Consider the following 230,686-nt stretch of genomic DNA (forward strand, 5'->3'; position numbering starts at 1 on the left):
TTAATGTCACGGCTGTCCATACCGACAACATGGTTAATGGCGGCAGGCATAGAAATTGATTTCCAGCCTGAATATGACGCGCACCTGCATTATTTTCATTCGGCACTTGGTAATCCCTACACGGTGCAGGTGAAATTGTGCAGCGACCTGGGAAAGCAATATAGTGTAAGAACTGGTGGCAACTGCCGCCCCCATGACCCATCCAAGGAAAGCAAGCGCTGTTGTGCGCTCACGCACATGCAGGGCTTGTAAATGCGTGGGTAGCCACCATCTGGTTGCTTCATCTTGAGGAGCAAACATGTTCTTTCTACACCACCCGCAACCAGTACGCCCAAGAAAGGCCGTACCTGAACTGCAAGTCAGCAGCCAGAGTCAGGCCGTGGATACCAAGACCATTGTGGTGGAACGCAGTGTTGAAGAATTGCGTGTGCTGCACTTATCAGCTAAAGCCAAAACACTTGGCGACAACAAATAAAAAACTGCAGCTTCCCTCACAATCGAGCAAAGCTGCAGAAGCGCTCACAACATTATTGATTTAAACAGCGGCTCGTTTTTTAGCCTCTTCTTCATACAATTCTTTTTTGGACAATTTACCTACAGGAGTTTTAGGTAACTCTGCACGGATGTCCATGGCTTGCGGCATTTCATGCTTGCCCAGTCTGTCTTTGAGGAAGTCTTTCAGCTCGTCAAAACTGAAAGCTGCCTGACCTGCCTTGAGCTTGATAAATGCCTTGGCTGCCTGACCACGATAGGCATCGGGGATGCCGATGACGCTGACCTCTGCCACAGCCGGGTGTTCATAAATCGCTTCTTCGATATTGCGTGGATAAACGTTATAACCACCAGACAAGATCATGTCCTTGGTGCGGTCAACGATGTAGACAAAACCGTCTTCATCCATATAACCGACATCACCGGTGCGGAAATAACCGTCAGCGGTAAACGCATCACGGGTGGCGTCTGGCTTGTTCCAGTAACCTTTCATGATATTGGCACCGGCAACGCAAATTTCACCGCGTTCGCCCAATGCCACTTCTTTGCGTGGATCATCAATGCTGGCAAACTTGAAGCGTATGCCCGGTGTGGGCAAACCGCAGGAACCTGTCTTGCGCACGCCACCCAAAGGGGTAAAAGTGCCGGTGGGTGAGGTTTCGGTCATGCCCCAGCCTTCCAGCAGGGTACAGCCTGTCAGCGCCTGGAATTGTTGCAGCACTTCTGTCGGCAAAGGTGCTCCACCAGAATTGCAAAACTTCAGTGCGCTGAGATCATATTCCCTGATCTGCGGATGATTGATGATGGCGGTATACATGGTGGGGACGCCTGGGAATACGGTGATCTTCTTGTTCGCCAGATCCTTGACTACGGCATCGGTATCAAAACGGGTATGCAAGACGATTTCTGCCCCCATGCGTATGCCAAACAACATGTCCACCGTCAAGGCATAGATGTGAAATAGCGGCAGCACGGCCAGCAGTTTTTCTTTGCCCTCTTCCAGCACACGTGGCTGGATATTGGTGGTTTCCATGATCTGGCTGCAAGCCGTGGTCAGGTTGCCATGGGTGAGCATCGCACCTTTGGGCAAGCCGGTGGTGCCGCCTGTGTATTGCAGGGTGGCGATGGCTTCTTTGGGGTCTATCGCCGCGACGGGCGTGTAGTCACCATCATTGTCCAGCAGTTTTGCAAACAGCAGATGCTGCGCATTGTCGGGGATGGCACTCAGCTGGCCGGCCTTGTCCAGGTTCGCCCTTACTGCATCCGGGTAGGGTGTCATTTCGGGGATATTGCCGATGATGAGTTTTTGCAGACGGGTATGGCCCAGCATCTTGGCCATTTGCGGATACAGCATGACCATGTCCAGCGTCACCAGCAAGTCGGTATCGCTGTCGGCGATTTTATGCTCCAGCACTTTCTCGGCATCCAGTGGCGAGTAATTGACGACGGTGCCACCAGCTTGCAAGATCGCAAAGAAGCTGATGACGTAATGCGGGGTGTTCGGTAAATACAGGCCCACATGCACACCGGGTTTGACACCCAGTTGCTGGAAACCTTTGGTGGCCTGATTCACCAGCTTTTGCAATTCTGCATAGTTGGTCTTTTTGCCCATGAATTCCAGTGCGGGCAAGTCTGGCCATTTGGCAACGGCGTCATGCAGCAATTGTGGCACGCTGCTGATGGGCAAGTCAGCGTCCCAGTGGACGCCAGCGGGGTAAGATTTGATCCAGGGTTGTAAGTCGCGCATTTTTGTCTCTCTCTTTTTAGTGGTACTTACGAAAAATCGCCCCAGCTGCGTTGTAACGCCTAGCCGTACTAAAGTACTGTCTTCGTCGCTACGCCTTGCTGTGACAATTTTGCGTAAGTCCTGTTTAGAACTGCTTTAAAATGTCAGCCAACTGGGAAGTTAACGCAGGAAAAGCCCTACCTCAAAAAGAGGAAGAGCCAATCCGGAACTACCCGTAAATCGCACTTATGAAACTACAAGTAATTATTTTTTCTCCATGTATTTCTTCAACTCCATCTTGCCGATCTGATTCCTGTGCACCTCATCCGGGCCATCTGCCAGGCGCAAGGTACGGGCTTGTGCATAGGAATACGCCAGACCAAAATCATCAGACACACCGCCACCACCATGCGCCTGTATGGCCCAGTCGATGACCTGGCAAGCCATGGTTGGCGCAGCTACCTTGATCATGGCGATTTCTTTGGCTGCGGCCTTGTTGCCGACGGTATCCATCATCTGTGCCGCATTCAAGACCAGGAAACGCGCCTGATCGATCAGGATACGGGCATTGGCAATACGTTCCAGCGTGACGCCCTGCTCTGCTACCCGTTTGCCAAAAGCGACACGGGTCAGCGATCGTTTGCACATGTCTTCCAGCGCACGTTCTGCCAGACCTATCAAACGCATGCAGTGATGGATGCGGCCAGGTCCAAGACGGCCCTGGGCAATTTCAAAGCCACGACCTTCGCCCAATAACATGTTCGATGCGGGTACGCGCACGTTTTCAAACAGAACTTCGCCATGGCCATGCGGTGCATCGTCATAACCAAATACCGGCAAGGCGCGCAGGATTGTCACGCCCGGTGTGTCGCGCGGCACGATGATCATCGATTGCTGTTTGTGACGGTCTGGGTTGGCCGGGTCGCTCTTGCCCATGAAGATGAATACTTTGCAGCGCGGATCATTAGCACCAGACGACCACCATTTGCGACCATTGATGACATACTCGTCGCCATCACGGACGATGGAAGCTTCAATATTGGTAGCGTCAGAAGAGGCGACTGCAGGTTCTGTCATGGCAAAGCAGGAGCGGATTTCGCCACGCAACAAGGGCTTCAGCCATTGTTCCTGATGCTCCGGTGTGCCATAGCGGGCAAACACTTCCATATTGCCGGTATCAGGTGCAGAGCAATTGAATACTTCAGGTGCCCAGACTGCACGGCCCATGATTTCGCACAAGGGTGCATATTCCAGATTCGTCAGCCCTGCGCCATGACCAGATTCTGGCAGGAAGAGATTCCACAAACCAGCATCGCGTGCCTTGGCTTTCAGTTGCTCAACAATCTTGGTCGGTATCCAGGCATTACCTGCCTTGCGGTTAGCGGCGATCTCGCCAAAGAAAGTCTTTTCATTTGGATAGACATGCTCGTCCATGAAGGCGATCAGACGTGCCTGTAAATCTTTGACTTTGGGGCTGTATTGAAAATCCATTTTGTTTCCTTTTCCTTGTTGGTTCAGTTTTTTCAAATGGACATGGCTATGTCCGTTTTACCTTCTTTGCAATTCAATATTGCGCGCCGTCAGCAATGCCGTTGCGCATAAAATCTCTTCGCCATTGCGTACAGAAAAAACCTCTGCGGCGCTGACTGTCAATAACTTCCCGTTTGAAACCACACGTCCGCGTGCCCTTAATTTTTCACCATCTGCGGGTGCGACTATCTTCAAATTACAATCAATGCTGGCGTTGATCCAGCCCACCGGCAACAGGGTACCGGCGGCAGAAACACCAGCAAAATCGGCGGCAGCAAAGATGGCAGTGGCCTGCATTTTTCCTGGTACGAAACTGAGTTCTTCGCGGTATGCAATATCCAGTTCCACTTCACCCGGCGCTACCTTCACAAACTGTATGCCCAACCATTTCGCCATCGGCATGGCCAGCACCAGACTCTTGAGTTGCGCTGCGTAATCTGGATTGCTAGCCACATATACCGGTTTCATGATCGCGCCTTGTTATTTGCCGTATTAACTGACCAGATAGCCGCCATCGACATTGATACAGGCACCGGTTGTGTAGCTGGAAGCATTCGATGCCAGGTACAAGACCGTGCCTGCCATTTCATCAGGCTCGGCAATGCGCTTCATGGGTATGCGGGTCAGGGCTTTTTCAAGGATGACTGGATTGTGGAACAGGGCCGAGGCGAACTTGGTATCAGTCGCGCCTGGCAACAGGGCATTCACGCGCACACCCATGGCGGCACATTCCAGCGCAAAGGATTTGGTCATGGCAATGACAGCGGCCTTGGTGATGGAATAAATCCCCTGCATGGCACCTGGTATCACACCATTGACAGAAGCCACATTGATGATGCTGCCACCACCGTGTTTTGCCATCAGCTTGGCACCGGCAGAAGACATGAAAAAGTAACCGCGTATGTTGACATCGACTGTCTTTTGGAAGGCACCCACATCCGTCTCGGTGATATGCCCGAAGTGCGGGTTGGTGGCGGCATTGTTGACCAGAATATCCAGGCGGCCGTGGGCTGCTGTAATGTCGGCAAACAGGGCATCGATCTGCGCCATTTCACCTATATGGCAGGCACGTGCTTCTGCCTTGCCACCAGCAGCAATAATCGCTGCCACCACGGCTTCGCAAGCTTCTGCCTTGCGGCTGGAAACGATGACATAAGCACCGTTGGCCGCCAGGGTTTTGGCTACGGCTTCACCTATCCCACGGCTGGCACCGGTAACAAGTGCAACCTTGCCGGTCAAATCGAACATTGCTGTCATATCTTGTCTCTCTTATTTTTTTAAACGTAGGTGATTGTTTTGGGGTTGTTCAATACTTCAAGATGCGAAAAATTGTTCAGGTAAGCCAGCGCTGGGCGGGGTGCTGAACCATCGACGTTCGGCTGCAAATGAAAGCGCGTCACTGCACTATTCACCAGTGACCAGTTGAGTTCGGCAAAGCGCGGATCAGGGAAGCCCAGCACATGCTGGCATAGCGCGGAGATCGTGCCGCCGGAGGTAAACACAACGATGTTTTTGGCACCGTCGGCAATCGCCAATTGCTTATGCATGGCAGTAACACAGCGCTGGCGAAATGCGTCCCAGCTCTCTACATACTCGGCATCATGTTCACCTGACATCCAGCGGCTGATGGCCTGGGCAAAAATATCTTGAAAAGCTTGCTTGCCATTCGGCGTATTCATGAGGAAATGTTTGACCGCTGCCGGGTCATCAAAAGCCGGCACATGCCGCGCCAGGACTTCATGGTGGTTGTATTCGTTGAAACCGGCATCACAATGCCAGGCTGAGGTATCGAGCGCATCAAGGTCTTGTTGGCGCATTTCCGCGATACAGGCTTGTGCTGTTTGCTGATGCCGTTTCAAGGCACCCGTGACAACACGCGACACCTGCATGTCGCGCTCCGCCCACCAGCGACCCAGATGCCTGGCCTGCAGTTCGCCCAGTTCAGACAATTGGTCATAGTTCTGGTTGCCGAATGAAGCCTGCCCATGCCTGACCAGATATAAAGCTGCCATTACTTCCTCTATCGAAAAACTTCATTAAATCAGTGAACAAAGTGTATGCCTGCGCCTATAATTGATCAAATGAATAGTTATTATCTGAATTAATTAATCTCATGCATCTATCACGAATCGACCTGAACCTGTTCACAGTATTTGTTGCCATCTACACCGAAGGCAGCGTGACCCGTGCCAGCCAGCAACTGAACCTGACCCAACCAGCCATCAGCCACGCTTTGAACCGGCTGCGGCAATTGTTCAATGACCCGCTGTTTGTGCGTCAGGGGCAGGCCATGGTGTCGACGCCGCTGGCACGCAGCATCATTGAACCAGTGCGACAGGCACTGCGTGGGCTGGAAGTGACGCTGACCGAAAATGACAAGTTTGACCCGGCACTGGCTACCAAACAGTTCAACCTGGCCCTGCGCGATGTATTGGAATCCACCGCCCTGCCGCCGCTGATGGAGAGCATCACGCGGCAGGCACCGCAAATCAATCTGGCGGCGATACAGGTGGAAAGGCGGGAACTGGTCAGTGAACTGGCGGCAGGCAGCCTGGACCTGGCGATTGACATGCTGTTGCCATTACCGAATGAGATACGCCGTCAGAAGGTGGTGCAAGGCAATACTGTCGTGCTGGCAAGACGTGATCACCCCGTTATACAGGGCAAGCTGGACCTGGACAGTTATATGCAGGCGGAACACATACTGGCCAGCTCACGCCGCAAAGGGATGGGTCTGGAAGATTTTGAACTGAGCCGCCTGGGTCTGCAAAGACGTATACGCCTGCGCTGTCAGCATTATTTTGCCGCTTGCAGGGTAGTCAGCCAGACAGATTTGCTGCTGACCATGCCGGAAGGCTATGCTCGCATCGCAAATGAACAGTTTAACAACCAGATGTTCCCGCTGCCAGTTGCCATGCCTTCATGGGACGTGTACCTGTACTGGCACCAGAATGTGGAAAATGATCCGGCCAACCGCTGGCTGCGGCAACAGGTGATAGAGGCATTTCAAAACCAGACGGTCTGATGCCGGTCTGGTCCTGACTTCAATTCAGATTGGATGGGATTTATTTGCCAGCTTTTGGCTCGTCAGGCAGCAGACAGGCATCGATAATTTGCAAATCATTATCTTTGGCAAAACTGACCACGAAATGATAAGCCAGAGGTTCGATATCACGTATGGCTTCGTTCACCACCACAGAACGTACGCCGTTCAGCAGGATGGGTCGGACATACGGTGAATATTGCAGATGTGAGTGGCGGCCACCGTCAGGGCTGAAGCAGGACATGGCCCCGCACAGGCGCTCTGCCCAGTCGCTGGGGCGAAATTGCTTCCCATCGCTGGTGATGCCCTGGATGAAAAACTCGCGGACTTGTTGCGTTTTTTTGGTATCGGCCATGTGCTCGGCTTGCGGTAAAGCAAGAGTGAATTAAGCTCAACATCATTATGTGATACCAAGCTTTCGGAATACTTCCATATTATATCTTATAGAAGACTTGAATCAAAATCGCCGGGTAGATATATTATGGATGCCAGCAAAATTCGTTCCAGAATATGAAAACTGCTTAGCGGTTTAGGGCGTGTTGACCTATCAATATAGTTCATTTTTTACCATGGTAAAGCGCGCGGGTTTTCCATATAGTGGCTATGTGAACACACACAGGCTACAAGTTAATGACTTCAAGATAGTTTTGATTTTTACAGCCGGTTTCTGAATGGCAGTAATAATTTTGTCAACAATGCCTGCCTTTTCACCACTTCCAGCATCAGCAAAGGTAAAAGCAGGCCGCATATCAGGGCGATGCTGGCATGCAGGTAATCATGTGAAGCATGCGGATCGAGCTTACCAAGCAGGGCAAATACTTTCCACTCTATCCATGAATGAAAAATCATGATGAACAGGCTGCTGCTGCCGAGGTAAGCCAGTGCCTGTTTGCTGCCACCCCAATGTCCCAGCACATATGCCAGGCTCAACAACAGGTAAATGCCGGCCAGTGCCTGTGCAGTGGAAACCCACCAACTGTCATACTGGCGCATGTTCAAGTCTATGGTGTCATCAAACAGCAGGTGCAGCACCACAAAGACAAGGGCAGCCAGCGCCATCGCCCAGGAGCGTGGTTTGAAATGCATGACCTGGTCACGCCACAGATAACCCAGCAGGATGAAGGCGGTACTGATGCCAAGCAAATCAGCACTCCAGGGCAAACCGGGAAAGTTGTTTTGCCGGTTTGCCAGCGCCTGGTTCAGATGGGTATATGCCTGACCATCAAGCTGTGCCACGAACTGAACCACCACGATACCAATACTCAGCAGGATGATGGCAACCACCGCTACCAATCCCTGCCTGGCCTGAAAGTGGTCGATGACACACAATATGCACCAGGCTGTCAGCATCGCTAAAAACAGATGTGGCAAATACCATAACGGCACCCATTCTATGGTGTTACCGGTGCCATATAACAGCCCGGCCAGATAAGTGTCCCAAGGCACATGGGCAAACAGGATACGAAAAACTCCCCAGATCAGCAGCACCACAAAATACGGCTTCAGCAAGGCATCTGCCTTGAAGACCAGAAAGTCTCTGAAGCCGGCATCATGATGGAACACGGCACCAGACAGGAAGAAAAACAGCGGCATGTGAAAAGAAAAGATGATGCGAAATAATTCGCCATGATCATGTGCAATGATCCAGTTGTGACCCAATACTACGAGGATAATCCCCAGGCCCTTGGCAATGTCGATGGTGGTATTACGGGCGGCGTGATGGGTAACAGTATGGGTAGCAGCGTGAGTGGAAACAAGCACTTGCATACAAGCCGCCCTCTCTTGACATTAGACCTTAATTTTCGACAATGATCTGATAAGGTAACGCTGGCCATTCCTGCGGCACCAATGAATAAATCGATGCGGCTGTTGGCAAGCCACCTACGATCAAACGGTTGCGGGCCGTGCATTCTCGCAGGGCGCCCAGTTTTCTGGCGACTTGCATGCTCAGTTCATTGCCTTCTGCCACCACGATCTCTATGCGGCTGAAACCCAGTTCTTTAAATCCGGCTTCGGTCAATACGCGGGCCGCCTGGATGGCAATGCCCCGCCCCTGCCTGGATTGCCTGATCCAGTAACCAAGGTTGCAGTAATTATGCATCTTGCTGATCAGGTTCAAGCCACAAGCACCCAGCAATTCCTTGCCATCTTCGGTAAAAATACCAAATTCATAGGCGGTGCCTTCTGCGCGTCCACGGTCGCAGGTGTCAAACCATTCATGTGCGCCATCTATCGTAAAGCCAGCATGGCACCAGGACATCCAGCGGCCGACAGTAGGAACAGATTCAAGCACAGTGGCAGTAAATTGTTCTGCGTCACCCGCTTCAAAGGCCCGCAGGCAAAAACCGGGGGCAATAATTTTTTTCATGTAATCAGGAAGCAGTTTTCATATCAGGACAGAGGCTGCGCAGATCTGGCAACCAGCACGTCATGAATGCAAGGAAAAAAAGCTGGCGGCATGATGGCCAGCTTTTTTACTTTATACCCAGGCTGCAAAAGATAGCAGCAACAACAGCAACATCCACAGCAACAAAGCACGCCAGACCAGGCCAACGGCACTTTGCAAGGCCCTTGGTGACGCTTCGACACCGGGCTGACTTTCCAGTTCCAGACTATCGACATCGACGGCGCTGGCATCGGCCTGCAAGACCATGGCTTTTTCTTCTGGCTCGCCCAGACGCACGCCCAGTGCACCACCACCGGCTGACAGGATGATACCCACCGCTTCGTCCGACCAGCGGTCGGCGTAGTTACGCCAGGAATACACAGCATCTTCAAAATTGCCAACAATGGCAAACGCGACTGCGGTAAGGCGTGCGGGTATCCAGTCTATCCAGTAAAACACCTGGGCCGCATAGACACCGAATTCTTCATTTTTCATGTGTTCGGGTTCATTCCATGCACGTGACAGGTATTCAGCCACGCGGTACATGACCGCACAGGCCGGGCCTACCGGCATCAGGAACCAGAAAAACACACCAAACACATTGCGATGGCTGGCAATCAGCGAACGCTCAACAGCCAGTCTTGAAATTTCAGAAATATCCAGGCCGGTAGTGTCCAGATGCGTCCATTCTGCCAGATAACGGCGGGCCGCCTCTTCATCGCCGGAACTCAGCGCCAGCTGTATGGATGTGAAATAGTGGCTATAGCGGCGAAAACCCAGGGTCAGGTAGACGATGATCACATTCCAGATCAGGGCAGCAAAGGGGCTCAGGCGATGGCACAACCAGTAGATCAGCGCTGTAGGCACAGTCAGCAAGCCGACAATGATCCACCAGCCGAGGCGACCATGCTTGACTTTACCAGCATTGAACGAGGCCTCGATTTTTTCAGACAGCATCTGAATTTGCGTATAGATAGGGTTATCTGCACGCAAGGGCTTGAGTTGCTCAATCAACAAAGCTAACAGAATCGAAATAAAGGTCATAATTGACTGGATTGATGTTGCAGCACCCGGCTGCCAACAATGAATTTGCTAATGCGGCAAGTGTAAACCGATTTGCCCAGATTATGAAGCTTTGTTCTACAAGGCAAGACTTTTGCTGTCATGCGCGCAAAAAATGAAACAGGTTGCGCAGCATGCCAGCGGTGGCCCCCCAGATGAAATGCTGCTCATAGGGCATGGAATAAAACTGCCTTTGGCCACCACCGTCGGGCAGCTCAAACAAGCGGCGCTGGTGGTGCCGCCCATCCATCAGGAAAGCCAGTGGCACTTCGAAGATGGAGGCGACTTCGGTCGGGTCAGCGCGCAGGTCAAAGCCTGGATCAACCAGAGATACCACGGGGCTGACGCGATAGCCAGTACCCGTATGATAATCCGGCAAATGGCCCAGCACATCGACATAACGCCGGTGCAGACCCACCTCTTCTTCGGCTTCCCGCAGGGCAGTTTCTATCGGGTTGATGTCTTCTTCTTCAAAACGCCCGCCAGGAAAGCTGATCTGACCCGGATGATGGTTCAGATTGGCAGCACGCTCTGTCAGCAACAGGGTCAGGCCGGTTTTGCGGGTGACAATCGGTATCAGTACCGATGCCGGGCGAAAAGGCAGGTTCCTGGACAGGGAATGTTCGTCATTGATTTCTGGCGTCCACACGGGCGGCTGCGCAAAACGCTCACGCAGCCATGCTGGCGACAAGCGGCTGACGGGCACCGCCGGCTCAGTAGCCACGGATTGTATGGGCAAGGATTCAGGATTCAGAAAAATATTGCTCACGATGAAAAATTCTGCGACCAGATCAGGCCCGGAAATGCCAGAGCAACACCGGGAATCAAACCAAACCGTGGCAGGCATTATTTTGCCTGCTCAGGTCCATCAAAAAACTTAGAACTCATTTCATAAACAGGGGGTGAGATGCGTTCTAAAAACTGCAATAAAAAAAGGATGCCTGAGCATCCTTTTTTCGATACGGCAATAACAGATATTACTCTGCTTTTGCTGCCGCAACCTTACGTGCTGGCAATTTCTCTTTAATACGAGCAGATTTACCAGAGCGTTCACGCAGGTAGTACAACTTGGCGCGACGTACGTCACCGCGACGTTTCACTTCGATAGAAGCGATCAGTGGGGAATACAACTGGAATGTACGCTCAACGCCTTCGCCGGAAGAAATCTTACGGACGATGAAGTTGGAATTCAAACCACGGTTACGACGGGAGATAACAACGCCTTCGTAAGCCTGTGCACGTTTGCGTGTACCTTCAACAACGTTGACGTTCACAACAACTGTGTCACCTGGTGCAAAGTCAGGGATGTTTTTGCCGAGGCGAGCAATTTCTTCTTGCTCTAATTTTTGGATCAGATCCATTTTTTACTCCTATGACCATCTTGCCGACGCTGCAGAATCTGGTTCTGACTGATGCCCGGTAGAGGATGGGGTTTAACATGTGAATCTTTTGATTCACGCTTAAAGATTCCAGCCCGGGGGCTGAAAAATACTACAAACTGCTTAAAAACTTTTCATCAGCCTTGCTCAGCAAACCGGCAGCACGGGCTGCAAGGATCAAATCCGGGCGTTTCAGCAAACTCGCTTGCAGTGCACGCTGACGACGCCATTTTTCGATCTCGGCATGGTTGCCGCCCATCAGCACTGCAGGCACGGCTTCATCTTCAAATACTTCTGGCCTGGTGTAATGCGGGCAATCCAGCAAGCCATTCACAAAACTGTCTTGTACTGCCGACGCCTCATCATGCAAGACACCGGGGATTTGCCGTATCACGGCATCCATCAGGGCCATGGCTGGCAATTCTCCGCCAGACAGCACAAAGTCACCGAGGCTGATTTCTTCGTCGACATACTTGTCGAGCAAACGCTGATCAACGGCTTCATATCTGCCACACAACAAGACCAGACCCGCAGCTTCAGACAATTGCATGACCTTTTGATGGGTCAGCGGTTTGCCTTGAGGCGACAGATAAATGACTTTGGGTGCCGCCTGAACTGAGACAGACTGGCGCTGCTTTGCCGCTTCAATTGCCGACTGCAAAGGCTTTGCCATCATCACCATGCCGGGGCCACCGCCATAAGGCCGGTCATCCACGGTACGATGTCTGTCTGTGGTGAAATCACGTGGATTCCACAGCTTCAATTCGCATTTTTGTTGCTCGAACGCCCGCCTGGTCACACCTGATTGGGTAATGGCAGCGAACATTTCGGGAAACAGCGTAATGACATCGAACTGCATGCTTATGCCTTCTGAGAACCTATTTACGATCTTACTGGGCGAGCGTGATCGGGGCTCATGTGCTGCTCAAAATGCTCATGTACTTAAGTACATTCCGCTTTCTGCGCTGCTCTTCACCCCGCTGACGCACGCTCGCTACAGATCGTAAACAGGTTCTGAGTTCATCACCTTAATAATCACTACCCCAGTCGACCTGGATTTTGCCTGCTTTTTGATCCACTTCCTTGACGAAAGTCTCCACAAAAGGAATCAGGCGTTCGTGTTTCGACAGTTCATTCTCAGGCACATCCGCTGCTGCCACCCGTAATATCGGATGTGCACCGTTGTCCATCAAATCCCTGACGACACCTAAATTTTCACCCTGAAGATTGTCAACCTGCAAACCTATCAGATCAAGCCAATAGAATTCACCGGAACCCAAAGCAGGAAAATGCTTGCGAGAAATTTGTACAGTGGCACCTTTCAGTGCTTCTGCGGCATTTCTGTCAGGCACACCTACCAGCCGAGCAACCACGTCTTCGCCATGGATTTTGACTTCCATGCGATCGACATCACGCAACTCAGGCTTATCCAACCACCAGGTCTTTGCTGACAACATTGCATCAGCATCAGCAGAATAAGGACGTATCCTTACCCAGCCATGAATACCAAATGCTCCCGAGATATAGCCCACGAGGACCAGATCATCAGGAACATGAACTCCAGCAGACATCAAAGCGGCGATTAAGCTGCTGCTTTGGAAGATGCTACCAGACGAGCTACTGCTGGCGACAATTGCGCGCCAACACCTTGCCAGTATGCCAGGCGATCTGCTGCTACACGTACTGTTTCGGCATTACCAGTTGCTACAGGATTGTAGAAACCGATACGCTCGATAAAGCGACCATCGCGACGATTACGGGAATCAGTTGCAACGATGTTGTAAAAAGGGCGCTTTTTTGCGCCACCACGAGCTAAACGAATAACGACCATAATATTTCCAAAAAATGTCTGAACGCGGAAAAAGCTGTAGATTATAGCCCGCTTCTTAAGCAAGTCGCAAGAACTATCCCACTTTTCCCCTGCACACAAGCAAGTTTATATCGGTCAGCGTGACTATTCCGACACATCAGGGCGGCTTGACATACAATCACAGCTTCCACCTTGATGACATGCTGCAATGACACTTACCGACAAAACACCGCATAAAAATAAAGCTCTGACAACATTCCTGGCAGCCGTATTTGGTAGTATCGGCCTGCACCGCTTTTATCTTGCTGGTAAAAAAGACAAATGGGGCTGGTTGCATTTCAGCTCACTGCCACTCAGTATGGTCATTCACTATTTCTATTTTGGCAAACCCGAAATCGTGCAATACAGCCTGCTTTTGCTATCTTTCCTGGTCGCCATACTGGAAGCACTGGTCATGGGCCTGACACCGGATGAAAAATGGGACGCCAGGCACAACAGCAAATCCGGCCAGACAAGTGATTCAACCTGGCCGCTGGCTCTGTTGCTGGTGCTGACACTGGGCGTAGGCGCATTTGTACTGATTGCCGCCATCGCCCGCACCTTTGATCTGTTGTACACGGGCGGTGCTTACGGCTGATCTCGCTTGTTTACTTTACAAAATAAAAATGGCTCATCTACGATGAGCCATTTTTCTCTCGGAAATAGTATCAGAACTGATCTTCAGATAATGCCATGACACCGGCACTGCCATCCACAATCGCTGAACGCAAGCCTTGCGCTGCTGACAAGATATGGTCAGCAAAATAACGTGCGGTAGCAATCTTGGCTTTCATGAAAGCGGCATCGCCCTCACCCGCATCCAGCTTTTGCTGGGCGATGATGGCAGCACGCGCCATTTGCCAGCCACCGAAAACGATGCCCGCCAATTTCAGGTACAAAACACTGCCAGCAAACACACCTTTGATATCTTGCTTGAAGTTGGTGACGACATAATCAACCACGTCTTCCAGCGCAGCGGAGCCCGCTGCCAGTTGACGCTGTATCGCCAGCATATCGACTGAGCCGATAGCCGCCAGTTGTGCCTCTGTGGCGCGCATGTCGGCGATAAAGGCTTTGGCAGTGGCACCGCCATCGCGCGAAGTTTTGCGGCCTACCAGGTCATTCGCCTGGATGGCTGTGGTGCCTTCATAAATTGTCAGAATCTTGGCATCGCGGTAGTGTTGTGCAGCGCCGGTTTCTTCGATGAAGCCCATGCCGCCATGTACCTGCACGCCGGTGGATGTAACATCCAGCGACATTTCTGTCGACCAGCCTTTGACGATAGGTACCAGGTACTCATATTTGGCCTGGTTGGCCTTGCGAACTGCCAGGTCAGCATGATGATGCGCAAAGTCGCTGATACCGGCGGCAACATAAGCCAGTGCACGTGCACCTTCGGTCTGGGCGCGCATGGACATCAGCATGCGGCGTACATCCGGGTGATTGATGATGGTGACGGGGCCGGCAGAACCCGCCAGGTCACGTGATTGCACACGGTCTTTAGCGTATTGCACTGCCTTTTGATAAGCACGTTCTGCCACGCCTATACCCTGCATGCCAACGCCAAAGCGGGCGGCATTCATCATGATGAACATGTATTCGAGGCCGCGATTTTCTTCGCCGACCAAAGTACCGATGGCACCGCCGTTATCGCCGAATTGCAATACCGCAGTCGGGCTGGCCTTGATGCCCAGCTTGTGCTCTATAGATACACAATGTGCGTCATTGCGTGCACCCAGTGTGCCATCGGCATTCACCATGAATTTAGGAACGATGAACAGGGAAATGCCTTTCACGCCTTCCGGTGCATCCGGTGTACGGGCCAACACCAGATGGACGATATTTTCTGCCATATCGTGTTCACCATAGGTGATGAAAATCTTGGTACCGAACACTTTATAGGTGCCATCACCCTGCGGTACGGCACGGGTGCGTACCATTGCCAGGTCAGAACCGGCTTGCGGTTCGGTCAGGTTCATGGTGCCAGTCCATTTGCCGGAAATCAGGTTTTCCAGGTAGATGGCTTTTTGTTCATCGCTGCCTGCTGTCAGCATGGCTTCAATCGCGCCATCGGTCAACAATGGGCAAAGGGCGAATGAGATGCTGGCAGCATTCAGCATTTCTATGCAGGGTGTCGCCACCAACTTGGGCAAGCCATGACCACCAAATTCTTGCGGATGCTGCACACCCTGCCAGCCTGCTTCGCCAAACATCTTGAAGGCTTCTTTAAAGCCCTTGGTGGTGAAGACTTCACCGTCTTTCCAGTAACTGGGTACCTGATCGCCAGCCCAGTTCAATGGTGCCACCACTTCACCGGCAAACTTGGCGTTTTCTTCCAGCACTGCGACGACGGTTTCTGCCGTCGCATCTTCACAGCCAGGCAAGGCATTCACTTCCGCCAGACCAGCCAGTTCATTGATGAGGAACAGCATGTCCTTGACAGGGGCAACATAGCTCATTTTTGTATCCCAAAAAAAGAAAAAGGGGCAGGTCAGGAAGATCGCTGAATAATGCGATAAACCGCTTACCTGCCCCAATCAGGCCGCCGTGGAGGCCAATAATTTACATTTGGACTAAATCGAATTAACCCAGTGCAGCAACTAACTGTGGAACGATTTCAAACAGATCGCCAACGATACCGTAATCCGCTACCGAGAAAATCGGTGCTTCAGGGTCTTTATTGATGGCGACGATGGTCTTGGAATCTTTCATACCGGCCAGATGCTGGATCGCGCCAGAGATACCAACTGCGATATACAGCGTAGGAGCAACGATCTTGCCAGTCTGACCGACTTGCCAGTCATTCGGTACGAACCCTGCATCCACCGCAGCGCGGGATGCGCCCATGGCAGCACCCAGCTTGTCAGCCAGTGGCTCCAGGATCTTGAAGTTTTCGCCAGAACCCATACCACGGCCACCAGAAACGATGACTTTGGCAGCGGTCAGCTCAGGACGGTCAGACTTGGCCACTTCGCGCGAAACGAAAGCAGATTTGCCAGAGTCAGCAACCGCTGTGATTGTTTCAACCGCAGCAGAACCACCCGTTGCAGCAGCATCAAAGCCAGTGGTACGCACGGTGATAACCTTGATGGCGTCAGTCGATTGCACGGTAGCGATGGCATTACCGGCGTAGATAGGACGCTCGAAGGTGTCAGGGCTGTCTACCTTGGTGATTTCAGAAATTTGTGAAACGTCGAGCTTGGCAGCGACGCGTGGCAAAATGTTTTTGCCGTAGGCAGTTGCCGGTGCCAGGATGTGGCTGTAGCCAGAAGCGATTGCCAATACTTGTTCAGCAATGTTTTCTGCCAGACCATCTGCAAAATGGGCAGCGTCCGCGTGCAATACTTTGCTGACGCCAGCGATTTGTGCTGCGGCTTGCGCTGCTGCGCCAGCATTGTGGCCTGCAACCAATACGTGTACATCTGCGCCGCATTGTGCAGCAGCAGTAATAGTATTCAATGTGCTGCCCTTGAGGCTAGCGTTGTCGTGTTCAGCGATGACGAGTGTAGTCATGATGTCTTCCACTTGATATGTTGCCAGGGTCACATTCCCGACAACAAAAATTATTCTTAAATTCTGTCTCTAATTCTGGCTATAGATCAGCCATCGGAAATTAACCTATAACCTTGGCTTCATTTCTCAGTTTGGCAACCAGTGTTGCCACGTCTGGCACCTTGATACCGGCGCTGCGTTTTGCTGGCTCGGTCACTTTCAAAGTCTTGACGCGGGAAGCAACATCCACACCCAGGTCTGCAGGTTTGACGTTGTCCAGTTGTTTTTTCTTGGCCTTCATGATGTTAGGCAAAGTCACATAACGTGGTTCATTCAAACGCAAGTCGGTGGTGATGATGGCTGGCAGTGTCAGGGACAATGTTTCCAAACCGCCGTCCACTTCACGGGTTACTGTGGCTTTACCATCAGCAACCGTGACTTTGGAAGCGAAAGTCGCTTGTGGCCAGCCCAGCAAGGCTGCCAGCATTTGACCAGTCTGGTTGCAATCATCATCAATCGCCTGTTTGCCGAGGATGATCAGTTGTGGTTGCTCTTTGTCAGCCAGGGCTTTAAGCAGTTTGGCTACAGCCAGCGGTTGCAGTTCTGCATCGCTTTCGACCAAAATACCGCGATCAGCACCAATTGCCATTGCTGTACGCAGGGTTTCCTGGCATTGCGCAACGCCGCAAGAAACGGCAATAACCTCTGTCACCACGCCCGCTTCTTTCAGGCGGGTCGCTTCTTCAACAGCGATTTCATCAAATGGGTTCATGGACATTTTGACATTGGCGATATCAACGCCAGAGCCATCAGATTTAACACGCACTTTAACGTTGTAATCGACGACGCGTTTGACTGGTACCAGGACTTTCATAGTTCTGCCTTTATGAGCTAATTGGGAAATACCTAAGGTGATACGAATTTTAAAACTTGAAACTGAAATTTTGACGCCTGACGCTGCCACTAAGCTTGCGGTTCTAACGAGACGCACTGAATTCTGCACGCAAAGAACTCTTCGCGCATGTAATTCTTCATACTACTGTGCTTTCGCATCCACAAATTGACGTATACGTAAATTGTAGTGATTATAAAACGAAAACATCAACATTTTGCATAATTTAGCACGATCGTTCTTTTTAAGCCACTTTACTGCTAGAGCAGAATGCCTAATCAAATGCAGATACGCTTGAATAGATTAGCAAAAATACATCATGACAATACGGGATAGGGTTAACTGCGAGGCAAGATGCAAATGACAATTGATGCTTGAAAAGCAAGAATGAATGAAAGTTCCCACCCTTTTGCCTTATTTATAAGATCCCGTTCTCGCGATAAGCTTCATTCTTTTCGACACGGGCATAAGAAAAGCGCGACAGATCAATTGTCTCTTGATGACCCTTGACTATCATCTCGGCAATCGCACGACCGGCAGCAGGGGCATGCATCATGCCATGGCCAGAGAATCCCGCCGAAACATAGAAATTATCGAAATTGCCCTTCCAGTTGCCAATAATCGGGTTGCCATCCAATTCACATTGCTCATACAACCCTGACCAGGTGCGATGGCATTTTGTGCCTTCAAACGCCGTTGGGAAGCGATGTGCCAGTGCTGGCCAGACAACTCTTTCAAAGTAATCATGGTCGACATCAAAATTGAAACCGCGTGGCTCGTCAGAATTGACCAAGCCACCGGAATAGCCCGCACCTTCAGGACGAAATGCCAGGCGTTCGGTGTCTTTGACGTATGGCAGCGCTTCGATCTTGTTTTGCCCTGTGAAATAATGCTCAAAGCGACGCAATGGATTAACTGGCAAGTGCATACCGATCATGTCGCAAATCTGGCTAGCCCACGGCCCTGCCGTATTGACGAAATAATCTGCGCTGACTTCTCTTTTGGACGCCAACATGGCGTTAGTAATGACGTGCTTTGTCGTGCCAAGACCAATAACTTTATCCTGAATGTATTCCACACCCAATGAACGTGCTTTCTTGCGCACGCCCTGCAAGAAACTTGACGGGTCGCACCACCCGTCACGCGGAGAATATGCCGCCCCTTCCAGATCCCCGACATTCATGGAAGGAAAATGTTTGAGTAAGCCTTGACGATCCAGCAAATGAATTTCGGCACCAAGTGCCGTTTGGGTTTTCTCGTTTTCTTCGATAACCCGCATATGCTCACGCTGGACGATGAACAGGTAACCCTGCTCAGTCCAGTCAATATGCGCCACATCGCCATTCACCGCCATGTCCTGTGGGAACCGCTTAATAAAGTCGATACTGAAATTCGACATCAGGATATTTTCCGGGCAAGAAAACAAGCGCCTGGCACCACCGGATGCACGGACGGTAGACGCGAATTCATAGGTCGGATCCGGCTCGATGACTGCAATTTCCAATTCCGGGCTGACCTTCTTCAAGAAATAGGCCGTACACGAACCCATGATGGCTCCGCCTATGATCACGACATCGTAGTGCTTTTTATCTGAAGTGTTCATTACTATCCTTTACTTATACAGAAGATTTTCACAGGCGATTTCATTGATGAACTCCGCTAAAAAAAGCGCAAGAAAAATTGTATCTTAAATTGGATCCAATATTGTATAATTTTTGCAGACCACATAATTTACGAATTAAGTTCTTATGAACAAACCAACTTCAGATCAAATTACCTCTGTATTGAGAAAGAATATTTATGAGGGAGTACTTTCCGCAGGCGTTTCTTTGAAACAAGAAGCGCTTGCAGAACAATTTGGCGTGAGTCGCATCCCCATCCGGGAAGCGCTAAAGAAACTGGAGACTGAAGGCCTGGTCCGGCATGAACCTCATAAAGGGGCTGTAGTTACCCCCCACTCGATTCCTGAAATCATCGAGATGCTGGATATCCGGATAGGGCTGGAAACAAGGGCATTGAAGCTCGCCATCCCAAACATGACCGAAAGCCACATTGCGCATTGCAGAGCCATTCTGGAGCGTTATGATCAATCAAGTAAGCCTGGCGTCTGGTCTGCGCTCAATCTGGAGTTTCATCTGGCACTCTATAGCGCATCGAAGAAACCGCGACTGATCAAAACGATTGAAGACCTGGTACTCGGAACCCAGCGCTATACCAGAATTTATATTTCGCACACCCTGGGGCGAGAACAACCCCAGCGCGAACATTACGGCATTCTTGATGCGCTGCGCGCAGGTGACGGCGACAAAGCTATCCTCATGCTGGAAGAGCACATTGCCCACACCCAGCGAGCGATTCTGGCGGCCCAGGATGACTGATCTTGCCATTAGGTGAAAAGGAAAAAATTGCTCAAGAAGTGATTCGACCCTAGCGCGTATCACACATTCTTCAGATCCATCTGACAAGTGTCGGATATACTCCATTCGTGTAAAGCCGCATAGTCGATCGCCATTAAAAAAGAGGCTACAGTTTCAAATGCCGATATGCTGGAGAAAACAGCAAGGCATATTTTTTCGGTACGTAAACTCTCGGTCCATTAAAATACATATCCATTTCAATTATCTTTTTTAATCGGGGAAAATATGAAGAAAGCACAGACAATAGAAAATCCATCAACACGTGATGTGAAAGAATTTAGCAATGAGTTAAGAGAGTTGAACGCCGAAGAAATTCAGCAAGTGAGTGGCGGTGTAGTTTTGAAAGGTAGCAATGTTGTCACTCCCCCGTTTAAATGGGAAGACCTCAAAAATGGACCCAATTAATGGAGGGAGGTAATCGGTTACAGGTCAATGTGTATACTGATTAATAATGTCACTCGTGTCACTCGTGTCACGAGTGGTCACTTCAGTTTTTCAATTCCAGATAAATCGATAGCCTGAATGGTCATTTGATTTGTTGTGTTTTTTTGGCAGTTGCATTCACAGCTACCCCACTTCAAAACCCTCAATGCTCTCCAAAGAGCAAGAGGAATTTTTTGAAGATATGCGAACATCCACATCCTGGATGTTCGCATGAAAAAAACAGATTCAAACGCAAAAAAACCCTCAAACGTCACTTGAGGGTTTTTTTATATGCAGATAAATCGCATGACCGTCGTTTTGAATTTTATACAATCAAGGTAAATTATTTACGCTTGATGAAGTATTCAAACTCTTTACTGCCTTCCATGTGCGACAGCAATTCATTGCCAGTCTGTTTGGAGAAAGCTTTAAAGTCACGGACAGATCCAGGATCAGTCGCCAAGACATGCAAGACTTCACCGGTGAGCATTTCTGCCAGCGCCTTCTTGGTCTTTAAAATTGGAAGAGGACAGTTCAGTCCGCGTGCATCCAGTTCTTTATTGAATTGCATGATTTTCCCAGTAATACAAATTGAGTAAGCTAATTCGCCTGACAATTGATGCACCAATTCTACCGGAATTTTCATTCACATGGTGCAACGCAGCAGACTTACAACAGATGAGTTCAACTTCTTTAAAGTTCTCGCACAAAAACAGTGCAAAACAAAAAAATTTTCTGTCTACAGCCTACGCCTTCATCTTAGTCATTAAACTTACTGCTGACTTACTTTACTTAGGTATTTGATCAAAACAATTGTAAAATCCGCAGACATTTGCAACTATTGCATCAATTTTTCTCTTTACTTGCCCCGTACTACCGAATTTATTGTGCAAATGCACAGAATCATATGCTTGTTTTTGCACAATAAAGACTATGTGATTACAACAGCATCGCGGGAAATTGGGCCCCCTGTTTTCGCAACACTCACTCTAGCTTTGCCATTCCCTATACACCGGTTCCAGACCGCGTGAACGCATCCAGTCGGCCATAGCGTGACCAGTACCAGCATTCCAGGGCCGGAGTTTTTCTGGTTCTATCAAACGGTATTCAAGCAGCTCTGGTGACAGACGAATTTCACCAGAAGCCTTGACGTGATAGGCGATGATGAGCTCGTTCTTTCTGATGAATTCGTAGACGCCGATGAGAGTGATCTGGTCGGCATCAAGATTGGTTTCTTCTTTGAGTTCCCTGGCGACACCCTGCTCTGGCGTTTCGCCACGTTCCATGAAACCGGTGATCAGGGCGAAGGTTTTTTCTGGCCATGCGGCATTGCGTGCCAACAGAATGTGGCCTTCTACTTCGACCAATGCCGCCAAGACTGGCAAGGGATTGTCCCAGTGTGTCCAGTGCCCATCCGGGCAGGCCAGGCGAATCTTGCCAACCTCTTGTTCATCAGGACGCTCTATCAGCGAAGTGGCACAAACCGGGCAAAATTTAATTTCCATGCGAACCTCAGACTGTCGTTTGCAGACTGCTGTGACACTGGGTTTATTTTGGTGACCTGGGGCATGACTGACGCAGGCTGCCAATTCCCTGGCAGCAGTCTGTCTATGTTTGTTTTAGCGGCACCATGGCTTGACGGGGATGCAAGCGTGCCATGGCATAGCTGTCGACAAATTCACCATTGCGAAATGCATGTGCACGCATGGTACCTTCTATGTCGAAACCAAATTTCTTGTACAAATGGATTGCAGCAGTGTTATCACAAAACACGCTTAATTCTATGCGCAGCACGTTGAGCCAGTTATCCGAAATATGCAATAACTCAGTCAACAACGCCGCGCCTATGCCACGCCCGGTAAACGAATCTGCCACACCCATACCCAAACCGCCTACATGCTGACGCCTTTGGGCTTTTTCCAGGTGCAGACTGGCTGAACCGACCACCACGCCATCATAAATGGCGACCAGACGGGTGTCTTTGGGATCGGTCTTTTCCAGTCGCTCCTGCCACATTGCAAGAGTTGGATGTGGCAGTTGCAATGTACCTGCATAAGTGCCCGCACTGGCGAACACCCTTTGCAGCTGGGCCGCATCTGAAACTTCAGCGCGACGTACGTGTATCATAATTTGGCGCTGACCCATTCGCTAACGCCAGCCAGTGCTTTTGCCAGACCACTGGCATCCGTACCACCCGCTTGCGCCATATCAGGACGGCCACCACCTTTGCCACCGACTTGCTGAGCCACAAAGTTGACCAGATCACCGGCTTTGACTTTAGATGTGCTATCCGCAGTCACGCCAGCAATCAGGCTGACCTTGCCATCATTCACCGCGGCCAAAACGATGGCGGCTGTTTTCAGTTTGTCTTTCAGCTTGTCCATGGTTTCACGCAGGGCTGTCACGTCAGCGCCTTCCAGCGTTGCGGCCAGCACTTTGATGCCTTTGACATCGACTGCCTGGTTCACCAGTTCATCACCCTGGCTGGAAGCCATTTTTGACTTCAGCGTAGCCAGTTCTTTTTCCAGCGTCTTGACGTGATCCTGCACTTGTCCAATACGCAGCGTCAGTTCTTCTGGCTGGGTCTTCAAAGCAGCAGCAGCTTCATTGATGCGGTTGTTCAGGTTTTGTACCAGTGTCAGTGCGACTTCACCGGTCACGGCTTCCACACGACGGATGCCGGCAGCGACACCGCCTTCAGCAACGATCTTGAACAGGCCAATATCGCCAGTGCGGGACACATGGGTACCGCCGCACAGTTCACGGGAAGAGCCGATGTCGAGTACGCGTACTTCGTCACCGTATTTTTCACCGAACAGCGCCATCGCACCATGTTTGACAGCATCGTCAAACGCCATCACTTGTGCACGGGTCGCCACATTCGTCAGAATTTCACGATTGACGATCGTTTCTACCTGACGGATTTCCTCAGCAGTCATAGGGCCGTTGTGGCTAAAGTCGAAGCGGGTTTTTTCCACGTCAACCAAAGAACCTTTTTGCGCCACATGGCTGCCCAATACTTCACGCAAAGCCTTGTGCATCAAGTGTGTTGCGGAGTGATTGCGCATGGTTTGTGCACGTATTTCGACATTCACTTCAGCCTTGACGTTTTGTACGATAGTCAGGCTACCGGATTTCAATACGCCATGATGACCGAATACATCAGCCTGAATTTTTTGAGTATCTGCCACTTCAAATATGGCACCGTCCAGCCCCACCAGTACGCCAGAATCACCGCATTGGCCGCCGGATTCGGCATAGAAAGGCGTGGTATCGAGCACTACGATAGCTTGCTGGCCAGCCTTGATTTCATTGACGGCACTGCCATCAACATACAGCGCAACGATCTTGGCTTCATATTGCAATTGGTCGTAACCGACGAACTTGGTTTTGTCGCCACTGTATTCAATTGCCGCAGCCATTTTAAATTTACCAGCTGCGCGTGCCGTCTGCCTTTGTCTGTCCATGGCAGTATTGAAACCAGCTTCATCCAGCACGACATTACGCTCACGGCAAATATCGGCAGTCAAGTCCAGCGGGAAGCCATAGGTGTCATACAAGGTGAAAGCGGTTTCGCCATCCAGGTTTTTGCTGTCTTTTTCCAGTGCGGCTTCGAGAATCTTCATGCCGTGTTCCAGCGTTTCGCCGAAACGTTCTTCTTCCTGCTTCAAGACCTGCGCAACGCGCTCAGCCGCCTCTGCCAGTTCAGGATATGCGCCACCCATTTCCTTGACCAGATCAGCGACCAGCTTATAGAAGAATGGCTGGCTTTGACCCAGCTTGTGACCATGACGCAAAGCGCGGCGGGTAATACGGCGCAGCACATAGCCACGGCCTTCATTGCCAGGAATAATACCGTCAACAATCAAAAAGCCAGCACAGCGGATATGATCAGCAATCACGCGCAGGGAATTGTTTTCCAGATCGGTACAGCCAGTTTCACGCGCAGCAGCCTTGATCAGGTTCTGGAAAGTATCGATTTCATAATTGGAATGCACATGCTGCAAAACTGCAGACAAGCGTTCCAGCCCCATGCCGGTATCCACGCATGGTTTAGGCAAAGGATGCAAAACACCTGCTTCATCCTTGTTGAATTGCATGAACACCAGATTCCAGATTTCGATGAAACGGTCACCGTCTTCATCAGGCGAACCCGGAGGGCCACCCCAGATGTCCGGGCCATGGTCATAAAAAATCTCGGTACAAGGGCCGCAAGGACCAGTGTCAGCCATTTGCCAGAAATTGTCGGATGCATAACGAGCACCCTTGTTGTCGCCGATGCGAATGATGCGCTCTACCGGCACGCCGATTTCGTTTTTCCAGATTTCGTAGGCTTCGTCATCTTCCTGATAAACCGTAACGGTCAGCTTGTCTTTTGGCAAACCATAGACAGCAGTCAACAATTCCCACGCATAGTGAATCGCATCTTTCTTGAAATAATCGCCGAAAGAGAAATTGCCCAGCATTTCAAAGAAGGTATGGTGACGCGCGGTGTAACCGACGTTTTCCAGATCATTGTGCTTGCCACCGGCACGGACGCTGCGTTGCGCTGTCGTGGCACGGCTGTAGGCACGCTTATCCTGGCCCAGGAACACATCCTTGAACTGCACCATACCAGAGTTGGTGAACAGCAAGGTAGGGTCATTGCCGGGGATCAGACTGGAAGAGCGCACACGGGTATGGCCCTTGGATTCGAAAAAGCTGAGGAATTTATCGCGGATTTCTGACGAGTTCATAGAGTGATAGTTCAAAGCTGAAAAATGGGTGTAATTTCTGATTATACGGTATAAATTCAGCCAGATATCTATGGGGGCAGATAGCCGATGCCTGGGATTATTGGAAAAAGTGCCTAAAAACGGAAGACCTCTCAACACAGAGGCACAGAGACACAGAGAAAATCAGGAGAAACTACAAGGTGTTTCTTGATGATCTGACGTTGTTTTTTCGTCATCGGTATGGATGGCAAGTGCTGGAATATACAAAATATGATTGTTTTTTTGCAAAAACCAAATCCTGCTGCCCACATCAAACTCACGCTGCATTTCGCCCAAGACCTGCGCCGCGAACAATAAACCCGCATCCAGGCGCAGCAAACCCCTACGGCACGCCCTACACACCGCGCAAGCAACGCAAAAACATCCGGGGTAAACAAAACAGCATCAAAAAGCAAAAGACCAGCATGTTCAACAAGCCGCGGACCAACACTCACCTCAAGGAAAAGGCCGATGGCAACGGGGTGGAAGTAGGATTGTTTGGTCGCGAAGCCCGTATTGCGCGGATGCATCAATACGGGCTACGGGATAGGATTGTGGCGGGTGAGGTTGATGCTCAGTATGACGATAGACAGATCTTGGTATGAATGCACTAGGACTTCAAATCGATTCAATATTCCCTCTAAACATGAATTGATTTAAACCGTATTTGCTTTCATCAAATCATTTCTTTTCAATTTTTTTCTGATCAAGGCTAGGCATCTTGAGCCAAAGTGGGTCTTTACTTAATGATAATTGATCTTTGATTGCCTTCATTCTTGCCGTATATTCTCGATTTGGATTATATATATACCCTGAACTGTCTTTGCTTCTTTCAATTAGTCCATCACTCAATAGAATATTGATGATTTGATCAATAATCTTCCTATCAAATGCTTCACCGAATCCACCTTTATAAAGTGAGCTTTCCTTTCGACCTCCACCACGTTGAAAGAAAATTTTCTGAATGATAGACAATAACAATTTTTGTGATGGCGGCAAGTTACTGGCTTTTATCCTTGCTGAATTGGACGCACTTTGAACATTTTCAATTTTTCCTCCAACAATCCACTCAGGTCTTGCACTTTCAGAAGTAAATCCAGTAACTGTTGAAATGAACGAATCATCAATTTTGAATCTAGATAAAGAGCTAATTTTGCTTGATTCGAAAGCGATTACGTCAAAAAGACATTCTTTGAACTCTATATTTTTCAACTCAACGTAACCTAAAGCCAACAGTGAAATTTCTGCCCATCTAATTTGCAATCCCTTAAAATCCAACGAATCACCATCTAAAAGACTGGCTGCGGCTACCAATTCCCCAACTGGCTGAGAATTTACTGGAACACCACTGTGATTCACCATAGCGAGAACCTCGGCTAAGTCGCCATAATTTTCAATATATTGTGCAAGAAACTCCACTCCTATCTTTTTTAGGCCTTGTTTCCAAAGCGGTTCTGCCAATATGGAGGTATTTTTATTAGAAACATCTTCAAATAAATTTTCCACAAACAATAGCTGAACAATGTAAGGATCAACAAACTGTCTGTCCGGTGACTCTGGCTCTATCCTACCCAACGTACATAATCGACTCAACATAAGTTGACCAGATTCGTCTGGATCTGAACCTGTAGCATTCTGGTATGCTTGATTTACGTCCTTAGGAGTTAATCTACCTAGTTCTCGATCACTTGATCGTACAATCGCCGCAAGATTTGTAAGTACGCACCTGACCGATGCTGGGTCTATAGAAGCGTTAATTCTCGCTTCGCGTGCACAGACTGTATCAAGAAACTGTCCCCAGAATCCGACTTCTCCAGTCTCCGCCGACAAAATCTCCGTCGCTTTTCCATTGCTAATTTCCGCCAATATCAAAAATATTAGCGGCTTTCTTGGAAGCCATTTTGGTACTGGTATGTTGACGCCAATATTTCTTAAATATTCTTGTGCTTGATCAATCTCAAATTCAACTGCACATTTAATCAAAATTGAGTGTTGGTTTCTTAACGAGATACCAAGACTGTCGTACATTTCCTTATTACTGTCGAAATAATGCGGACGCCCGGTGACCAGCACGCCTGCCCGGCAATCTGATATTAACTCACGTATCCCCTGCAAAGCCTCTTTTCGAATTGACTCCCTTCGATATAGATTCTGTCCAAAGGTTTGTGAACCCACCTCGTCAAAACCATCCAGAATTAGAATGACATGGCCAGCAGCTAGTAATTGCATCGCCCGATCTATGACCTGTGACATTCCAAGCCTCTTTAAATGACCAGCAATAATCTCAATTGCTGAGGAGGCTCCCCAATGATCCCGAAGATTTATTGAAAATACAAAAGAACTATTCAAGGTACCTTTTTCAACTAACGCTTCAAAAGTCTCCTTGGTACATCTACTCTTGCCAGTTCCGTATTCCCCTAAAAGAATTAACTTTTCACCCTTCAGCAGTTTTTCTGCTATTTGATGTGTAGTAAAACTGTGCTTATTCTGTTCATCGGTATATCCAACTGGTATATAAGCATGCTTGTCTGGTTCGCCAGTAGTCGGATTAATCGCGCTGCCAAATACCTGCTTATTTCTAAGTGCGACATACGTTGGAAAGTCAAAAGCTAATTTTGAAAATGATTCGGCAGACAATACTGCTATCTTGGAATCTATACCTAAATCGGACATCCCAGGCGTAGGTTCTTGACTAAGAACAATATACCCTCGCGCAAATACTCCACTAGTCGCAAAATTCAATTTGACACCGACTATCTTTGCGATGTCTTCCCGAACCTTGCTTAACGAGAACTGTTCAGTAATTTCAATCAAGATAATTTCCTCATTCGAAACATCGATAACTGCATCGAAATTCACTCCACTGATTCGTCGAGAGACTACAGGTCTTGACCATATAACAGACGCTAATTCACGAATATGTGCTTCAAGTTGTTTCCAAGATTTGGTCATAGCTAGCTTCCCTCATTATTGTCGTGCACCCACCTTGCTGCAGTATTCAAAATGAATAAGAGATCGGGGCGTATGTTATTAACTAATTTATATTTAAATTTAGCAAATGAATTGTGCGTACCAATGGTTAATTGTTGTCAATTAATTACCACTACGAAACTTTAGTGTTCATAACCATACACATTGCCAAACCGCCCAAACATGAGCTTTGCTTGCTCTAGGTGTTCCACAGACCTAATCCCGTCAGCGGCAAACCACCCACGCCCGAAAGTCGTGTTTTTTTTGCGCCCATAGGTTTCCTATGGCCGGGTAGCGCGTAACGATACAAGGCCCGCACACCAGCTTTGAATGTTTGTGCAACCTGCAAATCGACGCCGTCAAAACTATGGGCTTTGACACCGTGCTCGACCACCTCACCAGCATCTGCGACGCCTTAACCGAGCTGGATCGCACCAACCACACTCGCGAAACCACCACCGTCGACATCAATAACGTGGTACGCCCGGCCCAGGAAAACAAAATCCCTCGCCCCAACCAGCAGAAGATCCGCCGCAACATCCCCCTGAGCAAATACACCCCCTACCTAAAAAACACCGTCGTCAACAGCCCGCGAATAGCCCAGCGTATTCGCACGCATGATTTTGAGATGACTATTGATATTTTTCAGGCTCGGCCCGCGCTATGTACCATCAACAAATCAAAAAACAAAAGCAATGGGCAGTAAAGTACTATTTAATGAAATTGAATCGGCATTCCCTGAGGTTCCTATGCCAGCAAAGGCCTCGCTATCAGTACACAATACAGATTGCTGGCAATGCAAATACATAAGGAGGGATCTTGAAGAATACCGAGATAAAGAAGTTACCGGGGAATTGATCCGTTATCTCCATATGGAAATGAGCTGCCTGTCTCCTGCCGGGTGGAGATGGATTCTTCCACATTACTTAAAATTTTGCCTGACACCAGAAGCCGAGCACAACAAGTTTGAAACTCAGTCTATGATTTTTAATCTTGGACCCGACCCGAAATTTCAAGACGACGCCAAAGTGAGGCTTTCAAGCCTCAACCTACAGCAAATAGCCTGTCTTATTTACTTCCTCGAATGGCTCAAAAACCATCCGCGCTGGAATGAATACTGCCTGGACGATATAAACCGCGCATTAAAATTTGTGCGTTCACTAAATAAGCCCGCATAGGTGCAAATAGCCCCGCGTATTCGCACGTATGATTTTAAGGTGGTTATTGGTATTTTTCAGTCTCGGCGTGCGTGCGATTACGTTTCACTAATCGCATCTACGCGGGCTTTTCAAAATTAATGCGACAGAGCCGGATTAAATGATGTAATTGTAGGAAATTTCGTTGCTCAGCTTCGACCATTTACTGCCGATGTTTCCACCTCGCTGGAGATGGTACCAAGGGTCAAACAACGTGATCTGTTGACAAGTTCAAACGTGCTGTAGACAATGCAGTGTGAGATGTCTTTGTTCTGCAGGCGACATCTTGCCGGACAAGGCCAATTTTCAATAATCCAGTCGGGGATTTTTTATCTGGTGATGAAAACAATACAATGAACCAATCTACGTCAATCGTTCCTTATCGCATTTTACTCACCGTATTGGTATTGCAAAGTGCAAGGGTGCACAATCTGGGAGCAATCAATGTTAACTAGAAAATTTTTTAAATTTTGTATTTCTGCACTTGCTACCTTAGTGTTCAGTGCCAACGTCTTCGGCGCCGAGCACGGCACGGCTGCGGAGGCTATGGCTTTGGTAAAAAAAGCCATCGCCTTTGAAAAAGCCGAAGGTAAGGAAAATCTGTTGAAGGAAGCATCCAACCATGCTGGGAAATTCATTGACCGAGATCTTTATCTAAGCGTCTATAGTTTCGACGGTGTCGTCCTTGCACACGGTGTCAACCCAAAAATTATAGGGAAAAACATTGTTAACTTAAACGACATCGACGGGAAATTATTTATCAAAGACATATTGCAACAAGCAAAGGCCAACGGAAAAGGCACGGAGGATTACAAATGGCCGCATCCTGTGACCAAGGAATATCAGGAAAAGTCAGCGTATTTTGAAGTTGTCGATGGTTTGATTATTTCTTGTGGCTATTATAAGTATTAAGGACGCGATCAACTAATCGTGTTTTTGAGCCCGCGTAGGTGCGAATAGCCCCGCGTATTCGCACGCATGATTTTTAGGTTGTTATTGATATTTTCAGTCTCGGCTTGCGTGCGATTACGTTTCACTAATCGCAAGCGGGCTAGATCAAGTTTGCGGACTGCTACTGCGCCCGAGTAAGCTGAGGGTCGTCATAGCCCTCAATCACAATGAGGTCAATCGTGCACACCTCCTTCCGTAAAGAAATGGCGTGTTGGTAGCCTGGGGAGTTCCAGCAGTCCAACGCGGCCTGATAGCTTGGAAACTCGATCACCGCATTGCGTGACCGACTCTTGCCTTCCATGGCTTCAAAGGTGCCACCGCGCACAAGAAACCGTCCGCCGTAAAATGCCAGCGGTTCCGCGTTGGCGGCGATGTACTGCTGGTACTGTGTCGCGTTACTGATATCGACACGGACAATCCAATAAGCTTTTGGCATAACGACTCCTGTTGTACTGACATGAATGAAAGGTATCAGTGGTGATCAATCTGATTGATGCTGTCCGCAGTGTAGGTTTTCAGTATGTTTTCATAAAGTGAATTATTATGAACATTTAATTCTTGAAATGAGATCATGGATTTGATCGATTTGCGCTGCTTTCAGGCGGTTGTGCTGTACGGCGGCATTACACGGGCGGCCGAAGCTCTGCACCGGGTTCCCTCCAATATCTCTACCCGCATTCGCATGTTGGAGGAGAACCTGCAGGCCAAGCTATTTGTGCGCGAAGGCAAGCGCATGCAACTTTCCCCACAGGGCAAGGTATTGCTGGACTATGCCAACCGTCTGCTGCAATTGGCGCAAGAAGCGCGCGGCGCACTGCACGATGGTGCACCTCGCGGCATCTTGCGTTTGGGTGCAATGGAAAGCACAGCGGCTATTCGCCTACCGACTCTGCTGGCGCGTATGCACCGACAGTTTCCGGCCCTCTCCGTCGAACTGAGCACGGGTGCCCCTCGACCATTGACGGCACGCGTGATCGCCGGCGAACTGGACGCGGCGTTGGTGTCGGAGCCCGTATCCGACCCGCGCCTGTCTACTCAGTTGGCCTATGTGGAGGACCTGGTGATGATTGCCCCCTCAGGCCACCCAGCCGTGCGCAGCGCCCGCGACGTGCGATTAGACCCACTGCTGGTGTTCGATCCGGACTGTCCCCACCGGCAACGCCTGGAGGCATGGTGTGCCAAGGGAAAAATTGCCCCAAATAGAGTAATCGAACTGGGCTCCTACCACGCCATCCTGGGTTGTTGCGTCGCGGGTATGGGCGTTGCGCTGATTCCTGCGGCAGTGCTCGATACCTATACCGAGCGAAAACACCTCTCGGTGTACCCGCTCACAGGTAACGCCCGCACCATGAAGATCATGCTCATATGGCGCAAAGACGCACCACAGCCAAAGATCCATGCGCTGGCCCAACTGCTTGCAGATAAATCAGATCAGCCCGCATAGGTGCGAATTGCCTCGCGTATTCGCACGCATGATTTTGAGGTGATTATTGATATTTTTTAGACTGGATATGTGTGCGATTACATGACATTGATCGTATCTTGTACGCACATTTTGTAACGCAGCTGAAACAGCTCTGCATAAGTCCTGATTAACTTCCCTGCAAACAAAAACCGCCAGCATGAGCTGGCGGTTTTGCTTTTGGCTTTGCATTGACAGCGGTGCGTACCGCCAAAGCTTAATTTGTTGTCGCGCTTGCGTTGTGTTTTTTGATGCGAATTTTTCTGCTGGCGCGGTTTTCTTCTTTTTCCAGTTTGGCACGTTCTGCCGGTGTTACTACACCATCTGCCTTGGCGGCTTGTTTGTCGTTTGCGATCTTGGTTTCGCGTTTTTCCAGATTGGTCGCCTCTTTTGCTGTCAGGGCGCCACTTTCCATGCCTTTGGCAACGCGTTTTTGTTGTACTTCCTGGCGTTTATCGATATTCGGGGTATTGGTTTGTGCGAAGACAGAACCGGCGATCAGCGTGGCGACCAGTGCGGCGGCAAATTGGATGGATTTCATGGCTTTTCCCTTTAAAAAATTTCAGCGATCAGTTTTATTGTGGATGAGCAGGCTGCCCATGTGTCAATAACGATGCTGCTATTTTTTCTGATGACAAGAAAAATGTAATCAGTGTAAGCACTCGTAACCAACTTTCCCTCCAAGATTGCAATCCCACTAAAAATAATAGCGTGCCAATAATTGCCAGATTTGCATTTGTGGTGCGGCGCCATAATTGCTCAGGCTTGTACCGCTATTGCGTTGCCATTGCAGGGAAAATTCTGTGTGTTTGAGGTGGTAGCGTGCTTCCAGCCATGACATGCGGCTGGAATCGGCCATGTCATACCGGCTCATGGCCGAGAAATCCAGGTGGTTGATCAACGCATCTTGCCAGCTTGCATAGACAAACGCACTGCGCTTGGCGGGTGACTCTTGTACACCTTGCAGATAGCGGCGGTAAATGCCATAACTTTGCAGGGACGCCTGCCCCAGGGTATTCCATTTTTCCTGATCCATGCCCCCACCGTTGTATTCCAGTTCTGCAGTGACAGATATCTTGTTGCTGGTGGTATAGGTCAGGCCAGTCGCACTGTGGTTGCGAAATGTGCTGTCATCACGATAAGCCAACCCCAGTTGCTGGAAAGATTGTGCCAGCAAGGATGGGCTGCGGCCACCCGACCATTCGGCAAACACCACGGTGGAATCATTGAGCAAGGCAGTCAGATTCAAGCCGAATTGCACAGGCTGTTTTTCTGATTTATACAGCAGCACTTGCGGTGTGATGCCGTCAGCCACTTGTTGACTCAGCGCCAGCAGCCAGCGATTTTGATCATTGGTTGCGGCAACATCAGGGTTGAAGCTGGAGTCATTGCGCTGGTCGCCCAGCTTGGGTGAATACAAGGCTGTCAGTGAGCCGCCGTTCCACAATTTTTGTCCGCGCAGCATGACACTGCCCTGGCGATTTTCTTTCAAACTGGCAGGGTCCACCGACACCACAGAACGCAAGGCAGAGGTACGGAAATAATCAGTGGGGTTATAACCCAGCGCCACGCCATTACGGGCATTGATGCGGCCCAGATCCAGCAATTGGTCGGTCTGTACCTGCCAGCTCAGATAAGCTTCTTTGATGGTATTGATACTGTGCTGGTCCAGGGTTTGCGGTGGCCAGTTGATATCAAGACGGTCAGACAATACTGCACGCCAGCCGGGCGCAAAGGAATTGTCATATTGCAGGTCCAGCGACAGGCGCTGGAATTGCTGGCTGCTGCCATCACGACGCGCGCGATTTACGCCGGCACCCGCTTCTGTAAATATGCGCCAGTTGCTGGGCTGCTCGACCGCATTGGGCATCTGGTCAGCGACTTTCAGTGCATCCAGATCAGAGTCTTGCCTGGCCTGGCAGTTCAATGCCAGCAAGCCCATGACTATGCTGGCGCTAAGCCTGAATAAAAATGGATTACAGGTCATCATCATTCTGGTTTGAAGCGTGGCAGATAATCGCGTTGCAACCACTGGTCAGGCACTTCACGTTTGACCAGGTTGGAATAACGCATCACGGTCACCCAGGTTGGGTCAAGGCCATCGATGATGACGGTCTCTGTCGGCCTGTCTATGCCTAACTGTTTTTCATAGCGGCGGTAATACGCGGTCTTGAGCAACTTGCCGCTTTCTGTATAAAACTTCGCTTTCACCGGATGATTGTTGCCGGTCTCTATCCACATATCGATATGATGGTAGGTCGCATCCGGCGTACTGGCATTCATGCCCAGCTTGTAGCAATGCTTGGTCTGCCGATCACCGTCCTGGGTATCTTCTTCAACCGAATTCACGGCCTGGTAATCTTTGGCCAGGTTGACGGTGACAACGTCGCCATTCGATGCCTGCCCCAGCAGGCGCTGCTGTGGTGACATGCGTATGCTGGCTTTGCTGCTGGGGTCGTAAAACCACAGGTCCTTGCCGCTGAACAGGATCAGTTTATTGGCGTCCCTTGCTGGCGCAACATAGCGTATCAGGCTGCGGAACTGGCCGCTATTGGGGTCGGCCTTGGAATAGATAGCCAGGGTGCTGGTATCGGTTTGCTTGCCGGCGCGATATTCGATCAGGGTATTGGTCAGGCCAAATGGATGATCGGGATTACGCACCACGTCACTGGCGGCCAGTATCTCTTGCGGACTTAATGTAGCCTGGGCGGCCCGGGCCACCTGCACGCTTGCCATCAACAGGCTGGCCATGGCAAAACACGCTACAGACATTTTTAATTGTTTCATGATATTTCCTTAAACGTGTCTCAGGGCATCAACAATCATCATCCGCGATGCACGGTTGGCAGGCCACCAGGCAGAGATCACTGTGACCAGCAACAAACCTATCACACTGCCTATCAGCAAGGGCATATCTTGCCATACCCGCACCTGTATCAGGTAGGCATAGGAATAGCCAGGTGGTGTCCAGGCAGCACCGCTGTGATTGATGAAGTAGGCAATCACCAGTGAACCCAGCAGGCCGCATACCGCACCTATCGCCCCCAGCAACACACCTTCACATAAAAACAGCCTGCGCAAGCCGGAACGGCGCAAACCCATGGCGCGCAAGGTACCTATTTCTACCGTACGCTCCACCACGGCAGTGCTCATGGTATTACCGATGGTGAACAGGACGATCACACCTATCAGTATGGCGATAAAACCAAACATGGAATTCATGAATTGCACCGTCTGGCCATACATGGGATTGAGTACCTTGAAATCGAGCAGCTCCAGTGCCTGCCCCTTGACGTTCTGGTCCAGCAATTGCTGCAGGCGTGCACGTGCTGCCGGTATCTGCCTGGTATGTTGCAACTGTATCTGTATGGCCGTCACCTGCGCCTTGCTACTACCATAAATCAGCTTTTGTGCCTGGCTTAAATGCATGGCCATGTAAACATCATCGAGTGCCTTGATGCCCATGTTTCTGGCGGTGATGACACTGAGACTGGCGACATTGGGCGCACCATGCGAAGTCGCTGCCAGCATTTCTATGCGCGTGCCTTCTTCCTTGGCGGTATTACCTTGCTCCATTGCAGACAATGCGGCAATATCGCCCGGAGCCTGTGCACCGCTATCTGTGGCGACAGGTGTGTCGTCCTGCTGGCAACCGGGTATCTGCAAGGCCTTGCACAATTTGATCTTGCGGGCCACGCCTTCACCAATGACGACTGCATCCGGGTTGCTGCCATTCAGTGGCAAGGGTTTGGCATAGCTTTGCATGCCATAGTCATTCCAGTTCAACATCTGATTACGTTCTGGCACAACGACGCCGGTAGCCAGTACCGAGCGCGACACACCAGCAGAAAAATTACCAGCCAGGCCGCCAAGTTGCAAGGTTGGTGTCACCACCACCAGCATGGGTGCCAGCTCTTTATCCTGTTTTACCAGGTCGATAATGTGCTGATAATCAGCAATGCCATAGGCCGTGGGATTGTCCCCACCTTCGAGGAAATAGCCTTGGTGCTGGATTTGCAAATGACCACTGGATTCGACAAAGCCGGTTTCCATGCCGTAGGTGATATTTGAGCGGTAACCACCGAATAATAAAATTGCGGTCAGCCCCACTACCATGGCCAGCAGGGTCGTCAGTGAACGGCGGCGGTTCCTGAGCAGGTTGCGCAGGGCGAGGGAAAAAGTCTTCATGCGCTCAGCTCCGTATTGTCATTTTTTTGTTCCAGATTGCGTTCCACACTGGTGATGCGGCCATCGCGGATAAAGATGGTGTCATCTGCCTCGGCCTGGACTTGCGGGTCATGTGAAGAAAATACGAAAGAGACATGGCGTTCACGCTGCATCTTGCGCATCAGGCTGATGATCGCGGCACCGGTCTGGCTGTCCAGGTTGGCGGTTGGTTCATCGGCCAGCACCAGTTTGGGTTCGGTCGCCAAGGCGCGGGCAATCGCCACGCGCTGGCGCTGGCCGCCGGATAATTGACCTGGCAGGTTTTGCGCCCGGTCTGCCAGGCCAACCGCATCCAGCAAATCAAGCACGCGTTTTTTGCGTTCACCCGCAGACACTTTGGCCAAAATCAATGGGTATTCCACGTTTTCATAGGTATTGAGGACTGGCAGTAAATTGAAGTTCTGGAAAATGAACCCCAGGTGACGCGCACGAAAATCAGACAAGGCGTCGTCAGACAGGGTATGTACCGCCTGGCCAGCGACGATCACTTCACCACTGTCTGCCCGGTCTATACAACCGATGAGATTGAGCAAGGTGGTCTTGCCACTGCCTGAAGGGCCAGAGATCACGGTAAAACAATTGGCCCGCAATTGCAGGTTGATATCAACCAGTGCGGGCACATCGACCGCATCCAGATGATAGGTTTTCATGACTTGCTTCAGTACTACGGGATACATAGTTACTCCAGTATGAAAAAAATGAAATTTGTGAAAATCGTTGATGAGTCAATTAGCGTGTCGCATTTGCCTGCATATCGCTGGCCATCAGTGCCAGCATGCCCTGTTCGACGAAACGTTTCATGTCAGCAGTGAAACCACTGCCATCAAGCATTTCTGGATGTTTGGCATGGGCGGCCTGCACTTTCTCACGTGTAGCCGGATTCATGCCCCAGGTATCGGTAATGAGCCATTGCCAGTGACGCATCAACTTGAGCGTATCGGGGTGAGTTGGGGTGATCTGGTTTTCCATCAGCTCCCGTGTTTGAGCAAAGATAGCCAGCCAGTCCTGCATATTCTTTTGACCGTTCTTGCGATAATGCTGCAATTCGTCCGTATCCAGGTAATCCGCAAAAATATCGCAGCGAATTTCATGCAGGGCTTGCAAAATAAAATCAAGCAAATCACCGTCAACCCCGGTGATGGCCTGGGCAGAAAAATCTGTCCTGTGCATGGTACTGAGCTTGGCAAAAAAGCGCGGATCCTCGCCCATGGTGGTCTTGCACAGGTCTATCCAGTCGCGTGCCAGTTTCTTGGCCTGCGCATCGGTCGGCGGTGTATGGTTTTCCATCAGACTACGGATCGCAGCAACCAGGTTGGGCCATTGCTGTTTGAAATCGCTTTGCGTCACGCTTTTCTGCAAGGTGGAAATTTCTTCCGCACTGAAATACTGACGCTGGGTCGCCATCAGACGCAAGGTAGATAACCATTCGTCGATGTCCGGCTCTTTTTCGCCTATCAGTTTTTCTTCGAGTGCCGCCAGCCGTTCACGCAAATCTGTGGCGTCAGCAATCTGCCTGTCGATGGCGCACATTTGCTGACGTATCAACTGTCGCAAATCAGCGCCATCACCATTCAACATATCGCGAGTTTCTGCCAGTGACAGGCCCAGGCCACGCAAAGCCTGTATGCGGTGCAGGCGGGCAATATCATCCCTGTTATACAAACGATACCCTGCGGCAGTACGTGCAGAAGGCTGCACCAGGCCTATTTTTTCATAATGATGCAGTGCGCGGATAGTCAGACCTATGCGCTTTGCCAGTTCGCCAATCTTGAGTAACATTGCTTGCCCTTTTTGAAAGGCTCATCATAAAGTCTAACCTTACGTCAGAGTCAAGCAATTTAAGATTAGGACTTACGCAAAACCGCCCCAACTGCGTTGCAGCTCCTAGCCGTACTAAAGTACTGTCTTCGTCGCTGCGCCTTGTTGGGACAATTTTGTGTAAGTCCTAAAGATATTACTTTTTAAACAATAAAAACTATCTATTTAGCAATTAAAAATCCGCAGGTATCAAATCCAGCCTGTCGGTACAGAAGGCATCAACGCCCCAGTGCAGGATTTCTGTCGCCCGCTCTGGTGTGTTGACGGTATAGCAAAACACGCCATAACCGGCATCTTTGATTTCCCTCGTGGTTTCTGGTGTCAGGTATTTGTGATTGGTGTGCAAAGCGCGGGCGGCCAGTTCTTGCAGGCGGGCTTTCCAGTCAGGTGTGACTTTATCCATCAAAAAGCCACGCGGTATGGTCGGAGCAGCATGCTTGGCGGCCATCAGAGCTGCAAAAGAAAAAGAAGAAAACAAGGGTAAATGCTGGGCATCAATCACCGCAACGTCGGCAAACAGGGCTTGTGTCAGTTCTGCCACTACCTTGCCGGTTTCCTCTTCCGTGCCTGGCGAAGGTTTGATTTCCACATTCATCCAGATACCATGCTGGCGGCAAAAGTGCACAACGTCTGCATACAGCGGCACGGGTTCGTTTTTGAAACTGTCTGCAAACCATTTACCGGCATCCATTTTTTGCAAGTCTGCAGCCAGGGTATCGGCCACACGCCCATTGCCGGGGACGGTTCGACCAAATTCTGTGTCATGCATCAGCACAGGGATGCCATCCTTTGATAACATGACATCAAATTCCACGGCGGCAAAACCGTGTTCCCATCCGCAACGCATCGCTGCCAGGGTATTTTCTGGTGCCAGGATCCCGGCACCCCGATGGGCAATGACTTTTGGATAGGGCCACATGATGCACTCCAAATAAGCTGAAAAATAAGCAAACAAATAATGTTAATAGGATAATCGAAGATGCCGACGTCGTCGCTACAAAAAACTGCCCTGGGCCATATCCGCGTGCTGGATTTGACGCGGGTGCTGGCAGGCCCCTGGTGTGCACAAAACCTGGCAGACCTTGGCGCAGAAGTCATCAAGGTGGAAAAACCCGGCAGTGGCGACGACACCCGCACCTGGGGCCCACCCTACCTGCGTGATGCTGATGGCAATAACACCACGGAAGCGGCGTACTACCTCGCAGCCAATCGTGGCAAGCAAGCCATTACCGTTGATATGGCGACTGAACAGGGCCAACAGATCATTCGTGAACTGGCAGCCAAATCCGATGTCGTACTGGAAAATTACAAGGTCGGTCAGTTGAAGAAATATGGCCTGGATTATGAATCACTGAAATTGATCAAGCCCGATCTGGTGTATTGCTCCATCACCGGCTTTGGTCAGAATGGCCCTTACGCCCACCGTGCCGGGTATGACTTTATCGTGCAGGGCATGGGCGGCTTCATGTCACTGACCGGTGAACGCGATGACTTGCCTGGTGGTGGCCCACAAAAAGCCGGAGTGGCGATTGCCGATCTGATGACGGGCATGTATTCCACCATCGCTGTCATGGCAGCCCTGACCCACAGGGACAGGACGGGCGAAGGCCAGTACATTGATATGGCCTTGCTGGATGTACAGGTCGCCATGCTGGCGAACATGAACATGAATTACCTGGCCAGCGACAATGCACCCAAGCGTTGGGGCAATGCCCACCCAAATATCGTCCCCTACCAAACCTTTGCGACGGCAGATGGCCATATCATCGTCGCTGCCGGGAATGATGGTCAGTATAGAAAATTTGTACAGGCAGGCGGCCAGCCAGAACTGGCAGACGACCCGCGTTTCAGCGCCAACCCCAGCCGTGTCGCGCATCGCGATGTACTGGTACCCATGCTGGCAGAGATGGTCAAGCGCAAGACCAAGCAGGAATGGATCAGCCTGCTGGAAGATGCTGGCGTACCTTGCGGCCCCATCAACAAATTGAATGAGGTATTTGAAGACCCTCAGGTACAGGCACGCGAGATGCAGTTCAGCCTGCCCCACCCTACTGCCGGTCAGGTGAAACTGGTGGCAAGCCCGATGAAGTTGTCGGCAACGCCAGTCACTTACCCATCGGCACCACCTTTGCTGGGGCAGCATACCCAGGCAATACTGACTGATCTGCTGGGCTATGACGAGCAACAACTAGCAGCACTAAAAACCAAAAACATTATATAAAACAAACTGACATGGACCTGGCACGTGTTCATTCGCGCCGGTTTGGCTAGGCTTTACGACAAAAAACACAGCCTTTGTCCTGTTTGCATGTTGCATAGACAGCAGACAGCGTAAGCTGCAAGCACGAAGATACCCGACACAAGATGAAATGAACAACAAATTTTTGCACCAAACCCAGGCGTATTTGCAGTCAAAATTAAAGCCTGAACATTACCAAAGCCTGGTAGGTGTTATCGGGGACATGCCGCGCCTGATAGCCATCAACCTGGCTTGCGGTTTCGCTGTTACCTTTGTCATGCATGGTGGCGGGAGTCTGTTTCACAACATCCTGTTTTCGATGTTCATCGGTTTCTCTGCCTATTTCCTGATCAAATTGCTCAAGCGACTTTTTTGGGGAGCAGGCACTCCGAACACCATCGTTTTTTACCTGATGTGTGTGATGGTGGCGCCCCTTGCTTTGGTTGTTGGCATGTTTATCGCAGCCCTTACATTTAATTATCCTGTCCCAGACATCAGTAAATTCAGATGGTCTTATATGGGTAGTTTTGTGACCCTGACATGCATCGTCTGCCTGGTGGCTACGTGGTCATTCTGGAATCGCGGCAAGATGGCAGACTTGCAGGCTTCTGCCGAAGCAGAAAAAGCCAAGAATGCAGCGATAGAAAAACAAGCCATGCAAGCCCAATTGCAAATGTTGCAGGCGCAGATAGAACCTCACATGTTGTTCAACACCCTGGCCAATCTGCAAGGTCTGATTGCTATCGACCCGCCACGCGCCCAGCACATGCTGGCGCAACTGATTGTGTATTTACGCAATACCCTGAGTTCATCCCGTTCAGAGCAAACCACGCTGAAGCAAGAATTTACACTCATGCAAGCTTATCTGGAATTGCTGGCCATACGCATGGGCAAGCGCCTGAACTACACCCTGGATTTGCCTGATGATTTGCAACAAACCCCTATCGCCCCCATGCTCTTGCAACCGCTGGTGGAAAACGCCATCAAGCATGGACTCGAACCAAAGATGGAAGGCGGCAGCATCCACGTCATTGCCGAAAAACAAGGCACGCAACTACATCTGAAAATCATTGATACCGGCCTGGGCCTGCCCTTCAATTATGAGGACGACAAGAACGCCAGCGACACGGACCAGCATGTCGGCAATGCCAATATACGCGAACGCCTGCGAGCCCTGTATGGACAGCAAGCCAGCCTTAGCCTGCAAGCCAATCAACCCGAGGGCGCGATTGCCCACCTCATCATCCCTCTTAAAGATTTAATGTGAGTATCTATAAATGACCATGACAGCCAAACGTGCCCTGATCGCCGAAGACGAACCGATACTTTCGCTAACCTTGCAAAAGATGCTGGAAAAGCTCTGGCCTGAACTGCAACTGTGTGCCGTCGTTGAGAATGGCGTACAGGCCGTGCAGGAAGCATTGGACAAACAGCCTGACATCCTGTTTCTCGACATTAAAATGCCTGGCAAGACCGGGCTGGAAGTGGCACAGGAACTGGCCGAGGAATGGCCAGACAACAAAGCCTTCCCCCTGATCGTCTATGTAACGGCATACGACGAATATGCCATACAGGCCTTTGAGCATTCAGTATCCGATTACGTACTGAAACCGGTCAGTGAAGAACGCCTGACAAAGACAGTACAAAGATTGCAAGCCAGGCTGGATGACGGTGCACAAAGACCCAATGAGCTGGAACGGGTGCTGGAGCAATTACGCCACCTTGTACCAGGACAGGCACTGTCAGTTGGTACTAACACCGGCAACCAGGCAACGCCAGAACGCCTGCGCATTATCCGCGCCGCCGTCGGTAACCAGATACGCATGATACCGGTCGACGATGTACTGTATTTTGAAGCGACTGACAAATACATCAATGTCGTCACCAAAGAACATTCATCCCTGATACGCAGCAGCCTGCGCGAATTACTGCCGCAACTGGACAGCAGCATCTTCTGGCAAATCCACCGCAGCACCGTGGTCAATACCCTGCATATACAGATCGCCAACAAGGATGAAACGGGCAAGATCAGCCTGAAGTTGAAAGGTAGCGAAGACAAATTGCAAGTGAGTAGAGTGTATGCACACTTATTCAGACAGATGTAAGCTATTCTATTTGAAAATGAACCAGACAAAATACTGATGAGCGCAACAAAAGACTTAAACGATTTGCAATGGCAATGTGCCAGCTTTGCCGAATTGAGCAATCTGCAATTGCATGCAATTTACCAGGCACGTTCTGCCGTGTTTATCATTGAACAAAATTGTGTGTATCAGGATGTGGATGGCAAAGATCCGCTTTCGCACCACCTCACTGCCTGGACGCCAGAAGGCGAAGTGGCCGCTTACCTGCGCATCGTTCCCGCCGGTATCAGCTTTGCTGAAGCCTCGCTGGGGCGAGTGATCAGTAGCAAAGACTGGCGTGGCACCGGCGTTGGCAAAGCTTTAATTGCAAATGGCATCAAGGCTCTGCATGACTTGTACCCAGCCGCCAATATCCGCATAGGTGCCCAGGCATACCTGGAAAAATTCTATGGCAGCTTTGGTTTTGAGACCGTTTCCGACATCTATCTGGAAGACGATATTCCCCATATTGAGATGCTATTGACCGCAAAAACCTGACTAAATCGCTTATAATGCTGCCAAATCAATGACTTACTGAATTTCATCATGTCCGCTGTAATACAAACACCCGATAAACCTTACGTCAATATTTCTGCCTACAAGTTCATCACCTTCAACGACACCGCTGAAAAACGCCAGGTGTTTCTGGACAAATGCAAGGAACTCAATCTGAAGGGCACGGTACTGCTGACGCCGGAGGGCATCAATATGTTCCTGGCCGGTTTGCGCCATGAAATTGATGCGTATATGGATTGGCTGCACCAGGACCCGCGTTTTGCAGACGTGGTTGCCAAGGAAAGTTTTTCTGATCACCAGCCGTTCACCAAGATACTGGTCAAGCTGAAGTCAGAAATCATCACCATGCGCATGCCATTGATCAAGCCGGAAGAAGGCCGCGCCCCTGCCGTCGATGCACATACGCTGAAGCGCTGGCTGGATCAGGGTCATGACGACAATGGCAAGCCTGTGGTCATGGTTGATACCCGTAATGATTTTGAAGTCGATGTTGGCAGCTTTGACAATACCATCGATTACCGCATTGCCAAGTTCACCGAATTCCCGGCTGTTATCGAAGCCAACCGTGACGCCTTGAATGACAAGACGGTAGTGACTTTCTGTACCGGCGGCATACGCTGTGAAAAAGCCGCCATCCATATGCAGAACGTTGGCTTTGAAAGTGTCTATCAACTGGAAGGCGGCATACTCAAGTATTTTGAGGAAGTCGGCGGCGACCATTACCATGGTGACTGCTTTGTATTTGACTATCGCACTGCACTGAACCCGCAACTGGAAGCCACCGATACCAAACAGTGCTTTGCCTGCCGCGCGGTAGTGACACCACGCGAGCAATTGTCTCCATGGTATATCCCTGGCAAATCTTGCCCACATTGCAAAAAAGAATCCACTGCTGCCGACGGCCAGGCAACATCAGTGGAAGCCACTGCCGGATAATCCTGTCAGTACCTACAATGGAAAGCGCATTTCTGATTAGCTCAGAAATGCGCTTTTTGCTTTATTGGCCGGAACTAAGCTTGTCGCGACAGGTCATAGTTCCAGCTGCACCAGTCACTTATAACTCATAGGACTTACGCAAAATTGTCCCAGCAAGGCTCTCGCATGAGGAACCCGTCCTTGCAAGGACGGATCGTTTCGTCGGCAGGCAACGTGTTGCCTGAAACCCCGACTGCACCGTCAGCGACGAAGATAGTACTTTAGTACGCGGCTCCTAGGAGAGGAGCTGCAACGCAGCTGGGGCGGTTTTACGTAAGTCCTAATTCAAACAAAAACAGGGTCAATCTATATGAAACACCTCGTCCTCAGCACCCTCACCCTTGCGCTGCTGGCCCCTGCCTGTCAGGCTGCCGATACAGCAACAGACACTACCGTAGCCAGGAGCACCGCCCTGGGTTCTGGTATCAAACCAGAAAACATGGACAAGAACACGCGTGCACAGGATGATTTTTATCGCTATGCACAAGGTGGTTGGCTGAAGGCAAATGACATCCCATCCGACAAGTCAGATTGGGGCACCTTCATGCAGGCACGCGAAGACGTGCAGCAACAATTACGCAGCATCGTTGAAGGTGCGGCAGCAGACGGCAATAAAGTCGCTGGTTCAGACAGGCAGAAAATCGGTGACCTGTATAACAGTTTCATGGATGAGCAAAAACTGAATGCACTCGGCATACAGTCATTGAAGACCGAACTGGCAGCCATCGCCGCGCTGCCAGATAAAAAAGCCCTCCCAGCACTGATTGCCCATTTCCACGAAATCGGCGTGACCACACCACTGCGTGTCGGTATTCATCAGGACAATAAAAATTCCAGCCAATATGTCGTCGGTGTGTCCCAAAGTGGCCTGGGTTTGCCAAACCGAGATTATTATCTGAAGCTGGATGATCCCAAGATGACGGATATCCGCAACAAATACCAGTCGCATGTAGAAAAAATGCTGGCGCTGGCTGGCGAAAAAAATGCCGCTGGCCAGGCAAAAAGCGTCGTCGCGCTGGAAACTGAAATTGCCAAGGCGCAGTGGACAGCCGTCGAAAACCGCAACCCAGTCAAAGGCTACAACAAGTTTGCCGTCAGTGATCTGGCAACGCTGACGCCCGCTTACGACTGGCAAACCTATTTGCAAGCCGCTGGTATGGCAGGCAAAATCAATGAATTGATCGTCCAGCAGCCAAGCTATGTCAAAGGCTTGAATGAGAGCCTGAACACAAACACACTGGATGCATGGAAATCGTATTTCACCTGGCATTTGATCAACACCTATGCGTCGGCTCTGTCTTCCGATTTCGTGAATGAAGATTTTGCCTTCAAAGGTGCACTGATTGCCGGCACCAAGGAAAACCGTACTCGTGACAAGCGCGGTATTGCACTGGTTGACCAGGTGCTGGGTGAAGCAGTAGGTAAGGCTTATGTAGAAAAATATTTCTCGCCTGAAGTCAAACAACGTACAGAAAAAATGGTTGGCTATTTCCTGGCGGCGTTCAAACAAAGTATTGATACGCTGGACTGGATGAGTCCGGAAACCAGGAAACAGGCGCAGATCAAATTATCCAAGATCAGTGTCAAGATCGGTTACCCGAACAAGTGGCTGGATTATTCCAAACTGACTATCCGCAGCGATGACCTGGTTGGTAATCTCATGCGTGCGCGCGCTTTTGCCCATGACAGGGAAATTGCAAAACTAGGCAAACCTATCGACCGCGAAGAATGGCATATGACGCCGCAGACCGTGAACGCCTATTACAGTCCGGAGATGAATGAAATCGTCTTCCCGGCGGCACGCCTGCAATCGCCACTGTTTGATGTCAATGCCGAAGATGCCTTCAACTATGGCGCACTGGGTATTTCCATCGGCCATGAAATCAGCCATGCCTTTGATGACCAAGGCTCACAATACGATGGTGACGGCAACTTGCGCAACTGGTGGACTGCAGAAGACAAAGAAAAATTCAAGAACAAGACCAGAATACTGGTCGAACAATACAATGGCTACAGCCCGGTACCCGGGTACTTCCTCAATGGTGAACTGACACTGGGCGAAAACATTGCCGACAATGCCGGTATTGTCATGGCCTTGCGTGCCTACAAACTGTCGCTGGAAGGCAAACCGGCACCTGTGATTGATGGCTGGACGGCTGAGCAGCGCCTGTTCATGGGGCTGGCTCAGGCCAGACGCAGCATGTCACGTGAAGCGCGCGCGATTACCCTGGTCAAGACCGATCCACATTCAACTGGCGAATTCCGCGTCAACGGCAGCATGGTCAATCATCCGGATTTTTATACGTCCTTTGATGTAAAACCGGGTGACAAGATGTACCTGACACCAGAAAAACGCGTTGCCATTTGGTAAGTAACGTCCAGGTTAGCCTACTACTTAATGCAATAAGCAAAGGGCCGGAGTTTTCCGGCCCTTCGTGTATTTGCAATACGGTCATCGGCAAAGGCATCATATTGCGCTACCTTTTCTGTAACTATTTGCTACTAACGACAAATAACTTGTCCTTTTGTGGTCTCATCGTAAAGTGAGAACTTCGAGGCAGTTGTAAACTTAACCAGGCGGTGTTGTGCCCCCTTGCCGTACTAAAGTACTGTCTGCGTCGGCACGCCTAGCCAGCTTGAGTTTGCAACTGCCTCTAACATCAACGAAGGAGATACCGTGTCAACACAAATGCAAAGATTTGCTCGAAATACCGCCCTGATTGCAGCGCTGTGCACGTCCAGCCTGTTTGCGGCCCAGGCGCAGGCGGGTGATTGTCTGTCATGCGGTCAGCCATCGAACGGATCCGAAGCCCTGTCTGCGGGCGTCGGCATTGTCATGCTGGGCAGTATGTCCATGGTGATGGGTTCTGGCCAGATCGTCGTTGACAGCGTAAAAACAGCTGCGGATGGTGTCACCGTAGTACTGAAAGGTTCGACCGAAGCGGCCAGCGCGACCATCAAGTTGTCTGGCAAGGGTATAGAAAAAGCCGCACTGGTCAGTGGTGCAGTGGTCGAGGTCAGTGCCACCACTACTGGCTATCTGTTGATCAGTGCTGGCAAGGCACTGGCATTTATACCGAATGAAGTCGGCAGTTCACTCATGCATCACTCCAGGGTGCAATGATGCAGCGCCCGGTATTAAGACGGTTACAGACAGCTGGCAGTGTCTGGATCAGACATTGCTTGCTGCTGGCCTGCCTGGTATTGAGCCTGCCGTCTTTTGCCGGTCGTCCTTGTGAAGAAAGTGCGCTTGACCCCAGAAAAGCCATGCAGGCACTGGAGCTGGCGCAAAAGACCAAACTCAGGCTGGATGACAGCAAGGCAGAAATCGCCATCATCGCCCGTGTCGGTCAGGATTTATCCAAATACAAGCTGCGCTATTCCCATCTGGGGCTGATACAGCATTTGCCAGATGGCACCTGGTCAGTCATGCACGAACTGAACCAGTGTGGCACCGCCGATTCCGACCTGTTTCGTGAGGGCCTGGGCAATTTCTTCCTGGACGACATGTTCGCCTTTGAAACCCTGATCCTCATCCCCAGCCCGGAACTGCAGCAACGCCTCAAACTGCTCATGACCAATGGCCGTGCCAAAAACCTGCATGCAGCCCGCTACAACATGCTGTCTTATCCGTTTTCAACGACCTACCAGAATTCCAACCAATGGGCACTGGAAGTCATTGCCGCAGCCCAGGCCACGGATATGCAGATAGAAACCCGCAGTCAAGCCCAGGCGTGGCTGAAGGCCGCAGCCTACCAGCCAGATACCTTGCAAATCTCCACCATGACCCGGCTGGGTGCTCGCATGTTCAGAGCCAACGTGAGCTTTGATGACCACCCCTTTGACCGCCGCATGGCAGGCCAGATTGATACCGTCACCGTGGAATCCATCGTCAGGTTCATGATGGCCAAAGACCCGAAAACAGAGAAACTGGTATTTGGCTTGTAGAAGCCCCCTCACCGGGGCATGTCAGATGGCATGCCCCACTCTGACAGTGTTACACTTCTGACCACCCGGACCAGTGCATTCCAAAGCTGATGGCATAGTCATATGCTTGCCTCGGTCTGGCTTGATAATCACAGCCATGAATGATCCAGGTGATGACTGCAAGCAGCAATTTCCAGTACGAACAAGTCAAACAAAGCGTTCAGGATTTATACCGGAGCGATGGCAGACGCGTGTTTGCAACGCTGGTACATTTGCTGGGTGACTTCGATATCGCAGAAGAAGCCCTGCACGAAGCCTTCAAAGCTGCGCTGGAACAATGGCCACAGAAAGGTATGCCCGATCACCCGCACACCTGGCTGGTGTCGGCAGGACGCTACAAGGCTATCGACAGCATACGCAGGCAAAGACGTTTTGATCCGCTGGACCAGCATATCGATACGGTAGAAGCGCTGGCAGATGAAAGCGCCTTGCCCGGCGAAGCAGAGCTCATGGAAGACGACAGGCTGCGCCTGATCTTCACTTGCTGCCATCCAAGCATGGCGGCAGATGCCCAGATCGCCCTGACCCTGCGAGAAGTCTGCGGCCTGACAACTGAAGAAATTGCCCATGCCTTCCTGACCCCGCCCCCCACACTGGCGCAGCGCATCGTGCGGGCCAAGGCAAAAATCCGCGATGCGAATATCCCCTACCAGGTACCAGAAAAAGCGGACCTCCCAGCCCGCCTGCAAAGTGTGTTGCGGGTGATTTACCTGGTTTTCAACGAAGGTTATTCCAGTTCTGCTGGTGCATCGGCCTTGCGTCTTGATCTGGCAGCCGAAGCCATTCGACTGGCACGCCTGCTGCAAGAATTATTGCCGGAACCCGAGGTCAGCGGCTTGCTGGCGCTGATGCTCTTGCATGAATCGCGCAGCCCTGCCCGCACCAATGCCAACGGCGACTTGATTACGCTAGAGCAGCAAAACAGGCAATTGTGGGATCAGGCTTTGATCGCAGAAGGATCAGCACTGGTGGAGCAGGCTTTACGCTCGGGCCGCTTTGGTGCCTATACCTTGCAGGCTGCCATATCAGCCGTCCACGCAGAAGCAACAAGTTATACCGATACCGACTGGCCGCAGATAGTCGGCTTATATGACGCGCTGCTACGTGTTGAAACCAGCCTGGTCATAGAATTGAATCGTGCGATCGCCCTTTCCATGTGTACAGATGGATTGAAAACAGGCTTGCAACTGGTGGAAAACCTGCTACAAAAGAATGAAATGCAAAACTATCATCTCGCCCATGCTGCCAGGGCAGACTTGCACAGACGCAGTGGAAATTTACAGCAGGCAATATTATCGTATGAACAGGCCCTGTGTCTGTGCAAACAGGAACCAGAACGTCGTTTCTTGCAAAACAAGCTGCTTGAATTAAAAAAATAAAATTTTTTTGTATTTGTGTCGATTCCCTGTCCCTCCAATCGACTATCTGATGTGAAGACGCTTTCACACTCTTTTGAAAATCAACTTATCAAGGAATTGATCATGCCACATCCTATAGCGTATTTGAGTTTCGACGGCAACTGCAAAGAAGCCATGCGATTTTATGAACAAGCCCTGGGCGGCAAAATCACCATCATGATGAGTGGTGCCGAATCGCCCATGGCAGCAATGATGCCGCAAGAATCCGCACACCGCATCTTGCATGCCCGGCTTGAATTGCCGGACGGTGGAATGTTGTACGCTGGCGACTGCCCGCAACAGATGCCGTATGAAGGTATCAAGGGGGTGTCATTCACCCTTAATTATGATACGACAGAAGAAGCTGCCAAAATCTTTAATGCACTGGCAGAAGGTGGCACGATCACCATGCCTGTGCAACCCGCATTCTGGGCAAAGTCCTGGGGCATGCTGCTGGATAAATTTGGCACATCCTGGAATATCAACGGCGTTCTGCTGCCGATCTGATTCTTTTCCATCCTTGCTGGAGACGCTATGAAATACCTATGCCTGGTGTATCTCGACAATGAGCACTGGAACGCCTGCCCCGACGAAAAATGTGGCGCGTATGCGCAAGGTTTGATGGACAGTGGCCACATGCTGGCCGCCGAACCCCTGCACCCGGTCCATACCGCAACCACGGTCAGGGTCAGGAACGGGCAATTGTCCGTCACTGATGGCCCGTTTGCCGAGACCAAGGAAATGCTGGCTGGCTTTTACCTCATCGATGCGAGGGATCTCAACGAGGCCATACAACTGGCTGCGAAAATCCCGCCAGCCCAACATGGCAGTATAGAAGTGCGCCCAGTGCGTGCGCTGGACTTGCCAGCGGCAATAACAAGTTAAGGAGATAAAATGCACAAGCAAATCTTTGTCAACCTGCCTGTCAAAGACCTGTCGCGCTCCAGGGAATTCTGGAGCAGCCTGGGTTACAGCTTTGACCCCAAATTCACCAGTGACAACGCCGCCTGCGTCATCTTAGGTGAAGGCATCCTGGTCATGCTGCTGGTGGAAGAACTCTTTGCCAGCTTTGCCCACAAACCCGTTTGCGATGCGCATGAACGGGTAGAAGTTTTGCATGCACTCTCTTGTGACAGCCGCGAACATGTCGATACCCTGATCGCAAAAGCCAGGGCTGCCGGTGCCACAGTGCCTGACGAAGCAGAAGACCATGGCTTCATGTATGCACAGGGTTTCTATGATCTTGACGGCCATGGTTGGAATTGCTGTGCATGAGCAACTGAAACTGAGTGCAAATAAAGCAGCTCAACTCACTGCCCGTACCTATAGATCACTAGAACACTACAACAAATAAAAGGAAGACAAAATGCATAAGCAAATCTTTGTAAATCTGTCTGTCAAAGACCTGCCCCGTTCCAAAGAATTCTGGAGCAGCCTCGGTTATAGCTTTGAGCCCAAATTCACGAATGACCAGGGCGCCTGCATGATACTGGGAGAAAACCTGTTCGTCATGTTGCTGGTCGAAGAATTTTTTGCCGGCTTTACCAACAAACCCATCAGCGATGCGCGTGAACGCACTGAAGTGTTGAACTGCCTGTCTTGCGACAGCCGCGAACAGGTCGATAGCCTGGTCGCCAAGGCAAAGGCTGCTGGTGCCACCGTACCTAAAGAACCAGTGGACCATGGTTTCATGTATGGACATGGCTTCCATGATATCGATGGACATGGCTGGGAACTGGTGCACATGGTAGCTGAAGGCGAATGCAAATAAATCGGCGCAAGTCTGATAGAAAAAATCCGCCAAACCTGTGATTTGGCGGATTTTTTACTTCATTTCAGCTTCAGCTTACTTAAACTTCGTGGCCACTTCCACAATACGTTTGCCAAACAATTTTGCGGTTTCCAGGTCACCTGGCAATGGGCCTTCTTCCGGCGTTGAATCAGATGGGGATTGTGTCATCAAACCGCTGAAGCTGGCGAGGTAATTAGTGTCATTGCGTTGCGCAGCCTTGCTGTTGGCTGGCATCAGGCCGGTGCCAACCCAGATCATGGAATGTTGTTGTGACAGCGTGAACAGGTAATGCAGGGTCGACAATTTATCGCCGTTCATCGATGCAGAATTGGTGAAGCCTGCAGCGATCTTGTCTTTCCAGACCTGGCTATACCATGGCTTGGAAGAAGCATCCGCAAATTTCTTGAACTGCCAGGATACGCTACCCATGTAGGTAGGCGAGCCAAAAACAATGGCATTCGCTGCCGCCAGACTGGCCCATTGTGCATCAGTGATATTGCCTTCTGCATCAATCTTGATCAGTTCCACATCCGCACCTGCTGCTGCGGCACCCGCGTGTACGGCTTCGGCTGCCTTGGTGGTATGGCCGTAACCTGAATGATAAACAATAGCGACTTTAGTCATGTTCTTGCTCCTTTTGTTAAAAGATAATTGGAAGAAAATCAGCAAATTCAGGCACCACTGCTGGAGTAGCACCCGAATCCGCTTGTCAATCAATGTGGTAAATCAAATACCAGTACTTCTGCCTGCTTGCCTTGCTCCAGGATGAGTTTTTCTTCATTCTGGATTTTTACGGCATCGCCTTCCTTCAGGCTCAAACCGTTGACAGTCAACTCACCGCGTGCCACATGCACATAGGTCAGACGGTCTGCTGCCAGTGCAACTTCCTGCCTTTGCTCTGCATCGAACAAACCTATCTGCAGACGTGCATTCTGGCGTATCTTGATGGAGCCATCGGCACCATCACCTGACACCACCAGACGTAAGCGGCCCTGTTTTTCTTCACGGCTGAATTCTTTTTCACCGTACAGTGGCTGACCGCCCAATTGGTCTGGCTGTATCCAGATTTGCAGTAGACGCGTATGTTCAGTGTTGGCCGGGTTAAATTCAGAATGACGTACGCCGGTACCTGCGCTCATGTACTGCACATTGCCCGGACGTATCGTACTGCCATTGCCCATACTGTCTTTGTGCGCAATCGCACCTTCCAGCACATAAGTGATGATTTCCATGTTCTGGTGCGGATGAGTACCAAAACCCATGGCCGGCGCAATCCAGTCATCATTGATGACACGCAGTGGGCCAAAACCCATATGCTGTGGGTCATAATATTCAGCAAATGAAAAACTGTGATGCGATTTGAGCCAGCCGTGCTCGGCGTAGCCGCGTTCTTGTGACGATCTAAGCGTAATCATATTAGTCCTTTCAAAATTCCTGATGAATGTTTTCAGGCGATGAACGTACTATATACGAGCAAAAACAATCAGATAAGGGTAAAATTTTCGACATCTCATTCAAATTTATTGAACAATCGTGAACCTGACTCTGGAAGCACTGCAAATCCTTGATGCGATAGACCGCAAAGGCAGCTTTGCGGCGGCTGCCGCTGCACTGGACAAGGTGCCGTCAGCCATCACCTACAGCATACGAAAACTGGAAGAGGATCTGGATGTCCTGCTGTATGACAGGCGCGGACACCGTGCCAAGTTGACACTGGCAGGTGAAGAATTACTGCTGCAGGGGCGTCACCTGCTGAACAGTGCGCAAGAACTGGAAAATCGGGTAAAACGTGCTGCCAGCGGCTGGGAGGCTGAGCTGCGCATCGTCATTGATGGCATCATACAATTTGATGATCTGATTCCTCTCATCAAGGAATTTGAACAACAAGCTTGCGGTACCCGGCTGCGCATTACCCAAGAAATTTTGTCGGGCGTATGGGAAACCATGGTGTCTGGCCGGGCTGACCTGGCCATAGGCGCCGCCTATGACGGCCCTGACGCCATACGCATGCAGGCCGAATTTCAAACCCGGGCACTTGGCAGTATAGAATGGGTATTTGCAGTCTCGCCGCAACATCCGCTGGCCCATGCAGCAGAACCACTTACGCCAGATATCCTGCAGGCACACAGGGCAATTGCCGTCGGTGATACCGGCCTGACCTTGCCGTCAATGACGTCCGGCCTGTTAAGCGGGCAAGATACCCTTACCGTACCGCATATGCAGGCCAAACTGGCAGCACAGCTGGCAGGCTTGGGTTGCGGTCATCTGCCACGCAGGCTGGCCCTGCCGCATTTGCGTGACGGTAGCCTGATTGAAAAGCAGACAGAAGGCAAACGTCCGTCTGGTGATAATCGCCTGGTCTGGCGCAGCACCAACAAAGGCAAGGCTTTGCTGTGGTTTTTACAAAAGTTGCAAGACCCTGTCGCGCAACGCATGCTGATAGGTAATTAAAGAATAGTCATGCAAGCAAAACAAATGTACGTAGGACGATTCGCCCCATCACCAACCGGCCCGCTGCACATGGGGTCCCTGGTTGCCGCCATGGCCAGTTATCTGGATGCCAAAGCCAATGATGGGCAATGGCTGTTGCGTGTGGAAGATCTGGATTTTGACCGCAACGTCAAAGGGGCCGATCAGCAAATCATCACATCACTACAGCGCTGCGGCATGGAATGGAATGGTGAAATACGCTGGCAAAGCCAGCGTCAACCACTGTATGAAGCTGCCTTGCAAAAACTCGGTGACTATGTTTACCCTTGCGCCTGCTCCCGCAAGGAAATTGCGGACTCGCGCCTGCGGCAGGGCGAAACTGCCAGCCAGATTTATCCTGGCACCTGTCGTCATGGCCTGGCACCCGGAAAAACTGCCAGGGCCTGGCGCCTGCGCGTGCCGGACGAAATCATCACATTCGAGGACCGCCTGTGCGGAATACAGACGCAAGACTTGGGCCGCGAAGTTGGCGATTTTGTCCTGAAACGCGCTGACGGTTTCTGGGCATATCAACTGGCCGTCGTTGTCGACGATGCAGAGCAGCATATCACCCACGTGGTACGCGGTGCCGACCTCATCGATTCCACCGCAAGGCAGATTTATTTGCAGCGCCTGCTGGGTTTGCCCACACCATCTTATCTGCACGTGCCTGTGGTCACCAATGCACTTGGTGAAAAACTGTCGAAGCAAACAGGAGCGCTGGCTTTTGACCGTGGTGACAATGATGTTTTATACGAGGCCCTCTTACCGGCAGCGCAATTTCTGGGTTTGAAATTGACATCGGCTGTTGAGGATATTCCCTTTTTCTGGCAAGTAGCGATTCAGGCTTGGAAAGAAAAACTGACCAGTATTAAAACTGCCTAATCAAGACTTACGCTACCATCAATCGCCATCAATAATAAACAAGGGCTGCAACGCAGCCCTTGAATTTTCATACCAAACAACGATTAATCCCTGTCATGTCCACGACCATGTTCATTGCCGCGTCCGTGGCCATGATCATCGCCACGTCTGTCATCATCGCGTCTTTCATCACGTCTTTCTTCTCCGCGCCGATAGTCACCGCGTCTTTCATCATGTTCACGGTAATAACCATCACGATAGCGAGGCACTACCTGAGTGTTGTACCAACTCTCCTGCACAAAATACACCGGGCGGTCGCAAGCATTATAGCGATAGCAATTTTTCTCCCATTTGTTCCTGTGGCCAGGTGGCACTACCAAATAAAGAGGAGGCTGCTCAACCGTGACGCGCTGTACGATACGAGGCTCACGATAAATAACTTGTGGCTGAGGAAAATTACCAATATCCACGTGACCGTAAAAACCAGGCTGCCCAAATTGAACGGACACGCCAACGTTCTGCGCTTGAGTCTGCACCGTCATGAGCAATGCGGCGCAGCTAGCGGCCGCAAGCAAGATTTTTTTGTATGTTATATGTTTCATTGATCGCTCCATTTTCATTACATTAAGCAACTGCAACCATTCGCAGCGCTTACACCACTACAACGTTTGTGAAGCTTTTCAGTTGACCGCTACGGTTAATATGTACTCAGAGGCACATTAAGTCTGTACGTTAGCCAACATAAATTCTGGTGACAATATCCACACATCTGCTGCAGGAATTCATTTAACAGCGTGCTCTTTCGCCCACTGTTGTGCTTTTAATTTCGAAGAAAGTTTCATATGTAATTTTTTCATTTTCAAATAAACAGAGCTTACAAAACGTCGTCCCAAATCAGCCCGGCACATGCTGCCATAGTGAGAACGACACATGTACTGATTTTACAAATTAATACTTTTTCATCCATTCAAAATCAATCAACCAGGCGTTCTCATGCTTTTGTTGTTAAAGAGAAATATAAACTTGTTTTAGCTACATGATTTCAACAATTATTGACATTTTTCTGCTTTATCCTGGATAGAAACTCTCATATCCTGAAACTGTTGTTTTATTTTTTGTTTCCCAAAATTGAGGGCAAACTCGTTGAAAGACGAGGACGCAAAGCCACCGGCCTACAGCGCAAATGCGCCATGGTAGCGGGGTTGCTGGTGATGTCATTGCTAAAGCTTTTCTCGCTGACGCATCGTATTCACTGTCGAATCACAGCCCTCTGCTGATATCGGAGTGCACACGTGATAACCACCAAGAACAAGCTTCTCACCAAATTCAAGCTGCGCTCGTGGCTGAATTTGGTTATCGCCGCCAGCGTGCTCACCGCCTGTGGCGGCGACGGTACTCAAAGCGCCAGTTCCAGCATCGCCCCAGCACCGGTAGCAACAGGCACGACCACTCTGGATGTGGCGTTACCAGTACTGCCGCCCGACATAGCTTCACAAACCACCACGCCTACATTTCATTTGGCACCTGTATTACTTGATGCGCCTGCCGATATTGATACCATGGATGGCAGCAGATCTGCACACACGCCTGCTGCCATGCAGGCCATACCGCGCGAATGGCAAGGTGTGCGTGGCCGTGGCCTGACCGTTGGTGCGATACGCGCACTGCCACGTCCAGAATTAGCACCTCCTCCTGTTGCTGGTAATGCACAACCTATGGCGGGTACCACCGTAGTATCCACCTATACACCTGCACAGATCAGGGCAGCCTACGGTTTGCCAGCACTTCCAGCCAGCACCAGCAGCTTGACCACGAGTCAGGCAGTGCAACTAGGTGCTGGACAGACGATCTATATTATCAATGCAAATCATGATCCAAATATTGTGGCTGAGCTTACAGCATTCAATCAAAAATTTGGCCTGCCCGCATGTACGGTAAAAACCATAGCTGCCACTACGTCTTTGCCCTTGGCAGCAGCATCTGCCAGCAGTTGTGAATTTTCAGTGGTGTACAACACCACGAATGGCGGCATGACCAGTACTGCACCGGCATTTGATTCTGGCTGGGCAACGGAAATAGCGCTTGACGTGCAATGGGCACATGCAACGGCACCGTTGGCCCGCATCATCTTGATTGAAGCTACTGACTCATCCATGAATAATTTGTTAGGGGGGATCAAGCTGGCAAATGCGATGGGCCCCGGAGTAGTGTCAATGAGCTTTGGTTCCAGCGAAGGCAGCTGGACGGCTGGTGTTGAAAGCACGTTCGCCACTGCGAAAATGACTTATCTTGCGGCAACCGGTGACAGTGGCCCTGCCGTAGAATGGCCAGCTGTTTCACCAAACGTACTGGCAGTAGGCGGCACCAGTCTTACCTACTCTGGCAGCACAAGGACAGAAGTTGCCTGGTCCAGTACCGGTGGCGGTGTCAGCGTTTATACAGCAACACCAGGCTACCAGACCAATGCCGTACCAGGAATGGGAACACCCGGCCATAGGAGTGTGGCGGATGTTTCCATGAACGCAGATCCGAATACTGGTCAATACGTGGCCGTCATGACACCCGGCAGTAGCACAGTAAGCTGGGTCAGTGCAGGTGGTACCAGTCTGGCCACACCGCAATGGGCTGGTATCGTCGCCGTTGCCAATGCGACACTCGTACAAGCGGGAAAACCCGTGCTTGGTGCACCTCATTCTGTGCTGTATAACAAAATAGCGACCACACCTGGCAGCTACGCCAGTGCTTTCGCGGATATCGCAAAAGGCAGCAATGGCACGTGCACGACATGCACTACAAAAACTGGATATGATCAACTGACTGGTCTTGGCACGCCAAACGTTAACAATTTACTGACCACGTTAGCTGGTACCGTTGTTGTCACCGCTCCTACGGTGACATCAGCAAGCATCAGTGGCCAGGTCGGTACAGCATTGAGTTTCACTGTTTCAGCTACTGCAGATAACCCGCTCACTTACACATTGAGCGGGAACCCGAGTGGCATGAGCATCAATAGCAGCGGCATCGTGACCTGGGCAACACCAGTTGCAGGCACCTATACTGTCATCGCCACTGCACTGGATACAAAAACAGGCTTGAGCGGTAAAGGCACCTACACAGTCGTCATTGCTGCTGCGACTCCACCTGTGGTCACCGCCGCCACAATCAATGGGGTGGCAGCAACCGCGCTGTCGTTCAATGTAACTGCCGCCTCTGGCAACACTTTAACCTATACGTTGACTGGTGCACCGTCAGGTATGAGTATCAGCACCACAGGTACAGTCAGTTGGGCGTCACCTGTCATTGGCACCTATTCCGTTACGGTCAATGCGACGGACAGTAAAACAGGTTTGACAGGCAAAGGTGTTTACACGATAGTCATCGCCCAACAACCTGCGCCCGTAGTGACCGCAGCAACGGTCAATGGGACAGTTGGCACGGCCCTGTCTTATACCGTCACCGTCAAAGCATCAAATACGGTCACCTGCACACTGACAGGTGCGCCCACTGGAATGAGCATCAGCACAGCGGGCACCATCACCTGGGCTAGCCCGGTTGCTGGCAACTACGCAGTCACGGTCGTCGCCAAAGATAGCAAGACGGGATTGAGCGGACAAGCCGTCATCAATGTCGGTGTGGTAGCGTCAGGTTTAAGCATCACCGCGCCTGCCATGACAGGCTCTGCAGGCAAGGCGTTGACTGGCAGCATCAGCATTACCGATCCGGGTGCCACTTCGGTTTCCATCTCTATTACCGGCGCGCCGCTGGGGCTGAATTTTGTCATGAGCGGCTTGAATATTTCAACCAGCTGGGCCAGCCCTGTCAAAGGTAGTTACACCATGGTGATTACCGTGACTGACAATTTCGGCAGAGCAGCCACAGCCAGGGTGCCTATTACTATTAGCTGATGTTAAAAAAGGGCGGAGCTGAAGGCTCCGCCCTTTGTATTCACGTCACAACATCTTAATGTCCGCTAATGCCCACTATGGCCCTGCGGCTTCCTGACCTGCACTTCAACTTCCGGCATCACGTGCCCACCATGCGACATGCCAGTATGTGCATCAGCAGGCTGACGTGGCGCTTCGGTAACTGGCCCGGCATATTCATAAGCTTGCGTACCTTTTGGCTGCTTATACCAACCCGGATCTTTATAATCACCTGGTTTCTGATCCTTACGTACCTTGACCACGCTGAACATGCCGCCCATTTCCAGCCCGCCAAATGGCCCTTCACCGGTCATCATGGGAATCGTGTTATCCGGCAATGGCATTTCCATCGCGCCCATGTCAGCCATGCCCTTGTCACCCATGGTCATATAAGATGGGATGAGTTTATTGATCTTGTCGGCCACGTCCTTTTGCTCGACACCTATCATGGTCGGTACAGTATGCCCCATGGCGTTCATGGTGTGATGGCTCTTGTGACAATGGAAGGCCCAGTCACCTTCTTCATCGGCAATAAATTCAAGCTGGCGCATCTGGCCTACGGCAATATCCGTCGTCACTTCGGGCCAGCGCGCTGTCCTTGGCACGGGGCCACCATCGGTGCCTGTCACCGTGAATTCATGACCGTGAATATGGATGGGATGATTTGTCATCGTCAGGTTACCCACACGTATCCTGACCCTGTCATTTTTGCGTACATTCAGGGTATCTATGCCAGGGAAGATACGGCTATTCCAGGACCATAAATTGAAGTCCGTCATGGTCATGATATTTGGTCTGGATGCGCCAGGCTCTACGTCATAGGCATTCAACAGAAAAATAAAATCCCGGTCCACTTCATCGATTTGCGGATGTTTATTTTTGGGATGCGTAATCCATGACCCCATCATGCCCATGGCCATCTGCGTCATTTCGTCAGCATGTGGGTGATACATGAAAGTTCCAGGGCGACGTGCCACAAATTCATACACAAAAGTCTTGCCTGGCTGTATTGATGGCTGGGTCAGGCCCGACACACCATCCATGCCATTTGGCAGACGTTGGCCATGCCAGTGCATGCTGGTATGTTCTGGCAAACGGTTGGTGACGAAAATGCGTACACTATCCCCTTCGACCACTTCTATCGTCGGGCCGGGGCTTTGGCCGTTATAACCCCACAGATGGGCTTTCATGCCGGGTGCCATTTCACGTACCACGGGTTCGGCCACCAGATGGAATTCCTTGACACCATTATTCATGCGCCATGGCAGGGTCCAGCCGTTCAGGGTCACCACTGGATTATATGGGCGGCCATTTTTTGGTTGCAGCGGCGGCATGGTATCCGGGCTGGTTTGTGTAACAGCTTCCGGCAAGGCTGCCAGTGCCACCTTGCTGACGGCTGTCGCCGCCAATGCACCACCGGCGATACCGGCGAATTTGAAAAAATCTCTTCTTGAGTTCATTTTATTTCCTTCGCGTCTGGGTATCAATGCCCAGCATCTGCCGGGGCAGATGATGATATGGGGTTGAGTGTTCCTGTTGATGGACGGCCAAGCAGTTCTGCCTGCAAGGCGGCATCTGCCAGCCAGAATTGTTGTTCTGCATTGATGGCAGCCAGCACACTATTGATTTGCTCACGGGTATCGGCCAGCAATTCAAAAACACTGATGAACATGCCGTTGTAGCGCAGTTGATTTTCTGCGGAAATGCGTTTGCGCAATGGCAAAATTTCATCGCGATATTGTCTGGCGACGTCGTACATGCTGCGATAGGCTGAATAACTGACGCGCAAATGTGAGCCAGCATTATTGACCGTGTCTTGCAAGCGATAACTGGCGGTCAGGGTATTGGCATTCATGGCTGTTCTTTGTGCATCTCCCCAGTCAAATATTGGCAGGCTGAGACTGACTTCGACACCGCGTTTGATCTCACTGTGCCCGCTTGCATCAAAGATGGTATTGCGCCTGACACCCAATTCTATGTCAGTAAAACTGCTGACAAGGTTCAAGCCTTGACGAGCTGCGCTGGCATCCAGTTCCTGCTTTGCCAGTTGTATGTCGAGGCGATTTTTTGTAGCTTGCGGGCCTATGGTTTCTGCTGCCAATGGTGTGGCTGGCAGATCAGGCAAACGCGCTGGCAATTTGAGCATTTTTTCCTGCGCGTCATTCAAACCCAGCAGGCGCACCAGTTCTTCACGGGTAGCCAGGCTGTTATGGCGAGCAAAGCTGAACTGGGCCACCGCATCTGCCTGAAACGCCTGTTGACGCGCTGCCTGCAGGGTACTGAAATTGCCCACCTTACGCATGCGCTCAGCCAGTTCGGCACTGGCATCGGCGGCATCGACTACCTGTTTGGCGTAATCCAGACTCTGCTGTGCCGCTACAGCCTTGACCCAGGCGCCCCTCACTTCGCTGACGCGATCTATCACGTCCAGGCTTAACTGCGTCTGTGCCTGTGCCAGGCCATGCTGCGCCATAGTCTGCCTTTGTGGCAGGCTGAGCAGATCTAGCAGGCCGAAACTAAGCAGGCGGCCAATTTCCAGTTCACCGCCTTGGCGACTACGTTCGAAATTGAAGACAGGGTTGGCAATACGTGCACTCTGTACTGCATTCGCTCCATTGGCCTGGTGTTGTGCCAGCAGCGCTTGCAGAGCCGGGCTGTTCAGCAACGCAATTTGCACGGCAGCGTCTTGTGACAGTGGTTCACGCAAGAAGGCTGCAGCCTTGTCCTGCCTGTCTTTTTGCTGCTCCGGCTTACTGGCCAGCGCCAACTGCCCCTGGGTATAAGCGGGATAGCGCTGGTTGATTTGTTGTGTACTTTGGTCGATATCAAAACTGGCGCAGCCGCCCAACAGCAGGGTGGCCGCGATCAAAACAGGAATGAGATAGCGATAACGATAGGGACAATAAGTATGAGACATGAAGTCCTCGCAAGAAACGTGTTTCACCCGTAATGACGGGTACTATGGGATGGCGTAAATAGCATAAACTGACGCAGGCATGCAGATGCATGCCTGTCAGCACAGTTCAGATCAGGCGCAACCTGGGAGGACGTTCCAGCATGGCTGGAGATACCGAAGCTGGCAGGGATACAGGCAGCGATTGTGCATCACTTTGGAAGGGGATAAAAACTATATTCTGCGCTGCTGGCATCAGGGCGATGCCCATGCAGCACGGTGCAGATGATTTGCAATTACCATGGGCTGAGGTGGTTTTGCCTACGCCATCATGGACAGATTTGGCATCTGCCTGTTTGAGCATTTCAGGCTGGCAATGTGCATTGTCTGCCTCGCTTGCAATCGTCTGGCTGACAGGCATATCCATGGCGCAAGCCATCCTGCTGGCAACAGCAAACCCTTGCAGGGGCAGCAAGACCAGCAACATACAAGCAATCAAATAACGCCAAGTGGATTTCATGCGCAGAAGTTATCACAAATCTGCGAGTTCAACAAATGGCCTGCAAAAACCTGATGCAAAACACTGTCAGGTCAGGGCCAGATTCGCCGCCAACAAAAGCATGACAACACCAATAAAGGTATCCAGCACGCGCCAGGCTACAGGACGGGCAAACAACGGTGCCAGCAAGCGTGCACCAAAACCCAGGGCGGCAAACCAGATCGTGGCGTTCAGGACAGCACCCAAGGCAAACCAGTATTTGCCATCACCGGGTTGCTGCCCGCCTATGGCCCCCAGCAGTACCACCGTATCAAGATAGGTATGAGGATTGAGCAAAGTCGCCCCCAGCACAGCCAGAACCGCCTTGCCTGCAGTCAAACTTAAGTCGCCGGTTGCTGCCACCAGGCTTTGCTGACTGAATGCGGCACGCAGAGAACGCAAGCCATACCAGGCCAGAAACGCCGCACCACCCCAACGCGCCAGCGCCAACAAAAATGGCTGACTATTGACCACGCTCCCTACGCCCGCCACGCCCGCCATGATCAGCAATATTTCACAGGCGATGCAAATCATCACCGTCAGCCCCACATACTGGCGACGCAGCCCCATGCGCAAGACATGTGCATTTTGTGAACCAATTGCCATGATCAGCCCGGCACTCATGCCCATGCCCTTGAGTATAAAAGTCAACATTTTCTCGCTCCTGTTCGCCTCATGTTTGTTCCATGCTGGAATTCTGAGCAAGAAAGGCATTAAAATGAAGTAAATTTAAAATATTTACGAATTCATTAAAATTTCTTAATTTCAATGAAAAACTTGATTTGAAACTTCCTGAATAAAATTATCGTATTGACATCGAATACGATGATTTTTTGCAAAAAATCATTCCTTTCTCTGTGTCTCTGTGTTGAGAGATCTTCACCCAAATCACAACAACGCCATAAAAAACAATGCAAACCCGACTAGACAGCCGCCAATGCGAAGCCTTCCTCGCCGTTATCGACCACGGCAGCCTGGAACAGGCAGCACAAGCTCTGAACCTGACCAGCTCTGCCATTTCACAACGCATCAAGGCACTGGAAATGGAATTGGGGAATACCCTGCTGGTACGTAGTCGCCCCTGCCGTGCCACCCATGCAGGGCAAAAGCTGGTGCAACACTTGCGCCGGGTGGCCGAGCTTGAGCAAGATTTGCAAACTGAATTTGCTGGTCAGCAAAGTGCCGCCATCAGCATCGCCATTGCCGTCAATGCCGATAGTCTGGACAGCTGGTTTTTGCCCACCATGTCAGAATTTCTGATAGCAGAAAACATCCTGCTCGAAGTGCTGATCGATGATCAGGACCATACTCATGACTTGCTGGAAAGCGGCATGGTGCTCGGTTGCATCTCTGCCGAAGCACAGGCGATGCGCGGTTGCCAGGCGACATCGCTAGGTATCATGCGGTATTTGCCAGTTGCCAGCCAGGCGTATTGTGAACGCTGGTTTCCACAAGGAATGACACGTGAAGCCATGCGCCATGCACCGGTGCTGACATTCAATCGTAAAGACAAATTGCAGTCACAAATATTGCTGGAACATTTTGGCTTGCAAGAAAATGCCTGTCCCACCCATTTCTTGCCAGCCACCACACCATACAACCGTGCCATAGTGTTGGGGCTGGCATGGGGTGTCATCCCGGAGATACTGCTGCGTACATTGCAGGGGCAAGAAAGTCTGGTCCGGCTGATGCCGGAATATCCTGTCGATGTTAATCTGTATTGGCATAGCTGGAAGGTGCAGACACCAAGATTGACGCGCATGTCTGAGCTATTGATCGGTAAAGCGCGGACAGTACTGCTACAACCAACTTCACGCAGTTGAATTAGTCTCTGGAATAATGTGTTGAATGTCCGTAGGCTGTACCTGATTGCGGCCATGTTCTTTGGAAAAGTACATCCATTGATCAGCCCGATGAACCAGGGTTTCAACGGTATCCCCCACACGTAATTCGGCTACACCAAAGCTGGCCGTGATGTGCAGGCTGTAACCATCGGGCAAGGTGATCACCTGCATCTCTGTCTGCTCACGAATTCTCCTGGCAACTTCGACAGCTGCCTTGAATCCAGTTTCCGGCAATATGATCACAAACTCTTCGCCACCGTAACGCACTACCCAATCCACCTCGGCACGCACTTCATTCTTAAGCCTTTGCGCGAATGACACCAATACACCGTCACCTACTGCATGGCCGTACTGGTCATTCACCTTCTTGAAAAAATCGATGTCGCAAAACACCACACATAAATCCCGGCCATAACGCACAGCCCTTTGTATTTCAGCTGGCATACGTTCATTAAAAAGCTGGCGGTTATAGCATCCTGTCAAGCCATCGGTAACCGACAACTGTTTCAGCGTCTGCATGGCTGTTTCCAGTTGTCTGGTACGCTCTGATACCAGTGCATCCTGATTGGCGATATGCTTTTCTATACTGGCCTGCATGGTGCGAAAACCATCGACAACCAGGTCAATTTCGTTGTACGTATGGCCGGGTTCAAGCTCCAATTCCAGCTTGGTGGAAATTTTATTGGCTTGCAGGTTTTTGACGAAATCAGCCAGTTTCCGCATAGGAAGTTCCAGATCACGGCGTAAAATCGCTGCCACTGTCAGAAAAATAAAAATCGACAACACCAGCACACCGAAGACCACTATAGTCAGGCTGCGCCATAGCTCATTTCTCAACACGCTTCTGTCAACGACGAAGTCGGCAGTGCCAACTGGCTTTTCAGCGTCATTAGGTGCCGGAATATCAAAAATAATATGCTCGCCATTTGCCGCACGACTGGCATCACCGCCAACAAATTCCTGGCCTGTATTGGCACGTATCACCACGTACGCGATCGTGGTATTTTTCAGTATCAGCTTGATCTGTTTTTGTATGGTGGGCGTTTCAATATCCCAGATTGCCACTGACAACAAAGGTAAATGAGCATGCACCACACCATTCACCGTCATGTTGAAATTGCTTTCCATCGCCCGGTAATTCAGCCATGCCTGCAAACTGCTGATCGCCACCACACACAAGATCACCCACTTGAAGACACGATGTATCAACAAGCTGGCGATGGATTGTGAAGGTCTGATGTTCATTTAAATGTGCGCTTATTTTTCAAGCAATTGGCGAAAACTGAAGTTATATTTTTTCACCGCAGGGTTTAAAACCTTGCTGAATTTTTTGAAATCGACACGAGAGAAATTCATATCTCCAAACAAGGTCTGAAAGCGACGACCTTCTTCAGGAGTAAACAAAATAAACATGGAACGTTCAAGTTCCAGTCCTTCATCGATAAAATCCTTGCCGTGGCGATAGTCGTACAGCATCACCAGACTAAAGGCACCGGCAATAAAATGCCCACCCGACAAAGCTGTCAACGATCCCGATTCCAGGGCAGTCAAAGCTTCAGATGAAGTATTGATGGCGCTGAAACTGGCATCCTGCCCAGGTTTACCGCCACGCGCACGCCAGCTTTCCATCGCGCCAAATGCCATCAAATCATTGCCGGACCAGATCAGCCGCGTCTGCGGATAGCGCTGATACAGCCAGGTACTCTGTTCCTGCGCCTTGACCCGGTTCCAGTCGCCATATACGACCTGATCCAGGACCACATCTTTGGCTTCAGCGACGGCACGGCGCATACCCTCGGTGCGTTTGTAGGATGTCGTGGTAGACCGGTCACCGGCAATTGCCAGCAAATGCAGTTTACCGTCGGTTGCCATCCATTTTTCTGTACGTCCACGCTCTATCAGCTTGTGCGCTGTGACATAACCCGCCTCCTCCGCCCTGGGTTCCAGACTGCCCAGCCAGTGTTTGTAAATCTGACGTGGGTGGCCAATCACTTCCTTTTCATTCTGGTTGGTAATGCCGCTATAGGCAAAGAAAGTCTTGATATTGGCGGCATCCAGGATACGCAATACTTCTGGCCCCGTACCATAATCATTAGTCAACACCACATAATCGGGACGTGTTGCAGCCGGGCGAGCCGCAATCTGCCTGGCAAATTCCAGAGGCTTTAAGTGATCACGCTCTGCATACAAGACTTCAAGCTTTATATCCAGGCTCCTGGCTGCTGCTGCCATACTGTTGGCGGCAGTCACCCAATAGACTTCATCTGATTTTCCGGGATTCAGAAAAGTGACCGACATGGCCAGTGCCGCAGCAGGCAAGCCTGTAAAAATCACGCAGCAGAACGCTGCACAAACCCGAACCCACCACATGGCTGCCTCCGCACCCGGTCTGCCTGACTGGCTAGCCAAACGGCAGGTTTGCCGTATCGGCATATTCACATCAGCACCGGTTTTCAATATTCAAGCGATTTGCCTGCTGTGTATACAAAATGTACAGACAGTGTGGATACAAGCATTTCGCTTAATTTATAAGCAGTATTTTCGATGATTTACTGCAACAAAAGGGAATGCTTCACAAAAAATCACATTTCCTATATGGCAATTTCCGGTATGTTTTACCAACAAAAATGAGAAAATTATTCAATGAACAACAATATCTCATGGTTTTGACATCATAAATGCATGATTTTTAAGGAAATTTTAATTTAGTCTATTTTCCTGTCTTGAAAAGCATGGAGCTCGCCCATATACTTAGCACTCGTTGGGAGAGAGTGCTAACAAGTCTTTCCCCAGCTTAATTGAATTCCAATAGTAATTACTCGCAAATTTAAAGGAGCTTGTATGAACCTTCGTCCCCTGCACGATCGCCTGATCGTGAAACGCCTGGATCAAGAAACAAAAACCGCATCCGGTATCGTTCTGCCTGACGCTGCTGCTGAAAAGCCAGATCAAGGTGAAGTACTGGCTGTTGGTCCTGGCAAATTGCTGGACAACGGTACTGTGCGCGCCCTGGACGTTAAAGTCGGCGACCGCGTTTTGTTCGGTAAATATTCTGGTCAGGCTGTCAAGGTTGACGGCAACGAAGTCCTGGTGATGCGTGAAGAAGATATCTTCGCGGTCGTACAGAAGTAATCGACATCCACGATATCAATTAAAGAATTCGGAGAATTAATATGGCAGCTAAACAAGTAATTTTTGGCGATGACGCACGTGCGAAGATCGTCAATGGCGTCAACATCCTGGCGAATGCAGTTAAAGTCACCCTGGGCCCTAAAGGCCGTAACGTGGTTCTGGAACGCTCTTTCGGCGCACCTACAGTAACTAAAGACGGTGTCTCAGTTGCTAAAGAAATCGAACTGAAAGACAAGCTGGAAAACATGGGTGCACAACTGGTGAAAGAAGTGGCTTCCCGCACTTCTGACAACGCTGGTGACGGCACAACTACAGCGACCGTTCTGGCACAAGCCATCGTTCGCGAAGGTTTCAAATATGTTGCAGCTGGCTTCAACCCAACTGACCTGAAACGCGGTATCGACAAAGCGGTTACAGCCATCGTTGCTGAAATCAAAACTCTGTCCAAGCCAACAACAACCAACAAAGAAATCGCTCAAGTTGGTTCCATCTCTGCTAACTCCGATGCCAACATCGGCGACATCATTGCAAAAGCAATGGACAAAGTCGGCAAAGAAGGCGTGATCACTGTTGAAGACGGCAAATCCCTGGACAACGAACTCGACATCGTTGAAGGTATGCAGTTTGACCGTGGCTACCTGTCACCCTACTTCATCAACAATCCAGAAAAACAATCCGTTATCCTGGAAAACCCGTTCATCCTGTTGTTCGACAAAAAAATCTCGAACATCCGTGACCTGCTGCCAGTATTGGAACAAGTTGCAAAATCCGGTCGCCCACTGCTGATCATCGCTGAAGATGTAGACGGCGAAGCGCTGGCGACTCTGGTTGTCAACAACATCCGTGGCATCCTGAAAACTGCAGCTGTTAAGGCTCCAGGCTTCGGTGACCGTCGCAAAGCCATGCTGGAAGACATCGCTATCCTGACCGGTGGTCAAGTGATTGCTGAAGAAGTTGGCCTGACACTGGAAAAAGCAACTCTGGCTGATCTGGGCCAAGCTAAACGCATCGAAATCGGTAAAGAAAACACTACTGTTATCGATGGCGCTGGCCAGGCTGTTGGTATCGAAGCACGCGTTAAACAAATCCGCGCGCAAATCGAAGAAGCTACTTCTGACTACGACCGTGAAAAACTGCAAGAACGCGTTGCCAAACTGGCAGGCGGCGTTGCTGTGATCAAGGTTGGTGCTGCAACTGAAGTTGAAATGAAAGAGAAAAAAGCACGCGTTGAAGATGCTCTGCACGCAACTCGCGCTGCCGTTGAAGAAGGCGTTGTTCCCGGCGGTGGCGTTGCCCTGCTGCGCGCACGTCAAGCTGCTGGCGAAATCAAAGGCGACAATCCAGATCAAGAAGCAGGTATCAAACTGGTTCTGAAAGCAATCGAAGCACCTTTGCGTGAAATCGTTGCTAACGCCGGTGGCGAACCTAGCGTTGTTGTTAACGCCATCATCAATGGCAAAGGCAACTATGGTTTCAACGCTGCCAATGACACTTATGGTGACATGATCGAAATGGGTATTCTGGACCCAGCTAAAGTAACACGCTCTGCATTGCAAAATGCAGCATCTGTTGCTGGTCTGATCCTGACTACCGATGCACTGGTTGCTGAATTGTCTGAAGAAAAAGCAGGCGGCGGCATGGGTGGTGATATGGGTGGCATGGGCGGTATGGGTGGTATGGGCGGCATGATGTAATAGCTGCGCTCCGCTACTCACACAGAGTCGCATTGCTCAAAGCCCCGCAACGAAAGTTGCGGGGCTTTTTGTTGACCATCACAATTCCATATCCACTTTGGCTGCACCCAATTCAGGTAGCGCAGCTGAACATCCACTGAACGCCGAACTGGTCGGTCAACTTGCCAAAGTAGTCTCCCCATACTTGAACGGCCAGCGGGGTGGTGATATTGGCCCCCTGCCCCATGCATGCAAACAGTTGATTTGTTTGCTCACGGCTATCCATCATCAGGATGTGCGCCGAGCCTCGCATAGGCTCGGCATCATCGTTGTCTGATGCGTAAAAAAGCACACCCGGTCCCTCGAATTTGGCATGCATGATCTTGCCACGCATGGCCTCATTCTTCAGTGGCATACCACCCTCACCATAGCGCAGAATTTCAACCACAGTCCCCAGGCCACATTGTGTATAGAAGGCCAGAGCCTGCTCGCACTGCGTCGTGAAAAACAGGTAATTTGACAGTTGCATTACAAATACTCCTGAACTACTTGTGTCAATGGAAGCCTTGTTGCACGGCCTCGCCCATTTCGGCGTTGGAATAGGCCTTGCCAGCAATACCCCAAGTACCATCAACTGCGTACGTCACATTGACATACGTCCTTTCACGCGGATGTTGTCCGGTCTTGAGCCGGTCAATAATGTCAGTGACCGCACTGACAAAAGCCTGCTTGACTTCGGCGTTCGGGAAAGTGACGGAGGGAACCTTCACTTCAACTACAGCCAGTGACTGGGGCTGGCCACCAACATAGCTCTGCGCCTCAGGGCTAACGACCAGATGGCCAACAACATTCGGCGTCATGAACTTGTTGCCGGTCAAGCCGTGCACGCGCAGCAACGCGTCCGCGACAAGAGGAAGCACTTCACGCTCTCCGTTGGGGGTAAGGAGACCTGTAGTGACCTGGACTGAAATAGGCATAATAGTAATTCCTTAATCAAAATGGATGGTCGAGTCATAGGCCAGGGCATATTACCTGGCTCTTGACTCCTGCATCACGATCGTTATATAACGGTCGTGATGTTGCGATCATTACATAACGATCGTTATGTTGTAAAGGCTTAATTATTAATTTATATCTGGAGGTTTTTTTACATGGCACATCGGATGGGGCAAAAAGAGGAAAGTAAGGCAAAGATACTGAAAAGTGCAGGCAGGGGCTTTCGCAGCCGGGGATTTGGTGGCTCCGGTGTCGATGGCCTGGCAAAGGATGCAGCAGTGACTTCAGGTGCTTTCTACGCCCATTTCAAGTCGAAAGCGGATGCTTTCCGTGAAGCCGTAGTTGCCGGTCTGGAAGACCTGAAAAATGGTGTAACCCAGGCTCGCGAGCAATTGGGAAGCGGCTGGCGGGAAGCGTTTATCGACTTTTACCTGGGAGAGCGCCGCACTTGTGACCTGGCTGACAGCTGCGCATTACAAAGTCTATCGACCGAAGTAGCACGGGCAGCAGAAGATACGCGAGAAGCATATGAAGCCGAATTGCAAGCCATTATCGAGACTGTTGCGGCTGGCCTGAATGGGCAAGCCAATGCCCGGCGTGACGAAGCAACTGTTCTGCTTGCGCTTTTGGTTGGTGGTGTCACGCTTGCCCGGGCAGTACGGGACCCCGGCATCAGCAACGACATCGCTGCGGCAGTTCGAAAAGCAGCATTGAATCTGAACACCCACTCATAGTCTGGAATTTGCGCGTCAAAGACTTCGTCCTGATCATGTTGACCAGGACGATTCAAGCCGTACACGATGTTGAGCTGGTGCTAATTCAATCACGGACCTGGTACATTCCGGTGCTTGAGAGATTCGGCAAGACTGGCTGAAACCAGCCAGGAACTACATGAACACACAATCGACACCGGACTTGATCCTTTCGTGATGCTTTGCACCCGAACCTGCCTGAAATCACATGCCATTTTCACTATAAATCATAGTGAACAACACCAGAAAACCACTTTTTCCATCGCCCGCTTGACAGAAAACATCTGTGGCTTGGATACTGCCGCACTTGAAAGAAAATTTTCATATTGACCGGCTTGTGTTTCATATTTGCAATGATCTTGCCAATAAACAGCACTTGCCATCCGCTTGAAATTCAAGCGTATCAATCCCGACAACCCGTTTTGGAGACAATATGGCGCTGCAGCAACTAAGCGACGAGCAGATCCGGACCTGGACTCGCGCCCAAAAGGACGAGTGGTGGTTCACTAATATTTACCGCGGCGATATGGCACAGCTGACCTTACGTTCGGCATTCACCGGTTTTCTGCTAGGCGGCATCTTGTCGGCCACCGCTTTATACATCGGTGCCAAAACTGGTATCACCATTGGTGTCGGCCTGACATCCGTCATTCTGGCATTTGCGATTTTCAAGATACTTGCCAATCTGGGTATTGCCAAAGATTTCACCATACTTGAAAACAACTGCACGCAATCGATCGCCACTGCAGCCGGTTACATGACCATGCCGCTCAATACCGTGCTGTCCGCCTATATGCTGATCAGCGGCACTGTAGTCACCTGGTGGCACCTGGTGGTGTGGATGAGTGTCTGCTCCATATTGGGTGTGCTGGTTGCCTTTCCCATGAAACGCCGCTTCATCAACGAAGACCAACTACCCTTTCCTGAAGGCCGCGCCTGCGGCGTGGTGCTGGATGCGGTGTACACCGGCGAAGCTGCCAGCGGCATGTACAAGGCGCGCCTGATGGCATTTACTGCCATGTGGACCGCGATTTACCAGATGATCACCAGCGACGGCTGGATGAAACTGATACAGTTCAAAATCCTGCGCATGGATAAATGGACCAGCATGACAGAAGCCTGGCATTTCCAGGAACGCATCGACCATTACTATTACGCTGCTGCCGTCAAATATGATTTGCTGATTCCCAAAATCCTTGGTGCCGACTTCCGTACGCTGGGCCTGCGCTTTACCCTTGATGCCGCCATGCTTGGCGTCGGCGGCCTGATGGGCATACGCGTTGCCAGCAGTGTCTTGCTGGGTACCATCATTAACTTCGTCTTTCTGGCACCGTGGATGATACAGCGCGGCGACATCATCGAACGGATAGCCCCAAGCGGCAAGATCGTACCCATCTCGCGCACTGAAATCGTCAACCAGTGGGGCTTGTGGTGGGCGGTATCCATGATGGTAGTGGCGTCCTTCATCAGCCTGGCTGCCAAGCCTGAACTGTTTACCGGCATCTTCAAAAAGGCCGACAAGAATAAAGTCGCCGACAAGGGCAGTAACATCCTTGATCATATCGAAGTGCCGCTGATTATTTCCTACATCGGCATCCCCATTTTCAGTGTGCTGGCCGCCTGGACCACGCATGCCTTCTTTGGCGTGCCGTGGATCATGTCCATCATCACTCTGCCGCTGGTATTCATCCTGACCATCATCTGCGCCAATGCGATGGCACTGACATCCTGGACACCCACCAGCACCCTGTCAAAGATCACCCAGTTCAGCATGGGTGCAATTGACAGTACCAATCCAGCCAACAACCTCATCCCTGCTGGCATGACAGCAGAGGTGGCATCGAATGCATCCAACCTGCTATCTGACATCAAACCTGGCTATATGCTGGGTGCAAAACCAAGGCAACAGGCCATAGGCCATATCATTGGCATCTTCTCTGGCGGGCTGGCTTGTGTGCCGCTGTACTTCCTGCTGTTCTTGCCGCCTGATGCTAACGGTGTACGCTCCACCGCCACCATCGTGTCCGACAAATTTGCCTTTCCCGGCGCGATGCAATGGAAAGGCGTGGCAGAACTGATCGCCAAAGGCTTCAGCAGCCTGCCCGCATCTGCCGTCACCGCCATCATCGTGGCAGCAGTCGCAGCCACCATCATTGAAGTTGCCCGCATTTTCACCAAGGGCCGCTTCCCGCTATCCGCCGTCTCTATCGGTCTGGGCGTCATCCTGCCGCCAGAATCCTGCCTGGCCATGTGGATAGGCGCAGCCATCTTCTGGTGGATGGGCCGCCGCCATACACAAGCAGGCACTAAGGGACATGATTTCTGGGTAGAAGGTTGTGAACCTATCTGCGCCGGCTTGATCTCTGGTGCGGCTTTGATAGGTATAGGTAATGCGATTATTAATGTGTTGATTTGATGGTGTAAATTGATCTGGCTAGCCCCGCTTTGGCGGGGCTTTTTTGTAGCAGCTGAATTTATTGATGCCAACATTTCGCCACCTAAGCAATCATACAAAAACTACTGCAAAGAATTACACTGACCTAAACCCCATCTGCTGCGCCACAAACCCATCAAACACCTGCAACAGCGGCAAATATTTCCCCTCATTCTGCTCAAGCAACATCAGCGCGTAGCAGGCTGCTTCCAGCGTCGATAACTGATCCGGTGCGTGCGCTTTGCGTATGCGGTAATGTGAGGCTGGCATGTTTTGCAGACTCAGGCGTGGCAGCTGCTGCAATAGCGGATTGTGGTACAGCATCTTGCGGCTTTTGCGCCAGGTGGCATCAAGTATCACCAGTCGCAAATTGGCCAGTGCCTCCTGCTTTTGCAATACAAACTCTGGTGCTTCATATTGCAAATCATTGGCTTCATTTTGCGTGGTGGGTGGGTACAGCAGGATGGCTTGTTTATTACCAGCATGCAGCAGGAATTGCAGATGCTGTTCTTCAAACTGTTCGCCTTCCACCAGACTGGTTGTCTGCAAACAAAGATGCAGCAGGCGCGCACTGCCCTTGGCATTATTCACTTCCAGCGGGTGCTGCAAAATCAGCACTTCTGGCATATTGGCAATACTTGTTACCCATTGGCAAATACAGGCATTGATGGGTCTGCGGCATTGCGGACAGAGGCTACGTTTGGTGGAAGAATTCAGCATGTCAACATTGTGAAGGATTGTTATTTTATCGGCAAGCTCAAGCTGGTTTAAGCCCAGCCGTGATGGCTTCGTCTATCATGGTTGGATACCTTGATGCTTTCTACCTTTTATGAAAATCCCACACTTACTGGCCACTGGCCTCTTGCTTGTGACCAGCGCCTGCGGCGGTGGTGGCGGTTCTACAGCAGCTACTACGACAAGTACAACCAGTACCACCGGCACAACAAGCGGTTCAAGCACCGGTACCACCACTGGCACAACAACCGGGACGACAACGGGAACAACCACGGGTACGACAACAGGTACTACTACAGGCACGACTACAGGCAGCACCACTGGAACAACGACTGGCACTACGGTCGTCACACTGGAGAAAAAAGCTGCTGCCCTTGCTATCAAACTAGGCAAGCCTTCGCGTTTCCTGGTGGGGCTGGGTTCGACAGAACTGGCCGATATCCAGAAACAGGCGATTACCCCCGACATTTATGATCAATATCTGGTGGGTGTGGGTGATGGTTCCTGGCCGACCTGGAACAGCCCTTCTGGTGCCTATGTGCAGATCGTCGCCAAAAACGCCGATACCATGGGTGCCGTGCCCATGTTCACGCTGTACCAGATGGCCAGCAATGGTGACGGTAACCTGAGTGGTCTGAGCAATACCACCTTCATGAAAAATTATTGGAACAATGTCCGTCTGCTGTTCCAGCAACTAAAAACTTATGGCAAACCCGCACTGGTCAATTTTGAGCCTGATTTTTGGGGTTATACACAAAGGGCATCCAATAATGCCGACCCATCTACCGTGTTCGCTCTGGTAAATATCGATACCGATTGCAGCACTCTGCAAAACAACGTGACGGGTATCGCCCAGTGTCTGCTGCAAATCGCCAGAAAATATGCACCGAATGCCTATGTCGGTTTCCCGCCTGCCTTGTTTGGTGACCTGCATACCACGGCTCTGTCATATATGCAGAAACTGGGGGCGGACAAAGCTGATTTCATTGTCATGCAAACCCTGGACAGGGATGCAGGCTGTTTTGAAAACACACCGCAAGTTTCATACTGCACGCGCCAGGATTTACCCTGGTACTGGGATGAAACAAATACCACGTCGCCCAACTTCAATGAACATTTTGCGCTAGCCAAAACCTATTACCAGGGCTTGCAATTGCCTGTCCTGTGGTGGCAGACGCCGCTGGGTGTGCCATCCAACCAGTTTGGATCCGCCTTGAAATGGCGTGACAACCGTGTACGTTATTTCCTGACGCATACCAGCGACATGGTGGCAGTGGGTGGCATAGGTGCAGTTTTCAGCGCTGGTGAAGTCAACCAGACCAATATCAATACCGATGGTGGCCAGTTCAAAACTTACTCATCGAGCTATCTGGCAAAACCAACTGCCCTGCCTTGATCAACATGCAGGAATCAGAGCACTGGCTTTGCTCTGTCCTGCATCATGTTGCGTATGGACTGAATCGTCGCTGAAAATACTGCTACAACGTCAGGGCTACCATTATTTGACAATAAGCTGGCAGCGGGCACCAGCCCAAAAATCAAGAGGGGGGCGTCGGTAGTCACCAGCACCGGTGTTCGCTGATCACCATCATCGATGGTTGCCCATCCCAAGCCTGTTTCTTGCGCCAGTGCGTCAGCAAAAACAATTTCCAGAGATGCTTGTTCATGTTGCGGACGGGCAGCAATTGGTTTTTGACTCAATATCGCGTCGATGATATTCAACTTGCCGGTGACGGTATCAAATTTATGTCTGGCGTCAGGCAGATAATGTTCTTTCACCCACGACCTTTGTGCTTCAATTTTTAAAATGTCTGCAGACGACAGGTAGACCAAGTTTTGTTTTTTGGATAAATTGATGGGATCAGCTACTTTCTCAATGTTCGTAACATCACCAAATCTGGTTTCAAGATAAGCCCAGACTACCCCAACCAGGAGACCGGCCAGATGTGCCCAATTTGCGATAGGGCCTAATAATCCGGTCCAGCACAGAACCAGCCAGGCCAGCATCATGTGCACGGTTTCTTTACGCATGCCGGTATTAAAATTCTTATCGAATCGCCCGCGTATCCACAAATAGCCAAACAACCCGTATACAACGCCGGACATTCCACCAAAAAATGGGCTTTGCGAAACAAAATACTGCGCAAGATTTGACACCACTGCGATAACAGCAAGCAAACCTATATAAAACCTTGCACCCTTTTCCTTATCGATCCGGCGCCCCAAGTCCCATACCCACAGCATGTTGAAAATAATGTGCATCAAGTTGAAATGGATAAATATGGGCGTAATCAGGCGCCAAATCTGTCCTGACAATACATCAGACAAACCAGAGTGATCTGGGTCGGTAATGAATAGTACTCGTAAAATTTCTTCCGACTCGCCCATCCTGGACATCAAGGCGACGACAACACTAATGCCAATAAGCGCTATTGAGGTGATGGAATACGACTTTAACTTTTGCATTATGTGTTTTCAAAAAAGCTGCTGATCTTGAATGGAATGATTGTCAGCCAAATACAGGCTCGAATACAGGCTTGAATGCAGGTTTGAATACAGTGCTACTAGCGCAGCTCTTCAACAATCCTCAATTTTTCATCAAAATTCCAGATACGGCGAATCTCTATGACGTCGTATCGCGCCGCGATATTGGGTGGGAAAGCGGCGTATTTGGCATTCAGGCGAATAATCCTGCGGGCGGCCTCATCGATATCGGCACGTCCGCTGGAACGGTTGATGGTGATGTCTTCAATACTGCCATCGCTGCGTATGGAAACCGTTACGACCGGGTCACCACGGGCGCGGTCTTTGGACAATTGAGAATAATTCAGATTGCCGTTGCGTTCAATTTTCTGTTTCCAGCTATCGACATACATCTGCACTGGCACATCTTTGTCCATGCTGCCAAAGACACTACGCCGACGCGGTTTTTCTTCTGCACTGCTGCTGGTTGCCGGTGGTGAGCCACGCAATAGGTCCAAGCCGCGAGCCTGTTCACGGGCGCGGTTGGCCAGGTCACTGCCAAGCAGGCTCTTGGGTAAGACAAAGGCGCCGGCCTTCTCACCATTCGATGTACTGCCACCAGGGTTGCTGCCGTTTGCGTTGGCATTAGGCCCTGTGCTTTGCCCCTGATTCTGGTTGGCAGAGGCGGCATTGGCAGCCGCATTCGCGGCGGCGGCGTTGGCTGCATTAGCAGCAGCCGTTGCGGCAGCGGCTGCATTGGCGGCAGCCACCTTGGCAGCGGCGGCCTGTGCCAGTTCACGCTCACGCTGTTCTGCGGCCACCTGTTCGGCGCGCTGACGAGCCTGTTCTTCCGTTTTTTGGCGGGCAGCCAGTTCTTCTGATCTTTGTTTTGTCAGTTGTTCTTCTGCCTTGGTTTTGGCTAGCTGTTCGTCTGCCTGTTTTTGGCGGGCCACGGCGGCTTGCTGGCGCTGTTCTTCCTGTTTGCGCGCTTCCATTGCCAGTTGCTGTTCACGCTGTTGCTGTTGCTCTTTCTGTGTCTGCAATTGCTGTGCTGCCTGAGTTGCCTGGGCCAGTTGTATTTGCTGACGCTGTTCTTCCTGTTGCTTTTGTTCGAGCTGGCGTTTTTGTTCTGCCAGTTTTACTTCTTCAGCACGGGCAGCCTCTTGCTGTGCGCGACGGTTTTGTTCTTCTGCTTCCAGCTGTTTTTGCAAAGCCAGTGCAGCAGCGGCCTTACGCGTTGCTTCATCTGCCTGTTTGCGGTTGTCTTCGTCCAGTTGTTTGGCCATTTGCTGGTTCTGCATGGTTGCATCTGCTGCATTTTGCTGGGCCAGTTCTTCAACTTGCTTGCGCATTTTTTCTTCGCGCTGTTTGCGTTTCTTTTCTTGCTCGGCGGCGCGGGCAATTTTTTCCTGTTCTTGCGCCTGGTCTATGCCTTCTTGCGCCATGTCATCAAACTGTTTTTTAGGCTCAGTTTCAGCTTCGGCTTTTTTGGGAATTTCATCCGGATTGGGCACGGCCACGACAAAGCTGTCGTCATGAAAGGCATCCTGGGTAATCAAGCGTGGTACATCCGGTGCCTGCACCTTGCGTATTTTTGGTACAGGTGGTGCTGCATCTGCAGTGTTTTTCTTGCTGGCACGTGGCTTGTTGGCAGCCTTGGCCGGAACAGCTACCGGCACTGGCGGGGCTTTTTGCGGTGCCACCAACTGTATGCCAGCTACTACCTGTTTGCTTTCGCTGCGGTCAGTAGCGATCACTGGTGGTACTGGTGCGGGTATTACTTGTGGAACGGGTGGAACCGGTAAAACAGATGCCGACGAAACAACCTTGTTGGCCTGGGGTGCATCGGCAGGTATTGGAGATGGTGCCGGTGCTGACTGTTCCACCGGATTAGCAATTTGTATGCTGATGGCAGGGGTCTCTGCCCTGCGCTTGTTCCATGGCGCTTCCAGCTCGGGCAAGCCCAGGCCGGGCAAACCAAATTGCAATGAGAGAACAAATGCATGTATCAATAGCGAGATGATCAAACCGCCGGTCAGGCGTTTTTTGATCTCCTCAGGCATCGTGTGCTCAGTTTTTGTTGGAAACAGATTCATGCAACAAGTATAAAAATTCCTTAAGTCTGTCGGATTATCGCACGGCAAATTTGCAACGCCTACTTTACCATCTGTCTGCTACGCCGAGGATGATATATTCGCTATAAAACTGAGGCGTCAACATGCAGCTAAAATGCGCTCTTCTGACGCAAAAATGGCTGAAGATGCTATCGTTTCGTCAACGCCCTCATGCTTGGCCTAAAAACCCCTTAGTTAAAAAATTCAGAAGGAAACAGTCATGAATTTCAAATCGATATCATTTGTTTTTTGTACATTGTTTTTTTCCACAGCTTTTACGCAGGCTGAAGTGGTGAATATCAACCCAAACGGTTTTCAGATACGGCACGAAGTGCAATTAAGCGTACCAGTTGAACAAGCCTATGACCTGATGGTAAACCAGGTAAGCCTGTGGTGGAACTCATCTCACACTTATTCACAGAATGCGAAAAACCTGAGTATTGACGCCCGGCCTGGTGGCTGTTTTTGCGAAAAACTGCCAAATGGCGGTGGAGTACAGCATTTGAGTGTGGTCTATGTCGCCCCAGGCAAGACCCTGCGTATGACAGGTGCGTTGGGCCCCATGCAGGGATCTGGTCTGGCGGGCAGCATGACCTGGGATTTTAGCGCCGTCAAACCTGCCGAAACTGGTAAGGCACTCAGCAAGCTGGTACTGACCTATAGCGTTGGAGGTTATATGCCGGGCGGCCTGGAAAAAATGGCACCGGCGGTTGATGGCATGCTGGCAGAGCAAGTTGGCCGCTATAAAAACCTGGTGAATACTGGCAAGCCTGATTAAGTCCCCACCTTTGCATTATGCCGATTTCGTCGCGGCCAGTTTGATTTCATGTCAAGACAGTAGCAATGTGCATGCACTATCCTGATAGCCAGTTTCCCCTCTTACGGCAAAACGACATGAAGAAAATAACAGTCATTGATTCTCACACCGGCGGAGAACCTACCCGCATCATCGTAGATGGCGGCCCGGATCTGGGGCAAGGCAGCATGGCTGAACGCCTGCAAGTTTTTCGTGAGCAGTTTGATCATTATCGTCGTGCAACCGTGTGTGAACCACGTGGTTCGGACGTTATCGTAGGTGCACTGGCCTGCAAGCCGCAAGATGCGTCCTGTGCTGCCGCGCTGATCTTCTTCAATAATGTCGGTTATCTCGGTATGTGCGGTCACGGCATGATAGGTTTCATCGTCACACTGGCGCATCAGGGCAAGATAGGCGCAGGCAAGCACCGCATAGAAACCCCGGTGGGCATTGTGGAAGCAGAACTGCATGCCGACCACACCGTGACGGTGCACAATGTACCTGCCTACCGTTATCGGCAGGGGGTGCAGGTGGATGTCGTTGGCCACGGTCTGGTCACAGGTGATATTGCCTGGGGCGGTAACTGGTTTTTCCTCGTCAATCTGCATGGGCAAGACCTGCAGCTGGACAATGTCGATGCGCTGACCGACTTTAGCTGGCGTGTCAGGAAAGCGCTGGAAGCCAATAACATCAGCGGCGATGGTGGTGCGCTGATAGACCACATAGAATTGTTCAGTGCACCCGCATCTGCAGACAATCACAGCCGCAACTTTGTGCTTTGCCCTGGCAAGGCATACGACCGCTCACCTTGCGGTACCGGCACCAGTGCCAAACTCGCCTGTCTGGCGGCAGACGGCAAACTGGCAGAAGGTCAGGTCTGGCGTCAGGAAAGCATCATCGGCAGCGTGTTTGAAGCGTCTTACCGTATTGCGGCTGACGGCAAGCTATTACCCAGCCTGCGCGGCAGTGCCTTTGTGAATGCCGAAGCCAGCCTGTTGCTGGATGAGCGCGATCCATTTGCATGGGGCATACGCTAGGGCGTGTTACCCTCTGCGCATCACCCCCTGTGCACCACATCCCGGTAATCACTGGGGGTCATCCCGACTGTCGCCTTGAAAATACGCGAAAACGCGCTGTGATCCTGATAGCCGCAGGCGACGGCCACATCGGTAATACTCAACGTTGATTCAGCCAGCATGCTGGAAGCCGCATCCAGGCGTATCTTGACCATCATCTGGCGTGGTGTCAGCGAAAATATCTTATGGAAATTACGCTCCAGCTGGGCTATCGACAAACCGGTCAGCTTCACCAGATCAGCCATGGCAACCGTCTGCGTATAATTTTGATGTAAATGTTTGACTGCTGCGGCAATCTTGGCGTACACAGGATGGCGCTGATCCGGCATGGCCAGGTCGCGTGAAATGCCTGTCATGCCAACGATCTGGTGATGCACATCGCGCAACGGGATTTTTTGGGTCAGGCACCAGCCAGGTGAGCGATTGGGATACAGATGCAGTTCCAGTTGATCATGGATTTCTTTTTTACCACCCAATACCAGCGCATCTTGCGCAGCGTAGCTCGCGGCCAGTGAAGCGGGAAACAGCTGCTCTGCCTTTTTTCCTATCAGTGCATTCTTGTCACGCATGCCGCAACGCCGTACCAGAGTATGGTTCACGACCAGATAGCGACCTTCCATGTCTTTAACAAAAAACACGATGTCAGACATCGCATCGAACAAGGCTTCAGAAAAAAATACATTCGCCAACTTGCTGGCAAGTTGCTGGCGTTTTTCCTGCGCAGGAAAAACTGATACATGCAGTGTCAATTAATCACTCCACAATAAAACAGGATTTACCTAAATCCACATGACAAGCATTGCCAGCACAAGTGATCAGCAATGTAAGCGCCACAATGTGTTTTGTGTAATCCAAATAAAAAACAAAGAACGACTTCGTCAAAACCCGAGGGCCATCAAGATATCTGGTACTTATCGGAAGCGCCCCACATTAAATATATTTAAATTATATTTAATAATTTAAATATAGCGTAAAACCCGGCCCACAAACCATTAGTATGCTGATTTCTTCATAATTTATGTGAAAAACTCCATAACACATGACAAATTCTGGTAAATGGATATATTCCAATATGATAAAAATCATGAATCCCTACAGAAAAACACGTAGAATTTGATAATTACTGTCTTTTACAAGGTAAAATTCGTATTCAAATAGGTAAAATCCATACAAAATACAGAACATGGATATCTGATGCTTGCTACTTCTGAAAAAATTCTTACTTTCACTCCCAAGCTGCGTGCAGCTGATGTGGCTTATGACGCCATCGAAAGCATGATTGTCACGCTGCAATTAAAACCAGGTTCACCGGTGGTGGAGTCCGAACTGGTGGAAAGAACCGGGCTGGGCCGCACGCCATTGCGCGAAGCCTTGATGCGTATGTCATCAAATGGCCTGATTTTGCAAATGCCGCGCCGTGGCCTGATCATCAGCGATATTGAAGCGGCTGAGCACATGACATTGATAGAAACCCGTCGTGTCATCGAACGCCTGATTGCAGCCAGTGCTGCCCGTCGCGCCACCCCGCAACATCGCAAAGACATGATAGAGTGCGCCGACAAAATGCTGGTCGCCGCCAAGCGCAATGACTTGAATGACTATATGGCAGCCGACCAGGCACTGGATCATGTAGTGCATGAAGCCTGCCGCAACCCATCTGCAGTGTCGGCCGTGGTCCCGCTGATCATCAAGTGCCGCCGCTTCTGGTATGCATTCCAGCATGAAGGTGATATAGAAGAAGGTGCACGCTGCCATATGCTGGTCGCCAAAGCGATTGCAAAAGGCAATGAAGAACAGTCAGCCAAGGCGGCTGACGGTCTCATGGATTATCTGGAATCCTTCGCACGCAAGGTCATCGGTTAGGCTTCCAAAAAGCGCTGAGCATCCAGCGCTGCCATGCAACCTGTGCCGGCACTGGTGATTGCCTGACGATACACATGATCCTGCACATCGCCAGCAGCAAACACGCCAGGTACGTTGGTGGCAGTTGCCATGCCTTCAGTACCGGTGCGGGTTTTGATGTAACCATTATGCATTTCCAGCTGGCCTTCAAAAATGCTGGTATTGGGCTTATGACCAATTGCGATGAAAACACCGTGTACGGTGACAGGTGTCACTTTACCATCTGCTGCCCTGACCTTGATGCCGGTCACGCCTGATTCATCACCGACAACTTCATCCAGGGTGTGGTTCCATTTGACTTCGATCTTGCCTTCAGCCACTTTGGCCATCAGTCGGTCGATCAGGATGGCTTCGGCACGGAACTTGTCGCGCCTATGGATAACAGTGACCTTGCTGGCGATATTCGACAGGTACAGCGCTTCTTCCACCGCTGTATTGCCACCACCCACCACAGCCACTTCTTTGCCACGATAAAAGAAACCATCACAGGTGGCGCAAGCTGAAACGCCTTTACCCATGAAAGCCTGTTCAGATGGCAGGCCCAGGTATTGGGCAGATGCGCCAGTGGCGATGATCAATGAATCACAAGTATATTGCGCCTGGTCACCGATCAGGCGTATCGGTTTTTCATCCAGCTTGGCGGTATGGATGTAATCGAAAATGATTTCGGTATTGAAGCGCTCTGCATGTTGCAGGAAGCGCTGCATCAATTCCGGGCCTTGTACACCCATGGGGTCGGCGGGCCAGTTTTCCACGTCGGTGGTGGTCATCAATTGGCCGCCTTGCTCGACACCGGTGATCAGCACCGGGTTCAGGTTGGCGCGGGCTGCATATACGGCAGCAGAATAGCCGGCAGGGCCAGAGCCAAGAATTAATACGTGAGCGTGTTTGGGTGTGTGAGTAGGTGTGGTGGTCATGCTATGCAATCTGGATAGGGATAAACTTACAACGCAAAATGGCGCGACAAATGTTGCATGAAACGTTCAGGTTCCAGGTAGCCAATGATGCGGCTGTCCGGCACTTCCTTGCCGCTGCGGTCAAACAGGATGATGCCTGGTGGACCAAACAGTGAAAAGCGTTTCATCAATGCTTTTTCCATATCGCTGTTGGCGGTTACATCCACTTGCAGCAGACGTACCTGCTTCAGTTGTTCATTGACCTTGGGTTCAGAGAAAGTAAAACGTTCCATTTCTTTGCAAGACACACACCAGTCGGCATAAAAGTCCAGTATCACGGGTGTCTTGGTCGCTGCCAAAGCAGCGTCCAGTTCTGCCACATTTTTAATCCGTGTAAATTTAATTTCCGCATGATTTGCAGCAGCATCCGCACCCGCAATTTGCGCAGAATTCGCTACACCACGTAAATGCGCCAAAGGTTGCAAGACATCCTTGCCATCACTGGCAGCACCGATGAGCTCAAACAGACCCAGGAACAGGAAAGTGATGCCCAGCGCTTTTGCCACATAGGCACGCAAGCCTGCGCCTGCTGGCAGTGCATCAAACACATGCAGAAAGACAGCGCATAAAATCGCAAAACCACCCCAGGCCGCCATCATCGCCTTAACCGGGAAGACCGGGCTGACCATCCAGATGGCGACAGCAATCAATAACAAACCAAACAGTTTCTTGACCTGATTCATCCAGGCACCGGCACGTGGCAGCAAGCTACCGGCAGAAATGCCAGTCAACAGCAGTGGCACGCTCATACCTACCGCCATGGAAAACAAGGCCCAGGCACCGATCAATACATTGCGGGTCTGGCTGATATACAGCAAGGCACCAGCCAATGGGCCGGCCACGCAAGGACCAACGATCAATGCAGACAGCGCGCCCATCACAAACACGCCAAGGAACTTGCCACCGCTGAAATTACCACTGGCCTGACTCAAACGGCTTTGCAAGCCACCAGGCAATTGCAATTGATAGACATCAAACATGGACAGCGCCAGACCAACCAGCAAGGCACCAAAGGTCAACAATACCCATGGCTTTTGCAAGGCCCCTGCCAAGCCCTCGCCAGCCAGACCAGCAGCCACGCCCAGCAAGGTATACACCAGCGCCATACCCAGGCAATACGACAATGCCAGCACGAAACCGCGACCACGCGAGACATTGCCCTCACCCACAATAATCGATGACAAGATCGGTACCATGGGCAATACACAAGGAGTGAAAGACAGCAGCAGCCCAAATACCAGGAATGCCATGCCTATGCGCCACAGACTGCCACTTTGCAAGGTGCGCTGGGCCAGCGAGCTATCGTCTTCCTTGCTACCGGAATCCACGGTCGTAGAAGGTGCAGAAACAGCAGCAGTTGCTGCTCCAGGTGTATTGACTGTAGCAGCCTGCTCAGCCTGATCTGCAGGTATGACAGATAATTTCCCCGGGACGGAGGTATCAACTCTAAAGTTTTGCTCTGCTGGTGGATAGCACAGACCTGCATCGGCACAACCCTGATAGCCAACCTTCAACGTAAAAATCTTGTCTGCTTTAGTGACTGGTAATTCCACCAGCAGACGATCTGTATAGGTTTCTACTTCTTTATTAAAAGTCGTATCAAATTTGCGTATGCCATCCGGTAACTTGGGCTCACCCAAAGTAACACCCGGCTCGCCAGCGTTGAAGCTCAGGCGGTCTCTGTAGAGGTGATAATCCTTGGCAATCGTCCACGACAGAACCAGCGTTTTTGCATCACGTAACTCGACCTGCAACTGGAACGCACGTTCAGGATCAAGAAAGTCTTCTGCTGAGGCGGCTTGATGCGACAAACCACAGGTCAGCAATAGCAGCAAGGCAGAAAACCATTTATAGAAAAAATTTTGTTTCATTCGAACTCCCGTTTTTTTGGGATGATAATCTATTAGCTGTCCATTTGACGATGTGGAATAGCCACAACAAGTACTATTCCACATCGCGCATGGCGCAAAACAGAAATCTATCACCGTCAAACATCTACCACTGTTTGCTGATGCCCAGTTGTATGCTTTGTGCCGTCAATGCTGCCAGACCAGGGCTACCTTTGTGGAACAGACGCCAGTTACCACGCTGCTCATAGTTTTCCAGTTTCACATCAACCGCCCAGTCACGTGTTATTTGCTTGGCCACTTTAATGCCAAAGGTCAGCGCACCAAAGCCAGCAAGGCGTTGATCAGCTGAGTTGAGCTGGTTGGAAGAAAACACATAACCCGGTGGGAAAGGTGCACCCAGTTTGGCATCATAGACCGGGTCAAAATAAAAACTGGCCGCACTTTGTGAATACATACGCAACGAAGGTGTGACTGTCCAGCCTTGGGACAAGGGCTGTACATATTCCGCCGTCAGGGTATGAGCCTTGACGTCATAGCTGTCAGTGTAATAGCGATAGCTGAACCGGCCAGTGCCACCTGTTCCCAGGAAATAATGATTCCAGCGGGCCATGATGGTGGTCTGATTACGTTCCCGCGGACGATTGTCGAATGCTTTGTAGGGGTCGGAAAAATAGCCTTCCCCGTGACTATGACTGAGCGTCAGTTGCGTAATGTCTTCTGCAGTAAAAATTTGCGTGACGCCGGCCATGATACTGACCGTCTTTTTGGTTTCGTCCCTGACGATCAGATTGGTCGGGTTGATGCGATCATTGCTACCACCCAAGCCGGCTGTCCAGGTCGTGTTTTTATCTTCACTGGAAAAAGTACCTGTCACCGACAAGGCACGTGATTCATAATCATGCTCGGTAGAATAGGCGGTACCAACGGTCAGGCTGGCATGTGGAAAATAACGGGTAAACGCCACATCGCCAGCGGTGCGCTGGTCGTTCATGCGTGATGCGCCAGAAATCGCCGTGTGATAACGCGGCGACGCGCCGGAAACATCATCCGATGTCAGCGTGGCATCAAGTGACCATTCTGAACCCAGAGGTGTAATCAGGGACAGTGAAGGAGAATTGGCTGTAATGCGTTTCAGGCCATCCTGCTTTTCTTCATAGTTCAGGTATTTAAGGCTAAGGCTTGCATGTTCCGGCGGTGTTTCGGCACGGGCCACGCCCAGGCCAGGCAACAGCAGGGCCGCAGTCAGCAATGCTGCGCCTATGGCTTGCGACTCCACAGGTGGTAAGCCAGGTGAAACTGGCAATGTTTCAGATAAAGTAGAAACAGAAAGAGGTGCAGTTATTTTATTCATGTCGAAGTTCTCTGATTAGTTGCAACCACAACCACCACCACCCACACCGGCACCGCCTGACGCGCTTTCACGGCTGGTATAAATGTGTTCGCTGTAGCGCGATTCGAGCCTGTCGTTTTCAAATGTCATTTCAGACTTCGCCAGATTGCCTTTTTCCCATGGTTGCACGACCTTGATCAGACTGCATCCGGACAAGCCAAGCACAGTACCGCCAGCTAATAGCAAGCAGACAGCTTTCCTTAAGCTACTCTTCAAACTTTTATTCATTTTTTTATTCATTTGGTGACTCCCAGCGAAGATTTTATTTTTTCTTCCAGTGCGCTCTTGTCAGCGTCCTTGAAGCCTGCATGTTCAAACAGGATTTTTCCATCCGGGCCGATCAGTACACTGCTGGGCATGCCTTTGACACCATAACTGCGCGGCGTCGCCCCGGCAGGATCAAATGCCACTACAAAGCGGGCTGGCGTGGTCGCCAAAAACTGGCGCGCATCGTCATTTTTCTGATCCAGGTTGACGCCAATAATTTGCAAACCCTGGGCACCATATTTCGATTGCAGTTCATTCATCCATGGGAAAGACTGACGGCAAGGGCCACACCATGAAGCCCAAAAATCCAGGTACACCAACTTGCCCTGATATTTCGCCAGTTTGACATTTCCTTCGACCCCGTTCAGGTCAAATGCAGGTGCAACACTGCCTTTGTCGAGTGCCATTGCCGAGCTGACTATCAAGGTGGCTGCAAGACCTGACAGCACCTGGCTTACCCGTTTTTTATTAATGTGTAATGTGAATTTCATCGTCCTGCCTCATTTCTCATTTCTTTCAATCCAGAAAAGCCGGACCGGAGTCCGGCTCCCACTCACTTTTGTGTTGTACCTTGACGGGCCTGGCGTTTGCGCCAGACGATGACTGCCACAGCCAACATCACCAAAACTGGCAGCATTGGATCTTTACCATCACGGGCAACCGAGCAACCACCGCCGCCTTGATTGCTTGGCACGTTGCTGGTCACAGTTGGGACCGCTGGATTTACAGCCGTCGCTGCAAAAGCGATGCTCCAGGTCGTGGTGGTGTCGGAAGAACTGATAACGACGCTGCCGTTATTGGCACCTGCATTTGCAGGGGCATAGCTCACCACCAGTTCACAAGATGTATTTGCCTGCAAGCTGAACGGGAAGCGTGGGCAAGATGCACTATCCACTACGGCTGTGTATGGACCTGTGAACGCTGCATTTGTCAGTGCAATGGCACTGGTGCTTGGATTGCTGAGCGTGAAGCGCTTGACCAGATTTGCATTACCTATCGTGGCAGAGCCAAAATCAAAGGATTGCGGATTGATGGTCAGAGCAACGGTTTTGACCGGTATGGCGACACCTGTACCAGCCAGATGGACACTCAGTTGTGCACCACCATCAGTCACCACCAATACATCTGCTGCTTTGCTGCCGGCGCTGGATGGCGTAAAGACCGTATCAATGGTACAGCTGGCTGCCGGACTAACTGTACCAATGGCGCTGCAAGTACCTGCTAACGAGAAGTCATTGAGTTGACTACCATTCAATACCAGGCTGGTGATCTTCAGTGCAGCGGTGCCTGTGTTGCTCAGTGTTGTCGTGTGTTTGGCTGAGCTTGTACCGACCTGTGTATCTGTGAACTGCACGGTGCTGGTATCAGACAATACTGGCTTGGCGACTGCCTTGCTGGTTGCCGTGCCGGTGATAGCCACTTGCAATGCTGCGGCATTCGAAGTCACCGCCAGGCTGGCGCTTGCATCGCCTTCAGTTGTCGGAGTAAATATAACTGGCACATTGCAACTCGCGCCAACAGCAAGACTGCTACCGCAAGTATTGCCGGTACCAATTGCGATGGCTGATGAACCACTGACTTTGACAGACGACAGTGTCAGCACAACATTGCCTGTGTTAGACAAACTGATCTGCTGTGTCACAGGGCTACCACCAACGGTCTGTGCACCAAAGGCTAGCACGCTGGGCGTAGCTGCGATGGCGGGGGTAGCAGCAGCGCCGCTACCAGCCAGGCTGATGACGACATTGCCATTGGAGGCATTTGAGGCAATGTTCAGCGCGGCAGCAAAAGCACCTGCTGCGGCAGGTGTTGCCTGCACAGTCACAGTACATTGGGCTCCTGCAGCAACTGCTGTTAGCGTACTGCAGCTACCACCAAGGGCAAAAATGGTGGCATTAGCACCAGTCAGTCCGATGGAGCTGAAATTTAATGCTGCCTGACCGCTGTTGGTGATGGTGACAGTCTGCGCCGCAGATGTTGCATTGAGCAATACTGAACCAAAGTTCAGACTGGTTGCTGATACTGCCATACCTGCCTGAGCGGCTGCATTGCCGGTACCACTGAGACTGACCAGACTGACGCCACCGGTGGCGTTATGAGTTATGCTGATACTGGTAGTACGACTGCCCTGTGCGGTCGGCTTGAAAGTGGAAAGCACAGTACAAGTAGCACTAGGGGCGAGTGTAGTTCCGCTCGCACAGCTGCCGCCAGCCAGGCTAAAGTCACCCGTTGCGCCACCAGTCAGCGTTATTGCGGTAATGTTCAATGCAGCCGAGCCGGTATTGCTGACCGTGGTGCTGAGTGCAGTGCTGGTCTGGCCCACGGTGGTTCCGTTGAATGCCAGGCTAGCCGGGGAAACTGTCGCTATCGGGCCGGCAACTACGGTAGGGTTACCAATAAATGCGGCCAGATCGGCAATTTCTGACTGACTGAATTTATTGTTATATAAAGTGCCCATGCCGCCTTTGTTCAGCGTCCAGGCATTGCTGATTTCAGTTGGATTGTTCGCGCCTCGCAAAATACCATTGACGTTACTGGCTGGGCTGGCACCATGACATGCGGTACAACTGGTCCCACCAGAAACCGGGCCGTTCAAATACAGGCTTTTACCATTCAAGGCATCAGCAGCATAGGCAGCAGACATGCCCGTTGCCAATTCAAGCGCGATACCTAAGCCTAGCGCACCACCCAGTACACCAGCCTGTCGCAATAAGCGAGTAAAACGAAAATGCAACTTCATCATAGTTTCCCTTCAATGATTAAAATAATTCACTGCATGCAAACACCAAGAGCCATTCCATTGAAAACAGCATGTGCCACTGCACACAGTCGCCAATCACGCGTCCACTGGTACAGTGTTGCCAGCAAAAAGCCTGGTAAAAAAATCGCTGCAACCATCGTCCATCCTGCCGTTACATGCATTGCGCTGAACACTGTTGCCGATAGCAACACTGGCAACACGGTTGCGTTGATACCAGATTGCTGAAACCGGCCTATCAGGTATTGCTGCAGACCGGCACGCACTACCAACTCTTCCAGAACCGGAGCCAGCAGCAAGAGCCGCAACATCACACCCACATCTGGTGCACGCATTTGATTTCCACACATCGCGTGCTGAACAAAAAAAGGGAAAATGGCACTCACCTGTTCAAGCATTCAACTTTCTGCAATGCTGGCTTAAAAAATCGCGCGCATCTTTTGCGTGACCTGAATAAGATCTGATTTTTTGTCGTACTTCGATAAAAAAATAGACCTCTCCGTTTGTTTCAAGCGGTTAATACGCCTTTAATCCAAATTGGTTCAAAGAAAAAGAAAATATTTTTTTATGCGTGGCGAAGCAGCTTTGCACGACCACAAAATCAAGATTGATTTACGCAAGACAGATGGAGAAGTAAAAAGCAAAAAAGAAAAATGACCGGCTAAAAAATACGACGAAGAAAACATATCGTTGCGATACAATCATTCGATCAGATTGACACCGTTCACCACATTGGAAGGCGCCATTTCAATCAAATGCCAAGATTGCCATTCTTTACACAACATTCGTTTGCAAACCAGATTCCAGTATTTTTTTACGCGCAATGAACCTTTTCCACCCGATCAGGTATTAACGGTTAATCGAGGAGAGTGCAGGCATGTTTGAGAATTGGGGATGGCGAGGTAAGAAAGACAACAAGCGTCCAACTACCCCGGAAACGTATGAAGTTGAATTGATATGCTCGATTGCAAATGGAGATCGCCAGGCTTTTGAGGCTTTGTATCGCGTGTACTTTGGCAGGTTAGCCAGATTTCTTGACAAGATGACACGCGACACGCATCTGATAGAAGAGATAGTCAACGATACGATGTTGGTTGTCTGGCAAAAAGCCCATACCTTTAACCAGACTTCACGCGTATCCACCTGGATATTTGCGATTGCCTATCGCCAGGCCTTAAAAGCTATACATACATTTGATGAGGCAGTCGAATCCAATTTTGAACATCATGCCGCAGAAGCCCGATACGAGCCAGAACACCAGATGTCTGCCCAACAACTGGAAGGTGATCTGAACCGGGCATTGCGAGCCTTACCAATGGAACAACGTGTGGTAGTCAGCCTCACCTATTATCATGAGATGGGATACAAGGAAATTGCGGAGACCATGGAATGCCCGGTCAATACCGTTAAAACCCGGATGTTCCACGCAAGACAGCGTCTAAGATTCATGCTTTCCGACAGCATGGAGGAAATATTATGAACATGAAAACAACTCAGTCCGGTCAGCCTGCGCAGTCTGATGCGGCAGTCCATGCCATCGTCCAGGACCTGTTGCCGTGGTATGTCACCAATACCCTGCAGCCCGGCGAAAAACAAATGGTGCAAGCGCATTTGCAAACCTGCACCGCATGCAAGGACGATCTTCAGTGGCAGCTCAGCCTGAAAGCCAAAGAGCCAGTGTCAGGTACAGCGCCCGATCTTGATCGTGCTTTTGCCCGCCTTTTACCAAGATTGGATGCGCAGCCACAAACAAGCAAAGCCAAAGATGATAAAAACATCGTGGCGCGCTTTTGGGCCTTGTTGACGACATTTGCGAAAAATGGAAACACTTCCATGCGCTGGGGTACGTGGGTTATGGCAGCACAAACAGCCGTCATTGTTGGGCTGGTGGTGCATATGGCCCTGCCCAAACAGGACGATAGCAGTTATCATGTGCTCGGCGCCGGTGATCGCTCGTCCGGCAATATTGTTGTCGTTTTCAAACCAGAAACTACTATCAAAGATATACAGCGCATCATGTCTGTGAATGACGCCCGCATCATCGATGGCCCCACGGTCACCAATGCCTATCTGCTTAATGTCCCCGACACCCGGTTGACGCAAAGCGTGGATGAGTTGCGTTCTGAGCCAGTGATTGAACTGGTTGAATCCCTGCAATCCGGAGGTGTGAAATGAGCAAGTCTGGAAAGCGGCGCTGGATTAGCGTCTGGCTCTGTACTGTACTTGGGCTGGCAGCAGGATTGAGTTCTTGCCCGGCCAGCGCCCGCAATGACAACGATACAGAACAAACCATGCAAAAAGAGCCGGAAGCACGACGCAAATTACTGGTCATGCTGCATCTGCCAGCACCGCATTTTCGTCCGGATGTCAGTTACAGCGGCGGTTACAGCAATGATGTCAGTCGCACTGCAAGACGCCGCATCGCTGAAGAACTGGCCAATACACATGGTTTGAAACTGCTGGAAGACTGGCCCATGCCAGTACTGAATGTCGATTGCTTTGTCATGGAAGAGACCGGAACCACATCTGAAGCCCAGATGATGGAAATACTCAGTAAAGATGCACGGGTTGCCTGGGTCCAGACTATCAACACCTTTGATGCGCAAGCCAAGAATGACCCCTTGTTTCCGGTGCAACCAAGTAACAAATATTGGCAACTGGAGGACGTACGCAAGATTGCGACTGGCCGCAACGTGGTTGTGGCCGTCATCGACAGCGGCGTAGAAATCAAACACCCTGACCTGACAGGACAAATCACACTGAACCAGAATTTTATCGACGGTAACCCCTATGTGGGCGAAACCCATGGCACTGGCGTTGCCGGTGTCATTGCCGCACGCGCCGGGAATGGTATAGGTATAGAAGGCATCGCCCCTGATACCCATGTGATGGCCCTGAGAGCCTGCTGGCAAGAGCCGGAGAATAAAACCAAATGCAATAGCTTCACCCTGGGCAAGGCGTTGAATTTCGCCCTGGCGCAAGGTGTGCAGGTAATTAACATGAGCCTGTCCGGTCCGCCTGACCGCTTGCTGAAGCAATTGCTGGACGCGGCGATTTCCCGCAACATCAAGATTGTCGGTGCCATGGACCCTAACCGCGCTGATGGTGGTTTCCCAGCGTCGCACCCAGGCGTATTTGCCGTGGCAGACAGCAAAACCACCATGCTTGCGAATGACATTTTGATAGCGCCAGGACGGGACATACCAACAACCGCACCGGGCGCACGCTGGAATTTTGTGTCAGGTTCTTCGTATTCAGCAGCGCATATCTCAGGAATGATGGCACTGCTTAGCGAACTGAAGCCATCGGCAAGCCTGGCGCAGATACGTGCTGACCTGGTGGTCAATCCGGTCAACCAGAGTGATGCCAATATCAGTGGACAGGTTAATCTGTGTGCCACCTTACTCAGGGTTACACATAAATGTGCGTGTTCATGTCAACTGGCTGCGCCTTCAGTCTCCACTGCACAATCCCTCACTGTCGCCGCTGGTCCATAAGATATGCAAAATTGATGGCCATTCATAAAGGTGCAGTATTGCTTAAATTTTGTGCAATTTTTATCTTTACCCTTTTTGCTTTCGATAGCAAGGCATACGCACAGGTCAGTGGCAGCGTCACGCTGGTTTCAGATTATTATTATCGTGGTATTTCGCTCAGTGACGGGCAGGCGGTACCGCAGTTGAATCTGGTTTATGATGGTCCCGATGGCTGGTATGCCGGGGCCTTTGGCTCAAAAGTCCGGGTCAACAGCTGGAATAGCGATGGTGAGCAGATCTTGCTGTACTCCGGTCTTTCACGGCGTCTGGCTTCAGGCATGATCTGGGAAGCGGGTGTCACCGGGTCGCTATTTCCCAAGACAACCGACCTCAACTATGGTGAAATATTCACCGGGGTCATGATGGATAATCTCAGCGCCAGGATTTACTATTCCCCTGACTACATTGGTTTGCGTATGAAGACCCTGTACCTCGAAGCAAATGCAGATTATGCATTACACGAGCGTATTGATGTGTTCTCCCACGTTGGCTGGCTGACCTATCCTGATGCTAAAGCCAGCCAGGTTGCCAACAACCGCCTCGATGCGCGTGTTGGATTTGGCCTCAACTTTTCATCCTGGAAATTGCAACTGGCTTACGGCACAACCAAACAGAGACAGGCTTACGGTACGATCAAATCAAACAGCAGCTTGGTATTCAGCGCCAGCTACCTGTTCTGATTTCGTGCCATATCCCCTGTCCATTGGGAATTTGCAAGGTAAAAATGGCTGAATGAATCTCGTAATGTAGTCAGAATGCAATCAAAAATCAGTCCAAAGCTGCCCAAATCTTTGGCAGCACAGGGTATAATCTCGCCCTTATGGCTTTCCAACCTTTCATTTCCAAACCCAATCCGCATGCTATCGCGCTGGCGACGGTACTGTATGGCTTGCTGTATTTCGTGTTTATTACAGCACTGAAGGTATCGATGAGTCCGGCCACGGATGCCGGTACCGATACAGGTCTGTGGGGTAACCAGGTTTTCATGACTATTTTTGGTTTCATGCAATACTTGCTGCCTGGCCTGGTGGTGGGTTATCTGGCAAGACGTTCGCCCATGATGCATGGTTATTTGCTTGGGATTGCCACTACTGCACTGGTGTATACCTATGCCAGTGTCGCCTATAGCGACGCACCAGATTCACTGCCCACCACCTACACCGTGTTATATACCTGCTTTGTGGCGGGGGTATGGTGTTCGCTGGGGGCGATTATTGGTGATCATTTCAGTTCACGCAAACAGTAAGCTTTAATACAGCGCTTGGTTCCGCACTTAGTGCTGCCCTTAGTTCTGCCCTTACTTCCAGACAGGTGAGCGTTTTTCCATGAAAGCCTGCACACCTTCTTGTGCTGTCTCATCCATCATATTGCAAGCCATGGTTTGCCCCGCCAATTGATAGGCGGCCTCAATCCCCATTTCCAGCTGTTTATAGAATAATTGCTTGCCCATACTGATGGCCACTGCGGGTTTGGCGATGATGCTGGCTGCCAGTCCGGCAACACAGGTGTCGAGTTGTTCAGGGCTAACCACGCGATTGATCAGGCCACGCTGCATTGCAGTCCAGGCATCAATAAAATCACCGGTCAACAGCATTTCCATCGCCTGTTTTCGTGAGACATTGCGCGACAGAGCAACTGCAGGGGTGGAACAGAACAAACCTACATTCACGCCAGAGACGGCAAAACTGGCATTATCACTGGCCACTGCCAGATCGCACATGCCCACCAGCTGGCAACCGGCAGCGGTTGCCAGGCCCTGCACACGGGCAATCACCGGTTGCGGTAATTTCTGGATAGTCAGCATCAGCTTGCTGCATTGCTGGAACAGGACCTTGTAATAATCTTCTGTCGGCTGGGCCTGCATTTGTTTAAGGTCATGCCCGGCACAAAATGCCTTGCCTGCAGCCGCCAATACGACGACGCGTACGGTTTCGTCAACTGCAATGGCTTTGAATTCAGCCTGCAAAGCAACCAGCATTTCTTCTGACAGCGGGTTGAAACGCTCGCCACGGTTCAGTGTCAGGGTAGTGATGCCGCCCACATCATTGCGCAATACCCAGGGGGTGTCCGCTGCGAGACTCATTCAGCGTCTTCCGGTTCTGGTTCCATGCCGGTCTGCACGCTCTTGCCCTGCCCCAACAAGACTGGTGGTACATAAGTCGCCAGCAAATGTTCACGGCTGGCCGGGGTTTCCAGGCTGATGCGACCGAGGGCACCGCTACGGTAATCCAGCAACAGGGTATGCGAGGCCTTTTCATAATCCCAGTCGCCGCCTTTAAGTTTATAGCCACGTTTTTTGGCCACGCCTTCAATCACAGAGACGGCGTCGATACCTTCTACCGGAAAACCATAGCGCTCAGTCAAGAATTTGGGGTAGTGAATCAGCAACTGCTCCGCCAAAAAGGTCGCAATTTCTTCTTCGATCAGCGCATTCACACCAACCGCATGGCTTGCCGCCAGCATCAGGCCGTCTGTAGGATGTTCTATCTTGGGCCACAGCATGCCGGGAGTATCGGTCAAAATCATGTTCTTGCCCAGGTACAGGCGTTGCTGGGTCTTGGTCACAGCCGGTTCATCACCGACATTGGCAACCCGTTTTTTCAGCAGGGCATTCATCAGCGTCGATTTACCGACGTTGGGGATGCCCATGATCATCATGCGCAGCGGCTTAGTCGGCACGCCTCGATGCGGGGCTTGCTGCAAAGCCAGGCCGGGCACTTTGGCGACATCGGATGGTTTTTTGCAACTCAGGGCAACGGCGAACACACCTTTCTGGGCATTGTAAAAATCCAGCCAGGCTTTGGTGGCATTCGGGTCAGCGAGGTCGGCCTTGTTCAAAATCTTCAGGCAGGGGCGTTGGCGGAAATTGCGCAGCGACTCAACCATGGGGTTGCAAGAGGCTTGCGGAATGCGGGCATCCAGCACTTCTATCACCAGATCGGTGTTTTCCATGGTTTCCGCCGCCTTCTTGCGGGCGGCGTTCATGTGGCCGGGGAACCATTGTATGGACATGCTTATTCTTCTTTTTAGCAAAAACAAAGCGATATTGTACGGAAGTCTGCCCTGCTTGCGCCGGAAGTTTCACCTCTTTCCCTGTGAGAATCACAAAACTATAGACTTATAGCAATATTGACCCGGTTTCTTTTGGATAAATTAAACACATACGCCCCAGAATTATTAAAATGAAGAAACTTTGCGATAACCCAATAATATTGAAAAATAAACGACAATAAGATCATTTTAATGGTACGTTAAATAAAATAAGCCATTTCCACAATGCTTTTCTGGCTGCGATTAAGATATCACATAAACAAACATCGACAATTCCATGCACATTGTTCAACAAATCTTAGTGATATCAAGGATACTGACCGGTATTGCGGGTTTGATGCTGTCTGCCTGTCTGAACATTACCCAGGCAGCAAACCTGAATGCCCCAGGTGATACACCTGTCTGCGCCGATTTTTTACAGCAAATAGCTAAGAAACCTGCTGCCCTGGAATTCATGTCTTGCGAAGCCACGATGCAGGCACAAATCCATGTCCTGCGTGTCAGTTACCGTGTTGCCGGGTCGGCAGCGGCCAAAGTGGAAGATTACTTTGTCAAACAAGCGCACATGGGAAGAATGAAACGTGTTTGTTGCATCTGGGAAACCCATGCCAGCCGCCTGCACCCGGGCAGTGGGCACTTTGCCAGTGGTCACGAATTTGACTACGGCATCAGCATGGCGTCGGAAGAAACTCTTGTCAGCCAGCGGGCAGACTGGGCAAAAATCAAATGGTTTTATGTGACGGTCGAGCTGCCGCTGGAATCCCCTTAGGGTTTAGTCTTTTGTTCCGTGTTTTTCTCGTCCAGTTTTCTGACCCCGGCGGCCAGGTAATCCGTCAATTCATTCGGCACCGTCAGCGATAACTGATAATGCATGATTTCCAGCCCCTGTGCAGTTTGCTGGATGACACCTGTAGCCTGGCATATGCCCATCTGAGTATGTAATTGTTCATCAAACCAGATCCAGCGATGATCTTCAGAAAAGCTGATATGCCGGTTAAAGGATTTAAAAGCCCAGGCGGACGGGCGCTCAAAAAACCGCTTGGCCCATACCTTGAATTCATCCCGCGTCCAGCGTTCGGTCTTGTCGGTGCCGATGTACACGCCGTCTTTTGCCATCTTGTCGAAATAGCTGCGGCGCGCATGGGCGGCATCGTCATGCCATTCGTCGATAAAACGCGCGACTTTTTCGGTCAACATGGCACGGTCATCAACAGCCTGGGCCAGAGCGCATGTAAGTGCCAGCAACAGGGCGGTCAAGAGTTTTTTCATTGCCTGATCCAATTTATCCCGAAGACGCAACAGTCAGAAAATCTTCTTTTTCAATGCGATAGATCAGGCTTGCTGCCTGACCGGGCACGTCATCCACCGAGCTGTACAGTCGCATACCCATACGTTCCAAGGCGCGGCGCGATGCGCTATTGGCTGGTCGCACAAGGCCATATACCGCCGGTTCGTCCAGTGTTTCAAACGCCACTTGCAGGGCGGCTTGCGCCATTTCGCTGGCATAACCCTTGCCCCAGGCATGGGTGGCAAAACGAAAATACATGTTCAGACCGGTGAAATCACCAATCTGCTTGCGCATGATGCCACCAAAACCCAGTACCTGACCAACATCGTCGCCAGCACAGACTGTCCAATAGCCAAAATGCTGTCTTTCCCAAAAACCTACCCAGTCGTCCAACAAGGTTACGGTTGCTTCACGCGAGCGTGCACCATCAGGATTATGCACATTAGTCGCCGGGTCGCCATGGATAAGCGCAGCACTATCAATATCCGAACGTTCCAGCTTTCTGAGCAGCAGGCGTTCTGTCCTGATGCTGTGCAATTGATCAAACGGATACTTCATCAATCCAGATCAGCCAGCACTTTGAGATGGGCCACCACGCTTCTGCCCAGCGCCGACAGGTTATACCCGCCTTCCAGGCAACTGACGATGCGTTTATTGGAAAATTCTTTGGCGATGCCCATGATTTCCCGCGTGATCCAGGCGTAGTCAGCTTCTACCAGGCCCAATTGCCCCATGTCGTCTTCACGGTGGGCATCGAAACCGGCAGAGATGAAAATCATTTCCGGTTTAAACTCGCGCAGGGCTGGCAACCATTTTTCGCTTATCAGTTGCCTCACCACATCGCCATAGCTATGTGCCGGCACCGGGACATTCACCATATTGCTGGCTGGATGATCGGTACCGGTATAGGGATAAAATGGATGCTGAAAAAAACTGACCATCAATACCCGCTCGTCATTGCGGAAAGCTTCCTCCGTACCGTTGCCATGATGTACATCAAAGTCCACAATGGCGACATGCTTCAGTCCACGTACTTCCAGTGCATGCTTAGCCGCTACAGCAACATTATTGAACATGCAAAAGCCCATGGCTTCGCTTGGAGTAGCATGGTGGCCAGGTGGGCGTATGGCGCAGAAGGCATTTTCAATTTCACCGTCGAGCACGGCATCAGTAGCTGCCACTGCTGCCCCTGCTGCCCGCAGTGACGCCCGCCAGGTGTAGGCGTTCAGGCAGGTGTCAGCATCCAGCGGAAAATGATCGTACTCAGATCGCTCAGAAGGGCAGTTTTCACGGATGCGGAAGATAGCCTCCTCTGTATGTACCCTTGCCAGATCAGCCTCACTGGCCTGGGGTGCATCGCGATGCTCAAGAAAATCACTGATACGGCTGGCGATCAATTGATCGTCTATGGCTTGCAAGCGTTCCGGCGATTCGGGATGCCATGAGCCCATTTCGTGGCGCTTGCAATCAGCATGGGTGTAATACGCAGTAGTCATGTCTCTTTGCCAGGCCACCGCAAAATTACCCCGATAAACTTGCAGGGACCGGGAATTCTTTGGTTTGGCCAATCTATTTTATCTGTCTTAACGTCAGTTTCACCTTATTTCAATGATTTTGCAAACCCGGCAATCTAAAACTTTTAGCCTTGGGCAACAGTTTCCGACAATTCCGTTTACACTGTCACGCTTAGACAAAAGCAATCAGACAATGCCTGGCACAGCCAGAACGGCCAGGCTATTGCCAAGTACGGGCGTTTTATTGAGGAAAAAAATGTTTTCCAAAGTGCATAAAGTAGCAAAGCAGGTCAATGGCATCATCATCGGCAAGGAACAGCAAATCCGCCAGGCACTGGTGTGTTTACTGGCTGGGGGCCACTTATTGATCGAAGATTTACCTGGTGTCGGCAAAACCACATTGGCCCACGCACTGGCCATTTCCCTGGGCCTGAAGTTCAATCGCCTGCAATTTACCAGCGACCTGTTACCGGCAGATGTGATCGGCATTTCGATTTTTGACCGGGAGAAATCACAGTTTGTATTCCACCCAGGCCCCGTATTTACCCAGGTATTACTGGCAGATGAAATCAATCGTGCCACCCCGAAAACCCAGTCCTCCCTGCTGGAAGCCATGGAAGAACGGCAGGTATCCACCGAAGGCCTGACGCGCATCCTGCCACAACCATTTTTTGTGATTGCGACCCAAAATCCGGCGCATCAGGTGGGTACCTTTGCTTTACCCGAATCACAACTTGACCGTTTTTTGATGTGCCTTTCACTGGGCTATCCAGACGCGGCGGCAGAGCGTGCACTATTGCTGGGTGAAGACAGACGCAGTCTGTTGGCCAGCTTGCCCGCTGTCATGCAGGCAGAAGAATTAATGCAGGCACAACAGCTGTTGAAGCAAATCCATACTTCGGCATCGTTGATTGATTATGTGCAGGCACTGGCGCACGCCACCCGCCAGGGTGACCTGTTTGCCGAAGGCATGAGCCCGCGCGCCTCTATCGCCCTGTTGCAAGCTGCCCGTGCCTGGGCTGCGCTCGAAGGTCGTGACCATGTATTGCCGGAAGATGTTCAAGCAGTGCTGATACCAGTGATTGCACACCGCCTGCGACCGCTCAAATCCACTACAGGGAAAGTCAGCGCCAGCAGTGAATTGCTGGCTCAACTGATGAAGCGTGTCAGCGTTTGATAGTCCCATCTTGATAGCGCCATCTTTATCTTCAGACCCAGGATCATGCTGACCGCCATCAAGAAAAAACTGCGAAAAATCATTTTTCTGGAAAATAAACCGGAAAGCGGTGAAATTTTCCTCAAACAGCGTCGCGTGTTCACCTTGCCCAGCAAGGCAGGCTGGTCCTTTGTGGTTTTATTGCTGATCCTGTTCGTGACAGCAACCAATTACAGTCTGAACCTGGGCTTCGCCCTGACTTTTGTGTTGGGCGGCGTTGCTCTGGTGAATACCTTCTTTGGCTTTCGTAATCTGGCCTACCTGCATTTGCTGGCCGGTCCCAGTAAATCGGTATTTGCCGGTGAAGAAACCGAATATACGGTCTTTCTGATCAATCGCAAACCCATCCAGCGCTACGCGATCTGGATAGGCTTTGCTGGTCACCCCGACAGGGCTGTGGATATCTCGCCGAATAGCCAGGTGGCGGTACAACTGAGCTGCCCTACCCAGAACCGCGGTCTGCAACCCATCCCAAGAATACGTTTGCAGACCTGGTTCCCGCTGGGATTATTGCGCGCATGGAGTACCTGGTTGCCGGATGCCCAGGCCGTGGTATATCCACAGCCGGAACTGAACCCACCTCCCCTGCCGGTTTCTGGCAAGGCCAAAAACGACGTGCAGGGACATGCTGGGGAAGAAGATTTTTCCGGAGTACGCGCCTACCAGCCAGGTGATCCGATGAAACATCTGGCCTGGAAACATATCGCCAGGGTTGATACCGCATTAGGCGGTCAACTGGTGACGAAACAATTTTCCGGCGGTTCTGGCAGTGATGTCATCATCGATTTTTCTGCCTTGCCCACCCACATGGATATGGAATTGAAACTGTCACGCATGACCAGTTGGGTGCTGGAAGCAGATCAGCATGGCCTGATGTTTGGATTTCGCCTGGGCCAGACCAACTTACCCCCGGCACAGGGGCCAGAACACTGCGAAACCTGTCTGCGTGCGCTCGCGCTTTATGACTTATGAAGATCATGCAATCTCCGTGGTTTCGCCCCATCCTGTCACGCGACAAATCTGACACGCTACTGCTGATATTTGCCTGTTTTTGTGTGCTGTTGCCGCATATGGAGCACATCAAATGGTGGGTCAGTGCCGCCTCTGCCCTGTTACTGATCTGGCGCGGCTGGCTGACACTGAATGGCAAGCGGCTGCCACCGGCATTGCTGTTATTGCCCATCGCCCTGCTGATGATGGGTGGCGTTTTTCTTACGCATAAAACCTTCTTTGGGCGCGAGGCGGGTGTCACTATGCTGGTCTTGCTATTGACCTGCAAGCTGCTGGAAATGCATGCCAAGCGTGATTTGTTTGTAGTGATTTTTCTGGGTTTCTTTTTGCTGCTGACCAGCTTTTTTTATCAGCAAACCATAGGTACGGCCCTGATCACCATGTTCGCGCTATGCTTTTTGCTGACGGCGCAACTGTCTTTTCATTACACCGGAGTCGTGCCGTCGCTGTGGCAAAGACTGAAACTGGGTGCAGGTATTCTGGGATTGGCGATACCGGTGACGGTTATCGCTTTCCTGCTGTTCCCGCGCATACAAGGCCCCTTATGGGGGCTGCCGGGTGACGCGCAATCCGGGCGTACTGGCCTGTCAGGTTCCATGGCACCTGGCAATATCAGTGATCTGGTGTTGTCGGAAGATATTGCTTTTCGCGTCAAGTTCAATCAGGCCGTACCACAAAAATCCTTGCTCTACTGGCGTGGCGTGGTCATGACCGATTTTGATGGACGTACCTGGTCGCAAGATGATAGGTCCGGGCCGATTTCCAAAAACCATGTGGTCTTTAGCGGCAACAATATCCGCCAGGAAATCATCCTCGAACCAAATGGCCAGAACTGGATGTTTGCCCTTGATGTAGCGGCAGGACAGCCGCAAATTGAAGGTGCTCCCATCACCAGTAGCCTGGTGAATGCGCAAATGGAAATACGCAACGCACGCAGTATTAATCAACGGTTGCGCTATGCGGTTGATTCTTATCCAGCCTATAGATTGGAAGCCAATGCCGACAAGGATGTGCTGCTTGCCGCCCTGAACCTGCCTGATGGCTATAACCCGCGCACAGCAGCTTTTGCTGCCAAGCTACGTGCAAGCTATCCAGACAATCAGCAATTGATAGCTGCCGTGTTGAACCATTTCCGGCATGAAGCATTTTCTTATACACTGGAACCATCGCGCCTCGGTCTGCATAGTATTGACGAATTCCTGTTTAATACCAAGGCCGGGTTTTGTGAGCATTATTCAAGCGCCTTTGTAGTCTTGATGCGCGCCGCCAAAATACCAGCACGCGTAGTCACCGGTTATCAAGGTGGCTCCATGAATACCGTCGACGATTATTTTGAAATCAGGCAATCTGATGCGCATGCCTGGGCCGAAGTCTGGCTGGAAGGCCGGGGTTGGGTGCGAGTCGACCCGACTGCGGCTGTGGCACCGGAACGTGTCATGCAATCACTGAACTATGCCGTACCGCGCCGGGGTCTGGCCGGGCTGGTGAACCTGGGGCCAGCCGGCACCTCGCTGCTCAACGAAGTGCGCATGCAATGGGATGCCATCAATAATTCATGGAACCAATGGGTACTGAATTACAATCAAAGCTCGCAAAAAAGTTTGCTGAATTCGCTGGGCTTTCTGGATGTTGACTGGGGGCAAATAACCTTGCTGTTTTTTATTGCAGCCAGCCTGGTGATCGGACTGATGGCGCTGCCTTTAATGCGTAACCAGCAACGTATCAGTGCGCTTGATAAGGTATACTTTTCTTTCTGCCGCAAAATGGCAAAAAAAACTGTCCCACGGGAAGTACACGAGGGCCCGCACGCCTATCTGCAACGTCTGCGTGCTGTATTGCCCGCAACTGAAATGGCAAGCGTGGAACGTTTTTTATTACTGTATGCAGCAACGCGCTACGGTAAAATCTCTGAGCCGGAAACCCTGGTGGTCCGGCGTTTAAAAACTCTGCTGGCTGAATGCCGCTAATTTTTCGATATTGAATTTTGAAATATTCTTATTCTTCTGTAGCAGGCAGTTTGTTGACGCTGATATTGAGCTCCCTGCTTCTTGCTCCACATGCCCAAGCCACGGCTACGACAGTAAAGAAACACAAAAAAACCAGCAGTGCAGCCAGCGCTTCTGCAACTGACAACGGTACTGACAAAGCTATCAAGAAAGATGATGTCCATTTTGATCAGTGGAAAGAAGTGTCCGCCTTTATCAACAAAATGGTTAACAAGCATGGCTTTGTTGAGGCTGATTTAATCGCCACCTTCAAACAGGTGCGCTACGTGGAACAGACCAGACAGTTGATGCGCCCTGCACCACCAGGTCGCCCAAAAAACTGGAAAGCCTATCGTGCCCGCTTTGTTGAACCTTACCGCATTGAAGCTGGCGTCGCCTTCTGGGACAAATATGCAGATGACCTGGCACGTGCCGAGCAACAATATGGGGTACCTGCAGAAATCATCGTCGGCATCATCGGTGTAGAAACCATTTTTGGCAAACAAACTGGCAACTTCCGCGTCATGGATGCGCTGACGACACTGGCCTTTGATTATCCAGATACTTCGACACGTGATGCCCGAATGCAATTCTTCCAGTCTGAACTGGAAAACATGTTACTGATGGCACGCGAATCCTCGCTAGATCCCTTTGTGTTCAAAGGTTCTTATGCAGGTGCTATAGGCTGGCCACAATTCATGCCTGGCAGCATCAGAAAGTACGGAGTGGACTTTGATGGCGATGGCAAAATCAACCTCACCGATTCGCCTGTCGATGCCATAGGCAGCGTTGCCCATTACCTGGCAGAACATGGCTGGAAGAAAAATTTACCGGTGGCATTTCCTGCCACGCTCCTCAGTCACGAGAAATCAGAGGCGCTGACCAATGCCATAGGGAAAGGTTTGGCCGCAAGTTTTCAATTGCAGGAATTAAAAACCCTGGTCAGTACCGCCAGCAGCGACGCACCGACCAATGTGTTATATGGCCTGATTGACTTGCAAAATGGCACTGATGCCACAGAGTATTGGTTAGGTACCGATAATTTTTATGCAATTACACGCTATAACCGTAGCTATTTTTACGCCATGTCGGTCTTCGACCTTGGCCGTGTCATTGCTGCAGCCAGAGGAAAATAATAGAGTTAACGAAATTTAACAGAAGATAAAACAGATTTGCTATATGTTTAGAGAAGAGAGGTTAAAAAGCAATATTGTATTTGTGAATTAATTTTCTTAATAAACATTGCTAATCGGTATGATTTAAACTAGAGTAATGTTATCTAGTTGATACATTTACGTATAAATAAGGCAATGTGTCAAGAGATTTAACAATGGTTTGCTATTTTTCTGATAAGCAAATTCTATTTTAAAGATACAATATTACCGTTTGATTAATTTTTTATTGAAGCAACTATTTCAGCATCAATAAACTAAACAGCGAGGTAATTATGGCAAATCTGACCCAGCTTGAATCCGATGAAATCGACTATGATCCAAACAATCTGTTGGATACTCTGATCAAGCAATTGCATTTGAAAAACGATGCTGCACTTTCACGAGCATTAGAAGTTGCACCACCAGTAATCAGTAAAATCAGGCATCGTCGCCTGCCAGTCGGCGCATCACTGCTGATTCGCATGCATGAAATCAGCGATGTAAGCATCAAAGAATTGCGTGAATTGATGGGCGACCGTCGTGCAAAATTCCGTATCAGCGACAAACAATTCAAACCAAAAGACGCAGCATAATTTTGTTTTGATTTGGTAGTTGCTTGGTTTAAAGCTTTAAAATCAACGGCTATTGCATATTGAAAAATACCGAAAGCGCTCCACAAGTGCGATTTCGGTATTTTTTTATTTGCAAGCTGAGGAACGCAAAACAAAATCAAATCTGCTTGCGAGCCTTATCGCGCATATTTAAAATGTAGCCTTTGCCGTCAGTTATAGTAATACCACAGCTTTATGACGGCCTGGTGAAACATTAAAACTGCCACGCCAATCTCATATGGCATCAGTGTGCATGCTTCATTCTGCTCTGCCCCGCTATCAGGCTGGGAAGACGCCTGTAGACAAATAACGGTCACCACGGTCACACACGACAAAGACGATAGTCGCATTTTCTACGTTCTGCGCAATTCGCAAGGCAATCTCGCAAGCGCCTGCGGCAGAAATACCACAGAAAATACCTTCTTCAATCGCCATGCGACGTGCCATGTGTTCTGCATCTGACTGACTGACAGACTCGACCTGATCAACCCTGGCCTTGTCAAAAATCTTGGGCATATATGCTTCCGGCCATTTGCGTATGCCTGGAATCTGTGAACCTTCTTCAGGCTGCGCGCCCACGATCTGGATTTTCGGGTTTTGCTCTTTCAGATAGGCAGAGACACCCATGATGGTACCTGTTGTACCCATGGCACTGACGAAATGCGTCACTTGCCCCTTGGTGTCACGCCAAATTTCAGGCCCGGTGGTTTCGTAATGCGCAAGCGGATTATCAGGATTGGCGAACTGGTCCAAAATCACACCGCGACCTTCAAGTTGCATTTGCTCTGCCAGATCGCGCGCATATTCCATGCCGCCGGTCTTGGGTGTCAGGATAATCTGTGCACCATAGGCAGCCATGCTTTGACGGCGTTCTATGCTCAGATTTTCCGGCATCAGCAAGACCATCTTGTAACCACGCATGGCAGCTGCCATAGCCAGTGCGATCCCGGTATTGCCACTGGTCGCTTCAATCAGGGTATCGCCAGGTTTGATGCGGCCACGCTCCTCTGCCCGCTTGATCATCGACAGTGCTGGTCTGTCCTTGACGGAACCGGCAGGATTGTTTCCTTCCAGTTTACCCAGGATGATATTATTGCGACGCCGGTTTTCATCACCGGGTATTCTCTGCAGCATGACAAGCGGGGTATTGCCAATAGTATCTTCGATGGTCAGATAGGACATAGTGAGCTGCTATAAAGAATCAAACGCTTATTCTAATCCCAGTTACCTATAGATGCTTGTCGCATAAGACTGTCAATGCGACTGTACTGCTGCAAGCACTTGCTTTAAAAAGCGACTGACAGCATGATTCCTCTATGAAAACCAGTTGATTCCGTGGGCAAACCAAGGTCGAAAACAGCTTATACAGAATTTATATAAGCAAATAAGCAAAGAAAAAACCTCTGATTTATCATCAGAGGTTTTTGGGTGCAACTACCTGATTGCTATGCGGACTGGCGTCGGGCCAATCAATTATTTTTTGGTTTCCTTGGCGCTGGCCGATGCTTTAGCTGATGCTGCCGATGCAGGTGCGGGAGTCGCTGCAGGCGCAGGTGCAGTTGCCGATGCAGAGGCTGAAGCCTTATCTGCTTTGCTTGGCTTGGACGCTTTCTCTGCACTGGCTGCCGGTTTGGCAGCGGCACCAGGTTTAGCCTGGCCGTTGACAGTCAAGCCTGCTTCCGACATTTTGGCAGAATTCTTTTCGCCTATGCCTTTGACGCGTTTTTCAAAGTCAGCCCAATCCTTGAAGCTGCCGTTTTTTGTACGTTCTTCAATAATCGCTTTGGATTTGGCAGGCCCTATGCCTTTGATACCGTCCAGTGCAGCCTGATCACCTTTGTTGACATCCACGTCAGCAAATGCAAAACCCGCAGCAGCCAACCAAGCCAGCATAACAAACATCAATTTCTTAAACATGCGAATACTCCCCGTTAAATTGAACAAACATCAAATTGAGCAACTATTTTTATTCAGGCATAGTCCAGTTTGAATTCCTTCCCAGCAGAGTTATCAACGGCGCTGGTAGTAAACCGTTGACAAGTATTCCACAGATTTCTTTCAAGGAGATTTCCAAAACAGGATTTTATTGTCGTATTGCAGATCAGTCTTATGACTGATCTGCCAACTTCTCAATCAGGAAATCGATAAAGCAGCGCAACTTGGGCGGCATCTGACGCCGGCTTGTATAGACGGCAAACAAATGGCCGGCAAAACCTGGACCATGCTTGCTCACCTGAACCAGACGACCAGATGCCAGGTCATCAGCCACCAGCCATGTCGGTAAAAAAGCTGCACCCATACCAGCCAGCACACAATGGTAACTGAGTGTAGTGTCACTTGATTTCATAACGGCATCCAGCTTGAGCGGTACGACACCAGCCATGGCTGACAGTTTCAGACGTTCGTGTTGCACATAATTGGGGAAAATTGTGGCTACAGGCAGCGGCTCTGCCGGATCTGCTGTCGACTTCAAGCTCTGCAGATAAGCTGGTGTGCTCACTATATGGAAAGGCACGCTGCACAAGCGTCTTGCAATCAGGTTAGGTGACGGTTCGGCAGTGGCGCGCAGGGCCAGGTCAAAGCCATCAGCAACCAGGTCCACCATATGGTTGTCGAGATGCAGGTCCAGTCGTATTTCAGGGTATTGCTGGCGGAATTCTGTGAGCAGACTGGCAAAGCTGGCCGTGGCACACCAGACTGGTGCACTGATTTTCAATTCTCCACGTGGCCGCCCGCTTTCTTGCGCCACTGCGGCAATGGCAGCATCCAGGATATCCAAAGCCTGCCGCCCCTGCTCATAGAAGGTCTTGCCAGCTTCAGTCAGACTCATGCTGCGACTGGTGCGGTTCAATAACCTGGCACCGAGCTTGCGCTCCAGCCTGGCGATGTGCTTGCTGACCATGGGGGCTGCCATGCCCAGTCTGTCAGCAGCAGCTGTAAAACTGCCGGATTCTATGATTTCACGAAAGACCCTGATGCCATTGAGTTCTAGTTCATCCATATGTTGCTTCCATATGTTGCGTCCATATTTTGCTTCCATTTGCCGCTTCCGGCCAATGTTGCCTATTTTGGAAATGATTCAATGACTTTACCACTATCGATTTCTAAATTGGGAAACATTATGATCTTCAACATCAAAGCTAATCCTTAGCTTCCATCGTTAGCAGAATTATCTTTTTTATAGGAAAGAGCCGACCATGACTATCAACACATCCCCTTCCGGCAGACTAAGCAGTACACCCGCCGCCAGCAAGACTTTGCGCATCAGCCTGTGGATAGCGCAAATACTGCTCGCATTTGTGTTTTGCGCGGCAGGCATAACGAAACTGACCACGCCCATAGCAGCATTAAGTCAGATGATGCCGTGGACCGGTCAATACTCTGAAAGCTTCGTACGCATCATCGGCTTGATCGACATCGCTGGTGGACTGGGTATGTTGCTGCCGTCGCTGACCCGCATACTGCCCAGGCTGGGAGTAGTGGCAACAGCGGCCAGCATTGTATTGCAGCTGTTCGCCATCACCTTTCATGCCTCGCGCGGTGAACTGTCAGCATTACCATTGAATTTTGTCTTGCTGCCACTATGTATATTTGTATTGTGGGGCCGTGGCAAACGTGTCCCCATCTTGCCACGCGCTTAAGAGACTGTGGCGAAACCAAGGAATTTTTAAACATGCGTTTACCTACTTATTTTATTTCTCATGGTGGCGGTCCCTGGCCGTATATGGATGACTGGCGTGCCAGCATGCAAGTCCTGGAAGCCTCATTGGTCGATATTCCACGCCAGTTGCCGCAAGTGCCGAAAGCCTTGTTGATGATATCGGCCCATTGGGAACAAGCGGCTTTCCGAGTCATGAGCAATCCGCAACCACCCATGGTGTACGACTATAGCGGCTTTCCTGCCCATACTTATGAGGTCAGCTACCCTGCCCCCGGTTCACCCGCATTGGCAGAGCAGGTTATGGACATGCTGAAGGCTGCAGGCTTGCCGACGCAGGCCGATGCCAAACGCGGCTTTGATCACGGCACTTTTGCACCGCTAGCAGTGATGTACCCAGAAGCGCAGATGCCGGTGGTGCAGGTATCGCTGAAAACCGGGCTGGACCCGGAAGAACATCTGGCACTGGGGCGCGCACTGGCACCTTTGCGTGATGAAGGCGTGCTGATCATAGGCAGTGGACTTAGCTATCACAATCTCAGATATTTTGGTCCGCAGGCAAAAGAGCCGTCATCTCTGTTTGACCAATGGCTGCAAAAGGCCCTGCTGGAGTCCAGTGCAGAAGAACGGGTAGAACACCTGATCAACTGGTCAAAAGCGCCAGCGGCACGTATTGCCCACCCCAGGGAAGACCATTTATTGCCGCTGATGGTGGCTGTTGGCGCTGCACAGAACGAAGTTGGAGCCTGTGTTTACCATGAAGAAAATATATTTGGCGGCGTAGTTGCATCCAGTTTTCGTTTTGGCGCAATAAAGTAAAAATCCGCACAAAAATAAAAGGACGGGCCGAATTGATCGGCCCGTCCTTTTTAGAACAATGGATTACACTGCTGCGCCAGCAAACAACTCTTCCTTCGTCACGGTTGCCGTACCCAGTTTACCTACCACGATACCACCAGCACGGTTGGCAATCGCTACCGCATCTTGCATGGGTATGCCATTTGCCAGCATGACGGCCATGGTGGCGATAACGGTATCGCCTGCGCCGGACACATCAAACACTTCCCTTGCCATGGCTGGTACGTGGGTAATGCGCTCTTCGGTGAACAGGGTCATGCCTTCTTCAGAGCGGGTCAACAGCAAACCGTGAATGCGCAAATCACGGCGCAGTTGCTGTGCCCTGGTGGTCAATTCTTCTTCACTGCTCCAGTCACCGATGATTTGCTTGAGTTCCGATTTATTGGGGGTCAGCAGGCTGGCACCGGCATAACGATGGAAATCGCTGCCCTTGGGGTCAACCAGTACCAGTTTGCCAGCAGCAGTAGCCGCTTCTATCATGGCACTGACATTCACCAGACTGCCCTTGGCATAATCAGACAGGACAATCACATCAAAACCCGCCAGCAATGAATTGAAGCGATTCAGTTTGTCTCGCAATACCAGCTCAGTTGGACGCTCTTCAAAATCGATGCGCAGCAGTTGCTGCTGACGGCCTATCACCCGTAATTTGATGATGGTGGAAATTTGCGGATCACGAATCAGATAGGCCTGTATGCCGGAAGTCTCCAGCAGGCTTTCAACGCTGTTACCAGCATCGTCGTCACCTACGATGCCCATCAACGCAGCCTGCGCACCCAGGGCCACCGCATTGCGTGCCACATTGGCCGCACCGCCAAGACGTTCTTCACGCTTTTCCACGCGCACGATAGGAACTGGCGCTTCCGGCGAAATGCGGTTGACTTCGCCAAACCAGTAACGGTCCAGCATCACGTCACCAGCTACCAGGATTTTTTTATTCATTGCTGTCCTTGTTCTGCAGGCTTATTTATTGTCAGCACGGGTCAGCACAGAACGGCCTATGCCATGGTATTCAATACCCAGCTCGGTCATGACGGAAGGTTCAAACAGATTGCGTCCATCAAAAATCACCGGCTGTTTCAAGCGCGCCTTGACTTGATCAAAGTCTGGGCTGCGGAATGCCTTCCATTCAGTAACGATGGCCAGCGCATCGGCATCCACCAGGGCATCCATGGGGTTGGCGGCATAGCGTATGGAGGCCAGCAGTTCAGGTGCGTCATAGAAATCCAGTTCCAGCACACGCTTGGCTTCCTGCATCGACACGGGGTCATACACCGCCACGCTCGCCCCCTGGCGCAGCAACTCACCCAGCAGCACACGGGAAGAAGCAGCACGCATGTCATCCGTGTTCGGCTTGAATGCCAGACCCCAGATGGCGAAATGACGGCCACTAAGGTTTTCACCAAAGCGTTGCTGTATCTTGTTGCCCAGCACTTGTTTTTGACGTGCATTGACGGCTTCCACCGCCTGCAAAATCAACAGGTTCAAGCCATAGTCTTGTGCGGTACGTTCCAGTGCCTGTACATCTTTAGGGAAGCAGGAACCGCCATAACCGCAACCAGCATACAAAAAGCTGTGGCCTATGCGCGGGTCAGAACCTATGCCATGGCGCACTGCTTCAATATCGGCACCAACATGATCCGCCAGATTGGCCAGTTCGTTCATGAACGAGATACGGGTCGCCAGCATGGCATTCGCTGCGTATTTGGTGAACTCTGCCGAACGTACATCCATCCAGTACATACGTTCATGATTGCGATTGAACGGCGCATACAGTTTCTTCATCTGATTGCGCGCTTTTTCACCCTGCGGTGTCTGGTCGCAACCGATGACGATACGGTCAGGGCGCATGAAATCTTCGACCGCCGCGCCTTCTTTCAGGAATTCTGGATTGGATACGACAGAAAATTCTACTGTCGCCGCGCGGCTCGCCAACTCTGCAGAAATAGCAGCACTAACACGATCAGCAGTACCAACTGGCACCGTGGATTTATCGACGACAACCTTGAAGCCGGTCATATATTTGCCGATATTTTTTGCTGCGGCCACAACATATTGCAGATCGGCAGAACCATCTTCATCGGGTGGTGTACCCACCGCAATAAACTGCACGTCACCATGCTTGACGCTGGCTTCTACATCGGTAGAAAACTGTATGCGGCCAGCAGCACGATTACGTGCCACGATTTCTTCCAGGCCCGGTTCATGAATAGGGATGCCACCATTGTTGAGGATATCGATTTTGCGCTGATCAACATCGAGGCAAAATACATCATTACCCAACTCGGCCAAACAGGCACCTGTAACCAGACCGACATAACCCGTACCAATAATTGTGATTTTCATTTTTTGATCACCATATAAAAATAAGTCTCGCTGCTTTTCTGGCCGTCCGGTTATCCAACTATCCGACTATCCGAAACGCCCAGATCACAGCACTTATTCAAGATTCTTCACAATGTATCCCTGCGTCAGCGTAGTGCACATCACCAAAAAGACCGGGGTTCACTTAGCTTAGACAAGGATTCATCAGTTCATGACATTCAACTCTTCTGTCCGACGCGGAGGATAAGTTTCCCATTTGCTGCAACCCGGGCAATGCCAGTAAAACTGCCTAGCCTTGAAACCGCAGTGCGAGCACTGATAACGTGCCAGCTTCTGTGCATAGCCATGCACCAGATTTTTGACCACGGCCAGTTCCGGGCGAACTTCAGGTGGTGCCGACATCAGGCGCGCATCGAGTAATTTATCCAGGCCCAGCAAGGTTGGCGTGCGACGCAATTCATCGCTGACCAGCAAATGAACAGCTTCAATGCCCTCCAGTTCCTGCGTGGCCTTGAAGACGACTTCCAGCAAATCAATGGACGGTGCTTCGGCCAGGTAATTCTTCAGCAGATTCAAGCCTTCTTGTGGTCTGTCCAACTTACGGTAGCCATCCATCAGGCGCTGTGCTACCAGGGCGACGTGTGGCACGCTTTGTTGCTCAACCCTGCGCCAGGTGAGGACTGCTCTTTCAACATCGCCGTTGGCCAGGAACACGTCACCCATCAGGATAATCGCACGTACATTGTGGCGATCAGCAGCCAGCGCCCGGTCCAGCATGGCCAGAGCTGCATCGGCATTGGTGTGCACCAGTTCATCCTGGGCAATTTCGCAATAAAACTGGGCAACTTCTTTTTGCCTGCCACCAGCACCGCATTCCTGCAAGGCATTTGCCGCTTCAATGGCACGTGCCCATTCTTTTTCACGCTGATAAATTTCCAGCAGTGCTCGTCTGGCCTGCGCTTCAAACGGGCCATTCACGAGCTGGTTATAGGTTTCTTCAGCTCTGTCCAGCAGACCGGCTTTCAGGTAATCCTGCCCCAGCTCATACATGGCTTGGATTTTTTGTTCGATCGGCAGATCTGGTCTGGCCAGCAGGTTTTGATGCACACGAATGGCACGCTCGGTTTCGCCACGGCGGCGGAACAGATTACCAAGGGCAAAATGCAGGTCCACGGCTTCTGGGTCGAGCCTGACGATATCGATGAAGGCATCAATTGCCTTATCTGGCTGATCATTCAGGAGGAAGTTGAGCCCCTTGAAATAACCACGCGGCAAGCTGCGTGATTCAGAGATCAGTTGCCGGATATCGATACGTGCCGCAGCCCATCCCAGGGTAAAAAACAGGGGTATGCCCAGCAACCACCAAATTTCAAATTCCATATGTATTTTTTCTTATTCAACAGACCTTAAGACTAGGTAAGCTTCTTATCACTTGTTAGAACCTGTTCACGATCTTACTGCGCGGGCGCAATCGGAGTCTATGTTGGGGCTCATGTGCTGCTCAAAATGCTCATGTACCAGAGTACATTCCGCTTTTTTCGCTGCTCTTCACTCCCGCTGACGCTCGCTACAGATCGTGCACAGGTTCTTATAGCCAGCGTGCCAGCAGCCTCAAGAGTTGCCTGCATGTACGGTACGCTGCCGCTTTTTCAGGTATTGCGAATGCTATCAGCAGGCGGTGCCTGTGTGCTGGCCCTTTGCGCAGCTTCACGTTCTTTTTCAATTTCTGCCAGGGTTTTCTTGTGTTTGGACAAGTCCCGGCGATGACGAAATACCATGGGCACCATGGCCAACGCACCCAAAGTAGCACCCGCCGCAAAGAAAATCAGCAGCATGATGACCAGCGGCGCCGATTGCTGGTAACCAAAGAAGTATTGCAGGGTGACAATCTGATCATTTTTCAGGGCAAAGCCAAAGAAAAAGATAAACAGCACCACTGCGAGAAACCTGGAGATATATTTCATGTATGCATCCTTGAAGATAAACAGGAACAAAACCCGGCAAACTGGCTGTCACTTGCAAGCGCATCTGCATCAGCCTTGCTCCATTTGCCCATTATGCCACTGCCGCACTGGCATGGTGGTGCTGTCCAGGTAGTCTACATTTGATAAAAGTGCATTGTACTGAAAAAAAACGGCATATCGGAGTACCGATATGCCGTTTTTGTTTTTACATCGCTTGCGAAGCCCGATAACTTGAACTCAAATTCCAAACTCAAGCGAGTTCAGTCATCGTGTATAGGCTGTCCGACCATGGCATCAACACGCTCGCGTAACTCTTTGCCTGGCTTGAAGTGTGGCACCCGTTTTTCAGGCACCATCACCTTGTCGCCCGATTTGGGGTTACGGCCTATGCGTGGTGGACGACTGTTCAGTGCAAAGCTGCCAAACCCACGGATTTCTATGCGTTGTCCCGTTGCCAGGGCATCCGACATAGCATCCAGTATGGTTTTGACAGCGATATCCACATCTTTTGCAACCAGTTGCGGATATCGCTCTGCCAGACGAGCTATCAGCTCCGACTTAGTCATACGAATAAAACCTTATGACTTAAGCTTAGTTTTTATTGTCGAACTTGGCTTTCAACAAAGCGCCCAGGCTGGTTGTGCCAGATGCTGCGTTGGAATCAGTAGTGGACATTTTTTGCATAGCTTCTTGTGTTTCAACGCTATCTTTAGCTTTGATAGACAATTGGATACCACGTGCTTTGCGATCGATGTTCAATACCAGAGCTTCAACTGTGTCGCCGACTTTCAGGTGTGTACCGGCATCTTCCACGCGGTCGCGGGAGATTTCGGATGCACGCAAGTAGCCTTCAACGTCGTCTGCCAACTGGATTACTGCGCCTTTGGCTTCAACGGATTTAACTGTACCAGTAACAACTGCACCTTTGTCGTTCATTGCGCAGTAGTTATTGAATGGGTCGCCTTCGAGTTGTTTAACGCCCAGGGAAACGCGCTCACGTTCAACATCGATAGCCAGAACGATTGCTTCCAGTTCGTCACCTTTCTTGAAGCGACGTACGGCTTCTTCGCCTGTTTCGTTCCAGGACAGATCAGACAAATGTACCAGACCGTCGATATTGCCAGACAAACCGATAAATACGCCGAAGTCAGTGATGGACTTGATCGCGCCGCGAACTTTGTCACCTTTCTTGTGGTTGATCGCGAAATCATCCCAAGGATTGGCTTTGCACTGTTTCATGCCCAGGCTGATACGACGACGTTCTTCGTCGATTTCCAGAACCATGACTTCAACTTCGTCGCCCAATTGAACAACTTTGTTTGGTGCAACGTTTTTGTTAGTCCAGTCCATTTCGGAAACGTGAACCAGACCTTCGATACCTTGTTCGACTTCAACAAACGCACCGTAGTCGGTCAGGTTGGTTACTTTACCGAACAGACGTGTGTTCGCTGGGTAACGACGGGACAAACCTGTCCATGGGTCGTCGCCCAATTGTTTTACGCCCAGGGAAACACGGTTTTTCTCTTGGTCGAATTTCAATACTTTTGCAGTGATTTCCTGACCAACTGTCAACACCTCGGAAGGGTGACGTACACGACGCCATGCCAGATCGGTGATGTGCAACAAGCCATCGATGCCGCCCAGATCAACGAACGCGCCGTAGTCGGTGATGTTTTTAACAACACCAGTAACCACTGTGCCTTCTTTCAGGGTTTCCATCAGTTTTTGACGCTCTTCGCCCATGGACGCTTCAACAACAGCGCGGCGGGACAGCACAACGTTGTTACGTTTGCGGTCGAGCTTGATCACTTTGAATTCCATGGTTTTGCCTTCGTAAGGAGTTGTATCCTTAACTGGGCGTGTATCAACCAAAGAACCTGGCAAGAAAGCGCGGATGCCGTTCGTCAGAACAGTCAAGCCACCTTTGACTTTGCCATTTACTGTACCAGTAACGATCTCGCCAGACTCCAGCGCTTTTTCCAGCGCGAGCCAGGAAGCCAGACGTTTAGCTTTGTCACGGGACAAAATTGTGTCGCCGAAACCGTTTTCCAGCGAATCAATCGCTACGGAAACGAAATCGCCGATATTAACTTCCAGGTCGCCCTGGTCGTTTTTGAATTCTTCAACAGGGATAAAGGCTTCAGACTTCAAGCCAGCGTTAACGATCACGAAGTTGTGGTCGATACGGACGACTTCAGCAGAAATCACTTCACCGGAACGCATATCCTGGCGTGACAGGGATTCTTCGAACAAAGCTGCGAAGCTATCTGCACCGGTTGCGAAATCTTGGGACATGAAAACAGTAGACATAGTATTTACGAGTTAGCCGGAACAGAACAAAGGCACTGTTTACCGGGTTAGGTTGAACATCCCTTTATTAACCTTGCGCTAATAAAGGCACTTGAAACGACACCTGCAAACTTCACCAGCACCCTTTTCAGGGCTTATACGGCGTTGTTTGCCTGTGCTTGCGCATACCAGACCAGCACTTTATTGACTGCTTCTTCAGCAGTTAATTCAGAGGTATCCAGGATGATCGCGTCTGGCGCGGGCTTGAGTGGCGCTGTTGCACGGGCACTATCCCTTGCATCACGTTCCATCAAATCTTTTACCAAGTTTTCCATATTAGCAGAAATTCCCTTTTCAATCAATTGCTTATATCGACGGCTTGCGCGCGCCTCGGCACTTGCTGTTAGGAAAACTTTCAGGCTGGCATCGGGAAAGATGACTGTTCCCATGTCGCGCCCGTCTGCCACCAGGCCAGGCGTATAGCGAAATGCCACCTGCAAATCGACCAAAGCCTGACGGACTGCGGGCAAAACCGCGATGCGCGAGGCGGCAACACCGACTTCTTCTGCCCTGACGGCATCGGTGACATCATCTTCGTCCAGGAAAACGTGACCATGCACGAAACGACATGGGAGAGTCCTTGCCATTATAGCAATGGCGGCTTCATCATCCAGGGCAATGCCCTGGCGGGTAGCCATCAGAGCAGTCAGGCGGTACAGGGCACCAGAATCCAAATAGTGGAAACCCAGATGCTTGGCCACCCTGTGCGCCACCGTCCCCTTGCCCGAGGCGGTAGGACCATCAATAGTGATAACAGGACTACGGGTAGTCATAAATGAAAAAAAGCCTTTTAAAACAAAAGATTAAAACAAATCTTTGTGATTTATCCTGGCAAACACCTCGAAATAATCAGGGAAGGTCTTTGCCACACATTTTGGATCATTGATGCGCATAGTAGCACCACGGCGGGCATGGCCATCCAAACTTGCCAAAGAGAAACACATTGCCATGCGGTGATCATCGTAGGTATCTATCGTCGCTGGCAAAATCTGCGTCGGTGGCGTGACCTTCATGTAATCAGGGCCTTCTTCCACTGTTGCCCCCAATTTACGCAATTCGGTCGCCATGGCGGACAGGCGGTCGGTTTCCTTCACGCGCCAGCTGGCGATATTGCGCAAGGTCGTGGTGCCGTCGGCATACAAGGCGGCGACGGCAATGGTCATGGCGGCATCAGGGATATGGTTAAAGTCCATATCGATGGCTTGCAAGCTGCCGTTTGAGCTGGCTTCTATCCAGTTATCGCCACGGGTAATGGTCGCGCCCATTTTTTCCAGCGCTTCGGCAAAGCGCACGTCGCCTTGTATACTTTCGTTACCAACGCCTTCAACACGTATAGGGCCACCCGCAATCGCACCTGCTGCCAGGAAGTAAGATGCAGAAGACGCATCACCTTCGACATGGATAACGCCAGGCGACACATAATGCTGGCCCATCTTTACCGTAAATGCCTGCCACCCATTGCGCTCTACCTTCACGCCAAATTTTTGCATGAGGTTCAAGGTGATTTCTATGTAGGGCTTGGAAATCAGTTCGCCAATAACTTCAATCGTCACGTCATGTTCACGCGCCATCAATGGTGCAGCCATCAGCAAGGCGGTCAAAAACTGGCTGGAGACATTGCCCTTCACTTGCAGACGCTGGGCGTGGATATGACCACGGCGTATATGCAGGGGCGGAAAACCAGGGTTGCCGGTATATTCAATTTGTGCACCGGCTTCGTTCAGTGCATCAACCAGATCACCGATAGGGCGTTCATGCATGCGGTGCACACCATGAATGGTGTAATCACCACCCAATACCGCCAAAGCACCGACCAGCGGGCGAATGGCAGTACCGGCATTGCCCATGAACAAATCAGCCTGATGTTTGGGGAATTGCCCCTTGACGCCTTGCACAGTGTAATTTTGCGTATCGCCATCCTGCTCCCAATGCACGCCCAATTGGTTCAGTGCATTCAGCATGACCAGGGTGTCATCGGATGCCAGCAAATCCATGATCCCGGTCTCGCCCTCTGCCAGTGCCGCCAATAACAAGGTACGGTTGGAAATACTTTTTGAACCCGGCAACTTGACTGTGCCTTGCACCTGCATGACAGGTTGCAGATCGATGTAATGAGGATAATGTTTACTTGCTTGTGTCATGGTCTTGTTTTCAATTCTGATCTGAACGTTGAAGCTTGAAGGCTAAAGCTTGAATTGTGGGTTAAAGAAACACCAATAACGTGATCAATCCCCACCTTCACGTTGCTGTTTCTCGGCGGCCTCAATGGCGCTGATCCAGTTATGCCTCGCACGCTGGGCATTGGCATAAATCCCCTCGATACCGGCGCTGTCTGCCTCCACCAGATGCTGACGCAAGATGGCCAGCCTTGCGGTATAAGAATCCAGTTCCTGCAACATCGCGGCACGGTTCGCCAGGCTGATGTCACGCCACATTTCCGGCGATGACCCGGCGATGCGGGTAAAGTCCCGAAAGCCACTTGCAGCATACTGGAACAAAGTATCAGCATGCGGCTTGCGGGCAATATCATCCACCAGCGCATAGGCCAGCAAATGCGGCAGATGGCTGACGGCAGCAAACACGGCATCATGGGCCGCTGGTTCCAGATGGTGGATGATAGCACCGCATTGCTGCCATGCCCACGCTACCTTTGCCACATCGGCATCACTGTTTTCTGGCAGACGGGTGATGACGGCTTTTTTGCCGACATACAAATCGACCAGTGCTGCCTCTGGTCCATTCAATTCACGCCCGGCTATGGGGTGCGCCGGTACAAATTGAGCAATCTTTTCACCCAGGCTGGCACGTGCTGCGGCCACCACATCAGCCTTGGTGCTGCCTGCATCCGTGACTATCGTGCCCGCTTGCAAATGTGGGTAAATCGCAGTCAGTATCGCGCCGGTTTGCGCCACTGGTGCAGCAATCAGCACCAGGTCACAATTGTGCAGCGCCTGCTCGACATTGGCAGCAATTTCATCAATGATGCCCAACTGCAGTGCTTTTTCCAGCGAAGCCTGGCTACGCCCGACCCCGACTATCTGTTCAACTGCCCCCGCCTTTTTCAAAGCCAGGGCAAACGAACCACCAATCAGACCTACACCAAAAATCGCTATGCGTTGAAAAGCTTTTTGCATCAGGCACTCACACTGTACAGGGGTAAGAACCCAGCACCTTGAAGAAGGCTGCCTTGTCATTGAGCTCAGCCATAGCGGCAGCTACCTTGCCATCCATGACATGACCTTCGACATCTACATAGAAATAATATTCCCAATTGCCGGTACGTGCAGGACGTGACTCAAAACGTGTCATGGAGACACCATGTTTTTCCAGCGGAGCCAGCAGGTTATACACAGCACCAGCCTTGTTTGGCGTTGCCAGTACGATAGAAGTCTGGTCCTTGCCACTAGGCGTAGTATGCAAGCGGCCAATGACGGCAAAACGGGTGCGGTTATGCGGATCATCCTGAATATGCGCTGAGACGATACCCAAGTTGTACTGGTGACCAGCGATTTCGCTGGCAATGGCAGCGACAGTGAAATCACCGCTGGCCATGCGTGCAGCTTCGGCATTGGAAGCAACCGCGTGTCTTTCCACATGCGGATAATGCTGGTTCAACCATGCCTGGCACTGTGCCAAAGCCTGAGAATGGGCACAAATACGGCTGATGCCTTCCATATTGCCAGATTTGGTCATCAGACTATGCTGGACAGGGATAGCCAGTTCACCGCTGATGGCAAGACTGGTCTGCAAGAGCAAATCAAGGGTACGGTTGATCGCCCCTTCGGATGAGTTTTCTATGGGTACGACACCAAAATCAGCTGTGCCAGCTTCGGTAGCGCGGAAAACCTCGTCAATCGACACGCAAGGCAGAGCCTGTATCGCGTGGCCAAATTGTTTGTACACCGCCTGTTCGCTGAAAGTGCCAGCCGGCCCCAGGAAGGCCACGACCACGCGACGTTCCAGCGCACGGCAGGCCGACATGATTTCGCGGAAGATCAGCTGTATATCGTCGCTGAGCAAAGGGCCAGGATTGCGTTCAGCCACGCTGCGCAAGACTTGCGCTTCACGTTCAGGACGGAACACCGGGGCATTGGTTTCAGCTTTGACATGGCCGACTTCTTCTGCCACGCGGGCACGCTGGTTCAGCAAATCCAGGATTTGTGCATCAATGGAATCAATCTTGATGCGCAGGGGGAGTAATTTATTGTCGCTCATAATGACCTAAAAACCGTGTTTGATAGGGTGTTGGCAGGCAGCAATACTGTAGCGCAAAGGCTGCCATACCGGATATGCATTTTTCACCAGGCTTTTGGCCCGGTTCATCAGCGCTACGGTTTCCAGGTGATGGTGAGTACCATGCTCAGAAAGGGCTGACGATGAAAATAATGTTTGTGACGTCTGTCTATAGTGTAAACAAAACAGACGCCATACGCTTTAGCCCTGCGTTATGTATGTTTGCGAGCAAACTCTTGCATAAAGCTGATCAACGCCTGCACACCTTCAATCGGCATGGCGTTATAAATCGAAGCCCGCATGCCACCTACCGATTTATGACCTTTCAATTGCAGCAGGCCATTGGCCTTGGCTTCCGCCAAAAATGCCGCATTCAGGCTTTCATCTTTCAGGAAAAACGGCACATTCATACGTGAACGGCTGCTTATCTCGACGCGATTTTCATAAAAGTCGGTGGAATCCAGGTATTCATACAACAACTTGGACTTAGCGATATTCCTTTGTTCCATCGCTGCCACACCCCCCTGCTTTTTCAGCCACTGAAAGACCAGGCCAGCGATGTAAATCGCATAGGTCGGCGGGGTGTTGTACATGGAATCATTGTCAGCAACAATTTTCCAGTCAAAGGCGGATGGACAGACTGGCAAGGAATGGCCGAGCAAATCTTCACGCACGATGACGATGGTCAATCCTGCAGGGCCGATATTCTTTTGTGCGCCACCAAAGATGACACCATATTTGGAGACATCAATCACACGCGACAGGATGTGTGAAGACATATCTGCCACGATGGGTGCATCGCCAGTTTCTGCGGCGATGTCAGGGGCGAAATTGTATTCGATACCATCGATAGTTTCATTGGTGCACAGATGCACATAGGCTGCACCCGGCGTCAATTTCCAGCTATCGCGTGGCGGAACAATAGTAAACCCGCTGGCCTCGCCGGAAGCAGCAATATTCACATTGCCATATTTTCTTGCTTCCTTGATGGACTTGCCAGTCCAGGAGCCGGTATGGATAAAATCTGCCGTTGCAGGTTGTGGCTTGCGCCCCATCAAATTCATGGGGACGATGGCGTTTTCACCCAGGCCACCGCCTTGCAGGAACAGGATTTTATAATTATCCGGCACCGCCAACAGCTCACGCAAATCGCTTTGCGCAGCGGCAAGAATGGACATGAATTCTGGCCCGCGATGACTCATTTCCATGACGGACATGCCACTGCCATGCCAGTCCAGCATTTCGGCAGCGGCTTGCTGCAATACCTCTTTCGGCAACACTGCCGGGCCTGCAGAGAAATTGTAGATTGTCGTCGTGGTCATGCTGGTCATCATCCTTTATTCAGTTGCGTCGGCTTCTGGTGCGCTGCTTTCATTGTCATTCCCGGTTTCACCAGCATCTGGTGATTCTGGATCAGCATCCGTTTCAACGATACGTTGCAGGCCAGACAGTTTGGTTCCATCTTCCACGGCAATCAGGGTCACGCCCTGGGTTGCACGGCCCATTTCGCGAATTTCGGAAACGCGGGTACGGATCAGCACGCCACCAGTGGTGATGAGCATGATTTCGTCATTGGTTTCAACCAGTGTCGCAGCAACCACTTTACCATTACGTTCAGATGTCTGGATCGCGATCATGCCTTTGGTGCCGCGACCATGACGCGTGTATTCGGTAATCGGTGTACGTTTACCGAAGCCGTTTTCAGTCGCAGTCAGAACAGATTGCTGTTCGTTTTCAGCCACCAGCAATGCAATAACCTGCTGACCTTCATCCAGATTCATACCACGTACACCACGGGCTGTACGGCCCATAGGACGCACATCGTTTTCATCAAAGCGTACTGCCTTGCCGGAATCAGAGAACAACATCACATCATGCTTGCCATCGGTCAGCGCTGCACCGATGAGGAAATCGCCTTCATCCAGATCCACCGCGATAATGCCGGCTTTACGTGGGTTGCTGAAATCAGTCAAAGGTGTTTTCTTGACCGTGCCCAGGCTGGTGGACATGAAGACATAATGGTCTTCAGGGAAAGTACGGTTATCGCCAGACAAAGGCAGGATGACCGTGATTTTTTCACCATCCTGCAATGGGAACATATTCACGATAGGCTTGCCGCGTGAAGTACGCGAACCTTGTGGCACTTCCCATACCTTCAGCCAGTACATGCGGCCACGGTTGCTGAAGCACAGGATGTAATCGTGAGTATTGGCCACGAACAGTTGCTCGATCCAGTCATCATCCTTGGTCGCTGTCGCCTGCTTGCCACGACCACCGCGTTTTTGCGCGCGGTATTCAGACAAGGGTTGCGACTTCATGTAACCAGTGTGCGACAGGGTCACCACCATGTCTTGCGGCGTGATCAGGTCTTCGGTGCCCAAGTCGGTGGCATTATGGGTGATTTCTGAACGACGTACGTCTTTATTGCCTTCGCCGTATTCATTGCGGGCCAGGGTCAGTTCATCAGTGATGATGACGGTGACGCGTTCTGGTTTGGACAAAATATCCAGCAAATCTGCGATTTCTGCCATGACGTCTTTGTATTCATTGACGATCTTGTCTTGTTCCAGACCGGTCAGGCGTTGCAAACGCATTTGCAGGATTTCTTGCGCCTGATCGTCAGACAATTTGTACAGACCATCTGGCTGTATGCCGTAATGCTTGGGCAAGTTCTCTGGGCGGAAAGCGTCGATACCACCAGAATTATCAGCCGCAGTACGCACCAGCATCTCACGTACCATAGAACTATCCCAGGCACGGGTCATCAATTCCTGTTTCGCAATCGGCGGTGTCGGTGCGGCACGGATGATGGCGATAAAGTCATCGATATTTGCCAGTGCAACGGCCAAGCCTTCCAGCACATGACCACGTTCACGTGCTTTGCGCAGTTCAAACAGGGTGCGGCGTGTCACGACTTCACGGCGGTGCGACAGGAAGCAGGACAGCATTTCCTTCAGGTTCAGCAACTTAGGCTGGCCATTCACCAGCGCCACCATGTTCATGCCGAAGGTGTCTTGCAACTGGGTCTGCTTGTACAGGTTGTTCAGTACCACATCCGGCACTTCACCACGTTTCAGCTCAATCACCACGCGCATACCGGATTTGTCGGATTCGTCGCGGATATCAGAAATACCATCGAGCTTCTTGTCACGTACCAGTTCAGCGATACGTTCCAGCAGGGATTTCTTATTGACCTGGTAAGGCAGCTCATCAACGATCAGTGCCGTACGGTTTTCTTTGCCGAATTCTTCAAAGTGAGTCTTGGCGCGCATGACCACACGACCACGGCCAGTGCGGTAACCATCGCGCACACCAGACACGCCATAGATAATGCCGCCGGTAGGGAAATCTGGTGCAGGGATGATTTCGATCAGTTCGTCAATCGTGCAATCGCTGTTACGCAAGACATGCAGGGCACCGTTGATGATCTCTGTAATATTGTGTGGCGGAATATTCGTCGCCATACCCACCGCAATACCGGATGCGCCATTGATCAGCAGATTCGGGATGCGGGTAGGCAGAACCGAAGGCTCTTTCTCTTTGCCGTCATAGTTGGGGACGAAATCGACTGTTTCTTTTTCGATATCAGCCAGGATTTCATTGGCGATCTTGTCCAGGCGGCACTCGGTGTAACGCATCGCCGCAGCATTATCACCATCGACGGAACCGAAGTTACCCTGACCATCCACCAGGGTATACCGCAGGGAAAAGTCCTGCGCCATACGCACCAGCGTGTCGTAAATGGAGGCATCACCATGGGGATGGTACTTACCCATGACTTCACCGACCACGCGCGCACATTTGACGAAGGGGCGATTATAGACATTGTTCATTTCGTGCATCGCGAACAAGACGCGGCGATGCACAGGCTTTAAGCCATCACGCACATCCGGCAAAGCTCGACCTACGATCACGCTCATCGCGTAATCGAGATAGCTTTTGCGCATTTCTTCTTCAAGGGAAATCGGGAGTGTTTCTTTTGCGAATTGATCCATTGGCGGCCGGCGAATTAGAGCTTGGTTAATTGGTAACGTCTTTCATAAAGACTGACGTTTAACTCTTGATTTTAGCATGCCTCGATTGCCGAATTCCATTTATAGCAATTCAGTTAGCAAACTGAGCATTGCGCGAGGTCCGGTCCAGGCAATGAAAATGCCATATTACTCATATGCAACTGTCATTCAAATGACAGCCGGGTGCCAAATTTCTATGATTTAATCAAAATCATAAAAAGAGCAAAAGGGACAAAGCGACTTGGCCACGGGCAGACTAATCACTGACTCCGGCTTTGTATCCGTCTTGCCCAAATCACATACCGACAATAACGGAGACCGCATCATGATAAAAAAATTAACAGCACTGACTGTGCTGGCAGCATTGACCGCGCCCGCACTGGCCCAGACCGACATCAAGGCTAACAGCCCTTACAGCGCGTATGTTCAGGATGGACGCGGCATAGTCGCCCGCAGTGGTAGCGCACTATGCTGGCGCACTGGCTACTGGACCCCGGCTGACGCCCTGGCTGGATGCGATGCCCCTCTGGTTGTTGCACAAGCCCCTGCCACTCCACCAGAACCAGCAGTTAAACCGGCAGAGCCGGTGGTAGTAGCGCCCACCCCTGCTCCAGCGCCGCCAAAACGTTGTGACTTTGCCGTCACCCTGCAAAATGACGAAACCTTTGATTTCAATAAAGCTACCTTGAAAGCCAGTGCTAAACAGCACATCGACACAGAAGTCATGAGCAAACTGGGCAATTGCGCCAAAGTGGACTTGATTGTCGTGACTGGCCATACCGACATGATAGGCACGCACCCATATAACCAAAAATTATCAGAAAAGCGCGCAGATGCTGTCGCTGCATATATCACCAGCAAAGGTATTACTGCGACCATAGACACCATGGGCATGGGCAAGACCCAGCAAATCAAGTCATGCGACGACAAATTGCCGCAAGCCAAACTGGCCGAATGCCTTGCGCCAAACCGCCGCGTCGTCATAGAGGGGCGAGGTATGGCAAAATAAGGGGGCACTGCACCATCCTGGCTCGTGGCGGGTAGCTCAAAATGGGCAGCCCGCCACCAGAATCTCTTCCGGGAACTGGTATTGACATGACAAAGCAAGAAAATGTTGCTAATATGCGACATATTTAACGAACTGTAACTTTGTCGATTTAACAATTCTAGTTATGGTATTTATGCTTATGGCACAATGTTGATAAATGACAGTTAAGCATCGTTAAGATGTTTGACGAAATAGTAATGTCATCAGCGCCGTGTTAATATCAGGTTTTATGCAGTAATTTGCGCAGTTCATCTGCGGTAATAATCTCACCCGAGAGGAGAAATATGAAAAATTTAGTCAAGCTCGTTATCGCAGCGTCCGCAGTAGCATCCTTTTCTGCTTCCGCACAGCAAGATATCAAAGCCAACACACCATATAGCGCTTATGTGCAAGATGGTCGTGGTGTAATTGCCCGTGATCCATTTGGTCTGTGCTGGCGCACTGGCTACTGGACACCAGCTGATGCGGTTCCAGGTTGCGATGCACCATTGGTACAACCACCACCACCAGTAGTTGAACAACCAAAACCACCAGTAGCAGAACCAGTAAAACCAGTTCCAGTTACACCACCAGCACCTACTTCTGAAAAAGTAACGTTTGCTGCTGATGCGTTCTTTGACTTTGACAAAGCTGTTCTGAAACCAGAAGCTAAAGTCAAACTGGATGACATGGCATCGAAACTGAAAGCCATCAATCTGGAAGTCGTGATTGCAGTTGGTCATACTGACTCTGTTGGCTCTGATGAATACAACCAAAAATTGTCCGTTCGTCGCGCTGAAGCTGTAAAAGCTTACTTGGTAAGCAAAGGTATCGAAGCTAACCGTGTTTACACTGAAGGCAAAGGCGAAAAACAACCAGTTGCAGATAACAAAACTGCAGCAGGCCGCGCCAAAAACCGTCGTGTAGAAATCGAAGTTGTTGGTACACGCAACCTGAAGTAATTGAGCACTTAAGCAAAACCTGTTTTGCTGCCAAAAACCCCGCATTTGCGGGGTTTTTTGTTATTGGCCTGAACATACAGGCCCATCTCCTCTGCCACAGCAGCAATTTCGTTGTGCTGACCTTACACAATGCGGTAAGCACTTGAATAGCCTACAATACGGGTTTTGCAGTTTGTGCCCTTGCTGGCATTTTCAGGTAAACACCATGTCCACTTTGAACGCTGATCCCGCAGAAATCCAAAAATTTAGTGAACTGGCCCATCGCTGGTGGGACCCTACCTCTGAATTTCGCCCCCTGCATGAAATCAACCCGCTGCGGCTGGAATGGATCAACCAGTTAGCCCCCCTGGCTGGCAAACGTATCATCGACGTTGGTTGCGGTGGCGGTATCCTGGCAGAATCCATGGCAAAAAAAGGGGCCGATGTCACAGGCATAGACCTGTCCGACAAGGCCCTGAAAGTAGCCGACCTGCACGGACTGGAATCTGGCATCAGCGTGCGTTATCAAAAAATTGCTGCCGAAGACATGGCAGAAGCAGAAGCCGGACAGTTTGACATCGTCACCTGCATGGAAATGCTGGAACACGTACCCGACCCGGCCTCCATCATCAAAGCCTGCACCAAGATGGTTAAACCAGGTGGTCACGTATTTTTTTCCACCCTGAACCGCAATTTCAAATCCTATTTGTTTGCCGTCATTGGTGCTGAATATCTGTTGCAAATGTTGCCCAAGGGCACACACGATTATGCCAAGTTCATCACCCCGGCAGAATTATCACAAGACATCCGCAACGCCGGGCTGCAAATACAGTCAATGAAGGGCTTGAGTTATAACCCCCTGACCCAAATCTACTCCTTGAACGCAGACACCAGCGTCAACTACATGGTTGCCTGCGCTCGTCCAGTGTGAATCTGAATAACCGTGCACCCCGTACCAAGCAGGCAGGGGGTGCCATCTTGATTTTTTCATATGCAAACACCTCAAGCAATCCTTTTTGACCTGGACGGCACCCTGGCAGACACGGCCCCCGACCTGGCAGCCGCCATCAACGTCATGCGCACAAAACGCCAGATGGCACCCGCCCATTACCAAAGCCTGCGACCCTATGCATCCGCTGGTGCCAGAGGGCTGCTGAGTGCGGGCTTCAACATCACCCCGGAGCACCCTGATTTCATCACCATGCGTGATGAATTTCTGAACCAGTATGAATCCGCCCTCGCCGTACACAGCACCCTGTTTAAACAAGTACCCGATTTGCTCAGAGGGCTGGATATGCTGGGTATCAGCTGGGGTATCGTCACCAACAAAGCCATGCGCTTTACCCTGCCCCTGATGCCCTTACTGGATCTGCAAGAGGCGCGCTGCGTGGTATCCGGCGACACCACCCCCCATTCCAAGCCCCACCCTGCCCCCTTGCTGGAAGCGGCAAGACAGTTGGGTGTGCGTTCAGAAAACTGCTGGTACGTCGGTGACGACCTGCGCGACATCCAGGCCGCCGAAGCTGCCGGCATGACCAGCATTGCCGCCGCCTGGGGTTATTGCGGCGCCACCGAACCCAAGCACTGGAAAGCCGACGCCATCATCGACAGCCCGCTGGAATTGCTGGAACTGGTACGCGCCAAACATTTACAGGCTGTGGGCTCTTGAAACTTTCGTCCCAGGCCACATATGGGATATACTAGCAATGCTTAGGGGTCGACCAGGTTTCGACAGGGGTTGCAAAGCAGCGCAGGGCATACCGAGGCCAGACTACCTCGTAAATACAATCTGAACTATATAACTGCAAACGATAACTCGTACGCATTAGCCGCTTAATACCGGCTAACCTTACACCACTTCGTCCATAGGGTGGGCTGGCAACAGCAGTAAGGACATTCATATGGAATCGTCTTGAGCCGGGTTACTTGACTCTCGATTAAATAATAGGTAACTCGTCTTGCCGCAGCGTGTGCGTCCGCGTCGTCAAGATTAAATCAAATGGCAGCACTAAGTATGTAGAACTGTCTGTAGAGTGCTTCTGGACGCGGGTTCGATTCCCGCCGACTCCACCATTATTTCCTTTAAAATCAAGCACTTAGGTTTTAGGATTGTCATTAATTTGGGGTGTTTTGGGGCTGTTTTGGCACTGGAATGACAACATAATGACAGCATTGAAAGGCGACTTAGGTCGCCTTTTTTGCTGTCTAAATCAGACATAATGTTCTGTTCTGATGAAGATAGGAAACCACACCAGGCCAAAAATGATCGTACGATCTTTTGCTACTCAAATTTAAGCAAAAAACAGCAGAAAAGTGCACCCGTTCTAAAATAAGGTACCCCTCGGGAAAACCCTAACATCACTAACATTTTTGCCCAACACCTTGGAAACCCTTGATACATATAGGTTTCAGCACTTCTTCAAACCCTAACTTTTTCCTAACCTTACCCTAATCAGGTTAGCTTTTAAATTCTAATCTCTATTAAAAATAATTTCTTTTAATATCAAGGACTTAAAAAATAGTTAGGTTTTAGGTTAGTACATGTTAGGTTTTAACCCTAACATTGCATTTTCTTAAAAATCAAAGACTTAGCAAGGAAAAACACTCGCTTTTCAACAGTGTTAGTGATGTTAGGGTTTTCCCTACCTAAAATCAAGTTTTCCTGCCCTCCCCCACTTCATTGAATTTGCTCTGAAATTTGCGTCAAATTGCGTCAGCTTTTAGGGCCATCAGGGTGGCCGCAAACGTAAGCCGGGCTTGTCCCTCACGGGTGACGCATATTTGAGTCAAAAGCATTCCATTTAGCGGGCAGGCGTGGTGGGGGGGATGTCTGAGCGCCGGGCCTTGAAATGGATAAAAACGCAAAAAATTGCTTAGATGTAATTTTCACAGAAATTTGCCACGCAGCTGAAGATGCGGCAATGCATGATGGTGAACAGTTTCGTATCTAACTCGTGCCTTTATCGCATGCGGGTGCTACTACTTATGGCTCTTGTGGCAACTGCTTATCTGATACATAATCGATAACACAAACCATACTTTGTTTACGCTGTGTAAGCTCTTACTGGAGGTAATGATGTCTGATGAATTGCGAAGGTATTTGGAAGAACAGGAAAGAATTCAGCGAGTACTCAAACCTTTAAAGGATTTCGAGCAAATTCAGGGTTACCTCAATCCACACGAAGAGCAAATTAAAAAATTAGGAATAGTTTCTTCAGCTTTAGATCACATTCGTGAAGCAGAAGCACACCAGAAGCTGCTCTCCGGCATTCCGATGGGTTTATCATTTAGCAATGAGATCGACAAAATTCAACGTCAGCGTCAGTTGGTTTATGACCCTATCAAAGAGCTTCGTCAACTCGGCTTAATTGACAATAAGTGGGAAACTCAAAGCGCAATTAATAATATTATCGAAGAGCAGAATAGATACAATCAACTCTTTCGCTTGCCTGATAGATCTGAGTTAGGTGCACTCGCTCATGCTGCCATGATAAAGCCCGGAATAAGCCAGATTGTCATGGGAACAGAAGACAATTTAAAGGGGATTTTAGGAGCTATGCAAAATCCTTGGCTGCAAATTGAAAACAATACAGTATCTGCAATTGCGCTATCAGAGCTTGTTTCCATTGGCAAGGCAATTGAAAGTTACTCATTCTTCGATGATAAATTAGTTACGGCTCTGAGATCTGAATTTGGTGACTGGCGTGATGTTTCAATGCCGCAATCGCAAAAGTTGCTTGACCCAATGTTCCGCTCTGAATTTTACTCTGCACAGGGATTCAACTCTGACCTTACTAACTTCACTTCGCCTGCGTTTCGTGAAGGTTTGATAATTGGTGGGATACAGCCTCTAGAAACCGTAGGCGACACCGACGATGAAGACGGGTATGAACGTGCGGATAAAGCGTATGGCATTCTGCTACGCTTTGAGGTTGCACTTCGTCGTTTTATAGAAGCTGTCATGGAGGCGGAATTTGGTTCTGATTGGATGAAGCATCAAATTCCTCCTAATATGCTAGATGACTGGAAAGATAAAAAGCAAAAAGCCACTAAAGCAGGTCACGAAGAATGTCCTCTAATAGAATATGCCGATTTTTCCGATTACAAAACGATAATTGAAAAAAAAGACAATTGGAACAAAGTCTTTAAGCCAATTTTTGGCCGTAGTGAGGATATTCGTGAATCATTCCAACGCGTATTTCCAGTTCGTATTGCAACGATGCATGCTCGCATAATAACCAGAGATGACGAGCTGTTGCTGCAAGTCGAGACGAAGAGGGTTCTTAAAGCGATTAAAAATTGGAATTAGGTTTTCAGAGCCTTTCCCCTTACACCATAAATCAATCAATTTATAAAATTTACGCTCCGCCCCCCCAGCCCCACTAAGCCATGGCTACTCGCAGATAATAGATAAGTCGATTATTTCACAGATCATAAATTCCTATTTTGAAAACTACGACAAATTTAAACTTCGACATATCTGCTGGTTATATTGGCATGCGACCTGTTCTGCAATTCATATGCAACCAGTACAATTTGGTTCTGCCATCGAATCATTAATTACCTCTTACAGAACAATAGCGCCTGACGCCTACCGGAGCAAGTAACCAATATATTGATCGTTACACTGACGAATACCCCATACGATTTTTGACAGAGTCTGTTGAATCAAGTATTCATAGAAAATTTTAATTTCACGCGACTACACCAGTTTTAGGAACCAATTAGCCTACAAAAAACCAGGGGCATTTCTTACATTCATAGATTTTAAAAAACGTCTCGACCTTAATGTACTGAGCTTCCCTCACTTGTTGCGCTTAGAAATAACAACTAATCGCACCCACGCGCTTGCTCCCTTAAAATATGTAGAACTCATTTCATAAATAGGGGTGAGATGCGTTTGCCTCATAACGTGGGCTGGCATGGCGGACGAGGCAGTCAACAGCGGGTCTATTGACAACGAGTCCAACGCAGTCCAGCACACGTTATGAGGCAAACCCTTCGGGAGCTGGCGATTCGGGCGCATTGCAGCGTTGCGCCGCTTGCTAAGGCACCAGCCTTAGCTGCGCGACGACGCCTTGCACTGCATCCCGAATCGCCTTGCTCGCACTCATCCCTATATATGTAATGAGTTCTAATAGTCTCATACCGATTTTTACTTCTGTTTGTCACGCCAATTTGCGGAGCTGCATATGTCGACCACCTACGTTGAACACGCCAACATCACAGTTAAGGATATGAATGAAACCGTCAATTTCATCAAGTCTGCGCTACCTGATTGGGACATACGTGGCGAAGGTAATATGGACTGGTTTGGAAAAAAAGTACACTGGTTACATATAGGTAACGACACCAGCTATCTTGCCCTGCAAGACGGTGGTGAAGGCACTGGCCTGAACTGGAAGGAGCATCAGGTTGGCACCAAACACATAGGGATCGTAGTACCGTCTGTCACGGCAGTCATAGAACGGCTGCAAAAAACCGGATATTCACCTGACCACTGGGGAGCAGCACACCCGCACAGGAAAAGTGTCTATTTCATCGTCAAAGATCATCTGCAGTTTGAATTTATTGAATACCTGTCTGAATTGAATACTGAACGCAATGACTATTCATTGTAAACAAGTAGGTTTGTGCTTTTTTGCCTGCTGCAAGACTGCTGAGAACCGGCACAGTGACAGGATCAAATTACACCACATTTATTGCGCCATATAAACGGGCGTCATATTGATGAAAATTATGCCGCAATTTCACACCTGCGTGGTCTATCTTTTGCAATACCAGATCGCTCTGAATAGCGGCTACGCAAGCGGTACAACCTTAAAAGAGTAAGGTCTCCATTTCTAATCTTGCTGGTCACTAACGTGGTGATTCCCTGTTCTATAAGGAGCAGTTTCGTCTAGCAGCCAGTCACGAAAAGCGACCACTCCAGAATTGGTTGCCGACGCGCGCGGATACGCTAGCCAGTAGCTGAAATCATTCGGTAAATTTAGTGCAAAAGGTTTGACCAGGCGTCCTGCTGCAATGTCATCCGACGCCAGAAAACAGCGCCCCAGTGCCACGCCATGCGCATCAATCGCCGCTTGCAGCACCAGGCTGGAATCGCTGAATGCAGGCCCGGTGCGGGTATCTATATCGCCCAGCCCTGCCATCTCAAACCAGAGCCCCCAATTGTCACGCGGCTGGTCGTGCAAAAGCGTGTGCTTACACAAATCAGCCGGTGTGAGCAGAGCTGCTGATCTGGTTAGCCATTGCGGGCTGCATAAAGGGGATAGATATTCAGGCGCGATCAGGTCGGCGCGCAGACCAGGCCAGCGACCCAGCCCCAAGCGTATGGCGAGATCAAATTTACCGTCTGAAAAATTGTCGGGAACCAAAGAACTTGTAATATGCAAGTCAATATCTGGCTGCACCGCGCGAAAGCTTGCCAATCTGGGCATCAGCCATTTGCTTGCAAAAGAAGGCAGCGCTGTAATACGCAATACGCCCGCGAAGGGATCTCCTGTCAGCTTTGCTGTTATGGCAGCGAGGGTATCAAATATCTCGCTCAACTCAGACAGATAGGCTTTGCCCTCAGTTGTCAGCGTCAACCTATGGCCGTAGCGCTCAAATAGCTTTAAATTCAACCACTCTTCCAGCTGCTTGACTTGATGACTAATGGCCGCTTGTGTTACATGCAGTTCAGTCGCGGCACGGGTAAAACTGCATAGCCGCGCTGCCGCCTCAAAAGCGCGCAAGGCAGTCAAGGGTGGTAAGCGACGCGCCATTCTTAATTGTTCTTTTTTAAGGGGTATTTTATTTATGAAGCTCGATTAATTTTTCTAATCGAGGATATAAGAATACATCGTTTTTCCTGGAGAGGGAAGTTTGCTTTAATGGCACTTCTTATAAGATTTGCACCGGAGAAAAAATGATCACATTAAAAATTTGGGAATTGATACTGAGTTTTGCTATACCCATGATTATCAGCCCTGGCCCGGGCAATGCCATATTGGCCGCCTCTGGCGGTAAATTTGGTGTCAGAGGCAGTCTTCCATTCTGGATGGGTTTTGAGGCCGGCAACCTGTGCTGGTGTCTGATCTATGGCTTTGGCCTGAGTCAGATTTTCAGTCAATATCCATTGGCCTACAGCTTCCTGAAATGGGGCGGTACACTGTACATATTGTATCTGGCCTACGGCTTTTTTAAGTCTTCCGCTGTGGGATATAAAACAGACTTGAACGTACTGAGTTTTTCAGATGGCTTCATTTCGCTATCGCTGAATCCCAAGGTGCATTCGATGATACTAGTGATGTTCTCACAGTTCCTGAACCCGGCACTGCCCTTGATCGCACAAGTCGCCCAGATCGCCATCGTGTTTACCATGATAGGCTTGGTCTGCCATTTTCTCTGGATCTACTCAGGGCAATTGATTTTCAGTAAATTCCAATCGCGCCGCGCCCTGCAATTGCAAGGTGTAGGTTTCGGGCTATGCATGATACTGGTGGCCATTTTTGTAGCTTTGTCTTGATCAGACTGTATGTTAAGAGCCTCTGATTAAGTCCGGTTTTTAAGTCCGGTTTTGCAAAATTGCCCCTCAATATTCATGAGGGTTGCAAACGGGGCTGGGTGTACTTAATCAGAGCTTGCCGGTTGATAAAATAATAGGGACTCTTCTTGCCACGGCGTGTGCGCTCGCGTCGTCAGGATTAAATCAAATGCATGCGAAACTGTCTGAAGATTGCTTTTGGACCCGGGTTCGATTTCCGCGGACTACATACCATTTGTTGGTGGCCGACAAAGACAATTCAACTGTACAGCCAAGAGCGTAACGCCGTCACGTCATTTTGAAACGGGTTCTAATTCACAAATTAATCATGGAGGCTGGAGCCAAGATATTCAACCGCTGAACGCTCACGATTGCTGACGCAAATGCTCCTGCAAGAACTCAATAAAGCGCAGCGTCTTTGCTGGTAATAACCGGGTTTCCGTGATTGCGTAGACCGGTGTGGGCTGTCCATTCCAGCCAGGCAGTATCCGGCGCAGTCGGCCAGCAGCGATATCTTCTGCTACGACGTCTCCCGGCAACATGATAATACCCAAATCAAGCGTTGCAAGGCGTCGAATCATGCCAACGCTATTCACCATAAATTTGCCGCCGACATCCACCTCCAGCCTTTCCATATCGCGATACAGGGTCCACCTCCCACCTTTGGGAAAACCGAGGCATTCATGCTTGGCAAGGTCGGTAGGATGTCCAGGCTCACCATACAAATCAAGATAACGTGGCGACGCGTATACCTTCACTGATAAGCGAGCCAGCAGTCGGGCGATCAGGTTTGAATTTGGCTGTTCACCCATGCGGATCGCCACATCAAACGGCTCTGTAACCAGATCCACCCTCCGCGGTGTAAGGTCAAATTCGAAAGTGATACCAGGGTAGCACCTGGCGAACTCCGCAAGGATCGGTGCCATATAGATGGTAGCGAAGTCCACAGGTAGCGATGCACGCAATAGCCCGCTTGGCTGAGTCAGCATCTCACTTAATTGCTCATGCGCAATCCGTGCTTCATCAACAATGCGCCTGCACCGTTCATAGTAAAGCTGGCCCGCCTCTGTCAATTCCACCTTCCTTGTGGTGCGATGGAGCAGCCGCAGGCCAATATGTTTTTCCAATGCAGCTATCCTCCTCGATAACGTGGAATTTGGTATTCCGGAGGCATCGGCGGCACGCCGAAAGTTTAAGGTGCTTGCGACCTCGATAAACAAGGCCATGTCGTTCAACAGTTCCATTACATTGCGCCATTTTTGGATCAATGCTTCCCATTGTACCCACTTTATCCCATCAGTAAATTAGTCGAAAATACATCATCGCACTTGCATCAGACAACCTTTAAAGAATTGATATTGCCATGGCTACTAATATCGCCCGTATGCAACGCGCCAATCGCGGAAGCCAGTTCCGTGCCTATCGTTTGCATTGTTCCGATCCTGCACAACTTGATCCCTTTATGGGTATCGACCATGCCTGGATGAGCGCGCCGACGTTTCCACCTCATCCACATGCTGGCTTTTCGGCAGTGACTTATCTGTTTCTCGATTCGGAAACTGGCGTTGCCAATCGCGATTCGACGGGCAACAGCACCTTGATAGAGCCGGGCGGCCTGCATTGGACGGCCGCGGGGCGCGGGGTTATCCACGAGGAAAATCCAGCAGTGCAAGGCAGAACTGCACATTTACTGCAAATCTTTGTCAATCTGCCTCAGCAACGGCAGAACGAGGCACCGTTTGCGCTCAGCCTGGCTCCGCAAGACGTGCCAGTAGTACAACGCCCCGGCACGCGGGTGAGGGTTCCCTTGGGGAGTTTTGATAACGTTCACTCACCGTTGGTACCGCCGACCGAAGTCACTTTGTTGGACATCACGCTCGAAGCTGGGGCAGAACTGCTGCTTCCGCTGGCCGTTGGTCAACGTGCCTTCATTATGCCGATTTTCGGTGGTGCAGAGCTTGATGGCGAGAATTTCAGTCTTGATGACCTTGGTGCACCGATCATACCGACCACAACAGAAGCGACTAAGCACAAACTTGTCGCCAGGACGGGAGGCGCTAGGGTCGCCATATTCATCGGTCAACCGCTGGAGCAACCGATCTTTTCAAACGGTCCCATGGCTTTTGCGAGCTTTGAGAACCTGACTGCGGCGACCGCCGCCTACCATAGTGGCGCGATGGGAAAGCTGTAACAGCCCCTCATGTCCACAGGAAGCATGAGTCGTTCAACTTCTGCGCCGCTATCGAAACTTTAAGGAGTTATTTCATGAAAACTGAACGTTTAAACGCCGAAAACACAGCCCTGCTGTTGATTGACCATCAGGTCGGTACGATGCAGTTGATTAAGAATATTGATCGCGAACTTGCAGCCAAGCAGTCGATTGCGCTGGCAAAGATGGCGAAAATTCTCAATATACCGGTCGTAATTACCTCCAGTCAGGAAGATCACGCCCAAGGGCCGATTCTGCCGGAAATCGCCGAGATTCTACCCGAAGCGCACGCAGCACGGGTCAAGCGCCCCGGCGTGGTCAACGCCTGGGCCTATCCCGACTTCCGCAATACAGTACTGGCCACAGGACGCAAGAATCTGATCATGGCAGGTGTGACCACCGATGTTTGTCTCATCTTCCCGGCCATTGACGCTGCACAAGAAGGTTTTGCGGTGCAAGCTGTGATGGACGCTTCAGGATCACCTAGCGTGCTATCCGAAGAGTTTTCACGTCAACGAATGCATGACGCGGGTGTGGTGCTCACAGCCACCAACACGCTCATGGCTGAAATCGCACAAGACTGGTCAACGCCAGCCGGTCAGCAACTGATTACTTTGCTGTTCACCGATGTGTTTCCGGCTCTGGGCGCTGGCATTGCTTAAAAACGTAGCGGCTACAATCAGGCTGAAGCACATTCGCTTCAGCCTACGCCATAAATTTTCCTGCAAGCCTTTCATGGTGCAATTCGGGATTTTTTCGATTGACGAATTGATTTGCTTAGGGCTCTACAATTTAGAAACATCCTATATGAATAAGAAAATTTTTCTGCTCGGTGGAACCGGATTTATTGGAGCAGCCACGCTAAAGGCACTTAGGGAAGATCCAACGGTTAAAGTGCACGCATTAGCCCGCTCGGCGCAATCCGCCAGACTCATCGAATTAGCAGGCGCGTTGCCGGTCATAGGTGATCTGAGTGAACCAGGTGAGTGGCAGCAAGCCGTCGCGCAAGCCGACGTAGTGATACATGCTGCGCAGCCCGCGACATTCGGCCAACGTATATCGGCCAAAGTTGCTCGTCGATATGAGACCGCGCGCCTCGCGCTTGATCGAAGCCTCTTTGATGCATTGCCGCCCGAGCGTCAAACGCGTCTACTATACGTCGCTGGAAACTCTTATTATGGTGAAACGGGTTCCGGGTCAGCCAAAGATGAGACCATGACGCCGCGCCCTACGGGGTTCGGCCCGTATATTCAATCTGCGGTCGAGACTGTCAAGGCGTTGGCGAGCCCTGGTCGTGAAGTGATCATCGCCTTCCCTGGTGCCGTGTACGGTCATGGTTCCTGGTTCAAACAATATTATCTTGATCCGATTAATGCTGGGAAACCAGTGATGCGACTCACTGGACCGCAGCACTGGGCGTCCCCGATTTCGGTGGACGATTGTGGTCGTGCCCTTGCTCATCTTGCGTTAGCGGACTCTGCAATGCTGCGATCACCCACGGAAGGCTACTTCCTCGTCGACAATAAACCTGTTACCTACGATGAGATCGCGGCGCTCGCCGCCGCCACAATGAACAAGCCGCTGAGAACGAGAAACGTCCCCGGATGGATGCTTGGCTTATTCGCTGGCGTGATCGTACGCAGCTACATGGAGACCGATTCGAAATATTCGAACTCGAAACTACTTGCCACAGGCTTCCAGTTCAGGGACCCCACGATCGAAAGCGGAATTCCGCGACTTTTTGAGGTGGCTCCACGGACATGAATTGGCTCCGGCTACGGATATAACGGTGGGCAGTATTGGTGGCGAGCACTCGCAGCTGGTGCCACCGCCCGACGTCACCTTGCTGGACATCCTGCTGGAAGGCAGCACTGAACATGTACTGCCGTCTAGCCAACATGTTTTCTATATGCAGGCTTCGGTGGCGCAGAGCTTGATGGCGACGGCTTCTGTCTTGATGACCTCGGCGCACCGATCCTGCCGACCGTGACCGAAGCGACTTATCTCAACAAAAAGGTCAAGGCTTTTGCGAACTATGAGGAAACTGATTGCGGCAACCATCGCTTACCAGAGTGGCATGATGGCAGGGAAATTGATTTTCCAGAAATCTTAATCGCGCCCTGCAACTGCAAGGTATAGGGCGCAGCTTATGCATGATACTGGTAGCCATTTTTGTAGCTTTGTCTTGATCAGACAGTATGTCAAGAACCTCTGATTAAGTCCGGTTTTGCAAAGTTGCCCCCATATTCATGAGGGTTGCAACGGGGCCGAGTGTACTTAATCAGAGATTGCCACTTAATTAAATAATAAGTAACTTGTCTTGCCATAGCGTGTGCGGCCGCGTCGTCAGGATTAAATCAAATGGCAGCACTAAACATGTAGAACTGTCTGAAGAATGCTTCTGGACGCGGGGACTGATGAAAGCACCTGTGTGCTGTCATCTACCTCACGAATCTGAGCAGCTTGCAAGCTGCGAAGTGGATATCAGGAACTGCAAGCCAGCTGTGGGGAGCCCACGAATAACATAGAACATGCAAGCAGCATGGCTGGCCAGGATAGCCGAATCCCGCAACCTACACTAAAATACAAACACTGCCAATTCATGGGTGGTCTCCTATGGAATCTGGGGGCCAAATTTTTGTGCCAGCACTGATATTGATAGCAGCGCGCATGGCAATCTCAATATAATGACAACAGATACACACAACAATAATATCTTGTATAGCTGTTATCAATACACATTGATTATTCCACCGATACATTAGCTGGTCGCCATGTGAAAGGATGCTCCCTCCAAAAAGAGAATGTTAAATCTTGCATGCACAGGCCACTTATCTGGTTCAGCAGACATAGAATTCTTGCCAATTAGAAATAAACGGTTATGCTGTCAAATAGTGCCAGCTTATCTGGTGTTCGTATAATCGGAGAACCACCATGCAATCCGCCCGCCGCGCCGCCGATACCTCGCCGTTTGAAAGCGATAAAAATAATATTTCGCCGGCGACTCGTATGGCGACATCAAGTCAACGTTACTTTGCAATCTGGATGTGTGTCACACTCTGCATTGTCACGGTATTTTTGCTGCCATTTGCTCAAACACCCTGGGGCAAGATTCAAGCTTTCCTCCCCTCGTATCAAACTGCGGTGATCGGCATTTACCTGATCACCGCCTACTTGATGTTTGGGCACTATAAAGCCACCCGTTCGGAAGCACTACTGCATTTGAGCGCCGGATGTTTGTACACTGCTGGCGTACTGGTTGTGCAATTTCTGTCTTTCCCTGGCGCATTTATAGACACGGGGTCACTGATAGGTGGAGGCCAAACGACGATTTGGCTGTGGTTCTTCTGGCACGCCGGCCCAGCTGTTGGCATTTTGCTCTTTGCGTGGAGCGAATATCGTCGTCCCGGCCATCGAACCATCGATCATCAACACGCCATTCGTCAAACATCGATTGTAGTCTTCGTCGCGTTTGCTGGCACGGTGATTCTCGTGACCGCTTTTCACAATTGGTTGCCGGTTCTGGATGTCAAGGGTGACTTTAGCAAAATTACCAGCTCCGGCATCGCTCCCGCACTTCAGGTTTTGTTATTGGCGGCTCTGGTAATACTCTGGCGTGCAAGTGGCTTTCGCAATGTTCTGCATGTTTGGCTGGGTATCACGCTTGTGGCGCTGTTGTGCGACAACGCTATCACAATGATGGGGGCGACGCGATTGTCGCTAGGCTGGTACGTCGGCAGGGCAAATGCACTAATTTCGGCATCGATCATGATGTTGGTATACCTGAACGATATCAAACAATCCTATGAGCGAAGCGTGGCGATCGCGGATGAGTTAGCCAATTCCAATGCGCAACTGGAAGTGAGGATAGATGAAGCCCGACTCGACACACTAACCAAGCTCCCGCGCCGTGATTTGTTTACGGAAAATGCTGAATTGCTGCGCGCGTCAAGCGTCGCGAATGGCAAAGGCTTCGCCACCTTGTTTATCGATTTGGATGGTTTCAAGTCGATCAATGATCGCTTCGGCCATGAACATGGAGATATTGTTCTTGTTCGTGCAGCGGAGGCGCTGAAGTCTGTCTTGCGGGATAGCGACGTGGCTGGCCGTCTTGGCGGCGATGAATTTGTTGTGTGCCTGAGCGCTCCAGAAAATGTGATGCAGTCGGTAGCCAACAAGTTGTCAGAGCGCATCGTCGACAAGATCAGCAAAATTGGCGATGGCTTAGGTGCCAGCATCGGGATCAGTATTTGCAGTACTGATATCACCAGCGCTTTGCAAGAAGCCGATGAAGCCATGTACGAAGCCAAGAAACATGGCAAGAACGGATATAGCGTATACCGCATGAAACCGAAACTGGTCAATGTGGCGTAAAGCTGGCTCTGTATTTGGACGGTATTGCTGCTTTGCCGCCTCGCCATTGTTACTCTGACCAAAACATCGTAGCGGTTGACTACGGCATTCATGCGCAAGACTTAGTCATGAAACGCCGTAAATACTACATCAGCAAAAAGCCTGAGTTGCCAAACCACGCAAGCATACGCTAAGCTCAGGCTAGACACTGCATTCTCTCTCCCTTTCGGCAACTACTCGCGACCGAAACTCGTGGCTTTTTTACTTGCCGTGATTCACCTTCGGCCGGGTGGCCCGTAACGATACAAGACCCGCAAGAAGAAAATTGCTAGCTAACTGAAGGTGGTGTTCAACTATATGCCTATAGAATTCACCATTTATTTAATCACCTGGATACTCTATTGTGCAGTCTGCGTGGCGCTGTATTTTTCTGACCGGACTTCATTTCCGTTGCTTGCTTATCGTGATTTTTTGTTTGTCCCATGGAAGCTGGTCACGTTCAGCATAGCCGCCATCGGCATTACGGTGATTGCGCCTTACACAGGTGACCCAACTTGGGACTATGTGGATGCAGCCATCATGTCTATCCTTACCTTTCTGACCGCACCGTGGACTATTGGGACGGTTTATCTGGGTTTCAGTCGTAAAGCCAGACTGAGGCATATTCTGCTTGCGCTAGGCATGTGGATGTTTTCTGCGAGTTGGTGTTATGACTTGTACCTGCTGCTGCGGGATGGTACTTATCCTCTGACCTGGGAAGCAAATATTTATGCCTCATCGGTCTTGTATGTCAGTGCGGGACTATTCTGGAATCTTGAATACAAAGCGGGCAGAGGTGTGACGTTTTCTTTTCTTGAAGCCGGATTTCCATCCAGGCCACAGCAAGTTGGTTTCACAAAAATCGCCTGGATTGGCCTGCCCTTCATGCTGATCGCCATTGGCTGTATTGGGTATTTTCTGTTTTAAGTGCTCAGCGAATAGTTTACGTACTTCTTTACACGCCACGCCTTCAAGACAAACAGGACAAATCTATTCAGAATTGCATATTGTTGCAAATTTACACATTCACTGGAAAACCTTCAAAAATGCAATTACAATCTTAGCATGCCAAAATTATAATTAAAGGCATATCTTATCCTGCACTGAATCCATCTCTTTCATTCACTAATGGAATCTGCCATGAAATTTCCAAAAATAAAACTGAAAATACGGCATGGTTTCTTGCTGCTGGTTTTGTTGTTTGTCATTCCGCCGCTGATCATTTTGTTGGCGCAACGTTGGGAAGTGTCTGACAGCGACCCTGATCGCGGTGCCACCACCGTCAAACAAGATGCGTTTGGTGACAGTGCAAGCAAGATTGTGTATCTAGACCAAAACTGGAAGCCTGAGCAAAGCCTGTGGTTTTACACGACGACCCAGGGTTCAGATTTGCTGCCTTATGATTTCTTTTTGGTGCTGGAGCAGGCTGACAAGCCTGAATTATTCCGCAGTGATGAAAACATTAATCGCTATCGTTATCTGCCGCAGAAAAAAACTTCCAGTAATCCGGATGCCTTGCCAGTAGGTTTTGTCAAAGACAATTACCTGAAAAAAGATTACATGGGCTTTACCTGTGCAGCCTGCCATACGGCACAAATCAATTACAAAGGCACGGGCATGCGTATTGACGGCGGCCCGGCTGCGGCTGACATGGTCGGGTTCCTGAAAGGCCTGACTGATGCGATGGTTGCCGTGCGGGACAAGCCCGATGTGCAAAAACGCTTTGTGCAGGCGGTGATGCAACGCGGTGCCTATAGCAGCGAAGCTGACGTGATTGCCGATATAAAAACCTATGCGCAGCGTCTGATCAGCTATAACGTCATCAACCATAGCCCTGTTGATTATGGGTATGCACGACTGGATGCCTTTGGCCGCATCTATAACCGTACGCTGGAACATCTGCTTAATCGCAAGCAAATGGAAGAAGTGCTGCTCAACATCCTGAGTGAGGGGGAAGTAAAGACCGCACTGGCTGACATAGGTGAAAGCCTCACATCTGCTGAGCGCGACAAGATCATCGAAAGGGTGGCAACTTCGCCCAAACAAATCGTCAAACTGCGGCAAGAGTTATTCATCAAGGCCGACGCCCCTGTCAGTTATCCCTTCTTGTGGGATATTGCCCAGCACGACTATGTGCAATGGAATGGCCTGGGTGCCAATGGTGGTCTGGGCCCACTGGGGCGCAATGCCGGTGAAGTCATTGGCGTATTTGGCTCACTTGACTGGCATGAAAGCCAGCACTTTTCTTTGACTTCATGGATTTCTGGTCAGGGATGGAAAAAGAAAGTCGTTGACTATGATAGCTCCGTCAATACCCAGAATCTGCGCCGCATAGAAACCCAGCTCACTGAATTGCAGTCGCCGCAATGGCCAGAACAAATTTTGGGCAAGCTTGATCAGACCCGCATCAAACGTGGTGAAAAACTGTTCGACCGTTATTGCGTCAGTTGTCATGCAGAGATAGAACGTGACTCACCGCAACGTCGCGTGGTCGCTCATATGTCCAAACTGGAAGAAGTTGGTACTGATCCCACCATGGCAAACAATAGCGTCAAATATGAAGGCTATTCTGGTATTTTGCGCAATCAATACGTCGGTGCAGGTGTAGGTGACGTTTTGCTCGATAAAAAAGCACCGGTTGCTGCGCTGCTGACCAAGGCGACGTTGGGCGTAGTCACAACGCCAGATCCTGATAAGGGTTTCATACGCAGGTGGTCAGAATGGCTGCTCAATATCGTCAAGGCCTTTTTCAGTAATGAAATCAAGGATTCAAACAAGCACGGTAATTACAACCCTGACACGACGATGAATCCTTATTCATCCTTGCAGGCATACAAGGGGCGTTCGCTGAACGGCATTTGGGCGACTGGCCCCTATCTGCACAATGGCTCGGTGCCAACCTTGTATGATTTATTGCTGCCAGCGACCTGCCCTGCAGATCAAAAAGATGCAGAATGCCGGCCTGAAAAATTCCAGGTAGGCTCGCGAGAATTTGATGCAGAAAAAGTTGGCATGAAAAATAGTGGCTATGAAGGCTTTACCTTCGATACCAGATTGCCGGGCAATTACAATTCAGGCCATGAATATGGCACGAAGGCAGCAAAAGAAACTGGTGACTTGCCTATGCTGACGAAAGAAAACAGGCTGGATTTAGTGGAGTATTTGAAGGCTCAATAAGCGTCTGACAATAAATGGCCATCGGTCACAATGAGCGCTGGCAGTACGCCAACTGCACAAATGAAACTGTATTTAATGTTGGAGAGCCATCTACAAATAGATGGCTCTCCACAGCTCTCATGTCAGAACTCGTTTCATCAAGAAGAAAAAGCTTCAGGAAGACCATTTAAGACACAGTGGAAGTCCAAACTTGATATTGGCAAACAAGGTAACCTCCATACGCCGGAATCACCAAGCCATTAAAGGGTGCCTCAAATACATCTCATTTCTGTTGATGAAATGAGTTCTATGCACAAGGCCCGGTCGTACTGCCTTCCAACAACACCGGTTGCCACAATACCTGCAGTTCTGCTGCTGGCGTGCCGTTTATCAGGGCCAACAGCATTTCACTCATTTTGGCACCTGCTGCTCTGGGGTCCGGCTGGTCTATGATGGTGACTTGGTCGCCGACCAGGGTGTCTTCCATGCTGCCCCAGACGATGACGGAGATGTCTTTGCCTATGGTGATGCCGGCATCCATCAGGGCGCGCATCGCACCAACGCCAGACAAATGGTTATCAACAATAATGGCACTGGGTCTGGGTGTGCAGTTTAATAGCTGCTGCACTGCCAGGTAGCCGCTACGTCTGTCGAGTGCATCCTGTATCAGGTAGCGGGTATCGATATCGAGGCCAGCACCGCTCATGGCTTCGATAAAACTGGTGCGTCTTTGGCGGGCAAAATTAAGTTCGAGTGGTGCGCTGACGAGGCTGATGCGCTGATGCCCAAGTGCCAGCAAATGCTTGACAGCCAGCCGTATGCCGTTCGCATTGTCATAGTCAAACCAGGCATAAGGTTTGTCTGTCTGGGTGCGGCCATGGGCAATAAAAGGAAAACCCTGCCTGGATAAATAAGCAATACGAGGGTCTTGCACCATGGTGCGGCTGACGATCAAGCCATCGACGCGACGGCCCTTGACCATCTGCTCATACGAAGGCAGTTCATTGCCCGGCGAGACAGGCGCAATCATGAGATTCATCTTGCGCGCTTCCAGCGCTTCTGCCATGCCACCAACCACGCCGAGAAACATGGGGTCACCCAGGTCAGATGGCAGCAAAGGGTAGATCAAGCCAAACACATTGGTGCGCCCGACGGCCAGACTGCGTGCCATGGGGTTGGCTTCATAACCAAATTTTTCTGCTGCCGCCAATACTTTTTTGCGCGTCTGCTCGCCGACTTCGGGGTAACCGTTCAAGGCACGGCTGACCGTGGTCTTGGACATACCCAGGCTGGCAGCAAGCTCCTTTAAAGTAATGGACATAGGGTTAATGGCAAAGATGATCAGAAGCTGGGATTATATACTTGCGCTACCGTGTTCAGTTCATACATGACCATGTCAATCCAGCCGCTCAATCGCACGCTTGAAAAAAAACAGGGTCAGCAAAATCACACTCAATGGCAACAGCGATAGATAAAAAGCCGTCTGCCCGTTCAGGGCACCGAATACATAGCCGGTAATCATGGACCCGCTAGTGCCACCCAGGGCGGAAAACAAGACCAGCAAACCCGTCATGGCGGCATGCTGGTTTGTCGGCAAAGAGCTCAGCATGACAGAATTAATGCCAGGATAAATCGGTGCCATGAACAGACCGATCAAAGGGAAGATAAAGGCGGCCAACGGTGCATTGCTCCAGCGCAGGTCCGGGTTGGCAACAATATTATGGGTCAACGGCAAGGTCAGCAACACCAGTGCGGCCATACTGATAAGGCAGATATTCAGCACCAGATACCAGTTCAGCTTGCGCATGATGGCCCCTGCCCCCAGCCTGCCTATTGCCAGGCAGGCGGCAAAGATGCTGGTGGCTTGCACACTCATATCCACCGGCATTTTGAGAATTTCGTTATTGAAAGTGGGCAGCCAGGTGCCTATACCCTGCTCCAGCAACACGTATAAAAAAGCCGAGATGATATAAACACAGACGAGAGGGCGCGCCATCAGCTTAAGCATGTCAGCAAAATCGTTGAACAGGCTGCTTTGACTGACTACCAGCCTGGCTTGAAATTCTGTAAAGTTTGTTGTGGCGACCAATAAGAAAGTCAGCGCACACAAAGCAGCCAGCAACCAGTACACATGTAACCAGACTGGTGAAGCGGGATTGTCAGCATCAATGAAATAACCAAATACCCAGTAGCCACTGAGCACGCCCACCATGAAGAAACCTTCCAGCATATTCATCAGGCTGGCATGCTGCTTGCGATCCGTGCTGACCAGACCTATGGTTGCATACACGGATACCTTGATGAGGGCAAAAGCAACGCCCACACTGAAGAACAAGACTTTGGTCATCAAAAATCCCGGCAGCAGGGGCATGGTCGCTGTGCTGATCGTGACGATGGCCATGCCAATCAGCATCGCGTATTTATAGCCCAGGCGCGGCAAGAAAGAAGCGACGCAAAACGAGACGATGCTGATGGGAATATCCTTGAAGGCCTCCAGCACGCTGGCAGCTGATTTGCTGACACCATAGGTCTTGATGACTTGCAATATCACCGTACCTACGCTGTTGAGCAAAATTGCGAATACAAAATACAGCAAAAATAGCGCAAAGATAATGCGCGGCCCGCTGGCAAGCTGTTCGTGTGACTGATGCTGCATAGTCATGTTGTCTCCTGGATTTTTATTTTTTGTAGCACTTGGTGCTACTATTTTTTGTACTACTTTTTCACTACTTTTGTGCTGCTTTTTATGCACTGCTTTTTATACGCTGCCAGCACTGCTCACTTCAGACTCATTTCAAATAATCCTGCAAGTTGAATTGATGCAGACCTGCGATCACAACATCGGCCTCGGTCAGCACTACCGGGCTGCCTATACCCAGGGCAAACATGCCTGCAGATTTGATGGCGCGAATGCCTGCTATCGAATCTTCTACTCCAAAACATGCATCTGGGGTCAAACCGAGGCCCGCTGCAGCAGTTAGAAAAATCTCTGGATCTGGCTTGCTGTTCATTATTTTTGCGGCATCCACGACGACATCAAACTGATCGGCAATACCAAGTCGCTCCACTACCGCCTGGGCATTCTTGCTGACTGAAGCCAGTGCCGTTTTCAAACCAGCAGCACGTATGGCTTGCAAGGCATCTGCCGCTCCTGGCAATAAATCAGCCGGGCTGAGTTGGGCGATCAAGCTCTGGTAATGCAGGTTTTTTTCATCAGCCAATGCCAGTTTATCTGTTTCGCTGAAGACCTTGCCGGATGCCGCCAGGATCAGGTTCAGCGAACCCATTCTGTCCACGCCCTTTAATTGTTCATTGAAGTCTGCATCAAAACTGGCACCTACGCTTTCTGCCAGTTTTTTCCAGGCCAGGTAATGGTAATGCGCCGTATCTGTCAGTACGCCATCCAGGTCAAAAATGATAGCGCGGTAGTTGTATTTACGCATGAATCAGCTCCGGTTGATGCAGAGGCACACTGCATGTGGCTTGCAGCTGAGTGACTTGCAGGCTTTGCCCTCTGTGCAGGAATTGTAATGCCGTGCCACGTAAGAGGCGGTATTCGACTTGGGTTTGGCTAACTGTTATCTCCAGCAATTGCCCCTGGAAGTGCACGCGGAACTGGTAGTCTTGCCATTGCTTGGGCAAAACCGGGGCAAATCTCAGTTGCCCACTATTGACGCGCATACCGGCAAAACCATAGGCGATACCCAGCCAGGTGCCCCCCATGGCAGCAGTGTGTACACCGTAGTGCGTGTTGCCGTGTGTATTGTCCAGATCCAGCCTGGCGGTTTGCATGAAGTAGTCATAGGCCTTGTCCTGATAGCCGACTTCTGCTGCGATGATGCTGAAGATGCAGGTGGACAAAGACGAATCATGGGTGGTCACGGCTTCATAAAAATCAAAATCACGACGCTTGTCATTGAGGTTGAACTGATCACTGAGCAAGAGCAAGGCCAGCACCACGTCTGCCTGTTTGCACACCTGATGGCGATAAATGACTAACGGATGATAATTCAACAGCAGGGGATAATTTTCTTTGGGGGTATTGGCGAAGTCCCAAACCTTTTTATTGAGGAAGCTGTCATCCTGTTCGTGGATGCCACGCTCTTTGTTATACGGCAAAGCCATGTATTCAGCGGCGCGTTGCCATTCATTTGCTTCGACTGCTTGCAGATTGATTTTTTCAGACAGTTCTATATATGTCTGTGCATGCTGACTCTGCAATTGCCTGACGATATCGGCAGCAAAACGCAAATGCATTTGCGCCATGGCGTTGGTGTAATAATTGTTGTTGACCTGGGCTGTGTATTCGTCAGGGCCGGTCACTTCGTTGATGCAAAATGACTCTTTATTTTGACCAGGCAAACAGGTGTAGTGCCCCAACCCCATCCACAGACGCGCAGTTTCCAGTACGATTTCTGCTCCCTGTGTCAGCAAAAACTCCATGTCTGCCGTTGCTTCCATATACAGCTTGATGGAATACGCAATGTCGGCATTGATATGGTATTGCGCCGTACCTGCGGGGAAGTAGGCAGAGCATTCTTCACCATCTATGGTGCGCCACGGGTACAGTGCGCCGCTTGCATGCGACATCTGGCGTGCACGTTCGCGGGCTTGCGGCAGGTATTGATAGCGGTATTCGAGTAATTTCCTGGCGATCTCTGGTTTGTTGTAGAGGAAGAAGGGGAAGATATAAATTTCTGTATCCCAAAAATAATGACCTTCATACCCTTCACCTGTCAGCCCCTTGGCAGCGATATTGGTTTTGCCATCGCGCCCGACTGACTGCAACAGATGGAACATATTGAAACGTATGCCCTGCTGCAAGGCTGCGTCACCTGTTATATGTACATCTGCCTGTGCCCAAAAATCATCCAGATAGGCTTGCTGGCTGGCTGCCAGTTGCTCAAAACCCTGTTCGCGTACCTGGTTTAATGCTTGCTGGCCCAACGACAGCAAGGATGCTGCCGGATAATCGCGGGAAGAAAAATAACTGCAAAACTTCTCCAGTTTTATAGCCTTGCCCTGCACTGCCTGAATGGTGAAATGCTGCTCAATTTTTTCATCGCTTTGCTGCTGACTGCTGGTGTAAGGGCTATCTGCATGCAGGCGATGCTGCATGGCTGTTGCCAGGTTCAAGCCACTATTATGGGTGCGATGCAAAAAAGCAGAGAAATCACTTTCCTGCACAACTTCAAGCTTGTGCAAGACCGGGCCGCTGATAGCAGAACCAACACGCGGGTCGTCCCCGGCGACGATATTTTTTACAGCAGCGTCGATAGAAGAAACCAGTTTGATCTGACCAGAGAAATTCAGCGGTGTGACTTCATAAGAAATCGCATACACATGCTTGTTATCAAAACTGACAAGACGCTGAGTGTGCAAACGCATGCTGCGCCCCTTGGCGGATGTCCATTCCAGGCTGCGTGTCAGCAGACCGGTGCGAAAATCCAGTTGACGGTAATAGCTATCTACCGTGCCTTGTTGCAGATCGAAGACTTCATCTTCCAGCATCAATTCAATACATTTGGCATTGGGCACATTCAGCATGAATTGATTGGTGCGTGCCAGACCATAGGCGTTTTCTGGATACTGTATGGCTTCGGATTCGTAAAAACCGTTGAGGTAACTGCCATTCAGTGAATCTGCAGCGCTTCTCTGATTGCCCTCTTCTGCCGTGCCACGCAAGCCTATATAGCCGTTGCCCAAGGCAAACAAGGTTTCATTGAGCAAGTGACGCTCATCATCGATGTGATTTTCAGTAATTCCCCAGCCTTCCAGCGGAAATTGATGATGCAAGGCATCACTTGTTTGCACGGTGTCATCCTTCATTTTTATTCTTAATCGTTGGTGTTTTTTGGTGAATTTTCTGGTTTTATAGCTTTTATACTTATTCAAACCGGTTTGAAATTTGAATTAATTCTATTTAAACCGGTTTTAAAAGTCAATGAAGTAAATTTTTATTTTGCGGATGCTGTTTTAGAAACTTGCAAATAAGTACAGCAACCAGGAGGAGTTAAGATGGCTTTTGCGCACATTCCATTCAAGACGATTGCGTACAATCGACGAACCCCACTGGGCTCCTGCCTTCGCAGGAGCGACTATTTTGGGGTTGTGGCCTATGTGAAACGCAAACGTATGCGCTGGATTAATTGATTTGGCAACACACAGCGAGGACTATCTCAAGTCTGCCTGATCACCAGCATAGTCTGCAAAACCTCAGACTCTACCGTCTCTTCATTGATCAGACCCAGGATTTTCCTGGCGAGCAAAATGCCGCCATCACGCAGGTATTGATGGACGCTGGTCAGGGCGGGGATGAAGCTGGCAGCACCTGGCGTATCGTCATAGCCGACGACGGAGACCTGTCCTGGCACCGTCAGGTTTTTTTCGGTGATGGCCCGTATAGCCCCCATGGCCAGCAAATCGCTGGCAGCAAACACGGCATCGAAGGTTTTGTCTTTTTTCTTGAGATAGGTGGACATGCAGTCAAACCCCGCCTCAAAGGTAAATGCCTTGGGGCGCAGGATGGTGACGGCGTGTTGCTGGTCACCCAGGGCTTCCATGAAACCGGCACAACGTTCCTGCACTTCGGCATGGTCGATGTCGCCTATGAACAAGAGCTTGCGCCGTCCCTGCTGGATAAAACGTTCAGCCACGCTGGCCCCGCCCTTGCGGTTATCACTGCCAACCACGATGCCGGGTTGATTGGCATCCGGCGCACCCCAGATCACCAGCGGCAGGCCAGAGCGCTGCAGATGCCGCACCGCTTCACCGTGGGAACCCTGTCCCAGCAAGATCATGCCGTCGGCCCCCTGCACCGGTGATGTGTCTATCAATTGCATGGAAGTCAGTACCACGCTATAGCCTGCAGTCGTCAGTTCCTGAGTAATACCACCCAATAATTCCAGGGGATAAGGGTCAGACATGGGCCGGTCATTGGCAGGTGTCATTTCCACCACCACGGCGACAGAATGGCTACGGCCCAGGCGCAGATTACGGGCGCTGACGTTGAACCTGTAACCCTGCTCTTCTGCAATTTTGCGGATTTTTTCCCGTGTTTCGACAGTCACGAGTGGGCTATTGCGTAAGGCACGCGACACCGTAATGGTGGATACTCCGGCAATGGCTGCCAGGTGTTCCATCGTTACCCCTGACTCGGGATTGGGTGTGCTACGCTTTTTTGCCGACATGCAAATACCTTGTGTGAATGCTGGTTTCAAATATCAATATTTCAGCCACAGGTAACACACTGCGCCTGGCTAACTCCCATGCCAGTGCTTCGGGTCAGCAACTGAAATTGATTTTTTTGTTCCCGCGCATTATGACAGAGCTTGTTTGGCCGCGATATATCTCCCGGCCAAAGCTTGTGCTGACATGCAGGCAGCAGACATTCATGATGCAAGCAGAAAAAGTTTGAAAATACAGTACCTGTTCTGACATTGCCATGCCAGCATGTGTGAAGGCTGGCACGGCAGGCATTCGTTTCCACCTGGGAAATTGCATTATTAATCATAAAAAATAATTTGTGTCGAATAAATGACATCGATAACATTTAAATTGACATCGATGTCATTTCTTGTTTCAATGAGCTTGTTTTTACATCTCGCCACTTGAGCACCAGGGAAAACAGGCCAAAAAAAGGCCATACTCATTTAGGAAGTGGCAGGAAATGACATTACGCATTGGGGAACACCTTGCGTTTTGTCCTTGATCAGATGTTAAGGACGAAAACTTTAATAATATTCAGGAGCACAAAATGAACTGCAACAAGCCCTTCCGCTTGTCGGCGATCACTCTCGCCATGATGACATTATTGAGCCAGGCCCATGCCCAGGTGGTCAGCAATCCGACCGAAGCCAGCAACACTGCCGCCAAACCGGCAAAAGAAGCAAAACCGGACGAAGTACAATTGATCGTTGTCACCGGCAATGCCCGCAATGGCGGCCAGCGCAAGATTGATGCTTCCTATTCCATTACCACAGCGAATGAAGAACAGGTCAAACAGGCTGCCCCCAGCAGCACGGCTGATTTGTTGAAAATTGTTCCCGGCATTTATGCGGAATCCAGCGGTGGCAATGCCGGTGCCAATATCGGTGTGCGCGGCTTTCCTATTGATGGCGATGCGCCCTTTGTGACCATACAAATGAATGGTTCGCCTTTGTTCCCGCCACCGACCCTGTCGTTCCTTGAAGGTTCGTCACTGTTCCGTATTGACGATACCATAGACAGGGTAGAAGTCTTGCGCGGCGGCCCCAGCCCAATTTTCTCGAACGGCCAGCCTGGTGCCACCATGAACTTCCTGCTGAAGAAAGGTCGTGACGTAGCAGAAGGCAGTCTGCGTGCCACCGTGGGCACCGGTAATCTGCGTCGCATTGACGGCTATTATGGTGGCAAGATTGCCGATGGCTGGTACGGTACGATAGGCGGTTTTTATCGCGTGGCACAAGGCGTGCGTGACGGACAATATCCGGCAGATGAAGGTGGGCAGATAACCGCCAGTATCACCAAAAGGCTGGATCAGGGCGAGCTGACTTTTTATGCCCGCACAGTCAATGACAAAAACACGTTCTACACTGGCGTTCCGCTGATTTCTGCCACTAGTGCTGGCGGTAAACCATCAGCGTTCCCTGGCTTTGATCCTTTGACAGGATCACTGTATGGCAATGAGTTGCGTAATGTCGCCCTGGAAGTCGGCCCTGGTCAGGTCATCAATAAAGACCTGGCAGATGGTCGCGGCTTGCAAGTCAATCTGTTTGGTGTGGACTTCACACAAAATATAAACGGTTGGAATGTCAGCAACAAGCTCAATCATTTTTCTGGTGATGCGCCTACCCTGGCCATCTTTACCGGCAATAGCCCGATGAGCATGTCTGCCTATATCAATAGCGCAATACAGTCTGCCAATGGCCAGGCTAATGTGGTTGCAGCGGCAGGGGGCAAGCAGGCCATTTCTGGCACGGCCACTTACCTGAACGGCGGCGCGGCTGTAGCCGCTGATCAACAGGTGATGTCCGCAGGCATATGGTCGGTAGAAAAGAAATTGAATTCCTTCACCGATGAGCTGCGCGTCAGCAAGGAAATCGTCAAGGATCACACCATGACAGCCGGCTTGTACTATGCCGACTATTCATCCAAGGACATGTGGTATCTGGGTAATAGCGTGCTGATGACGGCAACACCGAATGCCCGCCCCATCAATGTTCAACTGAATAATGGCGTCATAGTCAGCGGCAATGGTCATGATGGTGCGTCTTTCTTCACTCTGAATGAAAATTTCTCGGCACAGAATACTGCCCTGTACCTGGCCGATGAATGGAAGATCAATGACAGCGTACGTGTGGACGCTGGTGTGCGTACAGAAAACCGTCGTTTGAATGGCGTCATCTCGAATCCCAAATCGGTTGATCTGGATAATAATCCTTTGACGCTGTACAACAACAATGCATCGGTACTGAGTGGTAGCAACACACCAGTCAATCGTACTGACAGCGAAGTTTCTTATACCCTCGGTGGTAACTACAAGGTATCAGAAAACTTCAGTGTATTTGCACGTTTGAATTCCGGCTTTGCCCTGCCCCAGTTCGACACCATACGTGACAATGGTGTGAATGCACCGGTAACCAAGGTCAAGCAATATGAAATCGGCCTGAAAAGCGTGTCGGAATACGTCAGTGCTTACCTGACTTTCTTCCACAATACCTTCACCGGCCTGCCCTTCCAGCAATTTTTGGCAAACGGCAGCAATGTGACGGCCATTGGTGGCTCTAGCGGTTCTGGTCTGGAATTTGAAGTGGCTGCACGCCCCATCAAGAATTTCCAGATTTCGCTTAGCGGTGCCTATCAGCAATCGAAATATGAAAACTATGGCAGCAATACCGGCAATGAAGTGAAACGCCAGCCTAAGTTGCAGTTCCGTCTGTCACCCAGCTATCGCATCGCGCTCGACAATGCCGATATCAAGCTGTATGGCACTTACACCCATGTGGATGCGCGCTTTGCCGATGCAGAAAACCAGCAATCCCTGCCCAAGTATTACACCCTGGATGCGGGTGTCCTGGTCGGGCTGGGGGATAACCTGGAATTCCGCCTGGCAGGCACTAACCTGACCAATCAACTGGGACTGACTGAGGGTAACTCCCGCGTTATCGGCAGTGGCAGTAGCGTGGTATTTGCCCGTCCTATCTTTGGTCGTGCGATTGAGGCGTCTGTGTTGTATCGATTCTAAGTTTTATCTTTATTGATCTGCAAGCGTGGTCCTGAATACCAGGGTCACGCTTTTTTTTCAGGCGATCAGACTCTGTACTTTTTCCACCTCGTCAAACAAGAAAAAATGTCCGCCCACAAAAATATGTACTTCAGGCGTAGTCACAAAACAATCAGCCCAGGCCATGCCATCGGCCAACGCTATCCTGTCATCTTGCCCCATTAAAATACGCACAGGCACATTGTGCTGGCGTTCGCTGCCATCGACATAGGCTTCTGCTGCGCCTATGTCGGCACGCAAGATAGGTTCAAACAATTCCATCAATTGTGGTTCGGCCAGCACTTCGGCAGATATGCCGCCCATATTGGCGACCCAATCCAGAAATTCTTTCTGAGGTAATTCTGCATGGTGTTGTAGCACACGGCTATGGGGTGCAGCCGCACCCGACAACACCAGCCTTTGTGGCAGGCTGGCACCAAGTTCCACCAGCCGGTCCAGCATGGCTAGTGCAATGTATGCCCCCATGCTGTGGCCAAACAGCACATAAGGATTGCCAGCAGTGGCGCGCAAGGTGGGTTCCAGCAAAGCAGATACCATCTCCGGGATGCTTTGCATGAGCGGCAGACGCATGCTGCTACCATGGCCGGGCGGATCCAGCGTAATCCATTCGTGGGTATGACCCCGCGCTAACCCGGCATAACTATAGGTGCTCCCCCCGGCAAACGGGTAGGCGATAATTTTCAAAGTCGGTTTCCTTTTTATTGTTTGCTACGATTGTTTGCTGTCAGACTGGATTAAAATTGCGGCACTTGCCTCAGGCATTTGCTTACTATGCATGGCAAGAAAATATAATGCCGCAAAAACCAGAAAAACGCACCATGCATGAAAATACGTCACCATCTTCAATAACTGCGGAACCCAAAATCTGGGTAGTCAACCTGGCAGATTTGCGTAAATACCGGACTAGCCTGCAAAACCTGTTAACCACTGCCGAACAGCTACGCTGCCAGCGTTATCAACAACAGGATGATAAAGACCGCTATTTGGGCGGACGTGCCCTGGTCAAACTGGCTGTTGCGAATATCACGGGAATGCCGGTCGAGGCTATTTCCATCCACGTGGAAGCATCCGGCAAACCATATGTTGTCTTTGCGCAGAATGCCATGACACCGCCAGCCATCAGCATTTCCCATGCAGGTGAACTAGTAGTGGTGGCAACAGGTACCATGGCCGACCTTGGTGTCGACGTGGAATTATTACACCACGATGTCAATCTCGATGACTTAATGCCCGTGGTCTGCAGTGCCAGCGAAATGGATGAAATCAATCGCCCGGACAACAAAAGCAGGACACAGAAATTTTATGAATTCTGGGTATTGAAGGAAGCTTATCTGAAGGCGACTGGCGATGGGCTTTCCGCTGACGCAAGACGATTGATTTTCAGTGTCAATGCAGCATCAGTCGTAAGACTGGTACAGGGACTGGATAAGAATCCAGAGGTTTTTTGGAATTTTTTATTACACCGGTATGACGACCAACACATGATCGCCCTGGCAAGCAGGCAATCAAGAGCACTGAATGAATTTACTGAAGATGAGAGAACTGACTTCGCCGCAGGAAAACTGCCATACATGGATGCGGCAACTTTGTTGAGCGATTACTGCACGTGCTGATAAAGGTCAGGCACACAGCTCTGATGAGCCATGTGCTCTTTTTTCTACGGGGAATTATTTCTTGATATTCAGAACGATAGCGCCACTCCAGTTAGCGCCGCCGTTTTCGACCAGGACGCTCAACACATTAGTGATTTCTGTCCATTCGACAGAAATTTTTGCACCGCCGACGTCAACGCCGTCAGCTTTCAGTGTGCCATTTGCGTCAGACAGCAGTTTGGTACGGTATGCAGGATCTTGTGCTGATTTTGCGATTGCAGATGCCAGTTGATCATATAAATGTGCCATTTTCTACCCCTAGTTTACGTAGTTCAACGAAGATTACATCGGAATGAAACGAAACTGATCGCTACCCGTTTCAGCTTAAAATTTAGGCAGCTGGGCGTATAGTACACGCGCAGATAAATGATGTCTAGTATTTAACAAACGATAAAAAAATATTATTATTTTTAGTGTTGTAAAAATTCAGTATTGCATCAAATTGCGACTAAAATAGCCATCATTTAGTTCACAAACTTTCCTGTCAGGATCATCATGCCGAATATAAAAACCTTCACTCCTGCTGGTCGCCTCGATAGCAATAATTCTGCTGCATTTGAGAAAGAAATTCTCACAGCGATAGAAGCTGGTGAAGTACATATACTCATCGATTTTGCCGATCTCGCTTACATCAGCAGTGCCGGACTACGCGTGATCTTGCTGACTGCCAAGAAGACCAAGGCAGCCAGCGGCAAACTGGTATTGTGTAGCCTGAATGAATCGATCAATGAAGTGTTTTTGGTCAGCGGCTTCAATACCATCCTCGATATCCAGGCAAACAAGGATGCAGCTTTGGCGCGCTTCTAAAGTCATCAAACAGTCATGAAAAAGCCCTCGCAAATTTTTTGCGAGGGCTTTTTTTCGATCAGTCCATCTGATAATCAAGCGTCTGCAGCTTCCATGATGGCCTGCGTCCATTCTGCTGCTCGTTCATACGCTGTGGCTGTCACAGCTTCTTTGAGTTTGGGATCTGCATCCATCAATTCCATGAATTGCTGTCTGTCGAGACTGATGCAGGTACTGTCAACGACAGCACGTACGGACCACGTACGCGGTACTGGACGTATCAAAGCCATTTCACCAAAGTAATCACCATCATCGAGCATACCCAGCGGCGTTTCTTTATCACCTTCCAGGTTTACATAGTTTTCCAGCTTGCCACGGGCGACGATGTAGAATTTGCTGCCAGGCTCACCTTCTTCAAATACCGGCTTGCCTGCAGCAAAGGATTCTGACACCAGCGACTTGGACAGTTTTTGTAAAACTTCGTCCGTACACTCTGACAGAAAAGGAATGCCCCTGAGTCTTTCGACCGAGATGCTGGCTTTACCATCGTCAGTAATCGTGAAGCCGCTTTGCTTGCGCCACAGCATGGCATAGCGACCATCTTTGGCCAGCAATTCTTCATGTGTGCCAGACTCCACCACCAGGCCCTTCTCCATGACGATGATGAGATCGTATTTGGTGATGTGGGTGAAGCGATGGGTGACGGATACAACGGTCCAATCGGCAGAGATGGCATCCAGGGTCGCACCTATTTCGGCTTCGGTATGAGCATCAAGTGCCGAGGTGGCTTCATCCAGGAAGAGAATGCGCGGCTTGCGCAACAGCGCGCGAGCAATGGCGATACGCTGACGCTGGCCACCTGAGAGGCTGCCGCCCTGGCTACCGACAATGCTTTGGTAACCGTCCGGGAAGGTTTCAATCAAATCATGGATGCCCGCATCTTTGGCAGCAGCAATAATTTCTTCATCTGTTGCATCCAGGCGGCCCATGCGTATGTTTTCTGCGATCGTAGTGTCAAACAAGGCGGTGTTTTGCAAGACCACACTGGTTTGGGCGCGCAATGACGCTTCTGTGCCATCACGCAAATCCACATTATCGAGCAATATCTGGCCCTTGTTGGGATCATACAGGCGCATCAGCAATGACAAAACCGTAGACTTGCCGGAACCGGAACCGCCAACGATGGCAACCGTCTTGCCTGCTGGGATTTCTATATCGACACCACGCAAGATGGGGTGGCCAGATTGATAGGCAAACTCCACTCCTTGTAATTTCAGATTTTCTTGAATGGCTGGCAGCGTCGTTGCGTTTGGACTATCTGGCAGAGCCGCCTGCGCGCTCAGCAATTTTTGTATGCGTGAATAACTGTTCATGCCCTGCACCAGCAAGGGGATGGCCTGGGTCAGGTTGTCGGTGGCACCACCGATATTCAATAACAAACCAATGAAGGCGATCAACAAACCTGTCGTCAAGAAACCCATGACTGCCAGTATGGCCCCTACCCCCAGCACGCCTATCTGCAAGAAACCTGCAGCTACATTGGTGGAGCGGCCTATCATTGAAGTGAAGAAGTTGGCTCTGAAATCATCTTCCTGCAAACGTGTCAGCCTGTCGCCAAATTGCTGCTCACGATAATTGCTGAGATTGAAGGTGCGTATGGTCAGGTGATTCAATAAATTCTCTTGCACCATGCCGGCATTGCCAGACTGCAGATCATCACGCGAACGGCCAAATTTGCGCGCACGCGGGCCAAAAGGCTTGGGCGCAAAAGCGATCATGGGCATGAGTATCAATGCCACCATGGCCAGCCGCCATTCGATGACGAATAACAGGATAAGGCTGGTGACGATAGTGACCAGGCGCATGCAAAAGCTGGGTAAGCCACGCACCAATGCTGTTTCTATCGCCATCACATCAGGGCCAAAGCAGGCGATGATGTCACCTTGCGGTGTTTTGCTGAAAAAGTCAGTGGATTGCTTTTGCAGGTTGCTGAACATTTTTTCTTGCAGGTTCTTGGATATTCTGGAACCTATGGTGGCAGTGCCAAAATCCTGCATCAACCCGGCACCAGCATTGAGTATGAAACCCACGGCCAGCACACCCAGCAAAATCGCCAGCAAACCCATGTCCTTGTTGACGATGGCCTTGTCGAAGATATAGCGATAACTCAAGGGCATGAGCAGGTTGAAGGCAATCTGCACCAGCAAGGCCAGCGCCACCAGGCTGGCTAGCAGACGGTAGGTAAAAGCCAGGCCCAGTGCCTGGCCGATAAAACCCCAGAAACTGACTTTGTGCTCGCCGGCTGCTGGCTTGGGCGTTTCGGTCTTGGGTGCTGCTGTTTGATCACTCATGCTTGCTCCGTTTTGATATACATATATGGACAACTGACATGAAGGTGTTATTTCAAGATGCACTAATTCTTAAGCAAACTTGCGACATATTCACTTAAGAGATGTATCGTCGGATAATCCCAAACGATGGTTGATTCAATTTCTATACCCAGTAAATTATCCAGCTCGACAATCAGGTCCATGACGTTGATGGAATCCAGACCCAGGCTATTGAAGGGCATGTCGGGATCTATATCCTTGGCTGGCTGCTCCAGCAATTGCGCTACCCGATTTATCAGCCAGTCTTCTAACTGTTCTGCATTCCAGTTTGCCAGTTTCTCTGTCATTATTTTTTCCCGGATTTTTCTTTTAGTCTTTGTTGCGGAATTCTGCAGACGTTGTACGTTGCCTGATACTGTCTGGCAATTCAGCAAACGCACGGCGATTCTGTCCATAGCTGGTTTTGCCACTGGTGGTTTTGCTGATACCCATGGGGCCGACGAAACGCAAATGCGTAATCGTTATTTCAGCAGGAGCAACCGCCAGCCTGACTTGATTGGCCAGTTTTTCCAGCTCTGCACTCAATACCTGATCAGGTGTATCGACAAACCAGCTTCTGGCCGAACGTGCCAACTCACACATGACGATAATGCTTTCCCCTTTTGCATTCGCATCATCATAGGAAAAAACGGCGACATCCTCAATGCCAGCTACCGCATTCTGCACTAATGCTTCGACATCATGGGGATATATATTTCTGCCATTCACGATCAGCAATTCTTTGCTGCGCCCCGTCACGTAGAGTTGCCCATCTACAATGGCACCGATATCGCCGGTGACCAGGTAACGTACCTGCGATTGATCGACCAGTTGCGCATGGAAGGTAAGCTGACTTTGTTCCGGGTTGTTGTAGTAAGCCTCTGGCACGCTGGGGCCGGTGATCCAGATTTCACCTATCTTGCCGTCGGCCAGCCTGTGCTTGTTCAGCGGATCTGCAATTGCAATACGCTCAGGATCAGCATAACCACTGGCGACCAGTTGGCGGCTGTCTTCCTCGCTCAGCGCTGCGCTGATATATCCCTGTTCCAGGCCAAGCACAGACACGGTACGGATAAGGGGATCATGGTTGCCCGTAGCAAATAATGTGGTTTCAGCCAGACCATAGCAGGTCAGCATATTTGTATTGGAATAACCCGCTGGTGCGAAACGCTGCTCAAATTTTTGCAGGGTAATGGCGCGTATGGGTTCGGCACCGTTGTAGGCGGTTTTCCAGGATTGCAGACGCAAGCCTTCAACATCTGCATCGGCCACACGATCCGCACATAGCTGATAGGCAAAGTTGGGGCCGCCGGACATGACTTTGCGGTCAGCATCTTGCGTAGAAATCAGTTGCAACCAGCGCACCGGGCGTTTGATGAAAGCCGATGGTGCCATGCTGACACCGGGTATACCGCCATAGATGGGTGTCAGCAAACCGCCTATCAAACCCATGTCATGGTAATGCGGCAGCCAGTTGACCATGACAAATTCCGGATCTACCTTGAAGTCTTTTTGTATCAGGGCCAGATTGGCTGCCAGGTTGCTGTGGCTGACCAACACGCCTTTGGGCAAACTGCTGGAACCGGACGTGTATTGGATGAAGGCATAATTCTGTGGCTTGCGTCCTGTCATGCCGCAGCCACTACCATCCCCTAATAACTTCAACTGTATGGTACTAAGGATGTGCATACCCTCCAGCGCCGGGCTGGATGCAAATACATCTTGCAGGCGCAGCACTTCACTCTCGCTGGTCAGAGTCATCGTTGCGCAGCAATTGCTGACAATGGCTTCAAGTATATGTGCCTCGCGCCCGCGTCTGGGCATGGCGATGGGGATGGCAATGACGCCTGCCAACTGGCAAGCCAGAAACGCCTGGATGAAATCCAGCCCTGGTGAAAACGCCAGGATGATCATGCGTGGATGTTCTTCAGGCCAGCTCAGTTGCAGCAGACCACAGGCGATTCTTTCACTGGCGGTATATAGTTCCTGGCGGCTAAGGTGTTCGGCCAGGTCTTGCGAACGTTCTGGCATCCAGGACATGGCAGCGGCATGCGCATCCCTGTCCATATGGGCACGATATTGATCCATCAAGCTCAGTGGGCGCGTTCTCATGTCTGCCATTTTTTACAAATCCATTTGCAATTGAAATAATTCAGCCAATGCAGTGATGGCCTCGCGTTTGCGTTCTTCCAGATGCCACATGTGATAGATGATGATGCTGTCGGCGTCATAGCGTTCCTGTATCGCCAGTATCTGGTCGCGGCAAGACGCTGGTGTGCCATAGATATTGACGCGCATGGTATTGCCTATCCAGCTTTCAACCTGCTGTTTTTGCGTTTCAGCGATTTCCGTTGTATCAGCGCAAACGCAACTGAGGGCGATGGCGATCCTGGCTTTATCGGTATTGCCCTGATATTCACCAAACTGACGTTTGTAAGCGCTGGTGATTGCCGCATCCTGGGTGCTGGCCCTGTGGAATAGCGAATACGCGTAGCTGGCTGCCGATTTGGCTGCCAGTTCTGCCGTGCCAAAGCCAGAACCCATGATCCAAAGTGGTGGTCGTTCGGCAAAGCATGGTGTCGCTGCATGGGCAAAGCGATGCCCTTGCGGGAAATCGCCGTCCAGATAACGCAACAAGGCGGACAGCTTGTCAGCAAACTGTTTGGTGATGACACCAGGTGCTTCGTTTGAGCCAGACAGTGCAGCCAAAGCAACGGGGTCGGCTGGTACGCCACCGCAAACACCCAGCACAACACGCCCACCCGACAATGCCGAAAGGCCGCGATAATTTTCTGCCACGGCAAGCGGGCTATATAAGGGTAGCAATACCGCTGCTGAACCCAGACCTATACGCCGCGTGGCTTGCGACAAAGCTGCCAGCATCATTTCCGGTGCGGCCCATGAAAAATGGGATTCATGATGTTCTGCCAGCCACAGGCGTTCGTACCCCAGTTGGTCTGCCAGTTTGGCCATCCTGAAAGTTTGTGCCAGTACATCAGCACCATTCTGGCCGGGAGCAATAATGCCCAGATCAAGCAGTGATAAGCTCAATGTACTCATGCTGCCGCCTTTACTGGGATGAAGGAAGGATCAGGGTCCACGGCGCTATAGGTATTCCAGAACAATACACGCCGACCTTGCAGGGTCTGCTTGCGGAACATGGCAAGAGTCTTTGAAATATAGGTGGTTTCGGTGCGGAAGTTACTTGCTTCCGCCACTTCTTTGGCTGCCTCATCTGCATCGGCATTGCTTTGCCCGTAACCTGGCCCAGCAAATTCATCGACCCAGAGTATTTCGCCAAATTGAGGTTCCTGGGTATAACCAGCCTGGCGCAACAATGCCAGGGTTTTCATCGCCAGTTTTTTCATCTTGCCCGGGCCGGTGATCATCATGGGTACCATGCGTACAGCCACGACACGTATAGGTAAACCCGCCATGGCCATGCCCAGCCAGACGCCAGATGCAGTCGCGCATGTACCGGTGGGGATGACGATGTCATCAATCATGGGTAATTCACCATTCTTGATGGCAGCGGCGATTTCCAAAGCACCTTCAATAACACCCAGCACCCCGATGGGGTGGTGGGAGCCAGGTGGTATCCAGTAAGGACGCTGCCCCTGATGCCGGGAATAACGTATGCGCAAGAACGCCAGCGGTACATCAATGAAACGTTCACACCGCAAAAACTCCATGCCTAATGCAGGCAGCAGGCGCTTGTTAAGCCCGGCTTCATGGACATTCGGTTGCGGTGTCAACAAGGCACGTGCATGCAAACCATGCAGGCGTGCGAAAGTGGCTGTCGCCAATACCTGATGGCTGCCCAACGGCCCCATGGTGGCAACACTGCTCGCGCCTTTGGCAATCGCGTCACCAAAGAAATATTCCAGATTCCTGACCTTGCTGCCGCCGTAGATGGGTGAACTGAGATCATCACGCTTTATCCACAACTCTTTCAAATTCCAGCGCTCTGCCAGACTGGTTTCATGGCTGATGGGTGTCGGCCTTTGCACCAGATCCACTGGTTTGTACATGGCATCCAGCCCGGGCACCATGATGCTAAGGAGCCGCGCTGTCATCATGCGTGCTCCGCAGGGTTGAGCATGGCTGGGCTCAGATATTGAAATTCTTCAGCCAGTGCGCTAAAGCAGCTGGACTGACTACGGTTCAGATAAGCTTGCAGGCGTGGTTCCAGATCAGGATAAGCGCTCAGTCTTTGCAAGAGTGCTGGTACCACTCTTTGCAGGCAGGCCAGCATCAATAAAGATGGGTTGCGGTATTCCGCTTCGGCATCGGCAACTGGCCCCAGCATGAAGTGGCGCACGGTTTTACTCAGGTCAGCAAAGGCAGCCATCAGCATTTCCATGAAAGCAGCATCTGTCTTGACTTCTGCCATGGGAATGATGGAACCCAGGTCTACAAAGCCGCCGTCAATGACGGCATTTTGCATTTCCAGGCAATGACCTATGCCTATGTGTTCAGTACGCCCCGGCAAAAAACCCAGTGCGAGTATTCTGGCGACAAGATCTATCCAGCGATCGACCACCTGCTCTGGCGTCAGTCCATAGCTAGCCGTCAGGCTGGCTAATCTTTGCAGCCACGGCCCATTGCCCAGTTTTTTCAGTTCCGCCGGCAAGTGGGCAACCCGCAGTGGCAGACTTGGGTAGTAATAAATGATGGCTGCAAGGCCATCTGCCGACGCGGTTTCAACGATACGCATGGCGCGTTCTGACAACAGGTGTCGCATGGCATTTAAATGGCGATCGCGTGCTGACGCTGGCCACAAGATGACCAGCAAGGGTGTTGGTATACAAGCCAGTTGGCCAAAACGCTTTAAATGCGCCTGTTGCAACATACAGGCTGCCTTGGCATCTTCTACTGCTTCAAAGGCACTGATGGCCAGCGGGATTTTTTGCTCGACCAGGGCAAAATGTTCAGCCGCAGAAAACAGGGATTTACCACGTACCGGATAATCAATACGAAATTGCGACAGCACTGCAAGATGCTGGTCACGATCATGCGCATACACTTCCGTTCCCTTGTGGGCCAGCACACCGGCACCGGTATGTTGGTAAAAGGCCCGAAGGTGGCGATAGGGCCGCTGGAATCCATCAGACTGAAAAGGATTGATGCTGTGTGCACAAGGCAGTGCCTGGCGCAAAGCAGCCAACCTGGTATGAATGTCAGGCAAAATTGCAGTCAAGGCAGCATGCAAATCCGGTGCCTGTTTCAGCACATCCCACAATACTCCCTCGGCGCTGTGTTCGGTACAGCTTGAATTATCTTTTACGTTTTTTTCAATCATGGCGTCATTCATGATGTGGCTACCCCTGGTTTGCGCAAATCCTTTAATCTTTGCAGACCACTCTTGCGCAGGTCACGTTTCGCTGCTTCCTGCCTTTCTGCGCCATCGAGTGCCAGCATGGCAGCCAGGCTGCTATAGCTGATACTGGTATCGGCTGCGACCTGGCCAAGTACAGCCATGAATTCTCGCTGTAGGCTTTCTGCAGTTGCAGTCGTAAACAGATCGGTGCTGAATTCCAGCGTGGCGCGCAATTGCGGTTCATCGATGACCGTCAGCAACAAGTCATATTTGGCGGTATCAGTATGCAGATCGATGGGCTGTATCTGGAAGTGCGTATTATCGAGTTGCGCCAGTGGTGCATTCTGCAAGACAAACTTGTGCTGGAATAATGGCATGCCACCGGCATCGCGTGGCGGGTTCAATTCTTGCACCAATAAGTCAAATGGCAAGTGCTGGTTAAAGTAGGCTTGCAAACTGATTTGCCTGACCTTGCCCAGCATGTCGGCGAAGCTGGTGCAATCAGAAAAATTGCTGCGCAAAACCAGTTGATTAACAAAGAAACCCTGGATTTTTTCTGCCAGTGGATGGTCCCTGCCTGCGATATCGCTACCGACGACGATATCATCCTGCCCCGACCTTTGCCGTAAGACCACGTAAAAAGCCGTCAATAAAAACATGAACAGTGTGGATGAATGCTGGCGCGCTACACGGCGCAGCTCATCAGAGAGTTTGACATCCAGTTGAAAATTGATACGTGAACCTGCATGGGTGCTGGCTGCAGGTCGGGGGAAATCAGTAGGTAGTTGCAAGCGCGGCAAGGCAGTCAGTTGCTGCTTCCAGTATTGCATTTCCTTGGCCAGGTATTGTTCTTCCACCTGCTGTTCCCACCAGTGGCTGAAGTCGGCATATTGTAAAGCGGGCTCTGCAAATGCCTGAGAACGTTCAACTTCTGCAGCATATGCCTGCAACAGTTCCTGAGCAAACAGGGCAATCGCCCAACCATCGGTGGCGATGTGATGTATCAGTATCAGCACATAGGCTTGCTGTTCACCATTGAGCAGCAAGCTCAGGCGCACAGGTCGTTCATTTTCCAGATCAAAGGCTTGGCTGGCAAGTTGTTTAAGTCTTGCCGTGATCTGTGTTTCATCCATATTCTGCGCGGTGATCTCTTCGACGTGAAATGCCACACCGGCATCATCATCCAAGGTTTGCAAGACTGCGCCCTGCCCTTGCTTGCTGATACGCAGGTTAAGAATTTCATGACGCTCTATCACCTGTTGCACCGCGCGCTGGAAAGCTGGCTGGTCGATCTTGCCATCCAGCCGCGCTGCCAATGCAACATTGTAATTGGCACTGGCCGGTTCCATCTGGTGCAGGAACCACAGACGCGATTGCGCACGTGATAAAGGCAAACCCCCGGCACGATTCAATACCGGAAAAGTTACCGTCTGCGCTGAAGTATGACCAGTCAATAATTCGCGCACCGCTGTTGCCAATGTCTGCAAGACCGGGTATTCAAAAATCAGGCGCAAAGGCAAATCCATGCCAAAGGCAGCACGCAGTCTTGCCATGACGGCTGTTGCCCGCAGTGAATGGCCACCCAGTGCAAAGAAATCATCAGTGGCGCGCACCCCTGACACAGACAATACTTCAGACCACGCAGCCGCTATGATGCCTTGTACTGCATCATCACCGGTCTGCGATGCTATCTGCACACCACTATTACGTCCGGGCAGCGGCAGATTCTTCCTGTCCACTTTACCGTTCACTGACACAGGCACACTTTCCAGTCGCAAAAAATGCGATGGCAGCATGCTGGCTGGCAGTTGCTGCTGCAAATGCAGGCGTAATTCTTCCTGCCCCAGATTCTGACCGGGATGCAGCACATAATAGGCAATCAATTCCTTATCGGATTTGCCAGATGCCGGGCCGCCGTCGTTATGGTCGTGGACTATACAGATCGCATCGCGTATCGCAGCGTGCCTGCCCATGGCAATTTCTATCTCACCCAGTTCTATGCGAAAGCCGCGTAGCTTGACCTGGCTGTCGAGACGACCAAGGAACTCCATGACACCATCAGGATAAAACCTGGCCCGGTCGCCAGTCTTATACATGCGTGCAGCCTGTACACCTGGTCTACCTGGCTTGGCATGGGGATCATGCAGGAAGCGTTCAGCCGTCAATTCTGGCTGGCCAACATAGCCTTCAGCCAGGCAATCACCACCTATGTATAAATCACCAGGCAAGCCCACCGGCAGTGGCTGCAAGTCGGCATCGAGGATGTAATAACGGGCATTCTGTATCGGCCTGCCATAGGGTATGCTGACCCAGTCTGGCTGCAGGTCACCAACGATATGGTAATTGGACCAGATCGTCGCCTCAGTCGCACCGCCAAGTGCAACCACACAGACGCCGGGGAAAGCCGCTTTCATGCTGTCGGGCAAGGCCAAAGGTATCCAGTCACCGCTGAGGAAAATCAGGCGCAGCCGGGCGGTGGCGGAACGCTGCGGCAATAATGATTCAAGCTGCCACAAGGCAGCGGGGGCAGAATCCCAGAAAGTAATGTTCTCGGTTTCAACGATTTTCAATAAGCGCTCAGGATCGGCAATTTCGACTTCATTGGCTATCCTGATGACACCACCAGCAGCTAATATGCCAAAGATGTCATACACCGACAAATCAAATGCAGGTGAAGTGACGAACAAGAGCTTGTCTTGTGCACCGACGTTAAAAGTATGGTTCACCCAGGCTATCAGATTGATGGCTTTTTGATGCAAGACCAGTACACCTTTAGGCTTGCCGGTAGAACCAGACGTAAAAATCACATACGCTGGGTCTTGCGGGCGTGCATAATTTTGCAGTGGGCTGACCGGTAGTGCAGTCGTCTGGTCGACGCAAACTACTTTCAGTTGGCGTTCGGCAGCCAAGGCTTGTGTGCTATCGACCAAACTGCTGACCGTCAATATGCAGCGCACTGGCAAACTATCGAAAATCGCCATGACACGGGCGGCAGGTAATTGCGGTTCTATTGGTACATAGTGATGACCGCAAGCAACTACAGCCAGCAAGGCGATCAACATTTCGCGATCGCGTGTGAGCCTGACAGCGACCGGCGAATGAGCGGCCAAGCCTGAATCTGTCAGGGCACGTGCAAGCTGACTGACCCTGTCTTGCAGGCTGGCATAGCTCATGCTGCCTTGCGCATCGATCAGGGCAACCGCATCTGGCGTACGCGCGGCCTGTTTTATAAAGATACTGGCCAGGGTGGCAGTGGTATCGTAAGCACGGGCAGTGTCATTCCATTGCTGCAATTGCAGATGTCGCTGTTCTGCTGTCAGCAAATGCAAATCCCTGACTGGCTGTTCACTACTGGCGTGTGCCATTTGCTGCAACAGAAAGCGATATTGATCAAGCATGGCTTGCTCCATCGTTGGCTCTATGCGTGCACTGTCTGCCAGCAGGCGCAGGTGCAAACCGTCACTTTTCGGTTCAACGATCAGTGTCAGTGGGTAATTGGATTCTTCCTGCAGATGGTAATCGACGATGCTTGCATCACCCAGTTGTTTGCCTTGCACCGCCAGCGGATAATTTTCATAGACGACGATACTGTCAAACAGTGGCTGACCTGACGGCAGCTCACTCCATTCGGCCACGCGGCTGAGGCTGCTATGCTCATGTTCACGCGATGCAGCCAGGTGTCTGTGCACATCTGTCAGCAGGTTGGCTATGCTATGATCGGCAGCATGCTTCATACGCAAAGGGATGGTATTGATGAACAGGCCGACCATCTGCTCTACCCCATCCAGTTCGGCGGGCCGGCCAGAGGTGGTGACACCAAACAACACATCTTTGCTGTCTGCATATCTGGACAACAGCAAACCCCAGCCAGCCATAATGGCGCTGACGGTAGTTACACCTGTTTTTTGTGCCAAAGCGTTCAATGCAAGCATGTCATCAACGGACAGCAAGTTATCCAGGGCCACGACTTTGGCTGCGACACCATTATTACGCTTCAACACCGGCAAGCCGGTCGCCTGTTCAAAACCGCGCAGGGCATGTCGCCAGTAATCTTCTGCTGCCAGATTGTCGCGCTTGCCCAGCCATTGCAGAAAATCAGTATAGGGCCGTTCAACGGGCAACCCGGATGGCTTGCCGTGTAACAAATCTGTGTAGACCTGCGCCACTTCAGCGAGTACCAGACCGGATGCCCAACCGTCTAATATCAGATGATGATGGCTCCAGATCATGTCCCATTCATGCGCTGACCAGCGCAATATGCTGACGCGCATCAGCGGTGCTGTATCCAGTACAAAACCATGTTGACTGTCTGTCTGTAGAAATTGCGCACGCAATTTTTCATGCTCTTGTTTTGCTTGCTGACTGTAATCAATGACTTTAAACGGAAGGGCTATATCTGCCTGCAATTGCTGGCGTGGCTGGTCGCCCGTCCACAAAAAGCGCATACGCAAAGCGCAATGATGGGCAATAACGGTTTCCCAGGCTTGCTGCAACTTTTCCGTATCCAGATCACCGTGCAGATGCACCTGCAATTGCTGGAAATAGGCGGCACTGGCCGGTTCACGCAAATGGTGAAACAGCATGCCTTGCTGCATCGGCGTCAGGGGGAAAACCATTTCCATATTTGTTCCAGCCCTCATAGGTATTCAAACATCATAGGTATTCAAACATCATACGTAGCAAAAACAACATTGATATTACAAGCCAAGCATGGGTAACAGTATTTGTCGTCCCAGCCCATGCAGTCTTTCGACTTCTTTCAATTCCTGGTCGAGAGCATCTACCACGGCACTGACTCGGGGTGCCTCCATCATGGACATGTGATCACCAACGATATCGCGCACTTTGACAAAGCACAGCTTATCCCAACCCAAATTCTTTTCTTCCGGGTTGTAATGTACTGCTGCTTCGCGTATTGCTTCCGGCAAGGCCAGGGTAGCTTTCATCAGCAAGGTGCGACGTGGCAAAGGGCCAGCGGTATAGCGACCAATAACGGTCACATTTTTTTCAAACACACGGAACAAGCGAGCAATTTCTTTTTCATCAGCATGTGGCGGTACATAATCTGCTTCACGCGCCAATTCCAGCAGACGCTGCAAGGCGGTATCAAAAGGTAGCTCAGACAAATCCGGACAGACGATCTCTGCCTTGTGGGCAATCAGGCGTGAGATGGAGCGTAACAAACGTTCACGTCGCGGCGCAGATTCTGCCAAGGGGGCGACCTGGCTATCTATCAGGCACAGGAAGGCAATTTCATAACCGCGTGCCAGCGCCTGCCTTGCCATTTCATAGGCGATGATGCCGCCCGATGACCAGCCCGCCAGCAAATAGCGCTGGTCCTTGACCAAAGGGGCGATCTTGTCCAGATACAGGTTAGCCAGTTCTTCCACGCTTTCATAGGCAGCTTCACCCATCAGGCCGGGGTCTTGCAGGGCAATCACTGGCCGGTCCGTCGTCAAGCCACTGGCCAGATCGCGATAACACAATACACTACCACCAGTGGGATGAACCAGAACGACGGGTGTAAGCTGAGGATTGCCCGCTCGTATGGGTATCAGCACCGGATCAAGCTGCAGACTTTCACCGCGCAATAGCTCTGCCTGCGCTGCAATAGTCGGTGCGGAAAACAGCGAGGTTAGCGGCAACCTGTAGCCAAATTCTTTTTCTATTTCTGCCATCAGACGCACTGCCAGTAACGAATGCCCGCCCAGGTCAAAGAAGTTGCTGGTGATGCCGACCTGGGATACATGCAAAACACTTTCCCAGATACGCTCAAGGCGCATTTCCAGCGTATCGCGCGGCGCCTGCGAAGTTGCAGTATTCGAAGGCCGCAATTTAAGCAGGGCCTTATTATCGACCTTGCCATTGGGCATGAAAGGGAAGGCATCAATGGGTATCAGCCAGTTGGGTAGCATGTATTCTGGCAAAGTAGTTGCCAGTACTTGTTTGATCTCAGCGACGGACAGGTTGGCACCTGGCTTCAAAGTGTAAAAACACAATAGCTGATCTATGTTTGCCGCATCCCTGTCCACCACCACCGCAGCCATCAGTACATCGGCCTGCGCCGCGACGATAGCTTCTATCTCGCCCAGCTCTATGCGGTAACCACGCAGCTTGACTTGTCTGTCAGCGCGGCCAAAACAATCCAGGCGACCATCGACACGCCATGCCCCCAAATCACCGGTGCGGTACATGCGCTCGCCATTGTTTGCGAATGGATCAGTAATAAATCGCTCCGCCGTCAGGGCGTCACGCTGGTAATAGCCTTGCGCCAGACTGGCACCAGCCACATACAATTCACCGCGTACACCTATGGGTTGCGGTTGCAGGTATTCATCCAATACATAAATGCGAGTGTTATCTATAGGCTTGCCAATGGCGACAACGACATCATCCAGGCTCAGCTTTTCAAATACAACTTGTACCGTGGCTTCGGTTGGGCCATACAGGTTGATGCATTCTGCACCGGCTGGCAAAGCGCTCAATGCCTGCCGTACCAAATCTGCATCCAGCACTTCGCCGCCACAACAGAGGCGGCGTAAACGCAGGCATTTGGCAAATTCTGGTTGTGCCACCAGCATGCGCAACATGCTGGGTACAAGCTGCAATACGCTGATATCAAAATCCTGCAAGGTCTGTAATAAGCCTTCCGGGTCTCTTTCTACGCCTGGTGCGGCCAATACCAGCCTAGCACCTGCCATCAGAGGGGCAAAAACTTCCCAGACCGAAGCATCAAAGCTGATGGCGGTTTTTTGCAGAACGGCGTCATCTGCATTCAGAGGCAAATCCCTGAGCATCCATTGCATATGATTGGCGAGAGCGCCATGCGATACGGCAACCGCCTTGGGTAATCCTGTGGAGCCAGAGGTATAAATCAGGTAAGCGAGATCACTTGCCTGCAATACAGGGAATAAAGGTTTTTCTGGATTTTCAATCGCAGGCAAGGTATCAACCGTGATCAGCCGGATTTTTTCCAATAGCCTGGTAAAAGCTGTTTGTTGCTTCAACTGAGCGGCAATGGCAGCACTGGTCAATAATAAACTCGCACCGCTGTCTTGTAACATGAAGGCGATACGTTCTTCAGGATACGCTGTATCCAGCGGCAGATAGGCAGCGCCCGCTACCTGTATTGCCAGCAAGCTGGCTATCATGTCGACACTGCGATCCAGCAACACCGCAACGACTTTGGCTTTGGATTCGTCCTGCTGTCTGGCAAGCAATACGTGCTGAGCCAGTTCCTGTATGCGGGAGGAACAGGTTTGTCCATTCAATTGGGTAGACGGACTTTGTATGAATATCTGTTCAGGATGCAATGACAGGCAGTTAAGTATGGCTTGCACTGGCGCTTGCCATGGTACTGCAGGTGCGACTACTGGTCCGGCAAAGTCATGCATGAGTTTATGTCGCTCACCAGGACCTAGCAGGTTCAACTTATCAATCTGCGCAGCCGGTGTTGCTACTATTGCCGCCAATAAGCTCAGTAATTCTTCTTCGAGGTTTTGCATGCTGGCAGAATCGCAGACTGCCATATCGTAATCAAAATACAGTTGTAGCTGGCCTGGTGCATTTGCATAAGCTGACAACACAAGCAGACAATCATCTGTCCAGGCAAAGGGAGCATCTGCTGCTATCAATTTTCCAACGCTACCCTGCTGCCAGCAAAACCCGGCAGCCAGACTCAGCTTGCTATCCAGCGGGGCAATATAGTCTTGCAGAGCACAGATTTCGTCAGTAGCTGCGCTGAAGGTCTTCAGTAAATCTAAAAAGCAGGCTCGTGGCGTGATGGTAGTCTGCAATGGAATAAAGCGTGCCATTGGCCCCATGGCGGTAGCCATTTCATCATAGGCGCGCCCACTGGCCTGATATGCAACAGTTGGTGACTGTGGATTTAATCTGTATAGCAATACGGACCATGCCATGTAAAGCAAATGAGCAAGTGGTATCTGCTTGTCCGCTGCCAACGTATTCAGCGCATCCGGTAAACCTGCCGGGAATGTCAGAGGCTGGCGTTTGACATAGGGTGCCGCCTGGCGTTGCCCGCGCAAGAAGGGCCAGTCTGGCAGATTGCTGCCTGGTGCCAGACTATTAGTGCTATCCCATGCCGGCAATTGCACGTCTTGCTGCTCTGCCAGCATATCGTGCTGCCATTGCGCCAGACTGGTGAAAGGCAGGTCTTCTTCCGCAATTTTTGCGTTTTTTACATTCACAGATTCTGCACACCATACTGCATCAGTCAATTTCTCCTGGACTTCAGCCAGTATCAGCAAAACCGTCTGCGCATCAGCACACAGAGCCGACAGGCCAAGGCGGTAATGGTTTTCATTGAGTTTTTGCAGGCAGGCCCGCTGGTCTTCATGAATGGCAGCCAATTGCGGTGTTACTATCTTCGTTGGTGTCAGCACTTCTGCGGGTGTCTGCACTGGCAACTGCATACCAGGTAACATGCCAAATTCCATGCGCAGTATTTCATGCCTGGCCAGTACATGATCAAAGGCACAGCACAAAGTATTTTCACTCACTTCTTCGCAACGGAAATCAACACTGACCAGATAAGTCTGCTGACCATCTCTTTGTGCCAGTTGCCACAACCTTTGCTGTACTGGAGACAATGAAAAACCACTTTTTAATTTGCTGCTCACGTGCCTGTCCTTACTTGGTCTGTACTTGGTCTGTACTGGGTTTGTACTTAGTTTGTCGAGCCAGGCAAGACACTGGCCGGGCGGACTTCATCGCCCATGGCTGTCAGTATTTTTCGCTCACCAGTAAATTTGGAGCGGCCATGCGCGACCAGCATATTGTCGAGCAAGAGCAAATCACCCGGCTGCCAGCGGAACTTGACAGTTTCTGTGTCATAGGCAGCACGCAAATGTGCAACGATATCGTCAGGTATCACAGTGCCATCGCCATAGAAGGTGTTGTAAGGGAGATTCTCTACACCCAAATCAGCGGTCAACGATCTGCGAATTTCATCCATCATGCTGGACGGATGCCAGAACGCAATGTGATTAAACCAGATTTCTTCCCCTGTCTGCGGATGGCAGCGTATGCTGGAGCGCACTTGCGATGTACGCAATCTGTCACCTTCCATCCAGGTCCATTGCGTTTCTGATTTTTGCATATAGGCTTCGGCTTCTTCTCTGGTTTCTACGGTCAGAGAATGTTGCCAGGATGGGCCTATGCCTGAGCCGAAATTGCGTACCAGTTTCCAGCCAAGGCGACGAAATTTCTCCGTGACTTCAGGGGCAATTGCGGCCAGTACGCGGCGTACATCGGCTATCGGGGTTTCGCCTTCGGTTTCGGCGGCGATTTCACAGAAGAAGGCTATCCTGCCCGGCCATTGGCGCACATACGATAATTCATTATGCAAAGCAATCACATGTTCAGGCGGAAAGATCGTCGAGGTATATACCTGCCCATCTATCTGCTTGCGGGGGGTGGCTTTTTCTATGTAATTCATGAGCTGCACGCCAAAGGTATCCAGGCTGGCTTGAAAATCCTGTACGCCATGCAAATCAAAATCACGGAACAACACACCACCGTATTGCAATAAGTCCTGCTGCAACTGCACCTGGTTATCTCTGATCCATCCCAGCAAATCGACGCCCATGGCATGCGGTCGAAAAACCAGCGGCAGACCAGATGCACTGTTGAATGGCTGTCTGTCGATCAGACTGGCATCAGACAAGCGCACTGCAGGGCGGCGCAGGCTTAATCCGGGTTTTGGCATTATGCTCATGCTATTTCTTCCTTCCCATATTCTGCATGTTTCACCATGCTGGTGTTCAGCATGGTGGCAATGTATTGCGCCATCTTTTGCGCGATGCCGCGTATTTGCTGCTCCTGAAAAGTGGGTGCATGGTATTGCCACAGCAAATGCAGGCAACCATCCAGGACGTAGGCTTCTATTGCCAGTTTGTGCAGGCGTGGCAGATATGCAGCCCTTTCCTCCCCCCTGTCCTGGCGATCTGGCGACCATGACAGCAGCTTGCAAACATCATCAGGTGGTGGGTTGATCTGGCCCATGTAATTCAGGCTGATTTCAGGCATCTGTCCTTGTGCAAGCGTCTCGCGCACTTTCTCTGGCCCCAGGTAGCGCAAAAGTCCGTAACCAAATCCATGTGCAGGAATGTCATTGCGTTGCGCGGCAATCTCGCTGGCCGCAGCTTTCACACTGTTCCCGGACAAGTCAAACCAGGCAGGGTAGCGGCTGGTGAACCAGCCCACGCTGCGACTGACATCGGGTTCAGCTTGCTCCAACTGGCGGCCATGGCCTTCCAGTTCCAGATAAGCGACATACTCGCCTGTCCAGTCACCAAGACTCAGCGTCAGGGCGGCGATCAGAATATCTTCTGCTGCGGCATCTGAATGCCCTTGTAAAAAGCGGCTGGTGATTTCTGCTGGCACAACGACGCTGACCTGTGCTTCTTCGGCAATCTGGCCATAGCCATCTGCCTGCCCAGTAATGGGTAGTTCGGGTGGGGGAATGGAAGTGCAGACTTCCCAATACTCCACCTCTGTCAACACAACATCCTGGCTGGCCTGGCGCTTCAGATGTTCTGCCCAGGCTTGCACTGATGCCGTCTTCTGCCCCAGCATGGGTGTTTGGCCTGCGCGCAAATCCAGCAAAGCCTGACGCAAATCTTCCAGCAGGATTTGCATGGAGATGCCATCACTGACCAGATGATGTACAACCAATAAGAGATGCGATTTTTTCCCTGCACTTGCTGGTGTCCACGCCGCAGCCAGCAAGCTGGCCTGCCCTGGCTGCAATGAAGCTTGTACTTCCTGGTAATCTTTTGCCACATACAATAAAGGCGTTTCAGGAAGTTCAGTAAATTGGGCTGCATGGCTACTAAAACTGAGACGCAAGGCATCATGCTGTTCAATCAATGCGTGCAATGCCTGTTCCAGCATATCGGCATTGACCCAGTCGGCCATTTCCAGCAGGACGGATAAATTGTAATGCGCCGGGTTTTCCTGCATCAGCTCGTGCAACCTTAGCTGCGCAGGAAAAAGGCCGCAATCACCTTCTGGCCGGGTATCTGCGCCTGCCGTTTCACCTGCTTGCAATAGTTTTTTTGCAAAATCAGCGAGTACTGGAGATGCATATAAATCCATAGCCTTGACTTGCCAACCTGCCTGACGCAAGCGGGCGATCATTTGTATCGCCAGGATGGAGTCGCCGCCACTTTGGAAGAAATCGGCCTGCGCGTTCAGCTTCTCACGCTGTAATAGCTTGCGCCAGATTCCCAGTACGGCGGCTTCTGCTGCAGATGTTGTTGCGCTTTCGCTTTCCTCAAAGTCTTGCTCATCATCCAGCTTGGGCAAGGCAGCGCGGTCCAGCTTGCCGTTCGAGGTATAAGGAATACTGCTGATGGCGATCACTGCTTTAGGCAGCATGTAATCGGGCAGATGCTGCTGCAATTTAGCCAGCAAGCTTTGCATATCTAGCGACCTGCTTTGATCTACAGCGACAGCATATGCTATTAAATAGGGGCGGCCTGTATTTGGGAATTCGGGTTTGTACAAAATCACCGTCGCATTTGCGACATTTTCTTGCGCCAACAGCGCAGCGATAATTTCTGCTGGTTCTATGCGGTAGCCGCGTATTTTCAGTTGTTCATCCTTGCGACCCAGAATCTGTATGCAGCCATCGGCACGCATGACAGCAAGATCGCCGGTACGGTAAAGGCGTTCACGTCCGCCTGCTATATCCGCAAACAGGAAAGGACTACTTGCATCTTCAGGTAAGCCTATATAACTCAATGCCAGGCCTGGGCCACCCAGATAAACTTCACCCGTTTCACCAAAAGTACATGCTTGCCCTGCTGCATCAAGTATATGGATGCGGTTGCACCCCAATGGCTGGCTAAACCACATGCCAGCCAGATCACCCTGCCATTCTCCCACCATGACACCTACAGTTGCTTCGGTAGGGCCAAAGTGATTGAAGATGCGGCAACCTTTTTTAATACCTTTGAGTTGCTTCATTAAGCTGGCGCTGGCAGTTTCACCACCGAGTATCAAATGCGTCAGCGGCAAGACTGCAGCTTTATCCTGCGATGCCAGCAAGGCCTCCAGATGCGATGGGACTATTTTCAAGACATCGACCGGTGCTTGCCGCATCAAGGCTGCGTAGCCATCGGCATCACGTGCCAGTTCACTGCTGATGATACTCAGACAGCCTCCATGGAACAATGCAGGCAAGATCGTCGTCAAACCCAGATCAGCCGCGAAAGTCGATATCACGGCATAGCGCAGGCCGGGGCGCAAATCAAAGGCAGCGATAATCGCATCCAGGTAATGCTGCACAGCCCTGTGAGGTACAGCAACCAGTTTGGGCTTGCCGGTGGAGCCCGAAGTGAATAGCTGGTAGGCGCAAGATTCCGGGTCAACTATGGGTAACGGCAGTGACCGGTGATCATCAAGATCGATCTCTGCGAGCCTGGCAGGTAACTGCAGGCAGGGGACACCCAGTGCTGACAGCACATCACGCATATCAGAATTGTCTTGTAATATGACACAACAGGGTTTTGCCTGTTTGATCAATTCCAGAAAACGTCCTTGAGGCAGATTGCTGTCAACAGGTAAATAAGCCTTGCCACTCTTCCATGCAGCCAGCATACCAACAGGAAATGCCAGACTGCGCCCCAACAATAACAACACCGGTCCTGCGGTTTGATCAACACGGGTCTTGCCGATTATTTCCACAGCCAGCCTGTCTGATTGAAGATCAAGCTGCTGGCGTGTCATGCTCTCAGTTGCATCCAGGCACAAGGCGATTGCCTGTGGGTCTTGCAAAGCCGATTGACAGAATCTTTCCAGCAAGCCGGGAGGGGCGATAGCAGATTCGTTTGTGACTGGCAACCAGACATGCCTGACAGCGGCACGTTCATCAAAGCTTTGATCTGCACCCGCCATGCGTTCTATCATGGACACAAAACTGTTCAGCAATTCCCGCATATCGGCCGCATCAAACAACTGGCTATCGTAATCCAGCTCCACGCATGCACCATCTTGCCAGTCAACCAGATTACAACCCATGTCAAAACGGGAATGGCGCACCGGCAAGGTATAAGCTTGTACCGTCACTCCCGGCAAACCCGGCATGGCAGTCAGCTTGTCGACATTGAAGGTGATATTCACCAATGGCGGTCTGGCAGGGTCACGCGCCAGACCCAGATCATCCACCAGTTGCGACAGGGGGTAATTTGCATGGGTGATGGCATCGAGGAATTGCTGCTTCACTTCTGTCAGGACAGTGCTGGTATTCGCCTGCGCCGGAATGTTCAAACGCAAAGGCAAGAGATGCGCGCAGTAACCTGGCGTGTGTGCCAATGCTTCATCGCGACCTGAATATGGCACGCCCAGCACCATGTCCTGCCCTGCTCCGGCACGCCGCAAAGTGGCAGCAAAAGCGGCTATCAGCGCCATGCTGGATGACATGCCCAGCTTGCCCGCCTTTTGCTCAAGCTGACGTAAGATGTTCTTGTCCAGTTCATAGCTCAGGCGCTGGCCCTGAAAGCCACGCATGCTGGCCCGTGCATGTTCAAATGGCAGTTCTATTGCAACAGGTGCATGCAGCAATTTATTTAACCAGTATTGCTTATGCTCTTGCTCTTCCGGCGATGACCCTGCATCTGCCATCCGCTGCGCCAGGAGTGCATAGTCTGGTTTAGCGGTTAAATTCTGGCCATTCAACAAGACTGCAAACTCTTCAAACAGCATTTGCATGGATTGCCCGTCAATAAAAACGTGATGAGCAGCAAACAACAAGATGGCATGATTTGTATCAAGCTCAAACAAGTCTATGCGGAAGGCACCTGGAAGCGTCAAATCAAAACTGCTGGCCACACAGCTTTCCAGGGCCACATCCAGTGTGGCGACATTAACTTGATGGCGCTGCACTTTCACTGCCACATAAGGAACAATCTTCTGTATTCCAGCCTCCAGATCAATGGATGCCCGCAAGGCTTCATGCCTACCCACCAGGGTCTCAAATGCGTGCGTAATAGCTGCGTGATTGATATCGCCCTGCAAATCCAGGGCAACGCTGACGACATAAGCTGCCGAACCCTGCTCAGACAAGGCAGCAAGGGTTGCCAGTTGTTTTTGTGCCTTGGACAAAGGCAGGATTTTTTCTAGCGATGTTGACGCAGGCGAAGCATTTGCAATAAAACCCGCCGTCTTTAAGGCATCTACACTATCCCTGACCCGGCTAATGATCGCGGCGATGTCCTCATCGGCATGTGCAGTGGACAGGAATAAATTACGCCCTTCCCATACATACAGTCCACGATACAGCAAATGATAAAAGAAGGGATCAAGGTTTTCGCGGAAGACAAAGCGGAACAGCGAACCGAAATTCTGCATATGTATCGGTGCACCTGCCGCGGTAAAGACCTGATCCAGTTCCGCCGCCAATCTGGCGGTATTGTCGTTCAGTTTTTGATATACAGTCAAACCACCACGTTTAATCTCAGTCAGCACAGCGCGTGCCGCTGCCATGACCAGCGGATGTTTATTGAAAGTACCTGCAAAAAAAGTCGTATCCGCTGCCGGGTACGATGCGTCACCATATTGCCAGTGTCCGCCGTCTATGCCGGCCATGATGTCGGCACGCCCGGCGATGACGCCTACCGGCAAACCACCGCCGACTATCTTCCCATAGGTGACAATGTCCGCCTGCACATCAAAATGCGCCTGGGCGCCGCCGGGATGTATGCGAAAGCCGACCAGCACTTCATCAAAAATCAACAGACTGGATGCTGCCCGGGTCATGGCACGCAGACTGCGCAGGAATTCTTGTGGTTGCAAGCCAGGATTACGGCTTTGTACGGGTTCTACCAATACAGCTGCAAATTCATGCAGGCGGCCACGTAGTAACTCAAGCGCGACTGCCGAACCATATTCAAAAAAAGCCAGGTCGCTGACCATGCCAGGTGTAATACCTGCCACACGTGGCATTACAGACCAGGGGTCGTCATTGACCTCACCCAGTACGCCATCGAAATGGCCATGATAACTGTCACGGAATATGGCGACCTTGTTGCGCCCAGTAAAGGTCCTGGCCAGGCGCAGCGCTGTCATGATGGCTTCTGTGCCTGAACTGCAAAAGGCCACGCGCTCTACACCGGTCAATTCGCTAATGAGGCTGGCGACTTCACCCGCCATATCTGATTGTGGGCCTATACGTATGCCGCGTGACAGGCTTTCTGCCAGGGCTTCTTTCAAAAAAGCTGGCTCGTGTCCAAACAACTGCACTCCAAAGCCCATGGATATGTCTATATATTCATTGCCGTCCAAATCCCAAATTTTGGAACCGACGGCACGCTGGCCGACGATGGGATACAGCATCTCTTTAATGGAGAAGCGAAAACCCGCCGAGGCGCGACTGTCTGCCAGCACATGCCGGTATTGCTGTGCCTGTTGTTTGGACAGTGCCGTCTTTTTACAATAATCGAGACTGAATTGATCCAGATGCTGGCGCTGGGCTTCGCTCAGATTAGTGCTTAGCAGGATATTGCTCTTGGGTTTGACAGGCTGGATTGGCGTTGATTCTGCATTCACTTCTTGTTCGACAACTTCGTCAACAAATACTTTATCCTTCTGCTGTTCCGCCAGGTAAGTTGCCACTGCTTCTATTGACGATAAATTTTCAAAGAAGGCGCGTACCGGTATCTTGACAGCGAATTCGTTTTCTATACGACCAACCGCTTGCATCAAAATCAGCGAATCGGCACCGATTTCCAGCAAGGGTGCAGTGGCATCTACCTTGCTGACATCGATCGCCAGCAAGCTTGCGATGATCGCGATGATGCGAGCGCGGATAGCTACCGGATCAGTGACGACTATACGTGTACTTGCCGATAATTGTCTGTTGATTTCAGTTGGTTTGCTTACTGACGCAGGCGCGGTGCCGCCGTTAAAACTGTTCAAACCCAGCCGCAAAGGGAAGACATCCTTGGCGAAGGGATACAAGGGTAATGCATTACCAGCGGCGACATTTTTACTAGCGGGGAATTGCAGCTTGCTACCCATTACATGCAAGTGGCCGACTGTCTGCAAGAAAGCAAGTCTGTCATCCTGGGTCGGCTCCAGACAAGGCAAGCCACGTATGTTGGTGGCATTGTCTTCCAGCATGCCAGACAGTAGCGGCACGGCCCCCAGTTCCAAAGCAATCTCAACACCGGTCTTGCCAAGTGCAGCAATGTCGTCCGCAAAGCGCACGGCTTCACGTGTGTGCTTTAACCAGTAAGTACTGTCATATACATGGCCGATGGGCAGCAACTCTCCTGTCAGATTTGAAGTCACAGGCACTTGCAATGGTTGCCATTCAACCTCTTGCAATGCTTGCTCGAATTCTGCCAGCATGGGTTCAAGCAAGGTGGAATGGAAAGCAGTTTTAACTCGCAGTGCGCGCACGCGTATGCCATCTGCTGCCAGTTGTTGCGTAAGAATATCCAGTTGATCCCGGGCACCGGAAATCGTCACTGATTGCGCGCCATTCACTGCAGCGATGCTGATGTCAGTGTCGGTCAGATAGCGCAATACAGTTTGTTCATCGGCCCGCACAGCGGCCATCGTGCCATCTGCTGCCAAGGCCCCCATGAGCCATCCACGCTTTTCGACCAGGCGCAGGGCCTGTGTAAAACTCAAAGCACCTGCGACGACTGCAGCCGTATACTCACCCAGGCTGTGTCCAACCAGCACTGCAGGTTTGATGCCGTAATCCGCCAGCAAGCGTGCCAGCCCCACACCCAATGCCAATAAAGCAGCTTGTGTGTAAGCAGTTGAATCAACATTCTCATCAGCGTCAAACAATAACTGGCTTAATGACCACGGCAAGACGGCATCTGCTTCTGCCATGGTGGCGCGGAAGCTGGGGAATTGGAACAAGTCCCTTGCCATACCCGGACGTTGTGAACCTTGCCCGGGGCACAGGAAAGCTAGTTTAGGTGGTCTTCTGGCTGCAACAGCCGTAACGACTTGCGCATCAAAACCTTTTTCCCGCCATGCTTGCAGATGCACACATGCTTCATCTGCACCGCAAGCAATCAATGCCAGTCTATGACGCAAATGGGCACGCCCATGCTGTGACAATTGACAGATGGCAGCAAAATCTTGCTGAGCACCCGTTTGCAGCTTTTGTACTGTCTGCTGCACCAGTAGATTCAGGGCTTCATTACTGGACGCTGACAAAAGCAGCATATCCGGCACGCCTGCATTCACAATTTCCGGTTGGAATTCAGGAATAAATTCTTCGACTACCACATGACAATTTGCGCCGCCGAAACCAAAGGCACTGATGGAGCCTGCCCTGGCCTTGAACTGCGCATTGGCAGGCCAGTCCGTCGTCCGCGCGACTACCTGCAGGTGCAGTTGTTCGAAATTAATGTGAGGATTGGGCTGGGTATAATGCAGGCTGGCGGGTATCTTTTTATGCCTAAGCGCAAGTATCAGCTTGATCAGGCCTGCGATACCCGCAGCTGCTTCCAGATGACCGATATTGGTTTTGACTGAACCTATCAGCAAAGGCTTCCGCCGTGCTTGCTGACCCAGTGTACGTCCCAGGGCACGGGTCTCGGTTGGATCGCCTAGCAAGGTGCCGGTGCCGTGGGCTTCTACATACTGTATCGCCGATGGCGACAAACCGGCATCCGCAATCGCTGCCTGTATCAGGCTTTCTTGTGCAAGACCATTCGGTGCAGTGATGCCGTTCGAGACCCCATCATGATTGGTGGCCGAGCCACGTATCACGGCATGAATGCGGTCACCGTCTGCCAGGGCATCAGACAAGCGTTTCAGCAATACCAGACCTGCACCTTCACCACGACCATAACCATTGGCAGAGGCATCAAAGGTCTTGCACAAACCATCCGGTGCCAGCATATTACCCTTGCCCAGTGCCACGCTGCTATCTGGCCTTAACATCAGACTGACGCCACCGGCCAGCGCCATGTCGGCATCGCCCGTCTGCAGACTACGGCATGCCTGATGCACAGCAATCAGGGAAGATGAACAGGCGGTATCTATGGCCATGCTGGGACCACGCAAACCCAGCACATGAGAAATACGGTTAGCGATGACGGCATTCGACATGCCTATGCCCATATGGGCTTCCACATCGTCAGTATGGGCAAAGCTGCCGAGAAACTCGCCATTCACTGCGCCGATGAAAACACCAAGACGGGTTTCTTTCAAGCTATCAGCAGCAATGCCAGCGTCTTCCAGCGTCCACCATGCCAGTTGCAGACTCAGTCGCTGACGCGGATCAAGTGCAGATGCTTCTTTAGGAGATATACCAAAAAATGCCGGATCAAAACAGGCGGCATCATCTATAAAGCCAGCATAAGGGGCGGCAGATGCAGGCAGATCTTCGGGATTCCAGCGTTCTGCGGGTATGCGCCTGACCGCACATGCTTCCTGTTCCAGCAATGACCAGAATTCATCTACGTTGGCAGCACCAGGAAAAACACATGACATGCCGATGACTGCAATTGCATGCTCAAGTGATTCCGGTAGTGCTGATGTTTTTGACTTGTTTGCCAGCGCATCCTGCTCATTTGCAAGAGCAGAAACGCTGTGGGCTTGCATATCCGCGCTCATGATAGGGAAGGTATCAAAGCAAGCCCGGAGGCAATCCACCATTTACTGGTTTTTGCATCCAAGTACAATATCGTAACGAAATTCCTTACATGCATGGCCGCCTCAATCCAGATGGCCTATGTAACGCAATATCGAAGCATCGATATCAACCAGCGTATCGTGGATCTGGGCAATTACCTTGTGCCCCTCTTCAGCGCCATAATGCTGAACTACCCTGCGTTCCAAAGTCGCCACCTCACCCAGTTCAGCAATGGTGTTACCCATGGTAAAAGCATGCAGCCTGACTGGCCCGGCAAAGGTGGCAAAACAGAACAGCGGACTACCTGCAGTTGCCACCCCCAATTGCTGCAGGTTTTGCATCAGTTGTCCCATGCGGCCTGGCTGTGCTTGCAGATTCAGGTAATACAGATATGGTGGTGGAGTTTCACGTTCTATCGGATCTATGCCGTCATTGACACGATTCAGTACAAAGCTTTCCATCTGCAATACACATTCCTGGAATTTTTCCAGCAAAGACAGACTTTCTGCACCATAGACATCGCTTAGTACCTGATCCAGCGAGGGCATGTGGTCCATGTCACCCAATTCTGCCAGTGGCAGCATGATATACACATAGTTGGCCGGACCAGCGACCGTGGCATACGCCATCCAGCGCATGCGGCGGCTGTGCTGCTGATAGGCAAAGGCAACCTTACCGGCAAGCTCCTTGAATTGCACATAGCGCTCACGGCGCACGGACAGGCGCACAAAAAGGCAGTAAGGCGTAGGAAACAACCATTGAGAAATCATTATCCATGTCCGGCTGAGTCGATGTAAAAAGTTTAACCTATCTGGTGCTGTTGCGGCAAGGCGAATGTGGGCAAACAACACTTGTGGAGAGATAAAATATATTGCGAAAAATTCACGACAAATCTGTTAATTTGCGTTAGAAAGCATCGACAAAAAATTCCGGTGCGGGAATAATGTTTCAGGTCAACTGCAAAAAAACAGGTCACAGTGTCAATTTCCGCAGTGAATCATGTTTTGAGCTACGGCCCCCGGACACAATTGCAGTACCATGCTGTTGCAAGTTAAAGTGACCGTAGGCACATTACCGCACTAAATGTTGCAGATACTGGCTGCTGTCCACTGGCGATGTCATGCGCCGGAAACAAAGTATCAAACTTTTTATCACACTGAACCAGCAAGTCCGTTGACGATGTCGGCCAAAGGAGACTCAGATGCAAAATGCAAGTCCCGCTTCGGATCAGCCCAACTTCCATAAATGTGTCCCTGGGCAAATTGCAGAAATCGAAGGCCTGACTGATGCCGTACGTGGATGGGCCGATACTTGCGCGATCCCGTCCAGAGTCATCAACAGCATTATTTTGATGCTGGATGAATTGCTGACCAATATCGTCATGCATGGCTATGGCGAGGGTGACAGCGGTGAAATGGAAGTCCGCCTGCAATTGATCAAGGATGGCGTAGAAGTCATTGTCAGGGATGGGGCGCGTGCTTTTGACCCATTCTCGATTGCGGAACCGGACACCACTCTGGGCATAGACGAACGCGATATCGGTGGTCTGGGTGTGCATTTTGTCAGGAAGATGGCCGACAGTTTTTCTTACCGGCGTGATGGCGACATCAATGAAGTGTGTTTTCACAAAAACTTTCCGACCTGATCCTTACTTCAGCCCAGCAGACCCAAGACAAGTCCCCATCAGACACCGGATCAGAAAATGACAAGCAATGCCAAGCCAGTCGTCGGCAACAATAATATCAACTTCTTTCGTAACTATAACCGCCTGGTTGGTTTCACTTATATCGCCATCGTCGTATTGACATTGGGATTTTTCCTGTTCCAGATCCAGCAAAAGCATAGGGAAGAAATCAAAGTCATACAGGGCCACGTAGACAGGCACGGCCAATTTGTCGAATTCATCTTGCGTTCTTCGCTCGATAATCTGGAAGCGATGCGTATTTCTGCGGCCACTTTTTACGATACTGCACCTTCAGCCTTAAGCGGACCTGAAACCAATCCAGCCCATTCACCGCTGTTCAAAAAACTGGAACAGGAAAAACTCGGCTTCGACCTCGACAAAGCGCCAGAAAAAGATGCCACAGGTAATCTGACCGGCATGGGCAAACTGCAAGGCCGGACAAAAGAGTTTTATCTGGACCTGGAAATGGCTCTGAATCTGAATCAGGTATTCCAGGCCATCGCCTTCAATTTGCCAAATGCCAGCGAAAGCCGCTACATTTCAGTAGATCATTTTTCCAATACCTATCCATGGATGGATGCTGCCAAACGTCCGCACAATGACAAGGTGTATCAAAGCCAGGCCTGGCTCATGGGCACGCCAGAGAAAAACCCGACCAGGGAAAAATATTGGGCGCCCGTGTATTACGGCGGCGCTGCCAGCGGCTTGCTGGTGCCCACAGTAGCACCGATTTATCACAATGAACAATTCCGCGGTGTGGCATCGATTGACACCAGCCTTGATTACCTGAACCGCATCAACGCCGGTTTTGCGTACACGCCGGGCACGGCTTTTCTGGTAGACGCGTATGGTGAAGTGGTGGCACATCCTGAAGTGTATGCCAATGCTTTGGAAGTGCAGACCACCCAGCGGGTGGAAAAAATTATGCCTGCCGGCATACTTTCTGAGAGCCGTCGTCTGGTTGACATACCCGCCAACCAGGCGGTGGAAATAGGTGATTATCTGCTGATACGCCATCCTTTCATTTCTGCCCCATGGCAACTGGTGTATGTGGTGCCGAAAAACCAGTTGTGGAAAAATCTGCTGCTGGAACGCGGCCCCATCATGTTGCTGGTGATACTGGGTCTGACTCTGTTGATGGTGGTGACTTATTATGTGACTACGCGTGAATTCATTTCACCTGCATCCAAGCTGGTGGCGCATATTGCCCGTGAAAGCCAGTTCACGCCTGCCCCTATCCCGGTAGTACCTGGCACCTGGAAGCCCTGGTTTGAAACCATTTCACAAGCCTTCAAGCAAAGCCTGCAACTGGTCAGCATCAGACAAGAACTCGATATTGCGGCGAATATGCAGTTATCGATCTTGCCGCGTCACTGGCCGAATCAAAAAGAATTTTCACTATGGGGCATCATGCGTTCTGCCAAGGAAGTAGGCGGTGATTTTTATGACCATTTCTCACTGGGTAATGGGAAAATAGGTATCGTCGTCGCCGATGTCAGTGGCAAGGGTGTACCGGCAGCCCTGTTTGGTATGGTATCGAAAACCCTGATACGTGCCACAGCCACACGCAACGCCAGTGAAGCGGGTGAAATCATTGCCATCGCCAATGACATACTGGCCGAAGACAATGATGAATGCATCTTCGTTACCACTTTTTATGCCGTGCTTGACCCTGTAACTGGCAGTTTCACCTATGTCAATGGTGGTCACCCTCCCCCACTGCTGGTACATCAGGATGGCAGTACAGAATTTCTGCCCATGACCGGTGGCAGCGCCCTGGGCATCATGGACGGCATACCATTCAAACAAAAAACCATACAACTGCAAGCTGGTGACTATGTGTTGATGTACACCGATGGCGTCACTGAAGCCTTCAATCCACAAAATGAGGAATTCACACCAGACCGTCTGCCACCGCTATTTGAAAACCGCCCTGTCAGCGACGTCAACAAAGCAGTGGAAAGAATCGTGGCAGCTGTTGATCAGCATGCAAATGGCGCGCCACAGTCGGATGATATTACCTGCGTTGCTCTGCATTTCCACTTTGCAGCGGACAGTGCCACAGCCGATACCACAAATAACACCGTGACAGAAAGTCGGCAAGCATCATGATGACATTCAAATTCAATCCATTTAGCCTGGTATTGTTCAGCCTGCTCTTGATAGCAGTCTCCGTCGCCCAGGCGACCAGCCTGGCAGAAATCAAACAACGTGGCAAACTCATCGTCGGCGTCAAGAAAGATGTATTGTTATGGGGATATCAAGACCCTGCCAGTGGCAAGATCACAGGCATGGAGCCAGACCTGGCACAAAGCATCGCCAATGACCTGGGTGTCCAACTTGAACTGGTGGGAGTATTGACTGCAGAACGAATAGATGCTGTCAAAAGCGGCCAGGTTGATGTGCTGATCGCCACGCTGACTGACACGCCGGAGCGACAGCAAGAATTGACCCTGGTCGCCCCCCATTACTACAGCTCTGGCGTCAACCTGCTGACGCGCAAGACAGAAAACTTCAAGGAATGGACAGACCTGAAAAACCGCCGCATATGCAGCCGCCGCGGGGCTTTCTATAACCGTCGTGTGACTGTCACTTACGGTGCCGACATCGTCGCCCTGTATTCCAATGACTGGTCAAAACAGGCTTTGCGTGATGGTCGTTGTGCAGCACTGCTGTATGACGATACCGCGATTGCCGCCATGCTGCGGGCACCAGAATGGGCGAATAATTTTGTCATGCCCATGACGACCATTTTCACCACACCATGGTCGGTTGCCATCGCACCAACAGAACGTGGCGGTGAACTGGAATCCTATCTGTCGAAAACCATCATCAACTGGCATAGAAGTGGTTTCTTGCAACAGGTTGAAAAGGCCCGGGGCATACCTGCATCGCGTTTCCTGGACGACATGCATAAAATCTGGACCAGGAAAATTGACAATAAATGGGCCTGTGGTGAAAGTATCAGCCCTTCCACACCGAAAGAATGCCTGTGAAAGATGATTTGCCAGCACCGGTCAGGGATAATCATCAAATCACGGAAGCAATGACGGATTTGTATGATCGCTATTACACCAGCCATGAATACGAAAGACGTTATCCCAAACCTAACCAGAGCACCTTGCATTTCCTGTTTGAAAACGGTGCGAAACAGGTGCAGGATATCCTCGACTTTGGTTGTGGCAACGGACGTTATGCTCTTCCGCTGTTACAGCAGACCAGCGCCAACTTGACAGCCTATGATATTTCCCATGCTGCTATCGCTGAGCTGTCACGTTTTTTGGTCAGTCACCCGGATGCCAATCGCATCAGGTTGTTTGATGGCGAGCCAGAAAAACTCAACAACCAGGGTGACTACGATCTGGTCTTGCTGATGTTTGGTGTACTCAGTCATGTCGGCGACAGGCATGCACGCCTTGCCACACTCAGACAACTGCGCAACCTGATGCGGCCAGAAGGAAAATTGATGCTGAGTGTGCCCAGCATCTTCCGCCGCCGCCCTTTGGAATTATTGGCGGCCTATATCAAGCGCAGCACAGGTAAGGCCCAGGATACCCAGAAAGAACCGGGAAATATTTTTTTCACTCGCAATATAGACAAACAGGCGCATCAGTTTTTTTATCACCTGTATTCTGTTGGTGGCCTGCGTGCAGAATTGCAGGAAGCAGGTTTCCGCATCACTACCCTGTCGCCGGAAAGTCTGTTGCCTGAATGGATGATTACCCAATCCGACTGGCTGGGGCGATTCGATGAAGCCCTGCTGCCCCTGTTACCTGCATCACTAGGCTACGGTATACGGGCTGTTGCCGTTCCGGCCTGAACACGGATCATGACGATGAAGTATTCAAGAAGAATAAAATCACTCGGCCATATATATTTACTGCTGGTGTTCATGATTTTCTTCATAAGTGCAGCGCAAGCTCAAAGCATTCAACAGCCATCCTTCAGCGAAAGACTGGCCTTGATACGCGAACGCGGTGCCCTCATTGTCGGTGTCAAAACCGATTACCCCCCGTTCGGCACGCTCGATGCCACCGGTACTCCTGAAGGCTTCGAACATGACCTGGCTGCCGATATTGCCAAACGCCTGGGTGTCAGCCTGCGTAAGGTCAGTGTCACTGGCAGCAACCGCCTGCAAAAATTACAGGAAGGGGTCATCGATCTGGTCGTCGCCACCACTGGTGACACGGCAGAGCGCAGGCAAATCGTAACGATGATAGAACCAAATTACTATGCATCCGGCGTCACCCTGTTCATGCCCCCCACAGCAAACATCAAGGACTGGGCCGACACCCGCGGCCATCCCGTCTGTGCAACGCAGGGCTCGTACTTCAATCGCGTCATGCAACAGCGCTATCTGATGGAATTGCAGATGTATAACAATCCCAGGGACGCCAAACTGGCAGTCAAGGATGGCCGCTGTATTGGCTATCTGTTCGATAACACTGCCGTCATCAATGATCTTGCCAATCCGGAATGGAAAGGCTACAAAGCACCCTTGCCGCCTACCCTGAACACACCCTGGGCCATGGCCATCAGCAACAAGGAAAAAGGTTCGGAACTGGAAAAGCTGCTCGGCGACATTGTTGCCGATTGGCATCGCAACGGCTTCCTGTTGGAACGAGAAAAAGCCTGGGGTATCAGCCCATCCAAATTTCTGGCTGATACCCATACGCTATGGCAAAAAAATGATACGGATGGTGCTGCCTATTGTCGTCGCATGGCCGATGGACATTGGCGTGCCGAATGCCGTAACCAGGTTTTCCTGACATCGACTGATGTTGGCGGTCTGGCACAACTCGGTTTGTGGCTCAACGAAACCATGGGTATCAACCTGACTCTGGTCTATGACCAGTTTGACCGCAGCCAGTTTTTCTATGGCTTGTTGACTACCCTGTTCCTGACCATCTTGTGCATAGTTTGCAGTCTGTTGCTGGGTTGGGCCGGGGCGGTTTTTGCAGAATCACGCTTACTGCTGCTGTCTGCACCTGCACGCTTGCTAGGCACGGTCGGTCGTATGACGCCCCCTCTATTATGCATGTACCTGATACTGTTTGGTATTGGTGCCATCCTCAGTGAATCGCTGGGGATATCGCTGTCCGCCTTTGCCGTGGTGGTGTTTTGCCTCAGCATCTACACAGGTGCTGGTGTCATGACCGCCTTGCTGGATGCGGCAAATGCCTATCGCTTGCAACATGGCGAGTTTCGCTTGCGCTTTGCCAATACCTCGCTGATTGCACGTCTGGCTAGCGGCTCGGTCACGGCATCACTGATCAACGTTTCCAAGGCTACCATGATGGCATCTGCCGTCGCAGTACCAGAACTGCTGTCTGCCACCACGTCCATCATCAATGAAAGAGGCAATGTTGGCGTCATGATGAACGCCCTTCTACTCACATTCTTACTCATCATTTTTGTCGTGGTCAGACTGATACGTCAGTTGGAGCAAAAAATACTGGCGAGGACAGCATGATGGACAGCACCGAAATCTTCAAACATTTGCTGACCTGGACTCCGTATCTGCTGGGCGGTTTCGCCATGAATATCTGGATATCCATCGTTGCGATGGTGACGGGAACGGGGATAGGATGGATACTGGCATCCTTGCGCCTGTCCAGCCATCCACGTCGCGTCAAAACCAGTCTGGTAGTCACAGAATTTTCACGCAGCATACCAACCATCGTCTTCCAGTTTTACCTGGCCTTCATGCTGCCTGCTGAAATCTTGCTGCCATTTACCAAAACCATCATCAGCTTCCCGGTCTGGATCAAGGCTGCACTGGCGCTGGCGGTTGCCGTCATCGGCTTCACCAGCGACAACCTGACGATCGCCATGGATGAATGGAAAAAAGGTAATCACCATGCTGCCTTCCTGTTCATCCCCAACTGGACCAGCTACGCCCTGATCATCGTCATGGCATCGAGTACTGCATCCATCATCGGCGTCAGCGAACTGGTCAGCCGCTGCAATACCGTCATCAATGCCACCGGCAATACGCAATTGATGCTGCCGGTTTATCTGTATGCCTGCCTGTTCTTTTTCTGCTTTTGTTATCCGCTGACTTTGTTGATGAAGCGGATTTCTCTGCGTTTGAAAATGAGATATGGGATGGTGGGGTGAGAGTGGTTGACCTGGGCCTTCCAGCGCAGGTTGGAACCAAGCAAAACCTCGGCAGATTAGCGACAATCACATTATCGTCGCTCCAGCGCAGGCTGGAGCCTATGGGCGTTCGTTGCACACTTAAATCTTTATTAAAACGATTGCCCTTCGTAGATACAAGCCGGGTCTCGGCCCGGCGACCGAGATACTTTCTTTTGCTTCGCCAAAAGCAAGTATCCAAAGAAAAGGCGACCGCAGACTCGCTCCCTGCGGGAGTGCCCATTTATGCAGTGCAAAAAATGGGAAGGTCCGAAACTCGCCTGCGGCTCAGACACCGGCCCTTCTTTTTCCATTTTCTGCACTACACAAATGGCTTCGTCCCAAGCGGATTAAAGGCAACGTCAAAAGCAACGGCAACAACAACAGCAACAGCAACAGCAACAGCAACAGCAACAGCAACAGCAACAGCAACACCAACACCAACACCAACACCAACACCAACACCAACACCAACACCAACACCAACACCAACACCAACACCAACACCAACTGCAACCCTATCGTAGATCGACAGTATTCAAGTAAATATGAATTTCGGTTGTGTTGACGTTGGTTTTGACTTTGTCGTTGTTCTTGATTTTGTTGTTGAAGTTGTTTTTGACGTTGCCTTTCAACCGCTTGGGCCCTGTGTCCCTGAAGGGAGACACATCGCCTTGCAAGGCGATGTCGTTACGCAGGCGGATTGCATGCAATCCGAATTCCCTGCTACACCGATGTAATTTGTGCTTCACAGAAAATGGAAAAAGAAGAGCCGATGTTTGAGGTGTAGCAGGGGTTTCGGGCAACATGTTGCCCGCCTGCGTAACGGCAATCGCTTGCAAGCGATTGTTCGCCCTGCAAGGGAAGCGAGTTTCGGATCTTCCCATTTTTTGTGATGCACAAATTATGCTGACGCGTAGCGCAAGCACCCGTAGGGCGAGTCTGCGGTCGCCTTTCTTCGAATACGTTCTTTGGCGAAGCAAAGAAAGGAATTCGGCCGCCGGGCCGAGATCCGGCTTGTGTCCACGGAGGGCAATCGTTTTAATTAACAACACGGTATACCACGACAGACACTGGGCTCCAACCTACGCTGGAGCGACGATAATGTGATTGCCGCGAATCGACAGATACCCATCCCCCCCGTTATCTCCAACACCAACCAAAAAAATTCGCTAAAATCTTGTTTTCGCAACCGAACACCGGAGCACCCCTTGCACAGCAGCCCCCTACTCTCCACCATCCCCAATATCCGTCATGGCTTTGGGCACGCCCGGGAATTTGTACCTGCTGCGCTTAGTACACACTGGGATACGGTACCAGTAAAAAACCAGGTACACGGCAAGCGCGTGGTCGAGATTACCGATAGAAATCAGCAATGCGGTGACGCCGATGCGTTCTTTACTCGCCTGCCAGGAATACCTGTAACCATCATCACCGCTGATTGCGTGCCAGTATTGATGGCGAAACGTGATGGCAGCATGATCGCTACGGCCCATGCCGGTTGGCGCGGAATTGTCGGAGGTGTCATCGAAGCCCTGTGGCAAGAGCTGGCAGTACAAGGGGAACATGCAGAGGATTGGGTGGCGGCCATCGGTGCCCATATCGGCCCCTGCTGTTTTGAAGTCAGCGAAGAACTGGCCGACGATTTTCTAAAACAGTTTCCTGATCTGGATGCAAGCATACTCAGACCAAAACACCGCCATATCAATTTGAATGTGCTGGCCAAACGTGCCTTGCAACAGACTGGCATTCAGGATATTGATCATGTCACTCCATGCACCCTGTGCAGCAAGACGCCCGAAGGCAAGCACGTGTTTCGCAGTTACCGTCGTGGCGACCGCAATTCTCACCAGCATTCCGGGCTGTTGATCCTGTCTTAAAACACACCCCCATTGTGCGCCCCAAGCACGGTCTTCAGATAATTTCGGCATGTCACCAGACATGCCTCTCCCTTTCGATATCTCCTGCAGGCATCTGATTTAAGGTCTCCATTTACATGCGACTGTTGCATCTCACATTCAAATAACCGGAAATATGAGTTTTTATCAGCGACCGAGGGTGCTTTTCACCGATTGTCTGAATAACTACTACAATGAGTAAGCATAGGCAGTACAGCATCTTGAATTCATCCTTGCAAGGGAACACCATGAGCAAACATAGCCTGAACATCAACGGCAAGATACAAACCGTAGACGTTGCGCCAGATACCCCCCTGTTATGGGCTTTGCGCGATTCACTCAAACTGGTTGGCACCAAATATGGTTGCGGGGAAGGTCAATGCGGGGCCTGTACTGTACAAATCAATGGTGTGGCCACGCGCTCATGCCTGGTCCCGGTATCTACCCTGGCCAAACAAAAAGTCACCACCATCGAGGGGCTGGATGCCAAGGCCATGCACCCCTTACAACAGGCATGGCAAGAGCTGGATGTCCCGCAGTGCGGGTACTGCCAGGCGGGCCAGATCATGACCGCTGCTGCATTGCTGAAAGACAAGCCGCATCCTACCGATGCCGACATTGATGCAGCCATGTCCGGCAACCTGTGTCGCTGCGCGTCTTATATACGCATACGCACCGGTATCCACCGCGCAGCCGAACTGGCCAATGCTAAGAAGAAAGCATAAGGGGGAACTGAGATGAACAAGGCTATTCAACAAGTTTCGCGCCGCAATTTTTTACGCAACACGGCTGTCAGTGGTGGTGGGCTGGTGCTGGCTTACCTGACGGGCCAGGCCGGTGAGGCTATTGCCCAGGTCAGTAAAGCAGACACAACACCAGCGACGGGCGATTTCACGCCGCATGCACTGATACGCATAGGGTCGGATGGCACAATCACCCTGGTATCAAAACAGCCAGAAATTGGCCAGGGCATCAAAACCTCGTTACCGATGGTGATTGCCGAAGAGCTGGAAGTCAGCTGGAAGGATGTGCGTATCGTCCAGGGTGACCTTAACCCGGCTTATGGCAGCCAGGGCGCAGGCGGCTCTACGTCCACGCCCACCAATTACAATGAATTTCATCGCTTGGGTGCCACAGCACGCACCATGCTCATTACTGCCGCGGCCCAGACCTGGGGCGTAAATGCTGACGAATGCCATGCCGCAGACAGTGCCGTGCATCATGCCGCCAGCAAACGCAAACTGACATATGGTGCACTGGCAGCCAAGGCAGCCAGCCTGCCCGTGCCGGATGCAAAAAACGTCAAGTTGAAAGACCCGGCCACTTTCAAATTACTGGGCACACGCATAGGTGGCGTGGACAACCTGGCTATCGTGACTGGCAAGCCCCTGTTTGGTATTGATGTCAAACTTCCCGGCTTGCTGTACGCCGTGTTTGAAAAATGCCCCGTATTTGGCGGCAAGGTCGTCAAGGCCAATCTTGACGCGATCAAGGCTTTGCCCGGTGTGAAAGATGCCTTCATTATTGAAGGCACGGACAATATCCGTGGCCTGGTGCCTGGCGTTGCTATCCTTGCAGAAACCACCTGGGCTGCCTTCAGCGCCCGCAAACAGTTAAACATCACTTGGGACGAAGGCAAAGCAGCGACAGAAAGCTGGACAGACTTTGCTGCCCAGGCGAAAGAATTATCTGGAAAACCTGGCAGCAATGTCTTGCGCAAGGATGGCGATATCACCCTGGCATTGAGCAAATCGGCAAAAACGGTAGAAGCAGCGTATAGCTACCCGTTTATTTCGCATGCCAGCATGGAGCCTCAAAATTGCACTGCAGTCTATAACGCCAAAGATGGCAGTATGGAAATCTGGGCACCGACACAAAACCCCGAAGCCGGACAAAATCTGGTGGCAGAAACCCTGAACATACCCAAGACCAGCATCAAGCTGCACATCACCCGCAGCGGTGGTGGTTTTGGCCGCCGTCTGAGTTCTGATTTTGTAGTCGAGGCAGCAGCCATCGCCAAACAGGCGAAAGTACCAGTCAAACTGACGTGGTCACGCGAAGATGATATGCGGCATGATCATTTCCGGGCTGGTGGTTTTCACTATTTGCGCGGCGGTGTCGACAGTAAGGGCAAGCTGATCGCCTGGCACAATCATTTTGTCACCTTTGCCAATAAGCAGATGCGTGACGGCAAAGCCACGCTGCAAACAGGCAGTGGCGCCGGTTTGTCAGGCGATGAATTCCCCGGTCGCTGGCTGGAAAACTGCCTGCTGGAACAAACACCGATGGAATGCAACATCCCCATGGGGCCATGGCGTGCACCAGGCAGCAATGTATTTGCCTGGGTGTTTCACAGCTTTATCGATGAACTGGCCCACGCAGCAGGGCGTGACCCGCTTGAATTCCGCCTTGAAATACTGGGTGACAAGGACATCGTACCCGGCACTGGCGAACGTGGTCAGGCATATCATGTGGGCCGCATGAAACATGTCTTGCAGGAAGTCGCGGATAAATCAGGCTGGGGTAAAAGGAAATTCCCGCGTGGCCAGGGCCAGGGCATTGCCTTCCACTTCAGCCATCGCGGTTATATTGCCGAAGTGGCCGAAGTCACGGTCAGCAAGCAAGGTGAATTGACCGTGGACCGCGTGGTAGTGGTCACCGATATCGGTGCGCAGATCGTCAACCTCAGCGGTGCCGAACACCAGGTACAGGGATCGGTGCTGGATGGTATCAGCACCCTGATGTATCCGGAACTGGATATACAAAAAGGCCGTATCGTGCAGGGTAATTTTCATGAATACCCGTTGATGCGTATCAAGGATAGTAAAACCAAAATAGATGTGCACTTCCTGAAAACTGATTTCCCGGTCACTGGCCTGGGTGAGCCAGCCTTTCCACCCCTGGCACCGGCGGTCTGCAATGCGATTTTTGCCGCGACCGGCAAGCGTGTGCGCCAGTTGCCGTTGTTGCACACTGACTTGAGCTGGACTTAGGCTGGACTTAAGCAGCTAGCCAAAAAACTGCACGCAGCCTGAACAAACAAAACCAGCCTGTTCAGCGCTGCACGTGCGCCTCTGCCAGCGCCTGCAGGCGCGAGATGACAAACTGGGCCACCGGTGAATGGCTGCGCCCGCGCAAGGAAACAATACCCACCTCTGTATGCATGGCAGGCACACCGGGTATCAGCAAAGCTGCCATCTCACCACGCCGGATTTCGTCACTGACTGCAGTGTTGATGGCTGCCAGGACTGTGTCCGATTCCAGTGTCGTCCGCTTCAGAGTAAGCACATCATCACACTCCAGCGCTATCGGCAAAGGCTTGCCCGCTTCCAGCCCCAGCAAATGTCCCAAAGCCTGGCGTATAGCCTGCGGCAACCGCACTGAAGCCAAACCATAAGGAACGATATCGGAGGCCTGCAAATCCGGCTTGCCCAACAAGGGATGGCCCGCACGCACAAAGAAACCATCCGGCTGACGTGCCAGTAAATGGATGTCCAGATCTTCATCAGGCGGCAATTCGCGGGTGTCCGCTACAAAAAAATCCAGCTCTTCATTACGCAAATGCTGTGTCAGGTATTCCCAGTTATTGACTTCCACCCGCAAGCTGACAGATGCATATTGCTGACGTAATTCCGGCATCAGCAAAGGCAACAGCGTCGCTGCCGGAAAAGGTCCGACGCCTATCGCCAGATGCCCAATCTGCTTCTTGCGGTACAGGTCTATGTCCCTTTCCAGACAACGGCTATCAAACAGCAGCTTGCGCGCCCGCTCGATAAAAAAACTGCCTGCCGGTGTCGGTGCGACCTCGGTCGTGCCACGATCAAACAGTTGCACCTGCAATTCTGCCTCGGCCGCCTGTATGCTACGGCTCAGCGCTGATTGCGACAAATGCACGCGCTCGGCTGCACGCGCAAAATTTCTTTCATCGGCCAGTGCCACCACATGCCTGAGTCGTTTCAACTCCATTACCGTGCTTCCTCAAAAAAACAAACAAGCAATACATGCTATACGCGGGACAAACATGGCTTATCATGAACAATTATCTTTTTAACACCAATATGCAACTAATGCATTGATTTTAGCTTAAGAATGCATTGGACACGCAAAACTGCTCCGCCTACACTCGTCCTCAAAATACATAATTGGAGACCTCCATGTCATTCGTGCCACGTTTCGCAAAAAGGATAGTTCCAACATCCCTGATACTCTCTGCACTGGCAAGCAGCCTGCTACTGGCCGCATGTGGAAAAAAAAACGCCACCAGCACCAGCACCACCAGTACCATCAGCAGTGAAGCCAGCGAAACCACGCAAAAAGCCAATGCTGACATGGGCAAGAACCTGGCGCTGGACGACCAGCAAGACTTTGAAGATGCCAGGCGCGGCCTGATCGCCTGGCCCGAAGGAAAAATCCTCGGCCCCGCAGGTCAAGTGTTGATCGACTTCGATGCCTGGAAATTCATAGAAGGAACCGCCCCGGCTACCGTCAACCCCAGCCTGTGGCGACATGCCAAACTAAACGCACAAATAGGCCTGTTCAAGGTGACCGACGGCATTTATCAATTGCGTGGCTTTGACATCGCCAACATGAGCATTATCGAAGGCAAAACCGGCTGGATCGTCGTTGACCCGCTGACCTCCAAAGAAAGCGCAGCCAATGCCATCACCTTTGCCCGCAAGCACCTGGGTGACAAGCCTGTCGTTGCCGTCATTTTCACCCACAGCCATGCCGACCATTTTGGTGGCGTACTGGGCGTCATCACGCCGGATGAAGTCGCCAGCAAAAAAATACCTGTCATTGCCCCTGATGGCTTTATGGAAGAAGCCACCAGCGAAAACATCCTGGTTGGCACCGCCATGGCCAGACGTTCTGGCTACCAATTCGGCAAAGATCTTGAACGCTCAGCCAAGGGACTGGTAGACACTGGTCTGGGCAAAAGCGTGGCCTATGGCAGTATCGGTGTGCTGGAACCGAATCAACTCATCACCAAAGAAACGCAAGAACTGACCATAGATGGCGTGAACTTTGTTTTTCATAATGTACCTGGTGCAGAAGCACCGGCAGAACTGACCTTTAGCATCCCCGACAAAAAAGCCTATGCAGGGGCAGAAATCCTGGCACAGACCATGCACAATCTTTTACCCGTACGTGGCGCCAAAGTCCGTGATGCGCAACGCTGGGGTAGTTACCTGGAACAGGCGCTGGGACAAAGTGCCGATGCCGACGTGTATTTTGGTCAGCACAACTGGCCAGTCTGGGGCAAGGCACGCATTGCGGAATTCATCACCAAACAACGCGACGTCTACCAATACACGCATGACCAGACAGTGCGCCTGATCAATGCCGGTTACACCCCCAATGAAATCGCCGACAAGATCAAACTGCCCAAATCGCTGGAAAGCTATTTTGGCGCACGCGGTTACTACGGCGACCTGCGCCATAACGTCAAAGCCGTATATCAGTTTTATATGGGCGCGTATGACGGCAACCCGTCCAACCTGAATCGCCTGCCCCCGCAAGAATCGGCAAAACATTATGTCGAACTGGCAGGCGGCGCAGACAAGGCCATTGCCGCAGCCCAAACTGCCTTCGACAAGGGTGATTACCGCTGGACAGCAGAACTGCTGAACCACGTTGTCTTTGCCGACAGCAATAACAAGACCGCCAAGGAATTGCTGGCCCGCACCTACGAGCAAATGGGCTATATGGCCGAAGCATCGACCTGGCGCAACAGCTACCTGACGGCAGCCAATGAATTGCGCAACGGCCCACCCGCCAAAGGCGTGAACCGCGCAGCGATGATAGACATGCTGGCCCAAACCCCAATAGAACGCTTCCTGGAAGCCCTGGCTGCTGGCCTGAATGGCCCGGATGCCGAAGGCAAAGACTTCAAAGTCAACCTGGTGCTGACCGACGCCAAAGAATCTTACGTATTATGGATAGAAAACGCCGTCCTTCATCACAAAAAAGCTGAGCCTGCCAAAGACGCGAATGCCACCCTGACCCTGACCAAACCCATCTTCATCAAGATGATGGCAGGTACCGCAGGCGTAAAAGACACACTGTTCAGCGATGACTTGAAAGTCGATGGCAGCAAGATAGATCTGGTGCGCTTCTTTGGCTTGATAGACAAGGCGCAAGGGACCTTCGCGATTGTGACAAAGTAAGACACGTATCAGAAATCAACTATCTGATGCAATTGATCTTCTGACCGCTCTTGAATCCGAAAATCACTGCATGAGTATGATGCTGCGGATATTGAGCTTGCTGCTAGCACGTATTTCATGAACAGAAATGCGTGCTAACAAGAAGATTCATGATTCAGTTCACCCACATTCCAAAAATCCATTCATTTGTTTTCATGCTAATCTAACGGTACTTGCAATTTTGCAAGTACCGTTAGATTTCGTCGCCCTCCGATTATTAAAACATTGGCAATTGATGGCTGCAATTCAACATTCATATCGCTACCTGGCTCCGTCGACGTTGTCTGGCGACGAAAAACCCAAACTTGCGCTGTCAACCTCAAACACCCAGGCGATTCCTCATCCGTATTTTTTTGAGGGAAGACTAAAGTCTCCACGCTTAAGCGCCAACCTGTTGATTACGCTGTACAGCATTATTGGCACCCGCTTTTTTACAGCAATCAATACCCTTAAATCCATGGGTGCGTTTGACCCCGTAGTCACATCCGATGGAAAAAATCTGCGTTTTGAAGGTTTCTCACTTTGTTGCAGTGCCTATGCCCGTGTCGATTTGCTTCCCGAAAGTTATGAAGGCGATGTCGTTGGAAAAGGATCAACCAATGTTGACTTCAACATGCCGATGCGTTCAGCGTTGGCAAGGGTGAGTGACAAAGCTGGACTGTCGTTTGCTGTCGGACACGATGAATTCACTGTGCAAACTGGCCCCGAAAAGGCAGTCGAAAAAAAGGTGGAATTACCCTTGCGCTGGATACGTGGCATGCTGGAGGTGCAATCCTACCAGGCATCCATGCATAAAAAGATAGAGGTCAGTGGACTGGAAGCCCTGCGTTTCATCAGGTCATTACCAAAATCTTCAACTGCCAGAACACCGATGTGGCTGGTTGGCGGACCGTTTGGTTTACGCGTGACAACCCAGGAAGAAACGCAAGGAGTCCGCTTTGTCGACTCCACGCGCTTGCGCGTATTGGAACCACTGTTACCCATGGCCTTGTCGCTGGCAGTTTACGTCGACGATTTGCAACAGTCCAGCGCCTGGGTGCTGACATTTCCAGGAGCGCGCATGACACTCGTCTTAAGCGCCGAGATATGGCGTGGATTTTCTGGTGAAGGCCAGGCGCTGCGTGCATTAATGCGTGCAGGCGATACCAGTGCACTGGCGCAAGTAAGGGCAAATCTGCATTGGCAATCGTCTCTGCGCGCGAACGCGCTGGCAGCTGAGCTGGCATTGACAAAAAACGTGGTTGAAGATGCCTTGCACGTTCTGGGCGCATCAGGCCTGGTGGGTTTTGATGTCATTGATGATGCCTATTTTCATCGCGTATTGCCGTTCAATCTTTCCCTCATCGAAGACATGCACCCGCGACTGGCAGGCGCACGTCTGCTGCTTGAGCAGGGAGCAGTGAATATCACGCGGCACACGCCGCTTGACGCACTGGTGACCAGTGCCGGTGTCGAACATCGTGTCCGTGAAGTGGATGGTGAGCTACGTTGTACTTGCCCCTGGTTTGCAAGCAACCAGGGCGATCGTGGACCATGCAAGCATGTGCTTGCAGTTGAAGCGTCGACAACTATTCAAGGAGTAAAGTGACAATGACAACAAGCAGCAAAGCCAGCCCAGCACAAAGCAATCACTCCTTGTATGACCTGATAGAGGCAGGTGACTATGACGCTACCGTCGCCTATCTTGCCGCACTGACCCCGGCAGACCGATATAAGTGGCGCAATGATTTGCTGCATATACAGATTCCTTACGATGAAGTTGCACTTAGCCGTGCCCGGGATGCAGCACTGTTTTTGTGTGGCGTGACGCATGATATCGTCAATGCTGGCAGTCCTTGGGGATGGCGTTGCCGTTTGTCGCCGGAAGATTTTGTTGATCTTTGGCGACGTTTCAAACCGAGAGCAACGGAAGATTTCGCCGAAGAACTGCTGAAACGCAATCTGCTCGACAGTAACGCCAACCGGTGCATAGCCATCATTCACGCGCTGTATCTTGCAGATCTGATCCCAAAGCCACAGACTGAAAGCTATGCCCGCACCTTCGCCCAAAGCAATGTCGGTGCTTGGGCAGATGAAGACCCAAAATTGCTGCGCGAGCCGCTGTTGCAAGCATTTGAAGTCGAAGGTGGGTTGATTTACGATGCTGAGTCTACCCACGATCACAAACAACAGTTTTATTTGCGTTTAATGCGCGAAGGCATTTTTTCCCGGTCATTATTACTGGAAAAAACCATAGGCACTTTGGAAAAGCCCTGGAGTCAACATCATTCCGGCTGGTTTGCCCACTTTCATCGCGTACTCGAACCCACTGCTAATGAAATGCAGCCGTTTGCCGAGCGTTATCTCAGTTTATGCCATAGCCGGAACACACTTACCATCAATGTAGCCATCACTGTACTTGCCACCTTGTATCAGCATGAAATGGTCAGCACGAACGAATTACTGCCCGCAGTCGGGACGGTGCTTTCTGCCACGACCAAAGGCTTGATCGACAGTGCATTGAAGTTGCTTGATCAAATCGTCAGCAAAGAGCCCGCTCTCAGCAAAGAAGCCGCAGCACTCGCCATCGTAGCTTTATCCCATACTGCCGCCGATGTGCAAAAGAAAGTGATAGACAGGTTGACCGCGTGGGGTATGAACGAGGCAACAAAGGAACGCGTACGTGCCCTATTGCCGCAAGTATCTGCCAAATACCGGGAACAGCTGGCCACCATATCAGGTCAGGGCGAAAAACCAGCATCGCCTAAAGCCAATATCGATGAAAAACCACCAGTTGCCCAAGGCCCCTCATCACCACTGGGTGAAACGCGCCGCATATCCGTCATCAACGACCTGGCAGAATTGGTTGAACGCACTGCCTATGTGCTTGAGAACAATACAGACATCGATGAATTTGAACGTGTCCTTGATGGCCTTGTCAGATTGGTGCCAAGTCAGCAGCCGGATGTCAGAAAACAATTTCTCCCCGTACTAAAGAGAGCGCACAAGCTCAAGCCTGACGATCCAAAGCACCTTTACGATAAGCGTGTCGCACGCGAGATGGCGCGCTTCATCCTGTTCCTGTTCGATGACGAAAAGGTCCCACTGCTTGCTTCCTACCAAAACCACACCGATATGGCACATAGTCTTTTATGTCGCCGTATAGATGATTTGATGGATTTCGTTACCCAGAAAAAAGCGCTCTCACCACTTGCCTCGCCAAGCCATCGCAGGGGTTTTATTGACCCAGAGGTTCTCGTACATCGCATAGCAGCCCATATTGAGGCAGATGTAAAGTCATCCTTATTCGAACAAGTGCTCAGTCTGTTGCGGCTTGCGCCTGGTCAAAATAAGAGCGCGCAAACCAAAGCACAGGCGCTGCCAGAAACGCCTTATACCCAGGCACTAAGATACGCACTTGGTGATACAGTTGCCATCGGCAAAAACAAGGAACTGTTTATTGCAGCGGGCAGAGCCCGTCATCCCGGTGCTGACGACCCGGATTTAATTGCCGCCTACGGCGATATCGGACCGGATGGTGCCCATGCAGCCCGTTATCCATTAAACAGCGTGCCCAACAATCGTATTGGTTCTCCGACCACCTGGCAACTTAACGTCAGTCCTGCGCCAGTAAGCTTACCGCTTGAATACATCAGTATTGCAAGACATCAGGGAATTTTCTATCCAGACGGGCGAGAATGCCTTCTGGGTCAGCGCTATTGGCTGCTTGACGAAGGACTCATCAAGTTCTCGGCAACACTCACCCCACCATGCCTGGACGCCTTTTTTGCACATGGGACAATCGCACTTGTAAGAAATATCGATTGGGTCAATGCAGAATGGTGCAACAGTGCTTTCTTAAGCTTGTTGCTGGATCCCACTGTACCCATGAACGGACTGGAAACAAGCACATTGGCATTGGGTCTTGTAGGTAAGGAACCAGGACAATCCACCTTGGCAGTGGATGCCCTGGTTGCTACCTGGCAGGATGGACGACTGAACGTCCCCGCATTGGGCAAAGTCTTTCAACAAATGCTGGCTACACTGTCCTTTAATGCCAAGCGGCTGCAAAAGACCTTGAAAGCCGCGGCACAGTCGCATCAGGCGGCACCCCGCATGGCATTTGATTTGTTATGTATAGCCCTGGTGCAAGAGCCTGGTGATCTCAACAAGGAAATTTCAAGTTTGCTGGATCTTTTGCTGGAACTGGCCATAGAGCTTGGACTCCCCTTGCCGCCATCAACAAGATCATCGATTGAGAAAATGCAGATTTCTGGCAAAGGAAAAGCAATACAAAAAGACTTGCTAAAGCTATCAAATAATTGACGACGTATAAACAACCTACATCAAGCCAATTCGCTTTCTTAAATATGTGGCCTGGTAAGGCCGCAATGTCGAACATACGAAAATCAGACTCAATCAGGGTATCTTTATCGAATGATGAGAAACGGTGTACACAAAATCATTTTATGTGATAGTCATCCAAGAAAATGAAGTCGATGGCAGCAAGATGGACCTGGTACGTTTTTTCGGGCTTATCGACAAGGCACCGGGAGCGTTTGCGATTGTGACGAAGTGAATCACACCAAATTTCAAAATGTAACGACACCCCCCAGAACCATGTCTTCTGCGATAGCATAGCGCCATCCTGCCGAACCAACAGGAGTATGTTTAGCTATGAAGACATGGAAACAACGCAATCAGAAGAATCTAACTTTCCAGCATCCTTTGCCCTGTTAAAAACACGGCGCTTCGGCACTTTCTGGTTTGCCAGTTTATTGTCCAATATAGGTACATGGGCGCAACAGGTGGCACAGCCATGGCTCATGCTTAGTCTTGGGGCTTCCTCATTCATGATAGGGCTGGATGCCTTTGCATTGGGTGCCCCGGCCCTTTTACTGACCCTGTTTGGTGGCGTACTGGCTGATCGCGCAGACCGGCGTCGCATCATCAGCGTCTTCCAATCGATACAGATGCTATGCCCGACCCTGCTGGTCGTGTTGCTGCTAACTGACACAGTGCATCCCTGGATCATCATCTGCCTGTCGCTGGCGGTGGGGGTGACAGACGCACTCTCGATGCCATCCTTTCAGTCTATCGTACCCAGCCTGGTTGAGCGTTCACAAATTGCACAGGGACTGGCCTTAAACTCGATACAGTTCAACCTGTCGCGCATTTTGGGGCCGTCTATCGCCGGCATCCTGCTGGTGAGCATGGGTGCTGCAGGGTGCTTTGCCATCAGTGCCTTATCCTACCTTCCATTCATTGCAGTAGCGTTGTGGATACTTCCACGCGGGAAAGCTATAGCAGATGCTACTGCTGTGACAGATGGGCAACGTCTGTTTTCTGGTGCGCGCGATATCATCGCAGACCCCAATTTACGCGGTGCCCTGATCACAGTCCTGACCACCAGTTTTTTATGTGGCCCCTTGATCACCTTCACGCCAGTTTTGGTCAAAGAATCACTGCATGGCGATGCCAGCCATTTCAGTATAGGCATGGCGTCATTTGGTGTCGGTGGCATGTTGGGGGCATTCAGCCTGCTCTTCATCAGCAAGCACATTGATTTACGTAGCCTGAGTTCAAAGCTGGCAGCGCTGTATGGGCTCACGCTGGTACTGGCCGGATTAAATATCTGGAATTGGGGCCTGCCTGTCTTGCTGGTCTTTGCCGGATTATGCATGACAGCCAGTAACACCGCCGCCAATTCCCTGTTGCAAGCCAGCGCCAGCCCACAACTGCGCGGTCAGACGGTCGGCCTCTATATGCTGGCCATGCGCGGCGGCCTGTCCGCAGGCAGCCTGCTCACTGGCATATCGGTTCATCTGATGGGTGTTCGCACAGCATTGATCATCAATGGATGCCTGGCTGTGGTGATACATTTGTACACAGGCTGGGCATGGCAGAGGGCGAACAAGGTAGTCATCACTTCGTAAAAATCCAATGTGTTCGCGGGAACGAAAAAATTTGGTATCCGCCCCGACATGCAAACACAGCATTTTTCTCGCTTTACTGTAGCCTCGTATGATTTCGCGGGTTGCAGCTATAAAGTTTCGCACCCTAGCGAGATTAAACAAGCGAAAGAATGGGCAAATGCCTGGAGTCCGGCCGAGTGACAATACGCGTCACGCATGTTGAATTTAGTTTTTTGATGTTCGGACCACACTGAAAAATTCGACTTCTACTGCAAAAAATTGCAGGCAAGCGAAATCATACAGTTCAATCAAATGTCTAACGGAGAGCACTGTCTTCAAATCGGGCAACTATCAGATCAGGGCGCGACTACTACAATTAATTCTCCCCTAAGTCAGCTATTGGGAAGACACTTCGCTATATTTCTCAAATACATTTTTTAATATCAGAGCGCGAGTTTCAAATTGTGATCACACCGTCTGCGGCCTGGTCTTATGAAAAATCACAGGACTATACGGCACCGATGATGGTGGTGGCGCTTGCAAAATATGTTTTTTCATCGCGCCTATGATGTGCATTTCGCAGGGCTTGCAGTCGAATTTCAGGGTGTATTTTTCTTCGCCTGTGACCAGCGTCATGGGTTCGGCCTTGACCTGACCTTGTACGCCTTGCACGCCCTTGGCCTGTTTGGGGCAAAGGTTGAAGGAAAAGCGCAGGCAGTGTTTGGTGATCATCAGCGATACTTCGCCTGGTTCTTCATGCGATTCGTAGGCGGCGGCGATCAGTTGTACGGCATGTTTTTCATAGAAGCTGCGGGCCTTGTGGTTGTACACATTGGCGAGGTAGCTGAGTGTAGTTTCCGGGTAAGCCACTGGCGGCTCAACTGCCGGTGTGCGTTGCGGGCGCTGCCATGCGGCCAAGCGGGCTGTCTCATGCGCTGCAACGGCGTCGCGGCGCAGGGCGTTGATGACGGAAGATGGCACGAACCAGGGCTGCTGCAAAACGAGGTTGACTTGGGCTGCTTCAAACATGGTGTTGCCGAGCTTGGCGAGGTTGTCGCGCAAACCGGCTTCTGCCTTGTCGCGGTTCTGTGCTGGTTCCAGTGCCAGTTGTGCGCTGACTTCAGAAGTCACGCCGTCTTCATCGGTGATTTTCAGGCGCAGGCCGTTTGGCTGCTCTGTCAAAGTCAGCCAGACCGGAATACGGCGCTCGGCGGATTTTTTGGTCAGTGCATGTTCCCAGCGGTGGTCGCGGTTGCGGTTGATCAGGGTACCGACTTTAAGGCCCGTCAGCTCTGCCATTTTTTCGTTCGGGAATACGCGCCAGATTTCGCCATTTTCTGATGCGCCTACGCGTTCTACAGTGTTGGCCTGTATACCTGCAACCTCGCGTTTGACCATGTAGTTGAGACCATCGCCATTCGACATGGCTTCATTGGCTTCGATCTCAAAGAAGTTGGCTGCCAGGCGGGTCACATAACCAAGGTGCAGGCCGACATATTTGGGTGAATCGAAAGCGCCTATGTCTTCAAGACGACCATTGGCAAAATAATCGGTGTGGCCACGATGGAAGTTCTTGTCCACATTGGGGCTGAATGACACCTGGCTGTTGCCACTGGAAGCACGGCTGAATTCTGGCCTGCGCTCTAAAATCTCATCCAGCAGCAAACGGTAATGGGCAGTGATGTTTTTGACATAGCCCATGTCCTTGTAGCGGCCTTCTATCTTCAAAGACTGTACACCGGCATCAAGCAAGGCTTCCAGATTGCGGCTCTGGTCATTGTCTTTCATCGATAGCAAATGCTTTTCGTAGGCGACTACCCTGCCCTCGCCATCACTGAGTGTGTATGGCAGGCGGCAGGCTTGTGAACAATCGCCACGGTTGGCGCTGCGGCCATTGTCAGCATGTGAAATATAGCATTGACCAGAAAAGGCCACGCACAGCGCGCCGTGCACGAAATACTCCAGCGGCGTGGCGACTTGCGCCTTGATGGCCTGTATTTGTTTGATCGTCAGTTCACGTGCCAGTACCAATTGCGAGAAACCGACATCGCCAAGGAACTTGGCTTTTTCCACACCACGGATATCGCACTGGGTACTCGCATGCAGCTGGATAGGTGGAATATCAAGCTCCAGTATGCCCATGTCTTGCACGATGAGTGCATCAACCCCGGCGTCATACAGTTGATGTATCTGCTTGCGGGCCGGTTCCAGTTCTGAATCATGCAGAATGGTGTTCATGGTCACGAAGATGCGCGCATGATAGCGGTGGGCAAATTCCACCAAGGCAGCAATTTCGCTGACTTCATTGCTGGCATTGTGACGTGCACCAAACGAAGGCCCACCGATATAGACGGCATCTGCGCCATGCAGTATCGCTTCCCGGCCAATTTCTACAGTCTTGGCGGGTGATAAAAGTTCAGTCTGGTTGGCAAGCAAGGTCATGGTGTACACCGGTGACGTGGAAAGGCCGAAATTATAACGAAATCAAGGGCTTATGTCTTATTTGTATTCACTATCGGGGTATAAAACCATGTCATTTGACGAAAGTCAGACGGATTCATTTGCAGATAGTGAGTTTCAGGCAACATTTATCGTGACCGAAGGATTCTATACAGTGACTCAACCCACAGTGTAGCCAAGTCTGTACAGATAACCAGAAGATATGCTTCCCTGACAAAATTTCATTGATAAAAGAAACACGCAGGCGCTGCAAGAGTCTTGCCTGCTCTACAATGCCAGCTATACCGACTTAAGCTATCCATATGCACCTATGCGTCTATTACAAAAATTCCTGATCTTGCTGAGCTTGCCCGGCTCTTTTCTGCCTGCTATGGCGGTTGCACAAGCTAATCTGCCCCCCTCAGTGGAAGCAGTCTTCACCCAGACCGGAGTGCCGCAACAGGCTATGAGTGCGATAGTGGTGCCTGCCAGTGGTGGCCAGCCAGTGCTGGCGCACATGGCGGAAAGACCGATGAACCCTGCATCAACCATGAAGTTGCTGACAACCTTGATTGCGCTGGAAGAACTGGGACCGACCTTTCGCTGGAAGACCCAGATACTGACCGATAAACCCTTGAAGAAGGATAGCTATACCGGCAGCCTGTACCTGCGTGGCGGTGGCGACCCCAACCTGACACTGGAAAAGCTGGGCAGCATGCTGCGCGTGCTGCGTCAACAGGGTTTTCGTAAAATCCGTGGCGATATCATTATCGACCGCAGCTATCTGCAGCCAGAACGCCCGGATGTCGGTGCGCCAGTCTTTGATGAATATCCGGATGCGTATTACAACGTGATACCGGATGCCTTGCTGGTCAATAATAATCTGATGAGCCTGAGCATTGATGCAGGCACCGACAAAATCGGTGTACGTCTGGGCACACCGATGGATAAACTGAAAGTCACCAGCCATCAGCATTTCAATGACTTGCCCTGTTCCGCCTGGGAAAAAGAATGGCAACCACCAGCAATCGACTATGCAACGACACCCGCTGGCATGACAGAAGTGACGCTGAACGGCGGTTTTCCGCGTCGCTGCAAGATCAATAACAGTATCAATATACTTGATCGCAACCACTATATCGCCTATGTAGTACGGGCCTTGTGGCAAGAAATGGGTGGCAGTTGGCAAGGTGAAGTACGTGACGGCAAGGTGCCAGCCAATGCTGTTGTGGTGGTAGAACGCACATCAGAAACGCTGGCAGATATTATCCGCATCATCAACAAGCACTCTGACAATACCATGGCGCGCATGCTGTTCATGACCCTGGGGATGGAGTCGGCCAACAAACCGGTCAGCAATAGCCAGGAAGCAGCGAATATCCGTGTCAGACAGTGGTTGAACAAACAGAGTATCAATGATGCTGGTCTGGTGCTGGAAAATGGTTCCGGCCTGTCACGCACAGAACGCATCAGCCCGCAGCAAATGGCTGCCATTTTGCAGGTGGGTGCACGCAGTAACTGGAATGCAGAATTTTCCAGCAGCATGCCGGTCGCCTCGCTTGATGGCACTATGCGTCGCCGCCTGAAAGGCAGCCCGGCAGAAATGCGCGCCCGCATCAAGACCGGTACCTTGAAAGATGTGGTTGCCATCGCGGGTTATGTCAGGGACATCAATGACCAGCAATGGATAGTCGTGGCCACCATCAACCATGAAGACAGCATCAAAGCCAAGCCTGCACTGGATGAATTGATTAGCTGGATTGCCGCTGGCAGGCGTTGAACGAGTGTTGACAAGGCGTTGAAAAGTTTTGAAGTCACGCCTGAAATGTAATAGTTGCGACCTGAGCAGATTGTACTTATTTTTTCTGCTTCTGCTTATCAGGCACCATCACATATTTTTGCTGGTCAGCATTGAAGCGAAACAGCTTTCTTCCTTTTTGCGAGATAACTTGCAATTCATAAGTCGACGTGCGTTCACCCTCATTATCCAAGGTGTGAGCGATCTCCTGATAACGGTAATGCTTGTCTGTAAAATTAAGTGTGATGTCACCCGGCGCATTGCTGCCGATGGCGATTTCCCATTTGGCAAGGTAGTCGTAACAATTCGGTGGTCCAGCCTCACTTTCACGCAAACGCAGGCGCATGTGCTTAGCCTTGGTACGTGCATTGCTGGCATTGCCAACATTACGTACGATGTTCACACATTCCGGCCCGCTTTCTTCATGCACTACCAAGTCCGGCTCACTCCCCTTTTCAAATAGCGGTACAAGATTGTCGGCATCAAGGCGAAACAAAAGCAAACGGGCACTTGCTACACCCTGATCCAGTCGGCTGTGTTCCAGCGCCAACGCAAACTGATCGGGGAATAATTCAACGACGCTGGTATTGCCTATGGCTGAATTGCGACCGGTACTATCCAGCCATTCAATCACATCCTGCCGGCTCACCAATGACCAAGCTTCGGCACGGCGATGAAACCAGTAAGCAGCCAGCAGTGTTGGCTTGCCTGCCTCCAATGCATCACCCTTGACCAGCAAGACGGCACTGTCTTCATTTAATCGCTGCACCTGCAAGGGTTCCATACGCAGACCAGTCTGCGAAGCAGCGGGAACAGAGACCGGAAATTCCGCCTTCAACTGCGGTGGTCTGACAATAGCATTTTGTTCGCTATCCCATCCCTTGAACACCAGACGCATCAAATCCCGCCGCTCCAGCGTCTGCACGGATTCAGTCCGCCCACAGGCCGCCAACGCAAGCAGGCACAGCAAGGAACCCAGGAATTTGATCAAGGACAAACGAAATTGCACGAGGGAAATTTTCTTGATGAAGTAACAGAGATTTTAACTGATCGCTGTTATCCACTATGATTTTACTGGTAAATATGCGCGCGGATACCCCGTTCTCTATTCAAGCACTGAATGCTGTGTTTTTGAGCGCACCTGTAAAAATACATTTAGGACACTCCAACTGTTTATTGTTGGCATGTCCGTTAATAATTATCAATTTATCATTTTAGCTCTGATGTCATATCGTGCCACAACTTGGCGACGATCATGAATCGTTGATCAATCCTGACGAAGCTTAATTGATCAATGAACACTTTATCGTGAATGCGTAAGCGGACTTTCGCCACCCCGATATCAGAGGACAACAAATCGATAGAAATCAACACATCATCCCGAACTTGTCCAACACTGGCTGGTGACGTGCGTTTGCTGATGATGTCTCGATAATCAGCTATTGGCATTGCGGTAAACGTGTTGTCTGTCGAATCGAACAGACTACAGCTTGGATGAAAAACCTCATCAAACTTCATCAAATTGCACTCGTAAAGCGCGTTGAAATACAAATCAACTGCCTTTGAAATTTCCAGAATCGAATTGCTCGACATACATAACTCCATTTCGTTAAATATAATGTGGGCATGGTCGGTTTCCCTCACCTTCCCTGTTTCTGTGGACCAATTGTTGCCGTAAACCAATCAAATCCAACCAACACCGCCTTATTGAACCGTGCAGTAACATCCTAATTGTTTGCAAATACATTGATAACCCCCTATAAAGCAAAGATAATATTTCGATTTCGCAAATAATTGGAACGATATGGATAGGCTCGACGCAATGCGACTTTTTTGCCAGATCGTGGATGCAGGAAGTTTAACGAAGGCAGCGAAGGTATTGGGAGTGTCGCCGACTACAGTTACCCAGAGCCTTGCACGATTGGAAAGTTTATACGGCACAAGTCTATTGGAGAGAACCACCAGGCGTATGGCGGTCACAGAAGCTGGGATGATTCTGTATGAGCGCGCAAAGGCTTTGCTGGAAGAAGCAACGGCAACAGAGGCTGCCGTGCGAGGGGCCACAAGCAATCCGAAAGGCGTTCTACGAGTAACACTTCCTTTGGGTGTTGCAATCACTTTTCTTTATCCACGGCTGAACGAATTCGCCACTCAATATCCAGATATTTCGCTTGATCTTCAGGTGAACGATCAAATCATTGATCTGGTCGCAGGTAATTTTGATATTGGTTTGCGAGCAGGGGTGTTAGCGGATGCAGCAGTTGTTGCCTATCCGCTGTTACGCTACACACGATTGACTTGCGTAAGTCCTGACTACCTGCAACGACACGGTATGCCTCTTCACCCAAGCGATTTGACAACACATTCCTGCCTTACTTATCGCCACGATTCAGCACCAATTGACTGGCATTACTGGATTGACAGCCGTTTCGAGGCAATTAGAGTATCTGGAGCCTATGCGAGCAATGAGTCTTATGCTTTATTGGCTATGGCGCGTGATGGACTTGGAATTACGAGGCAACCAGATTGGTTGGTTGCGACTGATCTTAAGGAGGGAAAGTTGGTCACGATACTCGACGAATTCAACACACCGTTGACACCCGCTTCACCTGGAATTCATGCGGTTGTTCAGCGTCGACATTTCCGGACTGCAAAGGTAAATGCCTTTCTTGAGTTTGTTAAAAGCGTTATCGTGTAAACAAAGATGTCTGCGCAGAGGACGATGTTTGCACACCAGCATAGCGCTGACACATCTGGCTGAAATATAAAAAACAAGTAACGTAAGGCATCAAATTTTTCAAGGGACTTTCGCATAGAAGTGCTGAAATGACGAATTATTGCTGCCTTGTTTAGGGTTCGATTGACCAAATTTATTTGGTGAGCATGAGCAGTTCAAACACCATGCCGCCGTTGCCAAAAAACCTGATCCGCCCAGCGTTGTTCTTGCTGATACCAGACCTTGAGATGGTTCAGATAGGCGTTCTTTATCGAGGCCAGCTCCGCCACATAAGCGGCTTGTGTCTCGTCGTCATAATGCGACACCGCTTCGGCCGCTGCCAGCCCGGTGTAGAGTGCGTTGAACATGCCTTGCGAAGATAGAGGGTCAAAGCTTAGTGCGGCATCGCCCACGGCCAGCCAGTTGCTCCCGGCAACGCTGTCCAATATGGCACTGTGGGCGGCACAATAGCCGTGATGGTTGCCTGGTTCAAAACCACTTTCCAGCAAATATGCAGATAACTGCGTATTGCTGGCTGCACGTTGCAGCAAGCCTGCTTGCTGGCTGCATCCCGCTGCTTCGGGTAAATCGGCATCAGTATAAAAAGCCAGGATGCGGCCACCACCCGGCAAGGACGAGGTGTACCACCAGCCGCCAGCTTCAGCAACAATCAGGCTGCTGGCAGCTGCGTTGTGATTGTGGTCGTGGCCATGGTCCTGACCTAGTGTCCAGCTGCACACCAGTTTATCCAGTGCCTTGCGGGTTATGCCCTGGCGTTTGGCCAGCAGGGATTTTCTGCCGCTGGCGTCTATCAGCATTTTTGCTTGTACATACAGGGGTTTGCCCTGTACATCCAATTCTAAATCCCAATGCTGGGGATAATCTTGTGCTGGCCGGAAAGACTGTAGCCTGGTCTGCTTCAATAAGGCGGCACCACGCTGTTGCGCCACATCTTGCAGCCAGGTGTCAAAACGATGCCGGTCCAGATACCAGCCATGCCCATCGAGGTTGCGCATGGCATCCTGTTCCTGCAGGCTGGCATCGCCCCAACTGCTGACATGCAAGTGGGCGGGCTGGTGGGCCTGTTGCAAAAAATCGTCATACAGGCCCATGTCGGCCAACAGCCTGCCCGCTGCTGCGGGCAAGGATTCGCCTATGCGCAGGCTGGGCTGCGGCTGTGCTTCTATCATCAGCACTTTTTGAAACGGTGCCAGATTCAGGGCAAAAGCAGAGCCTGCCGGCCCTGCTCCAGCTACCAGCACATCCACATGCAACTTGCGCATTCTGCGATTTCAGCTTAACGATGCAAGCCGCGTGGGAAGCGCCGTACTTTTTCTATCGTCATCAAATCCACCGAGTCGGCATTCACCACTTCAGCCGCACCTACCCTTGCATGTTGCCCTTCGTGATGACCAGTATGATGAGCATCAGGTGCAGGCATGTTGGCGATGGGAATGTGCTGATCTTCTACTTCTATCTCTGCCGGGAAATGCTCATTGTCCGCCGGGCCAGGATGCACCTCCACCACACCAAGGTGATCAAAATGGTGAATCATATTGTTGATCTGGTCGGTGTAGCTGGTGCTGCCCAAAGGATTGATCCAGGCCGCACGGTTGGCAAATGCTGTCAATCTTTCACCCAGCGGCTTTTTGTCATTCATGACGACTTCATAGTTTTGTTTGGTCATGACCTGATTCGGCACGCGCGCTGGCCAGAAGCTGGGCACATAGGGGTCATACGACTTGTCATAGCCAGAGCGGCAGCTAGCCGTATCAGTTTGCCACGGCACCGCCATCCAGCGTGTAATGCCACCGGCCTGCTGGCCATACAGGGGACCATTTGGTATGGTGACGCCATCGCTGGTCAGCACTTCGCCCAAGCCGGGCGCGACCCAGCCATCCAGTGCATGGGCAAAGCGGAACGGGGCCATATACATGGTGCTGGCTCGTACCGGCCAGGTCATCTCACAACCGGGATGAAAGGCATCTGCCAGGCAAAAATCCAGTGCTGCCTGCGTCAGGGTATCGCCCTGCTGTTCCAGTGGTACCTGGTCTATGGTCGTTGCATGCTTGCGGTTGGGGTCATAGTCTTCGACAAAATTGCCTTCGGCCCATTCCATCAACATGGCCAGTTGGGTCGCTGTCAGTGACGCGTTTTGCCTTGGTGTGTGTGCTGCGGGGATGGCCATGGCATCGCCATACAGCCATGGCCAGGGCTTGGGTGACCAGGAATCCACCTCGTAATTGCGGAATTGATTGGCGATGGTACGGCGCAATTCCACATAGGCAGTGTTATTGCTGGCCAGGCGTGACAGAGCATCGGCGCTGGTGAGATCGATGGCCCCTTTCCAGCCAAAGCCGGCTGAGAAACCGGCATTCACCCACTGCAAGCCGTTCAGGCGTTCAAACAGGGGCAGGATGTCGAAATTAAAACTGGGGCGCGTAGGTTTGGGTAACCAGCCTGCGGTAATGGCGACATCACGCATCAGGTCCCACATAGTGCGGACGGATTTTCTTTGTGGCGCATAGTTGGGTGGGGCCACAACGACCCAGGCCGGTTCCACCATCAGTTCCAGCCCTTCATAAACGACCTTGGCATTGATGGGGCCGTCTGAGGTGTCGTCATACCAGCCTTCATTATTGGCAAAGGTGATGGCGCGGCTATTATCATAAGAAGCAGATACGCCATGCCCACCCAGCACGATCAGGTGGCCCTGTTCATCAGTAAAGGCTTCGCCCAGGTAGACAGGCTTGCCCATGAACTTGCCATCATCAAAACGCTGTGCTTTGGCTTTTTTACCGCTTACTTTTCTTTGCTTGGGCGTGATCGACAACATGTTCCGGTCAGAGACAACGGCATTGCGTAAAGTGGTCGGTGGTGCAGATGCCGCTTCAGGAATATCCAGCGCCAGTTGGAAACCATACCAGGCTGATTTGGTGTTGGCCAGTTGCACTTGCCATTCTATCTTGGCATTGTCGGCATTGAGTTCCTTGACGATATTGCCCTTGGCATTCACGCCATACACACGGAACCTGGCACCCTGGCGTTTGAGTTTTTTGTGGGTATCACGGTAATAGCCTGGCGCTTCTGGTTTTGGATAAGGTACCTCTGGTCCCAAAAACCATTCTTTCTCACTGGTGCCGACGCGTGCCACGCCTATGGCGGGATAAATCACGGCCTTGACGATACAGGTATCTTTGACAGGTTTTTCGGATTCTGCTTTGGCTACACCTGCCGCGTGAAAGGGACAACCCGCAGGTGCCGGGCGCGGGTCACGCGGGTCTTGCAGACCCTGGCCATTGGCCTCATGTCTGGCATCAGCACCAGCGGCATACACGACTTTACGAGCTTCAGCGATGGAACCTACTGGTGCCTGTGTTGGCGGTACGCGCCAGATATTGAATGCCAGGCCCTGACCATATTCAGACTGACCGCGCACGCTGATGTCTTGCTGCGGCAAAGTCAGGGTCGCCACATGGACGAAAGGGCTTTCTGATTCTGGCCATTCCACCGTTGCTTCATCCAGCGGCATGGTCTTGGGATTAGTTCTGAGCTGCACCATGAAACGGAACTGATATTCACGTTTGGCCAGGCGATTGCACATGTCCACGGCCAGATAATCTCTTTCATCATTCGGCACATTTTCTGGCGGCGTCACTGGCTCCAGGCGATATTTGACATAGTTCTTTTCACCTGCATGGAAAGGCAGGATGGCCCAGTATGTCGTGGTCAAGGCACTGCCTTCAACCTTTTCCATCTCATCCAGTATTTTTTTAGTCTTGGGATGTTTTTTCAGATAGCCGGGATAATCCTGTGCAACCACACCGGCATAGGTGAATTCCACCATTTCCTTGGCATTGTCGACAAAAAAGACCGGGAAGTTTTGCATGATGAAGTCAGCCGTATCACCATCGTCACCCAATGCCTTGGGACCAGGCACGCCAAACACTTTGATACCTACGCCCAGGGTGGAATACAGGTCAGGCGAAGTGGGTGTGGTGTCGCTGGAAAATCTGACCCAGGCATCCAGGCTGTCATGACTGAAAACGCCAACCTTGAGTTTGGCCGGAATATTCTTTTCCATCACCAGCCTGGCGCTGGCCACACCATGCAATTTGCGGAACACTGCCCGTTCAGCAGGACGCTGGCCGTTCTTGATTCGGCCTTCTTGCGCGATGCCGACAAACATCTCGGTCAGCCGTTCTGGTGCCTGATTAGCCTGGTCAAAACAGGGTGGAATTGGGTCGCTGTCTTTGCTCATACTATCTCCCTTTGATTATTCTTGGACTTACAAAATTGCATAGACAAGAATTTGCCGTACCCGACCAAAAGACGGGCGCAAGCAAACATGAAAATTCTGGAACGCGGAATGATTATTTAACAATATTAATTTTTAGTCAAATGTAACATTGTTAAATTGTATTGAAAACTTATTAATGACTTTGACGATAGTCGCGAATGGCGTTTCTGTGTTCCCTGAGGTCAACCTGATACAGCTTGAACAAGCCTTTGCGCACTTTGACGGTCACCACTTCATCAACAGTCTTGCTGCACCAGTAAGCACTGGCGAGATTGGTATATTCAATGACAGGCAGGCTTTTGTCTTCAGGCACCAGCGCGCTACAAGGTACATTCCTATGATATCGGGCTTCCAGCATGGGGCCGCCCAGCGCCTGGTTAATGCGTATGCCACCGACATAGCTGGTGACGGCAAACATTGCACCACCCAACACGGTAAGACCAACAATAACAACCACGGGCACCGTGCGCTGTCGACTGGCCTGGTACAAAATCAAAGCCAGTATGAGACCAGCAAACACACCCGCCAGCATATGCGGCATGCAATAGGTCTGATTGAAAAAAGCCCAGGATTCGTTTTGCAGGAAACCATCCAAAACACTGTAGGCAAGCAGTACGGCCATGCCAACCAAGACTATTTTGGTGGCAGGATGCTTCATCAGATCAAACATTGCTGCATCCAGATTGCTATCCGTGGGGAAGCTGTCAAATACGCCGCGTTGACGAAATATACGTATCAACGCATGTTCCACATTTTTGTCTGCTACTGGTACGGCACTGGCGTTTTGCAATTGCCAGTCTTTACTGCGAATGCCCCATGGCAGCCTTTCCGTGTTCGAGCGCAATTGCAGTACACCGAAGCGGGAGATGAAAGATACGTTCTTCAGATCAGACCAACGGAAATCACGCTTAAAGAATGTCAAACGGGCCAATGCAGAAGTTGAGGTCTGTTCCAGGCGTATGCCTTCGGCATCAACGATGAGTCTGGTGAAACGATAAGACCATTGCATGGCAGATTGCACCAACATGACTACGATTGCCGCGAGCAGAGGAAGCCAACGGTCTGTATGGCGAAGCGAAAACATACGCTTCAACGTATCAAGATTCAGCAAATTCAAATGGATAAACCAGAACAGGCTACCCACAACACTCACGGCCAAACCAAAAAAAGCCAGCTTTTCTATAAAGAATAACTGGCGTTTTACCCTGGTAAAAACATATGTTGTACGCACATCCTGCATAAGACCTTTCCAGCTGCATGGCAGCAGTCAATGTTGCAATCAGTGTACATCATGTCATGAAAAAACCGTCGCTATAATATTTGCTCCTGATAGCGTGCGCGCAGCAACTGCATCATTGCCACATTCTGTTCCCACGCATCTGAGACCAGCTGATTGGTATAGGGAAGAGTCTGGGTGTAGGGAGGCGGTCCAAATTCCGGTGTCAGTGTGATCTGCCGTTTACCAGATGCGCGCTGATGCTTGATGATGGCATCCCACCACAGCAAATGCTGTTGCAATGCGGCTGCATTTTCGGGCGCACGGAAATCATTTACCTGTGGCCCCTGGCTGTGGCCGACACGCGCATGAATATGGTGTACATGCGGGTACACCTGCGTCAGCACATGGGCCTGATCTTCCAGTAGCGATTCGCAGGCGCAACACCAGTGTGACAGGTCGGCATTCAATGCCAATTGCGGACGCTGCGCCAGGTAAGGCAGCAAGAGCATGGGGTGTCCACTGAAGCGGCTGCGGTGAATTTCATGCACGATGGGGATGCCGGTTTCGGCAGCGATCTCATCGGCCAGATCCAGCAGTTCTGTATTTTGCGCATGGCTGTAAAAATCCTTGCCGGTATGCGTATTCACAAACAAGGGCTTGGAGGCACAGGCGTTGCGCAGCAATTCTTCCAGCGCCTGTTTGTGTTTCGCAAAGTCGCTGTGGAATACGGTTTCCCATTGCTGGGCTATCAGATGCAGGCCAGCGTCGGCGATGGTGCGGGTCCAGGCATCGCGTTCATTTGCATCCATCGGCAAGGACATTTCCACGCCATCAAAACCAGCTTCCTGCACACGGGCGATGAAGGCTTCACGGCTCAGATGGGCGCTGCCCCAGTGCGGCGCAAAAATCAATATACTCATGTCCGACCCTTCAGACAAAGCCACGCACCGGGAAACTGGCATCGCGCTGTATCCAGTTGAGCGGCGAATAATGCGTAGCACCATCAGTAACATGCAGGGTATACGCATGACGTGAAATCGGTGAGCGATTTGGTGCGCTGTAATGCGGTAGCAGTCCATGGAAGCAGACCAGGCTACCAGCCTTTACTTCCAGCGGTACAGCCGTACTGTCGTCAGGCCAAGGCATGCTATCAAGTTTTTCTACCAGCACCTGATCACCTTCACGCACAAAGCGTTCACGCATAGGGGTACGATGCCCGCCTGGTTCTGCCCACAAGCAACCATTTTCGAGCGTGGCATCTTCGAGCGCAAACCAGAACGTGGTAACGCTGACCGGGTCGGTTTCAAAATAAGTGGCATCCTGATGCCAGCGTACTTCACCGCCTATGCCGGGCTGTTTGAAGATGTACATGGATTGCCATATCTGTGGCTGCTGCAAGCCCAGTTGCTCTGCCACTTGTGCCAAAGCCGGGCCGCGAGAAAACGCGCTGAATACCGGATCAAGATCATGTATGGCATGGCCTATCTTGTTGATGGACAGGGCTTTGACCTGGCGCAGATTGCCTTGTTCATCAAAGGCTTCTTCTTCAAAGAAGCAACTGATGTTGTTGGCCGAATTCAGGAAATAATGATCGATCTTCTTTTCCTGTTCTTTGGTCGTGAAGATGGATCTGGTTGAAGCAGGATCAAATTCATCGACAATTTTGGCGGCGCGCTCACGCAGGGCAGCGATGTCGGCCATATTTTTAAAATCCGGTACGACGATATAACCGTCTTGATGAAACTGCTTGATCTGTTCAGCATTCAGCATGGCAACTCCTGATGGTTCATGGCTATGGGATAGGGTGGGCGCAGGCTGCTACGGATTGGCGCTGCGCCTTGACTTGCATCAAGTGTAGCGAATTCTGCTTGTCTCTTACAACACTAGCAATGGTTGACAGATTGTATCCATTTTGAAGACAATGCCACTATGGATCAGTTAAAAGCAATGGAAATCTTTGTCGAGGTGGCGCGCCAGCGCAGCTTCAGTGCGGCTGGACGCCATCTGGGTATCAGCCGCGCCATGGTCAGCAAGCACGTCATGCAGCTGGAGGCAGAACTGGGCGCACGTCTGCTGCACCGCTCCACCCGTGAAGTCAGCCTGACCGAGCTGGGCCAGGCGTATCTGGAACCATGCAGTGCCAGTGTCGAACAGGCACGCCAGGCGCGTCTGGTGATCAGTCAGGCTGGCAATGAGCTGGCGGGTGGCATACGCATACAGGCACCCAGCAGTTTTGGCAGCGAATGGCTAGCCGATGCCTTGGCCCGCTTTGCACTGCTGCACCCAAAACTACAACCTACCTTGCATGTGGATGACAATTTGCTGGACCCGTTCAAGCATGGTTTTGATCTTAGTATCCGGGTTGGCGGCATACCGGACAGTCGTGGTCTGCATATGCGCCGCCTGGCACCCTGTCGTGGCATATTGTGCGCTAGCCCGGCCTATCTGGCACAGCACGGCATGCCAGCACATCCGGAAGAATTGAAGCAGCACCGCTGCCTGCACTTCAGCCATCTGACCCAGGGCAATACCTGGCATTTTGAACGGGCGGGTCAGCATCTGGCCATCGACATCACGCCGGGTTTTTCATCCAACAATGGCAAGGTCTTGCATCAGGCCGCGCTGCGTGGCCTGGGCATCGTATATGACACGACCTTCCTGGCGTGGCGTGATTTACTGGAAGGCCGCCTGGTCCCTGTCCTGACAGAGTGGGCATTGCCATTGAACGACTTTACCGCCCTGTATCCAGCCACCCACAAAGTAGCCCCGAAAGTAAGAGCCTTGATAGACTTTCTGGTGGAAGAATACCAGCCGGTGCCGGATTGGGATAAGGCATTGTTAGCCTCTGGGCTGATCTGAATTATCCTGCATCCTGCGCCAACCGGCCCAGCGTTTTCATGCCCTGCTCCATCTCACGCCCCCACGGGCGACCGATATTCAGCCGCAAAAAATTCGCATATTTGCCAGAGCCAGAAAACAGGCTACCCGGCGTGAACGCAATACCGACACTGACTGCCTTGCGCAGCAGCGCCAGCGTGTCAATATGGTCTGGCAATTCCAGCCATAACCACCAGCCACCTGCGGGGCTGATGACCTGTGTCCCGGCTGGGAAATAACGCTCAATCGCCGCTGTCGCCAGCGGTATGGTTGCCGCCAGTCGTTCACGCAATTTGCGCAAGTGTGAGGGCAAGGCACCCGACTGCATGAATTCTGCCAGTACGGTCTGTTCAAACAGGGGCGTGATCAGGGATGTACTGAGTTTCAGCGAATTGATCCTGGCCTGGTAACGTCCACCACTAATCCAGCCGATACGGAAAGCCGGTGCCAGACTCTTGCTGCACGAACCACAATAGATGACCCTGCCCTGTTTGTCCCAGGCTTTGATGGCTTGCGGCCTGTCCTGCAAATGTGAAAGGTCACCAAACACATCATCTTCTATCAATGCCAGGTCATGCTGCTCTATCAGCCGCAACAAGCGCTTCTTGTTTTTTTCAGGCATGCTGCAACCGAGCGGATTCTGGAAATTGGGCATGGCTACCACGGCGCGCACGCCGGTCTGGTGTTCCAGTGCATATTCCAGCGCTTCCAGGCTGATCCCCTGGCCAGGTACGCAGGGTACTTCTATGGCCTTGATGCCAAGGTTTTCCAGCATTTGCAGCAGACCAAAATACACAGGCGATTCAACAATCACGGCATCGCCCGCCTGCGCCACTGCGCGCAGGGCAACGCTCAGTGCTTCGGTACTGCCATTGGTGATCAACAGGTCTGGCGCTTCCAGGTCAATACCAGCGGTTTTCAGCCACTGGATTAGTGCGTTTTTCAATGCTGGCAAGCCGGTACCACCGGGATACAGACCAATCAGCATGGGGTCTTGTCTGAGCACGCGTTGGGCGATTTTCGACAAGGCGTCGCAGGGATACCATTCAGGTGCGGCACTGGCCAGATGCAAACCTAATTGTAGAGGTTGGGCTGTCAGTGAATACAGTTCTGTCATACGGTGTTGCAGCGACACCAGCTTGTCATACTCAACTGCTGGCGGTGCCAGCTTTGCCTTGGACATGACTGCGCTGACAGTATCGGCAGCGCGGATTTTCCAGTCGGCCACATACATGCCAGACTTGCTGCGCGCTTCCACCAGCCCTTGGGTTTCGAGATAGCGATAGCAGCGTATGACGGTGGAGACACTAAGCTGCTTCACGCTGGCAAATTCACGGACAGAGGGCAGGCGTTCGCCCACCTGATACCGGCCAGCCCGTATTTCACTGCTCAATGCCTGTGCCAGTTGCATATAACTGTGCTGCATAACAGATACCTTAATATTGAATCTGTACAGCATAAATCAGTCTGTCACTGTAAGCAAATGCTGATCGACACTGCACTAGACTGTCACTCATTTCACCAATAGAGATAAGTTGCAGGCACATGACGACACCACCTACCTCCCCCGCTATCAGCCCCCTAGTCAATGCCAGGCTGGGCATTACTGACATGGCAGTTGATCTGTTTCCAGCCGTGCTGGCTGGCCTGATTGCCGTTTTGATCTCATACGCTGGCCCCATGCTATTGATGTTGCAGGCAGCACAGGCAGCACATTTGAGCACTGGTCAAACCAGTTCATGGATCTGGGCGGTTTCTATCGGCTCAGGCCTGTCTGGTGCGTGGATGAGCTGGCGTTATAAAATACCCGTCATCTGTGCCTGGAACACACCAGGTGCCGCCCTGCTAGTGACGGCACTGGTCACATTCCCCTACAGTCAGGCGATTGCTGCCTATCTGTTTGCAGCTGCCATCATCTTCATGATCGGTGTGACCGGCGTATTTGAAAAGCTGATGGCACATATCCCAAAAAGCCTGTGTGCCGCCATGCTGGCCGGTATCCTGATGCGCTTTGGTGTCGATGTATTTGCCAGCGCCCGCAGTGAAGCCCATGGCGCGCCTTACCTGGTGGGGCTGATGTTCATCGCCTATTTGCTGTACAAAAAGCGTTCCGCCCGCTATGCCATCGTGCTGACCTTGCTGACCGGCGTACTGCTGTGGAGTCTGCTGGGCTGGGGAGATGCCGCCAATACACCTCCCATTACCTGGCAGGCAGGCTTGACCTTGCCAGTCTGGACTACACCTGAATTTTCTGTCAGCGCGCTCATCAGCCTGGGCCTACCGCTGGCACTGCTGTGCCTGACTGGTCAGCAGGTCCCCGGTGTTGCCGTCTTGCGGGCCGCTGGTTATGAGCATGCGCCCAACAGCAAGCTGGTCAGCGGTACGGGTCTGGCCAGCCTGTTGCTGGCACCGTTCGGCGCCCATGGAGTCAACCTGGCAGCAATTACAGCAGCCATTTGCACGGGACCGGAAGCGCATCACCAACCAGAAAAACGCTGGGTAGCGGGCCTGTCCTGCGGTGTGTTTTATCTGCTGATAGGCAGCTTTGCCGGATCGTTGACCACACTGTTCCTGCATCTGCCACATGCGCTTGTGACTACGGTAGCAGGTCTGGCTTTGCTGGGTGCGATACAAAACGGTCTGGTGAATGCCATGCAGGAAACATCTGAACGCGAAGCGGCATTGATCACCTTTATCGTCACTGCCTCAAACATCAGTCTGCTGGGTCTGGGATCAGCCTGCTGGGGGATAGTATTGGGCGTGCTCAGTTATTATCTGCTGCGTGTCAAGGCAACATCACATTCCGGAAAATAAGGGGAAACGGGATTATTCGCTGAACTTGCTGACAAAGGTGGCAACACCATCCCAGTCAGCAGGCGGCGGATTGTCACGATAATGCGCAATGCGTTCCAGGAAAACCTGGGCAGCCACATCTGCAGCCCGACTTTGCAGGTATTCATGGAACAGTGCCTCTGCTTCATCCCATTGCTGGACACGGAAACTGTTCAGTGCACGATGCCATAGCTCCAGCATGGCGGCCCTTTCTGCATCCAGGCTGGCCAAATTCACGACTGGTTCAAAAATGGAAATGGGTTGTGTCTTGCCCTTCACCCTGACTCTGTCCAACTCTCTATAGGCGAATTCTGGTGCAGCGTTTTTTGTCGCTTCACCGACGATAATGCCAACACCATATAACTTGGTCACACCTTCCAGCCTGGACGACAAATTGACTGCATCGCCCATCACTGTGTAGGCCAGCCGGATTTTAGAGCCCATGTCGCCCACGCGCACTTCACCGGTATTCAGACCTATGCCTATTTTCAGGGCGGGCCAGCCACGCTGGACAAATTCCTGACTCAGGCGTTGTGCCGTTACCTGCATTTTCAATGCGCTTTCTACCGATCGTCTGGCATGATCAGTGAGCCGCACCGGCGCGCCCCAGAATGCCATCACGGCATCACCGATGTACTTGTCAAGCGTACCCCGGTTGCCCCGGATCTCTTCCGACATTGCAGTCAGGTAGATGTTGATATATTCACGCAAATCGACTGCACTCAAGGTTTCAGAAATGGTGGTAAAGCCCCGCACATCCGAAAACATGACAGTCAATTCACGACTTTCACCTTCCATGGTATAGCTGTCAGGTTCATCAGCCATGACAGCCACCAGTTCAGGTGCCACATATTCACCAAAGCGCCTGACCACGCCACGCAAGCGGCGTGATTCAACTACATAATTCCAGCCAAACACAAAGAGAAAAAGTGAAAAGATCAACAGCAGCGGTGTTGCCAGCGGCAGTACTTTGTCAAAGCTTTGATACATCCAGTAATTAAAGCCGATGGCAATCAACAGACAAGACAAGGTGAACAGAATTGCGGCCACAGGTTTAAGACGGATCAGCGCAAAGGTCAGGACAATACCCAACAAAATAACCTCAATCAATTCTATGCTGCGACTATCACTGGGCCTGACCTTGAAATCATTGTCGAGTATGGAAGCGATCACGTTGGCATGCATCTCAACGCCAGGATAATCAATACCCACAGGTGCCGTACGCAAATCCTTCAGCCCTACTGCTGTGGTGCCAATCAGGATAATTTTGTCTGCCAGTACAGGCTCTGGTAACTGTTTTTTTAAGACGTCAACCGCAGATATATAGGTAAAACGCCCGCCATCAGGGCCGCCTTTGCCTTTGTACTGGATCAGGCTTCTCAGCAGTGGTTCCAGAGGAATAGTCTTGCGTGGTGACGAGTTCAGTATGATGGATTCTATGTCATCATCCTTGCTGGTGTCTGCTTGAAAACTCTCGGCATCTTTAGAAAATTTTGGCTTGAGCCTGGTCGCATTCAGGGCAACTCTGGCGGTAGCCAGCGACAATGCCTCATAATAATTTGAATTGTATTTTGCCAGCAAAGGAATGCTGCGTATGACACCGTCAGAATCTGGCGTAGGGGTCAGAAAACCACCGGCAATGGCAGCATTCTGAAGCTGTTGCATGTTGGCGATAAAACTGAAATATTCAGCCGATTCCACATCACGACCACCCAGTTCTGACTGCAACAAGGCAGGTTTAGGCAAAGCCCCCTTGCTGACAGCTTTTTTATCATCGGAAAAAAAATAGCCGAGCACCACTGGCCGGCTTTCAAATGCCTTGGTCAGGCGCTCATCAAAATCCAGTTGATGTTTCAGACGGGCCACCTGCTCGACGAAACCCTTGCTGTCTTTTAATTCTTCCTTCGCCAATCCCTCCAGTATCTGGAAGCCGGAACTGCCATCAGGTTCGGGAAAAACCACGTCAACGCCCACTGCCCGCACATGATAATCATCGGTCAGCCTTTTGATAAGATCGGCCACCACTGAGCGCTTCCATGGCCATTGACCAACCTCGGTCAGGCTTTTTTCATCAATGTTGACGATGATGATATCTTTATTGAGTTGCGGGACTTCCAGACGCATCCTGACATCGTAGGCAAAAAAGTCTATCCAGTTGACCAGCCTTACCGGGAAAATGGCATTGGCCTGCAAGGCAGCCAATACTGTCACCACCAGACCGATGATCCAGGGAACCTGTTTTCTGATATTTTTTAACAAGCCGCCTCCGCATCAAAAAGCATTTATCCCGTCAAGCTTCAAGGCTTATAGCCAGGTATGCCGCTCTCATCCACATTATCGATCTGCGCCCTGTCCATGAATTTTTCGGCATAAGTCAGATAGACCTTTCGTCTGACAAAGATGTCAAACAGGTCTGGATCGATATGACCATTCAGGGCAAAGTTGCCGAGGATGTGCAGGGATTCAGTCAGTGTTTTACCGTCTTTGTAGGGCCTGTCCTTGGCTGTCAGGGCTTCGAAGATATCTGCAATCGCCATGATCTTGGCCTGTACCGACATTTGTTCGCCACGCAGACCACGCGGGTATCCTTTGCCGTCCATGCGTTCATGATGCCCGCCTGCATATTCAGGTACATTCTGCAAATGTTTGGGCCAGGGCAAAGCTTCCAGCATCTTGATGGTGGTGCTGATGTGGTTATTGATGATGGCACGTTCTGCTGCATTCAGCGTGCCAGCGCGTACCGACAGATTTTCGATTTCATCTGCACTTAAAAAAGCCTGTGTTTCACCATCTGACGCCGTCCACTGCCATGTGGCGATTTCAGCGACTCTATCCAGGTCTTCCTGGCGGGTTCTTTCTGAACCCAGATTCAACTTTTTTAAAAATTGCCTCGCGTCTTCTATCTTTGCCAACTCTCTCTGCAAATCCTGATCCAGCTCTGCAGCCAGGACTTCATTCTTGACATCCGCCTGATATAAGGAGCATTTACTTTTCAACATCCGTATTTCAGCATCACGTTTCAATATTTCAAAACGGGTGTCCAGCAAATGGATGCGGTCAAAAATGGTTTCCAGTTTGGTTGATTTCTCGACTACATGGACAGGGGTGGAAATCTTGCCGCAATCATGCAGGATTCCGGCCATCCACAGTTCCTTGCGGTCCTTGTCCGTCATGGCAAACTGGGCCAGCGGGCCGGAACTGGTTTCGTGCACGGCGCTAGCCAGCATCATGGTCAGTTCAGGCACGTGCTGACAATGCCTGCCCGTATGTGGCGATTTTTCATCGATGCCGATATTGATCAGGTGTACCAGCGAAACAAACAGGTTTTCCAACTGCGAAATAAGTTGCTGATTGGTCAGGGCGATGGCCGCCTGAGATGCCAGGGCTTCGATGAAACGCTGGTCCGTTTCGGTGAACGAACAAGGCTCACCTGTCACTGGATCGGTGGCATTGATCAGTTGCAGCACACCTATCAATTCTCCCTCGTGATCATGCATGGGCACTGTCAGCAGGGATTTGGTGTGGTAATTGAACTGCTGGTCAAAATTGCGGGTGCCTGAGAAATTAAACACGCCAACGGTGTACACGTCCTGGATATTCACTGACAGTTTGTAGTTGGCTGCATAAGCTGCCACCGCACTCAGGTTTTTAATGCCGTTTTCATCCACCAGGGGGATATTCGGTATATCCACCGTTTGCCCTTTGATACCTCCCTGATACATCTTGAGCGTGTCATTCAGCGAGATATTGAAGCACAGGCTTTTCTTGTCCTTGCTGGTACGATACAGGGTACCGCCGTCAGCGTAGGTCATGTCTTTCGCTGAGCGCAATATGTTTTCAAGCAATAAAGGTGTGTCGTGATTATTACTCAGCTCCAGACTCAACTCTGTCAGTTTTTCCAGACGCTGCGCAATCTCACTACTGCTTAAGGCAGTCATGATCACTTTCTCCAAATCAAAAAAACTTTTACCGGCTATCCGCTAACCATTAGAACTCATTTCATCAATAGGGATGAGTTCTAACCTCAAAATATAAAACTGTCCCCCGCTCTCAATGCGGTAAATTTGCCTGGGCGTGTCGCTTCCAGTTCAGACATGATCTGTGTTTCCTGTCCCGGCTTGAGGTGGTAAATCAAAAAATCTACTGCCTCTGGCATGTCATGGATATCCTGTAACAGCGCGAGCGGACAAAAATGTCTGGAAATCTGTGCGAGTTCCGCTTCGGCGTCTGGAAAAGAGCAATCCACGATCACTTTACGCAATGCTGTTTCATTTTTCATTGCCCCCCACAAGTCAGGGGTGGTGGCCATGTCGCCGGTGAACAGGAAGCCAGCATCCTGGTTACGTATCCAGTAAGCTACCGAACCCGGGGTATGGTTGACCGGATGCGAACGGATGATCCTGTCACCCAGTATCAGCGTGCTGCCAGCCGGCATTTCCTCAAACCGCATGGATGGCTGTTCTGCATTGGGCAAACTGGAAAAATCGGGCCAGATCACCCAGTTGAAGATATGGGTTTTGAGCGCCTGAACGACCTCTGGACTGGCATGTACGGTAACTGGCGCGCTTCTTTTGCCGAATACAGCATCCATCAACAAGGCCAGACCAGCAACGTGATCTAGATGGCAGTGGCTGATGAACACATGGTCAATGGTAACCAGTTGCTCTATGCTCAGGCTGGCCAAGCCGGTACCGGCATCCACCAGTATGTCATCATCCACCAGCATACTGGTTGTATTTGGCTCTTTTCCGCCTATGCCACCCGCGCAGCCAAGAATTTTTAATTTCATAAATACAGAAATAGTGAGCCGTTGTTTTGGCAGTGAATTAAGGTCACCCTATTTACGGCAGACAGCCCCAAGAGAACGTTTGATCCAGTTCATGCAAACCGCGAAAGCCAAGCTTAACACTTTCTTTGAGTGCAACGAAATTTAGTGGTGGTCAAACCACGGACTTGTAAGGAATTCCATCATGTCTGAACAACAAGAGGCAAGGAACAGGCCAGTATTCCGGTAAAACACCCTGCAACTGGCAAAATTTGGCTGCCATAGCATAGTAAGTGGCTTGCATTCTGGTCATAACATGCGCATCCATGATACATTTTTGTACAAACTGGCACTCAAGCAGGGCATAGGTAAGCAACACTGGCTGGATTGTTGATCAGACAAACGTTCTCTGCTTCATAATTTAGCTGACGAATTAGTCAAATCAAGGAAAAAGAATGGCGGTTACCGGCAACATCGTACATGCACCCAAAGAAGGCGCTGATCATCGCCTGCAGTTTTTTAAAAAACTGCAAACGCTGACCAATAAAATCCACGGTGCGGATGCGCTTGACCAGATCATGCTGGATGTGTCCAAGGATATCTGCGACCTGTTTGACTGCGATCGCCTGACCATTTATGTGGTAGCACAGGATAAAACCACGCTGATTTCCAAGATCAAGACCGGCCTGAATTCTTTCAAAGACCTGCGCCTGTCGATTTCTGAACAAAGTATTGCCGGCCATGTCGCCCTCACGCGTACGATGATCAGCCTGCGCGATGTCTATGATGAAAACGAATTGCGCTCGCATTCCCCGACGCTGAAATTTCAACGTGCCGTTGACCAGCGCACCGGTTACCGCACCAAGCAAATGCTGGTGGCACCGATTGTTGACGGGCAAAGCAAGGAATTGCTGGGCGTGGTGCAGTTCATCAACCACCGCTTTGGCGATGCTTTTACCGACATAGCTGCTGAAGGTGTGCAGGCCCTGTGTGAAACGCTGGCTGTTGCATTTTCGCAAAAAAGCAAGGCCCTGCCGACCAACACCCCACGCACCAAATTTGATTTCCTGGTATCCGAAGCAATCATTTCGGCACCAGAACTGGAGCTGGCCGTCAGTTCAGCCCGCAGAAACCTGCTGGATCTGGAAGATGTGCTGACTGATGAGTTTGATATTCCCATTTCCAGCCTGGGACAGGCGCTGGCAAAATACTTCAATGTACCTTACGAACCCTTCAAGCCTGAACGCCTGATACCAGTCGACCTGGTGAAACGGCTCAAGCGTCAGTATGTAGAGCAAAACTCCTGGCTGCCCATCATGGAAGACCAGCATGGCCTGACCGTGCTTGCGATTGATCCCGAGCATATCAACACTACCCACGTGGTGAATCATGTCTTTGCCACTTCAAAGATCAATTACAAGGTCACTACCAAAAAAGAATTCCGCCAGACCATAGACCAGTTCTTTGGTGGCGTGGCAGATACCGGCTCGGTCGATGACCTGTTGTCGGGCATGGAGGATGAAGACGAAGAGCATGGCGGTGGCCAATCCCCCGTGGAAATTTCGGCTGCGGTTGAAAATGAATTGGTCAAGCTGATCAACAAGATCATCATCGATGCCTATCAGCAGGGGGCGTCCGATATCCATATCGAACCCCGTCCCGGCAAGGAAAAAACCCTGATCCGCTTCCGCAAGGATGGTTCACTGTCGCCGTATATTGAAATACCTGCCAGTTATCGCAATTCCCTGCTGGCGCGTATCAAGATCATGTGTGATCTTGATATTTCCGAACGCCGCAAGCCACAGGATGGCAAAATCAAGTTCAAGAAGTACGGTCCCTACGATATCGAATTGCGGGTTGCCACCATCCCATCGTCGGGCGGCATGGAAGACGTGGTCATGCGTATCCTGGCCGCTGGCGAACCTATCCCACTGGATAAGCTGGGCATTTTGCCGTACAACCTTGAACGCCTGAAACAGGTGGTCAGCAAACCCTATGGCCTGTTCTTTGTCTGCGGCCCTACCGGCTCAGGCAAGACAACCACACTGCATTCGGTATTGAGCCACCTGAATACGCCTGAAACCAAAATCTGGACGGCTGAAGACCCGGTAGAAATTACCCAGAAAGGCTTGCGTCAGGTACAGGTCAACCGCAAGGCTGGCATGGATTTCGCCACCGTCATGCGGGCCTTTCTGCGGGCCGACCCGGACATCATCATGGTGGGTGAAATGCGCGACAAGGAAACCGTCTCTATCGGTCTGGAAGCTTCACTGACAGGCCATATGGTGCTGGCAACCCTGCATACCAACAGCGCCCCGGAATCCATCGTGCGCCTGCTGGACATGGGCATGGACCCGTTTAACTTTGCCGATGCCCTGCTGGGCATTCTGGCACAAAGGTTAACCAAGCGGCTGTGCGGCAAATGCAAGCTGGCTTACCACCCGGATAAGGAGGAAATAAAGGATCTGCTCGACGAATACTGCGTAGAACTGCTCAATACCGAAGCATTTACCAAGAATGCGCTGGAAGCCAAGAAAAAAGTGTTTACCACCTGGCAATCACAGTATGCCGACAAGCAGGGTAAAGTCACCCTGTACAAGGCTGTAGGCTGCGAGCACTGCACCAACGGCTATAAAGGCCGGCTGGGCTTGCACGAACTGATGGTGGCGAATGATATCGTCAAAAAGCTGATACAGGACCATGCGCGTGTATCAGAATTGCTGACGGCTGCGCTGGCCGATGGCATGCTGACCCTGAAAATGGATGGCATAGAAAAAGTTTTGTCCGGACTGACCGACATGAAGCAGGTCAGGATAGTGTGTATCAAATAATTTTTTGAGAATACGCTACAATTTCTGACCTGAGAACCTGTTTACTATCTGCAGCGAGCGTGCGTCAGCGTGGTGAAGATCAGCACAAAAAGCGGAATGTACTTTGGTACATGAGCATTTTGAACAGCGCATGAGCCCCGATCACGCTCGCGCAGTAAGATCGTGAACAGGTTCTGAGACCGCTGCCATCAGCTCGCTGAGTACAACAGCGGTGACGGCCTTGCAGCCGCCCCTATTTTCTGAACCTATTTCCAGAAAGCACACATGAAATATCTGCACACCATGGTTCGCGTAACTGACCTTGACGCCTCTATGCGGTTTTACCGCGATGCGCTGGGACTTGAGCTGGTACACCAAAAGGAATATCCGAAAGGTCGCTTTACCCTGGCCTATCTTGCCGCCCCAGGTGACCAGGATGCCCAGGTAGAACTGACCTATAACTGGGACCCTGAAGTGTATACCGGTGGTCGCAACTTTGGTCACCTGGCTTACCGGGTCAACGACATCTACCAAACCTGCCAACGTCTGATGGACCACGGCGTGGTGATCAATCGCCCACCACGCGACGGCCATATGGCCTTTGTCCGCTCACCCGACAATATTTCTATAGAGTTATTGCAAGCAGGCGAGCCGCTGACCCCGGCTGAACCATGGACGTCCATGCCAAATACCGGTAGCTGGTAACACCACTCAGACAAGTTTCAGCAAAAAAAAACGCAGACCAAGGTCTGCGTTTTTTTGCTTTTCATTTATCAAAAATTCAGTTTTTGTAATCGGCGCGACGTGCCTCTTTATTCATGGCACGAATCAAGCCCACAACGCTAATCACGACAACCACCGAGACAATACTCACGATACTGGTCCACATAAGCTCACCCTGATTTGATATAACGATGTTTCTTTATATCAATCAGGATAAGCAGCGTCAACCTGACAAACAGGCTTTCGAGGAGTTTTAACTTAATCTTGCAATCTACACGTAATTGAACTCAAACGTGACCATGCCGGCGGAAATAAGCAATCAAGCCACTGGTCGAAGTATCAAGATTGGAATCGTATTCCTGATTGCCTAAAATCGCTGGCAACAGTCGATTCGCCAGTTGTTTGCCCAGTTCCACACCCCATTGG

General features: G+C 50.9%; 194 protein-coding genes, 1 other RNA gene and 1 riboswitch (2 of these 196 only partly in view). Of the genes, 87 read left to right on the plus strand and 108 right to left on the minus strand.

Translation table 11 applies throughout. The annotated features are described in order from the left end of the window. Nucleotides 1–252, plus strand: partial view of a hypothetical protein gene (locus AC1RVX_RS09205; protein ID WP_493216288.1) — the 3' portion only. It extends 225 nt beyond the left edge of the window; the window shows 252 of its 477 coding nt (coding positions 226–477); its start codon lies beyond the left edge, outside the window; its stop codon occupies nt 250–252. 46 nt (nt 253–298) lie between these two features. Beyond that, nucleotides 299–475: a hypothetical protein gene (locus AC1RVX_RS09210; RefSeq protein ID WP_493216289.1), complete on the plus strand. Its 177-nt coding sequence runs from the start codon at nt 299–301 to the stop codon at nt 473–475. Between the two features lie 60 nt (nt 476–535). On the opposite strand, the gene AC1RVX_RS09215 is transcribed toward AC1RVX_RS09210, so the two are convergent. The 5 genes from AC1RVX_RS09215 to AC1RVX_RS09235 all read right to left on the minus strand — a co-directional run bounded on the left by AC1RVX_RS09215 (nt 536) and on the right by AC1RVX_RS09235 (nt 5,760). Next, complete coding sequence (locus tag AC1RVX_RS09215; protein ID WP_493216290.1) at nt 536–2,239, minus strand: long-chain-fatty-acid--CoA ligase; 1,704 nt, start codon at nt 2,237–2,239, stop codon at nt 536–538. 243 nt (nt 2,240–2,482) lie between these two features. After that, on the minus strand, nt 2,483–3,709 hold the full coding sequence (locus AC1RVX_RS09220; RefSeq protein WP_493216291.1) for an acyl-CoA dehydrogenase: 1,227 nt from the start codon (nt 3,707–3,709) through the stop codon (nt 2,483–2,485). A gap of 57 nt (nt 3,710–3,766) precedes the next feature. Continuing rightward, a complete protein-coding gene (locus AC1RVX_RS09225) occupies nt 3,767–4,216 on the minus strand; it encodes a PaaI family thioesterase (RefSeq protein WP_493216292.1) in 450 nt (149 codons plus the stop codon). A 24-nt stretch (nt 4,217–4,240) separates the two neighbouring features. After that, entirely contained in the window at nt 4,241–5,005 is a 765-nt protein-coding gene (locus AC1RVX_RS09230) for an SDR family oxidoreductase (RefSeq protein ID WP_493216293.1), read from the minus strand. Between the two features lie 20 nt (nt 5,006–5,025). Continuing rightward, the gene (locus AC1RVX_RS09235; protein WP_493216294.1) at nt 5,026–5,760 is read right to left on the minus strand and encodes a histidine phosphatase family protein; all 735 of its coding nucleotides are present in this window, start codon (nt 5,758–5,760) and stop codon (nt 5,026–5,028) included. 101 nt (nt 5,761–5,861) lie between these two features. On the opposite strand from AC1RVX_RS09235, the gene AC1RVX_RS09240 reads away from it, so the two are divergent. Beyond that, complete coding sequence (locus tag AC1RVX_RS09240; protein WP_493216295.1) at nt 5,862–6,773, plus strand: LysR family transcriptional regulator; 912 nt, start codon at nt 5,862–5,864, stop codon at nt 6,771–6,773. Nucleotides 6,774–6,813: 40 nt separating this feature from the next. Here the strand turns inward: AC1RVX_RS09240 and AC1RVX_RS09245 are convergent, their stop codons facing one another. The 9 genes from AC1RVX_RS09245 to rpsP all read right to left on the minus strand — a co-directional run bounded on the left by AC1RVX_RS09245 (nt 6,814) and on the right by rpsP (nt 13,449). Continuing rightward, a complete protein-coding gene (locus AC1RVX_RS09245; RefSeq protein WP_493216296.1) occupies nt 6,814–7,146 on the minus strand; it encodes a DUF3579 domain-containing protein in 333 nt (110 codons plus the stop codon). A 299-nt stretch (nt 7,147–7,445) separates the two neighbouring features. Next, the gene (locus AC1RVX_RS09250; protein WP_493216297.1) at nt 7,446–8,558 is read right to left on the minus strand and encodes an acyltransferase family protein; all 1,113 of its coding nucleotides are present in this window, start codon (nt 8,556–8,558) and stop codon (nt 7,446–7,448) included. Nucleotides 8,559–8,586: 28 nt separating this feature from the next. Beyond that, nucleotides 8,587–9,159: a GNAT family N-acetyltransferase gene (locus AC1RVX_RS09255; protein ID WP_493216298.1), complete on the minus strand. Its 573-nt coding sequence runs from the start codon at nt 9,157–9,159 to the stop codon at nt 8,587–8,589. A 111-nt stretch (nt 9,160–9,270) separates the two neighbouring features. Next, complete coding sequence (locus AC1RVX_RS09260) at nt 9,271–10,221, minus strand: CobD/CbiB family protein (RefSeq protein ID WP_493216299.1); 951 nt, start codon at nt 10,219–10,221, stop codon at nt 9,271–9,273. Between the two features lie 118 nt (nt 10,222–10,339). Next, nucleotides 10,340–11,008 carry a CoA pyrophosphatase gene (locus AC1RVX_RS09265; protein ID WP_493216668.1) on the minus strand — a complete coding sequence of 223 codons (669 nt, stop codon included), beginning with the start codon at nt 11,006–11,008 and terminating at the stop codon, nt 10,340–10,342. Nucleotides 11,009–11,216: 208 nt separating this feature from the next. Beyond that, nucleotides 11,217–11,600: a 50S ribosomal protein L19 gene (gene rplS, locus AC1RVX_RS09270; protein ID WP_162042130.1), complete on the minus strand. Its 384-nt coding sequence runs from the start codon at nt 11,598–11,600 to the stop codon at nt 11,217–11,219. Nucleotides 11,601–11,730: 130 nt separating this feature from the next. Continuing rightward, nucleotides 11,731–12,477 carry a tRNA (guanosine(37)-N1)-methyltransferase TrmD gene (gene trmD / locus AC1RVX_RS09275; RefSeq protein WP_493216300.1) on the minus strand — a complete coding sequence of 249 codons (747 nt, stop codon included), beginning with the start codon at nt 12,475–12,477 and terminating at the stop codon, nt 11,731–11,733. Nucleotides 12,478–12,646: 169 nt separating this feature from the next. Next, a complete protein-coding gene (gene rimM, locus AC1RVX_RS09280) occupies nt 12,647–13,189 on the minus strand; it encodes a ribosome maturation factor RimM (protein ID WP_493216301.1) in 543 nt (180 codons plus the stop codon). Nucleotides 13,190–13,200: 11 nt separating this feature from the next. Continuing rightward, nucleotides 13,201–13,449 (minus strand): 30S ribosomal protein S16, encoded by a 249-nt coding sequence (rpsP, locus tag AC1RVX_RS09285; protein ID WP_186947492.1) that lies wholly within the window; start codon nt 13,447–13,449, stop codon nt 13,201–13,203. A gap of 187 nt (nt 13,450–13,636) precedes the next feature. On the opposite strand from rpsP, the gene AC1RVX_RS09290 reads away from it, so the two are divergent. Continuing rightward, on the plus strand, nt 13,637–14,065 hold the full coding sequence (locus AC1RVX_RS09290) for a TM2 domain-containing protein (RefSeq protein WP_493216302.1): 429 nt from the start codon (nt 13,637–13,639) through the stop codon (nt 14,063–14,065). A 70-nt stretch (nt 14,066–14,135) separates the two neighbouring features. On the opposite strand, the gene AC1RVX_RS09295 is transcribed toward AC1RVX_RS09290, so the two are convergent. From AC1RVX_RS09295 to AC1RVX_RS09310, 4 genes are all read right to left on the minus strand, one after another. Then, the gene (locus tag AC1RVX_RS09295) at nt 14,136–15,926 is read right to left on the minus strand and encodes an acyl-CoA dehydrogenase (protein WP_493216303.1); all 1,791 of its coding nucleotides are present in this window, start codon (nt 15,924–15,926) and stop codon (nt 14,136–14,138) included. 124 nt (nt 15,927–16,050) lie between these two features. After that, on the minus strand, nt 16,051–16,980 hold the full coding sequence (locus AC1RVX_RS09300) for an electron transfer flavoprotein subunit alpha/FixB family protein (protein ID WP_493216304.1): 930 nt from the start codon (nt 16,978–16,980) through the stop codon (nt 16,051–16,053). Nucleotides 16,981–17,080: 100 nt separating this feature from the next. Continuing rightward, nucleotides 17,081–17,833 (minus strand): electron transfer flavoprotein subunit beta/FixA family protein, encoded by a 753-nt coding sequence (locus AC1RVX_RS09305; protein ID WP_493216305.1) that lies wholly within the window; start codon nt 17,831–17,833, stop codon nt 17,081–17,083. Between the two features lie 436 nt (nt 17,834–18,269). Then, entirely contained in the window at nt 18,270–19,454 is a 1,185-nt protein-coding gene (locus AC1RVX_RS09310; protein ID WP_493216306.1) for an NAD(P)/FAD-dependent oxidoreductase, read from the minus strand. 145 nt (nt 19,455–19,599) lie between these two features. Here AC1RVX_RS09310 and AC1RVX_RS09315 point away from each other — a divergent pair, with 145 nt between their 5' ends. Both AC1RVX_RS09315 and AC1RVX_RS09320 read left to right on the plus strand, forming a co-directional pair. After that, nucleotides 19,600–20,229, plus strand: coding sequence for a GntR family transcriptional regulator (locus AC1RVX_RS09315; RefSeq protein WP_493216307.1), 630 nt, complete (start codon nt 19,600–19,602; stop codon nt 20,227–20,229). 264 nt (nt 20,230–20,493) lie between these two features. Further along, on the plus strand, nt 20,494–20,673 hold the full coding sequence (locus AC1RVX_RS09320) for a hypothetical protein (RefSeq protein ID WP_493216308.1): 180 nt from the start codon (nt 20,494–20,496) through the stop codon (nt 20,671–20,673). Between the two features lie 361 nt (nt 20,674–21,034). Here AC1RVX_RS09320 and AC1RVX_RS09325 read toward each other — a convergent pair whose 3' ends face one another. The 4 genes from AC1RVX_RS09325 to alaS all read right to left on the minus strand — a co-directional run bounded on the left by AC1RVX_RS09325 (nt 21,035) and on the right by alaS (nt 25,427). After that, nucleotides 21,035–21,262 carry a sulfurtransferase TusA family protein gene (locus AC1RVX_RS09325; protein ID WP_186947484.1) on the minus strand — a complete coding sequence of 76 codons (228 nt, stop codon included), beginning with the start codon at nt 21,260–21,262 and terminating at the stop codon, nt 21,035–21,037. A 418-nt stretch (nt 21,263–21,680) separates the two neighbouring features. Beyond that, on the minus strand, nt 21,681–22,196 hold the full coding sequence (locus AC1RVX_RS09330) for an NUDIX domain-containing protein (protein ID WP_493216309.1): 516 nt from the start codon (nt 22,194–22,196) through the stop codon (nt 21,681–21,683). Between the two features lie 103 nt (nt 22,197–22,299). Further along, the gene (locus AC1RVX_RS09335; RefSeq protein ID WP_493216310.1) at nt 22,300–22,818 is read right to left on the minus strand and encodes a GNAT family N-acetyltransferase; all 519 of its coding nucleotides are present in this window, start codon (nt 22,816–22,818) and stop codon (nt 22,300–22,302) included. Continuing rightward, a complete protein-coding gene (alaS, locus tag AC1RVX_RS09340) occupies nt 22,815–25,427 on the minus strand; it encodes an alanine--tRNA ligase (protein WP_493216311.1) in 2,613 nt (870 codons plus the stop codon). The genes AC1RVX_RS09335 and alaS overlap by 4 nt, the downstream gene beginning before the upstream one ends. 179 nt (nt 25,428–25,606) lie before the next feature. Between alaS and AC1RVX_RS09345 the strand changes: the two genes are divergently transcribed. Further along, on the plus strand, nt 25,607–26,050 hold the full coding sequence (locus AC1RVX_RS09345; RefSeq protein ID WP_493216312.1) for a phage virion morphogenesis protein: 444 nt from the start codon (nt 25,607–25,609) through the stop codon (nt 26,048–26,050). A gap of 76 nt (nt 26,051–26,126) precedes the next feature. Here AC1RVX_RS09345 and AC1RVX_RS09350 read toward each other — a convergent pair whose 3' ends face one another. Beyond that, nucleotides 26,127–28,397 carry an NACHT domain-containing protein gene (locus AC1RVX_RS09350; protein WP_493216313.1) on the minus strand — a complete coding sequence of 757 codons (2,271 nt, stop codon included), beginning with the start codon at nt 28,395–28,397 and terminating at the stop codon, nt 26,127–26,129. Between the two features lie 385 nt (nt 28,398–28,782). On the opposite strand from AC1RVX_RS09350, the gene AC1RVX_RS09355 reads away from it, so the two are divergent. The 3 genes from AC1RVX_RS09355 to AC1RVX_RS09365 all read left to right on the plus strand — a co-directional run bounded on the left by AC1RVX_RS09355 (nt 28,783) and on the right by AC1RVX_RS09365 (nt 30,523). Beyond that, nucleotides 28,783–29,121 carry a hypothetical protein gene (locus tag AC1RVX_RS09355; RefSeq protein WP_493216314.1) on the plus strand — a complete coding sequence of 113 codons (339 nt, stop codon included), beginning with the start codon at nt 28,783–28,785 and terminating at the stop codon, nt 29,119–29,121. Then, nucleotides 29,111–29,593: a DUF6714 family protein gene (locus tag AC1RVX_RS09360; RefSeq protein WP_493216315.1), complete on the plus strand. Its 483-nt coding sequence runs from the start codon at nt 29,111–29,113 to the stop codon at nt 29,591–29,593. Before AC1RVX_RS09355 ends, AC1RVX_RS09360 begins: the two co-directional genes overlap by 11 nt. Nucleotides 29,594–30,055: 462 nt before the next feature. Then, the gene (locus AC1RVX_RS09365) at nt 30,056–30,523 is read left to right on the plus strand and encodes a cache domain-containing protein (protein ID WP_493216316.1); all 468 of its coding nucleotides are present in this window, start codon (nt 30,056–30,058) and stop codon (nt 30,521–30,523) included. Between the two features lie 160 nt (nt 30,524–30,683). Here AC1RVX_RS09365 and AC1RVX_RS09370 read toward each other — a convergent pair whose 3' ends face one another. Next, nucleotides 30,684–30,998: a DUF1330 domain-containing protein gene (locus AC1RVX_RS09370; protein ID WP_493216317.1), complete on the minus strand. Its 315-nt coding sequence runs from the start codon at nt 30,996–30,998 to the stop codon at nt 30,684–30,686. 135 nt (nt 30,999–31,133) lie between these two features. On the opposite strand from AC1RVX_RS09370, the gene AC1RVX_RS09375 reads away from it, so the two are divergent. After that, on the plus strand, nt 31,134–32,006 hold the full coding sequence (locus AC1RVX_RS09375; RefSeq protein WP_493216318.1) for a LysR family transcriptional regulator: 873 nt from the start codon (nt 31,134–31,136) through the stop codon (nt 32,004–32,006). A gap of 235 nt (nt 32,007–32,241) precedes the next feature. Here the strand turns inward: AC1RVX_RS09375 and AC1RVX_RS09380 are convergent, their stop codons facing one another. The 7 genes from AC1RVX_RS09380 to ugpQ form a co-directional block, all read right to left on the minus strand. Further along, nucleotides 32,242–32,565, minus strand: a complete 324-nt coding sequence (locus AC1RVX_RS09380) for a hypothetical protein (RefSeq protein ID WP_493216319.1) — start codon at nt 32,563–32,565, stop codon at nt 32,242–32,244. A 156-nt stretch (nt 32,566–32,721) separates the two neighbouring features. After that, nucleotides 32,722–34,017 carry a hypothetical protein gene (locus AC1RVX_RS09385; RefSeq protein WP_493216320.1) on the minus strand — a complete coding sequence of 432 codons (1,296 nt, stop codon included), beginning with the start codon at nt 34,015–34,017 and terminating at the stop codon, nt 32,722–32,724. After that, nucleotides 34,014–34,775 (minus strand): outer membrane lipoprotein-sorting protein, encoded by a 762-nt coding sequence (locus tag AC1RVX_RS09390; protein ID WP_493216669.1) that lies wholly within the window; start codon nt 34,773–34,775, stop codon nt 34,014–34,016. Before AC1RVX_RS09390 ends, AC1RVX_RS09385 begins: the two co-directional genes overlap by 4 nt. 45 nt (nt 34,776–34,820) lie before the next feature. Beyond that, on the minus strand, nt 34,821–36,212 hold the full coding sequence (locus AC1RVX_RS09395) for an ABC transporter permease (RefSeq protein WP_493216321.1): 1,392 nt from the start codon (nt 36,210–36,212) through the stop codon (nt 34,821–34,823). After that, on the minus strand, nt 36,209–36,928 hold the full coding sequence (locus AC1RVX_RS09400; protein ID WP_493216322.1) for an ABC transporter ATP-binding protein: 720 nt from the start codon (nt 36,926–36,928) through the stop codon (nt 36,209–36,211). Before AC1RVX_RS09400 ends, AC1RVX_RS09395 begins: the two co-directional genes overlap by 4 nt. Nucleotides 36,929–36,980: 52 nt before the next feature. Then, nucleotides 36,981–38,030: a MerR family transcriptional regulator gene (locus AC1RVX_RS09405; protein WP_493216323.1), complete on the minus strand. Its 1,050-nt coding sequence runs from the start codon at nt 38,028–38,030 to the stop codon at nt 36,981–36,983. Nucleotides 38,031–38,241: 211 nt separating this feature from the next. Beyond that, a complete protein-coding gene (gene ugpQ / locus AC1RVX_RS09410; protein ID WP_493216324.1) occupies nt 38,242–38,988 on the minus strand; it encodes a glycerophosphodiester phosphodiesterase in 747 nt (248 codons plus the stop codon). A gap of 60 nt (nt 38,989–39,048) precedes the next feature. Between ugpQ and AC1RVX_RS09415 the strand changes: the two genes are divergently transcribed. The 13 genes from AC1RVX_RS09415 to AC1RVX_RS09475 all read left to right on the plus strand — a co-directional run bounded on the left by AC1RVX_RS09415 (nt 39,049) and on the right by AC1RVX_RS09475 (nt 51,077). After that, nucleotides 39,049–40,290 (plus strand): CaiB/BaiF CoA transferase family protein, encoded by a 1,242-nt coding sequence (locus AC1RVX_RS09415; protein WP_493216325.1) that lies wholly within the window; start codon nt 39,049–39,051, stop codon nt 40,288–40,290. A gap of 148 nt (nt 40,291–40,438) precedes the next feature. Then, the gene (locus AC1RVX_RS09420; RefSeq protein ID WP_493216326.1) at nt 40,439–41,575 is read left to right on the plus strand and encodes a sensor histidine kinase; all 1,137 of its coding nucleotides are present in this window, start codon (nt 40,439–40,441) and stop codon (nt 41,573–41,575) included. Between the two features lie 16 nt (nt 41,576–41,591). After that, the gene (locus tag AC1RVX_RS09425) at nt 41,592–42,413 is read left to right on the plus strand and encodes a LytR/AlgR family response regulator transcription factor (protein ID WP_493216327.1); all 822 of its coding nucleotides are present in this window, start codon (nt 41,592–41,594) and stop codon (nt 42,411–42,413) included. 36 nt (nt 42,414–42,449) lie between these two features. After that, nucleotides 42,450–42,929 (plus strand): GNAT family N-acetyltransferase, encoded by a 480-nt coding sequence (locus AC1RVX_RS09430; protein WP_493216328.1) that lies wholly within the window; start codon nt 42,450–42,452, stop codon nt 42,927–42,929. Between the two features lie 48 nt (nt 42,930–42,977). Continuing rightward, the gene (locus tag AC1RVX_RS09435; protein ID WP_493216329.1) at nt 42,978–43,883 is read left to right on the plus strand and encodes a sulfurtransferase; all 906 of its coding nucleotides are present in this window, start codon (nt 42,978–42,980) and stop codon (nt 43,881–43,883) included. A gap of 349 nt (nt 43,884–44,232) precedes the next feature. After that, nucleotides 44,233–46,293 carry a M13 family metallopeptidase gene (locus tag AC1RVX_RS09440; RefSeq protein ID WP_493216330.1) on the plus strand — a complete coding sequence of 687 codons (2,061 nt, stop codon included), beginning with the start codon at nt 44,233–44,235 and terminating at the stop codon, nt 46,291–46,293. Nucleotides 46,294–46,599: 306 nt separating this feature from the next. After that, complete coding sequence (locus tag AC1RVX_RS09445) at nt 46,600–47,046, plus strand: hypothetical protein (RefSeq protein ID WP_493216331.1); 447 nt, start codon at nt 46,600–46,602, stop codon at nt 47,044–47,046. Continuing rightward, entirely contained in the window at nt 47,043–47,870 is an 828-nt protein-coding gene (locus AC1RVX_RS09450) for a DUF2145 domain-containing protein (RefSeq protein ID WP_493216332.1), read from the plus strand. Before AC1RVX_RS09445 ends, AC1RVX_RS09450 begins: the two co-directional genes overlap by 4 nt. Before the next feature lie 152 nt (nt 47,871–48,022). Next, on the plus strand, nt 48,023–49,288 hold the full coding sequence (locus tag AC1RVX_RS09455) for an RNA polymerase sigma factor (protein WP_493216333.1): 1,266 nt from the start codon (nt 48,023–48,025) through the stop codon (nt 49,286–49,288). A 102-nt stretch (nt 49,289–49,390) separates the two neighbouring features. After that, complete coding sequence (locus tag AC1RVX_RS09460) at nt 49,391–49,813, plus strand: VOC family protein (protein WP_493216334.1); 423 nt, start codon at nt 49,391–49,393, stop codon at nt 49,811–49,813. A 27-nt stretch (nt 49,814–49,840) separates the two neighbouring features. Continuing rightward, entirely contained in the window at nt 49,841–50,191 is a 351-nt protein-coding gene (locus tag AC1RVX_RS09465) for a YciI family protein (protein WP_493216335.1), read from the plus strand. A 9-nt stretch (nt 50,192–50,200) separates the two neighbouring features. Beyond that, complete coding sequence (locus tag AC1RVX_RS09470; RefSeq protein ID WP_493216336.1) at nt 50,201–50,581, plus strand: VOC family protein; 381 nt, start codon at nt 50,201–50,203, stop codon at nt 50,579–50,581. Nucleotides 50,582–50,672: 91 nt separating this feature from the next. Then, nucleotides 50,673–51,077, plus strand: coding sequence for a VOC family protein (locus AC1RVX_RS09475; RefSeq protein ID WP_493216337.1), 405 nt, complete (start codon nt 50,673–50,675; stop codon nt 51,075–51,077). 75 nt (nt 51,078–51,152) lie between these two features. Here AC1RVX_RS09475 and AC1RVX_RS09480 read toward each other — a convergent pair whose 3' ends face one another. Together AC1RVX_RS09480 and AC1RVX_RS09485 are read right to left on the minus strand one after the other, a co-directional pair. Continuing rightward, a complete protein-coding gene (locus AC1RVX_RS09480; protein ID WP_493216338.1) occupies nt 51,153–51,722 on the minus strand; it encodes a flavodoxin family protein in 570 nt (189 codons plus the stop codon). A gap of 89 nt (nt 51,723–51,811) precedes the next feature. Beyond that, entirely contained in the window at nt 51,812–52,513 is a 702-nt protein-coding gene (locus AC1RVX_RS09485; protein WP_493216339.1) for a pirin family protein, read from the minus strand. A 118-nt stretch (nt 52,514–52,631) separates the two neighbouring features. Between AC1RVX_RS09485 and AC1RVX_RS09490 the strand changes: the two genes are divergently transcribed. Both AC1RVX_RS09490 and gluQRS read left to right on the plus strand, forming a co-directional pair. Beyond that, nucleotides 52,632–53,549 carry a LysR family transcriptional regulator gene (locus AC1RVX_RS09490; protein ID WP_493216340.1) on the plus strand — a complete coding sequence of 306 codons (918 nt, stop codon included), beginning with the start codon at nt 52,632–52,634 and terminating at the stop codon, nt 53,547–53,549. 9 nt (nt 53,550–53,558) lie between these two features. Beyond that, nucleotides 53,559–54,452 (plus strand): tRNA glutamyl-Q(34) synthetase GluQRS, encoded by an 894-nt coding sequence (gluQRS, locus tag AC1RVX_RS09495; RefSeq protein ID WP_493216341.1) that lies wholly within the window; start codon nt 53,559–53,561, stop codon nt 54,450–54,452. 83 nt (nt 54,453–54,535) lie between these two features. On the opposite strand, the gene AC1RVX_RS09500 is transcribed toward gluQRS, so the two are convergent. Beyond that, nucleotides 54,536–55,033, minus strand: coding sequence for a hypothetical protein (locus AC1RVX_RS09500; protein WP_493216342.1), 498 nt, complete (start codon nt 55,031–55,033; stop codon nt 54,536–54,538). 521 nt (nt 55,034–55,554) lie between these two features. Beyond that, a riboswitch (cyclic di-GMP riboswitch) is annotated at nt 55,555–55,641 on the plus strand. An 82-nt stretch (nt 55,642–55,723) separates the two neighbouring features. Between AC1RVX_RS09500 and AC1RVX_RS09505 the strand changes: the two genes are divergently transcribed. Then, complete coding sequence (locus AC1RVX_RS09505; protein ID WP_493216343.1) at nt 55,724–58,336, plus strand: putative Ig domain-containing protein; 2,613 nt, start codon at nt 55,724–55,726, stop codon at nt 58,334–58,336. 65 nt (nt 58,337–58,401) lie between these two features. Here the strand turns inward: AC1RVX_RS09505 and AC1RVX_RS09510 are convergent, their stop codons facing one another. The 4 genes from AC1RVX_RS09510 to AC1RVX_RS09525 all read right to left on the minus strand — a co-directional run bounded on the left by AC1RVX_RS09510 (nt 58,402) and on the right by AC1RVX_RS09525 (nt 62,439). Then, nucleotides 58,402–59,814, minus strand: a complete 1,413-nt coding sequence (locus AC1RVX_RS09510) for a multicopper oxidase family protein (RefSeq protein ID WP_493216344.1) — start codon at nt 59,812–59,814, stop codon at nt 58,402–58,404. A gap of 23 nt (nt 59,815–59,837) precedes the next feature. Further along, nucleotides 59,838–61,271, minus strand: coding sequence for a TolC family protein (locus tag AC1RVX_RS09515; RefSeq protein WP_493216345.1), 1,434 nt, complete (start codon nt 61,269–61,271; stop codon nt 59,838–59,840). A gap of 106 nt (nt 61,272–61,377) precedes the next feature. Next, complete coding sequence (locus AC1RVX_RS09520) at nt 61,378–61,767, minus strand: hypothetical protein (protein ID WP_493216346.1); 390 nt, start codon at nt 61,765–61,767, stop codon at nt 61,378–61,380. Nucleotides 61,768–61,833: 66 nt separating this feature from the next. Beyond that, nucleotides 61,834–62,439 (minus strand): LysE/ArgO family amino acid transporter, encoded by a 606-nt coding sequence (locus AC1RVX_RS09525; protein ID WP_493216347.1) that lies wholly within the window; start codon nt 62,437–62,439, stop codon nt 61,834–61,836. Nucleotides 62,440–62,696: 257 nt separating this feature from the next. Between AC1RVX_RS09525 and AC1RVX_RS09530 the strand changes: the two genes are divergently transcribed. Then, nucleotides 62,697–63,608 (plus strand): LysR family transcriptional regulator ArgP, encoded by a 912-nt coding sequence (locus AC1RVX_RS09530; protein WP_493216348.1) that lies wholly within the window; start codon nt 62,697–62,699, stop codon nt 63,606–63,608. Here the strand turns inward: AC1RVX_RS09530 and AC1RVX_RS09535 are convergent. Continuing rightward, entirely contained in the window at nt 63,597–64,874 is a 1,278-nt protein-coding gene (locus AC1RVX_RS09535) for a GGDEF domain-containing protein (protein WP_493216349.1), read from the minus strand. The genes AC1RVX_RS09530 and AC1RVX_RS09535 overlap by 12 nt on opposite strands. Before the next feature lie 12 nt (nt 64,875–64,886). Next, nucleotides 64,887–65,999 carry an ABC transporter substrate-binding protein gene (locus AC1RVX_RS09540; protein ID WP_493216350.1) on the minus strand — a complete coding sequence of 371 codons (1,113 nt, stop codon included), beginning with the start codon at nt 65,997–65,999 and terminating at the stop codon, nt 64,887–64,889. Between the two features lie 471 nt (nt 66,000–66,470). Here AC1RVX_RS09540 and groES point away from each other — a divergent pair, with 471 nt between their 5' ends. Both groES and groL read left to right on the plus strand, forming a co-directional pair. Further along, nucleotides 66,471–66,761, plus strand: coding sequence for a co-chaperone GroES (gene groES, locus AC1RVX_RS09545; protein ID WP_110257032.1), 291 nt, complete (start codon nt 66,471–66,473; stop codon nt 66,759–66,761). 41 nt (nt 66,762–66,802) lie between these two features. Then, nucleotides 66,803–68,455 carry a chaperonin GroEL gene (gene groL, locus AC1RVX_RS09550; protein ID WP_493216351.1) on the plus strand — a complete coding sequence of 551 codons (1,653 nt, stop codon included), beginning with the start codon at nt 66,803–66,805 and terminating at the stop codon, nt 68,453–68,455. Between the two features lie 112 nt (nt 68,456–68,567). On the opposite strand, the gene AC1RVX_RS09555 is transcribed toward groL, so the two are convergent. Together AC1RVX_RS09555 and AC1RVX_RS09560 are read right to left on the minus strand one after the other, a co-directional pair. Next, nucleotides 68,568–68,963 carry a VOC family protein gene (locus AC1RVX_RS09555; RefSeq protein WP_493216352.1) on the minus strand — a complete coding sequence of 132 codons (396 nt, stop codon included), beginning with the start codon at nt 68,961–68,963 and terminating at the stop codon, nt 68,568–68,570. Nucleotides 68,964–68,988: 25 nt separating this feature from the next. Continuing rightward, entirely contained in the window at nt 68,989–69,411 is a 423-nt protein-coding gene (locus tag AC1RVX_RS09560) for a tautomerase family protein (protein ID WP_493216353.1), read from the minus strand. A 174-nt stretch (nt 69,412–69,585) separates the two neighbouring features. On the opposite strand from AC1RVX_RS09560, the gene AC1RVX_RS09565 reads away from it, so the two are divergent. Together AC1RVX_RS09565 and AC1RVX_RS09570 are read left to right on the plus strand one after the other, a co-directional pair. Continuing rightward, nucleotides 69,586–70,164, plus strand: a complete 579-nt coding sequence (locus tag AC1RVX_RS09565; protein ID WP_493216354.1) for a TetR/AcrR family transcriptional regulator — start codon at nt 69,586–69,588, stop codon at nt 70,162–70,164. Nucleotides 70,165–70,615: 451 nt separating this feature from the next. After that, a complete protein-coding gene (locus AC1RVX_RS09570; protein WP_493216355.1) occupies nt 70,616–72,598 on the plus strand; it encodes an OPT family oligopeptide transporter in 1,983 nt (660 codons plus the stop codon). 114 nt (nt 72,599–72,712) lie between these two features. Here AC1RVX_RS09570 and AC1RVX_RS09575 read toward each other — a convergent pair whose 3' ends face one another. Beyond that, nucleotides 72,713–73,336 (minus strand): tRNA-uridine aminocarboxypropyltransferase, encoded by a 624-nt coding sequence (locus AC1RVX_RS09575; RefSeq protein ID WP_493216356.1) that lies wholly within the window; start codon nt 73,334–73,336, stop codon nt 72,713–72,715. A 109-nt stretch (nt 73,337–73,445) separates the two neighbouring features. Between AC1RVX_RS09575 and AC1RVX_RS09580 the strand changes: the two genes are divergently transcribed. Beyond that, on the plus strand, nt 73,446–74,747 hold the full coding sequence (locus AC1RVX_RS09580) for a hypothetical protein (protein ID WP_493216357.1): 1,302 nt from the start codon (nt 73,446–73,448) through the stop codon (nt 74,745–74,747). A gap of 14 nt (nt 74,748–74,761) precedes the next feature. On the opposite strand, the gene AC1RVX_RS09585 is transcribed toward AC1RVX_RS09580, so the two are convergent. Together AC1RVX_RS09585 and AC1RVX_RS09590 are read right to left on the minus strand one after the other, a co-directional pair. Beyond that, complete coding sequence (locus AC1RVX_RS09585) at nt 74,762–75,817, minus strand: rhomboid family intramembrane serine protease (protein ID WP_493216358.1); 1,056 nt, start codon at nt 75,815–75,817, stop codon at nt 74,762–74,764. Between the two features lie 98 nt (nt 75,818–75,915). After that, complete coding sequence (locus AC1RVX_RS09590; RefSeq protein WP_493216359.1) at nt 75,916–77,877, minus strand: TonB family protein; 1,962 nt, start codon at nt 77,875–77,877, stop codon at nt 75,916–75,918. 271 nt (nt 77,878–78,148) lie between these two features. On the opposite strand from AC1RVX_RS09590, the gene AC1RVX_RS09595 reads away from it, so the two are divergent. Continuing rightward, a complete protein-coding gene (locus AC1RVX_RS09595; RefSeq protein ID WP_493216360.1) occupies nt 78,149–78,706 on the plus strand; it encodes an SRPBCC family protein in 558 nt (185 codons plus the stop codon). Between the two features lie 116 nt (nt 78,707–78,822). Then, a complete protein-coding gene (locus AC1RVX_RS09600) occupies nt 78,823–79,761 on the plus strand; it encodes a 4-hydroxyproline epimerase (protein WP_493216361.1) in 939 nt (312 codons plus the stop codon). 20 nt (nt 79,762–79,781) lie between these two features. Here the strand turns inward: AC1RVX_RS09600 and AC1RVX_RS09605 are convergent, their stop codons facing one another. Continuing rightward, nucleotides 79,782–80,549 (minus strand): PAS domain-containing protein, encoded by a 768-nt coding sequence (locus tag AC1RVX_RS09605; protein ID WP_493216362.1) that lies wholly within the window; start codon nt 80,547–80,549, stop codon nt 79,782–79,784. 445 nt (nt 80,550–80,994) lie between these two features. On the opposite strand from AC1RVX_RS09605, the gene AC1RVX_RS09610 reads away from it, so the two are divergent. Then, nucleotides 80,995–81,663: a GntR family transcriptional regulator gene (locus AC1RVX_RS09610; protein WP_493216363.1), complete on the plus strand. Its 669-nt coding sequence runs from the start codon at nt 80,995–80,997 to the stop codon at nt 81,661–81,663. Here the strand turns inward: AC1RVX_RS09610 and trxB are convergent. From trxB to mrtJ, 7 genes are all read right to left on the minus strand, one after another. Continuing rightward, complete coding sequence (gene trxB / locus AC1RVX_RS09615) at nt 81,660–82,619, minus strand: thioredoxin-disulfide reductase (RefSeq protein WP_493216364.1); 960 nt, start codon at nt 82,617–82,619, stop codon at nt 81,660–81,662. The genes AC1RVX_RS09610 and trxB overlap by 4 nt on opposite strands. Before the next feature lie 26 nt (nt 82,620–82,645). Next, entirely contained in the window at nt 82,646–84,529 is a 1,884-nt protein-coding gene (gene dsbD / locus AC1RVX_RS09620) for a protein-disulfide reductase DsbD (RefSeq protein WP_493216365.1), read from the minus strand. Between the two features lie 124 nt (nt 84,530–84,653). Further along, nucleotides 84,654–85,859, minus strand: coding sequence for a DUF3570 domain-containing protein (locus AC1RVX_RS09625; protein WP_493216366.1), 1,206 nt, complete (start codon nt 85,857–85,859; stop codon nt 84,654–84,656). A 15-nt stretch (nt 85,860–85,874) separates the two neighbouring features. Then, complete coding sequence (locus AC1RVX_RS09630; RefSeq protein WP_493216367.1) at nt 85,875–86,126, minus strand: DUF4266 domain-containing protein; 252 nt, start codon at nt 86,124–86,126, stop codon at nt 85,875–85,877. Between the two features lie 8 nt (nt 86,127–86,134). Then, nucleotides 86,135–86,656 carry a TlpA family protein disulfide reductase gene (locus AC1RVX_RS09635; RefSeq protein WP_493216368.1) on the minus strand — a complete coding sequence of 174 codons (522 nt, stop codon included), beginning with the start codon at nt 86,654–86,656 and terminating at the stop codon, nt 86,135–86,137. A gap of 62 nt (nt 86,657–86,718) precedes the next feature. Continuing rightward, on the minus strand, nt 86,719–88,908 hold the full coding sequence (locus AC1RVX_RS09640) for a choice-of-anchor D domain-containing protein (protein ID WP_493216369.1): 2,190 nt from the start codon (nt 88,906–88,908) through the stop codon (nt 86,719–86,721). Between the two features lie 26 nt (nt 88,909–88,934). Beyond that, nucleotides 88,935–89,258 carry a JDVT-CTERM system glutamic-type intramembrane protease MrtJ gene (gene mrtJ, locus AC1RVX_RS09645; protein WP_493216370.1) on the minus strand — a complete coding sequence of 108 codons (324 nt, stop codon included), beginning with the start codon at nt 89,256–89,258 and terminating at the stop codon, nt 88,935–88,937. A gap of 542 nt (nt 89,259–89,800) precedes the next feature. Between mrtJ and AC1RVX_RS09650 the strand changes: the two genes are divergently transcribed. The 5 genes from AC1RVX_RS09650 (at nt 89,801) to AC1RVX_RS09670 (ending at nt 93,705) form a co-directional block, all read left to right on the plus strand. Continuing rightward, nucleotides 89,801–90,403 carry an RNA polymerase sigma factor gene (locus AC1RVX_RS09650; RefSeq protein WP_493216371.1) on the plus strand — a complete coding sequence of 201 codons (603 nt, stop codon included), beginning with the start codon at nt 89,801–89,803 and terminating at the stop codon, nt 90,401–90,403. Beyond that, the gene (locus AC1RVX_RS09655; RefSeq protein WP_493216372.1) at nt 90,400–91,098 is read left to right on the plus strand and encodes a zf-HC2 domain-containing protein; all 699 of its coding nucleotides are present in this window, start codon (nt 90,400–90,402) and stop codon (nt 91,096–91,098) included. Before AC1RVX_RS09650 ends, AC1RVX_RS09655 begins: the two co-directional genes overlap by 4 nt. Continuing rightward, nucleotides 91,095–92,420 (plus strand): S8 family peptidase, encoded by a 1,326-nt coding sequence (locus AC1RVX_RS09660; protein ID WP_493216373.1) that lies wholly within the window; start codon nt 91,095–91,097, stop codon nt 92,418–92,420. The genes AC1RVX_RS09655 and AC1RVX_RS09660 overlap by 4 nt, the downstream gene beginning before the upstream one ends. A gap of 14 nt (nt 92,421–92,434) precedes the next feature. After that, nucleotides 92,435–93,139, plus strand: coding sequence for a TorF family putative porin (locus AC1RVX_RS09665; RefSeq protein WP_493216374.1), 705 nt, complete (start codon nt 92,435–92,437; stop codon nt 93,137–93,139). A 140-nt stretch (nt 93,140–93,279) separates the two neighbouring features. Continuing rightward, nucleotides 93,280–93,705 (plus strand): hypothetical protein, encoded by a 426-nt coding sequence (locus AC1RVX_RS09670; RefSeq protein ID WP_493216375.1) that lies wholly within the window; start codon nt 93,280–93,282, stop codon nt 93,703–93,705. Nucleotides 93,706–93,756: 51 nt separating this feature from the next. Here the strand turns inward: AC1RVX_RS09670 and AC1RVX_RS09675 are convergent, their stop codons facing one another. Next, complete coding sequence (locus AC1RVX_RS09675) at nt 93,757–94,542, minus strand: enoyl-CoA hydratase (RefSeq protein ID WP_493216376.1); 786 nt, start codon at nt 94,540–94,542, stop codon at nt 93,757–93,759. Further along, complete coding sequence (gene ylqF / locus AC1RVX_RS09680; RefSeq protein ID WP_493216377.1) at nt 94,539–95,471, minus strand: ribosome biogenesis GTPase YlqF; 933 nt, start codon at nt 95,469–95,471, stop codon at nt 94,539–94,541. The genes AC1RVX_RS09675 and ylqF overlap by 4 nt, the downstream gene beginning before the upstream one ends. Before the next feature lie 340 nt (nt 95,472–95,811). On the opposite strand from ylqF, the gene AC1RVX_RS09685 reads away from it, so the two are divergent. Continuing rightward, complete coding sequence (locus tag AC1RVX_RS09685; protein ID WP_493216378.1) at nt 95,812–96,279, plus strand: DUF4952 domain-containing protein; 468 nt, start codon at nt 95,812–95,814, stop codon at nt 96,277–96,279. On the opposite strand, the gene AC1RVX_RS09690 is transcribed toward AC1RVX_RS09685, so the two are convergent. Genes AC1RVX_RS09690 through AC1RVX_RS09700 form a run of 3 tightly spaced genes read right to left on the minus strand, consistent with a single transcriptional unit; the run spans nt 96,276 to nt 98,294 of the window. After that, nucleotides 96,276–96,779 carry a nuclear transport factor 2 family protein gene (locus tag AC1RVX_RS09690; protein ID WP_493216379.1) on the minus strand — a complete coding sequence of 168 codons (504 nt, stop codon included), beginning with the start codon at nt 96,777–96,779 and terminating at the stop codon, nt 96,276–96,278. The two genes, AC1RVX_RS09685 and AC1RVX_RS09690, sit on opposite strands and share 4 nt — an antisense overlap. 13 nt (nt 96,780–96,792) lie before the next feature. Further along, a complete protein-coding gene (locus AC1RVX_RS09695; RefSeq protein WP_493216380.1) occupies nt 96,793–97,356 on the minus strand; it encodes a GNAT family N-acetyltransferase in 564 nt (187 codons plus the stop codon). After that, nucleotides 97,356–98,294 carry a histone deacetylase family protein gene (locus AC1RVX_RS09700; RefSeq protein ID WP_493216381.1) on the minus strand — a complete coding sequence of 313 codons (939 nt, stop codon included), beginning with the start codon at nt 98,292–98,294 and terminating at the stop codon, nt 97,356–97,358. Before AC1RVX_RS09700 ends, AC1RVX_RS09695 begins: the two co-directional genes overlap by 1 nt. A 274-nt stretch (nt 98,295–98,568) precedes the next feature. Here AC1RVX_RS09700 and AC1RVX_RS09705 point away from each other — a divergent pair, with 274 nt between their 5' ends. From AC1RVX_RS09705 to AC1RVX_RS09725, 5 genes are all read left to right on the plus strand, one after another. Next, nucleotides 98,569–99,489 carry an AAA family ATPase gene (locus AC1RVX_RS09705; protein WP_493216382.1) on the plus strand — a complete coding sequence of 307 codons (921 nt, stop codon included), beginning with the start codon at nt 98,569–98,571 and terminating at the stop codon, nt 99,487–99,489. A gap of 45 nt (nt 99,490–99,534) precedes the next feature. Further along, nucleotides 99,535–100,500, plus strand: coding sequence for a DUF58 domain-containing protein (locus tag AC1RVX_RS09710; RefSeq protein ID WP_493216383.1), 966 nt, complete (start codon nt 99,535–99,537; stop codon nt 100,498–100,500). A gap of 5 nt (nt 100,501–100,505) precedes the next feature. Then, the gene (locus AC1RVX_RS09715) at nt 100,506–102,506 is read left to right on the plus strand and encodes a transglutaminase TgpA family protein (RefSeq protein ID WP_493216384.1); all 2,001 of its coding nucleotides are present in this window, start codon (nt 100,506–100,508) and stop codon (nt 102,504–102,506) included. A gap of 65 nt (nt 102,507–102,571) precedes the next feature. Continuing rightward, on the plus strand, nt 102,572–103,660 hold the full coding sequence (gene mltB / locus AC1RVX_RS09720) for a lytic murein transglycosylase B (protein ID WP_493216385.1): 1,089 nt from the start codon (nt 102,572–102,574) through the stop codon (nt 103,658–103,660). 311 nt (nt 103,661–103,971) lie between these two features. Further along, the gene (locus AC1RVX_RS09725) at nt 103,972–104,271 is read left to right on the plus strand and encodes a hypothetical protein (RefSeq protein ID WP_110257001.1); all 300 of its coding nucleotides are present in this window, start codon (nt 103,972–103,974) and stop codon (nt 104,269–104,271) included. Nucleotides 104,272–104,568: 297 nt separating this feature from the next. On the opposite strand, the gene cysM is transcribed toward AC1RVX_RS09725, so the two are convergent. The 3 genes from cysM to AC1RVX_RS09740 all read right to left on the minus strand — a co-directional run bounded on the left by cysM (nt 104,569) and on the right by AC1RVX_RS09740 (nt 107,290). Further along, on the minus strand, nt 104,569–105,471 hold the full coding sequence (cysM, locus tag AC1RVX_RS09730; RefSeq protein ID WP_493216386.1) for a cysteine synthase CysM: 903 nt from the start codon (nt 105,469–105,471) through the stop codon (nt 104,569–104,571). Between the two features lie 291 nt (nt 105,472–105,762). After that, nucleotides 105,763–106,206, minus strand: a complete 444-nt coding sequence (locus AC1RVX_RS09735; protein ID WP_493216387.1) for a ComEA family DNA-binding protein — start codon at nt 106,204–106,206, stop codon at nt 105,763–105,765. Between the two features lie 190 nt (nt 106,207–106,396). Beyond that, nucleotides 106,397–107,290, minus strand: a complete 894-nt coding sequence (locus AC1RVX_RS09740; protein ID WP_493216388.1) for a LysR family transcriptional regulator — start codon at nt 107,288–107,290, stop codon at nt 106,397–106,399. A 196-nt stretch (nt 107,291–107,486) separates the two neighbouring features. On the opposite strand from AC1RVX_RS09740, the gene AC1RVX_RS09745 reads away from it, so the two are divergent. Then, entirely contained in the window at nt 107,487–107,930 is a 444-nt protein-coding gene (locus tag AC1RVX_RS09745; protein WP_493216389.1) for a DoxX family protein, read from the plus strand. Between the two features lie 32 nt (nt 107,931–107,962). Beyond that, entirely contained in the window at nt 107,963–108,766 is an 804-nt protein-coding gene (locus AC1RVX_RS09750) for a DODA-type extradiol aromatic ring-opening family dioxygenase (protein WP_493216390.1), read from the plus strand. A 63-nt stretch (nt 108,767–108,829) separates the two neighbouring features. Here AC1RVX_RS09750 and rfaE1 read toward each other — a convergent pair whose 3' ends face one another. From rfaE1 to gyrA, 12 genes are all read right to left on the minus strand, one after another. Beyond that, the gene (rfaE1, locus tag AC1RVX_RS09755) at nt 108,830–109,747 is read right to left on the minus strand and encodes a D-glycero-beta-D-manno-heptose-7-phosphate kinase (protein WP_493216391.1); all 918 of its coding nucleotides are present in this window, start codon (nt 109,745–109,747) and stop codon (nt 108,830–108,832) included. Nucleotides 109,748–109,768: 21 nt separating this feature from the next. Further along, nucleotides 109,769–111,151, minus strand: coding sequence for a UDP-glucose dehydrogenase family protein (locus AC1RVX_RS09760; RefSeq protein WP_493216392.1), 1,383 nt, complete (start codon nt 111,149–111,151; stop codon nt 109,769–109,771). A gap of 183 nt (nt 111,152–111,334) precedes the next feature. Beyond that, nucleotides 111,335–112,510, minus strand: coding sequence for a lipopolysaccharide assembly protein LapB (lapB, locus tag AC1RVX_RS09765; protein WP_493216393.1), 1,176 nt, complete (start codon nt 112,508–112,510; stop codon nt 111,335–111,337). A gap of 269 nt (nt 112,511–112,779) precedes the next feature. Continuing rightward, nucleotides 112,780–113,094 (minus strand): LapA family protein, encoded by a 315-nt coding sequence (locus AC1RVX_RS09770; RefSeq protein WP_493216394.1) that lies wholly within the window; start codon nt 113,092–113,094, stop codon nt 112,780–112,782. 260 nt (nt 113,095–113,354) lie between these two features. Further along, on the minus strand, nt 113,355–113,660 hold the full coding sequence (locus tag AC1RVX_RS09775; protein ID WP_110256992.1) for an integration host factor subunit beta: 306 nt from the start codon (nt 113,658–113,660) through the stop codon (nt 113,355–113,357). 25 nt (nt 113,661–113,685) lie between these two features. Further along, nucleotides 113,686–115,389 carry a 30S ribosomal protein S1 gene (gene rpsA, locus AC1RVX_RS09780; protein ID WP_493216395.1) on the minus strand — a complete coding sequence of 568 codons (1,704 nt, stop codon included), beginning with the start codon at nt 115,387–115,389 and terminating at the stop codon, nt 113,686–113,688. A gap of 149 nt (nt 115,390–115,538) precedes the next feature. After that, a complete protein-coding gene (gene cmk, locus AC1RVX_RS09785) occupies nt 115,539–116,216 on the minus strand; it encodes a (d)CMP kinase (RefSeq protein WP_493216396.1) in 678 nt (225 codons plus the stop codon). 30 nt (nt 116,217–116,246) lie between these two features. After that, complete coding sequence (gene aroA, locus AC1RVX_RS09790; RefSeq protein WP_493216397.1) at nt 116,247–117,584, minus strand: 3-phosphoshikimate 1-carboxyvinyltransferase; 1,338 nt, start codon at nt 117,582–117,584, stop codon at nt 116,247–116,249. 84 nt (nt 117,585–117,668) lie between these two features. Then, nucleotides 117,669–118,577, minus strand: coding sequence for a prephenate dehydrogenase (locus AC1RVX_RS09795; RefSeq protein WP_493216398.1), 909 nt, complete (start codon nt 118,575–118,577; stop codon nt 117,669–117,671). A gap of 7 nt (nt 118,578–118,584) precedes the next feature. After that, nucleotides 118,585–119,658: a prephenate dehydratase gene (pheA, locus tag AC1RVX_RS09800; protein ID WP_493216399.1), complete on the minus strand. Its 1,074-nt coding sequence runs from the start codon at nt 119,656–119,658 to the stop codon at nt 118,585–118,587. A 230-nt stretch (nt 119,659–119,888) separates the two neighbouring features. Then, on the minus strand, nt 119,889–120,998 hold the full coding sequence (gene serC / locus AC1RVX_RS09805; protein WP_493216400.1) for a 3-phosphoserine/phosphohydroxythreonine transaminase: 1,110 nt from the start codon (nt 120,996–120,998) through the stop codon (nt 119,889–119,891). Nucleotides 120,999–121,013: 15 nt separating this feature from the next. Then, nucleotides 121,014–123,671: a DNA gyrase subunit A gene (gyrA, locus tag AC1RVX_RS09810; RefSeq protein WP_493216401.1), complete on the minus strand. Its 2,658-nt coding sequence runs from the start codon at nt 123,669–123,671 to the stop codon at nt 121,014–121,016. Between the two features lie 343 nt (nt 123,672–124,014). Here gyrA and AC1RVX_RS09815 point away from each other — a divergent pair, with 343 nt between their 5' ends. The 7 genes from AC1RVX_RS09815 to AC1RVX_RS09845 all read left to right on the plus strand — a co-directional run bounded on the left by AC1RVX_RS09815 (nt 124,015) and on the right by AC1RVX_RS09845 (nt 131,278). Continuing rightward, nucleotides 124,015–124,698, plus strand: coding sequence for an OmpA family protein (locus AC1RVX_RS09815; RefSeq protein WP_493216402.1), 684 nt, complete (start codon nt 124,015–124,017; stop codon nt 124,696–124,698). A 323-nt stretch (nt 124,699–125,021) separates the two neighbouring features. After that, the gene (gene ompA, locus AC1RVX_RS09820; RefSeq protein ID WP_493216403.1) at nt 125,022–125,678 is read left to right on the plus strand and encodes an outer membrane protein OmpA; all 657 of its coding nucleotides are present in this window, start codon (nt 125,022–125,024) and stop codon (nt 125,676–125,678) included. 205 nt (nt 125,679–125,883) lie between these two features. Beyond that, entirely contained in the window at nt 125,884–126,588 is a 705-nt protein-coding gene (gene ubiG, locus AC1RVX_RS09825) for a bifunctional 2-polyprenyl-6-hydroxyphenol methylase/3-demethylubiquinol 3-O-methyltransferase UbiG (protein WP_493216404.1), read from the plus strand. 60 nt (nt 126,589–126,648) lie between these two features. Beyond that, on the plus strand, nt 126,649–127,326 hold the full coding sequence (locus AC1RVX_RS09830) for an HAD family hydrolase (protein ID WP_493216405.1): 678 nt from the start codon (nt 126,649–126,651) through the stop codon (nt 127,324–127,326). A gap of 44 nt (nt 127,327–127,370) precedes the next feature. Next, nucleotides 127,371–127,730, plus strand: a transfer-messenger RNA (tmRNA) gene (gene ssrA, locus AC1RVX_RS09835). Nucleotides 127,731–128,730: 1,000 nt separating this feature from the next. After that, nucleotides 128,731–129,966 (plus strand): Swt1 family HEPN domain-containing protein, encoded by a 1,236-nt coding sequence (locus AC1RVX_RS09840; RefSeq protein WP_493216406.1) that lies wholly within the window; start codon nt 128,731–128,733, stop codon nt 129,964–129,966. An 883-nt stretch (nt 129,967–130,849) separates the two neighbouring features. After that, nucleotides 130,850–131,278 (plus strand): VOC family protein, encoded by a 429-nt coding sequence (locus AC1RVX_RS09845; protein WP_493216407.1) that lies wholly within the window; start codon nt 130,850–130,852, stop codon nt 131,276–131,278. A gap of 222 nt (nt 131,279–131,500) precedes the next feature. Here AC1RVX_RS09845 and AC1RVX_RS09850 read toward each other — a convergent pair whose 3' ends face one another. Further along, entirely contained in the window at nt 131,501–132,424 is a 924-nt protein-coding gene (locus tag AC1RVX_RS09850; RefSeq protein ID WP_493216408.1) for a transcriptional regulator GcvA, read from the minus strand. A 143-nt stretch (nt 132,425–132,567) separates the two neighbouring features. Here AC1RVX_RS09850 and AC1RVX_RS09855 point away from each other — a divergent pair, with 143 nt between their 5' ends. After that, nucleotides 132,568–133,167: a LysE family translocator gene (locus AC1RVX_RS09855; RefSeq protein WP_493216409.1), complete on the plus strand. Its 600-nt coding sequence runs from the start codon at nt 132,568–132,570 to the stop codon at nt 133,165–133,167. 383 nt (nt 133,168–133,550) lie between these two features. On the opposite strand, the gene AC1RVX_RS09860 is transcribed toward AC1RVX_RS09855, so the two are convergent. Then, on the minus strand, nt 133,551–134,429 hold the full coding sequence (locus AC1RVX_RS09860) for a LysR family transcriptional regulator (protein WP_493216410.1): 879 nt from the start codon (nt 134,427–134,429) through the stop codon (nt 133,551–133,553). Between the two features lie 119 nt (nt 134,430–134,548). Here AC1RVX_RS09860 and AC1RVX_RS09865 point away from each other — a divergent pair, with 119 nt between their 5' ends. The 6 genes from AC1RVX_RS09865 (at nt 134,549) to AC1RVX_RS09890 (ending at nt 142,963) form a co-directional block, all read left to right on the plus strand. Then, nucleotides 134,549–135,376 carry a pirin family protein gene (locus AC1RVX_RS09865; RefSeq protein ID WP_493216411.1) on the plus strand — a complete coding sequence of 276 codons (828 nt, stop codon included), beginning with the start codon at nt 134,549–134,551 and terminating at the stop codon, nt 135,374–135,376. 74 nt (nt 135,377–135,450) lie between these two features. Beyond that, nucleotides 135,451–136,056: an isochorismatase family protein gene (locus AC1RVX_RS09870; protein WP_493216412.1), complete on the plus strand. Its 606-nt coding sequence runs from the start codon at nt 135,451–135,453 to the stop codon at nt 136,054–136,056. Beyond that, nucleotides 136,049–137,158: an NAD-dependent epimerase/dehydratase family protein gene (locus AC1RVX_RS09875; RefSeq protein WP_493216413.1), complete on the plus strand. Its 1,110-nt coding sequence runs from the start codon at nt 136,049–136,051 to the stop codon at nt 137,156–137,158. The genes AC1RVX_RS09870 and AC1RVX_RS09875 overlap by 8 nt, the downstream gene beginning before the upstream one ends. A gap of 1,170 nt (nt 137,159–138,328) precedes the next feature. Further along, nucleotides 138,329–139,768, plus strand: a complete 1,440-nt coding sequence (locus AC1RVX_RS09880; protein WP_493216414.1) for a diguanylate cyclase domain-containing protein — start codon at nt 138,329–138,331, stop codon at nt 139,766–139,768. A 336-nt stretch (nt 139,769–140,104) separates the two neighbouring features. Next, nucleotides 140,105–140,713 (plus strand): hypothetical protein, encoded by a 609-nt coding sequence (locus AC1RVX_RS09885; RefSeq protein WP_493216415.1) that lies wholly within the window; start codon nt 140,105–140,107, stop codon nt 140,711–140,713. A gap of 213 nt (nt 140,714–140,926) precedes the next feature. After that, entirely contained in the window at nt 140,927–142,963 is a 2,037-nt protein-coding gene (locus tag AC1RVX_RS09890; protein ID WP_493216416.1) for a di-heme-cytochrome C peroxidase, read from the plus strand. A gap of 286 nt (nt 142,964–143,249) precedes the next feature. Here the strand turns inward: AC1RVX_RS09890 and AC1RVX_RS09895 are convergent, their stop codons facing one another. From AC1RVX_RS09895 to AC1RVX_RS09915, 5 genes are all read right to left on the minus strand, one after another. Beyond that, the gene (locus AC1RVX_RS09895; protein ID WP_493216670.1) at nt 143,250–144,257 is read right to left on the minus strand and encodes a substrate-binding domain-containing protein; all 1,008 of its coding nucleotides are present in this window, start codon (nt 144,255–144,257) and stop codon (nt 143,250–143,252) included. An 81-nt stretch (nt 144,258–144,338) separates the two neighbouring features. Further along, nucleotides 144,339–145,604 (minus strand): MFS transporter, encoded by a 1,266-nt coding sequence (locus AC1RVX_RS09900; protein ID WP_493216417.1) that lies wholly within the window; start codon nt 145,602–145,604, stop codon nt 144,339–144,341. A gap of 127 nt (nt 145,605–145,731) precedes the next feature. Beyond that, the gene (pgmB, locus tag AC1RVX_RS09905) at nt 145,732–146,385 is read right to left on the minus strand and encodes a beta-phosphoglucomutase (protein WP_493216418.1); all 654 of its coding nucleotides are present in this window, start codon (nt 146,383–146,385) and stop codon (nt 145,732–145,734) included. Next, the gene (locus AC1RVX_RS09910) at nt 146,378–148,771 is read right to left on the minus strand and encodes a glycoside hydrolase family 65 protein (protein WP_493216419.1); all 2,394 of its coding nucleotides are present in this window, start codon (nt 148,769–148,771) and stop codon (nt 146,378–146,380) included. The genes pgmB and AC1RVX_RS09910 overlap by 8 nt, the downstream gene beginning before the upstream one ends. A 350-nt stretch (nt 148,772–149,121) precedes the next feature. Beyond that, nucleotides 149,122–150,132 carry a LacI family DNA-binding transcriptional regulator gene (locus AC1RVX_RS09915; protein WP_493216420.1) on the minus strand — a complete coding sequence of 337 codons (1,011 nt, stop codon included), beginning with the start codon at nt 150,130–150,132 and terminating at the stop codon, nt 149,122–149,124. Nucleotides 150,133–150,698: 566 nt separating this feature from the next. On the opposite strand from AC1RVX_RS09915, the gene AC1RVX_RS09920 reads away from it, so the two are divergent. Continuing rightward, entirely contained in the window at nt 150,699–153,167 is a 2,469-nt protein-coding gene (locus AC1RVX_RS09920; protein ID WP_493216421.1) for a TonB-dependent receptor, read from the plus strand. Between the two features lie 57 nt (nt 153,168–153,224). Here the strand turns inward: AC1RVX_RS09920 and AC1RVX_RS09925 are convergent, their stop codons facing one another. Continuing rightward, complete coding sequence (locus AC1RVX_RS09925; RefSeq protein ID WP_493216422.1) at nt 153,225–153,890, minus strand: thioesterase II family protein; 666 nt, start codon at nt 153,888–153,890, stop codon at nt 153,225–153,227. A gap of 107 nt (nt 153,891–153,997) precedes the next feature. On the opposite strand from AC1RVX_RS09925, the gene AC1RVX_RS09930 reads away from it, so the two are divergent. Then, the gene (locus tag AC1RVX_RS09930; RefSeq protein ID WP_493216423.1) at nt 153,998–154,819 is read left to right on the plus strand and encodes a 4'-phosphopantetheinyl transferase family protein; all 822 of its coding nucleotides are present in this window, start codon (nt 153,998–154,000) and stop codon (nt 154,817–154,819) included. A gap of 54 nt (nt 154,820–154,873) precedes the next feature. Here the strand turns inward: AC1RVX_RS09930 and AC1RVX_RS09935 are convergent, their stop codons facing one another. Continuing rightward, the gene (locus tag AC1RVX_RS09935) at nt 154,874–155,107 is read right to left on the minus strand and encodes a hypothetical protein (RefSeq protein ID WP_493216424.1); all 234 of its coding nucleotides are present in this window, start codon (nt 155,105–155,107) and stop codon (nt 154,874–154,876) included. Between the two features lie 246 nt (nt 155,108–155,353). Here AC1RVX_RS09935 and AC1RVX_RS09940 point away from each other — a divergent pair, with 246 nt between their 5' ends. Then, nucleotides 155,354–155,665, plus strand: a complete 312-nt coding sequence (locus AC1RVX_RS09940; protein WP_493216425.1) for an STAS domain-containing protein — start codon at nt 155,354–155,356, stop codon at nt 155,663–155,665. Nucleotides 155,666–155,739: 74 nt separating this feature from the next. Here AC1RVX_RS09940 and AC1RVX_RS09945 read toward each other — a convergent pair whose 3' ends face one another. The 11 genes from AC1RVX_RS09945 to AC1RVX_RS09995 form a co-directional block, all read right to left on the minus strand. After that, complete coding sequence (locus tag AC1RVX_RS09945; RefSeq protein ID WP_493216426.1) at nt 155,740–157,995, minus strand: ABC transporter transmembrane domain-containing protein; 2,256 nt, start codon at nt 157,993–157,995, stop codon at nt 155,740–155,742. 62 nt (nt 157,996–158,057) lie between these two features. Further along, nucleotides 158,058–158,321, minus strand: coding sequence for an acyl carrier protein (locus AC1RVX_RS09950; RefSeq protein WP_493216427.1), 264 nt, complete (start codon nt 158,319–158,321; stop codon nt 158,058–158,060). Between the two features lie 22 nt (nt 158,322–158,343). After that, a complete protein-coding gene (locus tag AC1RVX_RS09955; RefSeq protein ID WP_493216428.1) occupies nt 158,344–160,134 on the minus strand; it encodes a fatty acyl-AMP ligase in 1,791 nt (596 codons plus the stop codon). Nucleotides 160,135–160,137: 3 nt separating this feature from the next. Then, nucleotides 160,138–161,073, minus strand: coding sequence for an MsnO8 family LLM class oxidoreductase (locus AC1RVX_RS09960; protein WP_493216429.1), 936 nt, complete (start codon nt 161,071–161,073; stop codon nt 160,138–160,140). Continuing rightward, entirely contained in the window at nt 161,070–162,092 is a 1,023-nt protein-coding gene (locus tag AC1RVX_RS09965) for a 1-aminocyclopropane-1-carboxylate deaminase/D-cysteine desulfhydrase (protein WP_493216430.1), read from the minus strand. Before AC1RVX_RS09965 ends, AC1RVX_RS09960 begins: the two co-directional genes overlap by 4 nt. Beyond that, nucleotides 162,089–163,315 (minus strand): hypothetical protein, encoded by a 1,227-nt coding sequence (locus AC1RVX_RS09970; protein ID WP_493216431.1) that lies wholly within the window; start codon nt 163,313–163,315, stop codon nt 162,089–162,091. Before AC1RVX_RS09970 ends, AC1RVX_RS09965 begins: the two co-directional genes overlap by 4 nt. An 8-nt stretch (nt 163,316–163,323) precedes the next feature. Next, nucleotides 163,324–167,955: an amino acid adenylation domain-containing protein gene (locus AC1RVX_RS09975; protein ID WP_493216432.1), complete on the minus strand. Its 4,632-nt coding sequence runs from the start codon at nt 167,953–167,955 to the stop codon at nt 163,324–163,326. A gap of 75 nt (nt 167,956–168,030) precedes the next feature. Next, nucleotides 168,031–171,972, minus strand: coding sequence for a non-ribosomal peptide synthetase (locus AC1RVX_RS09980; RefSeq protein ID WP_493216433.1), 3,942 nt, complete (start codon nt 171,970–171,972; stop codon nt 168,031–168,033). 47 nt (nt 171,973–172,019) lie between these two features. Further along, the gene (locus tag AC1RVX_RS09985; RefSeq protein WP_493216434.1) at nt 172,020–173,069 is read right to left on the minus strand and encodes a TauD/TfdA family dioxygenase; all 1,050 of its coding nucleotides are present in this window, start codon (nt 173,067–173,069) and stop codon (nt 172,020–172,022) included. Then, a complete protein-coding gene (locus AC1RVX_RS09990) occupies nt 173,066–181,930 on the minus strand; it encodes a type I polyketide synthase (RefSeq protein ID WP_493216435.1) in 8,865 nt (2,954 codons plus the stop codon). Before AC1RVX_RS09990 ends, AC1RVX_RS09985 begins: the two co-directional genes overlap by 4 nt. Before the next feature lie 114 nt (nt 181,931–182,044). Continuing rightward, nucleotides 182,045–182,731 (minus strand): hypothetical protein, encoded by a 687-nt coding sequence (locus tag AC1RVX_RS09995; protein ID WP_493216436.1) that lies wholly within the window; start codon nt 182,729–182,731, stop codon nt 182,045–182,047. 431 nt (nt 182,732–183,162) lie between these two features. Between AC1RVX_RS09995 and AC1RVX_RS10000 the strand changes: the two genes are divergently transcribed. From AC1RVX_RS10000 to AC1RVX_RS10030, 7 genes are all read left to right on the plus strand, one after another. Next, entirely contained in the window at nt 183,163–183,606 is a 444-nt protein-coding gene (locus AC1RVX_RS10000; RefSeq protein ID WP_493216437.1) for an ATP-binding protein, read from the plus strand. A gap of 57 nt (nt 183,607–183,663) precedes the next feature. Next, complete coding sequence (locus AC1RVX_RS10005; RefSeq protein WP_493216438.1) at nt 183,664–185,757, plus strand: SpoIIE family protein phosphatase; 2,094 nt, start codon at nt 183,664–183,666, stop codon at nt 185,755–185,757. Beyond that, nucleotides 185,754–186,641 (plus strand): transporter substrate-binding domain-containing protein, encoded by an 888-nt coding sequence (locus tag AC1RVX_RS10010; protein WP_493216439.1) that lies wholly within the window; start codon nt 185,754–185,756, stop codon nt 186,639–186,641. The genes AC1RVX_RS10005 and AC1RVX_RS10010 overlap by 4 nt, the downstream gene beginning before the upstream one ends. Continuing rightward, a complete protein-coding gene (locus AC1RVX_RS10015) occupies nt 186,638–187,465 on the plus strand; it encodes a class I SAM-dependent methyltransferase (protein ID WP_493216440.1) in 828 nt (275 codons plus the stop codon). The genes AC1RVX_RS10010 and AC1RVX_RS10015 overlap by 4 nt, the downstream gene beginning before the upstream one ends. Nucleotides 187,466–187,537: 72 nt before the next feature. Further along, the gene (locus AC1RVX_RS10020; protein ID WP_493216441.1) at nt 187,538–189,118 is read left to right on the plus strand and encodes a transporter substrate-binding domain-containing protein; all 1,581 of its coding nucleotides are present in this window, start codon (nt 187,538–187,540) and stop codon (nt 189,116–189,118) included. Continuing rightward, complete coding sequence (locus AC1RVX_RS10025; protein ID WP_493216442.1) at nt 189,115–189,765, plus strand: polar amino acid ABC transporter permease; 651 nt, start codon at nt 189,115–189,117, stop codon at nt 189,763–189,765. Before AC1RVX_RS10020 ends, AC1RVX_RS10025 begins: the two co-directional genes overlap by 4 nt. Before the next feature lie 101 nt (nt 189,766–189,866). Further along, on the plus strand, nt 189,867–190,310 hold the full coding sequence (locus AC1RVX_RS10030) for a hypothetical protein (RefSeq protein WP_493216443.1): 444 nt from the start codon (nt 189,867–189,869) through the stop codon (nt 190,308–190,310). Here AC1RVX_RS10030 and AC1RVX_RS10035 read toward each other — a convergent pair. Continuing rightward, the gene (locus AC1RVX_RS10035) at nt 190,302–190,838 is read right to left on the minus strand and encodes a hypothetical protein (RefSeq protein ID WP_493216444.1); all 537 of its coding nucleotides are present in this window, start codon (nt 190,836–190,838) and stop codon (nt 190,302–190,304) included. The two genes, AC1RVX_RS10030 and AC1RVX_RS10035, sit on opposite strands and share 9 nt — an antisense overlap. 156 nt (nt 190,839–190,994) lie before the next feature. On the opposite strand from AC1RVX_RS10035, the gene pgeF reads away from it, so the two are divergent. The 3 genes from pgeF (at nt 190,995) to AC1RVX_RS10050 (ending at nt 194,674) form a co-directional block, all read left to right on the plus strand. Further along, entirely contained in the window at nt 190,995–191,663 is a 669-nt protein-coding gene (gene pgeF, locus AC1RVX_RS10040) for a peptidoglycan editing factor PgeF (RefSeq protein WP_493216445.1), read from the plus strand. A gap of 266 nt (nt 191,664–191,929) precedes the next feature. After that, nucleotides 191,930–192,406, plus strand: coding sequence for a (2Fe-2S)-binding protein (locus AC1RVX_RS10045; protein ID WP_493216446.1), 477 nt, complete (start codon nt 191,930–191,932; stop codon nt 192,404–192,406). Between the two features lie 12 nt (nt 192,407–192,418). Next, nucleotides 192,419–194,674, plus strand: coding sequence for a xanthine dehydrogenase family protein molybdopterin-binding subunit (locus tag AC1RVX_RS10050; RefSeq protein ID WP_493216447.1), 2,256 nt, complete (start codon nt 192,419–192,421; stop codon nt 194,672–194,674). Nucleotides 194,675–194,735: 61 nt separating this feature from the next. On the opposite strand, the gene AC1RVX_RS10055 is transcribed toward AC1RVX_RS10050, so the two are convergent. Further along, nucleotides 194,736–195,647, minus strand: coding sequence for a LysR family transcriptional regulator (locus AC1RVX_RS10055; protein ID WP_493216448.1), 912 nt, complete (start codon nt 195,645–195,647; stop codon nt 194,736–194,738). Nucleotides 195,648–195,835: 188 nt separating this feature from the next. Here AC1RVX_RS10055 and AC1RVX_RS10060 point away from each other — a divergent pair, with 188 nt between their 5' ends. The 5 genes from AC1RVX_RS10060 to AC1RVX_RS10080 all read left to right on the plus strand — a co-directional run bounded on the left by AC1RVX_RS10060 (nt 195,836) and on the right by AC1RVX_RS10080 (nt 203,802). Beyond that, the gene (locus AC1RVX_RS10060) at nt 195,836–197,848 is read left to right on the plus strand and encodes an alkyl/aryl-sulfatase (protein ID WP_493216449.1); all 2,013 of its coding nucleotides are present in this window, start codon (nt 195,836–195,838) and stop codon (nt 197,846–197,848) included. A 274-nt stretch (nt 197,849–198,122) separates the two neighbouring features. Next, nucleotides 198,123–199,475, plus strand: coding sequence for an SWIM zinc finger family protein (locus AC1RVX_RS10065; protein WP_493216450.1), 1,353 nt, complete (start codon nt 198,123–198,125; stop codon nt 199,473–199,475). 2 nt (nt 199,476–199,477) lie between these two features. After that, complete coding sequence (locus tag AC1RVX_RS10070; protein ID WP_493216451.1) at nt 199,478–202,192, plus strand: DUF6493 family protein; 2,715 nt, start codon at nt 199,478–199,480, stop codon at nt 202,190–202,192. A gap of 124 nt (nt 202,193–202,316) precedes the next feature. Further along, nucleotides 202,317–202,445, plus strand: a complete 129-nt coding sequence (locus AC1RVX_RS10075) for a hypothetical protein (RefSeq protein WP_493216452.1) — start codon at nt 202,317–202,319, stop codon at nt 202,443–202,445. A 106-nt stretch (nt 202,446–202,551) separates the two neighbouring features. Further along, entirely contained in the window at nt 202,552–203,802 is a 1,251-nt protein-coding gene (locus AC1RVX_RS10080; RefSeq protein WP_493216453.1) for an MFS transporter, read from the plus strand. Between the two features lie 447 nt (nt 203,803–204,249). Here the strand turns inward: AC1RVX_RS10080 and AC1RVX_RS10085 are convergent, their stop codons facing one another. Beyond that, entirely contained in the window at nt 204,250–206,223 is a 1,974-nt protein-coding gene (locus AC1RVX_RS10085) for a peptidase U32 family protein (RefSeq protein WP_493216454.1), read from the minus strand. Between the two features lie 328 nt (nt 206,224–206,551). On the opposite strand from AC1RVX_RS10085, the gene dacB reads away from it, so the two are divergent. Beyond that, complete coding sequence (gene dacB, locus AC1RVX_RS10090) at nt 206,552–208,000, plus strand: D-alanyl-D-alanine carboxypeptidase/D-alanyl-D-alanine endopeptidase (protein ID WP_493216455.1); 1,449 nt, start codon at nt 206,552–206,554, stop codon at nt 207,998–208,000. Nucleotides 208,001–208,076: 76 nt separating this feature from the next. On the opposite strand, the gene AC1RVX_RS10095 is transcribed toward dacB, so the two are convergent. Together AC1RVX_RS10095 and AC1RVX_RS10100 are read right to left on the minus strand one after the other, a co-directional pair. Further along, entirely contained in the window at nt 208,077–209,015 is a 939-nt protein-coding gene (locus AC1RVX_RS10095) for a hypothetical protein (RefSeq protein ID WP_493216456.1), read from the minus strand. Nucleotides 209,016–209,227: 212 nt separating this feature from the next. Next, nucleotides 209,228–209,611, minus strand: a complete 384-nt coding sequence (locus AC1RVX_RS10100) for a nuclear transport factor 2 family protein (protein WP_493216457.1) — start codon at nt 209,609–209,611, stop codon at nt 209,228–209,230. Nucleotides 209,612–209,840: 229 nt separating this feature from the next. On the opposite strand from AC1RVX_RS10100, the gene AC1RVX_RS10105 reads away from it, so the two are divergent. Next, nucleotides 209,841–210,716 carry a LysR family transcriptional regulator gene (locus tag AC1RVX_RS10105; protein WP_493216671.1) on the plus strand — a complete coding sequence of 292 codons (876 nt, stop codon included), beginning with the start codon at nt 209,841–209,843 and terminating at the stop codon, nt 210,714–210,716. Nucleotides 210,717–210,910: 194 nt separating this feature from the next. Here AC1RVX_RS10105 and AC1RVX_RS10110 read toward each other — a convergent pair whose 3' ends face one another. From AC1RVX_RS10110 to AC1RVX_RS10130, 5 genes are all read right to left on the minus strand, one after another. Then, the gene (locus AC1RVX_RS10110; protein ID WP_493216458.1) at nt 210,911–212,017 is read right to left on the minus strand and encodes a tryptophan 7-halogenase; all 1,107 of its coding nucleotides are present in this window, start codon (nt 212,015–212,017) and stop codon (nt 210,911–210,913) included. A 14-nt stretch (nt 212,018–212,031) separates the two neighbouring features. After that, on the minus strand, nt 212,032–214,995 hold the full coding sequence (locus tag AC1RVX_RS10115) for a LodA/GoxA family CTQ-dependent oxidase (protein ID WP_493216459.1): 2,964 nt from the start codon (nt 214,993–214,995) through the stop codon (nt 212,032–212,034). Between the two features lie 172 nt (nt 214,996–215,167). Further along, nucleotides 215,168–216,274: a hypothetical protein gene (locus AC1RVX_RS10120; RefSeq protein WP_493216460.1), complete on the minus strand. Its 1,107-nt coding sequence runs from the start codon at nt 216,272–216,274 to the stop codon at nt 215,168–215,170. 71 nt (nt 216,275–216,345) lie between these two features. After that, nucleotides 216,346–217,173 carry a sugar phosphate isomerase/epimerase family protein gene (locus AC1RVX_RS10125; protein WP_493216461.1) on the minus strand — a complete coding sequence of 276 codons (828 nt, stop codon included), beginning with the start codon at nt 217,171–217,173 and terminating at the stop codon, nt 216,346–216,348. Between the two features lie 10 nt (nt 217,174–217,183). Next, the gene (locus tag AC1RVX_RS10130) at nt 217,184–218,023 is read right to left on the minus strand and encodes a phytanoyl-CoA dioxygenase family protein (RefSeq protein ID WP_493216462.1); all 840 of its coding nucleotides are present in this window, start codon (nt 218,021–218,023) and stop codon (nt 217,184–217,186) included. Between the two features lie 159 nt (nt 218,024–218,182). Between AC1RVX_RS10130 and AC1RVX_RS10135 the strand changes: the two genes are divergently transcribed. Continuing rightward, nucleotides 218,183–219,112 (plus strand): LysR family transcriptional regulator, encoded by a 930-nt coding sequence (locus AC1RVX_RS10135; protein ID WP_493216463.1) that lies wholly within the window; start codon nt 218,183–218,185, stop codon nt 219,110–219,112. 1 nt (nt 219,113) lies between these two features. On the opposite strand, the gene AC1RVX_RS10140 is transcribed toward AC1RVX_RS10135, so the two are convergent. Continuing rightward, nucleotides 219,114–220,556, minus strand: coding sequence for an aminotransferase-like domain-containing protein (locus AC1RVX_RS10140; protein ID WP_493216464.1), 1,443 nt, complete (start codon nt 220,554–220,556; stop codon nt 219,114–219,116). Nucleotides 220,557–220,675: 119 nt separating this feature from the next. Here AC1RVX_RS10140 and AC1RVX_RS10145 point away from each other — a divergent pair, with 119 nt between their 5' ends. Next, a complete protein-coding gene (locus AC1RVX_RS10145; RefSeq protein WP_493216465.1) occupies nt 220,676–221,944 on the plus strand; it encodes a benzoate/H(+) symporter BenE family transporter in 1,269 nt (422 codons plus the stop codon). A 12-nt stretch (nt 221,945–221,956) separates the two neighbouring features. Here the strand turns inward: AC1RVX_RS10145 and AC1RVX_RS10150 are convergent, their stop codons facing one another. The 3 genes from AC1RVX_RS10150 to AC1RVX_RS10160 form a co-directional block, all read right to left on the minus strand. Then, a complete protein-coding gene (locus AC1RVX_RS10150; RefSeq protein ID WP_493216466.1) occupies nt 221,957–224,221 on the minus strand; it encodes a CHASE2 domain-containing protein in 2,265 nt (754 codons plus the stop codon). A gap of 38 nt (nt 224,222–224,259) precedes the next feature. Next, the gene (locus AC1RVX_RS10155; RefSeq protein ID WP_493216467.1) at nt 224,260–225,900 is read right to left on the minus strand and encodes a GAF and HD-GYP domain-containing protein; all 1,641 of its coding nucleotides are present in this window, start codon (nt 225,898–225,900) and stop codon (nt 224,260–224,262) included. Between the two features lie 86 nt (nt 225,901–225,986). Next, nucleotides 225,987–226,751, minus strand: coding sequence for a 3',5'-cyclic-nucleotide phosphodiesterase (locus AC1RVX_RS10160; RefSeq protein WP_493216468.1), 765 nt, complete (start codon nt 226,749–226,751; stop codon nt 225,987–225,989). A gap of 431 nt (nt 226,752–227,182) precedes the next feature. Between AC1RVX_RS10160 and AC1RVX_RS10165 the strand changes: the two genes are divergently transcribed. Together AC1RVX_RS10165 and AC1RVX_RS10170 are read left to right on the plus strand one after the other, a co-directional pair. Then, a complete protein-coding gene (locus tag AC1RVX_RS10165) occupies nt 227,183–229,558 on the plus strand; it encodes an ATPase, T2SS/T4P/T4SS family (protein WP_493216469.1) in 2,376 nt (791 codons plus the stop codon). Nucleotides 229,559–229,822: 264 nt separating this feature from the next. Next, nucleotides 229,823–230,242, plus strand: a complete 420-nt coding sequence (locus AC1RVX_RS10170; RefSeq protein ID WP_493216470.1) for a VOC family protein — start codon at nt 229,823–229,825, stop codon at nt 230,240–230,242. 305 nt (nt 230,243–230,547) lie between these two features. Here AC1RVX_RS10170 and pgi read toward each other — a convergent pair whose 3' ends face one another. Continuing rightward, nucleotides 230,548–230,686: the 3' portion of a glucose-6-phosphate isomerase gene (gene pgi / locus AC1RVX_RS10175; RefSeq protein ID WP_493216471.1), read on the minus strand. It continues 1,508 nt past the right edge of the window; only the last 139 of its 1,647 coding nucleotides appear in the window; its start codon lies beyond the right edge, outside the window; it ends in the stop codon at nt 230,548–230,550.

Source organism: Undibacterium sp. GW821-FHT11B02, assembly GCF_058808955.1.

Excerpts from the sequence above, each read along its gene's own strand:
- AC1RVX_RS09985 (WP_493216434.1), bottom strand. The coding sequence starts at position 173,069 with ATGAGCATAATGCCAAAACCCGGATTAAGCCTGCGCCGCCCTGCAGTG.
- AC1RVX_RS09485 (WP_493216339.1), bottom strand. The coding sequence starts at position 52,513 with ATGATTACGCTTAGATCGTCACAAGAACGCGGCTACGCCGAGCACGGC.
- AC1RVX_RS09315 (WP_493216307.1), top strand. The coding sequence starts at position 19,600 with ATGAACAAACCAACTTCAGATCAAATTACCTCTGTATTGAGAAAGAAT.
- AC1RVX_RS09220 (WP_493216291.1), bottom strand. The coding sequence starts at position 3,709 with ATGGATTTTCAATACAGCCCCAAAGTCAAAGATTTACAGGCACGTCTG.
- AC1RVX_RS09690 (WP_493216379.1), bottom strand. The coding sequence starts at position 96,779 with ATGAAAAAACTCTTGACCGCCCTGTTGCTGGCACTTACATGCGCTCTG.
- AC1RVX_RS09245 (WP_493216296.1), bottom strand. The coding sequence starts at position 7,146 with ATGGCCGATACCAAAAAAACGCAACAAGTCCGCGAGTTTTTCATCCAG.
- AC1RVX_RS09290 (WP_493216302.1), top strand. The coding sequence starts at position 13,637 with ATGACACTTACCGACAAAACACCGCATAAAAATAAAGCTCTGACAACA.
- AC1RVX_RS10160 (WP_493216468.1), bottom strand. The coding sequence starts at position 226,751 with ATGAAATTAAAAATTCTTGGCTGCGCGGGTGGCATAGGCGGAAAAGAG.
- AC1RVX_RS09910 (WP_493216419.1), bottom strand. The coding sequence starts at position 148,771 with ATGAAGGATGACACCGTGCAAACAAGTGATGCCTTGCATCATCAATTT.
- AC1RVX_RS09540 (WP_493216350.1), bottom strand. The coding sequence starts at position 65,999 with ATGTGGTGGGTTCGGGTTTGTGCAGCGTTCTGCTGCGTGATTTTTACA.
- pgmB (WP_493216418.1), bottom strand. The coding sequence starts at position 146,385 with ATGCGTAAATACAACTACCGCGCTATCATTTTTGACCTGGATGGCGTA.
- AC1RVX_RS09230 (WP_493216293.1), bottom strand. The coding sequence starts at position 5,005 with ATGACAGCAATGTTCGATTTGACCGGCAAGGTTGCACTTGTTACCGGT.
- AC1RVX_RS09525 (WP_493216347.1), bottom strand. The coding sequence starts at position 62,439 with ATGTTGACTTTTATACTCAAGGGCATGGGCATGAGTGCCGGGCTGATC.
- AC1RVX_RS09900 (WP_493216417.1), bottom strand. The coding sequence starts at position 145,604 with ATGACTATGCAGCATCAGTCACACGAACAGCTTGCCAGCGGGCCGCGC.
- ompA (WP_493216403.1), top strand. The coding sequence starts at position 125,022 with ATGAAAAATTTAGTCAAGCTCGTTATCGCAGCGTCCGCAGTAGCATCC.
- AC1RVX_RS09915 (WP_493216420.1), bottom strand. The coding sequence starts at position 150,132 with ATGTCGGCAAAAAAGCGTAGCACACCCAATCCCGAGTCAGGGGTAACG.
- AC1RVX_RS09320 (WP_493216308.1), top strand. The coding sequence starts at position 20,494 with ATGAAGAAAGCACAGACAATAGAAAATCCATCAACACGTGATGTGAAA.
- ylqF (WP_493216377.1), bottom strand. The coding sequence starts at position 95,471 with ATGTCCATACAATGGTTCCCCGGCCACATGAACGCCGCCCGCAAGAAG.
- AC1RVX_RS09795 (WP_493216398.1), bottom strand. The coding sequence starts at position 118,577 with ATGCAAAAAGCTTTTCAACGCATAGCGATTTTTGGTGTAGGTCTGATT.
- AC1RVX_RS09675 (WP_493216376.1), bottom strand. The coding sequence starts at position 94,542 with ATGAGTCTCGCAGCGGACACCCCCTGGGTATTGCGCAATGATGTGGGC.
- AC1RVX_RS10120 (WP_493216460.1), bottom strand. The coding sequence starts at position 216,274 with ATGCAGGATGTGCGTACAACATATGTTTTTACCAGGGTAAAACGCCAG.
- AC1RVX_RS09435 (WP_493216329.1), top strand. The coding sequence starts at position 42,978 with ATGTCCGCTGTAATACAAACACCCGATAAACCTTACGTCAATATTTCT.
- AC1RVX_RS09770 (WP_493216394.1), bottom strand. The coding sequence starts at position 113,094 with ATGAAATATATCTCCAGGTTTCTCGCAGTGGTGCTGTTTATCTTTTTC.
- AC1RVX_RS09215 (WP_493216290.1), bottom strand. The coding sequence starts at position 2,239 with ATGCGCGACTTACAACCCTGGATCAAATCTTACCCCGCTGGCGTCCAC.
- AC1RVX_RS10050 (WP_493216447.1), top strand. The coding sequence starts at position 192,419 with ATGAACAAGGCTATTCAACAAGTTTCGCGCCGCAATTTTTTACGCAAC.
- AC1RVX_RS09500 (WP_493216342.1), bottom strand. The coding sequence starts at position 55,033 with ATGAAACATATAACATACAAAAAAATCTTGCTTGCGGCCGCTAGCTGC.
- AC1RVX_RS10020 (WP_493216441.1), top strand. The coding sequence starts at position 187,538 with ATGATTTTCTTCATAAGTGCAGCGCAAGCTCAAAGCATTCAACAGCCA.
- AC1RVX_RS10065 (WP_493216450.1), top strand. The coding sequence starts at position 198,123 with ATGGCTGCAATTCAACATTCATATCGCTACCTGGCTCCGTCGACGTTG.
- AC1RVX_RS09240 (WP_493216295.1), top strand. The coding sequence starts at position 5,862 with ATGCATCTATCACGAATCGACCTGAACCTGTTCACAGTATTTGTTGCC.
- AC1RVX_RS09725 (WP_110257001.1), top strand. The coding sequence starts at position 103,972 with ATGGCAAATCTGACCCAGCTTGAATCCGATGAAATCGACTATGATCCA.
- AC1RVX_RS09555 (WP_493216352.1), bottom strand. The coding sequence starts at position 68,963 with ATGCAACTGTCAAATTACCTGTTTTTCACGACGCAGTGCGAGCAGGCT.
- AC1RVX_RS09580 (WP_493216357.1), top strand. The coding sequence starts at position 73,446 with ATGAAAATCCCACACTTACTGGCCACTGGCCTCTTGCTTGTGACCAGC.
- AC1RVX_RS09575 (WP_493216356.1), bottom strand. The coding sequence starts at position 73,336 with ATGCTGAATTCTTCCACCAAACGTAGCCTCTGTCCGCAATGCCGCAGA.
- AC1RVX_RS09665 (WP_493216374.1), top strand. The coding sequence starts at position 92,435 with ATGGCCATTCATAAAGGTGCAGTATTGCTTAAATTTTGTGCAATTTTT.
- trmD (WP_493216300.1), bottom strand. The coding sequence starts at position 12,477 with ATGCAGTTCGATGTCATTACGCTGTTTCCCGAAATGTTCGCTGCCATT.
- rplS (WP_162042130.1), bottom strand. The coding sequence starts at position 11,600 with ATGGATCTGATCCAAAAATTAGAGCAAGAAGAAATTGCTCGCCTCGGC.
- AC1RVX_RS09600 (WP_493216361.1), top strand. The coding sequence starts at position 78,823 with ATGAAGAAAATAACAGTCATTGATTCTCACACCGGCGGAGAACCTACC.
- AC1RVX_RS09570 (WP_493216355.1), top strand. The coding sequence starts at position 70,616 with ATGGCGCTGCAGCAACTAAGCGACGAGCAGATCCGGACCTGGACTCGC.
- AC1RVX_RS10045 (WP_493216446.1), top strand. The coding sequence starts at position 191,930 with ATGAGCAAACATAGCCTGAACATCAACGGCAAGATACAAACCGTAGAC.
- AC1RVX_RS09830 (WP_493216405.1), top strand. The coding sequence starts at position 126,649 with ATGCAAACACCTCAAGCAATCCTTTTTGACCTGGACGGCACCCTGGCA.
- AC1RVX_RS09365 (WP_493216316.1), top strand. The coding sequence starts at position 30,056 with ATGTTAACTAGAAAATTTTTTAAATTTTGTATTTCTGCACTTGCTACC.
- AC1RVX_RS09375 (WP_493216318.1), top strand. The coding sequence starts at position 31,134 with ATGGATTTGATCGATTTGCGCTGCTTTCAGGCGGTTGTGCTGTACGGC.
- AC1RVX_RS09420 (WP_493216326.1), top strand. The coding sequence starts at position 40,439 with ATGAACAACAAATTTTTGCACCAAACCCAGGCGTATTTGCAGTCAAAA.
- serC (WP_493216400.1), bottom strand. The coding sequence starts at position 120,998 with ATGACCACGACGACAATCTACAATTTCTCTGCAGGCCCGGCAGTGTTG.
- AC1RVX_RS10135 (WP_493216463.1), top strand. The coding sequence starts at position 218,183 with ATGGATCAGTTAAAAGCAATGGAAATCTTTGTCGAGGTGGCGCGCCAG.
- AC1RVX_RS09455 (WP_493216333.1), top strand. The coding sequence starts at position 48,023 with ATGACTGCAAGCAGCAATTTCCAGTACGAACAAGTCAAACAAAGCGTT.
- AC1RVX_RS09385 (WP_493216320.1), bottom strand. The coding sequence starts at position 34,017 with ATGATGATGACCTGTAATCCATTTTTATTCAGGCTTAGCGCCAGCATA.
- AC1RVX_RS09390 (WP_493216669.1), bottom strand. The coding sequence starts at position 34,775 with ATGGCCAGCCTGTTGATGGCAAGCGTGCAGGTGGCCCGGGCCGCCCAG.
- AC1RVX_RS09745 (WP_493216389.1), top strand. The coding sequence starts at position 107,487 with ATGACTATCAACACATCCCCTTCCGGCAGACTAAGCAGTACACCCGCC.
- AC1RVX_RS10005 (WP_493216438.1), top strand. The coding sequence starts at position 183,664 with ATGACAAGCAATGCCAAGCCAGTCGTCGGCAACAATAATATCAACTTC.
- AC1RVX_RS09945 (WP_493216426.1), bottom strand. The coding sequence starts at position 157,995 with ATGAGTGATCAAACAGCAGCACCCAAGACCGAAACGCCCAAGCCAGCA.
- AC1RVX_RS10155 (WP_493216467.1), bottom strand. The coding sequence starts at position 225,900 with ATGACTGCCTTAAGCAGTAGTGAGATTGCGCAGCGTCTGGAAAAACTG.
- AC1RVX_RS09440 (WP_493216330.1), top strand. The coding sequence starts at position 44,233 with ATGAAACACCTCGTCCTCAGCACCCTCACCCTTGCGCTGCTGGCCCCT.
- AC1RVX_RS09695 (WP_493216380.1), bottom strand. The coding sequence starts at position 97,356 with ATGAAGTATCCGTTTGATCAATTGCACAGCATCAGGACAGAACGCCTG.
- AC1RVX_RS10080 (WP_493216453.1), top strand. The coding sequence starts at position 202,552 with ATGGAAACAACGCAATCAGAAGAATCTAACTTTCCAGCATCCTTTGCC.
- AC1RVX_RS09660 (WP_493216373.1), top strand. The coding sequence starts at position 91,095 with ATGAGCAAGTCTGGAAAGCGGCGCTGGATTAGCGTCTGGCTCTGTACT.
- AC1RVX_RS09955 (WP_493216428.1), bottom strand. The coding sequence starts at position 160,134 with ATGGCAGACATGAGAACGCGCCCACTGAGCTTGATGGATCAATATCGT.
- AC1RVX_RS10055 (WP_493216448.1), bottom strand. The coding sequence starts at position 195,647 with ATGGAGTTGAAACGACTCAGGCATGTGGTGGCACTGGCCGATGAAAGA.
- gluQRS (WP_493216341.1), top strand. The coding sequence starts at position 53,559 with ATGCAAGCAAAACAAATGTACGTAGGACGATTCGCCCCATCACCAACC.
- AC1RVX_RS09650 (WP_493216371.1), top strand. The coding sequence starts at position 89,801 with ATGTTTGAGAATTGGGGATGGCGAGGTAAGAAAGACAACAAGCGTCCA.
- AC1RVX_RS09450 (WP_493216332.1), top strand. The coding sequence starts at position 47,043 with ATGATGCAGCGCCCGGTATTAAGACGGTTACAGACAGCTGGCAGTGTC.
- AC1RVX_RS10000 (WP_493216437.1), top strand. The coding sequence starts at position 183,163 with ATGCAAAATGCAAGTCCCGCTTCGGATCAGCCCAACTTCCATAAATGT.
- AC1RVX_RS09760 (WP_493216392.1), bottom strand. The coding sequence starts at position 111,151 with ATGAAAATCACAATTATTGGTACGGGTTATGTCGGTCTGGTTACAGGT.
- AC1RVX_RS09960 (WP_493216429.1), bottom strand. The coding sequence starts at position 161,073 with ATGAGTACATTGAGCTTATCACTGCTTGATCTGGGCATTATTGCTCCC.
- AC1RVX_RS09630 (WP_493216367.1), bottom strand. The coding sequence starts at position 86,126 with ATGAATAAAAGTTTGAAGAGTAGCTTAAGGAAAGCTGTCTGCTTGCTA.
- alaS (WP_493216311.1), bottom strand. The coding sequence starts at position 25,427 with ATGAACTCGTCAGAAATCCGCGATAAATTCCTCAGCTTTTTCGAATCC.
- AC1RVX_RS09530 (WP_493216348.1), top strand. The coding sequence starts at position 62,697 with ATGCAAACCCGACTAGACAGCCGCCAATGCGAAGCCTTCCTCGCCGTT.
- AC1RVX_RS09975 (WP_493216432.1), bottom strand. The coding sequence starts at position 167,955 with ATGGAAATGGTTTTCCCCCTGACGCCGATGCAGCAAGGCATGCTGTTT.
- AC1RVX_RS09700 (WP_493216381.1), bottom strand. The coding sequence starts at position 98,294 with ATGACTACTGCGTATTACACCCATGCTGATTGCAAGCGCCACGAAATG.
- cmk (WP_493216396.1), bottom strand. The coding sequence starts at position 116,216 with ATGACTACCCGTAGTCCTGTTATCACTATTGATGGTCCTACCGCCTCG.
- AC1RVX_RS10115 (WP_493216459.1), bottom strand. The coding sequence starts at position 214,995 with ATGAGCAAAGACAGCGACCCAATTCCACCCTGTTTTGACCAGGCTAAT.
- AC1RVX_RS09610 (WP_493216363.1), top strand. The coding sequence starts at position 80,995 with ATGCTTGCTACTTCTGAAAAAATTCTTACTTTCACTCCCAAGCTGCGT.
- AC1RVX_RS09815 (WP_493216402.1), top strand. The coding sequence starts at position 124,015 with ATGATAAAAAAATTAACAGCACTGACTGTGCTGGCAGCATTGACCGCG.
- AC1RVX_RS09480 (WP_493216338.1), bottom strand. The coding sequence starts at position 51,722 with ATGACTAAAGTCGCTATTGTTTATCATTCAGGTTACGGCCATACCACC.
- AC1RVX_RS09930 (WP_493216423.1), top strand. The coding sequence starts at position 153,998 with ATGCCGCAAAAACCAGAAAAACGCACCATGCATGAAAATACGTCACCA.
- AC1RVX_RS09970 (WP_493216431.1), bottom strand. The coding sequence starts at position 163,315 with ATGATTGAAAAAAACGTAAAAGATAATTCAAGCTGTACCGAACACAGC.
- AC1RVX_RS09310 (WP_493216306.1), bottom strand. The coding sequence starts at position 19,454 with ATGAACACTTCAGATAAAAAGCACTACGATGTCGTGATCATAGGCGGA.
- AC1RVX_RS09335 (WP_493216310.1), bottom strand. The coding sequence starts at position 22,818 with ATGATACACGTACGTCGCGCTGAAGTTTCAGATGCGGCCCAGCTGCAA.
- AC1RVX_RS09515 (WP_493216345.1), bottom strand. The coding sequence starts at position 61,271 with ATGTCTCATACTTATTGTCCCTATCGTTATCGCTATCTCATTCCTGTT.
- AC1RVX_RS09670 (WP_493216375.1), top strand. The coding sequence starts at position 93,280 with ATGGCTTTCCAACCTTTCATTTCCAAACCCAATCCGCATGCTATCGCG.
- pheA (WP_493216399.1), bottom strand. The coding sequence starts at position 119,658 with ATGAGCGACAATAAATTACTCCCCCTGCGCATCAAGATTGATTCCATT.
- AC1RVX_RS09885 (WP_493216415.1), top strand. The coding sequence starts at position 140,105 with ATGCCTATAGAATTCACCATTTATTTAATCACCTGGATACTCTATTGT.
- AC1RVX_RS09595 (WP_493216360.1), top strand. The coding sequence starts at position 78,149 with ATGAATTTCAAATCGATATCATTTGTTTTTTGTACATTGTTTTTTTCC.
- AC1RVX_RS09710 (WP_493216383.1), top strand. The coding sequence starts at position 99,535 with ATGCTGACCGCCATCAAGAAAAAACTGCGAAAAATCATTTTTCTGGAA.
- rpsA (WP_493216395.1), bottom strand. The coding sequence starts at position 115,389 with ATGTCCCAAGATTTCGCAACCGGTGCAGATAGCTTCGCAGCTTTGTTC.
- mrtJ (WP_493216370.1), bottom strand. The coding sequence starts at position 89,258 with ATGCGTGCACCAGATGTGGGTGTGATGTTGCGGCTCTTGCTGCTGGCT.
- AC1RVX_RS09430 (WP_493216328.1), top strand. The coding sequence starts at position 42,450 with ATGAGCGCAACAAAAGACTTAAACGATTTGCAATGGCAATGTGCCAGC.
- rfaE1 (WP_493216391.1), bottom strand. The coding sequence starts at position 109,747 with ATGAATAAAAAAATCCTGGTAGCTGGTGACGTGATGCTGGACCGTTAC.
- AC1RVX_RS09250 (WP_493216297.1), bottom strand. The coding sequence starts at position 8,558 with ATGCAAGTGCTTGTTTCCACTCACGCTGCTACCCATACTGTTACCCAT.
- AC1RVX_RS10100 (WP_493216457.1), bottom strand. The coding sequence starts at position 209,611 with ATGTCGAGCAATTCGATTCTGGAAATTTCAAAGGCAGTTGATTTGTAT.
- AC1RVX_RS09360 (WP_493216315.1), top strand. The coding sequence starts at position 29,111 with ATGGGCAGTAAAGTACTATTTAATGAAATTGAATCGGCATTCCCTGAG.
- dacB (WP_493216455.1), top strand. The coding sequence starts at position 206,552 with ATGCGTCTATTACAAAAATTCCTGATCTTGCTGAGCTTGCCCGGCTCT.
- AC1RVX_RS10105 (WP_493216671.1), top strand. The coding sequence starts at position 209,841 with ATGCGACTTTTTTGCCAGATCGTGGATGCAGGAAGTTTAACGAAGGCA.
- AC1RVX_RS09705 (WP_493216382.1), top strand. The coding sequence starts at position 98,569 with ATGTTTTCCAAAGTGCATAAAGTAGCAAAGCAGGTCAATGGCATCATC.
- AC1RVX_RS09400 (WP_493216322.1), bottom strand. The coding sequence starts at position 36,928 with ATGTATCCCGTAGTACTGAAGCAAGTCATGAAAACCTATCATCTGGAT.
- AC1RVX_RS09425 (WP_493216327.1), top strand. The coding sequence starts at position 41,592 with ATGACAGCCAAACGTGCCCTGATCGCCGAAGACGAACCGATACTTTCG.
- AC1RVX_RS09775 (WP_110256992.1), bottom strand. The coding sequence starts at position 113,660 with ATGACTAAGTCGGAGCTGATAGCTCGTCTGGCAGAGCGATATCCGCAA.
- gyrA (WP_493216401.1), bottom strand. The coding sequence starts at position 123,671 with ATGGATCAATTCGCAAAAGAAACACTCCCGATTTCCCTTGAAGAAGAA.
- AC1RVX_RS09735 (WP_493216387.1), bottom strand. The coding sequence starts at position 106,206 with ATGTTTAAGAAATTGATGTTTGTTATGCTGGCTTGGTTGGCTGCTGCG.
- lapB (WP_493216393.1), bottom strand. The coding sequence starts at position 112,510 with ATGGAATTTGAAATTTGGTGGTTGCTGGGCATACCCCTGTTTTTTACC.
- AC1RVX_RS09395 (WP_493216321.1), bottom strand. The coding sequence starts at position 36,212 with ATGAAGACTTTTTCCCTCGCCCTGCGCAACCTGCTCAGGAACCGCCGC.
- AC1RVX_RS09845 (WP_493216407.1), top strand. The coding sequence starts at position 130,850 with ATGTCGACCACCTACGTTGAACACGCCAACATCACAGTTAAGGATATG.
- AC1RVX_RS09715 (WP_493216384.1), top strand. The coding sequence starts at position 100,506 with ATGCAATCTCCGTGGTTTCGCCCCATCCTGTCACGCGACAAATCTGAC.
- AC1RVX_RS09950 (WP_493216427.1), bottom strand. The coding sequence starts at position 158,321 with ATGACAGAGAAACTGGCAAACTGGAATGCAGAACAGTTAGAAGACTGG.
- AC1RVX_RS09470 (WP_493216336.1), top strand. The coding sequence starts at position 50,201 with ATGCACAAGCAAATCTTTGTCAACCTGCCTGTCAAAGACCTGTCGCGC.
- AC1RVX_RS09295 (WP_493216303.1), bottom strand. The coding sequence starts at position 15,926 with ATGAGCTATGTTGCCCCTGTCAAGGACATGCTGTTCCTCATCAATGAA.
- AC1RVX_RS09325 (WP_186947484.1), bottom strand. The coding sequence starts at position 21,262 with ATGCAATTCAATAAAGAACTGGATGCACGCGGACTGAACTGTCCTCTT.
- cysM (WP_493216386.1), bottom strand. The coding sequence starts at position 105,471 with ATGTCCTATCTGACCATCGAAGATACTATTGGCAATACCCCGCTTGTC.
- AC1RVX_RS09305 (WP_493216305.1), bottom strand. The coding sequence starts at position 17,833 with ATGAAAGTCCTGGTACCAGTCAAACGCGTCGTCGATTACAACGTTAAA.
- AC1RVX_RS09330 (WP_493216309.1), bottom strand. The coding sequence starts at position 22,196 with ATGGAAATTAAATTTTGCCCGGTTTGTGCCACTTCGCTGATAGAGCGT.
- AC1RVX_RS09565 (WP_493216354.1), top strand. The coding sequence starts at position 69,586 with ATGGCACATCGGATGGGGCAAAAAGAGGAAAGTAAGGCAAAGATACTG.
- AC1RVX_RS09590 (WP_493216359.1), bottom strand. The coding sequence starts at position 77,877 with ATGCCTGAGGAGATCAAAAAACGCCTGACCGGCGGTTTGATCATCTCG.
- AC1RVX_RS10110 (WP_493216458.1), bottom strand. The coding sequence starts at position 212,017 with ATGCGCAAGTTGCATGTGGATGTGCTGGTAGCTGGAGCAGGGCCGGCA.
- AC1RVX_RS09255 (WP_493216298.1), bottom strand. The coding sequence starts at position 9,159 with ATGAAAAAAATTATTGCCCCCGGTTTTTGCCTGCGGGCCTTTGAAGCG.
- AC1RVX_RS10060 (WP_493216449.1), top strand. The coding sequence starts at position 195,836 with ATGTCATTCGTGCCACGTTTCGCAAAAAGGATAGTTCCAACATCCCTG.
- AC1RVX_RS09870 (WP_493216412.1), top strand. The coding sequence starts at position 135,451 with ATGAAAACTGAACGTTTAAACGCCGAAAACACAGCCCTGCTGTTGATT.
- AC1RVX_RS09640 (WP_493216369.1), bottom strand. The coding sequence starts at position 88,908 with ATGATGAAGTTGCATTTTCGTTTTACTCGCTTATTGCGACAGGCTGGT.
- AC1RVX_RS10125 (WP_493216461.1), bottom strand. The coding sequence starts at position 217,173 with ATGAGTATATTGATTTTTGCGCCGCACTGGGGCAGCGCCCATCTGAGC.
- aroA (WP_493216397.1), bottom strand. The coding sequence starts at position 117,584 with ATGACACAAGCAAGTAAACATTATCCTCATTACATCGATCTGCAACCT.
- AC1RVX_RS09920 (WP_493216421.1), top strand. The coding sequence starts at position 150,699 with ATGAACTGCAACAAGCCCTTCCGCTTGTCGGCGATCACTCTCGCCATG.
- AC1RVX_RS09965 (WP_493216430.1), bottom strand. The coding sequence starts at position 162,092 with ATGATGACAGCGCGGCTCCTTAGCATCATGGTGCCCGGGCTGGATGCC.
- AC1RVX_RS09995 (WP_493216436.1), bottom strand. The coding sequence starts at position 182,731 with ATGATTTCTCAATGGTTGTTTCCTACGCCTTACTGCCTTTTTGTGCGC.
- ubiG (WP_493216404.1), top strand. The coding sequence starts at position 125,884 with ATGTCCACTTTGAACGCTGATCCCGCAGAAATCCAAAAATTTAGTGAA.
- AC1RVX_RS09520 (WP_493216346.1), bottom strand. The coding sequence starts at position 61,767 with ATGAAATCCACTTGGCGTTATTTGATTGCTTGTATGTTGCTGGTCTTG.
- AC1RVX_RS09855 (WP_493216409.1), top strand. The coding sequence starts at position 132,568 with ATGATCACATTAAAAATTTGGGAATTGATACTGAGTTTTGCTATACCC.
- groL (WP_493216351.1), top strand. The coding sequence starts at position 66,803 with ATGGCAGCTAAACAAGTAATTTTTGGCGATGACGCACGTGCGAAGATC.
- AC1RVX_RS10030 (WP_493216443.1), top strand. The coding sequence starts at position 189,867 with ATGGGCGTTCGTTGCACACTTAAATCTTTATTAAAACGATTGCCCTTC.
- AC1RVX_RS09405 (WP_493216323.1), bottom strand. The coding sequence starts at position 38,030 with ATGTTACTCAAGATTGGCGAACTGGCAAAGCGCATAGGTCTGACTATC.
- rpsP (WP_186947492.1), bottom strand. The coding sequence starts at position 13,449 with ATGGTCGTTATTCGTTTAGCTCGTGGTGGCGCAAAAAAGCGCCCTTTT.
- AC1RVX_RS10170 (WP_493216470.1), top strand. The coding sequence starts at position 229,823 with ATGAAATATCTGCACACCATGGTTCGCGTAACTGACCTTGACGCCTCT.
- AC1RVX_RS09235 (WP_493216294.1), bottom strand. The coding sequence starts at position 5,760 with ATGGCAGCTTTATATCTGGTCAGGCATGGGCAGGCTTCATTCGGCAAC.
- AC1RVX_RS10165 (WP_493216469.1), top strand. The coding sequence starts at position 227,183 with ATGGCGGTTACCGGCAACATCGTACATGCACCCAAAGAAGGCGCTGAT.
- AC1RVX_RS09535 (WP_493216349.1), bottom strand. The coding sequence starts at position 64,874 with ATGAACATCAGACCTTCACAATCCATCGCCAGCTTGTTGATACATCGT.
- rimM (WP_493216301.1), bottom strand. The coding sequence starts at position 13,189 with ATGTCTGCTGGAGTTCATGTTCCTGATGATCTGGTCCTCGTGGGCTAT.
- AC1RVX_RS09370 (WP_493216317.1), bottom strand. The coding sequence starts at position 30,998 with ATGCCAAAAGCTTATTGGATTGTCCGTGTCGATATCAGTAACGCGACA.
- groES (WP_110257032.1), top strand. The coding sequence starts at position 66,471 with ATGAACCTTCGTCCCCTGCACGATCGCCTGATCGTGAAACGCCTGGAT.
- AC1RVX_RS09890 (WP_493216416.1), top strand. The coding sequence starts at position 140,927 with ATGAAATTTCCAAAAATAAAACTGAAAATACGGCATGGTTTCTTGCTG.
- AC1RVX_RS10145 (WP_493216465.1), top strand. The coding sequence starts at position 220,676 with ATGACGACACCACCTACCTCCCCCGCTATCAGCCCCCTAGTCAATGCC.
- AC1RVX_RS09850 (WP_493216408.1), bottom strand. The coding sequence starts at position 132,424 with ATGGCGCGTCGCTTACCACCCTTGACTGCCTTGCGCGCTTTTGAGGCG.
- AC1RVX_RS10010 (WP_493216439.1), top strand. The coding sequence starts at position 185,754 with ATGATGACATTCAAATTCAATCCATTTAGCCTGGTATTGTTCAGCCTG.
- AC1RVX_RS09210 (WP_493216289.1), top strand. The coding sequence starts at position 299 with ATGTTCTTTCTACACCACCCGCAACCAGTACGCCCAAGAAAGGCCGTA.
- AC1RVX_RS09510 (WP_493216344.1), bottom strand. The coding sequence starts at position 59,814 with ATGAACTCAAGAAGAGATTTTTTCAAATTCGCCGGTATCGCCGGTGGT.
- AC1RVX_RS09990 (WP_493216435.1), bottom strand. The coding sequence starts at position 181,930 with ATGCAAGCCCACAGCGTTTCTGCTCTTGCAAATGAGCAGGATGCGCTG.
- AC1RVX_RS09475 (WP_493216337.1), top strand. The coding sequence starts at position 50,673 with ATGCATAAGCAAATCTTTGTAAATCTGTCTGTCAAAGACCTGCCCCGT.
- AC1RVX_RS09860 (WP_493216410.1), bottom strand. The coding sequence starts at position 134,429 with ATGGAACTGTTGAACGACATGGCCTTGTTTATCGAGGTCGCAAGCACC.
- AC1RVX_RS10085 (WP_493216454.1), bottom strand. The coding sequence starts at position 206,223 with ATGACCTTGCTTGCCAACCAGACTGAACTTTTATCACCCGCCAAGACT.
- AC1RVX_RS09300 (WP_493216304.1), bottom strand. The coding sequence starts at position 16,980 with ATGACTACACTCGTCATCGCTGAACACGACAACGCTAGCCTCAAGGGC.
- AC1RVX_RS09415 (WP_493216325.1), top strand. The coding sequence starts at position 39,049 with ATGCCGACGTCGTCGCTACAAAAAACTGCCCTGGGCCATATCCGCGTG.
- AC1RVX_RS09655 (WP_493216372.1), top strand. The coding sequence starts at position 90,400 with ATGAACATGAAAACAACTCAGTCCGGTCAGCCTGCGCAGTCTGATGCG.
- AC1RVX_RS09880 (WP_493216414.1), top strand. The coding sequence starts at position 138,329 with ATGCAATCCGCCCGCCGCGCCGCCGATACCTCGCCGTTTGAAAGCGAT.
- AC1RVX_RS09350 (WP_493216313.1), bottom strand. The coding sequence starts at position 28,397 with ATGACCAAATCTTGGAAACAACTTGAAGCACATATTCGTGAATTAGCG.
- AC1RVX_RS09740 (WP_493216388.1), bottom strand. The coding sequence starts at position 107,290 with ATGGATGAACTAGAACTCAATGGCATCAGGGTCTTTCGTGAAATCATA.
- AC1RVX_RS09750 (WP_493216390.1), top strand. The coding sequence starts at position 107,963 with ATGCGTTTACCTACTTATTTTATTTCTCATGGTGGCGGTCCCTGGCCG.
- AC1RVX_RS09380 (WP_493216319.1), bottom strand. The coding sequence starts at position 32,565 with ATGAAATCCATCCAATTTGCCGCCGCACTGGTCGCCACGCTGATCGCC.
- AC1RVX_RS09560 (WP_493216353.1), bottom strand. The coding sequence starts at position 69,411 with ATGCCTATTTCAGTCCAGGTCACTACAGGTCTCCTTACCCCCAACGGA.
- AC1RVX_RS09840 (WP_493216406.1), top strand. The coding sequence starts at position 128,731 with ATGATGTCTGATGAATTGCGAAGGTATTTGGAAGAACAGGAAAGAATT.
- AC1RVX_RS09225 (WP_493216292.1), bottom strand. The coding sequence starts at position 4,216 with ATGAAACCGGTATATGTGGCTAGCAATCCAGATTACGCAGCGCAACTC.
- AC1RVX_RS09635 (WP_493216368.1), bottom strand. The coding sequence starts at position 86,656 with ATGAAATTCACATTACACATTAATAAAAAACGGGTAAGCCAGGTGCTG.
- AC1RVX_RS10130 (WP_493216462.1), bottom strand. The coding sequence starts at position 218,023 with ATGCTGAATGCTGAACAGATCAAGCAGTTTCATCAAGACGGTTATATC.
- AC1RVX_RS10025 (WP_493216442.1), top strand. The coding sequence starts at position 189,115 with ATGATGGACAGCACCGAAATCTTCAAACATTTGCTGACCTGGACTCCG.
- dsbD (WP_493216365.1), bottom strand. The coding sequence starts at position 84,529 with ATGAAACAAAATTTTTTCTATAAATGGTTTTCTGCCTTGCTGCTATTG.
- AC1RVX_RS09585 (WP_493216358.1), bottom strand. The coding sequence starts at position 75,817 with ATGCAAAAGTTAAAGTCGTATTCCATCACCTCAATAGCGCTTATTGGC.
- trxB (WP_493216364.1), bottom strand. The coding sequence starts at position 82,619 with ATGACCACCACACCTACTCACACACCCAAACACGCTCACGTATTAATT.
- ugpQ (WP_493216324.1), bottom strand. The coding sequence starts at position 38,988 with ATGTGGCCCTATCCAAAAGTCATTGCCCATCGGGGTGCCGGGATCCTG.
- AC1RVX_RS09355 (WP_493216314.1), top strand. The coding sequence starts at position 28,783 with ATGGGCTTTGACACCGTGCTCGACCACCTCACCAGCATCTGCGACGCC.
- AC1RVX_RS09460 (WP_493216334.1), top strand. The coding sequence starts at position 49,391 with ATGCCACATCCTATAGCGTATTTGAGTTTCGACGGCAACTGCAAAGAA.
- AC1RVX_RS09625 (WP_493216366.1), bottom strand. The coding sequence starts at position 85,859 with ATGAATAAAATAACTGCACCTCTTTCTGTTTCTACTTTATCTGAAACA.
- AC1RVX_RS09940 (WP_493216425.1), top strand. The coding sequence starts at position 155,354 with ATGCCGAATATAAAAACCTTCACTCCTGCTGGTCGCCTCGATAGCAAT.
- AC1RVX_RS10070 (WP_493216451.1), top strand. The coding sequence starts at position 199,478 with ATGACAACAAGCAGCAAAGCCAGCCCAGCACAAAGCAATCACTCCTTG.
- AC1RVX_RS09865 (WP_493216411.1), top strand. The coding sequence starts at position 134,549 with ATGGCTACTAATATCGCCCGTATGCAACGCGCCAATCGCGGAAGCCAG.
- AC1RVX_RS09935 (WP_493216424.1), bottom strand. The coding sequence starts at position 155,107 with ATGGCACATTTATATGATCAACTGGCATCTGCAATCGCAAAATCAGCA.
- AC1RVX_RS10140 (WP_493216464.1), bottom strand. The coding sequence starts at position 220,556 with ATGCAGCACAGTTATATGCAACTGGCACAGGCATTGAGCAGTGAAATA.
- AC1RVX_RS09465 (WP_493216335.1), top strand. The coding sequence starts at position 49,841 with ATGAAATACCTATGCCTGGTGTATCTCGACAATGAGCACTGGAACGCC.
- AC1RVX_RS09260 (WP_493216299.1), bottom strand. The coding sequence starts at position 10,221 with ATGACCTTTATTTCGATTCTGTTAGCTTTGTTGATTGAGCAACTCAAG.